General features: G+C 72.4%; 224 protein-coding genes, 2 tRNA genes and 1 pseudogene (1 of these 227 cut by a window edge). 111 read left to right on the top strand and 116 right to left on the bottom strand.

Translation table 11 applies throughout. The features are described 5' to 3' along the window. Positions 1-590: the 3' portion of an SAM-dependent methyltransferase gene (locus AB0M18_RS18610; RefSeq protein WP_365759267.1), read on the top strand. 361 nt of this gene lie to the left of the window's left edge; 590 of the gene's 951 nt are visible here — the last part of the coding sequence; the start codon falls outside the window, past its left edge; its stop codon occupies positions 588-590. Between the two features lie 20 nt (positions 591-610). Next, positions 611-1753, top strand: coding sequence for an NADH-quinone oxidoreductase subunit D (locus AB0M18_RS18605; protein WP_365759194.1), 1143 nt, complete (start codon positions 611-613; stop codon positions 1751-1753). Between the two features lie 86 nt (positions 1754-1839). Here the strand turns inward: AB0M18_RS18605 and AB0M18_RS18600 are convergent, their stop codons facing one another. The 4 genes from AB0M18_RS18600 to AB0M18_RS18585 form a co-directional block, all read right to left on the bottom strand. After that, positions 1840-2886, bottom strand: a complete 1047-nt coding sequence (locus tag AB0M18_RS18600) for a hypothetical protein (protein ID WP_365759192.1) — start codon at positions 2884-2886, stop codon at positions 1840-1842. A gap of 131 nt (positions 2887-3017) precedes the next feature. Beyond that, complete coding sequence (locus tag AB0M18_RS18595; RefSeq protein ID WP_365759189.1) at positions 3018-4013, bottom strand: ABC transporter substrate-binding protein; 996 nt, start codon at positions 4011-4013, stop codon at positions 3018-3020. Beyond that, complete coding sequence (locus AB0M18_RS18590; RefSeq protein WP_365759187.1) at positions 4010-4681, bottom strand: ABC transporter permease; 672 nt, start codon at positions 4679-4681, stop codon at positions 4010-4012. The genes AB0M18_RS18595 and AB0M18_RS18590 overlap by 4 nt, the downstream gene beginning before the upstream one ends. 1 nt (position 4682) lies before the next feature. Beyond that, positions 4683-5369 carry an ABC transporter permease gene (locus tag AB0M18_RS18585; protein ID WP_365759185.1) on the bottom strand — a complete coding sequence of 229 codons (687 nt, stop codon included), beginning with the start codon at positions 5367-5369 and terminating at the stop codon, positions 4683-4685. A gap of 150 nt (positions 5370-5519) precedes the next feature. Here AB0M18_RS18585 and AB0M18_RS18580 point away from each other — a divergent pair, with 150 nt between their 5' ends. Further along, a complete protein-coding gene (locus AB0M18_RS18580; RefSeq protein ID WP_365759183.1) occupies positions 5520-6500 on the top strand; it encodes an ATP-binding cassette domain-containing protein in 981 nt (326 codons plus the stop codon). Here AB0M18_RS18580 and AB0M18_RS18575 read toward each other — a convergent pair. After that, positions 6487-7599, bottom strand: coding sequence for an alpha/beta hydrolase-fold protein (locus AB0M18_RS18575; protein WP_365759181.1), 1113 nt, complete (start codon positions 7597-7599; stop codon positions 6487-6489). The two genes, AB0M18_RS18580 and AB0M18_RS18575, sit on opposite strands and share 14 nt — an antisense overlap. A gap of 173 nt (positions 7600-7772) precedes the next feature. Between AB0M18_RS18575 and AB0M18_RS18570 the strand changes: the two genes are divergently transcribed. The 6 genes from AB0M18_RS18570 (at position 7773) to AB0M18_RS18545 (ending at position 12648) form a co-directional block, all read left to right on the top strand. After that, the gene (locus AB0M18_RS18570) at positions 7773-9617 is read left to right on the top strand and encodes a phosphatidylglycerol lysyltransferase domain-containing protein (protein ID WP_365759179.1); all 1845 of its coding nucleotides are present in this window, start codon (positions 7773-7775) and stop codon (positions 9615-9617) included. 40 nt (positions 9618-9657) lie between these two features. Beyond that, the gene (gene folP / locus AB0M18_RS18565) at positions 9658-10530 is read left to right on the top strand and encodes a dihydropteroate synthase (protein WP_365759177.1); all 873 of its coding nucleotides are present in this window, start codon (positions 9658-9660) and stop codon (positions 10528-10530) included. After that, positions 10527-11009, top strand: coding sequence for a nuclear transport factor 2 family protein (locus AB0M18_RS18560; RefSeq protein WP_365759175.1), 483 nt, complete (start codon positions 10527-10529; stop codon positions 11007-11009). The genes folP and AB0M18_RS18560 overlap by 4 nt, the downstream gene beginning before the upstream one ends. 133 nt (positions 11010-11142) lie before the next feature. Continuing rightward, on the top strand, positions 11143-11502 hold the full coding sequence (gene folB / locus AB0M18_RS18555) for a dihydroneopterin aldolase (RefSeq protein ID WP_265865324.1): 360 nt from the start codon (positions 11143-11145) through the stop codon (positions 11500-11502). Then, positions 11499-12098: a 2-amino-4-hydroxy-6-hydroxymethyldihydropteridine diphosphokinase gene (gene folK, locus AB0M18_RS18550; RefSeq protein ID WP_365759170.1), complete on the top strand. Its 600-nt coding sequence runs from the start codon at positions 11499-11501 to the stop codon at positions 12096-12098. The genes folB and folK overlap by 4 nt, the downstream gene beginning before the upstream one ends. A gap of 61 nt (positions 12099-12159) precedes the next feature. Next, on the top strand, positions 12160-12648 hold the full coding sequence (locus AB0M18_RS18545) for a DUF3180 domain-containing protein (RefSeq protein WP_365759168.1): 489 nt from the start codon (positions 12160-12162) through the stop codon (positions 12646-12648). Between the two features lie 19 nt (positions 12649-12667). Here AB0M18_RS18545 and AB0M18_RS18540 read toward each other — a convergent pair. Together AB0M18_RS18540 and AB0M18_RS18535 are read right to left on the bottom strand one after the other, a co-directional pair. Continuing rightward, positions 12668-13386, bottom strand: a pseudogene (locus AB0M18_RS18540) (transposase). Between the two features lie 22 nt (positions 13387-13408). Beyond that, positions 13409-13675, bottom strand: a complete 267-nt coding sequence (locus tag AB0M18_RS18535; protein WP_365759166.1) for a hypothetical protein — start codon at positions 13673-13675, stop codon at positions 13409-13411. 25 nt (positions 13676-13700) lie between these two features. Here AB0M18_RS18535 and AB0M18_RS18530 point away from each other — a divergent pair, with 25 nt between their 5' ends. Both AB0M18_RS18530 and AB0M18_RS18525 read left to right on the top strand, forming a co-directional pair. Beyond that, positions 13701-14171: a hypothetical protein gene (locus AB0M18_RS18530; RefSeq protein WP_365759164.1), complete on the top strand. Its 471-nt coding sequence runs from the start codon at positions 13701-13703 to the stop codon at positions 14169-14171. Between the two features lie 239 nt (positions 14172-14410). After that, a complete protein-coding gene (locus AB0M18_RS18525) occupies positions 14411-14668 on the top strand; it encodes a hypothetical protein (RefSeq protein WP_365759162.1) in 258 nt (85 codons plus the stop codon). 82 nt (positions 14669-14750) lie between these two features. Here AB0M18_RS18525 and folE read toward each other — a convergent pair whose 3' ends face one another. Beyond that, positions 14751-15356, bottom strand: a complete 606-nt coding sequence (gene folE, locus AB0M18_RS18520) for a GTP cyclohydrolase I FolE (protein ID WP_365759159.1) — start codon at positions 15354-15356, stop codon at positions 14751-14753. A 272-nt stretch (positions 15357-15628) separates the two neighbouring features. Between folE and AB0M18_RS18515 the strand changes: the two genes are divergently transcribed. Further along, a complete protein-coding gene (locus tag AB0M18_RS18515; protein WP_365759157.1) occupies positions 15629-17560 on the top strand; it encodes a zinc ribbon domain-containing protein in 1932 nt (643 codons plus the stop codon). 123 nt (positions 17561-17683) lie between these two features. On the opposite strand, the gene ftsH is transcribed toward AB0M18_RS18515, so the two are convergent. The 5 genes from ftsH to dacB form a co-directional block, all read right to left on the bottom strand. Continuing rightward, entirely contained in the window at positions 17684-19708 is a 2025-nt protein-coding gene (gene ftsH / locus AB0M18_RS18510; protein ID WP_365759155.1) for an ATP-dependent zinc metalloprotease FtsH, read from the bottom strand. A 186-nt stretch (positions 19709-19894) separates the two neighbouring features. Beyond that, positions 19895-20434 (bottom strand): hypoxanthine phosphoribosyltransferase, encoded by a 540-nt coding sequence (gene hpt, locus AB0M18_RS18505; RefSeq protein ID WP_265865395.1) that lies wholly within the window; start codon positions 20432-20434, stop codon positions 19895-19897. Between the two features lie 50 nt (positions 20435-20484). After that, positions 20485-21504 carry a tRNA lysidine(34) synthetase TilS gene (tilS, locus tag AB0M18_RS18500; protein WP_365759153.1) on the bottom strand — a complete coding sequence of 340 codons (1020 nt, stop codon included), beginning with the start codon at positions 21502-21504 and terminating at the stop codon, positions 20485-20487. 197 nt (positions 21505-21701) lie between these two features. After that, positions 21702-22841 carry a zinc-dependent metalloprotease gene (locus AB0M18_RS18495; RefSeq protein WP_365759151.1) on the bottom strand — a complete coding sequence of 380 codons (1140 nt, stop codon included), beginning with the start codon at positions 22839-22841 and terminating at the stop codon, positions 21702-21704. An 86-nt stretch (positions 22842-22927) separates the two neighbouring features. After that, a complete protein-coding gene (gene dacB, locus AB0M18_RS18490) occupies positions 22928-24382 on the bottom strand; it encodes a D-alanyl-D-alanine carboxypeptidase/D-alanyl-D-alanine-endopeptidase (protein WP_365759149.1) in 1455 nt (484 codons plus the stop codon). Positions 24383-24487: 105 nt separating this feature from the next. Here dacB and AB0M18_RS18485 point away from each other — a divergent pair, with 105 nt between their 5' ends. Together AB0M18_RS18485 and AB0M18_RS18480 are read left to right on the top strand one after the other, a co-directional pair. Beyond that, positions 24488-24979 carry an inorganic diphosphatase gene (locus tag AB0M18_RS18485; RefSeq protein WP_365759147.1) on the top strand — a complete coding sequence of 164 codons (492 nt, stop codon included), beginning with the start codon at positions 24488-24490 and terminating at the stop codon, positions 24977-24979. A 131-nt stretch (positions 24980-25110) separates the two neighbouring features. Next, positions 25111-26805 (top strand): threonine/serine exporter family protein, encoded by a 1695-nt coding sequence (locus AB0M18_RS18480; RefSeq protein WP_365759145.1) that lies wholly within the window; start codon positions 25111-25113, stop codon positions 26803-26805. A gap of 154 nt (positions 26806-26959) precedes the next feature. Here the strand turns inward: AB0M18_RS18480 and AB0M18_RS18475 are convergent, their stop codons facing one another. Continuing rightward, positions 26960-27679 carry a VTT domain-containing protein gene (locus AB0M18_RS18475; protein ID WP_365759142.1) on the bottom strand — a complete coding sequence of 240 codons (720 nt, stop codon included), beginning with the start codon at positions 27677-27679 and terminating at the stop codon, positions 26960-26962. A 197-nt stretch (positions 27680-27876) separates the two neighbouring features. Here AB0M18_RS18475 and AB0M18_RS18470 point away from each other — a divergent pair, with 197 nt between their 5' ends. From AB0M18_RS18470 to AB0M18_RS18460, 3 genes are all read left to right on the top strand, one after another. Then, positions 27877-28245, top strand: a complete 369-nt coding sequence (locus AB0M18_RS18470; RefSeq protein ID WP_365759265.1) for a YbjQ family protein — start codon at positions 27877-27879, stop codon at positions 28243-28245. 187 nt (positions 28246-28432) lie between these two features. Then, the gene (locus AB0M18_RS18465) at positions 28433-29728 is read left to right on the top strand and encodes an ion channel protein (protein ID WP_365759140.1); all 1296 of its coding nucleotides are present in this window, start codon (positions 28433-28435) and stop codon (positions 29726-29728) included. Positions 29729-29832: 104 nt separating this feature from the next. Then, complete coding sequence (locus AB0M18_RS18460; RefSeq protein WP_365759138.1) at positions 29833-31254, top strand: glutamate decarboxylase; 1422 nt, start codon at positions 29833-29835, stop codon at positions 31252-31254. 141 nt (positions 31255-31395) lie between these two features. Here AB0M18_RS18460 and AB0M18_RS18455 read toward each other — a convergent pair whose 3' ends face one another. From AB0M18_RS18455 to AB0M18_RS18440, 4 genes are all read right to left on the bottom strand, one after another. After that, positions 31396-32007, bottom strand: coding sequence for a PadR family transcriptional regulator (locus tag AB0M18_RS18455; RefSeq protein WP_365759136.1), 612 nt, complete (start codon positions 32005-32007; stop codon positions 31396-31398). A gap of 53 nt (positions 32008-32060) precedes the next feature. Continuing rightward, a complete protein-coding gene (locus tag AB0M18_RS18450) occupies positions 32061-32600 on the bottom strand; it encodes a DinB family protein (RefSeq protein WP_365759134.1) in 540 nt (179 codons plus the stop codon). A gap of 93 nt (positions 32601-32693) precedes the next feature. Further along, the gene (locus AB0M18_RS18445) at positions 32694-34178 is read right to left on the bottom strand and encodes an aldehyde dehydrogenase family protein (RefSeq protein ID WP_365759132.1); all 1485 of its coding nucleotides are present in this window, start codon (positions 34176-34178) and stop codon (positions 32694-32696) included. A gap of 94 nt (positions 34179-34272) precedes the next feature. Then, positions 34273-35145 carry a helix-turn-helix transcriptional regulator gene (locus AB0M18_RS18440; protein ID WP_365759130.1) on the bottom strand — a complete coding sequence of 291 codons (873 nt, stop codon included), beginning with the start codon at positions 35143-35145 and terminating at the stop codon, positions 34273-34275. Between the two features lie 326 nt (positions 35146-35471). On the opposite strand from AB0M18_RS18440, the gene AB0M18_RS18435 reads away from it, so the two are divergent. Next, positions 35472-35987, top strand: a complete 516-nt coding sequence (locus AB0M18_RS18435) for an ATP-binding protein (protein WP_365759128.1) — start codon at positions 35472-35474, stop codon at positions 35985-35987. 88 nt (positions 35988-36075) lie between these two features. Here AB0M18_RS18435 and AB0M18_RS18430 read toward each other — a convergent pair whose 3' ends face one another. From AB0M18_RS18430 to AB0M18_RS18400, 7 genes are all read right to left on the bottom strand, one after another. Continuing rightward, the gene (locus AB0M18_RS18430; RefSeq protein ID WP_362527221.1) at positions 36076-36288 is read right to left on the bottom strand and encodes a DUF397 domain-containing protein; all 213 of its coding nucleotides are present in this window, start codon (positions 36286-36288) and stop codon (positions 36076-36078) included. A gap of 188 nt (positions 36289-36476) precedes the next feature. Next, positions 36477-37289, bottom strand: coding sequence for a hypothetical protein (locus AB0M18_RS18425; protein ID WP_365759126.1), 813 nt, complete (start codon positions 37287-37289; stop codon positions 36477-36479). Continuing rightward, positions 37286-37840, bottom strand: coding sequence for a SigE family RNA polymerase sigma factor (locus AB0M18_RS18420; protein ID WP_365759124.1), 555 nt, complete (start codon positions 37838-37840; stop codon positions 37286-37288). The genes AB0M18_RS18425 and AB0M18_RS18420 overlap by 4 nt, the downstream gene beginning before the upstream one ends. Before the next feature lie 107 nt (positions 37841-37947). Continuing rightward, positions 37948-38532: a hypothetical protein gene (locus AB0M18_RS18415; RefSeq protein WP_365759122.1), complete on the bottom strand. Its 585-nt coding sequence runs from the start codon at positions 38530-38532 to the stop codon at positions 37948-37950. Between the two features lie 43 nt (positions 38533-38575). Next, positions 38576-40672, bottom strand: coding sequence for an FUSC family protein (locus AB0M18_RS18410; RefSeq protein ID WP_365759120.1), 2097 nt, complete (start codon positions 40670-40672; stop codon positions 38576-38578). Positions 40673-40721: 49 nt separating this feature from the next. Further along, positions 40722-41873 carry a DUF2786 domain-containing protein gene (locus tag AB0M18_RS18405; protein WP_365759118.1) on the bottom strand — a complete coding sequence of 384 codons (1152 nt, stop codon included), beginning with the start codon at positions 41871-41873 and terminating at the stop codon, positions 40722-40724. Next, positions 41870-42262, bottom strand: coding sequence for a helix-turn-helix domain-containing protein (locus tag AB0M18_RS18400; RefSeq protein WP_365759116.1), 393 nt, complete (start codon positions 42260-42262; stop codon positions 41870-41872). Before AB0M18_RS18400 ends, AB0M18_RS18405 begins: the two co-directional genes overlap by 4 nt. 102 nt (positions 42263-42364) lie before the next feature. Here AB0M18_RS18400 and AB0M18_RS18395 point away from each other — a divergent pair, with 102 nt between their 5' ends. From AB0M18_RS18395 to AB0M18_RS18380, 4 genes are all read left to right on the top strand, one after another. After that, positions 42365-43183, top strand: coding sequence for an NAD(P)H-binding protein (locus tag AB0M18_RS18395; RefSeq protein WP_365759114.1), 819 nt, complete (start codon positions 42365-42367; stop codon positions 43181-43183). A gap of 329 nt (positions 43184-43512) precedes the next feature. Beyond that, complete coding sequence (locus tag AB0M18_RS18390) at positions 43513-44298, top strand: ABC transporter ATP-binding protein (RefSeq protein WP_365759112.1); 786 nt, start codon at positions 43513-43515, stop codon at positions 44296-44298. Beyond that, positions 44292-46445, top strand: coding sequence for an ABC transporter permease (locus AB0M18_RS18385; RefSeq protein WP_365759110.1), 2154 nt, complete (start codon positions 44292-44294; stop codon positions 46443-46445). The genes AB0M18_RS18390 and AB0M18_RS18385 overlap by 7 nt, the downstream gene beginning before the upstream one ends. Before the next feature lie 216 nt (positions 46446-46661). Next, positions 46662-47255 carry a hypothetical protein gene (locus AB0M18_RS18380; RefSeq protein WP_365759108.1) on the top strand — a complete coding sequence of 198 codons (594 nt, stop codon included), beginning with the start codon at positions 46662-46664 and terminating at the stop codon, positions 47253-47255. 39 nt (positions 47256-47294) lie between these two features. Here AB0M18_RS18380 and AB0M18_RS18375 read toward each other — a convergent pair whose 3' ends face one another. Together AB0M18_RS18375 and AB0M18_RS18370 are read right to left on the bottom strand one after the other, a co-directional pair. Then, entirely contained in the window at positions 47295-47789 is a 495-nt protein-coding gene (locus AB0M18_RS18375) for a DUF4265 domain-containing protein (RefSeq protein WP_365759106.1), read from the bottom strand. 99 nt (positions 47790-47888) lie between these two features. Beyond that, on the bottom strand, positions 47889-48821 hold the full coding sequence (locus tag AB0M18_RS18370) for an NADP-dependent oxidoreductase (RefSeq protein ID WP_365759104.1): 933 nt from the start codon (positions 48819-48821) through the stop codon (positions 47889-47891). Between the two features lie 160 nt (positions 48822-48981). On the opposite strand from AB0M18_RS18370, the gene AB0M18_RS18365 reads away from it, so the two are divergent. Both AB0M18_RS18365 and AB0M18_RS18360 read left to right on the top strand, forming a co-directional pair. Beyond that, complete coding sequence (locus AB0M18_RS18365; RefSeq protein WP_365759102.1) at positions 48982-50247, top strand: LuxR C-terminal-related transcriptional regulator; 1266 nt, start codon at positions 48982-48984, stop codon at positions 50245-50247. A 74-nt stretch (positions 50248-50321) separates the two neighbouring features. Then, positions 50322-52040 carry a bifunctional 3'-5' exonuclease/DNA polymerase gene (locus AB0M18_RS18360; protein ID WP_365759263.1) on the top strand — a complete coding sequence of 573 codons (1719 nt, stop codon included), beginning with the start codon at positions 50322-50324 and terminating at the stop codon, positions 52038-52040. Between the two features lie 112 nt (positions 52041-52152). Here the strand turns inward: AB0M18_RS18360 and AB0M18_RS18355 are convergent, their stop codons facing one another. Further along, on the bottom strand, positions 52153-53466 hold the full coding sequence (locus AB0M18_RS18355; protein WP_365759100.1) for a hypothetical protein: 1314 nt from the start codon (positions 53464-53466) through the stop codon (positions 52153-52155). Between the two features lie 138 nt (positions 53467-53604). Further along, the gene (locus tag AB0M18_RS18350) at positions 53605-54114 is read right to left on the bottom strand and encodes a SigE family RNA polymerase sigma factor (protein WP_365759098.1); all 510 of its coding nucleotides are present in this window, start codon (positions 54112-54114) and stop codon (positions 53605-53607) included. A gap of 154 nt (positions 54115-54268) precedes the next feature. Between AB0M18_RS18350 and AB0M18_RS18345 the strand changes: the two genes are divergently transcribed. Together AB0M18_RS18345 and AB0M18_RS18340 are read left to right on the top strand one after the other, a co-directional pair. Next, on the top strand, positions 54269-54658 hold the full coding sequence (locus AB0M18_RS18345; protein ID WP_365759096.1) for a DUF6479 family protein: 390 nt from the start codon (positions 54269-54271) through the stop codon (positions 54656-54658). A gap of 18 nt (positions 54659-54676) precedes the next feature. Beyond that, entirely contained in the window at positions 54677-55417 is a 741-nt protein-coding gene (locus tag AB0M18_RS18340; RefSeq protein WP_365759094.1) for an RNA polymerase subunit sigma-70, read from the top strand. Between the two features lie 23 nt (positions 55418-55440). Here AB0M18_RS18340 and AB0M18_RS18335 read toward each other — a convergent pair whose 3' ends face one another. Further along, a complete protein-coding gene (locus AB0M18_RS18335) occupies positions 55441-55782 on the bottom strand; it encodes a VOC family protein (protein WP_365759092.1) in 342 nt (113 codons plus the stop codon). Between the two features lie 120 nt (positions 55783-55902). Next, entirely contained in the window at positions 55903-56604 is a 702-nt protein-coding gene (locus tag AB0M18_RS18330; protein ID WP_365759090.1) for a pyridoxamine 5'-phosphate oxidase family protein, read from the bottom strand. Positions 56605-56750: 146 nt separating this feature from the next. On the opposite strand from AB0M18_RS18330, the gene AB0M18_RS18325 reads away from it, so the two are divergent. The 4 genes from AB0M18_RS18325 (at position 56751) to AB0M18_RS18310 (ending at position 63668) form a co-directional block, all read left to right on the top strand. Continuing rightward, complete coding sequence (locus tag AB0M18_RS18325; protein ID WP_365759088.1) at positions 56751-57767, top strand: serine/threonine protein kinase; 1017 nt, start codon at positions 56751-56753, stop codon at positions 57765-57767. 5 nt (positions 57768-57772) lie between these two features. Beyond that, positions 57773-59980 carry a PQQ-binding-like beta-propeller repeat protein gene (locus tag AB0M18_RS18320; RefSeq protein ID WP_365759086.1) on the top strand — a complete coding sequence of 736 codons (2208 nt, stop codon included), beginning with the start codon at positions 57773-57775 and terminating at the stop codon, positions 59978-59980. Between the two features lie 27 nt (positions 59981-60007). Beyond that, positions 60008-62122, top strand: a complete 2115-nt coding sequence (locus AB0M18_RS18315; RefSeq protein ID WP_365759084.1) for a protein kinase — start codon at positions 60008-60010, stop codon at positions 62120-62122. A 181-nt stretch (positions 62123-62303) separates the two neighbouring features. Beyond that, the gene (locus tag AB0M18_RS18310; RefSeq protein ID WP_365759082.1) at positions 62304-63668 is read left to right on the top strand and encodes a glycosyl hydrolase family 28-related protein; all 1365 of its coding nucleotides are present in this window, start codon (positions 62304-62306) and stop codon (positions 63666-63668) included. A 405-nt stretch (positions 63669-64073) separates the two neighbouring features. Here AB0M18_RS18310 and AB0M18_RS18305 read toward each other — a convergent pair whose 3' ends face one another. Together AB0M18_RS18305 and AB0M18_RS18300 are read right to left on the bottom strand one after the other, a co-directional pair. Further along, entirely contained in the window at positions 64074-64274 is a 201-nt protein-coding gene (locus AB0M18_RS18305; protein ID WP_365759080.1) for a hypothetical protein, read from the bottom strand. Positions 64275-64372: 98 nt separating this feature from the next. Then, a complete protein-coding gene (locus AB0M18_RS18300; RefSeq protein ID WP_365759078.1) occupies positions 64373-64807 on the bottom strand; it encodes a hypothetical protein in 435 nt (144 codons plus the stop codon). A 119-nt stretch (positions 64808-64926) separates the two neighbouring features. Between AB0M18_RS18300 and AB0M18_RS18295 the strand changes: the two genes are divergently transcribed. The 8 genes from AB0M18_RS18295 (at position 64927) to AB0M18_RS18260 (ending at position 69867) form a co-directional block, all read left to right on the top strand. Continuing rightward, positions 64927-65283 (top strand): hypothetical protein, encoded by a 357-nt coding sequence (locus AB0M18_RS18295; protein WP_365759076.1) that lies wholly within the window; start codon positions 64927-64929, stop codon positions 65281-65283. Between the two features lie 53 nt (positions 65284-65336). Beyond that, on the top strand, positions 65337-66494 hold the full coding sequence (locus tag AB0M18_RS18290; protein WP_365759074.1) for a DNA cytosine methyltransferase: 1158 nt from the start codon (positions 65337-65339) through the stop codon (positions 66492-66494). A gap of 156 nt (positions 66495-66650) precedes the next feature. Continuing rightward, on the top strand, positions 66651-67466 hold the full coding sequence (locus AB0M18_RS18285; protein ID WP_365759072.1) for a hypothetical protein: 816 nt from the start codon (positions 66651-66653) through the stop codon (positions 67464-67466). After that, the gene (locus tag AB0M18_RS18280) at positions 67463-68284 is read left to right on the top strand and encodes a hypothetical protein (protein WP_365759070.1); all 822 of its coding nucleotides are present in this window, start codon (positions 67463-67465) and stop codon (positions 68282-68284) included. Before AB0M18_RS18285 ends, AB0M18_RS18280 begins: the two co-directional genes overlap by 4 nt. Further along, positions 68281-68571 carry a hypothetical protein gene (locus AB0M18_RS18275; RefSeq protein WP_365759068.1) on the top strand — a complete coding sequence of 97 codons (291 nt, stop codon included), beginning with the start codon at positions 68281-68283 and terminating at the stop codon, positions 68569-68571. Before AB0M18_RS18280 ends, AB0M18_RS18275 begins: the two co-directional genes overlap by 4 nt. After that, on the top strand, positions 68568-68753 hold the full coding sequence (locus AB0M18_RS18270; RefSeq protein WP_365759066.1) for a hypothetical protein: 186 nt from the start codon (positions 68568-68570) through the stop codon (positions 68751-68753). The genes AB0M18_RS18275 and AB0M18_RS18270 overlap by 4 nt, the downstream gene beginning before the upstream one ends. Continuing rightward, positions 68750-69091 (top strand): hypothetical protein, encoded by a 342-nt coding sequence (locus AB0M18_RS18265; protein WP_365759064.1) that lies wholly within the window; start codon positions 68750-68752, stop codon positions 69089-69091. Before AB0M18_RS18270 ends, AB0M18_RS18265 begins: the two co-directional genes overlap by 4 nt. A gap of 14 nt (positions 69092-69105) precedes the next feature. Beyond that, positions 69106-69867, top strand: coding sequence for a hypothetical protein (locus AB0M18_RS18260; RefSeq protein ID WP_365759062.1), 762 nt, complete (start codon positions 69106-69108; stop codon positions 69865-69867). Positions 69868-69876: 9 nt separating this feature from the next. Here AB0M18_RS18260 and AB0M18_RS18255 read toward each other — a convergent pair whose 3' ends face one another. Beyond that, entirely contained in the window at positions 69877-70077 is a 201-nt protein-coding gene (locus tag AB0M18_RS18255; RefSeq protein ID WP_365759060.1) for a hypothetical protein, read from the bottom strand. A 126-nt stretch (positions 70078-70203) separates the two neighbouring features. Here AB0M18_RS18255 and AB0M18_RS18250 point away from each other — a divergent pair, with 126 nt between their 5' ends. The 33 genes from AB0M18_RS18250 (at position 70204) to tgmC (ending at position 97283) form a co-directional block, all read left to right on the top strand. Beyond that, positions 70204-70911 carry a hypothetical protein gene (locus AB0M18_RS18250; protein ID WP_365759058.1) on the top strand — a complete coding sequence of 236 codons (708 nt, stop codon included), beginning with the start codon at positions 70204-70206 and terminating at the stop codon, positions 70909-70911. A gap of 137 nt (positions 70912-71048) precedes the next feature. Then, complete coding sequence (locus AB0M18_RS18245) at positions 71049-71495, top strand: helix-turn-helix domain-containing protein (RefSeq protein ID WP_365759056.1); 447 nt, start codon at positions 71049-71051, stop codon at positions 71493-71495. Continuing rightward, positions 71492-72727: a PBSX family phage terminase large subunit gene (locus AB0M18_RS18240; protein ID WP_365759054.1), complete on the top strand. Its 1236-nt coding sequence runs from the start codon at positions 71492-71494 to the stop codon at positions 72725-72727. The genes AB0M18_RS18245 and AB0M18_RS18240 overlap by 4 nt, the downstream gene beginning before the upstream one ends. Before the next feature lie 70 nt (positions 72728-72797). Further along, positions 72798-73235, top strand: a complete 438-nt coding sequence (locus tag AB0M18_RS18235) for an HNH endonuclease signature motif containing protein (RefSeq protein WP_365759052.1) — start codon at positions 72798-72800, stop codon at positions 73233-73235. Further along, the gene (locus AB0M18_RS18230; RefSeq protein ID WP_365759050.1) at positions 73219-74700 is read left to right on the top strand and encodes a phage portal protein; all 1482 of its coding nucleotides are present in this window, start codon (positions 73219-73221) and stop codon (positions 74698-74700) included. Before AB0M18_RS18235 ends, AB0M18_RS18230 begins: the two co-directional genes overlap by 17 nt. A 15-nt stretch (positions 74701-74715) precedes the next feature. Further along, positions 74716-76971 (top strand): phage minor capsid protein, encoded by a 2256-nt coding sequence (locus AB0M18_RS18225; RefSeq protein ID WP_365759048.1) that lies wholly within the window; start codon positions 74716-74718, stop codon positions 76969-76971. A 272-nt stretch (positions 76972-77243) separates the two neighbouring features. Continuing rightward, positions 77244-77450, top strand: coding sequence for a hypothetical protein (locus AB0M18_RS18220; RefSeq protein WP_365759046.1), 207 nt, complete (start codon positions 77244-77246; stop codon positions 77448-77450). A gap of 57 nt (positions 77451-77507) precedes the next feature. Then, positions 77508-77663, top strand: a complete 156-nt coding sequence (locus AB0M18_RS18215) for an Rmf/CrpP family protein (protein WP_365759044.1) — start codon at positions 77508-77510, stop codon at positions 77661-77663. Positions 77664-77748: 85 nt separating this feature from the next. After that, positions 77749-78435 carry a hypothetical protein gene (locus tag AB0M18_RS18210; RefSeq protein ID WP_365759042.1) on the top strand — a complete coding sequence of 229 codons (687 nt, stop codon included), beginning with the start codon at positions 77749-77751 and terminating at the stop codon, positions 78433-78435. Positions 78436-78454: 19 nt separating this feature from the next. Then, positions 78455-79465, top strand: a complete 1011-nt coding sequence (locus AB0M18_RS18205) for a major capsid protein (protein ID WP_365759040.1) — start codon at positions 78455-78457, stop codon at positions 79463-79465. A gap of 5 nt (positions 79466-79470) precedes the next feature. Next, positions 79471-79713 (top strand): hypothetical protein, encoded by a 243-nt coding sequence (locus AB0M18_RS18200; RefSeq protein ID WP_365759038.1) that lies wholly within the window; start codon positions 79471-79473, stop codon positions 79711-79713. A gap of 2 nt (positions 79714-79715) precedes the next feature. Next, positions 79716-80114: a hypothetical protein gene (locus tag AB0M18_RS18195; protein ID WP_365759036.1), complete on the top strand. Its 399-nt coding sequence runs from the start codon at positions 79716-79718 to the stop codon at positions 80112-80114. Beyond that, complete coding sequence (locus AB0M18_RS18190; protein ID WP_365759034.1) at positions 80111-80428, top strand: hypothetical protein; 318 nt, start codon at positions 80111-80113, stop codon at positions 80426-80428. The genes AB0M18_RS18195 and AB0M18_RS18190 overlap by 4 nt, the downstream gene beginning before the upstream one ends. Further along, the gene (locus AB0M18_RS18185) at positions 80419-80784 is read left to right on the top strand and encodes a hypothetical protein (RefSeq protein WP_365759032.1); all 366 of its coding nucleotides are present in this window, start codon (positions 80419-80421) and stop codon (positions 80782-80784) included. Before AB0M18_RS18190 ends, AB0M18_RS18185 begins: the two co-directional genes overlap by 10 nt. Continuing rightward, entirely contained in the window at positions 80774-81199 is a 426-nt protein-coding gene (locus tag AB0M18_RS18180; protein ID WP_365759030.1) for a minor capsid protein, read from the top strand. Before AB0M18_RS18185 ends, AB0M18_RS18180 begins: the two co-directional genes overlap by 11 nt. Positions 81200-81212: 13 nt before the next feature. Next, entirely contained in the window at positions 81213-81680 is a 468-nt protein-coding gene (locus AB0M18_RS18175; RefSeq protein WP_365759028.1) for a hypothetical protein, read from the top strand. Continuing rightward, complete coding sequence (locus AB0M18_RS18170) at positions 81677-82138, top strand: hypothetical protein (RefSeq protein ID WP_365759025.1); 462 nt, start codon at positions 81677-81679, stop codon at positions 82136-82138. Before AB0M18_RS18175 ends, AB0M18_RS18170 begins: the two co-directional genes overlap by 4 nt. 245 nt (positions 82139-82383) lie before the next feature. Beyond that, positions 82384-84552: a hypothetical protein gene (locus AB0M18_RS18165; protein ID WP_365759023.1), complete on the top strand. Its 2169-nt coding sequence runs from the start codon at positions 82384-82386 to the stop codon at positions 84550-84552. 4 nt (positions 84553-84556) lie between these two features. Further along, complete coding sequence (locus AB0M18_RS18160) at positions 84557-85462, top strand: hypothetical protein (protein ID WP_365759021.1); 906 nt, start codon at positions 84557-84559, stop codon at positions 85460-85462. A gap of 13 nt (positions 85463-85475) precedes the next feature. After that, positions 85476-86459 carry a hypothetical protein gene (locus tag AB0M18_RS18155; protein WP_365759019.1) on the top strand — a complete coding sequence of 328 codons (984 nt, stop codon included), beginning with the start codon at positions 85476-85478 and terminating at the stop codon, positions 86457-86459. A 12-nt stretch (positions 86460-86471) separates the two neighbouring features. After that, entirely contained in the window at positions 86472-87578 is a 1107-nt protein-coding gene (locus AB0M18_RS18150) for a hypothetical protein (protein ID WP_365759017.1), read from the top strand. Then, on the top strand, positions 87578-88459 hold the full coding sequence (locus AB0M18_RS18145) for a hypothetical protein (protein WP_365759015.1): 882 nt from the start codon (positions 87578-87580) through the stop codon (positions 88457-88459). Before AB0M18_RS18150 ends, AB0M18_RS18145 begins: the two co-directional genes overlap by 1 nt. A 36-nt stretch (positions 88460-88495) precedes the next feature. After that, positions 88496-90274, top strand: coding sequence for a hypothetical protein (locus AB0M18_RS18140; protein ID WP_365759012.1), 1779 nt, complete (start codon positions 88496-88498; stop codon positions 90272-90274). A 68-nt stretch (positions 90275-90342) separates the two neighbouring features. After that, the gene (locus tag AB0M18_RS18135) at positions 90343-91140 is read left to right on the top strand and encodes a peptidoglycan-binding protein (RefSeq protein ID WP_365759010.1); all 798 of its coding nucleotides are present in this window, start codon (positions 90343-90345) and stop codon (positions 91138-91140) included. 68 nt (positions 91141-91208) lie between these two features. Continuing rightward, entirely contained in the window at positions 91209-91472 is a 264-nt protein-coding gene (locus tag AB0M18_RS18130; protein WP_365759008.1) for a hypothetical protein, read from the top strand. Next, positions 91469-91723 carry a hypothetical protein gene (locus tag AB0M18_RS18125; RefSeq protein ID WP_365759006.1) on the top strand — a complete coding sequence of 85 codons (255 nt, stop codon included), beginning with the start codon at positions 91469-91471 and terminating at the stop codon, positions 91721-91723. Before AB0M18_RS18130 ends, AB0M18_RS18125 begins: the two co-directional genes overlap by 4 nt. 197 nt (positions 91724-91920) lie before the next feature. After that, entirely contained in the window at positions 91921-93150 is a 1230-nt protein-coding gene (locus AB0M18_RS18120; RefSeq protein WP_365759004.1) for a helix-turn-helix transcriptional regulator, read from the top strand. A 55-nt stretch (positions 93151-93205) separates the two neighbouring features. Further along, positions 93206-93646 (top strand): hypothetical protein, encoded by a 441-nt coding sequence (locus AB0M18_RS18115; RefSeq protein ID WP_365759002.1) that lies wholly within the window; start codon positions 93206-93208, stop codon positions 93644-93646. Between the two features lie 158 nt (positions 93647-93804). After that, positions 93805-94155 (top strand): hypothetical protein, encoded by a 351-nt coding sequence (locus tag AB0M18_RS18110; protein WP_365759000.1) that lies wholly within the window; start codon positions 93805-93807, stop codon positions 94153-94155. A gap of 96 nt (positions 94156-94251) precedes the next feature. Then, entirely contained in the window at positions 94252-94737 is a 486-nt protein-coding gene (locus tag AB0M18_RS18105) for a hypothetical protein (protein ID WP_365758999.1), read from the top strand. 110 nt (positions 94738-94847) lie between these two features. Continuing rightward, positions 94848-95144 (top strand): putative ATP-grasp-modified RiPP, encoded by a 297-nt coding sequence (gene tgmA, locus AB0M18_RS18100; RefSeq protein WP_365758997.1) that lies wholly within the window; start codon positions 94848-94850, stop codon positions 95142-95144. After that, a complete protein-coding gene (tgmB, locus tag AB0M18_RS18095; protein WP_365758995.1) occupies positions 95141-96106 on the top strand; it encodes an ATP-grasp ribosomal peptide maturase in 966 nt (321 codons plus the stop codon). Before tgmA ends, tgmB begins: the two co-directional genes overlap by 4 nt. Continuing rightward, positions 96093-97283, top strand: a complete 1191-nt coding sequence (gene tgmC, locus AB0M18_RS18090) for an ATP-grasp peptide maturase system methyltransferase (protein WP_365758993.1) — start codon at positions 96093-96095, stop codon at positions 97281-97283. The genes tgmB and tgmC overlap by 14 nt, the downstream gene beginning before the upstream one ends. Positions 97284-97331: 48 nt before the next feature. On the opposite strand, the gene AB0M18_RS18085 is transcribed toward tgmC, so the two are convergent. Next, entirely contained in the window at positions 97332-97595 is a 264-nt protein-coding gene (locus AB0M18_RS18085) for a winged helix-turn-helix domain-containing protein (RefSeq protein WP_365758991.1), read from the bottom strand. A gap of 166 nt (positions 97596-97761) precedes the next feature. On the opposite strand from AB0M18_RS18085, the gene AB0M18_RS18080 reads away from it, so the two are divergent. Then, a complete protein-coding gene (locus tag AB0M18_RS18080) occupies positions 97762-98145 on the top strand; it encodes a hypothetical protein (protein ID WP_365758989.1) in 384 nt (127 codons plus the stop codon). A 221-nt stretch (positions 98146-98366) separates the two neighbouring features. Here the strand turns inward: AB0M18_RS18080 and AB0M18_RS18075 are convergent, their stop codons facing one another. Further along, positions 98367-98612 carry an integrase gene (locus AB0M18_RS18075; RefSeq protein WP_365758987.1) on the bottom strand — a complete coding sequence of 82 codons (246 nt, stop codon included), beginning with the start codon at positions 98610-98612 and terminating at the stop codon, positions 98367-98369. 116 nt (positions 98613-98728) lie between these two features. Between AB0M18_RS18075 and AB0M18_RS18070 the strand changes: the two genes are divergently transcribed. Both AB0M18_RS18070 and AB0M18_RS18065 read left to right on the top strand, forming a co-directional pair. Further along, entirely contained in the window at positions 98729-99427 is a 699-nt protein-coding gene (locus AB0M18_RS18070; RefSeq protein WP_365758985.1) for a hypothetical protein, read from the top strand. After that, entirely contained in the window at positions 99424-101178 is a 1755-nt protein-coding gene (locus tag AB0M18_RS18065; protein ID WP_365758983.1) for a tyrosine-type recombinase/integrase, read from the top strand. The genes AB0M18_RS18070 and AB0M18_RS18065 overlap by 4 nt, the downstream gene beginning before the upstream one ends. A gap of 40 nt (positions 101179-101218) precedes the next feature. Here the strand turns inward: AB0M18_RS18065 and AB0M18_RS18060 are convergent. The 15 genes from AB0M18_RS18060 to AB0M18_RS17990 form a co-directional block, all read right to left on the bottom strand. Further along, positions 101219-101295, bottom strand: a tRNA-Thr gene (locus tag AB0M18_RS18060). Between the two features lie 96 nt (positions 101296-101391). Continuing rightward, positions 101392-102957 (bottom strand): alpha/beta hydrolase, encoded by a 1566-nt coding sequence (locus AB0M18_RS18055; protein ID WP_365758981.1) that lies wholly within the window; start codon positions 102955-102957, stop codon positions 101392-101394. Positions 102958-103057: 100 nt separating this feature from the next. Then, the gene (locus AB0M18_RS18050) at positions 103058-104260 is read right to left on the bottom strand and encodes a DNA polymerase III subunit delta' (protein ID WP_365758979.1); all 1203 of its coding nucleotides are present in this window, start codon (positions 104258-104260) and stop codon (positions 103058-103060) included. A gap of 86 nt (positions 104261-104346) precedes the next feature. Then, positions 104347-107610, bottom strand: coding sequence for a dTMP kinase (gene tmk / locus AB0M18_RS18045; RefSeq protein ID WP_365758976.1), 3264 nt, complete (start codon positions 107608-107610; stop codon positions 104347-104349). Positions 107611-107728: 118 nt separating this feature from the next. Continuing rightward, positions 107729-110569: a type I DNA topoisomerase gene (topA, locus tag AB0M18_RS18040; RefSeq protein WP_365758973.1), complete on the bottom strand. Its 2841-nt coding sequence runs from the start codon at positions 110567-110569 to the stop codon at positions 107729-107731. Positions 110570-110785: 216 nt separating this feature from the next. Beyond that, the gene (locus tag AB0M18_RS18035; RefSeq protein ID WP_365758971.1) at positions 110786-110983 is read right to left on the bottom strand and encodes a hypothetical protein; all 198 of its coding nucleotides are present in this window, start codon (positions 110981-110983) and stop codon (positions 110786-110788) included. Between the two features lie 249 nt (positions 110984-111232). Continuing rightward, complete coding sequence (locus tag AB0M18_RS18030; protein WP_365758969.1) at positions 111233-112024, bottom strand: ABC transporter permease; 792 nt, start codon at positions 112022-112024, stop codon at positions 111233-111235. An 18-nt stretch (positions 112025-112042) separates the two neighbouring features. Continuing rightward, positions 112043-112828, bottom strand: coding sequence for an ABC transporter permease (locus tag AB0M18_RS18025; RefSeq protein WP_365758967.1), 786 nt, complete (start codon positions 112826-112828; stop codon positions 112043-112045). Next, positions 112825-113919: an ABC transporter ATP-binding protein gene (locus AB0M18_RS18020; protein WP_365758965.1), complete on the bottom strand. Its 1095-nt coding sequence runs from the start codon at positions 113917-113919 to the stop codon at positions 112825-112827. Before AB0M18_RS18020 ends, AB0M18_RS18025 begins: the two co-directional genes overlap by 4 nt. A gap of 60 nt (positions 113920-113979) precedes the next feature. Then, on the bottom strand, positions 113980-114984 hold the full coding sequence (locus AB0M18_RS18015) for a helix-turn-helix domain-containing protein (RefSeq protein WP_365758963.1): 1005 nt from the start codon (positions 114982-114984) through the stop codon (positions 113980-113982). A gap of 36 nt (positions 114985-115020) precedes the next feature. Further along, the gene (locus tag AB0M18_RS18010; protein ID WP_365758961.1) at positions 115021-116586 is read right to left on the bottom strand and encodes a methyltransferase; all 1566 of its coding nucleotides are present in this window, start codon (positions 116584-116586) and stop codon (positions 115021-115023) included. 160 nt (positions 116587-116746) lie between these two features. Continuing rightward, positions 116747-117400 carry a small secreted protein gene (locus AB0M18_RS18005; protein ID WP_365758958.1) on the bottom strand — a complete coding sequence of 218 codons (654 nt, stop codon included), beginning with the start codon at positions 117398-117400 and terminating at the stop codon, positions 116747-116749. Between the two features lie 191 nt (positions 117401-117591). Next, on the bottom strand, positions 117592-119946 hold the full coding sequence (locus tag AB0M18_RS18000) for a sodium-translocating pyrophosphatase (RefSeq protein WP_365758956.1): 2355 nt from the start codon (positions 119944-119946) through the stop codon (positions 117592-117594). 279 nt (positions 119947-120225) lie between these two features. Then, positions 120226-120690: an ATP-binding protein gene (locus AB0M18_RS17995; RefSeq protein ID WP_365758954.1), complete on the bottom strand. Its 465-nt coding sequence runs from the start codon at positions 120688-120690 to the stop codon at positions 120226-120228. Positions 120691-120745: 55 nt separating this feature from the next. Further along, entirely contained in the window at positions 120746-121099 is a 354-nt protein-coding gene (locus AB0M18_RS17990) for an STAS domain-containing protein (protein WP_265865258.1), read from the bottom strand. Positions 121100-121178: 79 nt separating this feature from the next. Between AB0M18_RS17990 and AB0M18_RS17985 the strand changes: the two genes are divergently transcribed. Then, positions 121179-123677 carry a DEAD/DEAH box helicase gene (locus AB0M18_RS17985; RefSeq protein WP_365758952.1) on the top strand — a complete coding sequence of 833 codons (2499 nt, stop codon included), beginning with the start codon at positions 121179-121181 and terminating at the stop codon, positions 123675-123677. On the opposite strand, the gene AB0M18_RS17980 is transcribed toward AB0M18_RS17985, so the two are convergent. The 8 genes from AB0M18_RS17980 to ssd all read right to left on the bottom strand — a co-directional run bounded on the left by AB0M18_RS17980 (position 123598) and on the right by ssd (position 128709). Then, positions 123598-123987 (bottom strand): Rv3654c family TadE-like protein, encoded by a 390-nt coding sequence (locus AB0M18_RS17980; RefSeq protein WP_365758950.1) that lies wholly within the window; start codon positions 123985-123987, stop codon positions 123598-123600. The two genes, AB0M18_RS17985 and AB0M18_RS17980, sit on opposite strands and share 80 nt — an antisense overlap. Then, on the bottom strand, positions 123984-124340 hold the full coding sequence (locus tag AB0M18_RS17975; RefSeq protein WP_365758948.1) for a TadE family type IV pilus minor pilin: 357 nt from the start codon (positions 124338-124340) through the stop codon (positions 123984-123986). The genes AB0M18_RS17980 and AB0M18_RS17975 overlap by 4 nt, the downstream gene beginning before the upstream one ends. After that, on the bottom strand, positions 124327-124557 hold the full coding sequence (locus AB0M18_RS17970) for a DUF4244 domain-containing protein (protein WP_365758946.1): 231 nt from the start codon (positions 124555-124557) through the stop codon (positions 124327-124329). Before AB0M18_RS17970 ends, AB0M18_RS17975 begins: the two co-directional genes overlap by 14 nt. A gap of 89 nt (positions 124558-124646) precedes the next feature. After that, positions 124647-125417: a type II secretion system F family protein gene (locus tag AB0M18_RS17965; RefSeq protein ID WP_365758944.1), complete on the bottom strand. Its 771-nt coding sequence runs from the start codon at positions 125415-125417 to the stop codon at positions 124647-124649. Between the two features lie 118 nt (positions 125418-125535). Then, the gene (locus tag AB0M18_RS17960; RefSeq protein WP_365758942.1) at positions 125536-125661 is read right to left on the bottom strand and encodes a hypothetical protein; all 126 of its coding nucleotides are present in this window, start codon (positions 125659-125661) and stop codon (positions 125536-125538) included. After that, positions 125658-126503: a type II secretion system F family protein gene (locus AB0M18_RS17955; protein ID WP_365758940.1), complete on the bottom strand. Its 846-nt coding sequence runs from the start codon at positions 126501-126503 to the stop codon at positions 125658-125660. The genes AB0M18_RS17960 and AB0M18_RS17955 overlap by 4 nt, the downstream gene beginning before the upstream one ends. After that, the gene (locus tag AB0M18_RS17950) at positions 126500-127651 is read right to left on the bottom strand and encodes a TadA family conjugal transfer-associated ATPase (RefSeq protein WP_365758938.1); all 1152 of its coding nucleotides are present in this window, start codon (positions 127649-127651) and stop codon (positions 126500-126502) included. Before AB0M18_RS17950 ends, AB0M18_RS17955 begins: the two co-directional genes overlap by 4 nt. After that, positions 127648-128709 carry a septum site-determining protein Ssd gene (gene ssd / locus AB0M18_RS17945; protein ID WP_365759261.1) on the bottom strand — a complete coding sequence of 354 codons (1062 nt, stop codon included), beginning with the start codon at positions 128707-128709 and terminating at the stop codon, positions 127648-127650. Before ssd ends, AB0M18_RS17950 begins: the two co-directional genes overlap by 4 nt. 599 nt (positions 128710-129308) lie before the next feature. Here ssd and AB0M18_RS17940 point away from each other — a divergent pair. Next, complete coding sequence (locus AB0M18_RS17940) at positions 129309-130169, top strand: HAD-IB family hydrolase (protein WP_365758936.1); 861 nt, start codon at positions 129309-129311, stop codon at positions 130167-130169. Between the two features lie 453 nt (positions 130170-130622). Here the strand turns inward: AB0M18_RS17940 and AB0M18_RS17935 are convergent, their stop codons facing one another. Then, a complete protein-coding gene (locus AB0M18_RS17935) occupies positions 130623-131441 on the bottom strand; it encodes an oxidoreductase (RefSeq protein WP_365758934.1) in 819 nt (272 codons plus the stop codon). 102 nt (positions 131442-131543) lie between these two features. Between AB0M18_RS17935 and AB0M18_RS17930 the strand changes: the two genes are divergently transcribed. Further along, complete coding sequence (locus tag AB0M18_RS17930) at positions 131544-132530, top strand: ATP-binding protein (RefSeq protein ID WP_365758931.1); 987 nt, start codon at positions 131544-131546, stop codon at positions 132528-132530. 152 nt (positions 132531-132682) lie between these two features. Here the strand turns inward: AB0M18_RS17930 and AB0M18_RS17925 are convergent, their stop codons facing one another. Continuing rightward, positions 132683-133999, bottom strand: coding sequence for a hypothetical protein (locus AB0M18_RS17925; RefSeq protein WP_365758929.1), 1317 nt, complete (start codon positions 133997-133999; stop codon positions 132683-132685). 294 nt (positions 134000-134293) lie between these two features. On the opposite strand from AB0M18_RS17925, the gene AB0M18_RS17920 reads away from it, so the two are divergent. From AB0M18_RS17920 to AB0M18_RS17895, 6 genes are all read left to right on the top strand, one after another. Continuing rightward, on the top strand, positions 134294-136744 hold the full coding sequence (locus AB0M18_RS17920; RefSeq protein WP_365758927.1) for a SulP family inorganic anion transporter: 2451 nt from the start codon (positions 134294-134296) through the stop codon (positions 136742-136744). Positions 136745-136939: 195 nt separating this feature from the next. Then, positions 136940-138895: an acetate--CoA ligase gene (gene acs, locus AB0M18_RS17915; RefSeq protein ID WP_365758925.1), complete on the top strand. Its 1956-nt coding sequence runs from the start codon at positions 136940-136942 to the stop codon at positions 138893-138895. Between the two features lie 280 nt (positions 138896-139175). Then, a complete protein-coding gene (gene nhaA, locus AB0M18_RS17910; protein ID WP_365758922.1) occupies positions 139176-140579 on the top strand; it encodes a Na+/H+ antiporter NhaA in 1404 nt (467 codons plus the stop codon). 37 nt (positions 140580-140616) lie between these two features. After that, positions 140617-141114 carry a phage holin family protein gene (locus AB0M18_RS17905; RefSeq protein WP_365758920.1) on the top strand — a complete coding sequence of 166 codons (498 nt, stop codon included), beginning with the start codon at positions 140617-140619 and terminating at the stop codon, positions 141112-141114. After that, entirely contained in the window at positions 141111-142058 is a 948-nt protein-coding gene (locus AB0M18_RS17900; RefSeq protein ID WP_365758918.1) for an alpha/beta hydrolase, read from the top strand. The genes AB0M18_RS17905 and AB0M18_RS17900 overlap by 4 nt, the downstream gene beginning before the upstream one ends. A gap of 119 nt (positions 142059-142177) precedes the next feature. Further along, positions 142178-142366: a hypothetical protein gene (locus tag AB0M18_RS17895; protein ID WP_365758916.1), complete on the top strand. Its 189-nt coding sequence runs from the start codon at positions 142178-142180 to the stop codon at positions 142364-142366. A gap of 107 nt (positions 142367-142473) precedes the next feature. Here AB0M18_RS17895 and AB0M18_RS17890 read toward each other — a convergent pair whose 3' ends face one another. The 3 genes from AB0M18_RS17890 to nth all read right to left on the bottom strand — a co-directional run bounded on the left by AB0M18_RS17890 (position 142474) and on the right by nth (position 145501). Continuing rightward, complete coding sequence (locus tag AB0M18_RS17890) at positions 142474-143673, bottom strand: MarP family serine protease (RefSeq protein WP_365758914.1); 1200 nt, start codon at positions 143671-143673, stop codon at positions 142474-142476. 48 nt (positions 143674-143721) lie between these two features. Continuing rightward, entirely contained in the window at positions 143722-144420 is a 699-nt protein-coding gene (locus AB0M18_RS17885) for a CoA pyrophosphatase (protein WP_365758912.1), read from the bottom strand. 70 nt (positions 144421-144490) lie between these two features. Next, positions 144491-145501, bottom strand: a complete 1011-nt coding sequence (gene nth, locus AB0M18_RS17880; RefSeq protein ID WP_365758910.1) for an endonuclease III — start codon at positions 145499-145501, stop codon at positions 144491-144493. Between the two features lie 228 nt (positions 145502-145729). On the opposite strand from nth, the gene AB0M18_RS17875 reads away from it, so the two are divergent. After that, positions 145730-146404 (top strand): Crp/Fnr family transcriptional regulator, encoded by a 675-nt coding sequence (locus AB0M18_RS17875; protein ID WP_046910193.1) that lies wholly within the window; start codon positions 145730-145732, stop codon positions 146402-146404. A gap of 88 nt (positions 146405-146492) precedes the next feature. On the opposite strand, the gene AB0M18_RS17870 is transcribed toward AB0M18_RS17875, so the two are convergent. The 5 genes from AB0M18_RS17870 to AB0M18_RS17850 all read right to left on the bottom strand — a co-directional run bounded on the left by AB0M18_RS17870 (position 146493) and on the right by AB0M18_RS17850 (position 150072). After that, a complete protein-coding gene (locus AB0M18_RS17870; protein ID WP_365758908.1) occupies positions 146493-147377 on the bottom strand; it encodes a prohibitin family protein in 885 nt (294 codons plus the stop codon). Between the two features lie 120 nt (positions 147378-147497). Then, on the bottom strand, positions 147498-148328 hold the full coding sequence (locus AB0M18_RS17865) for an MBL fold metallo-hydrolase (RefSeq protein ID WP_365758906.1): 831 nt from the start codon (positions 148326-148328) through the stop codon (positions 147498-147500). Beyond that, positions 148325-149347: an NUDIX hydrolase gene (locus AB0M18_RS17860; protein WP_365758904.1), complete on the bottom strand. Its 1023-nt coding sequence runs from the start codon at positions 149345-149347 to the stop codon at positions 148325-148327. The genes AB0M18_RS17865 and AB0M18_RS17860 overlap by 4 nt, the downstream gene beginning before the upstream one ends. Positions 149348-149437: 90 nt before the next feature. Further along, positions 149438-149914 (bottom strand): RidA family protein, encoded by a 477-nt coding sequence (locus AB0M18_RS17855; protein ID WP_365758902.1) that lies wholly within the window; start codon positions 149912-149914, stop codon positions 149438-149440. Next, a complete protein-coding gene (locus AB0M18_RS17850) occupies positions 149911-150072 on the bottom strand; it encodes a DUF4177 domain-containing protein (protein WP_137988514.1) in 162 nt (53 codons plus the stop codon). The genes AB0M18_RS17855 and AB0M18_RS17850 overlap by 4 nt, the downstream gene beginning before the upstream one ends. Before the next feature lie 154 nt (positions 150073-150226). Here AB0M18_RS17850 and AB0M18_RS17845 point away from each other — a divergent pair, with 154 nt between their 5' ends. Continuing rightward, the gene (locus tag AB0M18_RS17845) at positions 150227-151189 is read left to right on the top strand and encodes an ArsA-related P-loop ATPase (RefSeq protein WP_365758900.1); all 963 of its coding nucleotides are present in this window, start codon (positions 150227-150229) and stop codon (positions 151187-151189) included. Between the two features lie 155 nt (positions 151190-151344). Continuing rightward, a complete protein-coding gene (locus AB0M18_RS17840; protein WP_365759259.1) occupies positions 151345-152712 on the top strand; it encodes an ArsA-related P-loop ATPase in 1368 nt (455 codons plus the stop codon). Between the two features lie 157 nt (positions 152713-152869). On the opposite strand, the gene AB0M18_RS17835 is transcribed toward AB0M18_RS17840, so the two are convergent. Then, positions 152870-153214, bottom strand: coding sequence for a WhiB family transcriptional regulator (locus AB0M18_RS17835; protein WP_046910200.1), 345 nt, complete (start codon positions 153212-153214; stop codon positions 152870-152872). A 527-nt stretch (positions 153215-153741) separates the two neighbouring features. Between AB0M18_RS17835 and AB0M18_RS17830 the strand changes: the two genes are divergently transcribed. Then, positions 153742-155973, top strand: a complete 2232-nt coding sequence (locus AB0M18_RS17830; protein WP_365758898.1) for a transglycosylase domain-containing protein — start codon at positions 153742-153744, stop codon at positions 155971-155973. An 88-nt stretch (positions 155974-156061) separates the two neighbouring features. On the opposite strand, the gene AB0M18_RS17825 is transcribed toward AB0M18_RS17830, so the two are convergent. After that, positions 156062-156526 carry a GatB/YqeY domain-containing protein gene (locus tag AB0M18_RS17825; RefSeq protein ID WP_265865229.1) on the bottom strand — a complete coding sequence of 155 codons (465 nt, stop codon included), beginning with the start codon at positions 156524-156526 and terminating at the stop codon, positions 156062-156064. Between the two features lie 74 nt (positions 156527-156600). On the opposite strand from AB0M18_RS17825, the gene AB0M18_RS17820 reads away from it, so the two are divergent. From AB0M18_RS17820 to AB0M18_RS17800, 5 genes are all read left to right on the top strand, one after another. Then, a complete protein-coding gene (locus AB0M18_RS17820) occupies positions 156601-157539 on the top strand; it encodes a metallophosphoesterase (protein WP_365758895.1) in 939 nt (312 codons plus the stop codon). Between the two features lie 59 nt (positions 157540-157598). After that, positions 157599-158279, top strand: coding sequence for a Pr6Pr family membrane protein (locus AB0M18_RS17815; RefSeq protein WP_365758893.1), 681 nt, complete (start codon positions 157599-157601; stop codon positions 158277-158279). 40 nt (positions 158280-158319) lie between these two features. After that, positions 158320-158393, top strand: a tRNA-Pro gene (locus AB0M18_RS17810). Positions 158394-158591: 198 nt separating this feature from the next. Further along, positions 158592-159158, top strand: coding sequence for a hypothetical protein (locus tag AB0M18_RS17805; protein ID WP_365758891.1), 567 nt, complete (start codon positions 158592-158594; stop codon positions 159156-159158). 91 nt (positions 159159-159249) lie between these two features. Next, positions 159250-160362 (top strand): serine/threonine-protein kinase, encoded by a 1113-nt coding sequence (locus tag AB0M18_RS17800; RefSeq protein ID WP_365758889.1) that lies wholly within the window; start codon positions 159250-159252, stop codon positions 160360-160362. Between the two features lie 55 nt (positions 160363-160417). Here the strand turns inward: AB0M18_RS17800 and AB0M18_RS17795 are convergent, their stop codons facing one another. Next, positions 160418-160699 (bottom strand): hypothetical protein, encoded by a 282-nt coding sequence (locus tag AB0M18_RS17795; RefSeq protein WP_365758887.1) that lies wholly within the window; start codon positions 160697-160699, stop codon positions 160418-160420. A 113-nt stretch (positions 160700-160812) separates the two neighbouring features. Next, positions 160813-161832 carry a YdcF family protein gene (locus tag AB0M18_RS17790; RefSeq protein WP_365758885.1) on the bottom strand — a complete coding sequence of 340 codons (1020 nt, stop codon included), beginning with the start codon at positions 161830-161832 and terminating at the stop codon, positions 160813-160815. A 196-nt stretch (positions 161833-162028) separates the two neighbouring features. Between AB0M18_RS17790 and AB0M18_RS17785 the strand changes: the two genes are divergently transcribed. Together AB0M18_RS17785 and AB0M18_RS17780 are read left to right on the top strand one after the other, a co-directional pair. After that, positions 162029-163867 (top strand): prolyl oligopeptidase family serine peptidase, encoded by a 1839-nt coding sequence (locus AB0M18_RS17785; RefSeq protein ID WP_365758883.1) that lies wholly within the window; start codon positions 162029-162031, stop codon positions 163865-163867. A gap of 23 nt (positions 163868-163890) precedes the next feature. Then, entirely contained in the window at positions 163891-164631 is a 741-nt protein-coding gene (locus AB0M18_RS17780; RefSeq protein WP_365758881.1) for an SURF1 family protein, read from the top strand. 148 nt (positions 164632-164779) lie between these two features. Here the strand turns inward: AB0M18_RS17780 and AB0M18_RS17775 are convergent, their stop codons facing one another. The 6 genes from AB0M18_RS17775 to AB0M18_RS17750 all read right to left on the bottom strand — a co-directional run bounded on the left by AB0M18_RS17775 (position 164780) and on the right by AB0M18_RS17750 (position 172091). Next, entirely contained in the window at positions 164780-165970 is a 1191-nt protein-coding gene (locus tag AB0M18_RS17775) for a hypothetical protein (protein WP_365758879.1), read from the bottom strand. Next, positions 165967-166557, bottom strand: coding sequence for a SigE family RNA polymerase sigma factor (locus tag AB0M18_RS17770; protein ID WP_365759257.1), 591 nt, complete (start codon positions 166555-166557; stop codon positions 165967-165969). Before AB0M18_RS17770 ends, AB0M18_RS17775 begins: the two co-directional genes overlap by 4 nt. A gap of 454 nt (positions 166558-167011) precedes the next feature. Continuing rightward, the gene (locus tag AB0M18_RS17765; RefSeq protein WP_365758877.1) at positions 167012-168100 is read right to left on the bottom strand and encodes an aspartate-semialdehyde dehydrogenase; all 1089 of its coding nucleotides are present in this window, start codon (positions 168098-168100) and stop codon (positions 167012-167014) included. Positions 168101-168137: 37 nt separating this feature from the next. Then, positions 168138-169409, bottom strand: a complete 1272-nt coding sequence (locus tag AB0M18_RS17760; RefSeq protein ID WP_265865208.1) for an aspartate kinase — start codon at positions 169407-169409, stop codon at positions 168138-168140. A gap of 212 nt (positions 169410-169621) precedes the next feature. Then, positions 169622-171649 (bottom strand): tetratricopeptide repeat protein, encoded by a 2028-nt coding sequence (locus tag AB0M18_RS17755; RefSeq protein WP_365758875.1) that lies wholly within the window; start codon positions 171647-171649, stop codon positions 169622-169624. A gap of 7 nt (positions 171650-171656) precedes the next feature. After that, the gene (locus AB0M18_RS17750; protein ID WP_365758873.1) at positions 171657-172091 is read right to left on the bottom strand and encodes a hypothetical protein; all 435 of its coding nucleotides are present in this window, start codon (positions 172089-172091) and stop codon (positions 171657-171659) included. Between the two features lie 54 nt (positions 172092-172145). On the opposite strand from AB0M18_RS17750, the gene AB0M18_RS17745 reads away from it, so the two are divergent. Genes AB0M18_RS17745 through AB0M18_RS17735 form a run of 3 tightly spaced genes read left to right on the top strand, consistent with a single transcriptional unit; the run spans position 172146 to position 174696 of the window. Further along, on the top strand, positions 172146-173072 hold the full coding sequence (locus AB0M18_RS17745) for an ABC transporter substrate-binding protein (RefSeq protein ID WP_365758872.1): 927 nt from the start codon (positions 172146-172148) through the stop codon (positions 173070-173072). Next, entirely contained in the window at positions 173069-173947 is an 879-nt protein-coding gene (locus tag AB0M18_RS17740; protein WP_365758870.1) for an amino acid ABC transporter permease, read from the top strand. Before AB0M18_RS17745 ends, AB0M18_RS17740 begins: the two co-directional genes overlap by 4 nt. Then, positions 173944-174696, top strand: coding sequence for an amino acid ABC transporter ATP-binding protein (locus AB0M18_RS17735; RefSeq protein ID WP_365758868.1), 753 nt, complete (start codon positions 173944-173946; stop codon positions 174694-174696). Before AB0M18_RS17740 ends, AB0M18_RS17735 begins: the two co-directional genes overlap by 4 nt. A gap of 19 nt (positions 174697-174715) precedes the next feature. Here the strand turns inward: AB0M18_RS17735 and AB0M18_RS17730 are convergent, their stop codons facing one another. From AB0M18_RS17730 to AB0M18_RS17720, 3 genes are all read right to left on the bottom strand, one after another. Continuing rightward, positions 174716-175369: a DUF5063 domain-containing protein gene (locus AB0M18_RS17730; RefSeq protein WP_365758866.1), complete on the bottom strand. Its 654-nt coding sequence runs from the start codon at positions 175367-175369 to the stop codon at positions 174716-174718. Positions 175370-175419: 50 nt separating this feature from the next. Beyond that, entirely contained in the window at positions 175420-176019 is a 600-nt protein-coding gene (gene recR, locus AB0M18_RS17725) for a recombination mediator RecR (protein WP_365758864.1), read from the bottom strand. A gap of 103 nt (positions 176020-176122) precedes the next feature. Beyond that, complete coding sequence (locus AB0M18_RS17720) at positions 176123-176461, bottom strand: YbaB/EbfC family nucleoid-associated protein (RefSeq protein ID WP_365759255.1); 339 nt, start codon at positions 176459-176461, stop codon at positions 176123-176125. Positions 176462-176710: 249 nt separating this feature from the next. On the opposite strand from AB0M18_RS17720, the gene AB0M18_RS17715 reads away from it, so the two are divergent. Beyond that, positions 176711-177481, top strand: a complete 771-nt coding sequence (locus tag AB0M18_RS17715; RefSeq protein WP_365758862.1) for an SLATT domain-containing protein — start codon at positions 176711-176713, stop codon at positions 177479-177481. A gap of 35 nt (positions 177482-177516) precedes the next feature. Here the strand turns inward: AB0M18_RS17715 and AB0M18_RS17710 are convergent, their stop codons facing one another. The 3 genes from AB0M18_RS17710 to AB0M18_RS17700 all read right to left on the bottom strand — a co-directional run bounded on the left by AB0M18_RS17710 (position 177517) and on the right by AB0M18_RS17700 (position 180526). Further along, entirely contained in the window at positions 177517-178170 is a 654-nt protein-coding gene (locus AB0M18_RS17710) for a hypothetical protein (RefSeq protein WP_365758860.1), read from the bottom strand. Positions 178171-178313: 143 nt separating this feature from the next. Beyond that, entirely contained in the window at positions 178314-179024 is a 711-nt protein-coding gene (locus AB0M18_RS17705) for a GntR family transcriptional regulator (protein WP_365758858.1), read from the bottom strand. Between the two features lie 140 nt (positions 179025-179164). Continuing rightward, on the bottom strand, positions 179165-180526 hold the full coding sequence (locus tag AB0M18_RS17700) for an aspartate aminotransferase family protein (RefSeq protein ID WP_365758856.1): 1362 nt from the start codon (positions 180524-180526) through the stop codon (positions 179165-179167). A 131-nt stretch (positions 180527-180657) separates the two neighbouring features. Here AB0M18_RS17700 and AB0M18_RS17695 point away from each other — a divergent pair, with 131 nt between their 5' ends. Then, positions 180658-181278 (top strand): DJ-1/PfpI family protein, encoded by a 621-nt coding sequence (locus tag AB0M18_RS17695; RefSeq protein ID WP_365758854.1) that lies wholly within the window; start codon positions 180658-180660, stop codon positions 181276-181278. A 5-nt stretch (positions 181279-181283) separates the two neighbouring features. After that, the gene (locus AB0M18_RS17690) at positions 181284-181784 is read left to right on the top strand and encodes a MarR family transcriptional regulator (RefSeq protein WP_365758852.1); all 501 of its coding nucleotides are present in this window, start codon (positions 181284-181286) and stop codon (positions 181782-181784) included. A 116-nt stretch (positions 181785-181900) separates the two neighbouring features. Here AB0M18_RS17690 and AB0M18_RS17685 read toward each other — a convergent pair whose 3' ends face one another. Next, positions 181901-182797, bottom strand: a complete 897-nt coding sequence (locus AB0M18_RS17685) for a glycoside hydrolase family 19 protein (RefSeq protein ID WP_365758850.1) — start codon at positions 182795-182797, stop codon at positions 181901-181903. Positions 182798-182905: 108 nt separating this feature from the next. Beyond that, positions 182906-183382, bottom strand: coding sequence for a MarR family transcriptional regulator (locus AB0M18_RS17680; protein ID WP_365758848.1), 477 nt, complete (start codon positions 183380-183382; stop codon positions 182906-182908). A gap of 96 nt (positions 183383-183478) precedes the next feature. Here AB0M18_RS17680 and AB0M18_RS17675 point away from each other — a divergent pair, with 96 nt between their 5' ends. After that, complete coding sequence (locus tag AB0M18_RS17675) at positions 183479-183949, top strand: MarR family transcriptional regulator (protein WP_365758846.1); 471 nt, start codon at positions 183479-183481, stop codon at positions 183947-183949. 64 nt (positions 183950-184013) lie between these two features. Here AB0M18_RS17675 and AB0M18_RS17670 read toward each other — a convergent pair whose 3' ends face one another. Then, on the bottom strand, positions 184014-184967 hold the full coding sequence (locus AB0M18_RS17670; protein WP_365758844.1) for an NADP-dependent oxidoreductase: 954 nt from the start codon (positions 184965-184967) through the stop codon (positions 184014-184016). A 164-nt stretch (positions 184968-185131) separates the two neighbouring features. Here AB0M18_RS17670 and AB0M18_RS17665 point away from each other — a divergent pair, with 164 nt between their 5' ends. Together AB0M18_RS17665 and AB0M18_RS17660 are read left to right on the top strand one after the other, a co-directional pair. Beyond that, the gene (locus AB0M18_RS17665; RefSeq protein ID WP_365758842.1) at positions 185132-186607 is read left to right on the top strand and encodes a substrate-binding domain-containing protein; all 1476 of its coding nucleotides are present in this window, start codon (positions 185132-185134) and stop codon (positions 186605-186607) included. Between the two features lie 38 nt (positions 186608-186645). Then, a complete protein-coding gene (locus AB0M18_RS17660; protein WP_365758840.1) occupies positions 186646-188511 on the top strand; it encodes a serine/threonine-protein kinase in 1866 nt (621 codons plus the stop codon). Positions 188512-188547: 36 nt separating this feature from the next. Here the strand turns inward: AB0M18_RS17660 and AB0M18_RS17655 are convergent, their stop codons facing one another. From AB0M18_RS17655 to AB0M18_RS17645, 3 genes are read right to left on the bottom strand one after another with little or no spacing between them, the layout of a single operon-like run. Continuing rightward, a complete protein-coding gene (locus AB0M18_RS17655; RefSeq protein WP_365758838.1) occupies positions 188548-188892 on the bottom strand; it encodes a hypothetical protein in 345 nt (114 codons plus the stop codon). Further along, complete coding sequence (locus tag AB0M18_RS17650) at positions 188892-189494, bottom strand: DUF6232 family protein (RefSeq protein WP_365758836.1); 603 nt, start codon at positions 189492-189494, stop codon at positions 188892-188894. The genes AB0M18_RS17655 and AB0M18_RS17650 overlap by 1 nt, the downstream gene beginning before the upstream one ends. A gap of 37 nt (positions 189495-189531) precedes the next feature. Further along, positions 189532-190815, bottom strand: a complete 1284-nt coding sequence (locus AB0M18_RS17645) for an adenylosuccinate synthase (protein WP_365758834.1) — start codon at positions 190813-190815, stop codon at positions 189532-189534. A gap of 194 nt (positions 190816-191009) precedes the next feature. Between AB0M18_RS17645 and AB0M18_RS17640 the strand changes: the two genes are divergently transcribed. Beyond that, on the top strand, positions 191010-191795 hold the full coding sequence (locus tag AB0M18_RS17640) for a diacylglycerol kinase (protein WP_365759253.1): 786 nt from the start codon (positions 191010-191012) through the stop codon (positions 191793-191795). On the opposite strand, the gene AB0M18_RS17635 is transcribed toward AB0M18_RS17640, so the two are convergent. Then, positions 191792-192247, bottom strand: a complete 456-nt coding sequence (locus AB0M18_RS17635; RefSeq protein ID WP_365759251.1) for a MarR family transcriptional regulator — start codon at positions 192245-192247, stop codon at positions 191792-191794. The two genes, AB0M18_RS17640 and AB0M18_RS17635, sit on opposite strands and share 4 nt — an antisense overlap. 200 nt (positions 192248-192447) lie before the next feature. On the opposite strand from AB0M18_RS17635, the gene AB0M18_RS17630 reads away from it, so the two are divergent. Both AB0M18_RS17630 and AB0M18_RS17625 read left to right on the top strand, forming a co-directional pair. Continuing rightward, a complete protein-coding gene (locus tag AB0M18_RS17630) occupies positions 192448-193344 on the top strand; it encodes an ABC transporter ATP-binding protein (protein ID WP_365758832.1) in 897 nt (298 codons plus the stop codon). Beyond that, on the top strand, positions 193341-194924 hold the full coding sequence (locus AB0M18_RS17625; protein ID WP_365758830.1) for an ABC transporter permease: 1584 nt from the start codon (positions 193341-193343) through the stop codon (positions 194922-194924). The genes AB0M18_RS17630 and AB0M18_RS17625 overlap by 4 nt, the downstream gene beginning before the upstream one ends. A gap of 79 nt (positions 194925-195003) precedes the next feature. On the opposite strand, the gene AB0M18_RS17620 is transcribed toward AB0M18_RS17625, so the two are convergent. The 17 genes from AB0M18_RS17620 to AB0M18_RS17540 form a co-directional block, all read right to left on the bottom strand. Continuing rightward, complete coding sequence (locus AB0M18_RS17620) at positions 195004-196209, bottom strand: cytochrome P450 (protein WP_365758828.1); 1206 nt, start codon at positions 196207-196209, stop codon at positions 195004-195006. A gap of 9 nt (positions 196210-196218) precedes the next feature. Continuing rightward, positions 196219-196881, bottom strand: coding sequence for a response regulator transcription factor (locus AB0M18_RS17615; RefSeq protein ID WP_365758826.1), 663 nt, complete (start codon positions 196879-196881; stop codon positions 196219-196221). Beyond that, on the bottom strand, positions 196878-198245 hold the full coding sequence (locus tag AB0M18_RS17610; protein ID WP_365758824.1) for a histidine kinase: 1368 nt from the start codon (positions 198243-198245) through the stop codon (positions 196878-196880). Before AB0M18_RS17610 ends, AB0M18_RS17615 begins: the two co-directional genes overlap by 4 nt. A gap of 104 nt (positions 198246-198349) precedes the next feature. Further along, complete coding sequence (locus tag AB0M18_RS17605) at positions 198350-199222, bottom strand: alpha/beta hydrolase (protein WP_365758822.1); 873 nt, start codon at positions 199220-199222, stop codon at positions 198350-198352. A gap of 144 nt (positions 199223-199366) precedes the next feature. Continuing rightward, positions 199367-200569 (bottom strand): kynureninase, encoded by a 1203-nt coding sequence (gene kynU, locus AB0M18_RS17600; protein WP_365758820.1) that lies wholly within the window; start codon positions 200567-200569, stop codon positions 199367-199369. Beyond that, complete coding sequence (locus tag AB0M18_RS17595; RefSeq protein ID WP_365758818.1) at positions 200562-201425, bottom strand: tryptophan 2,3-dioxygenase family protein; 864 nt, start codon at positions 201423-201425, stop codon at positions 200562-200564. The genes kynU and AB0M18_RS17595 overlap by 8 nt, the downstream gene beginning before the upstream one ends. 129 nt (positions 201426-201554) lie before the next feature. Further along, positions 201555-202418 (bottom strand): DUF3152 domain-containing protein, encoded by an 864-nt coding sequence (locus tag AB0M18_RS17590; protein WP_365758816.1) that lies wholly within the window; start codon positions 202416-202418, stop codon positions 201555-201557. A gap of 181 nt (positions 202419-202599) precedes the next feature. Next, complete coding sequence (locus AB0M18_RS17585; RefSeq protein ID WP_365758814.1) at positions 202600-203013, bottom strand: DUF3151 domain-containing protein; 414 nt, start codon at positions 203011-203013, stop codon at positions 202600-202602. A gap of 15 nt (positions 203014-203028) precedes the next feature. Continuing rightward, positions 203029-204504 carry an MFS transporter gene (locus AB0M18_RS17580; RefSeq protein ID WP_365758812.1) on the bottom strand — a complete coding sequence of 492 codons (1476 nt, stop codon included), beginning with the start codon at positions 204502-204504 and terminating at the stop codon, positions 203029-203031. A 71-nt stretch (positions 204505-204575) separates the two neighbouring features. Then, the gene (locus tag AB0M18_RS17575) at positions 204576-206531 is read right to left on the bottom strand and encodes an Ig-like domain repeat protein (RefSeq protein ID WP_365758810.1); all 1956 of its coding nucleotides are present in this window, start codon (positions 206529-206531) and stop codon (positions 204576-204578) included. Positions 206532-206635: 104 nt separating this feature from the next. Beyond that, the gene (locus AB0M18_RS17570) at positions 206636-207838 is read right to left on the bottom strand and encodes a MalY/PatB family protein (RefSeq protein ID WP_365758809.1); all 1203 of its coding nucleotides are present in this window, start codon (positions 207836-207838) and stop codon (positions 206636-206638) included. Between the two features lie 81 nt (positions 207839-207919). After that, positions 207920-208942 carry a class II fructose-bisphosphate aldolase gene (fbaA, locus tag AB0M18_RS17565; RefSeq protein ID WP_365758807.1) on the bottom strand — a complete coding sequence of 341 codons (1023 nt, stop codon included), beginning with the start codon at positions 208940-208942 and terminating at the stop codon, positions 207920-207922. A 273-nt stretch (positions 208943-209215) separates the two neighbouring features. Then, positions 209216-209755, bottom strand: coding sequence for an orotate phosphoribosyltransferase (pyrE, locus tag AB0M18_RS17560; RefSeq protein ID WP_265865169.1), 540 nt, complete (start codon positions 209753-209755; stop codon positions 209216-209218). A gap of 10 nt (positions 209756-209765) precedes the next feature. After that, entirely contained in the window at positions 209766-210560 is a 795-nt protein-coding gene (locus tag AB0M18_RS17555) for an aldose 1-epimerase (protein WP_365758805.1), read from the bottom strand. An 87-nt stretch (positions 210561-210647) separates the two neighbouring features. Further along, a complete protein-coding gene (locus AB0M18_RS17550; protein WP_365758803.1) occupies positions 210648-211502 on the bottom strand; it encodes an SRPBCC family protein in 855 nt (284 codons plus the stop codon). Positions 211503-211574: 72 nt separating this feature from the next. Continuing rightward, positions 211575-213281, bottom strand: a complete 1707-nt coding sequence (locus tag AB0M18_RS17545; RefSeq protein WP_365758801.1) for a spermidine synthase — start codon at positions 213279-213281, stop codon at positions 211575-211577. Between the two features lie 75 nt (positions 213282-213356). Beyond that, positions 213357-213875 carry a DUF2617 family protein gene (locus AB0M18_RS17540; protein ID WP_365758799.1) on the bottom strand — a complete coding sequence of 173 codons (519 nt, stop codon included), beginning with the start codon at positions 213873-213875 and terminating at the stop codon, positions 213357-213359. Between the two features lie 633 nt (positions 213876-214508). Here AB0M18_RS17540 and AB0M18_RS17535 point away from each other — a divergent pair. Continuing rightward, positions 214509-215687: a pyridoxal phosphate-dependent aminotransferase gene (locus AB0M18_RS17535; protein WP_365758796.1), complete on the top strand. Its 1179-nt coding sequence runs from the start codon at positions 214509-214511 to the stop codon at positions 215685-215687. A gap of 277 nt (positions 215688-215964) precedes the next feature. Further along, positions 215965-217101, top strand: coding sequence for a hypothetical protein (locus AB0M18_RS17530; RefSeq protein ID WP_365759249.1), 1137 nt, complete (start codon positions 215965-215967; stop codon positions 217099-217101). 19 nt (positions 217102-217120) lie between these two features. Here the strand turns inward: AB0M18_RS17530 and AB0M18_RS17525 are convergent, their stop codons facing one another. Then, complete coding sequence (locus tag AB0M18_RS17525; RefSeq protein WP_365758794.1) at positions 217121-217660, bottom strand: YbjN domain-containing protein; 540 nt, start codon at positions 217658-217660, stop codon at positions 217121-217123. A 104-nt stretch (positions 217661-217764) separates the two neighbouring features. Here AB0M18_RS17525 and AB0M18_RS17520 point away from each other — a divergent pair, with 104 nt between their 5' ends. Next, positions 217765-217905 carry a hypothetical protein gene (locus AB0M18_RS17520; protein ID WP_365758792.1) on the top strand — a complete coding sequence of 47 codons (141 nt, stop codon included), beginning with the start codon at positions 217765-217767 and terminating at the stop codon, positions 217903-217905. Here AB0M18_RS17520 and clpB read toward each other — a convergent pair. Next, on the bottom strand, positions 217902-220511 hold the full coding sequence (gene clpB / locus AB0M18_RS17515) for an ATP-dependent chaperone ClpB (RefSeq protein WP_365758790.1): 2610 nt from the start codon (positions 220509-220511) through the stop codon (positions 217902-217904). The genes AB0M18_RS17520 and clpB overlap by 4 nt on opposite strands. 121 nt (positions 220512-220632) lie before the next feature. On the opposite strand from clpB, the gene AB0M18_RS17510 reads away from it, so the two are divergent. Continuing rightward, positions 220633-221046, top strand: coding sequence for a TIGR03618 family F420-dependent PPOX class oxidoreductase (locus AB0M18_RS17510; protein WP_365758788.1), 414 nt, complete (start codon positions 220633-220635; stop codon positions 221044-221046). A 136-nt stretch (positions 221047-221182) separates the two neighbouring features. Here AB0M18_RS17510 and AB0M18_RS17505 read toward each other — a convergent pair whose 3' ends face one another. After that, on the bottom strand, positions 221183-221518 hold the full coding sequence (locus AB0M18_RS17505; RefSeq protein ID WP_128984295.1) for a (2Fe-2S)-binding protein: 336 nt from the start codon (positions 221516-221518) through the stop codon (positions 221183-221185). A 321-nt stretch (positions 221519-221839) separates the two neighbouring features. Here AB0M18_RS17505 and AB0M18_RS17500 point away from each other — a divergent pair, with 321 nt between their 5' ends. Further along, complete coding sequence (locus AB0M18_RS17500) at positions 221840-222844, top strand: helix-turn-helix transcriptional regulator (RefSeq protein ID WP_365758786.1); 1005 nt, start codon at positions 221840-221842, stop codon at positions 222842-222844. A gap of 78 nt (positions 222845-222922) precedes the next feature. Here AB0M18_RS17500 and AB0M18_RS17495 read toward each other — a convergent pair whose 3' ends face one another. From AB0M18_RS17495 to AB0M18_RS17480, 4 genes are all read right to left on the bottom strand, one after another. After that, positions 222923-223369, bottom strand: coding sequence for a helix-turn-helix domain-containing protein (locus AB0M18_RS17495; protein WP_365758784.1), 447 nt, complete (start codon positions 223367-223369; stop codon positions 222923-222925). A gap of 4 nt (positions 223370-223373) precedes the next feature. Then, positions 223374-224558 (bottom strand): molecular chaperone DnaJ, encoded by a 1185-nt coding sequence (gene dnaJ, locus AB0M18_RS17490; RefSeq protein WP_365758782.1) that lies wholly within the window; start codon positions 224556-224558, stop codon positions 223374-223376. 48 nt (positions 224559-224606) lie between these two features. Continuing rightward, positions 224607-225248: a nucleotide exchange factor GrpE gene (gene grpE / locus AB0M18_RS17485; protein WP_365758780.1), complete on the bottom strand. Its 642-nt coding sequence runs from the start codon at positions 225246-225248 to the stop codon at positions 224607-224609. Next, positions 225248-225742 (bottom strand): Hsp70 family protein (locus AB0M18_RS17480; protein ID WP_365758778.1); only part of this gene is annotated, 495 nt, incomplete at its 5' end. The genes AB0M18_RS17480 and grpE, both read right to left, overlap by 1 nt.

Raw genomic sequence — 225742 nt, 5'->3', positions numbered from 1 at the left:
TGGACGTGGCGCAGGCCGACGAGGACGGCACGGTGCGGTACGTGGAGGTCGACGCGGGCGGTACGGAGCGGCTGGGCCCGGTCGTGACCGGCCCGGACGCGCGGTGGCTGGAGCGCTGGTGGCCGCTGCGGGAGCCGGGCGAGCGGGCGGAGATCGGCCGGACCCGCGACGAGGCCTGGGCGGCGGCGGTCGGCGCGCTGGCGGCGGGCAGCACGGCGGTCGCCGTCGACTACGCGCACCTGGCCCCCGCCCGGCCGCCCTTCGGCACCCTCACCGGCTTCCGGGACGGGCGCGAGGTCCCGCCGGTGCCGGACGGCGGCCGCGACCTGACCGCGCACGTCGCCCTGGACGCGTGCGCGGCGGCGGTGCCGTTCACCGAAGCCGCCGCCACCCGGCTGCTCACCCAGCGCGAGGCGCTGCACGAGCTCGGCGTGACGGGGACCCGCCCGCCGCTGTCCCTGGCCACCACCGACCCCGCCGGCTACGTCCGCGCCCTCGCCGCGGCGGGCGAGGCCGCCGAGCTGACGGCGGCCGGCGGCCTCGGCGGCTTCCGGTGGCTGGTCCAGCGGGTGCCTGACCGGGAAGGGTGACCGCGCGAGATACTGACCGCATGACGGAGACCACGGTCGGCATCGGCGGCGCGGCGGAGAGCACCGACATGGTGCTGAACATCGGGCCGCAGCATCCCTCCACGCACGGCGTGCTCCGGCTGCGCCTGGTCCTCGACGGCGAGGTGATCCGGGAGGCCGAGCCGGTCGTCGGGTACATGCACCGCGGCGCGGAGAAGCTGTTCGAGGCCCGGGACTACCGGCAGATCGTCATGCTGGCCAACCGGCACGACTGGCTGTCGGCGTTCTCCAACGAGCTCGGGGTCGTCATGGCCGTCGAGCGGATGCTCGGCATGGAGGTGCCGGAGCGGGCGGTGTGGACGCGGACGCTGCTCGCCGAGCTGAACCGGGTGCTCAACCACCTGATGTTCCTCGGCTCGTACCCGCTCGAACTGGGCGGCATCACACCCGTCTTCCACGCCTTCCGCGAGCGCGAGGAGCTCCAGACCGTCATGGAGGAGGTCTCCGGCGGCCGGATGCACTACATGTTCAACCGGGTCGGCGGCCTGAAGGAGGACCTGCCGGCGGGCTGGCTGGGGCGGGCGCGGCAGGCCGTCGCGGACGTGCGCTCCCGGATGGACGTGTACGACAAGCTGGTCCTCGGCAACGAGATCTTCCGCGGCCGGACCCGCGGGGTCGGCGTGCTGCGCCCGGAGACGGTGCACGCGTACGGGGTGTCCGGGCCGATCGCCCGCGCCTCGGGCGTCGACTTCGACCTGCGCCGGGACGAGCCGTACCTCGCGTACGGGGAACTCCAGGACGTGCTGCGCGTGGTGACCCGGACCGAGGGCGACTGCCTGGCCCGCTTCGAGTGCCTGCTCGACCAGACCCACAACGCCCTCGAACTCGCCGACGCCTGTCTGGACCGGCTCGACGAGCTGCCGCAGGGGCCGATCAACCAGCGGCTGCCGAAGGTCCTGAAGGCGCCGGAGGGCCACACCTACGCCTGGACCGAGAACCCGCTCGGCATCAACGGCTACTACCTCGTCTCCAAGGGCGAGAAGACCCCGTACCGGCTGAAGCTGCGCTCGGCCTCGTACAACAACATCCAGGCGCTGGTGGAGCTGCTGCCGGGGACGCTGGTCGCGGACATGGTGGCGATCCTCGGCTCGCTGTTCTTCGTGGTCGGCGACATCGACAAGTAGCCGTCGGACCCGTGAAGCAGTCGTCGGACCCATGGGAAAGGCGCCGGTGGAATCGTCCACCGGCGCCTTTCGCATGGGTCTCGCCGTTACGAGCTGACCGCGCCGCGCAGCTCCGCCACGTCCAGCTGCTCGGTCTCGTCGTGCGCGGTGAGGTCGATGACCTGGCCGACCGCGCGCTGCTCCGGGGGCCGCGGCGCGGCGGCCGCGAGGACCTCCTCGCCGACGACGTCGGCGAGGTCGGTGTCCTGCACGGCCTCGATCGCGGCGGCGGCCTTCTTGGCGCCGATCGCGGGCTGCGTGCTCTGGGTGCCGAAGTAGTCGAAGTTGCCGGTGGGGCGGGCCACACGGCGGGCGGTGTACGGGACGATCGCGGCCGCGGCGGGCACGTGGCGCATCGCGGGGGCCCTGGTGTGGACGGCGGCGTCCTGAGCGGGAACGGAAGCGGGAGCGGGCGCGGGCGCGGCTTCCGCCCGCGTCTCCGGCACCGGCGCCGGGGCCGGGGCCGGCACCGGCACCGGCTCAAGCCCGGTCTCCGGCTCGGGGTCCGCCTTCGCCTCCGCCTCCTCGTCCGTCCCGCCCGCGAGCTTCCGCAGCGCCTCGGCCGCCCTGCGGTAGGCCTCGGGCGTCGGCGTGGATCCGGCGGCCGGGAGCTCCTTGACGGCGGCGGCGGTCGCGGCGGAGGACTCCAGGGCGAGCATGCGGCGCCCCTCCAGGGCGCTGGCGCGCTCGGTCTCGGCCGTGGCGTAGCGGCGGAGCAGATCGGCGTGCTCGGTGCGCAGGCCGGCCAGCTCGACGCGCTTGGCACGCAGCTTGGCGTCCAGGCGGGTGCGCAGCTCGCGCGACTCCTCCAGGTCGGACTCCAGCTCGGCGACCCGCTCTTCGTGCTTCCACTCGTCGGCGGCGCGGGCCCGGTCGAGCTCGGCGACCTGGCGGCCGGCCTCGCGGTCCCAACCGCGCATGAGGACGGCGCCGGTGACGGCGGCGGCCGCCGCGGCCGCGACGAGCAGTCGCAGCACCACGGGATCACCGAGCAGCCAGGCGCCCGCGGCACAGACGACCGAAGCCCCGGCGACCGCGGAGGGCGGCAGGAGCTTGTGCAGGGGTGGGGAATGGCGGTGGCGTCCACGTGGCATGGCCTGAAATTTACCGTGCGTAGGCGCTGTATGGGGGGTCGCCCTGGCAATCTCTTGGCGAGTTCTCGCCGTCGCCGCCCCGGCCCGTCGCCTTTACCGGACGGGCCGGTCCGACTCCGCTTCTCCCGGGTCTACTTCTTGAGCAGCCCCTTCGACTCCAGATAGGCCTTCGCGACGTCCTCGGGCTTCGCCCGCTCGGCGTCGACCTTGCGGTTGAGTTCGGCGAGATCCGCCGTGGTGAGCACCTTGGTGATCTTGTCCAGGGCGGCGGCTATCTCGGGCGATCCGGCGTCCTCGGCATTGACGACGGGCAGCACGTTGTCCGCGTTCTGCAGCTTCTTGTCGTCCTGGAGGAAGACGAGTCCGAAGGACTCCACGGTGGCGTCCGTGGTGGTGGTGAGGACGAGCTGGTCCACCCCGTCCTTGACGGCCTGCTTGGCCTGCGGGGTGCCGACTCCCTTGGGGTCGACGCCGGTGACGTCGATGCCGTAGGTCTTCTTCAGTCCGGGCGCGCAGAAGGGGCGGATCTCGCATTCGTCGCCGGCGGCGATCTTCACCTTCAGCTTGGCGCTGCCGAGATCGGAAAGCGTGGTCAGCTTGTTCTTCTCCGCGAATTCCCTGCTCACGGCGAAGGCGTTCTGGTCGACGGCCGCGCCGAACGCGAGCACCTTCAGTCCGCGCGGCTCGGCGAGCTTCTTCAGGGCCTCCGTGGTGGCGGCGGGGTCTCCCGAGGCGACCGGCCGCTCCTCGGGGGCCTTCGGCCCGTTCGCCTTCGCGTTGAGGAATTCGGCGAGCGTGGCCGCGTATTCCGGTACGACGTCGATCTCGCCCTTCTCCAGGGACGGTTCGTACAGCTCGCGATTCTTCACGGTGGTGACGCTCGCGGAGTATCCGGCGTCGTCGAGCACCTGGGCGTACAGCTCGGCGAGCACCTTGGCCTCGGTGAAGGCGGCTGCGCCGACCACGAGCGAGCCCTTCTTGCCACCGCCGCCGCTCCCGCTCTCCCCGCCCCCGACCCGGGACTGCTCCAGGCTGTCGCCGCCCCCGCACGCGGCGAGCGAGAGGGCCATCGCCATCGCGCCCAGTGCCGCCCCCGTGCTGCGCAAGGTCCTGCTCACAGAGATCATCCCTTCGGTCGTGCGGCGCGGCCGAGCAAACGGTCCGCTGCCACGAGCAGCCCCTCCACGAGAAGGGCGAGCAGGGCCACGAGCACGGCGCCCGCGACCACCTGCGGTGTGTCGTACGTGTTGAATCCGGCGGTGATGACCCGGCCGAGGCCGCCCTGGCCGACCATGGCGGCGATGGTCGCGGTGGCGACCACCTGGACCGCGGCGGAGCGCAGGCCGGTCATCAGCATGGGCCGGGCGAGGGGCAGTTCGACCCCGCGGAACAGCTGCCCGCCGGACATGCCCATGCCGCGCGCGGCCTCGACGACGGCCCGGTCCACCTCCCGTACGCCCACATAGGCGTGGGTGAGCAGCGGGGGTGTCGCGAAGAGGACGAGCGCGACGACGGTCGGCACGTATCCCGCGTTGCGCAGCGGCGAGACCATGAAGAGGGCGAGGACCGCGAAGACGGGGACCGCCCGGCCCGCGTTGGAGATGTTGACCGCGAGCGCGCCGCCCCGGCCGAGGTGTCCGAGCCAGAGGCCGAGCGGCAGGGCGAGGGCGCAGGCGAGGAGCAGCGCCGTCCCGCTCACGTACAGGTGCTCGGCGAGCCGGTGCCACACGCCGCTCTCGCCGGTCCAGTGGGCGCCGGTGGTGAGCCAGGTCCAGGCGTCCGCGAGGACGGCCATCTCATCCACCCCCCGCCACGGCCCGGGCGCGGGTCCAGGGCGTCAGGAGCCGCTGGAGGCCGAGCAGCAGCAGGTCGGCGACGACCGCGAGGAGCACGCACAGCACGGAGGCGGCGAGCACCTGCGCCTTGAAGAAGGTGGGCAGGGCGTCCTCGATGAGGTTGCCGAGGCCGCCACGGCCGACGACGGAGCCGACGGTGGTGAGCGCGATCGTGGAGACCGTCGCCATCCGTATGCCGGCCATCAGCGCCGGGAGCGCGAGGGGCAGCTCGACCTCCCAGAGCAGCCGGCCCGACCCGTACCCCATGCCTCTCGCCGCCTCCCGGGTCTCGGCGGGCACGGCCGCGAGGCCGGCCAGGACGCCGCGGACCAGGATGGTCAGCGAGTACAGCACGAGCCCGGTCACGACGAGTGCGGAGGACAGCCCGAGGAAGGGCAGCAGCAGGGAGAACATCGCGAGCGAGGGGACCGTGTAGAGCAGGGTGGTGAGGCCGAGGACCGGGCCGGCCCAGCGGGGCCGGGCGCGCACCAGCAGGGCGAGCGGGAAGGCGACGGCGAGCCCGAGCAGCACCGACACCGTGGTGATTCCCACATGCTGGACGGTGGCGTCGGTCAACTCCTGGGCGCGGGTGCGCAGATACTCCCCGCAGATCCAGTCGTTCGCCACCAGGCAGTTCGCCGCGGCCATGCGCGCCCCCTCCCCCGCTCGCCTTCGGACATCCGTCTGGCGACCCTAACCCCCGGCACCGACAATCACCGGGGATGACGGCCGAAGCGCCACGATGTGGAAATACTTCCTTCACACGACCCGGGCCGCGAGGGGTCAGAATGGGGAACCATGATCCGGTTCGAGCAGGTGACCAAGCGGTACGCGGACGGCACGACGGCCGTCGACGACCTGACCTTCGAGGTCGCCGAGGGCGAACTGGTCACGCTCGTCGGCCCGTCCGGCTGCGGCAAGACCACCACCATGAAGATGGTGAACCGGCTCGTCGAACCGAGCTCCGGCCGGATCCTGCTCGGCGGCGAGGACGTCGCCGCCGTCGACCCGGTCCGGCTGCGCCGCACCATCGGCTACGTCATCCAGCAGGTCGGCCTCTTCCCGCACCGCACCGTCCTCGACAACACCGCCACCGTCCCGGCCCTGCTCGGCTGGAAGAAGGCGAAGGCGCGCGAACGGGCCGCCGAACTCCTCGACCTGGTGGGCCTGGACCCCGGCACCTACGGCCATCGCTACCCCGAGCAGCTGTCCGGCGGACAGCGCCAGCGGGTCGGGGTGGCCCGGGCGCTCGCCGCCGATCCGCCGGTGCTGCTCATGGACGAGCCCTTCGGCGCGGTCGACCCGGTGGTGCGCGAGCACCTGCAGAGCGAGTTCCTGCGGCTCCAGGCCACCGTCCGCAAAACGGTGCTCTTCGTCACCCACGACCTGGACGAGGCGGTCCGGCTCGGCGACCGGATCGCCGTCTACGGGCAGGGCCGCATCGAGCAGTTCGACACCCCGGCCACCGTGCTCGGCGCGCCCGCCACCCCGTACGTGGCCGACTTCGTCGGCGCGGACCGGGGCCTGAAGCGGCTCGCCGTCACCCCGGTCACCGAGACGGACCTGGAGCCTCCCCTCGACGGAAAGGCCCCCGGCGTCCCCCTCGGCGCCTCCCTGAAGGACGCCCTCGCCGTACTGCTCCAGCAGGACGCCGGCCGGGTCGCGGTGCACGCGCCCGGCGCGCCCGACCGGGTGCTCGGCTCCCTCACCACGGCCGGGGTCCACCGCGCTCTGCGCCGTACGACCGCCGTGGACGCGGAACAGGTCAGCTCGCGCTGAGCCGGCCGGCCATCCACACCAGGCCCGGCGGGATCTCCCGGTTCCAGGTGTTGAAGTTGTGGCCGCCGCTGTCGAGCATGATCGACGAGACCCGGGCCGGGGCCTTCGCCCTGCGGATGAACTCCTTCGTCGCCTTCAGGTTGTCCTCGCCCCGCCGTGAGGAGGTCACCAGGAACGAGGTGTTCCGCGGCGGCGTGTGGTCCAGGCTCCACAGCAGGTCGGCCCGGTTCTTCGCCGCCTGGTCCCCGTGGAACAGGTCACCGGTCGTCACGTCGTCCGCCGCCTTGTAGTACGCGGAGAGGCCGGCGCCCGCCGCGAACCGGTCCGGGTGGTGCAGCACGATCTTCAGCGCGCAGTAGCCGCCCGTCGAGTTGCCCATGAAGCCCCAGTTCCGGGCGTGCGTCCCGACCCGGTAGGTCTGCGAGATCGCCCTCGGCAGGTCCTCGGCGAAGAAGGTCTCGGTCTGCGGGCCGCCCGGCACGTCGACGCACTCGGTGTCCCGGGGCGGTGCCACGGTCGGCCGCAGCATCACCAGGATCATCGGCTGCATCTTCTTCTCCCGGGCCTGCTGATACGCCGTCCGCGGGTACTTCAGGCCCTTGAGCAGGTTCTCCGCCGTACCCGGGTAGCCGGTCAGCACCACCGAGGCCGGGAACGTCGACTTCGCGTACCGCTCCTGGAAGTACTCCGGCGGCAGGTACACGTACGCCGGGGAGCCGATCCCCGACTTCTCGCCCGCTATGACGACCTTCTGTATCTGCCCGCCGACCGAGGGACGCCCACCGCCCGGCACGTCCAGCGCCTGGGTGCCGACGACCTGCACGTCCCGGGAGCCGGCCGAGTGGTCCACGACCACGCCGAGTTCCTGCTCCTGGCCGAACAGGTCCGCCCAGGAGCCGTAGAAGAGGAAGGACTTGTTCGCGGCGAGCCCGAGCGAGGCGAACAGGGCCAGCTGGGTGGCGAGCAGCATGCCGATCCGCCCCACGACGGCCTTCCAGCCGCCGCGCGCGAGCCGTGGCCACAGCCAGACCGTGGCGGCGAAGAACACCACGGCCAGCACGACCGCCAGCGCGAGGACTTTGTTGCTGGTGAGACCCATGTGACGTCTGAGCTTTCTTCCTGAATTTTCCCTGAGATTTCCCGTAGAGCGAGTGAACCCGCCCCATCGCTGCTCCGTCCTAGAAGGCGCAAAACCTCCGGCACGGCCCGCCCAAGCGCCGCGGCCTGCCGGATCAACGATCTCTCGCGGAACCACGGGAAGCACGGGAAGCGATGTCTGTCACGGTAGATGGGGACAAATCAGGATCGGTTCCGAATCGGGTGCGCCGGATCGTACGCGGCCCCCGACCGGAGAAGGTCCCGGCAATCGTCGGCACGGCCTGCACACTCATCGGCCTGATCGACATCGCCGCGGGCGTCCTCCCGCGGTTCCGCGCCAGCAGGATGCACGCCGCCGCCGAGGTCCTCCCCGGCACCCTCGGGCCGCTCTCCGCCGCCCTCTCCCTCAGCGCCGGCGTCCTGCTGCTGCTCCTCGCCCACGGCCTCAAGCGCAACAAGCGCCGCGCCTGGCGCGCCGCCGTCGTCCTGCTGCCGCTCGGCGCCGCCGCCCAGCTGGCCTGGCGCCACTCCGTCACCGGCGCCGTCCTCTCCCTCGCCCTCGTCACCCTGCTCGGCGTGCACCGCGACCAGTTCGCCGCCCTGCCCGACCCGCGCAGCCGCTGGCGCGCCCTCGCCAACTTCGTCCTCATGGGCGCCGGCTCCCTCGCCCTCGGCCTGGCCATCGTCAGCGCCCACCCCCGCCGCGTCATCGGCAGCCCCAGCCTCACCGACCGCCTCGAACACGTCCTCTACGGCCTGTTCGGCATCGAGGGCCCCGTCGACTACGCCGGCAACACCGGCTGGACCGTCGGCTACTCCCTCGGCGCCCTCGGCATGCTCACCGCCCTCACCACCATCTACCTCGCCTTCCGCCCCGAACACCCGGCCGCCCGGCTCACCGAGGACGACGAGACCCGACTGCGCGCCCTCCTCGACAAGCACGGCGCCCGCGACTCCCTCGGCCACTTCGCCCTCCGCCGCGACAAGGGCGTCGTCTTCTCCCCCAGCGGCAAGGCCGCCGTCTGCTACCGCGTCGTCTCCGGCGTCATGCTCGCCAGCGGCGACCCCATCGGCGACGTCGAGGCCTGGCCCGGCGCCATCGAACGCTTCATGGACGAGGCCAAGGCCCACTCCTGGACCCCCGCCGTCATGGGCTGCTCCGAGACCGGCGGCCAGGTCTGGACCCGCGAGACCGGACTCGACGCCCTCGAACTCGGCGACGAGGCCGTCGTCGACGTCGCCGACTTCTCCCTCTCCGGCCGCGCCATGCGCAACGTCCGCCAGATGGTCAAGCGCATCGAACGCAACGGCTACACCACCAAGGTGCGCCGCGTCGCCGACCTGAGCGAGGCCGAACTCGCCCGCGTCCGCCGCGCCGCCGAGGACTGGCGCGGCACCGACACCGAACGCGGCTTCTCCATGGCCCTCGGCCGCATCGGCGGCCCCGGCGACGGAGAGGCGGTCATAGCCACCGCCCACAAAGAGGACGACGACACCGCCGGCAGCTCCCCCTACGGCGACCTGAAGGCGATCATCCACTTCGTCCCGTGGGGCGCCGACGGCATGTCCCTCGAACTCATGCGCCGCGACCGCAGCGCCGACCCCGGCATGAACGAACTCCTCATCGTCGCCGCCCTCCAGCAGTCCCCCCGCCTCGGCATCACCCGCGTCTCCCTCAACTTCGCCATGTTCCGGGCCGCCCTCGCCCGCGGCGAGAAGATCGGCGCCGGCCCCGTCCTGCGCGTCTGGCGCGGCCTCCTCGTCTTCCTCTCCCGCTGGTTCCAGATCGAGTCCCTCTACAAGTTCAACGCCAAGTTCCAGCCCCGCTGGGAACCCCGCTTCGTCGTCTACCGCAAGAGCGGCGACCTGCCCCGCATCGGCTTCGCCGCCATGCAGGCCGAAGGCTTCGTGAACCTCTCCCTGCCCCGCCCCTTCACCCGCCGCAGACCCGCCCCGGCCCCCCGCCCCTGCGCCCACATCGTCCCCTCCCAGCCCGAGCACGAGGTCCGCGCCGCCTGACCGGAGGCCGGGCCCCGGGGCCTGGCCCTACGCTGGAGACATGAGTACGACGACGTCGACGATCGACCGGGGCACAGCGCTCGGCCTGCCGGAGTGGGACCGCTGCGCGGTCATGGGCGTGGTCAACGTGACCCCCGACTCCTTCTCCGACGGCGGCCGCTGGTTCGACACCACGGCCGCCGTCAAACGCGGCCTCGACCTCGTCGCCGAAGGCGCCGACCTCGTCGACGTCGGCGGCGAGTCCACCCGCCCCGGCGCCACCCGCGTCGACGAGGACGAAGAACTCCGCCGCGTCGTCCCCGTCGTCCGCGGCCTCGCCGCCGAAGGCGTCACCGTCTCCGTCGACACCATGCGCGCCTCCGTCGCCGCCGCGGCCGTCGACGCGGGCGCCGCCCTCGTCAACGACGTCAGCGGCGGCCTCGCCGACCCCGCCATGGTCCCCACCGTCGCCGCCGCCCACGTCCCCTTCGTCGTCATGCACTGGCGCGGGTTCAGCGTCGACATGAACAGCCTCGCCGTGTACGACGACGTCGTCACCGAGGTCGTCACCGAACTCCGCACCCGCATGGAGGCCGTCGTCGACGGCGGCATCGCCCCCGAACGCATCGTCCTCGACCCCGGCCTCGGCTTCGCCAAACTCGCCCCCCACGACCTCGCCCTCGTCGCCCACCTCCCCGAGCTCCGCGCCCTCGGCCGCCCCCTCCTCGTCGCCGCCTCCCGCAAACGCTTCCTCGGCCACGTCCTCACCCGCGAACCCGGCGCCGCCCCGCCGCCCGCCCGCGAACGCGACGCCGCCACCGCCGCCGTCTCCGCCATAGCCGCCCACGAGGGCGCCTGGGCCGTCCGCGTCCACGAGGTCCGTGCCACCGCCGACGCCGTACGCGTCGCCAGAGCCGTCGAAGGAGCCCGGTGACCCACGCCCGCGACCGCGGACACGCCCGCGAAGCCGACCGGGCCGCCGTAGAAGCCGCCAACACCGCCTTCTACGAAGCGATGGAACAGGGCGACTTCGACACCGTCACCGACCTCTGGCTCGACGACGGCGCCACCGCCATCTCCTGCGTCCACCCCGGCTGGCCCGTCCTCACCGGCCGCGGCGAGGTCCTCCGCTCGTACGCCCTGATCATGGCGAACACCGACTACATCCAGTTCTTCCTCACCGACGTCGAGGTCTCCCTCGCCGGCGACGTGGCCATCGTCACGTGCACCGAGAACATCCTCAGCGGCGGACCCGCCGAGGACGGCGCCGAACTCGGACCCCTCGTCGGACAGCTCGTCGTCGCCACCAACGTCTTCCGCCGCACGTCGGAGGGGTGGAAGGTGTGGTCCCACCACGGCTCCCCGGTCATCCCCGAGACCGACCCCGCCGACCCCGACGACACCACCGACTGAACAACCGACTGAGCCGCCGGTCAGGAGCCCCCGGTCCGGCTGTCGGTGCCCGCGGGTAGATTCGATGATGGACACCCGGCCGTCCGCACCCGGCTGCGTGGCCATCCGAACTACGACAGCAGGAGTGATTCGCGTGGATCGTGTCGCGCTGCGCGGCCTCAAGGCCCGAGGGCACCACGGCGTCTTCCCCAAGGAACGCGAGGAGGGCCAGACGTTCATCGTCGACCTCACCCTCGGCATCGACACCCGCGCCGCGGCCGCCGACGACGACCTGACGAAGACCGTCCACTACGGCGTCGTCGCCGAAGAGGTCGTGGACGTCGTCCAGGGCGAGCCCGTGGACCTCATCGAAACGCTCGCCGAACGCATCGCCCAGCAGTGCCTCAAGCACGCCGGCGTCCAGGAGGTCGAGGTCGTCGTCCACAAGCCGGACGCGCCGATCACCGTCCCCTTCGACGACGTGACCGTCACCATCACCCGGAGCCGCGCATGAAGCCCCAGCACAGCGACCCCACCGTGCAGCCCGTCCCCGCCGCCGTCACCGCCGCCGTGGACGCCGCCGACGTCACCCTCTCCAACCCCAAATGGGCCGTCCTCGCCCTCGGCGCCAACCTCGGCAACCGCCTGGAGACCCTCCAGGGCGCCGTCGACGCCCTCGAAGACACCCCCGGCCTCCGCGTCAAGGCCGTCTCCCACGTCTACGAGACCGAGCCCTGGGGCGTCGAGCCCGGCACCCAGCCCTCGTACTTCAACGCCGTCGTCCTCGTCCGCACCACCCTCCCGCCCTCCTCCCTCCTCGAACGCGCCCACGCCGTCGAGGAGGCCTTCCACCGGGTCCGCGAGGAGCGCTGGGGCGCCCGCACCATCGACGTCGACATCATCACGTACGCCGACGTCGTCTCCGACGACCCCGTCCTCACCCTCCCGCACCCCCGCGCCCACCAGCGCGCCTTCGTCCTCGCCCCCTGGCACGACGTCGACCCCGAGGCCCAGCTCCCCGGACACGGCCCCGTCGCCGCCCTCCTCGCCGCCCTCGGCACCGAAGGCGTCGTGCCGCGCACCGACCTGGAACTCCGACTCCCCGAGTAGTCGTTACGCTCCACGAAGACACCACGGACAGGCACACGACGGACGACACGAAGGACACCCGGTGAAACAACTGCGGCTCAAGGTGCTCGCCGGACTGTTCCTCGCCGCCGGCATCCTGTCCTGGGGCGCCGCCCGCCTGTGGGACGCGCTCGGCACACTCCCCAGCGTGCCGCTCGCGGCCCCCATCGTCCTCGCCGCCATCGCCGTCGTCCTCACCGCCACGGCCCTCTCGCTGCGCGCCCGCCTCAAGGCCCAGCGCGAGCGCCGCCCCGGCGCCAAGGGCGTCGAACCCCTGATGGCCGCCCGCGCCGTCGTCTTCGGCCAGGCCAGCGCCCTGGTCGCCGCCCTGGTCGCCGGCATGTACGGCGGCACGGGCGTCTTCCTCCTCGGCTCCCTCGACATCCCGGCCCGCCGCGACCAGGCCATCTACGCCGCCGCCTCGGTCCTCACCGGCTTCGCCGTCATCGCCGCCGCCCTCTTCCTGGAACGCGTCTGCAAGCTCCCGGAGGACGAGGACCACAACGGCCAGGGCCACGCCCCGGTGAACTAGGCGAGTCATTCCGAAGTGATCAGTGGTCGTAGGCGATCAGGGACCGTGTGATTGGCTGTCCGGTCTTGTGGTTGTGCCAGATCGCTGCGGCCAGCGCGAGGACGCGTTGGGCGATGCGGACAGCGACGCCCTCAATTCCTTGGAGCCGAAGCCCTTGTCCGTGATCACCAGCAGGCCGGGGCGGTCGGTGACTGTGTCCGGCTCACGATCCAACATCGCCGTCAGCACCTCGCGCTCGTCCAACTTCGGGTTCGCAAGGGACCACAAGATCGGCATACCGGTTGGGGTGCACACCAGGTACAGCCGCAGACCCCAGAAGAATCGGGAATGACTGGTGCAGTATCCATATCCGGCCCAGCCGGCCAGGTCCGACCGCTTCACCCTGGGGCGTGACCGGCCGCACTCGACCGAGGTGGAGTCGATGATCCAGTGGTTGTCGAACCAGAAGCGGGTCGCAAGGAGCCGTACAGCCCGCTTGACCAGCGGCAGCGCAGCCCGCAGCCGCTTGTTCCAGCCCGGCTGCTTCGGCACGAAGGGGAACACCTCGCCGAGGCGGGAGCCGACGAACCTCAGCCACCTGGACTCCGAAGTGAAGCCCAGCATCGCCTGGGCGACGGCGAGGCAGACAAGCTCGGAATCGGTCAGCCGGGGAGGGCGCCCCAGCCACCGGGTGTCCGTGATCTCGTCGTCGATCTTCACATACAGTGCGGTGAGCAGGGCGTCCAGGCCATTCGTCACAGAACGATCTTGGACGCCCTGTCTACATCTCCGGCCGCCGGCAGGGGCTGCCCAATTGCTCGGCTTCACGCTTGAGTAGGCCGACAAGCTGCGGGAGACCGGGCACCACCTCCACGGCCGCCCAGTACCGGACCTCCCGGTCCGCGCTGTGGCCAAGAGCACCAGGAAAACGCGAAGATCTCAGATCTTCCGCCGTCTGCTGCCCGCCGCTGTCGAAGGCGGCGACGACCTTGCCGTCCGCGTGTCCCTGTCCGGCCCGGAATTGCCCGAACCCCGGCCCCATGTCCATGCCATCGATGTCATAGTCTGACGTTGTGTGGACAACGCTTGCGCCACTCATCGGCGTCCTGCTCGGCGGGCTCATGTCGATACTGACCCAGCGCTCGGCAGGACACGCCTTGGAACGCGGCGAGGCGCGCCGCAGTGCTCGTGAACTTGCCGAGGCGCGCCGTAACGAGCGTCTCACTCACCTCATCGAATTTCTGTCTGCGGTGCAGGAAGCAGAACGAGTCGCGGTGGATCGGCATCACCACAACCTGGCTGACGAGCAGTGGCAGGCCCGGGCACGGCAGGTCCTTGACAGGGTGTGGGTGACGCAGAAGACGATCCACGTACTGTGCGCGCCCGAGGTCAGCGAAGCGGCACGCAGCCTCGCCTGGGCAGTACAGGAGGTGATCAGAAAGGGCCCCGACGACCCGGAAGATCCGCAGGACGAGAAGGTCTGGGCGCACATACATCCGAGCCGACAGGCATTCCTTGATCTCGTGCGCGACCAGCTGAGTTGAACCCGGGCGGGATTCAGCAGCTGTCGTGAGCGGCCCGGGACAAGCAGCACCAGCTCCGGCCTCCATTGTGCGGCGAGCGTCATCTACTTCGCCGGCTTCTCGAGGGACGCAAGGCCGGCCTTGGGCAGTAGGCGTGCATGTCCACGGACCAGCAGGACGCGCCATCGAATAGCCCCTTGGCCCATCGACAAGCTGATCACGATCACTTCGGAATGACTCGTCTAGTACTCCGCGGGGCTGTGCGCGATCCCCAGATCACCCGGATCACCGTGCGGCCGCCTCGCCCCGTCGGCGCGTCCGCTGTCGCCGCCTGGGAGCGCGAGGAACTGGGCGAGGTCGGCGAGGAGACCCGCGAGGAGTACGAGCTCCGCGACGACGCCGCCGAGCCGGCCCGCATCGGCCTGGCGATCACCTCACGCGGCGTGTGGGACGCCGAGGAAGTCGTCGTCGACCTGGAGGTCCCTCAGATCGCGGCGGCGCTGCGGGCCGCGCCGTAGCCCGCACCTCTACCGATCCCCCCCGATCAGCGATCGACTCCACCGATCGGGGATGGTATGGAGCAAAGCGGGAAGATCGCCCCTAACGGGCCAATATCAGGGACATGGCCTCGGCTCGCGTAGTGGCGTCACGAAGTTGACCACGCACCGCCGAGGTCGTCGTCTTCGCGCCCGGCTTACGGATGCCGCGAAGCGACATGCACATGTGCTCGGCCTCGATCACGACGATCGCTCCGCGCGCGTCGAGGATCTTCATCAGCGAATCGGCGATCTGAGTCGTCAGGCGCTCCTGCACCTGCGGGCGCCGGGCGAAGACGTCGACGAGGCGGGCCAGCTTGGACAGCCCCGTGATCTTGCCGCTCTCGGCCGGAATGTAGCCCACATGAGCCACGCCATGGAACGGGAGCAAATGATGTTCACAGAAGCTAACGAGTTCAATATCCTTAACGAGGACCATTTCGTCGTGACCGAGGTCAAAAGTCGTGGTCAGAACATCCTCGGGCTCCTGCCACATCCCCGAGAGCAATTCCCTGTATGCACGCGCAACGCGTGCAGGGGTTTGCTGCAAACCCTCGCGGTCCGGGTCCTCGCCGACCGCGATCAGCAGCTCCCGTACGGCGCTCTCGGCGCGCTTCTCGTCGAACTCGCCGATCAGGCCCTCGCCGTCCAGCGTCACCGGGTCGGTCATCTGTGCCTCGTTCCGTCTGCCTTCTGACATGGCGCGAAATAGGCCGCGCCCCCCACAGGCTAACCGTTTCGCCTTGCATGCGAGGCTGCGCTGCGCAGTTGCATCCTGGAGACCGGCTGCTTCGATCCTCGCGGCCGCCACCGAGCGCTGCAGCCCCTGGGTGTGCCATGGGGACATCTCCGTCGCTCACGAGTTCGCGGACCGAATGCGTGACCCTTTCACGGTGGTGTCGTTGGTCGGATGACGGCACCAAGGGCGAGGGGAGGGCGTCGGTGGGACGGAAGCTGCCGCTGGGTGCGGGCGAGGTCGCCCGTATCGCCTGCACCCGCGTACTACTGCGTACCGGCGTGGACGAGGGGACAGGCGAAGTCCTCACCTCTGCCGTTCTGGCGGAGCGGGTGGGCTGGTGCGCCAATCTGGTGGCCGGGATGGCCAGGGCGTTGCTGGCCAGGCACTGGAACACCGCCGATGTGGACACACTGGCCTCCGGGCTGGACGCAGGAGGCCGGGGGCTGCCTTCGAACGCGTGGATGGCGTTGCGTCGCCTGGGCTGGACCGTCGCCCCGACCGACGGCGTGAGGGTGAACGACCGGATCGTACGCATGGCCCAGGAACAGGCCGGCCGTGCACTGCGGTCGGTGAAGTGGCGCGCGGATCTGGTGGCCGGAGTCCTGGCCGCGTGGCCCGCCGCCCCGGACAGACGCGCACCCGAGGAGTGGGACGCGGTGCGGGCCGCGATTCCCGGCGGAGAGCACCTGCCGTCCAGCGTCATCCGTTCGCGCACCCGCCAGATCGTCTCCTTCACGCGTGGACACGGGCGTCGCCCAGTGGACGTGTTCGAGCTGGAGCCCGAGCCACGTACGGCACGCATGCTGCTGCTCGCCGCATGCGACGGCCAGCAGGCGACCGTCGAACGCTCCGACGACGGGCACCGGATGCTGCTGCGGCTGCAATTGCCCACCCGGCCCGATCCCGCTTCGTACCAGGACTGGACCTGGGTGGCCTGCCCGATCACGCTCCCGTCGACGGTCCCGGCGAACGCCGTACTCCACCTGCCCACCCTGACCCCCTCGGGCGGCAGAGTCCGCGCCGACCTCGCCTTCACCCATCCCGTGCCGAAGGCGAAGCGCAGCGGCCACACGGTGGCGCTGGGGGTGGACTGGGGCCTGAACACCCTTCTCAGCGCGGGCGCGGCCCGGCCGCACGCCGACGGGCGCATCACCGCCCTCGGGGCGGGCGCGCAGTTCCGGCCCGCCGGTGTACTGGCCAAGCAGTACCGGCTTCGCCGTGTCAGCGAGCGTCTGCATGCCAGGACCGACCACTACACACGGCTTGCCGACCCAGCCTTGGAGTGCAAGCACTCGGTGCTCGCGGAGGAGATCCGGCGGGTGTCGGAGCGCCGCTCGAACCTGAACGACGCGCTGGCGTGGTCCGTTGCCCGCTGGGTTGTGGACCAGGCTATCGCCGCAGGCGCAACCGTGATCTATCTGGAAGACCTACGGTCGCTGGAAGCGGGTGGCATGGGCCGCACCCACAACACCCGCCTTTCCCAGACGGTGCGCGGGCAGGTTGCCGACCGCCTGCGGCACCTCGCCGCCGAGACCGGCATCGCCGTCGTCACGGTCCCGCCCCGCAACACCTCCCGGCACTGCCCGCACTGTCTCACCCCGCTCCGCCACCGCAAGGCCCCCGACCGGCCCACCACGCCTGGTTGGAAGTGGGCTGTCTGCCCCAACCAGGAGTGCGGGTGGCAAGGCGATCGTGACCAGGGCGCCTGGCGCCGTATCGCCGCCCGAGGTCTGGCGCACCAGGCCAAGACGGTCGTCGACAAGCCCAGCGGCACCATGGTCATCCGTGCCGTGGTCGACAAGCTGGAAACCGCAGCGATCATCACAGCCGCCCCGAAGGCCCGTCGAGCGGACCGGTCGAAGACCGGCCCGACCCGGCCACGAACCAACCGCCCCGCGCCCAGGCGACGCGGGGTTCCCTCCCCGGCACGACCCACGGGACGTGCCGGCTGGCGTCCGGAGGGACACGCACCAACGGACCGGCCCCGGCTGCCCCGCGCAGCCCACCGGCACCAGGGCGTGCACACGATCAGCACACCCACCACGAGCCGACACCGGCCACGAGGAGCAGCACTGGGCGCCGGATTCCACCTCCACGCCCACGCCTCCCCACCCAGGTGGACCGAACCCGACTGATCAGAGACGTCAGAACCTGTGGGGGCACGAGGCCCCCGCCGTCGCCGCCAAGCTGTACAGCCGCTCACGCAAGACGCTCGGCTGGGAAACCCAGCCGAGCGTCTTTCCGGGACCTGCCAAGACTTACGGCTCCGGGGTGTCCTCCGGGGCGAGGTCGATCGACTTGGTGGTGTCGACCGGGGCCGTCGCCGACGAGGAGCCGTTGGCGCTGTTGGTCAGGGCCAGCTCCTTCGGGGAGAGGACCGGCGGGCGGGTGGACGGGGTGCGGCGGGCCGAGCCCGTCCAGGCCGGGCGGGCCGGGCGCTTGACGATGGGGGCGAAGATCTCGGCGATCTCCTCCTTGCCCAGGGTCTCCTTCTCCAGAAGCGCCAGGACCAGGTTGTCGAGCACGTCGCGGTTCTCGACCAGGATCTCCCAGGCCTCGTTGTGCGCGGTCTCGATGAGCTTCTTGACCTCTTCGTCGACCAGCGCGGCGACCTCTTCCGAGTAGTCGCGCTGGTGCGCCATCTCACGGCCGAGGAAGGGCTCGGTGTTGTCGCCGCCGAACTTGATGGCGCCGAGCCGCTCGGTCATGCCGTACTGGGTGACCATCGCGCGGGCCGTGGCGGTGGCCTTCTCGATGTCGTTCGCGGCGCCGGTGGTCGGGTCGTGGAAGACCAGTTCCTCGGCGGCGCGCCCGCCCAGCATGTAGGCGAGCTGGTCGAGCATCTCGTTGCGGGTGGTCGAGTACTTGTCCTCGTCCGGGAGGACCATGGTGTAGCCCAGGGCCCGGCCGCGGGACAGGATGGTGATCTTGTGGACCGGGTCGGAGTTCGGTGAGGCCGCCGCGACCAGGGCGTGGCCGCCCTCGTGGTACGCGGTGATCTTCTTCTCCTTGTCCGACATGATCCGGGTCCGCTTCTGCGGGCCCGCGACCACGCGGTCGATCGCCTCGTCGAGCGCCTTGTTGTCGATCAGCTTCTGGTCCGAGCGGGCGGTGAGGAGCGCCGCCTCGTTGAGGACGTTGGAGAGATCGGCACCGGTGAAGCCGGGGGTGCGGCGGGCGACGGCGCCGAGGTCGACGTCCGGGGCGACCGGCTTGCCCTTCTGGTGGACCTTGAGGATCTCCAGGCGGCCCTGCATGTCGGGGCGGTCGACGGCGATCTGCCGGTCGAAGCGGCCCGGGCGCAGGAGGGCGGGGTCGAGGATGTCGGGCCGGTTGGTGGCGGCGATCAGGATGACGCCGCCCTTGACGTCGAAGCCGTCCATCTCGACGAGCAGCTGGTTGAGGGTCTGCTCGCGCTCGTCGTGTCCGCCGCCGAGGCCGGCGCCGCGGTGGCGTCCGACGGCGTCGATCTCGTCGACGAAGACGATGGCCGGGGCGTTGGCCTTGGCCTGTTCGAAGAGGTCGCGGACGCGGCTGGCGCCGACGCCGACGAACATCTCGACGAAGTCGGAGCCGGAGATCGAGTAGAACGGCACTCCGGCCTCGCCGGCGACGGCGCGGGCGAGGAGGGTCTTGCCGGTTCCGGGCGGGCCGTAGAGCAGCACGCCCTTGGGGATCTTGGCGCCGACGGCCTGGAACTTGGCCGGCTCCTGGAGGAACTCCTTGATCTCGTGGAGTTCCTCGACCGCCTCGTCCGAGCCCGCCACGTCGGCGAAGGTCGTCTTGGGGGTGTCCTTGGTGATGAGCTTGGCCTTGGACTTCCCGAAGTTCATGACGCGGGAGCCGCCGCCCTGCATCTGGTTCATCAGGAAGAGGAAGACGACCACGATGAGGACGAAGGGGAGCAGGGAGAGGAGGACCGAGATGAAAGGTGACTGCTTCGTCGGGGAGACGGTGTAGCCGCCCTCGATCTGTCCGGCCTCGAACTTCTCCTGCAGCTTGTCGGCCAGGTCGGCGCCCTGGGTGCCGATGTAGCTGGCCTGGACCTTGCCGCTCTTGTCGATCTTCTGGCCGTCGACGAGCGTGATCTTGACGACCTGCTCGTCACCGGTGGTGAGCTGTGCGGATTTGACCTGGTTCTTGTCGATCGCCTGGACGACCTTGCCGGTGTCCACCGTCTTGTAGCCCTCGGACGAGCCGACGACCTGCATCAGCACGACCACGGCGAGGACGGCCAGCACGATCCACATGACCGGCCCACGGAAGTATCGCTTCACGTCCATCCATACGGGGCGCACTTGCCGCCCCGTCCCTCCTGCCCGTAGGTGAATGCTGCTGAGTAGCTGCGAGGTGAAAAAGCTGTTCTTCGGACGGTACCCCAGCATCGGTGCCCGCGACCGTCTTCCCTTGCTTCAACGGAGGGAAGACGGCGCGGGTTCCCCTGCGGGGACACCGGCGAAAGGGGGTCCTCAGCCGCCGTAGACGTGCGGGGCGAGGGTGCCGACGAAGGGGAGGTTGCGGTACTTCTCGGCGTAGTCGAGGCCGTAGCCGACGACGAACTCGTTGGGGATGTCGAAGCCGATCCACTTGACGTCGATGGCGACCTTGGCCGCGTCCGGCTTGCGCAGGAGGGTGCAGACCTCGAGGGAGGCCGGCTCGCGCGAGCCGAGGTTGGACAGGAGCCAGGACAGGGTCAGGCCCGAGTCGATGATGTCCTCGACGATCAGGACGTGCCGGCCCTTGATGTCGGTGTCGAGGTCCTTGAGGATGCGGACCACTCCGGAGGACTGGGTGCCGGCTCCGTAGGAGGAGACGGCCATCCAGTCCATGGTGACGGGGGTGGACAGGGCGCGTGCCAGGTCCGCCATCACCATCACGGCGCCCTTGAGGACTCCGACGATGAGCAGGTCCTTGCCCGCGTACTCCGCGTCGATCTTCGCGGCGAGCTCGGCGAGCTTCGCGTCGATCTCTTCCTTGGTGATGAGGACCGACTGGAGGTCGGCGCCCATGTCCTTCTCGTTCACCCGGGTCACTTTCGTTGCAGCTTGCGACTTTGCGGTCAGCCTTGCCGGATGACCAGTCTGCCACCCTGCCGCAGTGCCTCGACGCGGCCGGGCAGGTTGATGGCTCCTTGGCCGCGCCATCCGGTGATCAGCCGGTCGACTTCCTCGATGTGGCGGGCGAAGAGGGATCCGGCGGGTGCGCCGCTCGCGATCACGGCGCGGCGCAGGACGCGGCGGCGGACGGCGGGGGGCAGTCCGAAGAGCTTGGCGCACTCCAGGCGGCCGGTCTCGTCGCGTACGGAGGCCTCGGCGTCGGCGGCCCAGGAGTCGAGGGCGTCGGCGTCGTCGCGGGACAGCTGGGCCGTCCGGGCGAGGGCTTCGACGACTCCCTTGCCGAGTGCCTTCTCGAGGGCGGGGAGGCCTTCGTGGCGGAGTCGGGAGCGGGTGTAGGCGGGGTCGGCGTTGTGGGGGTCGTCCCAGACGGCGAGTTCCTGGGCGATGCAGGCCTTGCGGACGGTCTGCCGGTCGAGTTCCAGGAAGGGGCGGCGGTAGCGGCCCGCGGTGCCGGAGACGGCGGCCATGCCGGAGAGGGAGCGGATGCCGGAGCCGCGGGCGAGGCCGAGGAGGACGGTTTCGGCCTGGTCGTCGCGGGTGTGGCCGAGGAGGACGGCGGTGGCGCCGTGGCGTTCGGCGGCGGCGTCGAGGGCGGCGTAGCGGGCGTCGCGGGCGGCGGCCTCGGGCCCGCCGTCGCGGCCGACGGTGACGGTGACGGCGTCGACGGGGTCGAGGCCGAGGGCGGTCATGCGGTCGGCGACGTCGCGGGCGCGCTGGCCGGAGCCGTGCTGGAGGCCGTGGTCGACGGTGATGCCGCCGGCCCGGAGGGGGAGTTTGCGCGCTTCGAAGGCGAGCGCGGAGGCGAGTGCCATGGAGTCGGCGCCGCCGGAGCAGGCGACGAGCACGAGGGGGCGCGAGTCGCCCGGCTCGTCGGAGTGCTGTGCGGAGTGGTCGGTGAGGACGTCGTGGAGTACGCGGCGGACCGCCAGGCGTATCGCCGCGACCGCAGGATGGGGACCCATGTCCGGTGCCCTTCGTGGAGAGAGTGGGGTGCCTCGGTCGGAGTCTTAACGGTCGGAAAGGGGGGTTCGGTCACTCAGAGTGCGTCGATGGTGACAGAACCTGGCCGTCAGCCGAGCATTGCACGCCTCACCCGCCGTCTAGGGTCCCTCGGATGGGTGATGGGTGGGGTCGTCTCCCGCCATCCGTCGCACCCGTCTCACGAGTCTGCCTTACGGTGCACGCGCGCCACCCAGTCGGCGGGCCGGGCGATCTCGGTCTTGGTGGGCAGGGTGTTGGGCGAGGTCCACACGCGGTTGAAGCCGTCCATGCCGACCTGGTCGACGACGGCGCGGACGAAGCGCTCGCCGTCGCGGTACTGGCGCAGTTTGGCGTCGAGGCCGAGGAGCTTGCGCAGGGCGAGGTCGAGGCGGGAGGCGCCGCGGGCGCGGCGCTGCTGGAACTTCTCGCGGATCTCGGTGACGGAGGGCACGACGTCGGGGCCGACGCCGTCCATGACGTAGTCGGCGTGGCCTTCGAGGAGGGACATGACGGCGGTGAGGCGGCCGAGGATCTCGCGCTGTTCGGGGGTCTGGACGAGTTCGACGAGGGAGGGGGAGGGTTCGCCCTGTTCGCCCTCGGGGCGGCCGCCGGCGAGGGCCTGGGCGGCTTCGCGGAGGCGTTCGACGACGGTGGAGGGGTCGACGTCGGTGGCGGCGAGGAATGACTGGATCTCGCCCTGGAGGTGGTCGCGGAGCCAGGGGACGCCGGTGAACTGGGTGCGGTGGGTCTCCTCGTGGAGGCAGACCCAGAGCCGGAAGTCGTGCGGGCTGACGTCCAGCTCGCGTTCGACGTGGACGATGTTGGGCGCGACGAGCAGGAGGCGGCCGCCGCCGTCGGCGCCGGCGGGCAGTTCGCGGGTGGCGGGGGCGAAGGTCTCGTACTGGCCGAGGATCCGGGAGGCGAGGAAGGACAGCAGCATGCCGAGCTCGACGCCGGTGACCTTGCCGCCGACGGCGCTGAGGACGGTGCCGCCGGGGGTGGTGGAGCGGCGTTCCCTCATCTTGTCGAGGAGCGGGGAGAGCAGTTCGCGGAAGCCGGCGACGTTGGCCTTGATCCAGCCGGCCCGGTCGACGACGAGGACGGGGGTGTCGTCGGGGGTGTGGCCCTCGGGGATCATGCGGGTGTAGTCGCGGACGTGTTCCTCGGCGGCGCGGGCGTGGCGGCGGAGTTCGGCGACGACGTCGCGGGCCTCCTCGCGGGTCACCTCCGGGCCCGGGCGCACCAGTCGGGTCGCCGTCGCGACGGCGAGATTCCAGTCGACCATCCCCGATGTGCCTGCACCACCGATGCTCGTCATGCGTCAACCGTACGTTCTCGGCGCCCCTTCGGTGAGGGTTCGGGCGAGTATTCGCCGGGGTCAGGGGGGCAGGTCAGCGTGTCGGGTCAGCGTGTCGCGACGGTGGTCTGGGCGAGGGCGGCGGAGAGCCGGTCGAGGGCGGCCTGGGCGGCGTGCGGGGAGTCGGTGCGGCCGGCGAGGAAGGCGAAGGCGAGGAGGCGTCCGTCGGGGGTGACGACGGTGCCGGCGAGGGTGTTGACGCCGGTGAGGGTGCCGGTCTTGGCGCGGACCAGGCCGGCGCCGTCGGCAGCGGGTCCGGTGTCGAAGCGGCCGGCGAGGGTGCCGGTGAAGCCGCCGACGGGCAGTCCGGTGAGGACCGGGCGCAGGGCGGGCCGGGCGGGGTCGGCCGCGCGGGTGAGCAGGGCGGTGAGGAGGGCGGCGGAGACCCGGTCGGTGCGGTCGAGGCCGCTGCCGTCGGCGAACCGGGCGCCGGCGAGCGGCAGCCCGAGCCGGGCGAGCTCGTCGTGTACGGCCTTGCCCGCGCCGGCGAAGCTGGCGGGCTGCCTGCGGGCGAGCGCGGTCTGCCGGGCGAGGGCTTCGGCGAGGTCGTTGTCGCTGCTGGTGAGGGTGCGTTCGACGAGGTCGGCGAGGGGCGCGGAGTCGGTGCGGGCCAGCTGGACGGCCTTGGGTCCGGTGGCGGCGCGGCCGGGTGCCGGGGCGCCGTCGACGCGTACGCCGGCCTTGCGCAGGAGTCCGGCGAAGGCGGTGGCGGTGTCGCCGGCGGGGTCGGCGGTGCGGGGGGCGGGGCCGGTGCCGTGGCCGCCGGTGCGGCCCTCGTCGGTCATCAGGGCGGTGACGGGGGCGATGTTCTCGTTGGGCCCGATCGGGTGGAGCACGGGGCCCTTGTAGAGGCTTGTGTCGTACGTGAGGTGGACGGGCGCGGTGCCGGCGTGGGTCTTGAGGGCGCGGGCGGTGGCGTCGGCCAGGGCCTTCAGGCGGGTCCGGTCGAGGGTGGGGTCGCCGCCGCCGACGAGGGTGACGGTGCGCCCGTCGGGGGCGGCCACGGTGGTGGTGGCGATGCGGTGGTCGGGGCCGAGCGCGGACAGCGCGGCGCTGGTGGTGGCGATCTTGACGGTGGAGGCGGGGGTCATCGGGGTGGTGGCGCCCTCGCCGTACAGCTGCTTTCCGGTGGCGGCGTCGACGACGGAGGCGGTGCGCAGCGTGCCGAGGCCGGGGTCGCCGAGCAGCGGTACGAGGGCGGGGGCGAGGTCGTCGCCCGTCCGGGTGGATCCGGTCCGGCCGGCGGCGGCCGCGCTGTCCGGGGCGCCGAGGGCGCGCAGCACGCCGGCGGCGCTGGGGGCGGGGGCCGGGCGGTGCGGGGCGGCGGGCGGCGGGCCGGCGTGATGTGCGCCACCTCGCGCGTCCGCGAGGGCCGCCGTGGCGCGCTCGGCCTTACGCTGACCGGAGTCCCACGGGCCGGCAGCGGTGACCGCTCCGGCGGCCAGGGCCAGACCGAGCACGGCGGAGCCCGCCACGAGCTGCCAGGTTCTCGCCTCCGGCATGTGATGACCAGCCCCTTTCGCGATCAAGAGCGTGCGTGAGAGACACTTAACCATCGCGCGTGGTCGCGAGCATTGACATGTGTTGATTCAGGAGGAGATCCACCCGTGGAGTTCGACGTTCTCATCGAGATCCCCAAGGGATCGCGGAACAAGTACGAGGTCGACCACGAGACCGGTCGGATCCGCCTGGACCGCCGTCTCTTCACCTCGACCGCCTACCCGACGGACTACGGCTACGTCGAGAACACCCTCGGCGAGGACGGCGACCCGCTGGACGCGCTCGTCATCCTCGACGAGCCCACCTTCCCGGGCTGCCTCATCAAGTGCCGCGCCATCGGCATGTTCCGCATGACGGACGAGGCCGGCGGCGACGACAAGCTGCTGTGCGTCCCGGCGACGGACCCGCGCATGGAGCACCTGCGCGACATCCACCACGTGCCGGAGTTCGACCGCCTGGAGATCCAGCACTTCTTCGAGGTCTACAAGGACCTGGAGCCGGGCAAGTCCGTCGAGGGCGCCGACTGGGTCGGCCGCGCCGAGGCCGAGGCCGAGGTCGAGAAGTCGTACAAGCGCTTCCAGGAGCAGGGCGGCCACTGAGCCGGCTTGATCCGATCTTGTGTGAGGGCGGTGCACCTGCTGAGGTGCACCGCCCTTCGCGCGTTCATACTGGCCTTGAGCCGGGCCCGTATGGGGTCCGGCCGCGTGGGTACCAGGCCGGGATGGCCGGAATGAGGGCGGACAGAGTGGTGGCGAAGCCGGACGCGCCGGGCGCGCCGGACGAGGAGCCGGAGGACCGGAAGCCCACGTCCGACGAGGCGCGCAGCGCCTTCGTCCCGCCGGCCGGGGTGGAGCCTCCGGAGCCGCCCGAGGAGGAGCATCCGACCTCGGAGTTCGCGCTGCCGGAGGGAATTGCGGAGGGGCTGGCGGCGGAGTCGTCGCCGGAGCAGGAAGGTTCCGCCTTCGCCCCGCCCTCGGGTACGTCGGCGCAGCCCGCGCCGCCCGCGTTCACGCCCGCGTACGGCATACCGACGGTCAGGCTGTCGCAGGACGCGCCCTGGCAGGACCGGATGCGCACGATGCTGCGGCTGCCGGTCGGCGAGCGGCCGGTGCCGGAGGCGCCGCGCAAGGAGGACGAGGCGGGGCCGCCGGTGCCGCGCGTGCTCGACCTGACCCTGCGCATCGGCGAGCTGCTGCTGGCGGGCGGGGAGGGCGCGGAGGACGTCGAGGCGGCGATGTTCGCGATCTGCCGGTCGTACGGTCTGGACCGCTGCGAGCCGACGGTGACCTTCACGCTGCTCTCGATCACCTACCAGCCCTCGCTGGTGGACGACCCGGTGACGGCGAACCGTACGGTACGGCGGCGGGGCACCGACTACACGCGGCTCGCGGCCGTGTACGTGCTGCTCGCCGACATCAACGACCCGGCGCACGACGTGTCGCCGGAGGAGGCCTACCGGCGGCTCGCGGAGATCCGCCGCAACCGGCACCCGTACCCCGGCTGGGCGCTCACCGCCGCGGCCGGGGTGCTCGCGGGCGCGGCCTCGGTGCTGCTCGGCGGCGGGGCGACGGTGTTCTTCGTGGCGGCGCTCGGCGCGATGCTCGGCGACCGGCTCGCGTGGCTGTGCGCGGGGCGCGGGCTGCCGGAGTTCTACCAGTTCCTGGTGGCGGCGATGCCGCCGGCCGCGATGGGGGTGGCGCTCACCCTGCTGCACGCGGACCTGCGGCCCTCGGCGGTGATCACCGGTGGTCTGTTCGCGCTGATCCCGGGGCGGGCGCTGGTGGCGGCCGTGCAGGACGGGCTGACCGGCTTCTACATCACGGCCTCGGCCCGGCTGCTCGAAGTCGGGTACTTCTTCGTCGCGATCGTGGTGGGCGTGCTGTCGGTGCTCTACCTGGCGGTGCAGTTCGACGCCGAGCTCAACCCGGAGGGGGCGCTGAAGGCGGTCGAGCGGCCGGTGGTGCAGATCGCGGCGTCGATGGTGCTGTGCGCGACCTTCGCGATCCTGCTGCAGCAGTCGCGGGCGACGGTGCTGTTCGCGACGCTGAACGGCGGGGTGGCCTGGGTGGTCTACGCGTCGATCGCGGTGACGGCGGGCGGCTCGGCGGTGATGGCGACGGCGGTCGCGGCCGGTCTCGTGGGTCTCTTCGGGCAGCTGATCGCCCGCTACCACCACACCTCGTCGCTGCCGTACGTGACGGCGGCGATCGGCCCGCTGCTGCCGGGTTCGGCGACGTACTTCGGTGTCCTCGCGATCGCCCAGCACAACCTGGACACGGGCTTCGCGTCCCTGGCCAAGGCGGCGGCCCTGGCCCTGGCGATCGCGATCGGCGTGAACCTCGGAAGCGAGCTGGCCCGTCTCTTCATGCAGGCCCCGCGCACGGCGGCGGCCCGCCGCGCGGCGAAGCGGACCAGGGGATTCTGATCCGGCTGCGCCACGAGGGCGAGTGAGCCGAAGGGCGCCGCGGGCGTCGAAAGGAAGCGCGCGCGGAGGCCTGAGGAACGAAGGCCGAGCACGGTCGACCGTCGACGCCCGCTGAAGGCGCCCGGAGGTGAACCGAGCCCAAAAAAGGGGGGCCCTAGCGCTTGGCGTGGCGGCCGCGCTCGGCCGTCGAGGCGTTCGGGTTCGGGGTGCCGGGGGCGTCGTGGTCGGTGTCGGGGCCCGGGGCCGGGTTCTTCTTGGACTGGGAGCGGGCCCGCAGGATCTCGATGGCGACCGGGATCACGGAGATCAGCACGATCCCGACGAGGATCAGCTCGATGTGCTTGTGCACGAACTCGACCTTGCCGAGCGCGGAGCCGAGCAGTGTCACGCCCGCGCCCCACAGCAGGCCGCCGACGAGGTTGAAGGTGATGAAGGAGCGGTAGTTCATGCGGCTGACGCCGGCGATGATCGGCGTGAAGGTCCGCACGATCGGCACGAAGCGGGCCAGGATCAGCGACTTCGGGCCGTGCTTCTCGAAGAACTCGTGGGCCTTCTCGACGTTCTCCTGCTTGAAGAGCTTGGAGTCCGGGCGCTTGAAGAGCGCGGGGCCGACCTTGCGGCCGAAGAGGTAGCCCACCTGGTCGCCGATGACGGCCGCGGCGACCACGAGGGTGCACACCAGCCACAGCGGGGTGTCGAGCTTGCCGGTGGTGACCAGCAGGCCGGTCGTGAAGAGCAGCGAGTCACCGGGCAGGAAGAAGCCGATGAGGAGTCCGGACTCGGCGAAGACGATGACGAGGACACCGATCAGGCCGAAGGTCTGGATCAGATGGTCCGGGTCCAGCCAGCTCGGTCCGAGGGCAAGCGTGTTCACGGGTTCCGGGCTCCTGCGGTCGGTGGGGGCGGGGGATGTCGTACGGGACAGCTGCCCCAAGGTACCAACGTGCGGTGAACGCCCCCGGTTCCAGGCGGCCGCTCCGGACGCCCGCTCCGGACGCCCGCTCCGGCGGCCCGCTCCGGATGCGGGTGGCGCGGCCCGGCGCCACGCTGTGGCGCAGGAGGTGGATGCGCATGGGCATCGACGAGTACGGCGGCGGGCAGGGCGGGCACGAGGACGTCCTGGTGGTGACGACGAACGACGTGCCGGGCCATCAGGTGCGGCAGGTGATCGGCGAGGTCTTCGGCCTGACCGTGCGTTCGCGGCATCTGGGCAGCCAGATCGGCGCGGGCCTGAAGTCGCTGGTCGGCGGGGAGTTGAAGGGCCTGACGAAGACCCTCGTGGAGACCCGTAACCAGGCCATGGAACGGCTGGTGGAGCAGGCGCGGGCGCGCGGCGCGAACGCGGTCCTGATGTTCCGCTTCGACGTCACGGAGGCCGCCGACGTGGGCACGGAGGTGTGCGCCTACGGGACCGCCGTGGTGATCGAGCCGCGCGCCTGAGACGCGCCCCGGGTCACCCCCTGAGGCCCGCCCTGAGACGCGCCCCGAGGCTCAGCCCCGGTCGGCGAGCCGGCGCGCGTTCGCCCGGGAGGCCGAGCTCCCGGTGGAACAGGATCTGCTGGAACCGGTGCGCCTCCCGCCCGAATTTCGGGATGTTATGCGGCTTTTGGTCACTTATGGTGTGCTCGTGGCCACCCAAGCACCCACCCCGCCCCCCGCCGGTCCGGAGATCGCCCGGAAGGTCCTGCTGCCGCTGTGCGTGCCCGCGCTGGTGGTCGGGATCGGCTCGGCGCTGCTGTACCTGGGGATCAGCAAGCTGGCCGAGAGGATCCAGGAGGCGGTGTGGGACACCCTTCCGGACGCACTCGACATCGGCCCGTACTCCTCGCTGTGGATCATCGTGGTGCTGACCGCGAGCGGCATCGCGGTCGGTCTCGTGGTCTGGAAGGTGTACGGGCACGCCGGCTCCGACCCGGCCGAGGGCGGGCTCCACGGAACGCCGATCGCCCCCGGGGTGGTGCCCGGCCTGCTGCTCGCCAGCACCCTCACCCTGGCCGGCGGCGTCAGTCTCGGCCCGGAGAACCCGACGATCGTCTCCGCCATCGCGCTGACCTTCTGGCTGGGCCGGATGGTCCTGCCGGCCCTGCCGGGCGAACTGTGGGTCTCGCTCGCCACCGCCGCCGTCCTCGGCGCGCTCTTCGGCACGCCGGTCGCGGCCGCGCTCGTGATCTCCGAGGCCCTGGCGTCGAGGGCGGCGCCCGGGCTCGCCGGGGGCGGGCTGTGGGACAAGCTGTTCGCCCCGCTGATGGCGGCCGGCGCCGGGGCGATGACCACCCAGGTGGTCGACCACCCCAGCTTCGACATGGGCCTGCCGCCGCTGACGAACCCCGGCTTCGAGGACCTCCTCGCCGCCCTGGTCATCGCCACCCTCGGCGCGCTCTTCGGACTGCTCGCCTGCTACGCCTTCCCCCACCTCCACCGGGCCTTCCGGCGGCTGAGGCACCCGATGCTGATGCTGCCGCTCGGCGGGCTGATCCTGGGTCTGCTCGGGGCGCTCGGCGGGCAACTGACGCTGTTCAAGGGGCTCGCGGAGACCAGGGAACTCGTCGAGTCCCTCGGGTCCTACGGTTCGGGCGAGCTCGCCAAGTTCGCCGTGGTGAAGCTGGTCGCCCTGCTCGTGGCGGCGTCCTGCGGCTTCATCGGCGGCCGGGTGTTCCCGATCGTGTTCATCGGCGCCGCGTTCGGACTGTGCGCGCAGGCCCTCGTGACGGAGATCCATCCTGCCGTGGCCGTCTCGGCCGCCGTCCTCGGCCTGGTGCTCGCCACCACCCGCCAGGGGTGGGTGAGCCTCTTCATCGCCGCCGTCATCGCCGCCTCGCCCGCGATGATCCCGCTCCTCGTCCTCGCCTCCCTGCCCGCCTGGCTGGTCGTCACCGGCCGTCCCCAGCTCGAACTCGACAAGAACGGCGACTCCCTGCACTGACCCGCCGCCAGGCCGACCCCCGCACCGCCCCCCCCCGCACCGAAGCCGCACCGACCCCCGCTCCGAAGCCCGCTCCGAAGTCCGCATCAGGAAGGAACCCGACCGTGCCGCTGCACAAGGGACCCGCCGACCTCGCGTCCGACGCCGAACCCGCACGCCGCCTCTCCTTCAACCCGTTCTACGGCGAGGCCGACCCGGTCGGCGGCATGACCGAGGCGCCACCGCGGCACAAGCTGCCCGACGGGCCGACCGCGCCGATGAGCGCCTACCAGCTGGTCCACGACGAGCTGATGCTCGACGGCAACTCACGGCTCAACCTCGCCACCTTCGTCACCACCTGGATGGAGCCCCAGGCCGCGGTGCTGATGGGCGAGTGCCGCGACAAGAACATGATCGACAAGGACGAGTACCCGCGCACCGCCGAGCTGGAACGGCGCTGTGTCGCCATGCTCGCCGACCTGTGGAACGCGCCCGACCCCTCCGCCGCCGTCGGCTGCTCCACCACCGGCTCCAGCGAGGCCTGCATGCTGGCCGGCATGGCGCTCAAGCGCCGCTGGGCGAAGCGGAACGCCGACCGCTACCCCGGCGCCCGGCCCAATCTGGTGATGGGCGTCAACGTGCAGGTCTGCTGGGAGAAGTTCTGCAACTTCTGGGAGGTCGAGGCCCGCCTGGTGCCCATGCAGGGCGACCGCTTCCACCTGGACGCGGCCACCGCCGCCGAGCTCTGCGACGAGAACACCATCGGCGTGGTCGCCGTCCTCGGCTCCACCTTCGACGGCTCCTACGAGCCGGTCGCCGAGATCTGCGCGGCGCTCGACGAACTCCAGGAGCGCACCGGGATCGACGTGCCCGTGCACGTGGACGGCGCCTCCGGCGCCATGATCGCGCCCTTCCTCGACAAGGACCTGGTGTGGGACTTCCGGCTCCCCCGGGTCGCGTCCATCAACACCTCCGGCCACAAGTACGGCCTGGTCTATCCGGGCGTCGGCTGGGCGCTGTGGCGCTCCCCCGAGGAACTCCCCGAGGAGCTGGTCTTCCGGGTCAACTACCTGGGCGGCGACATGCCGACCTTCGCCCTCAACTTCTCCCGCCCGGGCGCCCAGGTGGTCGCGCAGTACTACACCTTCCTGCGGCTCGGCCGGGCCGGCTACCGCGCCGTCCAGCAGACCAGCCGGGACGTGGCCCGCGACCTCGCCGGACGCATCGAGGCGCTGGGCGACTTCCGCCTCCTCACCCGCGGCGACCAGCTACCGGTCTTCGCCTTCACCACCGCGCCCGACGTCACGGCCTTCGACGTCTTCGACGTCTCGCGCCGGCTGCGCGAGGCGGGCTGGCTGGTGCCGGCCTACACCTTCCCGGCCGACCGCGAGGACCTGTCGGTGCTGCGGATCGTCTGCCGCAACGGCTTCTCGACCGACCTCGCGAACCTGCTCGTCGAGGACCTGGAGCGGCTGCTCCCCGAACTGCGCCGCCAGCCGCACCCGTTCACCGACGACAAGCAGGCCGCGACCTCCTTCCACCACTAGGACGTCTTACGGGTACGGGTACGGGTACGGGCGCGGCCGTCCGCTCGTCGGCCGGCCGCCCGTCAGGTGGCTCCGTCCCGTACCCCCCTCAGGGAGCCAGTCAAACTTGATTACGGATGACTGTGCGACGTCGCGCGTACATCACGCGTACGGGTTCTCCTGGCCCTCCGCGAGCACGCCCACGAAGGGCTCGCCCTCGCCCGCGAACACGTACGCCCCGCCCTCGATCCGCTCGATCAGACCGAGGGTCCACTCCCGGCCCGAGTCGGCCGAGTGCACCCAGAGGTGCATGATCTCGCCGATGTGCCCGAGCGAGCCCGGCCCGCCCTCCGGCGTGTAGTACCCGGTCACCGCGGCCCGCCACTCGTCCAGGCCGCGCACCCGGGCCCTCAGCAGCTCGACCGCCTCCGCGCGCGGCAGGTCCACGATGAAGCCGACCGCCGCCGACAGGACGTCCATCTGCTGGTCGTACGTGGACAGCGCCTCGCGAAGGAGCCGCAGGTACTCCTCGCGGCCCGCGTCGGTGATCTCGTACTCGACCCTCGGCGGGCCGCCGGCCGTGCTCGGCGCGATCTCGTCGGCGACGAGCAGTCCCTGCTTCGCCATCTGCTTCAGCGCGTGGTAGATCGAGCCGGACTTGGCGTTGGACCACTCGTGCGCGCCCCAGTACTCCAGGTCGTTGCGCACCTGGTAGCCGTGGGCGCGGCCGTGCTGCTTGACCGCGCCCAGCACGAGAAGGCGGATCGCCGACATTCGTTGGACCTCCCTGGTCAGCTTTGACAAGGGTAGGTCCTCCATGCCTTCGGCTAGGGCCTGCTCTCCAGCTCGATGAGTTCGAAGGAGCCCTTGCCGTCGATGGACTCGCGGATGATGTCCGCGTGCCCGGCGTGCCGGCCCGTCTCCTGGATCAGGTGGAGCAGCATCCAGCGGACCGAGACCCGCCCGTCCTTCGGGAACCAGGGCGCCGGCGGCAGCGGGAACTCCTCGTCCAGGCTGGACACGGTCCGGACGAACTCCTCGGTCTCCTTCGCCACGCCCCGCCAGAAGGCGACGATCTCCGGGATCGTCTCCCCGTCGACGAGCCGGAAGGCCTCACCCCAGGTCTCCTGGGTGCGCTGCTTCTCGTTCGGGCGCTGCTGAGCGAGCCGCAGCCAGTTCAGCTCGACTTCCGCCGTGTGCTTGATCAGCCCGGAGAGGCTGAGCTCACTGGCGCTGGGGCGGCTCGCCGCCTGCTCGTCGCTGAGACCGAGGGACGCCCGGACGATCGCGGCGCGCTGGGCCTCGATGAAGTTGAGGAACGCGCCTCGCTCGTCGCCGGCGTTCTCCGCGGGGACCAGAGCAACCATGACTGCCGCCTTTCGTGGCCTGCTTCGTTCTCGACACGGACCACGCTACGAAGGATCGCGGACAGCTACGGTCCGCGATCCCCGGCACACGCCCTAGAAGGGGAAGCGGCTGCGCCCGTGCTGGATGGAGATCCACTTCCGGGTGGTGAAGGCCTCGATCATCGCCTCGCCGTTGAGCCGGCCGATGCCCGACTGCTTCTCGCCGCCGAAGGGGACGATCGGTTCGTCGTGCACGGTGCCGTCGTTGATGTGGATCATGCCGGTGTGGATGCGCTTGGCGACCCGCACGCCCCGCTCGACGTTGCCGGTGTGCACGGCGCCGCTCAGGCCGTACGGGGTGTCGTTGGCGATCCGTACGGCCTCGTCCTCGCCGTCGAACGGGATGATCAGGGCCACCGGGCCGAAGATCTCCTGGCTGAGCACCGGCGCGTCCGCGGCGATGCCGGTGAGGACGGTCGGGGAGACCAGGCTGCCCTCGACCGTGCCGCGCAGCAGCGCGGTCGCGCCGCCCGCCACGGTCTGCTCGACGACCGAGGCCACCGCCTCCGCCTGCTGGGAGTTGATGAGCGGACCGATGTGGGTGGCCGGGTCGGCCGGGTCGCCGACCCGCAGGGTCTTCACCTTGGCGACGAACTTCTCGGTGAACTCCGCCTCCAGGGTGCGGTCCACCAGGATGCGGTTGGCGGCCATGCAGACCTGGCCCTGGTGCACGAAGCGGCTGAAGACGGCCGCGTCGACCGCGTAGTCGACGTCGGCGTCGTCGAGGACGATCAGGGCGCTGTTGCCGCCGAGTTCGAGCACGGCGTGCTTGAAGTGCTGGGCGCAGACGGTGGCGACGTGCTGGCCGGTGCGGTCGGAGCCGGTGAAGGAGATGACCTTCGGGACCGGGTGGGTGAGCAGCGCGTCGCCGATCTCGGCGATGTCGGTGACGACCACGTTGAGCAGGCCGGCCGGGAGGCCCGCCTCCTCCAGGACCTTGGCGACCAGGGTGCCGCCGCAGATCGGGGTGTTCTGGTGGGGCTTGAGGACCACCGCGTTGCCGAGGGCGAGGGCGGGCGCCACGGACTTGATGGAGAGGAGGAAGGGGAAGTTGAAGGGCGAGATGACGCCGATGACGCCGACCGGGAGGCGGTAGACGCGGTTCTCCTTGCCGTCCACCGGCGAGGGCAGGATGCTGCCCTCGGGGCGCAGCGCCACCTGGATCGCCTCGCGCAGGAACTCCTTCGCCAGGTGCAGCTCGAAGCCCGCCTTGAGGCGGGTGCCGCCGAGCTCGGCGACGATCACCTCGGCGAGCTCGTCCTCGCGCTCCTCGACGATCCGCAGCGCCCGCTCGAAGACGAGACGGCGGGTGTACGGGTTGGTCTCGGCCCACTCGGCCTGGGCGCGCTCGGCGGCCCGGTAGGCGTTGTCGACCTCGGCGGCGGTCGCGACGGTGATCGAGGCGAGCTTCTCCCCGGTGAACGGATTGAAGTCGATGATGTCCCAGGATCCGCTGCCGGGCTTCCACTCGCCGTCGATGTACTGGTGCGCCAGTTCGGTGAAGTAGTCCGAATGGTCCGAAGACAGAGCAGACGCCATGGAACGAGACCCCTAACCCGCGGTGGCGGACTTCGGCACGGACGGCTGCCGAGTCACAGCCGTCTCACTGATGTCCCGTCATCGTACTGACGTATCAGCCGAGTTGAAGGAGTCCTCGGAGAAGATCACGGCTTTCGGCGGGATCGGGGCTGTCCTTCTGGAGGCGTTCCATCACCCGGCCGTACTGCCCGACCTCCTCGCGTTTGTCGAGGTAGAGGGCGCTGGTCAGCTGTTCCAGGTACACGACGTCGGACAGGTCGGACTCGGGGAAGCTCAGCATGGTGAAGGCGCCGCTCTCGCCCGCGTGCCCGCCGTAGCTGAAGGGCATCACCTGGAGCGTCACGTTCGGGTGTTCGGAGATCTCGATGAGATGCCTCAACTGGCCCTGCATCACGGCCCGGTCGCCGTACGGGCGGCGCAGCGCGGCCTCGTCGAGGACGGCGTGCAGATGCGGGGCGTTCTCGGAGACGAGGACCTTCTGGCGCTCCAGGCGGAGCGCGACCCGCCGATCGATCTCGGCCACCGGGGCGCCGGGCATGCCGCGGGTGACGACGGCGTGGGCGTACGCCTCGGTCTGCAACAGGCCGTGGACGAACTGCACTTCATAGATACGGATGAGGGAGGCGGCGCCTTCCAGCCCGATGTACGTCTGGAACCAGCCGGGCAGCACGTCGCCGAAACTGTGCCACCAGCCGGCCACGTTGGCCTCGCGGGCGAGGCCGAGCAGCGAGCCGCGCTCGGCGTCGTCGCAGACCCCGTAGAGCGTGAGCAGATCCTCGACGTCCCTGGCCTTGAAGCTCACCCTTCCCAACTCCATACGGCTGATCTTGGATTCGGACGCCCGGATCGAGTAACCGGCGGCTTCCCGGGTGATGCCACGCGATTCGCGCAGTCGCCTCAACTGGGAGCCGAGCAGTATGCGGCGCACCACACTTCCGCTCGCCCCGCTCGATTCGCCTGCCGTCACGGCTCCAGCCTCCCCTTCACGGTGCTGCTCTCGCTGTCGAGCCCCCGTCGAGCCCCGGATTCTGCCACTAAACGCTTCAGCGCGTACACATTCGATTACGGATAGAGGGCGGGTTCCGGGCAGCTTCGGCGCGGCCGGTGGACGACTTATGCACAGAATCGGCACGGGGGCGGACAGGCCGGGCGCGTGCACGTGCATCTGCCCTTGCATCCCTTGGTCGCCTCCGGAACCATGGTGCTCGCGCAGCCGCGTCCACGCGTGTGCTGCCGCACCGTTGTCGCACCGCCTTTGTCGCACCACCGCCGCGATTCCCGGGAGTGCCTCGCATGGGACCGAATGGATCGACCATGCTCGAGCCGTTACGGCAGGGGCTTCCGCCGATCGATCCCGCGACCGTGTCGAACTCGGCCTCCTGCGCCCTTCCGCCCCGCTACGAAGCGGTGCGCGGCGCCCGGAAGTTCACCAGGCAGACGCTCGGCAACTGGGATCTCACCGACCGTTTCGACGACGTGGCCCTCGTCGTCTCCGAGCTCGTCACCAACGCGCTGCGCCACGCGGTGCCCGCGGGGACCGATCCGGCCATGACGTCGGCCGCCGAGGAAGGCCTGAATCCGCCCGTCCGCCTGCACCTGATGCGCTGGGCCTCACGCCTGGTGTGCGCCGTGCGCGACCCCAGCCGGGAGAGCCCGGAGGCCCGGAGCAGCGAGGAGGACTTCGCCGCGGAGTCGGGCCGGGGCCTGTTCCTGGTGGAGTCGTTCAGCGACGGCTGGGGCTGGCACCCGCTGGCCGGCACGCTCCAGGGCAAGGTGGTGTGGGCGCTGTTCCGGCTGGGCCCGGAGTGACGGCCGTGGAATGAGCGACGGCCGTGGAAGTGAGGGGAGGGCCCCGGTGGCAGTCGCCGCCGGGGCCCTCCCTCGTCCACAGGCGCCCCTACACCAGGTGGTCGAACTCCCCGTCCTTGACACCCGCGAGCAGCGCCTCGATCTCGGCGGGCGTGTAGACGAGCGCGGGACCGTCGGGAAACCGCGAGTTGCGCACCGCGACATCGCCGCCGGGCAGCTTGGCGAACTCCACGCAGGACCCCTGGGAGTTGCTGTGCCGGCTCTTCTGCCACACGACACCACGAAGCTCCGTGGCCGCCATGCCGTTGTACGCGTGGTGCGCGTGATGCACTGGTAGCTCCCCGAGATGATTGGTGCAGGTGTCAACTTCCTCGGATCATAGCTGTGTTCATATGCGCCTGCATGAGCAGATGCACGTGCACGAGGGGTGGCGTAGTGACTACGCGACTGAGCGTGCTACCTGCGGGTAGCAGGTCAACGGCCCGCACGTCACGGCTCGCTGACGGTACGTGGGGGAATGCCGGGCAGCTCCGCCAGGCGGCGCCCCGCCCGGTCGTAGAGGGAGACGTCGGACAGACCCTCCTGGTCACGCCGCGGATCGGGCACGTCGCCCGGGTCGCGCAGGTCACGCGCCGACGGCGGGGTGTACGCGTACCAGACGCCCCAGCCCGGGCGGCCCGGCAGTTCGAGGAGCGTCGCGAGGATCGTCCGGCCGTCCGGGTCCCGCAGCTCGACCCGGCCCGCCGAGCGGGTCCCGTAGTAGAGGCCCGAGTGGAGGACCCCCTCCCGGCCGCCCTCCCGCTGGTACGAGATCCCCGGCTCCGACAGCGCGATGTTGCCGTCCGTCACGCTGCGGGTGTTGGCGTACCCGTCCGGCCCCGACCAGTGCTTGCCCTCGGCGGTCAGCCACACCGTCCATCCCTTCCCCGCGGCCACCCGCTCCCCCGGCCGCACCATGCGCACCGGGGGCGGGAGGGGTGCGGCAGGTGCGAGAGGCGCGGGAGTGGTGCTTGTGGCGGCGGGGAGCGGGGTGATCGGCGGGGCCGCGGTGACCTCCGGCCCGGCGGGCGGCGCGAGGCCCGCCACCGCGGCGGCGCCGGACGCCGAGAGCACCGCGAGCGCGACCAGGGCGACCGCCCGGCGCCGCCGGAGGGCCAGCCCCCGGCGCCGTACCTCCGCGAGCGGCACCGGCCCGGGAGTGATGTCGTGCGCGACCGCCGCGAAGGCGGCCCGCAGCTCCGCGTCGGCTTCCAGTTCGCCGTCCAGTTCGTCGTCCGGTTCGTCGTCCGGTTCGGGGGTCATCGAGAGGCTCCGGTAGGGGGCAGGGCGAGTCCGGGGTGGGAGCGGAGGGTGGCGAGACCGCGCCGGGCGTGGGTCTTGACCGTACCGATCGAGCAGTGGAGCACGGCGGCGATCTCCGGTTCGCTCAGGTCCTCCCAGTAGCGCAGCACCATGACCGCCCGCTGCCGGGGCGGCAGGTCCGCGAGGGCCGCGAGGAGCGCCGTGCGCTGCTCGACCGCCTCCGCGTGGCCCGCGACCGCGTGCCGCAGCGACTCCGGGAGGACCGGGGTGAGCAGGTGGACCACCCGTTTGCGGCGCAGCCGGCTGAGGTTGTTGTTGACGAGCGCCCGGCGCACGTACCCGTCCATCTCCTCGCGCGGCACCCGGCGCCAGCGCCCGTACACCTTGGCGAGGGTCGTCTGCACCAGGTCCTCGGCCTCGTGGAAGTCGCCGGTGAGCAGCTGCGCCGTGCGCACCAGGCGGGGCCACGCGGCGACGGCGAACGCGGTGAAGCCGGCGTCGTCCTGGCCCGGTAACGCCGGTGGTTCGTGCGGCGACGGCTGCTGCGCCACGGTGGAGGACCTCACGCTCGTCGGTGGTGCGGTGGGCAGGGCCCGCCCCGTGCCGGGCCCTGCCGCGTGCCGCTCCGGGAGCGTCCGGTCGGCCGTCCGGTCGGCCGTCAGAATGGCGGAAGCTCCGCCAGCAGACGCCCGTTGCGGTCGTACAGCGCCACGCCGACGCCGTCGACCGAGCCCGCCCGGTGTGCGTACCAGACGCCCCAGCCGGGGCGGCCCGGCAGTTCGAGGAGGGTCGCGGCGGTCTTGCGGCCGTCCGCGTCGGTGAGGACGACCTGTCCGGCGCGCTTGGTTCCGTAGAAGAGGCCGGAGTGGAAGGTCGCCGTGGGCGTGCCCTCGGACTGGTGGCTGACGCCCGGCCGGGACAGGTCGATGTTGCCGTCCACGACGCTGCGGAAGTTCTCGGTGCCGTCCGGGCTCAGCCAGTGCTTGCCCTCGGAGGTCAGCCAGATCGTGAACCCGCCGCCCGCGTCCACGCGTTCCCCGGACGCGACGACCCGGACGGGGGAGGTGGACTTCGCCGCCGTGGGCGCGGGGGCGGTGGGGGCGGGGGCCGGGGCCGGGGCGGCCATGGCGGTCGCGGCTGTGGCGGTCGTGGCCATGGCGGGCGCCGGCGCGGCCACGACGGCGGCCAGCGCGGCCGCCGCCAGCACCCGGCCTGCCGTACTCGTTCTCGTACGCGTACTCATCCTCGAGCTCCTGAAGTCGGTGAGGGGTGGCTCCTCACTCCCTTCAACTCCCGGACGGCGGCTTCTGGATGACACGGGGGCGCGGCGAATCCGTGCCGCCGCCGCCCAGCGCCGCCGACAGCTCTTCGAGCGCGGCGAGGAGCAGCAGCGCGCCCTTGCGCAGCAGGAAGTGGTCGGGGGCGTCGGCCCGTTCCCAGCCCTCGACGGTCTCCCGCACGTCGTCCCAGCGCGGCGCCTTGCGGTCCCGTACGGCCCTGGCGCCGCGCTCCGTCGCCGTGCGCAGGGCCTCCGCGAGGGCCGCCGCCTCCGGTACGGGCGGAGCACCGCGCTCCGGGAGGTGCGCCTCCAGGAGCATCGCGACCCGTCCGAACTGGGCGAGCGCCTCCTCGGCCTCGGCCGCCGCCGCCCGCGACAGGCCACGGTGCCGCACCGGCTCGTGAGTGGCCCGCTCCACCCCCTCCTGCCAGGCGATCCGGGCGGTACGGGTGCCGAGCAGGGCCTCGCGGACGTCCGGGGAGACCGGTCCCCTCGGGTCGGCGAAGTGCCCGACGACGGTCGCCGCGTACCGCCCGTCCGCCTTCAGCCAGTCCGCGAGCCGGCCGCGCAGGCGGGGCGTCTCCCAGGCCGGGTAGACGGCGTACGAGAGCATCGCGAGGAGCCCGCCGAGCAGGGTGAGGAGCACGCGTTCGCGGACGGTCTGGGTGACGCCCGCGCCCTCCATGCCGAGGAGGAAGACGACGTACGCGGCGACGAAGACCTGGCTCGCGGCGTAGCCGGTGCGCATCAGCAGGTACATCCCGAAGGCGCACAGCACGGCGAGACCGGCGAGCAGCCAGGTGCCGGGGTGGGCCGTCCGCACGATCCCGGTGGCCAGGGCCACGCCGACGAGGGTGCCGCCGAGGCGGGCGACGGAGCGGGCGTAGGTCTGGGTGAAGTCCGGGCGCATCACCATCACGGAGGCCATCGGCGCCCAGTAGCCGTGGCCGAGGGGGAGCAGGCTGCCGAGCAGATAGCCGGTGGTCGCGACGGCCGTGACGCGGACGGCGTGCCGCAGGATCGGCGAGTCGTGGCGCAGCTCGGCGCGCATCTTGCCGAGCGCGACCGGGAGGAGCTGGAGGAGGGTCGGGCGGCTGCGGGCGGAGGCCGCGGTCTCCGTGCGCGGTTCCGCCGTCTCGACGACGTCGTCGAGGAGCGCGGCGAGCCGGATGGCGGCGCGGCGGGGCGCGCCCTTGAGGATCGCGAGCGTGTCCGGGGTGTGCAGGGCGGCGTCCGCGGGGGCCGGCAGGTCGACCGGTTCGCCGTGCCGGATCGCGTGCGCGCAGGCGTCGAGGGTGTCCCCCGCCGCGCCGAGCAGCTCGCGCACCCGGTCCCGCTCCGGCCCCTCGGCGGACGCGCCGACCGCCGGGTCCGCGAGCGAGGCGAGCACCGGCCGGATCCGCTCGGCGAGGCCGCGCGCGCCGTGCAGTTCGGCCGGCCGGCGGCGGGCCTGGCGCGGGGTGACGGCGGCGGCGCTGCGGGCCGTCATCAGCGGTACGGGGTCGAAGGAGGCGGTCGGGTCGTGCCGCAGCCGGCGCGCGTAGTCCGCCTCGGCGGCGAGCGCGTCCGCGAGCGCGTCGCGCTGGGCGCCCCAGCGGCGCACCGGCATCAGCACGATCAGCGCGGCCTGCACCAGACCGCCGGCCGCGATCACCGCGGCGTGCCCGGCGGCGGTGGCCACGGAGGTGGGGAGGGTGACCGTGACCAGCATGATCGCCACGTTGGACGAGGCGATGATGCCGACGGTCGGGCCCGCCGCCCAGGAGAGCCCGGCGACGAAGGTCCACAGCGCGAGCAGCGCGAGGAACAGGACGAGGCGGGTGCCGGTCAGATACCCGAGGAACGTCGACACGGCGAGGCTCGCGCCGGACGCGAGCGCGAGGGTGGGGCGCGGCCGGTACGAACGCTGGAACGTCGCGATCGCCGCCTGGAACGCCCCGAACGCCGACGACACCGCCACCACCGGCCCGAACAGCGCGAGCGACACCCCGACCACCAGCGCGAGCCCCAGCGCCCCCCGCCCCGCCACGGCGGGCTCGAGCCGCCGCCGCTCGACGGAGAACCCCGACCGCGCGGTCTCCTTCAGCGCGCGGAGCCAGCTCATGGGGCGAGCGTAACGGCGCCAGGGTGCGAAAGGGGCATTTAGGGCGCCTCTACCGGTGGATCTCGCCCCTCCCCCGGGGCCCCAGGCCCGCGCGGTCCGCTGCCGTCGTGCCGTGGTGCCAGCCGGCCTCGTCCCAGGCGGCGCGGACGCGGGTGGTGCGGGTCTCCGGGAAGAGTTCGTCGGTGCGGGCGGTGACGGCGACGTCGCGGGAGGCGAGGGCGGGGAGGAGGGTCGGGGTCTCGGCGGCCACGCGGCGGGAGGTCGCGGCGAGGCGGGCGCCGAGGCGGTTGGCGTAGGCGAGCAGGAAGGACTGGCGGAAGGACTTGGTGCGCTTGCGGCCGCCCGCGCGCTGCTCGGCCTCCGCGCGGGTCATCGCCGCCGTGCCCTGCACGAGCAGCGAGGTGTAGAGGAGTTCGACCGGGTCGAGGTCCGCCTCGAAGCCGACGACGGTCGAGAAGCCGTACGCCTCGTTCCACACCGCCCGGCAGTGGTTCGCACCCGCCACCGCGTCGAGGAGGATCGCCTTCGCCTGCTCGTACGGCGGGTCCACGCCGATCCGGAGCGCGCCCGGGGTCTCCGGCGCGGGCGCGCCCGCCGCCAGACTCGCCTCGTCGAGGCTGTGCCGGGCCATGAGCTCCTGCGCCTTGGCGGTCAGCGCCTCGGCCTCCTCCGTGTACGTCGTCGCCTCCGCCTTCGCGAGCAGCGCCCGGATCCGGGTCAGCAGCTTCGGCTCGCCCGCGACGGGCGGCGGCAGGGTCTCGCCGGGCACGGGCCCGACGGCGTCGAGGCGGGGCAGCCGGACGAGCAGCCGGTACAGCTCCAGGACGGCGGTCGCGTACGAGAAGCGGTCGAGGCCCAAGGGCTTGGAGCCCTCCTCGTCGAGCGCGTCGAGCTGCGCCTGCCAGCGGTGCGGGAGGCGCTCGTAGCGCGCGGTCTCCGTCCGTACCAGGCCGGTCAGCAACCGCACGTGCTCGTCGTCGAGTTCGCGCCGCACCATCCGTACGACATCGGCCGGCTGCCAGCCGCGCGCCCACAGCGAGCGGACGAACTCCTCGCCGCGCCGGGCCAGTTCGGCGTCGGCGGTGCGGTCGGCCGCGAGCAGCGAGGCCGCCGTGTCGACGGCGCGGTCGTCGTCCCCGTACAGCGCCTCAAGCGCGCGCTCAACCGTGCTCGTGCCACTCATGCCATTCGTGCCGCTCATGCCGGATGCCTCGCGTCGAACGCCTCGCGCGAGCGCGCGATCGCCGACCGGTGGTCGAGGGACCAGTCGATCAGCTGCTTGATCAGGTGCGTCATGCTGTGCCCGGTCTCGGTCAGGGAGTACTCGACCTGCGGCGGAGTGGTCGGGAACACCTCGCGCGCCACGAGCCCGTCCCGCTCCAGACGGCGCAGCGTAAAGGTGAGCATGCGCTGCGAGACGCCGTCGACCAGGCGCTGGAGCTCCCTGAACCGGCGTGGTCCGGCGGCCAGTTCGACCACCACGTGCACCGTCCACTTGTCGCCGAGCCGGTCCTGGACGTCCCGTATCCCGCAGTCCTCCACACAGGTGACGACCGGGTCGGTGGTTACGTCCGTGTGCCCCTCCGACATCAATGTGCCTCCTTCCACGACCGGCCCACCCCGGCGACGATGGTCCCGGGCACCTCGCCCGCCACACCATTGTCAGCGCTCAGCTGTCCTCAGGGGGAATTCATGCTGCTCGTCACCGGCGTCTCGGGCGCCCTCGGCTCGCTCGTCGCCGAGCGTCTCACCGGCCGCGACGACGTCGTCCTCGGCACCCGCGCCGGACTGCCCGGCACCCGCCGCGTCGACTTCGACGACCCGTCGACCCTGCCGGAGGCCTTCGCCGGCATCGACACCCTGCTGCTGATCTCGGCGGGGTACGGCGAGGACGACGTCGTGATCGCCCGCCACGAGGCCGCCATCTCGGCCGCCGAGGCGGCCGGGGTCGGCCACGTCGTCTACACCAGCCTCTCCGGCGACGGCGACCACGCCACGTACGCCCTGGCGCACCGCTGGACCGAGCGCCGGCTGCGCCGCTCCACGCCGGCCTGGACGGTGCTGCGCAACGGCCTCTACGCCGAGTTCCTGGCCTGGATCGCCACGCCCGACGCCGAGAACCGCATCACCGGCCCGCTCGGCGAGGGCGGGCTCGCCGCCGTCGCCCGCGCCGACCTGGCCGACATCGCGGTCTCGGTCGCCACCGACCCGGCGCCGCACGCCGGCCGCGTCTACGAGCTCGTCGGCGACCGCGCCCTGGGCGGTGCCGAACTGGCCGCGGCCCTCGGCGCCACGTACGAACCGACCACGCTCGCGGAGGCGCGCGCAGCGATCGCCGTGTCCGGCGCCCAGCCCTTCCAGGTGCCGATGCTCGCGAGCACCTATTCCGCCATCGCGCACGGCTTCATGGACGGCAGCGGCGTGAAGAGCGACCTGCGGGCGCTGCTCGGACGCGAACCGCAGGACCCGCTGGAGGTGTTCGTGGCGGCGGTGCGCGGCGCGGCGGACTAGGGCGTGTGTCGAAAGTAGCGTCGTCCGCCCGCGGGCGGGCCGGGAGACGTCCGGTGCGTGCGATCGCAAGGCGGAGGGTGGGGGCACCTCCCGGGCCGCCAGGCCCAGGGGGAGAGAGCGCAGCGTGCTGCGCCGACGACTGACAACGCGGCGAGCGTGCGTGCAGGGCGCCTCCCGGCAGACGGGACTTTCGACACACGCCCTAGGGCCTGTCCGGCGGATCAGGGGCGGAGTAGGGGCACGGGGGCTGCGGGGGTAGGGCCGGCCCTACCCCCGGGACGCCCCCTGGTGGTCGTGATCGGGAGGCGTCCGGACGGTTCGCTGGAGGCATGACCTCGACCACCCCTGTCCCCCGTCCCGCCGTACGGCTGCGCGGACTTCGCCGGCACCACCGGGACGTCCGCGCCCTCGACGGCGTCGACCTCGACCTGCCCGCCGGGAGCTTCACCGCCGTCATGGGCCCCTCCGGCTCCGGCAAGTCCACGCTGCTGCGATGCGCGGCCGGTCTCGACCGGCCGACGGCGGGCGCCGTGGAGATCGACGGCACCCCGCTGACCGGGCTGAGCGAGCGGCGTCTGACGCTGCTGCGGCGGGACCGGATCGGTTTCGTCTTCCAGTCGTTCAACCTGCTGCCCTCGCTCACCGCCGCCCAGAACGTGGCCCTGCCGCTGCGCCTCGCGGGCCGCCGCCCGTCCCGGGCGCAGGTGCGCGAGGCCCTCGCCCGGGTCGGCCTCGCGGGCCGCGAGCGGCACCGCCCGGCCGAGCTCTCCGGCGGCCAGCAGCAGCGCGTGGCGCTCGCCCGCGCGCTCATCACCCGGCCCGCCGTCCTGTTCGGTGACGAACCGACCGGCGCGCTCGACTCCACCACCGGCCGCGCGGTCCTCGACCTGCTGCGCGAACTCGTCGACCGGGACGGCCTGACGCTCGTCATGGTCACCCACGACCCGGTGGCGGCGGCCCGCGCCGACCGGGTCGTCTTCCTCGTCGACGGACGGCTCGTCGGCGGGCAGGACGCGCCGACGGCGGAGTCGGTCGCGGCCCGCATGACGGGCCTGGAGGCGGGCGTGGAGGAGGGCGTGGAAGCGGACGCCGTCGAGGCAGGTGCGGCGTGCTGACCGTGGTCCTGGCCGGGCTGCGCGGCCGCTGGGCGTCCTTCGTCGGCGGGTTCACCGCGCTCGCGCTCGGCGTGGGCCTGCTGACCGTCATGGGGCTCGGTCTGTCCGCCACCGTGGGGGCGGACGAGCGGGCGCCGGTGCGGTTCGCGTCCTCGCCCGTGGTCGTCCAGGGGCAGGACCGGCTCGCGGTGGAGGTGCGGCGCGGGCCGGCGACGGGCGTCGCGACGGCGCCGCTCGACCGTCCACAGCCTGTGGACGCCGAACTCCTGCGCGAGCTGCGCGCCCGCTGGACGGTGACGACGAGCGGCCCCGCGGGTGACGGCGGCCCGGACGCCGGACCGGACGCTGGCCTGGACGCCGGGCTGAACGCCGGACCGGATGGCGGCCCGGACGCCAGGCCGGACGCCGGACCGGACGCCGGACCGGACGCCGGCCTGGGTGCCAGGCTGAACGCAGGGCCGGACGCTGGCCCGGACGCCGGACCGGACGCCGGGCTGAACGCCGGACCGGACGCCGTCGGGGTCGACGGCCCGGCGGACGAGGTCCGGGCGCTCGTCCAGCGGCTCACCGGGGACCGGAACCGGGTGCTCACCGGCCCCGAACGGCGCGCGGTCGACCCCGAGGCCGCCCGCGACGCCCGCGCCCTCGTCACCCTCAACGCCCTGCTCGGCACCGCCGGCGGCGTGACCGCCTTCGTCTCCGTCTTCGTCGTCGCCTCCACCTTCGCCTTCTCCGTCGCGCTGCGCCGCCGCGCGTACGGCCTGCTGCGCACCGCCGGCGCCACCCCCGGCCAGGTCAGGCGCCTGCTGCTCGCCGAGGCGAGCGCCGTCGGCGCGCTCGCCTCCGCCGCCGGCTGTCTGCTCGGTGCGTGGGGCGCGCCGAGGCTCGCCCGGGCCCTGGTGGACGGCGGGATCGCCCCGCCCTGGTTCACCATCACCGCCTCGGAGGCCTCCTGGCCGTACCACGCGGCCTTCTGGACCGGTCTGGCCGTGGCCGTGGCGGGCGCGCTCGCCGCCTCCCGGCGGGCCGGGCGGATCGGTCCGACGGCCGCGCTGCGCGATGCGGACGTCGACGCCGACGCGCTGCCGCGCGGCCGGGCGCTGTGCGGCGCGGCGCTGCTGCTCGGCGGCCTCGCGCTGCTGGTGTGGACGTACGCGACCGATCCGGCCGAACTCCTCAAGCGCAAGACGTACACGACCCTGCCGATGCCCCTGATCACCGGCGTCGCGCTGCTCTCCCCGGCCCTGGTGCGCCCGCTGGCGCGCGCCGTGCGGCTCCCGGCGCGCGCGGCCGGGGCGACGGGGATGCTCGTACGGGAGAACAGCGCGGCCGCCGTACGCCGTACCGCCGCCGTGGCCGCCCCGGTCCTGGTCACCGTCGCCCTCGCGGGCACGCTGCTCGGCGCGGCCGACACGGTGGGCGCCGCGCGGGCGGCGGAGTCCGCCGGTCAGCCGGCCGGCGCGCCGACCTCCCTCTTCGTACGGGACGGGGCCGAGGCCCTAATCAAGTACGGGGCGCGCGCCGTGTCCGGTGCGGCGGCCCCGGCCGGTCTGGACGACCGGTCGATCGTGGTGACCGAGGAGTTCGAGCGGCACCGGGTCGGCGACACGGTGGAGATCTGGCGGGCGGACGGCAGCGGTCCGGTACGGCTCCGGGTCACCGGCGTGCTGCCGCGCGGCGCGGGCGGCAACGAGCCGCTCGTGACCCCGGCCAACGCCCCCGGGGCAGTCGAACCGACGCTCTCCGGGCAGCCCGGCCCGGCCAGGGGCGGCTCGCAGACCCGGCTCGGCCTGGTGCTCGTCCTCGGCATCGCGCTGCTCTACACGGTGATCGCCCTGGCCAACACCCTGCTCATGGCCACGTCGGCACGCGGCCCGGAGCTCGCCTCGCTCCGCCTCGTCGGCGCCACCCGTGCCCAGATCCTCCGGGTCGTGGCGTACGAGTCGCTGCTCGCCACCGCCCTCGGCGCCGTCCTCGGTCTGGCCGTCTGCGCCTTCTGCCTGGGCACCCTGGGCGCGGCCCTCGCCACCCTCGGCGCCCCGGTGCCCCTCGCCGTCCCGTGGGCGGCGCTCGCGGCGACGGGCGCCGTCTGCGCGGCGGTCGCGGCGGCCGGCGCGGTGCTCCCCGCCTGGCGGCTCACCCGCTGAGGGGTGAGGCTGGTACTTCGGGACGGGACGGGAACCGGGGTCGGAGCCGGGTTCCCGTCCCGTCCCGTCGGTTCCCGTCCCGTCGGTTCCCGTCCCGTCGGTTCCCGTCCCGTCCCGTCGCGCCCATCGTCACCGCGGGGCGGCTCGTCACCCACACGGGTTGTCATATGCCATAGGCACTTCCTGGCGACTCTCCCCGCCCCTAGCGTGCCGTCCATGATCAGCCTCCCCCGTTTCGTCCCGACCCCCGTCTTCCGTCTCCTCGGCCTCACGCCACCGCCCCACGCACTCGTCTGGGTGCTCCCGACCGAGCCCGGGGTCGACAGCGTGCTTCTCGTGCGGCCCGCGCCGGGGCGGGCCTTCGTGCTCGCCATCGACGTGCAGGGGCGCCGGAACCCCGTCCGGGCCCGGGCCTGGACGGCGGCCGTCGCGCGGCTGCGCGAGCGGTACGGCGCGCCCGCCTTCCTCCTCGCCGTCTGCTCCGACCGGGCCACCGCCGTGTGGGCGGCCGGCCCGTTCACCACCGGGCTCGGCAGCCGGTCCTCCCTGAGCCTGCGGCCGCTCGTCCTCGGCCCCACGGACACCCCGCCGGTCACCACCGCGCCCGCCGCGGCGGCCGACCTCGCGGGCGCCGTGTTCGCCGCCCTCGCCCACGCCCGCGGCTCCCGTGCGACCGCCGCCCTCACCGCCGTCAACGAGGCCCTGCGCACCGCCGCCCCGGAGACCCGCGTCTACTGCACCCAGCTCCTGAAGGCCGGGCTCGGCGACGGCCACGCGGGCTACGCGGCGATCAGGACGGGCTCCTTCTAGGGCGCGGGTCAGGCCCGGCGGCCGGTCCCGGGCCGCCCCTCACGCCGCGTTCCACGCCTCCGTCGCGCACCCCAGCTCCCAGTGCCACCAGCCGTCCGCCTCGCCGCGTTCCAGGAGGGCCTTGACCTCGCCCATCGGGGCGTCCGCCGGGACCGTGAGCGCCACCAGCGGGAACTCCGCGCTGAACGACTCACCGCCGATCCCGAAGGGGGCGAACCGCTCGCGCACCGCGCCGGCGCTCGGGCCGAGCGGTCCGGAGCGGACGGGGAGCACGCGGACGGTGACGTTGCCGGAGGCCGCCGCCCGGTCGGTGGCCCAGTGCAGGCCCTCGCCGTCCGTCTTGTAGCGGACGACGTCCCCCTCGGCGACGCCGTTCTGCAGGAACGGCACGTTGTCGACCCGTGCGGTGTCCTCGCCCACCGGCTCGGCCCACAGTCCCTCGGTGTCCTGGGGGAGCCAGCCCTCGCGGGGCACGAAGCGGAACCAGATCTTGATGCGGCCGCCGACGGCGGCGGCGTCCGGAGTGTCACTCACCCCGCGAGGTTAGCCCCGCCCCGCGCCCGCCGCCCCCGGAGCCCGGCCCCGGCCATCGGGCGGGCCCGGGCCCGGAGCACGGCCCCCGCCGCACGCTGCTTACGGCAGCAGCACCAGCTTCCCCCGTACGTGCCCCGCCTCGCTCAGCTCCTGCGCCCGCGCGGCCTCCTTGAGCGGCAGGGTCTCTGCGACGTCGACCCGCAGCCGGCCCTCGACGACCAGACGGGCCTGCTCGGCCAGCTGCCGGCTCATGACGGAAGGGGCCGTGCCGCCACCGGAGAAGACGATGCCGTGCTCGGCGGCGTTCGTGGCGGCGATGGTGACGATGCGGGACCTCTCGCCGCCCGTCAGCTCGATCGAGACCGGCAGGTTGTCGGTTCCGGCCGCGTCGAACACCGCGTCGACGCCCTGCGGCGCGGCCGCGCGCACCCGGTCGGCGAGCCCCTCGCCGTACGTCACCGGGGTCACGCCGAGCTCGCGCAGAAAGGCGTGGTTCCGCTCGGAGGCCGTGCCGATCACGGTCGCACCGGCCGCCACGGCCAGCTGCGCGGCCATCGCCCCGACGGCCCCCGCGGCACCGTGCAGGAGCAGCGTCTCGCCGGAGCGGACACCGAGCAGCCCGAGGACCCGGGCGGCGGTCTCGCCCGCGACCGGGAGGCTCGCGGCGAGCTCCCAGGACAGTCCTGCGGGCTTGCGGGCCACGACGTCGGCGAGGGCGTACCGCGCGTAGGAGCCGGTCTTCGTCCAGCCGAACACCTCGTCGCCGACGCGCAGTTCGGTCCCGTCGGGGCCGGTCGCACCCGGCCCGACCGCGTCGACCGTGCCCGCGAACTCCAGGCCGGGGACGGCCGGGAAGGTGGTCGGGTAGAACTCCTCCACCCACCCGTAACGGCGCTTCCAGTCCACCGGGTTGACCCCGACCGCCGCCACCTCGACCCGCACCTCGCCCGGTCCGGGCTCCGGGACGGCGGCCCCGGCCTCGTACCGCAGCACCTCGGGGCCGCCGAACTCCTCGTACACGATCGCTTCCATGACTCCCCGATTCCCCCGTAACTGGGCACGTGGCTTGGGCACTTGCTCTGGCGGGGACCAGCCTGCGCCCGGCGGCACCCCGCCCCCGCCGTCCTTCCGGCCAGTCGTACCCGTCCGAAAGGACAGCCGTCCGCGCGGCCGCGTCCGTACGCTTGATCTCATGGAACTCACCGCGACCGGAGCCCTGTCGGCCGCCCGCGACATCATCGGCCGGCCGCTGGGCGCGGTGCTCCCCCGGCTGTCCGAGGTGCTCGCCGAGCTGATCCCGCACCGGGCGGCCGTCGAGCTGTCGACGCACTGCGCGCACTCGCCGTTCAAGCGGACGGGCGCGCCCGAGCTGCCGATCACGGCCGCCGAGCTCGCGCCGCTGCTCGCCGCGGGCACGGCCGGCCGTCCCTGGCAGGGCCGTGCCGTCCTCGGCGGCGCGGAACGGGAGGCGGTGGCGCTGCGCAGCGACGCCACCGCGCGGGGCTCGGTCCTGGTGCTCGTACGGGAGGAGGGCGCCGAACCGGCCGACGAGCCGGCCCTGACCGTGGCGCAGCTCCTCTGGGATCTGGTGACCGGCCACTTCGACCGGTTCGCGCGCGAGGCGCTGCCGGGGGCGCTCGCCCGTTCCCGGGCGGCGGCCGACACCCGGGCGCGGGTGACCGCCGAGCTGAGCACCGCGCAGGCCGCCGCGCTGTCCGGGGTGCTCGGGGTGCTGCGCAGCCGTTCGCTCGACGACGCGGCGGCCCGGGCGACCGCGACCGAGCTCGCGGTGTCGGCGCTGATCGAGCTGCGGGCCGCGTCCGACCGGGACCGTTCGATCGCCGAGGAACCGGCCTTCGAGGCCTTCGCCCGGCTCGCCGACGGGCTGCGCCCGATGCTGCGGCACAGCCCGGTACGGCTCGAACTCGGCCCGCCGGAGGGTCCGGACGCCGCGCGCGGGCTGCCCGGCGACGTGGCGCACGGCGCGCGGGCGGTGGTACGGGCGCTGCTCCTGGTGGTCCTGGAGCAGGAGGCGGTGTCGCGGGTGCACGTCGGCTGGACGCTGACCGAGCACGAACTGCGCGCGACGGTACGGGACGACGGGCCCGGCCTCCTGGACGCCTGCCCGCTCGGCGCGGGCAGCATCACCGACCGCTTGGAGGCCCTCGGCGGCCGGCTCGACATGGACGCGGTGCCCGGCTGGGGCACGACGCTCACCGCGACCGTCCCGCTCACCGTGCCGGAGGCGCCGACGGCCGCGCTCGACCCGCTGAGCGGGCTCGGCGAACGGGAGGTGGAGGTCCTCACCCACCTCGCGCTCGGGCACCGGAACAGGCAGATCGCGCAGGAGCTGCACATCAGCGAGTCCACGGTGAAGTTCCACGTGGCGAACATCCTGAACAAGCTCGGGGTCGGTTCGCGGGGCGAGGCGGCGGCGCTGTTCCACCGCGCCGCATAAGCCGCACTGATAGGCAAACAGCCCGTTTGTCAGTGGCGGGTGCCAGACTCGCACCTGTGAACGAACCGGGTGGCGTGGACGGGCTTCGTCGCGGCCGGTGGGTCCTCGCGCCCGAGCCGGACGGGGACGGGGCGCTGCTCGTCCCCCTCGGCGCCGACGGGCTGCCCGCCGGCGCCGTGCGGCGCGAGCCGGACCTCGTGGCGGCGGTCCGGTCCCGGCCCGAGGTCGCCCGCTGGGTGTGGCGGTCGACCGCCGAGGTGTATCCACGGCTGCTCGCCGCCGGGGTGCGGGTCGAGCGGTGTTACGACATGGAGGACGCGGAGCAGCTCCTCCTCGGCCACGAGGGGCGGCTCGGCGAGCCCCGCTCGGCGGCCGCCGCCTGGGCGCGCCTGCACCACGCGCCCGTACCGCCGGATCCGCCGCTCCGGGCCGCCGGGCCGGCCACCCAGGACTCCCTCTTCGAGCCGGTGTCCGGCGCGACCGCGCTGCCCTTCGACGCCCTCCTGGAGGTGTACGCGGAGCAGCAGCGCCGGCATGACCAGGCCGAGTACCCGGGCAGGATGCGGCTGCTCACCGCGGCCGAGTCGGCCGGCATGCTGATCGCCGCCGAGATGCACCGCGCCGGGCTGCCCTGGCGGGCGGACGTGCACCGGGAGCTGCTGCACGGGCTGCTCGGCGAGCGGTACGCGGGCGGGGGCGAGCCGCGCCGGCTCGCCGAGCTGGCGGACGAGGTGTCGGCGGCGTTCGGCCGGCGGGTCCGGCCCGATCTGCCGGCGGACGTGATACGGGCCTTCGCCCAGGCCGGGATCCGGATCCGGTCGACCCGCCGCTGGGAGCTGGAGGAGCTCGACCATCCGGCGGTCGCGCCGCTCGTCGCGTACAAGAAGCTGTACCGGATCTGGACGGCGCATGGCTGGAGCTGGCTCGCGGACTGGGTGCGCGACGGGCGCTTCCGCCCCGAGTACCTGCCCGGCGGCACGGTCAGCGGCCGCTGGACCACCAACGGCGGCGGGGCGCTGCAGATCCCCAAGGTCGTCCGGCAGGCCGTGGTCGCCGACGAGGGCTGGCGGCTCGTGGTGGCCGACGCCGACCAGATGGAGCCGCGGGTGCTCGCCGCGATCTCCCGCGACCCCGGCCTGATGGAGGTGGCCGGGCACCCCGACGACCTCTACACCCGGCTGTCCGACCGGGCCTTCTCCGGCGACCGCGACCACGCCAAGATCGCCCTGCTCGGCGCGATCTACGGGCAGACCAGCGGTGACGGCCTGAAGAACCTGGCCGCCCTGCGCCGCCGCTTCCCGCGCGCGGTGGCCTATGTGGACGACGCGGCGAAGGCGGGCGAGGAGGGGCGTCTCGTCCGCACCTGGCTGGGCCGCACCAGCCCGCGCGCCGCCGGCGCCGACGAGGACGGCGAGGCGGGCATCCCGCAGGACGAGCTCCCGGTCGACGCGGGGCAGGGGCAGGGGCAGGAGGGTTACGTCCCGGGGTACGCGTCGAGCGACGCCCGGGCCCGCGGCCGCTTCACCCGCAACTTCGTCGTCCAGGGCAGCGCCGCCGACTGGGCCCTGCTGATGCTGGCGGCCCTGCGCCGCGCCACCGCCGGGATGCGGGCCGAGCTGGTCTTCTTCCAGCACGACGAGGTGATCGTGCACTGTCCGGCCGAGGAGGCCGAGGCGGTCACGGCGGCGATCCGCGCGGCGGGCGACGAGGCGGGCCGGATCGCGTTCGGGGACACGCCGGTGCGGTTCCCGTTCACGACGGCGACGGTGGAGCGCTACTCGGACGCGAAGTGACGGTGGAGCGCTACTCGGACGCGAAGTGACGGTGGAGCGCTGCTCGGACGCGAAGTGACGGTCCGGGCCTCCGCCGAGGCCCGGACCGTCGGCCGGGGTGGGCGCGCCGCGGCTACTTCGGCATCAGCGCACGCCACTTCGGGCTGAGCGCGATCTCCTTCAGCTGCTCCGTCGTCAGCGCCGGCTCGGCGCGGGTGGCGGCCTCGTGCTGGGTGCCGGCGTTGAAGGCGGAGACGACGACCCGGAAGCCGTCCTTGGCCATGGTGTCGGCGCTCCACCAGACCACGCCCTCGCCGCCCTTCTCGCCGGGCTGCTTCGTCAGCTTCACGACGGTGCCGTCGGGCAGGGTCGTGACGTCGCCGCTCCCGAAGAGATCGCCGCGGACGTCGTTCATGTCGCGCTGGACGTTGATCTGGACGAGGCTCCGGCCCTTGCCGTCGTCGACGACCACGTAGCCGTACTCGCCCCCGCCCCCCTTGCCGACGACCTTGAGGCCCTCGCCCTTGGGCAGCAGCGTGCGGAGCGTCGCCTGGACCTGGGCGCCGCTCGGCTCCGGCGGGAGCGCGGCGTGGCCGGCGCTCGGCTGCCCCTTCACCGGCACGGGCACGGGGATCCGCTTGAACAGCGGGCGCCAGCCCTCCGCCGTGACCAGGGCCTTCAGCTGCGCCGGGCCGAAGGGCGGGTTCGGGCGGGTGATCGCGGAGTCCTTCTCGCTCGGCGCGTTGTACTCGCTCACGTCGACGATGAAGCGGTCCTTGGTGAGCAGCACCGCGCGCCAGTTCTTGGTCTCGACGCGCCGGTCCGGGTACTCGTAGCCCTGGAAGACCATGAGCCGCGAGCCGTCGGGCAGCCCCTGGGCCGTGCAGTCGTCGTACGGGACGGCGACCTTGTCCGGGCAGGTCACCTGCCCCAGCGCCGACTCCTCGCTGTCGCCGGCGCGGTAGAGGCCGACGGAGACGGCGGCCTTGCCCTTGCCGTCGTCGTAGACGCCGAGGACGGACTGCCCGGTGGCCTCGGGGTTGTCGATCTGCCAGGTCCCGGCCGGGGTGTTGGCCTTGAGGACGGCGGCGAGCTCCGAGACCGGGATGCTCGCCTCACCCGCGGGCTTGGCCTGGCCCTGCGCGTTCCCGCCCTCGGTCTGGGGCGCGGGCCCGGCGACCATGCCCTTGTCGACGCCGGAGCCGTTCCCGCCGCCGAGCACCGCGCCGCCGTACACCCCGCCCACGCCGATCACGGCGAGGGCCAGGGCGCCGCCGACGGTGGCGACGCGGCGGCGCACCACCCGGCGGCGGCCGCGGGCGAGTCCGCCGGTGACGAGCTCGCGGCGGTCGTCGACGGCGAAGCCCTCGCCGGCGCGGCGCATGACCGTGCCGAGTTCGTCCTCGAATCGTCCGTTCGTGACGTCGTGCTCTTCGTGCTGAGGCATGGCGGGATCACCGTTCCGGGTCCGTGGTTCGAAAAGGGAGAAGTTCAGGGGCCGAGCGCCTCAAGAGCCGAGGGCTCTCGGGGCTCGGGGCTCTCGGGGCTCGGGGCTTTCGGGGCTCGGCGCTCGGGGCTTTCGGGCTCAGCGGGTGGCGAATTCGGCGATGCTGCCGCCGAGCCGTCTGCGCAGGGCCGCGAGGGCCCGGGTGCTGCGGGTGCGTACCGCGGCGGAGCTGGTGTTCATCACCTCGGCGGTCTCCTCGACGCTGCGGTCCTCCCAGTAGCGGAGCACCACCACTGCCCGGTCCTTGGGCGCGAGCCCGGCGAGGGCGTCGAGGAGGGCGATGCGCAGCGTCGGGTCCTCGCCGGTGTCGGGGGCGTGGTCGGGCAGCTCGCCGAGGGGGCGCTCGGTGGCCGAGCGGCGCCTGCGGTGACTGAGAAAGGTACGTACGAGGACGGTCTGTGCGTAGCCCGCCGGGTTGCCGATCCTGGCCATGCGGCCCCAGACGGCGTACATCCGGCCCAGCGTCTCCTGCACCAGGTCCTCGGCGAGATGGGTGTCGCCGCTGGTCAGAAGGCACGCCGAGCGGAACAGATGCCCGGAGCGGGCGGTGGCGAACTCCAGGAACTCGTCCGCGCGGGACGTTCTCATGTCCCTCCCCTCCGTCGCTGTCACGAGTTCGCTTGGTCGGTCTCTTGCTGCTTCACCTCATTGACGCGACGGACCGCCGGGAATGTTTCACGTGAATCCTCGACCGATGACAACCCGGTGGAACATTCCCGGCAAAACGGGGTAATCCTGTGGTATGAACACTTTCCTCGTGGACTCGGCGCAGGTCACCACGGCGGCTGGTGTCTGGCAGTCCGGGCTGGCCCAGGTGCTGGGCGGTCTGATCGTGGTCGCCCTCCTCATCGGCGCCTTCATGCTCGGGATCCGGGTGAAGAAGAGGGAACTCCCGCCACCCGACCCCGACAGCCAGCCGCACCGTCCGGACACCGGAGCGCTGCCGGGTGAGACGTCCGAGTACCGGAAGCCCAGCGAGATGCCGCAGACCGACGGCGAGCACCGGCTCATGCCCTACCAGCTGAAGAACTCCGGCGAAGAGGCCACCGATCCCCCGAGCGAGGAGAAGCGCAAGTGGGACGGGATCTCCAGCGGCGGCTTCGGCAGCGGCGGCCCGGGCCACGGCGACTGAGCCGACCTCGTGCACCCCGTGGACAGCCCTGCCCTGGACCCCGCCCCGGTGGCCGAGCGGCTGCTCGGCACCGCCGCGGCACCCGCCGCCTCCTCCCTCGTGGAGGAGGCGGTACGGGCGTCCGGCGGACGGCTCGCCGACCTCGCCGCGTTCTGCCTTGACCGGCTGCGGGCGCGCGAGGCCCTGCGCCCGGTCCCGCAGGACCCCTGGGACTCCCCGGAGGCCGAAGACGCCCTGGACGCCCTGACCCCGTCCGAACGGCTCGCCTTCGTCCTCCACGAGGACTTCGCCGTGCCGTACGACACGATCGCCCCGCTCGTCGCCCGCACCCCGGCCGGCACCCGCCGGCTGATCGCGCGGGCGCGCCGCCGCGTGGAGGGCACGGAGGAGCGCCCGGCCCCGGATCCGGAGCGGCAGCGGAAGGTGGTGGCGGCGTTCCTGACCGCCGCGCGCGAGAACGACGTGGACACCCTGCTCGCCCTGCTCGACGCGGACGTGGTGCTGCGGGCGGACGCCGAGGCGGTACGGAACGGGGCGGCGCCCGCGCACGGCGCGCCGGCCGTGGCGCACCGCGTCGCGGGCCGGGTACGGGAGGCCCGTGAGGCGCTGGTGAACGGCGCGGCGGGCCTGCTGTGGGCGGAGCCGGACGGCGAACCGAAGGCGGTGCTCCGCTTCACCGTCCTGGAGGGCCGGGTCACGGCGGTCGACGCCCTCGCGGACGACGCGCACCTGTCCCGCCTGACGCTCGCGCCGCTCTGAGCTCTGCGCTGTGAACCAGCCGGCTAACCAGCGGTGGAGCGGAGCCCGATCATGTTCCCGTCCGGGTCCTTCACGGTGGTGATCCGCATCCCGCCGCCCACCTCCTGCACCTCCTGGACGGTGGTCGCACCGGCCGCGAGCAGCCCCTGCAACAGCCCGTCGAGGTCGTCGACGTCCCAGAAGGGCACGGGCCCGGTCAGCCCCTTGCCGTGGCCGTTGGGGTCGAGCCCGAAGTGCTGCCCGCCGACGTCGAAGCCCACGTAGTAGGGCTCGTCGATGCTGGGGCCGGTCCCCAGGAGGGTGGTGAGCAGGGCCTTGGCCCGCTCCAGGTCCTTCACGGGGAAGATCACGGTGTTCATGGCCATGGCTGCTGCTGCTCCTCGGACGACGGGGGCGGATGACGGGGGCGGATGAACAGAGGTCCTCCCCCAGTCACGCCCTCCGCGGCGCCCCGCGTCGCGCCGGACTGCGCCGTCCGGGCCATGTCACCGCCCGGGAATCCCCCCGGGAAGCCCGCCGAGCAGCCGCCCGGCCCGCCCGGCGATGTGCGCGGGCGGCTCGATCCCGGCCGGCAGCAGCGGATCGGCCTCCGGCACCCCGAACCGCGTCTCGACCGGCAGCACCCCGGCCCAGAGCCCCAGCTCGGCGTCGGGTCCGTCCCCGTCGTCCGGCGGCCCGCTCGCGACCTTCACGGACGCCTCGGCCAGGTCGAGCGCGACGAGCGCGGTCGCGGCCAGCTCCTTGCGGCTGGGCTGCCGCACGTACTCCCACTGCCCCGGCGCCGACTGCTCGGTGAGCGCCCGCAGCCCGCGCAGCTTCTCCTCCGGATCGGTCACCGGGCGCGGCACGCCGTAGATCATCGCGCTGCGGTAGTTCACGCCGTGCTCGAACACCGACCGCGCCAGCACCAGCCCGTCCACCTGTGTGACGCTCACGCACACCACCCCGTCCGGTGCCTGCACCAGACTCCGGCTGGCCACGGACCCGTGCACGTACAGGCGGTCCCCGTCGACCCCGTACACGGTCGGCACCACCATCGGCGCCCCGTCCACGACGACCCCGAGATGACAGAGAAACCCCGCCCGCAGCACCTCGTCGAGATCGCTCCGCCGATGGCTCCCCTTGTGCCGCATCCGCCGCAACCGCGTTCGCCCGGTCACCTCAAGCTCCGACTCCGGCCCCGACATCCCCGCTCCCCCTGTCTTCCGAAAGTCCCCGCATCCTAGGAAACCCCCTGCTCCGCGCGCCCCACCCGCCCACACTCCGGTCATCACCCGTCATCCGCCCCTGAGTAGGCTTGCCGGGCCAGACACGGGACCGGGGGAGCACGCGCATGGAACACCTACGCCCTGACGACCCTTCCCGCATCGGCCCCCACATCGTCCTGGCCAGGCCCGACGCGGAGTCGGCGGAGACCCGACCGCCCCGACTGCCCCAACAGGCAGCCCGGTCCGGAGGGTTCGGAGGGTCCGGAGGGTCCGGAGGGCCCGAACCCTCGGCTCCCGCCCTCCCCGAGCGGCGTTTCGTCGTCCGCGGCGCCGACGGCGACCGCACGTACCTCGCCCGCCTCCCGCGTACCGACGTCGACCCCGTCCGCTGGGCGGTCGAGGCGGCCGAGGCCCACCGGCTCGGCGCCGACGCCGGCGCCGGCGCCCGGCCCGCCATCCCCGGGTTCCTGCCGGTCGAGGAGGTCGGCGGTACGGCCGAAGCGCCGTGGTGCGTCACGCCGTACGTCCCCGCCGTCTCCCTCCCCGCCGCGCTGCGCGCCCACGGCGGTCCGCTGCCCGAACCGGTCGTACGAGCCCTGGGCGCCGCGCTCGCCCGGACGCTGAGCGTCGCCCACGCGCAGGGCGTGACGCACGCGGGCCTGTCCCCGGCCGCCGTCCTCCTCACCCCCGAGGGCCCGCGCGTGAGCTGCTTCGGAGCGGCCCGGGCCGCCGCCCCCGACGGGGAACTGCGCAGCGGCCTGCCGGGCCTCGACTCCGGCAGCCTCGCCCCGGAGCAGGCGGCCGGCGGCCGGCCGCGCCCGCTGGGCGACGTGTACGCCCTCGGAGCCGTACTCGCCTACGCGGCCACCGGCCACACCGTCCCCGAACGCGAGGAACTCCCGCTCCTGCTCCGCGAACCGGTCGCAGCCTGCCTCGCCCGCGACCCCGGACACCGCCCGCAGGCGCATCAGCTCCTCGCCCACCTGGAGTCGGCCGCCTCCCCCGTCACCACCCACCGGGCCACCGTCCTGGACGCGGCCGCCCCGTTCCCTCTTCCGGCATCCGTGGTCACCGCGCTCGCCCGCCGGTCGGCGCAGCTTCTCGCGGCCGAACTCCCCCCTTCTGCCCACCCCTTGGACTGACGGCCATGCTCTCCCCGCTGACCCACGACGACCCGCCCCACCTGGGCGCCTACCGTCTCCTCGCCCGCCTCGGCAGCGGCGGCATGGGCACCGTCTACCTCGCCCGCTCGGCCACCGGCCGCACGGCCGCGCTGAAGACGATGCACGCCCGGATCGCCACCGACCCCGCCGTCCGCGCCCGCTTCCGCCTGGAGGTGGACGCCGCCCGCGTCATCGGTCCGGTCCACGGCGCCCGGGTCTTCGACGCCGACCCGCTCGGCGAGACCCCGTGGCTCGCCACCGAGTACGTGCTCGGCCCGCCCCTCGACGAGGCCGTCACCGCCGCGGGGCCGCTGCCCGAGCCCGCGGTACGGGCGCTGGGCGCCGCGCTGTGCGCGGCGCTCGCCCAGCTGCACTCCTCGGACGTGGTCCACCGCGACCTCAAGCCCTCCAACATCATGGTCACGGCGGACGGCCCGAAGGTCATCGACTTCGGCATCGCCCGCGCCCTCGGCGACGACCGCCTCACCCGTACGGGTACGGCCGCCGGCACGCCCGCCTTCATGTCGCCGGAGCAGGCGACCGGGCAGGAACACACCCCGGCGGGCGACGTGTTCGCGCTCGCGGGCGTCCTCACGTACGCGGCCACCGGACACGGCCCCTTCGGCGCCGGCCGGCACGCCGACCTCGTCTACCGCGTCCGGTACGCCGAGCCCGACCTCGGCGGGGTTCCGGCCGCCCTGGTCCCGGTCCTGGCCCGGTGCCTCACCAAGGACCCGGCCGCCCGGCCCACCACGCCCGAACTCGCCGCACAACTACGGCCCGGACCGGGCGACTTCGCCGGCCACCTCCCCGAGCCGCTGCTCGCGGAGATCACCCGCCGCGTCGGCGGCGCCTGGCAGCCCCCGCCGCAACGCCTCCCGGCCCCACCGGACCAGCACCACCTCGCCGAGACCGCCCCGGGGACCATGCCCGTCTCCACCGGCCCGCCCCGCCGCAAAGTCCTGTCCCTCGGGGCCGGTTCGGTCCTCGGCGCGGCCGCGCTCGGCGGCGGCGCCTGGGCCTGGCTGGGCCGTCCGGGCGGCTCGGCCGACCCGAAGCCGCCCGCCGCGACCGGCACCGCGTCACCGACGGCCCCGGCCTGGGACCTCGTCTGGCAGGTGCGGACGAACTACTCCGACCCCCTCACCCCGCCCGCCCCGCTCCTCCTGGACGGGCTCGTCGTCACCGGCGAGACCGAGGTGGCGGGCCTGAACCCGACCACGGGGGCGAAGAGGTGGACAGACCCCAAGGTCTGGTTCGTGCGCCACCTCACCACGGACGGCAAGCGGCTCTACGCCGTCGACACCTCCCGCGACGAGAAGGAGCCGCTCACCCTCGCCACGGTCGATCCGGCCACCGGGAAGCTCGACGCACCGTTCGCCGAACTCACCGACCTGCACGTCGTCTCGTACGGGAACCAGATGCTGTGCGCGACCGAGGAGACCGTCTACCTGACGGGCGGCCGCGGCCTCGCCTCGCAGACCGGCAACTTCCGCAAGAACCAGACCTGGTTCCTGCTGGCCGTCGACATCCGCTCGGGCCGGCGGCTCTGGCAGGCCCCGCTCCCCACCCGGCCGGACGAGGCGGAGCGCCTGCACTATCTGTCGGCCCGGGTCAGCGGCCCGTACCTCGTCCTCGTCCAGCAGTACGCGGACGGCGCGCTGCGCCTGGCCGTCCACGACACCGGGACGGGCCGGCAGCTGTGGAGCAGGCCGATCCCCGGCGAACAGCCGGCCTTCACCCGGGCCGGCCCGGCCGTCGACGACCGGCACGTCTACCCGTCCACGGGCGGACTCGTCGCGCTCGGCCTGGCCGACGGCAAACCGGCCTGGCGCTTCCAAGGCGCGGGCCCGAAAGCCCGGTTCAGCCCGGCGGCCGTGAAGGACGGCGTGGTGTACGCGCAGGAGGAGGGCCGCGGCCTGGTCGCCGTCGACGCCACGAACGGCACCACCCGGTGGGCGCAGCAGGGACAGCCGGTCTCGGCCGAGGACCTCGCCCTCCCGCCCGTGGTCGGCCCGGCACGCGTGTACGCCTACCGGGAGGCCGTGTCCGGGCTGATCACCGCGGATCTGCGCACCGGCGCCGCGGCCCGCCCGTTGAAGGCCGCCAAGGCCCGGTACTTCGTCCATCCGTCCGCCCGTCGGCTGATCGCCGTCGGCGGCGAGTACACCGCCGCGTATCCCCTCGTCTGATCCGGCTCACAGAAAGCCTCAGCCACCATGAAGCCGCTGGAATCCGGAGACCCGATCCGCCTGGGCCCGTACCGCATCCTCGCCGTGCTCGGCGAGGGCGGCATGGGCAAGGTCTACGTCGGACAGGACGGCGAGGGACGGCCCGCCGCCGTCAAGGTGCTGCACCCGCACCTGGCGCACGACCCGAACCTCACGCAACGCTTCGTCCGCGAGGCGCAGATGGCGCGGGCGGTCACCGGCGAGGCGGTGGCCCGTGTCCTGGACGCCCGGACGGAGGGCGGCCGGCCGTGGATCGCCACCGAGTTCCTGACCGGGCCGACCCTCGCCGACGCCGTCGCCGCCCGCGGTCCGCTGGACGAGCCGACGGTACGTGCGCTCGCGGCGGCGCTCGCGCACGCGCTCCGCGACATCCACGCCGCCGGGCTCGTCCACCGGGACCTGAAACCGGCCAACATCGTGCTGACGTCGTCCGGACCGCGCGTCATCGACTTCGGCATCGCCCGCCCCGAACACGGCCTCACCCTCACCACCACCGGCCAGGTCCCGGTCACCCCCGGGTACGGAGCCCCCGAGCAGGTCCTCGGGCAGCGGGTCGGCCCGCCGGCCGACGTGTTCTCGCTGGGCGCGGTCCTGGTGTACGCGGCGAGCGGGCGGCCGGCGTACGAGGGCGGCCATGTCGCCGCCGTGCAGTACGAGGTCGTGCACGGCACGCCCCGCCTGGACCGGGTGCCGGCCGCGCTGCAGCCGCTGATCGGGCCGTGCCTCGCCAAGGACCCGGCGGCCCGGCCCCTGCCGGAGCGGATCGCGCGCCAGGCGGCCCCGCCCCGGGGCGCCGACCACGCCTGGCGCAAGGGCCCGCTCGCGCAGGACATCACGGCCCGCGCGGCCGGCCTCCACCAGCTGACGACCGTGCCGGGCGGGGTGGGAACGGGGGCCGGACCGCGGCCCGTCTCGCGCCGCCGTCTGCTGACCGGCCTCGCGGTCGGCGGCTCCGTACTCGCCGTCGGCGGCGGCACCGCCGCCTGGTGGAACCTGCGGGACGGCCGCGCCGGCGGCCCCTTCGACATCCCACCGGCCGTCAAGGCCCCGAAGGCCCGCGTGCTCGACGCGAAGAAGGGCGACTACCTCCTCGGCTCGACCCCCGAACCGCTGTGGACCGTCCCCTCGGGCGTCGCGGAGAACACCCCCGCGTCCCTCCCCGTACGGGACGTCGTCGTCACCGGCGCTCCGAAGGGCGGCATCGCCGCGCGCAGCGTCGTCGACGGCTCGTTGCGCTGGTCGGCGCCGGACACCGTGGCCACCGGCCGCTATCTGTCCCTCTCGGACCGGCTGATCGCCGCCGTCGGCAGGAACGGCGACCTCGTCACCTTCGTCGCCTCCACCGGCGCCCCCAAGTGGACCGCCGCCGCCGAGGCCGCCTCGCTCCTCTCCTCGGACGAGGACGCCGTCTACCTGATCACCAAGGACCGACGCGTGCGCGCCGTCGGCCGCTCCGACGCTCGGATCCGCTGGACCGTCGAGGTCCCCGCCGACCTCGGCACCAACGCCGCGACCCGCGGCACCGCCGCCCGTGGCCGCCTGGTCCTCAACGCGGCGGACGGCACCGTCCTCGCCCTCGACACCGCCGACGGCCGCAAGGCCTGGACCGCCGGCCGCCGCGCCGAGGGCGGCCGCGCCCACGTCGCCCTCTCGGGCCGCACCCTGTGCGTCTCGGGGAAGGAACTCGCCGCCGTCGACGTGGTCACCGGCAAGCCCCTCTGGGCGGCCGACCAGCCCAAGGCGCGGAACCCCGACATCCTCTCCTGGGGCCCGCCGACCATCCACGGCCCCCACGTCTACGCCTCCGCCCTCAACCTCCCCCTCCAACACGACCTGCGGACCGGCAAGCCGACCTCCTGGGTCTACAACGGCCTCATCGAATGCGACCCGCCCAGCCCCCTCGTGGTCCAGGGCTCCGGCTTCTGGTCCGTCACCGTCAACTCCACACAGGGCGGCATCAACGTCACCGACCTCTCCCCCGAGAACCGCCCGCCCTGGGTCTTCCCGATCATCAAGACCCCCGACCGCTACTGGCTCACCGCCGCCGCCAACCGCGTCTTCCTCCTCGACGGCCCCACCCTCACGGCCCTCCCGGTCTTCTGACCGGGGGCCGGGGGCGGGCCCCGTCCGTGGGCGCGTCCGGCGCCGATGCGGATCTGCGACCGGACGTCGTGGAAGCGGCTCGTGAGCGCGCCCGCCGACTCCGAGGTGTCGGCGAGCCCCTCAACTGCCGCCGACGGCTGGCAAGATCATCCCAGTTGTCCGTCATCACAAGGGGGAGACCATGACCGAACAGCTGAAGACAGCCCGCCGCGCATTGCTGACGGGAGCGGTAGCCGGGCTCACGGGGACCGCGCTGATATCCGGCGGCGGTACGGCCGCCGCGGCGACCACGGCCGCGGGAACGCCGGACTGGTTCGACGTCAAGGGCCACGGCGCGGTCGGCGACGGCTCCACCGACGACACCGCCGCCGTCCAGCGCGCACTCGACGCGGCAGCCGCGGCGGGCGGCGGCACCGTGTACTTCCCCGTCGGAAAGTACCTGGTCAAGCCCGCGGCCGGCGCACCCGCGCTGGCCGTCAGGGCCGACGGCATCCGCCTGACCGGCGCCGGGGCAAAGGCATCCATGCTGGTCAAGGGCGGCGACGGCATCCTGCTCCGGATGTCCGGCACGGGAGCGGCCTACTCCACCGGCTCCACCCACCGCCGCTACTGCTCCGTCGAGAACCTCGGCTTCAACGGCAACGGCAAGACCGGTCTGCTGCTGGAGCTCTACTACAACAACAACTCGTACTTCCGCGATGTCTTCATGACCTCGAACAAGGACATGTGCATCGACGCCGTGGAGTTCTGGGACTCCCGTTTCTACAACCTCGTCATCGAGGACTGCACCGGCACCACCGCCAGCACGACCCAGCCCAACATCTGGCTGCGCAACGCCTCCTCCGCCACCGACGGCGCCTGGGGCCACAGCAAGGACAACATCAATCAGATCCACTTCATCGGCTGCCGTCTGGAGGCTTTCGGCACCGGCGCGCTGTGGATCGGCCAAGGAGCCGTCACCACCAACAACCCCAACGGCGTCTACATCACCGACTGCAAGTTCGAGACCTCCCGCATGCAGGGCGGCCCGCACCTGAAGACCGACGCGGGCTGCAAGCACATCTACGCCACCAACATCTACTGCTACGCCGGTGACTTCGCGGCGGGCACCCCGGCCACCGCGCGGAACATCATCAGCTGGGCGGCAAGTTCCAGCGCGCTGGAGAACGTGGTCATCGCCAACCGGGACAAGGCCACCGTCAACGCGGGCGTCGCGCTCTACTCCGGCCCGGGCTCCACCGCCGTGCTACGCAACGTCGTCGGGCTCTACGCCACTGCGCCCACCGGCACCCACATCTACTACGAGCAGTCCTCGACCGGAGACTTCCGGGTGGAGAACAGCTACGGCACCCTCGGCGCCCAGGCGACCGGAACGATTCCCGTCAAGAACGCGCCGAACCCGCCCCTGCGGCTGGTGCCCGGCCCGGTCACCGACGCCTCCTTCACCCACCAGCCACTGGACGGCACCATGGCCGTGGACTCCGCGAACAAGCGGCTCTACGTGCGGGTCGGCGGCCAGTGGCTCTGGTCAGCGCTCAACGCGTAACCACCTGACGCGTCCGAGCGGCGTGCAGAAAAGGCCAGGCCAGACGATGTCTGACCTGGCCTTTCTCTGAGCCGCCTTCGGGATTCGAACCCGAGACCTACGCATTACGAGCCCCAGAAGAGTCCTGTCAGATACTCCCGCCGAGTACCGCCACATGGCAGTAACCGCAGGTCATAGCCCTGTGGCGGTGCTAGCCCGTACCAACTCGTGACGACCCGTTCAGGGCCGTCCGGGCACGCATCGGGCACGCAATGGGCACGCGTTGGGCACGCTCGAAACCTGCTCTGACCAGCGACGATGGGTCGCCCCGACGACGCAGTTCAGACCGTACACCCGAGGCGTGACAGACAGAAGGGGCCGCACGACGCATGTCGTGCGGCCCCTTCGCTATGCCCGGTTACCCGCTCAGGACTTGGGCTCGCCGCTCTCGGTGCCTCGGTCCTGCTCGCCGGCGGTGGGGGGCAGGGCGTTCAGGACAGCCTCAAGGGCTATGGCGCCGGTATCGGTGATGTGCCGGTCGTCGAGCAGGATGTCGCGCCTCTTGGCAGTGGCGCGACCTGCTGCGGGTGCTTTGTCGTCGAGTCGGGTACGGCGGACGCGGTACAAGATGCCCCCCTCGTGGCATGGCCGAGTGCCTGACTCGAACATATGCCCGAGTCAAGGCCCGCTCCACATTAGCTCCCATATCGCCGCAGGTCACGCGCTTACGGCTCCTGATTCGACTCCCCAACCACACGGATGGTTGCGTCTTCAAGATCAAGATTCTTGAGGGCTTCTTTGACCAACGTCAGTTCCTCGGGGCGTGTTCCGGGCTTGTACGCCACCACGACCGACACCTCGGGGGTGGACATGCCGAGGATGTCGTCGGCGGTCAGGCCGACCCACTCGGCCGCCGCCGCGCGGCGCACCTCGGAGAGCTCTCGGCCGGTCGCCGCCGCGATGGCACCGACAATCCACCTGTCGCGCCGATAGCTCTCGCCGTTGGCGATCTTGTGGAGCGTCGTGTGTTGGAGCTTCTTACCCGTTTCGGGGTCGACTGCCCGCTCGGCCACGCTTCGCAGGGTCGCGCCCTTGACCGCGAGCACCTCGCGAACCATGTCGGTGAAGGGCGTCAGGCTTTCGCCGCCTGTGGGGGACACGGGTTCTCATCTCCGTTCTTGTCGCAGAACGCGAACAGGCTCATCTAAGCAGCCATTGCCCCGAACTGCCCAGTCCGGAACTGCGTTGACGTGCTGATTCACCCCGACCTACGTTGTTCTTGTTCGAGAACAGCAACAGACGAACAGCTCATATCGCCTGCTCGTTCGCGGTCGCTGTTCGTGTTCAGCAACACATGGGGGATCTTGTGAGCGTTGAGTTTGTGGGGGCGCCGCCGCGTAGCCGGAACACCAAGCACGCGTTGATCGCGATGGAGCTCGCCGAGCATCCGGGCGAGTGGGGAATCGTGCAGCGGCCCGCCTCAATCACCCGGGCGTCGTCTGCCGCACAGGCGATCCGAAGCGGTCGGCTGTCCGCCTACCCCGCCGGCGAGTTCGAGGCCGTCGCCCGCTCGGTGGTCGAGCAGGGGCGCGTCGAGCACCGGGTCTACGCCCGATACGTGGGTGCCAAGAAGTGACGGCCGCCGGTCCCCGGATCGGCAGTCTCTGCTCGGGGTACGGCGGTCTCGACATGGCCGTGCGCGAGGTGTTCGGCGGCTCGGTCGTCTGGCACTGCGAGGTCGACGAGAGCGCCTCGGCGATCCTCGCGCATCACTGGCCCGAGGTGCCCAACCTCGGCGACCTGGCCGCCGTCGACTTCACCGACGTCGAGCCCGTCGACATCGTCGCCGTCGGCTTCCCGTGCACCGACGTCTCGCTCGCCGGACGGATGGCGGGCATCGCGCCCGGAACCCGCTCCGGTCTGTGGCTGCACGTCGCCCGAGCAATCCAAGCCCTACGCCCTCGATTGGTGGTGATCGAAAATGTCCCGGGTCTCCTCTCGACGCAAGCCCATAGCGACGTGGAACCGTGCCCGTGGTGTCTGGGAGACGGAAGCGGTCAGCCTCCTTTGCGAGCACTCGGCGCCGTACTCGGCGACCTGGCCCGCCTCGGGTTCGATGCGACTTGGGCGTGCGTACGCGCTTCGGAGATCGGCGCTCCGCACATCCGACAGCGGGTGTTCATCCTCGCCGTGCCTGCCGACGCCGAGGGCGAGGGACTACCGGGGGCGCGGGTTCTCGGATGGGCTCGCGAACGTGGTGATGGACCGGCTCTTGCCGACGCCGGCAGCGGCGGACGGCGAGCGGGGCCCGGACTACGCGAGAGCGAGCCGACCGGCCTCGGGGGGCGACGACTTGGTGACGAGCGTCGCCCGGATGCTGCCGACACCGAGGGCGAGCGACGGTTCGAAGGGGAGCCCGAACCAGCGGTACCGGAACGGGCTGACCCTGGCGAGCACGGCCGCGCGGATGCTGCCGACACCGAGGGCGAGCGACACCGGCACGCCGGGACGTCAACCGGGCGAGGGCTTCCGCCCGCCCCTGTCGGCGGTGGTGCTGCCGCTGATGAGCGACTCGACCCCGTCGAGTGGGGCGACTTCCGCGGCTCCATCGAGCAATGGGAGGAACTCACCCGCCCCGCTCCCCGGCCAACTGACGATCACGGGCGACTGAGCCCGGCGTTCGTCGAGTGGCTCATGGGATTGGGCGAGCAGCACGTGACCGGCGTACCGGGCCTGTCCCGTTCGGCGCAGCTTCGCGCCCTCGGGAACGGCGTCGTACCCGCTCAGGCTGTCGCCGCGCTGCACCTGCTGCTCGACCGGCTCGACGACCGGGGGATCGCCGCATGATCTGCGATTTCTGGGACGGCGCCGCCGGGGCCTACTGCCACGCGATCGGAACCCGCCGCTACATCGTCGGCAACCGCTGCCCGCTCCACACACCCGCCGCCCTCGCCGGTCGCCCCGAACCGCCCGGCGACCCGAATCCCGTAAGGAGACGTTCCGTTGAGCCTCGCCGCGACGGATTGGGTATGGACCCGGTCCCGCGCCCGAGGCGCCGCTCGTCTGGTCCTGCTCGCGATAGCTGACCGCGCCGGCGCCGACGGCGTCGCCTACGCCGGTACGGCCGCGCTCATGCAGCGGACCTGCGCCGCACGCTCCACTGTCCGGCAGGCGGTCGACGCCCTGCTCGCCTCGGGTGAGCTCGCCGTCGTCGAGGGACGGGTCGGGCCCGGTGGCGAGACGGTCTATCGTCTGCCGCTCCTCGATGAGCAGGGGGCCGAGGATCGGCCCGGACCGGATTTCGACCCGGGTCGGGAATCGGCCCCCGGGGGGCCGGTGAGCGGCCCCGGGGAGGGCCGGACATCGGCCCCGGGGGGATCGGATACCGGCCCGGGGGAGGGCCGAGGATCGGCCCCCGGGGGGCCGGATATCGGCCCCCAGAACGTACCTACCTACTCACCACCACAACAGCAGCAGCCGCGCGCGAGCTCGGCCGCGCTGATTCCCGAACTGCGCCCGCTCGACGACGCCCTCACCCAAGCCTCGATCACCGTCCGGTGGTCGCTCTCGCTCGGTGAACAGCGCGACGTCTACCGGTTGATGCAGCAGCACGGCGTCGAGGCCCTGGTCGGCCTCGCCGCCCGCCGCACCGTCCCGGGCGAGGCCCCGAAAGCGGCCCGCTACTGGCTCAAGGTCTGGTCCGACCTCGACCGACCGTCGGCCTCGCCGCCGCGGCCGCCGTCGTCGACCGCCGCCTACGCCGACAACCTCGCCGCCGGCCTCGCCCTGCTGAACGCACAGAAGGAGAGCACCCCATGAACGAGCAGCAGATCGCCGCCCTGTTGGCGTTCGCCGGAACGCTCGACTCGCGGGTGCGCCGTGCCCTCGCCGACCCGCAGCAGTCCGCCCGCACCATCGCGGAGTGGACGGCCGCCGTCGCCGACGTCCCGGCCACCATGCCGGACGTGGCATGGGACGCCGCCCGCGCGACCCGCCGCTACTACGAGCAGCGCAACGGCGACCGCTCCGCGCAGTTCCGCCCGATCGAGCCGCACGACCTGCTCGCCGCGTGGGGGCCGCACCGGACCGAGCTCATGAACCGACACACCGACCCGGTGCCCTCGGCGGACCCGGACGACCCGGCGGCGTGGCGGGCCGAACTGCTCGGCACCCGGGCGGCGGTCGCGACCGGGCACGCCGCGCCCGCGCAGTACCGAGCCGAGATCGACCACGGCGGGCAGAAACGTCTCGCCGCGCTCATGTCCGGTGTCGGGAAGGGGCCGCGCCGCTACATGCCCGAGCACGTCGCGGCCGATCTGCGCCCGTTCCGGAAGGTGCGCGCCCACCGCGAGCAGCTCGTCGCCGAGGGCGTGCCGGACCCGCTCTCGGTGGCGTGCCCCTACTGCCTCGCCGCCGTCGACGAGCAGTGCCGTTCGAGCTTCCGCAACCGAGGCAAGGGCCGACGCCCCTTGAACGGCGTCCACCCCTCGCGCGTCGAGGCCGTGGTCGCAGAACTCGGCGGCGGCGAAGCGGCCGACGACGAGCAGGTGCGCCTCGCCCGGATCATGTGCCAACCGCCGGCACCTCGACGAGACGCTCGCGCCCGGCACACCAGCGGCGGAGGCGAGGCCCGATGATCCCGCTCGCCGCCCGAGCCGTGATCGCCGCCCAACTGACCGACGAGCTCGACGTACCGCCGCACCTCGCGACCGTGTTCGTCGCCTCACTCGCCGATCGACTCGCCATCGAGGGATGGCACATGACCGACGACCTCGGTCGCGTGCGGGATGCCGGTACTCACCTGCACCACGAACACCACCGCGCGCGACCGGTCGCGCCTCGCGCGCGGGAGACCCCGCGCGCTCGGCGCTCCCTCGCTCGGCTGCTGCGCCGTTCCCGAACGACCGAAGAGAGAACCCCATGAGCCCGGCCCTGCTCGCCCTCGCCGTCCTGCTCGCCCTCGCACTCGGCGCGTCCCTGGCCTACGCGGTCCGGATCGACGACCGCCTCGACCGCGAGCTGCGCCGCCTCGACCGACGCCCCTGCTCGACCACCTGCACCACCTGCTCGACGACGCGCCGAGCCGAGAACGGAGAGACCGAATGAACCACACCACCCGAACCCGGTCGCGGCGCGGCCGGACCCTCGCCCGCGAGGCGGTCCGCGAGCAGCGGCGCGCGGCGCTGCTCGTGCTGCTCGCCCGAGCCGACCGAGGCGCTCTCACCCGAGAGGACGCGCGGCAACTCCGCGACTTGGCCGCGGCCGAGGTCGCCGAGTGCGACGCGTTCCGCCGGTCGGCCGGCGGGCAGCAGTCGGCGGCGCTCAAGCTGCGCCGCCGCGTCGAGGCGGCCGAGCAGGCGATGCGGGAGATCGAGGCCGAGCGCGACCAGTACGCCGCCGAGGTCGAGGCGCTGCGCGCGGCGGCCGGGAAGGGGGACCGATGAGTTACGCACAGGCTGTGAACGAAACCGTGCGCGCGCTGCGCACGATCCGGGGACAGTGGGCGGCGCTGCTGCTCGCGATCGAGACGCCGCCGGCGGATCACTGGCCACCGAGGCAGCTCGCGCACACCATGCGCGAGGGCGACGACGAGCAGCTCGTCGAGGACCGGGCACCGCTCGTGCTGCGCGAGCACCCCGCGCCTCTCAACCTCGCCGCGCTCGACGCCGGGCGGGCGGTCGAGCGGCTCGTGTTCGACCTCGCCGACACCCTCGCCGCCGCCGTCCAGCGCACCGAGCCGGGCGACCCCCGAGCTTGGGTGTGCGCGGACCCGAGCGCACCGGACAGCCACCGTGCGGCGGGCAGCAGGCGGCACGGGCTGCACTGGGCGTGCGTGTGGGTCGAGGGGCGCGTGCTCGATGAGGACACCGCGCCCGAGCGCGAGCTCGACGGGGCCCTCGCTCCCCCGCCGTTCGAGGTGCTGCCGCTCTACCTGCTGCACGAAGCGCGGCGTACCGCGCGGATCGCCGAGGCCCGGGTGCTGCGCGCCCTCGGCCTCGACCGGCGCGAGACTCCCCTGCCCGAGCCGTGCCCGTGGTGCGGGAGCGAGCTCACCCTGCACAGTGCCCCCGACGGACCGCCGAGCGTGACCTGCTCGGGCGGGCGGACATGCACGGCGCCCGTCCCCCTCGACAGCGGGGAACGGGCGCGGGTGTGGGAGTGGGACGACCTCCCCGAGCTGATCGCCGCGCTCGGGGTGGACATCCCCGCCGCAGCGTGACCGAGCCGGTCAGTCCTCGCTCGGGGCGTCCGCCGGCGCGGGTGCCGGCGGACGCTCGGGGAGCTCGGCACCCGGGCGGCGCAGGTACCACGCCAAGAGCTCTTTGATCGCGGCCGAGCGGTCGCCCCCGGGCGCGCGTGACTTGAGGTCCGCCCAATCGGCGTCGTCGATGCGCACGGACCGGTGCTGTGTCTTGGGCTGATTGGCCATGGCCCGAACTCTAGCGGGGTGTACGTACACCAATCCAGCAGAACCCCTTGAGGTGTACGTACACCCCGTGGTTAGGTGTACGTACACCCCGACGGCAGGGCGCGAGCCCGGAGAGAGGTCACACCCATGTCCATGCACTACGACGAGATTCAGCCCGACACCCGCGTCATCTGCCACTCGCGAGGCGACGTCCCCGGGACGGTGCTCTACAAGCGACCCGACGGGTTCGGTGCGCCCGAGGCGGTCGTCTGCATCGAGTTCGACAAGGGGGGCGTGGCGTACAACTACCCGGGGCAGCTCTCCCCCCTCTCCCCCGAGGACGACCCGCGCGGCGGGGCCCCCGAGTCGCCGCGCCTCACCCGCGAGGGCAGCGGATACACCTTCTGGCGCGGCGGGCACCGCTACTACGTCCGCCGCTGGGCGGGATTCGGCGCGTGGTGCGTGACCCCTTGGGAGGAGGGTGACGGCGAGCGGGTCGAGGCTCTCGCCATGGACAAGCGCACCCGTCGGGAAGCGCTCGCCGAGGCGGTCGAGAAGATCGACGCCCGCACGGCGATGCAGTGGCACCGCCGCGCCCTGCCGTCCCTGCTCGGCGGCGAGCTGCCCGAGGGGCTCGACGGGGAGGGGTGGGAGGTGTGGCCCGTTCCGGGTCCGGTGGTCCGGCATGAGGTCGCCTACTACGGCGACTTGGTCGGCGCGGTCGAGCTGCACCCCGCCGGGTGGACGGTCATCGAGTACAACGCCGACGGCGAGGCGTTCCCGGTCTCGCACGGGGTGCCGCACGTCGAGCGGGCCGCCATGCTCGTGCACGCATCACTGCCGTTCGCTCAGTGATCGATAAGGGTTGCGCCGTTATCTGTCCGTGACCTAGAGTCGGGAGCGCCTCCGGCGTGCCCGGAAACAATCTGCTGATCTTCGCCCCGCCACCTTCCCCCCGTGGCGGGGCGTTCGCGTGCCCGGGAGGTGATCCCGTGGCCGACCCGATCACCGACGCCGACCGCGAGGCGGTCCGCGCCCTGCACGCCGAGGGCAAGTCCCGTAACGCCATCGCCCGGGAGACCGGGCGCAGCGCCGCCACCGTCTCGAAGATCGCCGCCGAGTTGGGCCTCGCGTTCAGCGGCGGGGCGCGCGTCGCCGCAGCCACCGAGGCGCGACGAGCGGATGCCGCCGCCCGTCGCGAGCAGCTCGCCGACGACGCCCTCGACGGGGCCCTCGCTCAGGTCGAGCGGGTCGGCGCGGCCGACTCCGCCCGCGACGCCCGCGACTACGCCACCGCCGCCCGCGCACTGACCGAGGTGCACGCCAAGGTCGCCGAGCTCGCCCGCACGAGCGGCACCGGGAGCACCGGGGGCTCGATGCTCGACCGCCTCGCCGACGCCCTGCTCGGGCCGACGGGAGACGACGCCGACGGGGGGTGATCCCTTCGCCGCCGCCCCTGTCCGACAAACAGATTCGCTCGATCCGCGAGGCGACCGCCCGCATCTGCTGTTGGCACGGCAGCGTGCGGTCGGGGAAGACGATCGCGAGTTTGCTCGCCTTCGTGCTCGCCGTACGGCGGGCGCCGGCGTCCGGGCTCATCCTGATCTGTGGGCGCAGTCTCCAGACGATCGAGAGGAACGTTCTCGAACCCCTCGCCGATCCGTCGCTGTTCGGGCCGGTCGCCGCCGAGGTGCGCCACACCCGGGGCGCGACGACGGCGGTCATCCTCGGTCGCGTCGTCCACCTCGTTGGTGCGAGCGACGCGCGGGCCGAGGGCAGGCTGCGAGGTCTGACCGCCTCGCTCGCCTACTGCGACGAGATCACCCTCATGCCCGAGGGGTTCTTTACGCAGTTGCTCGCGAGGCTCAGTGTGCCCGGGGCGCGGCTGCTCGGGACCACGAACCCGGACTCGCCGAGACACTGGTTCAAGGTCGGTTACCTCGACCGGCAGAGCGAGCTCGACCTCGCGTCGTGGCACTTCCGCCTCGCCGACAACCCGTCGTTGTCGCCCGCCTACGTCGCCGCGCTGTCCGCCGAATACTCCGGGCTGTGGCGCCGGCGGATGATCGACGGCGCATGGGTGATCGCCGAGGGCGCGGTATTCGACATGTACGACGAGCAGCGGCACGTCGTGACCGAGCTCCCGCCGATGCGCCGGTACTGGACGGGCGTCGACTACGGCACGGTGAACCCGTTCGTCGCGCTGGCCGTCGGGCTCGGCGACGACGGGCGCCTGTACGTCACCAACGAGTGGCGGCACGACTCCCGCGCCGCGCATCGGCAGTTGACCGACTCGCAGTACAGCCGCGCAGTCCGCGAGTGGCTCGACGAGTTGGACGTCTCCCCCGAGTGGACGTTCGTCGACCCCTCGGCGAGCAGCTTCTCAACTCAGTTGTGGGCGGACGGACACCCCGGCGTGACCAAGGCCAAGAACGACGTGATCGACGGAATCCGCTCGGTCGCGTCCGCGCTCGACGCCGGTCTGCTGCTCATCCATGAGTCGTGCGAGGGGCTGCTCGCAGAGCTCCCCGAATACGTGTGGTCGGACGAAGCAGCCGCGCGCGGCGAGGACCGACCGGTGAAGCTCAACGATCACTCCGTCGACGCCTTGAGGTACGTCATCCACAGCACCGCGCACGAGTGGCGCCACCTGCTCACGACCGCCGCCTGAACCTCTCTCCCTTCCCTGCCCGGAGTCGCCTCGCCGCGCCCCGGGCCCGAGCAGTCGAGGGGGTGATCGCGTGCCCCCTTCTCTGACCGACCGGTTCCTCGCGAAGATCGTCGACGGCCCCCTCGGCTGCTGGGACTGGACCGGGCACGTCAAGCCCAACGGATACGGACAGTTCAAGGTCGGCGGGCGACCGCAGTACGCGCACCGGGTCGCCTACACCCTCACGCGCGGACCGATACCCGACGGGCTCGTGATCGACCACCTGTGCCGCCGCCGGCACTGCGTCAACCCGGACCACCTCGACGTGGTCACCACCCGCACCAACATCCTGCGAGGCGTGTCCCCCGCCGCCCGCCGTGCCCGACAAACGCACTGCGCCCGAGGCCACGAGTTCGATCACGCGACGACCTACGTCGCCCCGAACGGCACCCGGCACTGCCGACGGTGCGCAGCGCTGCGCGCCCGGACGAGACGACGGCGGGAGGTGCACCGTGCCCCTGCCCGATAACGGCGTCACGTGGCCGCCGCCGCAGCTCGCCAAGCACTACGCCGAGATCAAGGTCGACGATGCTTGGTACTCCGGTGATCACGCCAAGCTGACCACCGTCTACCGGGACAGTCCCGTACGACGCGACGGCCGCCGTCGGCTGTGGGGGCGCGACCGACAGCCGCGGCCCAACGTCCGCGATCAGCGGCTGCACATCCCCCTCGCCGGCGACATCGCGAGCGCCTCCGCCGACCTCTTGTTCGCCGAGCCGCCCGAGCTCACCGTGACCGACGCGGGCACTCAGGACCGGCTCGACGAGCTCGCCGAGTCCGACGGCATCGCGAACACGCTGCTCGAAGCGGCCGAGGTCGCCGCCGCCCTCGGCTCGGTGTACCTGCGGGTCACATGGGATCGGTCCCTTGCCGACCGGCCCCTGCTGACCAGCGTCCACCCCGACGCCGCCGTGCCGGAATTCCGGTGGGGCCGCCTCTCCGCCGTGACGTTCTGGCGCGAGCTCACCTCGACCTCGGCCACCGTGTGGCGGCACCTCGAACGACACGAGCCGGGCCGCATCCTGCACGCGCTCTACGAAGGGTCGGCCGACAACCTCGGCGTGCGGGTGCCCCTGACCGAGCACGTCGAGGTCGCCGACCTGGCCGTCAGCCTCGGTTCCGACGGCGACGCGATCGAGACCGGGATCGAGCAGCTCACCGCCGCGTACTGCCCCAACATCCGACCCAACCGGAAGAACCGAGGCTCGGCGTTCGGACGCTCCGACTACGCCGCCCCGATTTACGACCTGCTCGACGCGCTCGACACGACATGGACATCGTGGATTCGCGACCTGCGGCTCGCCCGCGCTCGCCTGCTGGTACCCGACGGGTATCTGCGGGACCACGGGCCCGGACAGGGGGCGTCGTTCGACGACGACCGCGAGATCTTCCAGCTCTTGAACATCCCGCCCACCGAGCAGGGCGGGGGTCAGATCACGCTCTCGCAGTTCGCGATCAGGGTCGAGGAGCATGAACGGTCGGCGAGCGCGATCACCCGACAGGCGGTGCAGAGCGCCGGCTACTCGGTCGCGACGTTCGGACTCGGCGACCAGGGGACGGCCGTGACGGCGACCGAGGTCCGGGCGCGCGAACGTAGGTCCATGACCACCCGAGGTAAGAAGGTGAGGTACTGGTCGCCGCCGGTCGCCGACATGCTGCACGTGATGCTGCTGCTCGACCGGCGGTTCTTCACGCCGCGCATCGTGCCCGAGCGGCCGACCGTCGCGTTTGGCGACTCGATCACCGAGGACGCGTCCTCGCTCGCACAGACCCTGTCCCTGTTGCAGCAGGCACAGGCGGTGTCTGTGCTGACCAAGGTTCGGATGCTGCACCCGGATTGGGATTCAGTCGCCGTTCAGGAAGAGACCGACCGCATCCTCTTGGAGAGCGGCGCTGCCGTCCCCGACCCGATGCAGGCTGGGACGCTGCTCTAGCGCGAGGGGGTGTTCGTGCCCATCCACCCCGCCATGGCCGAGGATCTCTCGGCCACCGTGCGCGACCTGTACGCGGATGCCGAGCAGCGGCTGCTCTCGATGGTCGCGCGGCAGCTCGCCGACGGGTTCGACGCTCCGGGTTGGGCTGTGGCCAAACTCGCGGCGATTCAACCGCTACGGCGCGCGGCGCAGAGCGTCGTCGACGTGCTCGCCTCGGCGATGCAGCTTGAGGTGTTCTCGGCCGTGACCGAGGCGTACGACATCGGAGCGCGGGCCGGGCTCGTCGAGCTCGGCGCCCTCTCCGACGCCGACGCCCGCCGGGCCGCAGACCGTACCCCGAACACGCGGGCGGTCGACCGGCTCGCCTCCGAGACCGTCGAGCTCGTTACCGCGACCCATCGGGGCATCCTGCGCGGCGTGCTCGATGCGTTCCGGCAGGTGATCGCTGCCGTGTCGGCGACGCCGCTGCTCGGGATCGACTCTCGCCGACAGGCGGCGCAACGGGCGATGCAGCAGTTCGCCGACCGTGGGCTGACGTCGTTCGTCGACAAGAGCGGCCGGTCGTGGCAGATGACGAGCTACGCGGAGATGGCCGTACGGACGGCCGTCGGCCGCGCGGCCGTCGAGGCGCACGGCGACCGGCTGCGAGCCGCCGGCATCACTCTGGTGATCGTCTCGAACGCCCCGCACAACTGCCCGTTGTGCGCGCCGTTCGAGGGGAAGGTACTCGCGCTCGACGGGCCGGGCGGTGCCCGGACGGTCGAGGTCGAGCACGCCATCGATGACGAGCGCACCGTGCGGGTGCACGTCGCCGGCTCGCTCGACGAAGCACGACGGCAGGGGTTGCAGCATCCCAACTGCCGTCACTCGACGAGCGCTTTCCTCCCCGGCGTGACCCAGGCGCCGGCCGAACACTCTGAGGACCCCGAGGGGTACGCCGCCTCACAACGGCAGCGGGCGATTGAGCGCGCCATACGGAAGTGGAAGAACCGCGCCGCCGCGGCCATGACGCCCGAGGCCAAACGGGCGGCCGAGGCACGGGTGCGGCAGTGGCAGGGCCGGATGCGCGAGCACCTCGCGCAGCACCCCGAGCTCATCCGTCGACGCGAGCGTGAACAGCCCGGGGCGGGCAGCCTCCCGAGCACCGCGCCGACACCGCCGCGCGACGCGGTCGAGGCCGCCCGCGTGCGGGCGGGCGACGATCGCACCCTGCCCGAGATGACTGACGAGCAGCTCGGCGCGGCCATCCGGCCCGGCGTGCTCGACGAGCGCGACCTCGACCGCATCGAGGGCGAGAGCGACCGCCGCGACCTGGCCGACCTGCTCGCCCGCATCCGGCCCGGCGGGCGCATGGTCGACGACCTCGCTCCGTTCAGCGACGACGAGCTCGCCCGGATCGCGCCGCACCTCGACGACGAGCAGATGCTGCGCGTCATGGCCGAGGCCGACCGGCGCGACCTCGACGCCGCCATGCCCGGCATCCGCCCGGATCTGGTCGGCATGTCCGAGCGCGACCTCGCCGCCCGAGCCCACAACGTCCTCGAGGACGGTCCGGCGATCGGCGCCGAGGTCCACCGGCGCCGCTTGCTCGCCGAGCTGTTCCCCGGCGGGCAGCTCGCCGTCGACCTGTCCGGGCTCGGCGACGAGCTGCTCGTGTGGGGCGTCCGGTACGCGAGGCCCGAGGACGCCGCCCGGATCGCCGCCGAGATCGACCGCCGGCACCCGCCCGCACCGCCGCCGCCCCTCGCGGGGGTGACGGTCGCCGACACCCTCGCCGCCCGGGACGCCCTCGACTCCGCGATGCACCCGATCCGCCTCGACGACCCAGCGCCGGCGGACCCCGACGAGTGGGGCGCGTACGGCGCGGACATCGAGCGCGGCCCAGACGGCACCGAGCACATGTCCGCCGTCGAGCGCTGGGCGTACGAGCGCGAGCTCGCCGACCGCGCGGCGGCGGAGGCGTACAGCCGCGCGGAGATTCGGGAGATGTACCGAGAGCACATCTACTTGCAGATGATCGCGGCCGAGGACTACACGCGCGGATTCATGCTCAACCGCAAGGCACGCGCCGCCGGCGTCGACCCCTTCTCTCTGTTCAGCGGCCCCGCGCACGTCGCCTACGCGCGAGCGTCCGAGGACTTGATCAGGTTCTGGGAGGAGGTGAGCCCGAGGATCACCCTCGCCGAGTTCACCGAGCAGGTGACCGGCGTCCGCACCGGCGCGGGCGACACCGCCCGGAATTCGCGCGAGGACCAGCGCCGCAGATTCTGACCAACTTCCCCTGACCTGCCACTTTCTGAATGACCGTCACTCTTTGCCAACTCTTTGCAATCCGTCCCCGCGTGGCGCGGTAGGTCAGGCTGGCGGGAGGGTGTTTCCTCAACAGCCAAAGGCTGTTGAGGAAACACCCTCCCGACGCCGCCAAACCTTCCGCGAGCCTGAAACGGCTCTTTGCGATCTTGCTTCCCCTGTCGTGATCCTGAGTTCGTGCCGCCGAGGCGCCCGGCGCACGTAACCGATCACATCTCACCGGGGGGAAACCCGTGCTCGACCTGATCACCCAGACCGCCACGCTCGCGATGGGCACCATCTCGTTGGTCGCCCTCGCGTCCGACCCGCTCGCCCCGTGCGGCACCGACGCCAAGCGGGAGGCGGAGACCATCCGCGACCACTTGCGCGCCGTGGCCAACCACGCCCGCGCCGTGATGGTGCTGCTCGTCCGCAAGACCGGCGCGGCCGGGGACAAGTAGGCCACACCCCGGCGGCGGGCGCCGTCGCCGGGGCATCCACTTCGAGGGGGTGGTCGCTTGGGCTTCCGCGAGGACGCACTGCGGGCTCGGCAGGCCGGGCTCGCCGCCGCGCGGGCCGGTCGCCCGGCGACCGCCTGCCCCCGCTTCAACGACTCACGGCTGACCGCCGCTTGGGTTCGTGGCTACGCCGCCGCCGCGCGGCCCGAGCAGTAGCCGCGCCCCTTCCCACTCACAGGGCCGTCCCATCGGGACGGCCCTTTTCCATGCCCGCACGACGCCCTCGGAGGGCCGAGCACTCATGCCCGAGCACATCCTCGACGACACCCTGCCGGTGCACCCGCGCACCGGTGACCGCGCCCTCGGCTACCGCCGGGACGGGCGCCCGATCTGGCCCATCAAGGGCGGCTCGGGCGAGGGCGATCCCAACCCGGCCCCGCCGTCCGGCGACCCGACCCCCGCCCCCGGCGCGCCGCCGGCCGCCGACCCCGCCGCCGAGCAGCAGCTCGCCGAGGCGACGACCCGCGCCGAGCAGGCCGCGGCCGAGCGCGACGAACTGCGCGCCGCTCTCGACGCCGTGACTCGGGCGCTCAACCCGAACGGCGGCGAGAACGAGCAGGACCCTGCCGCCCTGGCCGCCGCCGTCGCCGAGCGCGACCGGCTGCTCTCCGAGCACGCCGCCGAGCTGCGGACCGCCCGGGTCGAGCTCGCCGTCGCCCGGGTCGCCGCCGACGAAGGAGCGCGCGGCGACCGCCTACTCAACTCCCGCTCGTTCCTCGCCTCGGTCGCCGACCTCGACCCGCTCGACAGCGGGTTCGCCGACAAGCTCACCGCCGCGATCAAGGCGGCCGTGGACGCCGACCCCGACCTCTACCGCGCCACCCCGACCCCGCCCCGAGGGGGCGGCGAGTTCAACGGCCCGCCGTCTGGCGAGCGACGCGCGACCACCCTGCACGACGCCGTCGCCGCCCGCATGACCAGCGGCTGACCCGCCAAGGAGAAACGATTTGCCTACCTCCCTCGCCGAGGCGCGGAACAACGCGACCGATGACCTCGACCTCACCGTGATCGATGAGTTCCGCAAGAGCTCGGACATCCTCGACCGACTCACCTTCGACAACACCGTCAACCCGACCGGCGGCGGCGACACCCTGACCTACGGGTACCGGCGCCTGATCACACAGGCGAACGCCGAGTTCCGACCCCTGAACTCGGAGTACACCCCGGCCGAGGTGCAGACGCAGCGCTACACCGTCGACCTCGTTCCGCTCGGCGGTAGCTTCCGAGTCGACCGGGTGATCGCCCGCATCGGCGCGGCAGCGTCCGGCGCGGTCGCCCTCAACATGAGCCAGAAGATCAAGGCGGCCCGAGCGCGGTTCGCCGACGCGGTGATCAACGGCGACAAGGCCACCGACACCAACGGGTTCGACGGACTGTCGAAGATCCTCACGGGCACCGACACCGAGTACCTGCCGCTCGCGAACGGGGTCGCGAGCGGGTTCCTCGACTGGACGGCGATCAACGACAAGGCGGCGGCCCTGGCCGCGCAGCGCCACATCGACTCGTGGCTCGCCGCCATGGACGACACCCCGGATGTGATCTACGGCAACCGGAAGACGCTCGCGCTGTTCAAGGCCATCGCCGCGTGGACCGATCAGCTCGACAAGTCCACGGACGCGTTCGGCCGGCCGGTCGTCGCGTACAACGGCATCCCCCTGATCGACCTCAAGTCCAAGGCGGGCAGCAACGCCGACGTGATCGGGCTCGTGTCCCGCGATCCCGACGGCGCCGGTACCGGTGGCAGCGTGACCGGGCTCGGCGACCTGTACGCGATCCGGTACGGGCTCGACGGATTCCACGGGGCCTCGGTCGCCTCGGTCCCGCTCGTGCAGACGTGGCTGCCCGACTTCAACAGCTCGGGCGCCGTCAAGCTCGGCGAGGTCGAGATGGGGCCGCTCGCCCCGGTCCTCAAGGCGACCAAGGCCGCGGCCGTACTGCGCAACATCAAGAGCGCGTGATGCCCATGAACGTGCGCATCACCGCCCCTGTCACCGACTACACCGGCGACGGCCCCGGCGGTCTCCACTTCATCGACGGCACGGCCACCACGGACGACGTGGCGATCATCGGCTACTGCCAGGGGGCCGGATACACCGTCGAGCCCCTCGACGACGAACCGCCGGGCGAGACGCCCGCCACCGAGCCCGGCAGCCCGCCAGACGACAAGTCGGCGGGCCGTTCTGGTTCCCGCCGCGCGAGGGGGTGACCTTGGCCCGACAGCCCTACACCACCCCCGAGCAGCTCGCCGCATGGCTCGGCACCCCGGCCCCGGCGGACGCCGAGCGGCTGATCGCGCGGGCGGGCGAGGACATCGACTCGGCCCTGCTGACCGCGATCTACCCCGTCGACGACGACGGCGACCCGACCGACCCCGACATCGCCGCCGCGCTCGGCTCGGCGACGTGCGCGCAGGTCGAATACTGGCTCGCCGCCGGCGACGACGGCACGGGCGCGGCGGGCAAGTGGGACTCGGTCTCGATCGGCCCGGTCAGCCTGTCCGGCCGCGCCGCCTCGACGGCGGGCGCGTCCGGGGTCGAGCTCGCCCCGCGTGCGGCCCGCGCGCTGCTGCGCGCCGGTCTCACCCCGGGCGAGGTGCAGCAGTGGTGACCCGAGTTCCGCCGTCCCTGCTGCGGCACCGGGTCGGCGTCGAACCCTATCTCGGCGACGGCGCGTACGGCCCGACGTACGGGCCGTACGTCGAGCATCCCGCGCTCGTCGGCGAGGCCGTGCGCATGGCGCGCGCCGCCGACGGCCGCGAGGTCACGAGCACCGCGCAGATCATCGCCGCCCCCGGTCTCGACTGTCCGGCGGGCTCCCGCGTGACGCTGCCCGGCGGCCGGATCACGACCGCGATCAGTACGGCAGTACACACCGCCCCGGGCCTGCCAGTCCCCGCGTCGACGGAGGTGATGTGCGAGTGAGTCCGCAGCGTTCCCGCCTCCGACTCAACGGCGACGCAGTGCTGCGCGGCACCCGGGCGGGCGCGCTGCGCGGCCTGCTGCTCGGTGCCGAACACCTCCTCGCCGAGTCCCGCAAGCTCGTGCCGATCAACGAGGCGACCCTCGAACGGTCGGGGACCGTGTCGGTCGACGAGCAGGAACTGACCGCCGCCGTCAGCTACGACACCCCGTACGCGGTCCGGCAGCACGAGGAACTCGGATACCGACACGCCCCCGGGCGCAGCGCGAAGTACCTCGAACGCCCCATGAACAGTGAGGCGGCGACGGTCGCGGCGCTGATCGCCGCGCAGCTTCGGCGGTCGCTCCGTGGCCGTTGACCTGCTCGACGCATTCGCCCGCTACCTCGACGAGCAGGGGCTGCTCGTCTACGACCCGACCGGCACGAGCGGCGACTGCTACATCGAGACCCTCCCGCCCGAACCCGCCGAGGCGGTCGGACTGTGGCTGTACGACGCCGGCCCTCCGGACGCGCGCAACGCCTACGACACCCGCGCGGTGCAGGTACGCGTGCGCGGCACGGCCGACCCGCGCATCTCGCGCCGCCGCTGTGAGGCGATCTACGGCGCGTTGCACGGGCTCGCCGGCGTCGAGCTGCCGGGTGGCGTGTGGCTCATCCTCGCCGCCGCCCGCTCCACCCCGGCCCCCATGGGCACCGACGCGACCGGCCGTCACGAGCACGTGCTGAACCTCGCCGTCGACGTCGCCAACCCCACCACCCACCGCACCGAGTAAGGAGGTACCGCCATTGGGCCGCCCCATCGACGCCCGAGGCTGGATCTTCGAGGTTCGCGACGAGGAAGCCGCCACCGAGACGTGGCTGCGCATCGGGAACCTGACGAGCTGGAACCGCAACGAGTCGGAGAACGAGGAGACCGCCGACACCACCACGAACGACAGCGAGGGCTACTACGAGCAGGACGTGATGCAGCGCGGTGCGACGATCGAGGTCGAGGGACTGTACGCGCAGGTCACGACCGGCACGCCCGACCCCGGGCAGGCGTACATCGACAACGAATGGACCTACCGACTCGGCGCCGACTCCCGGGGCCGCATCCGGTGGCGCCACAAGACGCAGAACGTATGGGTTCTGTGGGACGCGACCGTGACCCCGGGCGAGCAGTCGGGCGGCACGAATGACAAGACGTCGTGGGGCGCCACATTCACGCGCTGCGGCAAGCCGACGACGGCGGCGGTCGCGGGAGGTACGACGTGATCGAGGACCCCCGCGACCTGGCCGCCGAGCAGCAGGGCGACGTCGCCGACTTCGACGCCTTTTTCTCGGAGCAGGCCGAGCAGCGCACGGGCGTACCGCTCAAGCTGTACGGCCGCGAGTACACGCTGCCGACAAGCCTCCCGCTGCTGTTCACGCTTCAGATGGAGCGGCTCAAGGACTCGGCCGACCCCGACGACATCCGCAAGATGCTGGCCTCGCTGTTCGGGCCGGACGCGCTCGACGCGTGGGCCGAGCACGGCATGACCGACCGGCAGCTCGGCGTCGTCCTCGTGTGGTCGACCGCGAACTGCCGCACCCCCGGCTCGGTGACGATGGCCGAGGCCGCGCGCCTGTACGACGAGCGCGAGAACGGCTCGGCGGGAAAAGCCCCGGGGAATCGGGCCGAGCGCCGGACCAAGAGCAAGGGGAAGAAGCCGGCGAGCTCTGGCAGGCGGTAGTCGCGCATTGGGCAGCGATCGAGTCCGACCTCGCCCGCGAGTACCACCTCGACGCCGAGCAGCTCGCGCGCCTGTCGACCCGACGGTTCCTTGTCCTGCTCGGCGGACTGCCCGCCGAGTCGGCGTTCGGCCGCCTGTGGCGACGCACGCCCCGCACCGTGACCGACCCGTCAGAGATCGCACGACTCACCGGAGTGCCGATGGATCACTGAACAACTGAATAGCGCCGAGGGGGTGATCTCCCCTTGGCCCTCACGATCGGTGAGCTCACAGGCTTCATCGACCTCGACGATTCCGGCGCGCAGCGCGGCGTCGAGGCCACCGAGGCGGCGCTGCGCGAGTTGCAGCGCGGCACCGACGGGCGGCTGCGCGACATGCGCGGCCGGTTCGTCGCCGAGGCCGCCGAGATGGGCGCCTCGCTCGGCGAAGGAGTCGGCGACGGCGCCGATGAGGCATCCGGGCGGCTCGCGCTGCTCGGCAAGGCTGTTGCAGGGATCGGCGTCGGACTGCCCGCCGTCGCCGCCGTCGGCGTCGCAGTCGGCGGACTCGCCGCCGCGGCGGCGTCGGCGCAGGCTGCGGTCAAGGCGTTCACGCTCGCCGCCGGACCTCAGCTCGAACAGGTCACCGGAGCGTACGAGCTCTACACCGCAGCGCAAGAGGCCGCGGCCAAGGGCGGCGAGGAAGCCGCCGCCGCGCAGAAGGCGTACAAAGACGCCCTCGCCGAGATGCCGCCGGCGACGCGCGAGACCGCGCGCTCGTTCATCGGCCTCAAAGAGGACGTCAAGCAGTGGTCGGACTCGCTGAGCTCCACCACGATGCCCGTTTTCACCAAGGGCATCGAGCTGTTGCGCGACCTGCTGCCAACCCTGACACCGTTCGTCAAGGGCGCGGCAGCAGCCTTCGGCGGGTTCCTCGACGAGGTGCGCGCCGGGGTCGAGTCGGCGCCGTTCAAGCGGTTCGCCGCCGACTTGGGCGAGGCCGCCGGGCCGAACCTCGCGAACTTCCTCGACGTTCTGAAGAACATCGCGGTCGGGTTCGCCGGCATCCTCTCGGCGTTCATGCCGGTCTCGACCGGCATGTCGGGCGGGCTCGCCGACCTGACAGCCCGGTTCGCCGAGTTTGGGCAGGGACTGCGCGACTCTTCCGGGTTCGAGGCGTTCCTCGACTTCGCGCGCACCGGGGCGCAGACCCTCGGCAACCTCGGCGGCGCCGTCGCGAACTTGCTCGTCGCGCTCGCCCCGCTGCTCGGCACAACCGCCCTGCTGATCAACGCGTTTGCGCAGGTGATCAGCGCCGTGCCGACCCCGGTCCTCTCGGCGTTGGCGGTCGTGATCGCCACGGTCACGATCGCGGTCAAGGCGTGGACCCTGTGGCAGACCCTCAGCTCGGCCGCCACGCGTGCGTGGGCGGCGACGCAGGCCGCTTGGAACGCGGTGATGGCGGCGAACCCGATCCTGCTGGTCGTCGGGTTGATCGCCCTGCTCGTCGCCGGCGTCGTCCTCGCCTACCAGAAAAGCGAAACGTTCCGGCAGATCGTCCAGGCTGCTTGGTCCGGCATCCAAGCAGCGGCGTCGGCCGCTTGGGGGCTGCTGAAAGCGGCGTTCGACGGGATCGTGTCCGCCGCCGGGTGGGTGATCGACTTCGTCAAGGCCAACTGGCCGATGCTGCTCGCGATCCTGACCGGACCCATCGGGATCGCGGTCGGGCTGATCGTCAAATACTGGGACAAGATCACTGCTGCTTTCGATGCTGCGTGGTCCGCCGTGCGCGACCTCGGCGCGTCCGCCGTCTCATGGGTGACCGAGCTGCCGGGCCGCATCGTCGGCGGACTGGCGAGCCTCGGCTCGAAGCTCTGGAACACCGCGACGTCGGCGTTCCGCAACTTCCGCGACGGACAGATTCAGCTCGCGCTCGCCGCCGTCGACTGGCTGCGCGGACTGCCCGGCCGCCTCGCCGACGCCCTCGGCAACCTCGGCTCGCTCCTGGTCGACAAGGGCGCCGACGTCGTGCGGGGTCTGTGGAACGGGATCAAGTCCATGGGCGGCTGGATCAAAGACAAGCTGATCGGCTGGGCGAAAAACATGATCCCCGGCCCGATCGCGAAGGCGCTCGGCATCGCCTCGCCCTCGCGCGTCATGGCGCGCGACGTCGGCCGCTGGATTCCCGCCGGTCTCGTGCGCGGCATCGAGAGCGGGCAGAGCGCCGTCGATCGCACCATGCGCCGGCTCGTCACCCCGCCCGCCTTCCCCGCCGCCGCACAGCTTGCCCCCGGCTCGTACGGGGCGGGCGGCGCGCTGCTCGGCGCGGGTGCCTCCGGCCGTGCCTCGGTCCATATCGAGCACTGGCACGGCGGCGAACAGACCCCCGAGCAGAACGCGACAGCGCTCGCCTGGCACATGAAGGCAAGGGGGTGAGCCATTGGCCCCCGGCGACAAGGTGACCAAGCTCGGACACGTCCAGTTCGGCGACGAGCTGCTGCTCGGCCCCGACACCCCGTACCGGTGGCGCTCCCTGTCCGGGTGGGAGGAACTGCCTGCCCTCGACTCGGGCAGCGTCAACCGCTCCGACGGACACGGCAGCTACCCCGGCCGGCTGCTCGCGCAGGCGCGCACGATCACCCTTGACGACGTGATTGTGCGCGCCCCGCGCGGCACCATCGGCGCCGTGGTCCGCGCGCTGAACGCCGCGACCGCCCTCGGCGACGCCGAGCAGCCACTCGTGATCTGGCTCGACGAACGCGGCCCCCTGCTCAGCTTCGCCCGCGTACTGCGCCGGGCCGTGCCCGTCGGCAACGGCTACCGGCTCGGCACCGTGACCGGGGCCGCACTCCAGTGGGAGGCATCCGACCCGCGCCGATACAGCCTGATCGAGCAGCAGACCGAGACCGCGCTGCCGGCACCCGAGCCCGGTCTCGATTGGCAGGTGATCCCCGGGCCGGAACGGCTGCTCTACCCGATCGACTTCGGCACCCCGGGCAGTACGGGAGCGCTGCGCGCGGTCAACGACGGCGACGCCCCGGCTCACCCGACCATCACACTCCACGGGCCTGTCTCCCTTCCTTCCGTGACGAACCTCCGCACGGGCGAGGTGATCGAGTACGACATCGACCTCGCCGCCGACGACGAGCTCGCCATCGACACCCGCGAGGGCACGGTCACGCTCAACGGCACCGCATCGCGGCTCTACACCGCGACCGCCCGCTCTGCGCCCGAGCAGCTATTCACGCTCCCTCCGGGGGCGACCTCGCTCGTCTTCCGTGCCGCCCCCGGCTCCACCGATCCCCGCGCCTCGGCCTCACTCCGATGGCGCTCCGCCTACTGGTAAGGAGGACCCCGCCTTGACCGTGCGCGCCGGATGGCTGCTCCCTGCGGGGCAGACCCGCGAGGACACCCGCCTTGTGCCGCTCGGCACCATGGCGCCCGAGGCCGCAATGACGACCCGCGACGGCGTGATCGCCGGCGGAACCGCGCTGAACGCGACCGGCGTCGGCGCCATGCAGGTGCAGATCGGCGTCGGCCGCGCCCTGGTGCAGGGCACCGACGCACAAGGCGCCTACCCCGTCGCCGTGACCGCACCCGAGACCCTCACCGTCGGCGACGGGCACGCGCAGTACACACGGATCGACGCCGTTGTGCTGCGGGTGCACGACGAGCTGTACGACACCGGCACTCAGACCCTCGCCCGCGTCGAGATCATCCGAGGCACCGAGACCGCGACGCCGACCCCGCCCTCGCTCCCGCCGGCCGCACTGCGGCTGTGGGAGATCACCGTTCCGGCCGGAACCTCCGCCGGAACCGGCGGCATCACTTGGGGCTCGGCCCTCGCCGACCGCCGCCGCTACACCTCCGCGTACGGCGGGATCATCCCCCGTGGTTGGGGGCTGTCGTTCGCCGGCGCGTACCCGGGCCAGTACCGCGACAACGGGGCCGGGCTCGACCGGTGGGACGGCTCGGCGTGGCAGACGCTCGACCCCGTGATCGGCTGGACGGCGCCCGCCCTCGCCACCGGCTACACCAACGGCGGCAACAGCCAAGGGACGCTGCGATACCGACGGATCATGCTCGGCGGCGTCCCGCACCTGCAATGGCGCGGCGGCGTCTCATGGACCGGCAACGCGACCCCGCCCAACAGCGGACAGCCACTCGCCGCACCCCTTCCCGCCGCTGCCCGGCCCGCGCTGCACACCTCCGCCTCGATCGCCGCCGGCGGCGTACCGATCAAGGTGGACTGCCAGACCAACGGCCACTTGAAGTTCATCGGCAACCCGTCGTTGACCACATGGGCCGCCCTGTCGGGCCTGATCTACCCGCTCGACACATAAGGGGGTGATCAGGTGATCGCCGCCGCGTACCGGGTGATCCTGTGCGACCTGCGCACCGATCAGGTGCTCGATGTCCTGCCCATCACCGACGTCTCGCTCGACGACTACATAGGCAAGATCGGCAGCGCCTCGGCCACGATCCCACTGCCGAACCGCGCGGTCGCCGCCCGCGCCCGCGCCGCCGTCGAACCGGGCCGCGTGGCGATGTGGGTCGAGCGCGGCCCGGAAATCTGGTGGGGCGGAGTGCTGTGGACCGCCTCGCTCACCAGCAACACCCGCGGCTTTCTCGGCCTCCAGGTACAGGCGGGCGGGTGGGCGTCGTACCTCGACCACCGCGCCGTACTCCACACCCAAGAGGCAACCCAAGTCGACCAATACGACATCGTGCGCGGACTGATCGACTACTCGGCGAGCCTGCCCGGCGGCGACATCGGCATCGAGTACGACGCCGAGCAGCTCTCGCACGTGAAGCGCGACCGCACCTTTCGCCGCTACGACGTCCCCCGCATCCGCGAAGTGATCGACCAACTCGCCGCCGTCGAGAACGGGTTCGAGTGGAGGATCGCGAGTTACCGCGACCCGAGCAGCGGACGCCGGATCAAGCAGCTACAGCTCGGTGCCCCCGTGATCCGCACCGGGTCGAGCGAGATCGTCCTCGACCACCCGGGCCCGATCATGTCCTACGGGTGGCCCGTCGACGCGACCGTGCAGGCCAACGTGTGGCAGTCCCGCGGCGCGTCCGACAACAAGAACCAGACCAAAGAGTCGCTGCCGCTCATGTCCGAGCTGCTCGTCGACGACGAGCAGCTCGTCGCCGGATGGCCGCGCCTGGACGGAACCTCGGACTACTCCACCGTGACCGAGCAGGCCACCCTCGACGCGCACGCCCGCGCCGACCTGGCCGCCAGCCTGCGCCCGCAGACGATCCCCGAGATCACGGTCGCACTCGACCGCACCCCCCTCTCGCCCGCCCTGCTCGGCGCCACCGTCCGCGTACGTATCCGTGACGACTGGTGGGCCGAGGGACTCGACCGCCGGTACCGCGTCGTAGGGCTCGCGATCTCCCCGCCCCTTCGCGGTCGACCCGAGACCGCCAAACTTCAGTTGGAGGCCGCCTAGTGGCAGCGATCCCCCTCGACCTGCTCGACCGAATCCGCGCACTCGAACGGGAGGTTCGCACCCTCGCCGGCCGCGCACAGATCCGCCCCGCACTCGACCAGATCCTGCACGGAGACATCACCATCGGCGAGGGCGGACAGCTCATCGCCCAGACACCCGAGGGCGTCGCGACGTTCAAGGTCGGCCAGACCCCGCAAGGCGACTGGGGCGTGTTCATCCGTCGCGCCTCCGGAACGCGGGCGCTCACAGTCGGCGACGACATCCTCGAAGAGGATCAGATGATCCGCATTTGGAGCCGCGACAAGGACCGGCCGACGCCCATTCTGATGGACGACGCTTTCAGTGATCGTTTCCTCGGCCGCCCCATGCTGCCGATACAGCTACACCCCACCGAGCGACAGAACACGGCGCTCACCACCTATCAACCGGCGTGGTGGGGCTCGGGGCCGGCAACGCACGCGGTCGCCGAGATCGAGCTGTTCACCTACGCCAACACCGGCGGCGGGCAGGTCAAGGTCACCATGCAGCCCGAGGGGGGAACCGCCGTCACGGTCGCCGAGTACGACTGTGCCCCCGGCCAGTGGACCAACAAGTTCATTCAGCAGCCCATGCATGACGTGGAGTTCATGCAGTGGGTCACGTGGACGGTCGAGCACCGCAACAAGGAACCGAACCGCGACGTCGAGACGCGGCTCTATTCGGCGCTCTACCGCCACACCTACACGCCCGACGAGGCCCCCCGCGTGCCGACCCGCACCCCAACGGCCACGGCCACCGCGCAGCAGGGCACCGGCCCCGCAGCGACCGAGGCACCGGCCGAGGCCAAGCGGCGGCCCGCACCGGTGCGCGCCCCGTCGGGGCTGCGCACCATCGACGACTAAGGAGGGCCCGAACTGCTGCCCCCGTCCATTCCCACTGTGACCGTGCGCGGTCGCTTCCTCGCCCCGAACGGCGTCCCGCTGTCCGGGGCGATCGTCTTCCGCGCACCGGCACAGCTCACCTTCCCGCAGGCCGACGTGATCCTCGGCGGCCCGGTGACCATGCAGCTCGACGCGCAAGGTCAGTTCGAGGTCACCCTGCCCGCCACCGACTCACCCGACATGGACCCGAGCGGGTGGGCGTACATCGTGACCGAGCAGCTCGCGGGAATCCCGGTGGGCCGCTCGTACAACGTGCTGTTGCCCCGGGCGCGGCCCGAGGTCGACCTCGCCGACATCGCCCCGACCGACCCCGCGAAACCGAACTACGTCGGCGTACCGGGACCACAGGGCGAGCGCGGGCCGACCGGTGCGCCCGGCTCGCTGATCTACAGCGGCACCGCCGCGCCCGGCGCCGCCCTCGGCGTCGACGGCGACCTGTACGTGCGCTACGAGACGACTGTGTTCCTCGGGGTCACCTCGACGACCGTCTCGACATGGCAGAAGACCGCCGGCTCGTGGGCGCAGCTCGGCGGCGACGTCCGGGGCGCGGCGATCTACGTCAACAACACGACGACGCCCTCGACGAGCACCAAGCCCGGGGATCTGCTGATCAGGACGGACTCGGGCGACATGTGGCAGCGCAGCGCCTCGGGGTGGGGAAGTCCGATCGGGAACATCCGGGGCCCGAAGGGAGACAAGGGCGACCCCGGGGCGACCGGCGCCACAGGAGCGCCCGGCGTCGTCCAGTCGGTCAACGGCAAGAGCGCGGCGGCGGTCGTGCTGAACGCCGCCGACATCGGGTCCATCGCCTCGAGCGCCGCCGGGGCGGCGGGAGGCGTCGCCACCCTCGGCCCCGACGGGAAGGTGCCCGCCGCTCAGCTCCCGCCGATCTCGGGCGGCGGCGCGGTCGACTCGGTCAACGGCAAGACCGGCGTGGTCGTGCTCGCCGCCTCGGACGTCGGCGCGCTCGACCTGGCCGCGGCCGACGCTCGGTACGTTCAGCCGTCCGGCATCCCCGTGACCTCGGTCGCGGGCAAGACCGGCGCGGTCACCCTGGCCGCCGCCGACGTCGGCGCCGAGGCCGCCGGAACCTCCGTCCTGCTCACCGGTACGCAGACGATCGCCGGTAGCAAGACATTCAGCAGCGTGCCGTCGAGCTCGGCCGCGCCGACCGCCGACACCCACCTCGCGCGGAAGTCCTATGTGGATGCGAGCGGGGGTGAGTTCCGGCCGAGCGACCTCGGTCTGCTGACGTGGGCGTTCGACCCCGCTCTCGGGCACTCCGCCCCGCTCTATCCGGGGTCGGGCCCGATCCGGGTCACGGCCGTCTATCTGCGGTCGGCAGCGTCCGTGACCAAGATCGCGTGGCACTTCGGCGGGTACGCCGGCGGTCTCACCACCGGATCGTGGGCTGCGCTCTACAACGCGTCGGGGGCACGGGTCGCGCAGACCGCCGACCTGTCGACCGCCGGGGCCGAGCCCGCCGAGGTGCACAACAGCGGTGGGGCGACCGTCTCGGTCCCGCTCACGGCCGCTTACTCCGCTGCCGCCGGTCTGTACTACGTCGCGTGGCGATTCCAGTACAACACCTCGACCGGCGACGGCCCGATGATGCTCGTCGCCGAGAGCTCGTTCGGCTCGCCGCCAAACGTCTTCGGCCTGACCGCCGTCCGTCGTTTCGGCTCGTACGCGACCGGCGGCGCGACCGCCCCCGCCTCGCTCACCCTCGCCTCGATGGAGAACGGATCTAACCGTTTCTGGGCGGCGCTCGCCTGATCGCCCGCCCCCACTTCCCGACGCCCCGCGCCCGACGGCCGGGGCTTTTTCTATGCCCGGAGGGCCCTTTGCAGTTCGTCACCCGCGCCCAGTGGGGCGCCCGCCCGTCCCGCTACGCGCTTACCTACATCGGCAGCACCCGGGGCGTGAAGATCCACTATGAGGGCACGTACGTGCCCGAGTCCCTCGGCCGCCCGGACGCGCACGACCAGTGCGCCCCGCGCGTCCGTGCGATACAGGCGAGCCACCTCGCCAACGATGAAGAGGACTACAGCGACATCGCGTACAACGCGCTCGTCTGCCCGCACGGCGCAGTGTTCGAGGGCCGCGGCGCGCACCGCAAGACCGGCGCCAATGGCACGGCGACGCTGAACGTGCAGCACTACGCGGTGTGTGCGCTGCTCGGCAGCTCGGGACTGACCGAGCCGACCGAGGCGCAGCTCTCCGGACTGCGCGACGCCGTCGAGTGGCTGCGCCGCGACGGCGACGCCGGCGACGAGATCAAGGGGCACCGCGACGGGCACCCGACCGCCTGCCCCGGCGGCCCGCTGTACGCATGGGTGCAGCGCGGCGCCCCGCGTCCCGGCGGCGGGGGCGGCTCCGGCACCCCAACACAGCGGTTCGAGCCGTACCCGGGGGCCGACTTCTTCAAGAGGTCGCCGCGCTCGCCGATCATCACCGCCATGGGTCGCCGACTCGTCGCCGTCGGCTGCTCCGCCTACCGCGAGGGCCCCGGACCGCAGTGGACCGAGGCGGACCGCCGCTCGTACGCCCGGTGGCAGCAGCGCCTCGGATACCGGGGCACCGACGCCGACGGGTGGCCCGGCCGCAAGAGCTGGGACGCCCTCAAGGTCCCCAAGGTCTGACCACCACACCACCGCCCTGCCCGCGCCTCGCGGGCGGGGCGTCCGGATTTTCAAGAGAGGAACCCCTCATGACCGACGCATCCCGCCGGACGCTGCGCACCGTCGTGCAGACCGCGCTCGCCCTGGCCGTCCTGCTGCCCGCGATCGTCGACGCTTCCGGCATCCCGGCCACCCTTCCGTGGGTCGCCGCGGCACTCGCCGTCGCCGGCGGCACGGCTCGGGTGATGGCGCTTCCCGGCGTGCAGTCCCTGCTGCCGTCGTGGCTGCGCTCCGCGCCGAACCGCGACGACGAGCTGCTCGCCCTCGATCGTGATCGGGACGGACGCCCGTGACCGACCCGACCCCGAGCGACGTCGCGCTCGAACTTGAGCGACTGCGGGGCGTCGTAGAGGCCGGATTCGCGCGCGTCGACGGATCGCTCGCGCTGCTCGTCCAGCGCAGTGACCAGACCGACAAGCAGCTCGCCGACCATGAGGCCCGGCTCGACGCCCTCGAACGGAACCGGTGGCCGCTCCCGAGCATTCTCGCCTTGGTCGCCGTGATCGGCCTCGCCCTCACCCTGTGGCAGACCGCCACCCGCTGAACATCCCGCCCCCTGTACCGGCCGAGGTCCGGTGCAGGGGGCGCCCTTGTCGTTTCCGCGCACTTCCTGACCGGTAGCACTCCACACTCAGCGTGGCCGCTCGGTACCTTCGTGGGTATGAGCCCGACGGATGGAGCACGGATGCCTCGCCGAACGCTTGGACGCCGCCGGCGCCTCACTGCATGGGGGGCGCGCTGATGTTGGAGGAAGCCGAGGAGATCGGCCGCCGCGTCCGGCGCGCCCGGCTGCGTCTGGGGATGCCACAGGCTGATCTCGCGACCGCTCTGGGGAAGACTCAGGGATGGGTGTCGAAGATGGAACGGGGCCATATCGAGCTCGACCGCGTCGGCCTGCTCAATCAGGTGGCCGCAGAGCTGCACGTACACCCGAATGACCTGATCGGCCGCCCGTACAACAGCTCGCCCGACGAGAACCAATGGCAGGTGGCCGCTTCATCCATCCTGCGCGAGCTGCGCCGCTACGATCTCGCCCCGGTGTTCGAAGGAACCCCGCGGCCATCGCGTCAACTGTGGCAGGAGACGACTCGACTGCACCGACTGCGTGACGCTGCCGCGAACGTAGCGATCATGCAGGTTTTGCCGGACATGTTCCGTGAAGCCCGTGCCCTCGCCGAGATCTCGACCGGGCACGAGCGCGAGGAAGCGTTCGCGATCTACGCCGTGTGCTGCAAGTTCGCGCACACCGCCGCGCACGCCCTTGGTCATCCCGAGTTGGTCGCCATGTCTTGCGAGCGGGCGGCGTGGTCGGCCCGGCTTTCCGGCGATTCCGTCATGCCTGCGGTCGCGGACTGGATGCGCGTTTGGGACATGTGGGCCACCGCAGATTGGGCGGACGCCATCGCCCTCTCAGATCGAGCAATCGCCAGCGTTCAGCAGGGGTTCGATCAGGGCGAGCCGCTCGCAATGCGCGCCTGGGGCTCGCTGCAACTGCGTGCCGCAGTCTCCGCAGCACGGGGCAATCGAACGGCGGAAGCCGAGGAACGGGTCGGTCACGCGAGAACTGCCGCCGAACGCTTGAGCGCGTACGTCGGACCGCCGATCTACGACCGGCACTCGCTCACGTTCTCACCCGGCAACGTACAGATTCATGCGATCAGCGTCGCCCTCGAAATGGGACAACAGCGCAAGGCTCTGACCATAAACCGACGCACGTCACCGGACTTGGTCGCCGCGCTTCCCAACTCCCGTCAAGGTCATCACCACATGGATCTCGCTCGTGCGTGGTTGTGGGACGGCAACCGCGACAAGGCGTTGCAGGAACTGGAGACCGCCGAGCGCATCGCCCCGCAGCTCGTCCGGAACCATCCCATCGCCCGGTCAACCCTGCGCAGCATCGTCTACGCCGAACGAGCGGCCACCCGCGAGAAGCTCCGTCGCATGTCAGACCGCTTCCACCTCGACGGATGAGGGTGATATTCCTCCGGTTCATATTCGGGCCGTAGCTCCCTCCTAGCTTCGGAGCATGGCCGAACAGTCCTCGAAGCAACTCCCTGTAAGTGGCGTCGAGTTGGGCGCCGGCAACCCGTTTCATCCGCGACTCGGCGACCTCGCCCTCGACCTCGCCAAAGACGGGCAGATCGGGGTAGTGGTCGCCTTACCGAGCGACACCGCGAGGTCGTACCTTCTGCGCTTGCCGGGCGGCGGGGGTGACTGGCGGGCGAGCTCCGACGGAACCACCCTGCGCCCCGTCGCGGTGCCGGTCACCCACGTCACCCCACAGCGCCGCGACGTGGTTTACGACCACAGAGCGCAGCAGGCTGCCTTACCGGTGACGGTCCACCACGCCGACGGGGGAACCTCCGAGGCGCTGCTCATCCTCACCCCGGCGGAAGTCGAGATGTACCACTTGCAACTCGACCAGGTCATCGAGCGTCGGGAGCAGGCGCGAGGGATCGGCGAATGAGCGCGGCCGTCGCAATGCATCGCCCGCCGACCATCCTGCGCCCGCTGACGACTACCGCCGTGTTCGGCTGTGAAGTCAACGCCCGAGGGCTTGCGGGCAGTCACGACGTCACGATCGCTTACCGCCGGGCCGCTTCACCTCGGCTTGCCGCTCGATGGATGCGCACCGAAGCTCAGCACCTCGCGCGGCTGCTCGCTCCTGACCCGTCCGCGCCCTACCTGTGCTCGGCTCCCCTCGCCCCCGCCGACCCCGTCGGCCCGAGGCCCGATGATGAACTGCTCGCGTGGGCACGTGACGACGCGCAGTACGAGCACGCGCTGCACGCCCTCGCGTCCGGCGAGGTCTACACGCTCACGGTCACTGACTACGACGCCGTGTATTCCGTGCGCGCCTACCCCCTGCGCGCTTGCAGCCCATCCCTGCTTCCCGCCCCCGCCGGCCGGCGCTCCTATGCCCCGGCGAGGGCGGGGCGCCACCGAATGCCCCGACGGTGGCGGAGCCCCTTCTAGTCCCCGTCCCCGCGCCACTTGACGGCTCCCCCCGGGCGCGGGGGCGGTGCAAGACCTGCTCAGAAACAACCGTCCCGATCCATAGGGAAGTGAGGCATGGAACAGACCGAGCCCGTCGGCCTCGACGTTCCTCCGGGCCCCGGCTTCATCGCGTCTGTCGCGGCGCAGACCGACGTTCGCAGCATTGAGGGCTTCGACCTAGCCCGCTTGCTCATCACACATCCCGGTCCCCGCCGAGCGAACGAGACGATCGAGACGGTCGAGGACGGTATGCGCCGCCTCGCCGTGGCGCTGCACCTCGGTTCAGGGGATGACGCGCCACCCGTCATCGGCGCGCGGATCGTGATCCGCCGAGGGCGCGCCACTCTGGACTACAGCCACGACCAGTACGTCATCACGTTGCCCTCGGCCTCGCCGGAATGGTTGGCGCTCGTCGGGCGGGGCGGACTGTGCCGTGTGTGCCTGGTGACGGCCCCCCTCTCGCTCACCGCCGACACGGCAGAGACCGACGCCCACCTGATCGCGAGCCTCGCCCGCGGCCAAGTCATGTGGGGAACGACGTACGCCCGCCAGCGGCCGTAAGGACTGCTGAGACACCAGACTCCCGCCTCCGCCGGATGCTCGTTCACTCACCCGGTGGGGGCGGGGCTCCATCGCAAGACAGGACCCAATCCCTGAGCGGAAGGACCGCGATGTTCAACTACGCCGACCGATTCCCGACCGGCACCCCGTTGCCGCAGGGCCACCTCACCCCGGCCCCGTGGGGTCTGCGCCGCATGGCGGCGTACCCCGGGACCACGGTTCACGAGCACGTCCGCGTCGAGCTCGACCCGGTGTCCCAGACCGGCCGCTACCTCAACGCCGCCGGCGTCCTGGTCATGTCCCCCGGCCACGGCACCAGCAGCGGCACCAACCCCTCGACCGGGACCTCGCCGGACGGCACGGCGGGCAGCGGTGACACGGACACCGGGAACGACACCGACCAGTGACCCAAGGGCATCGGCCGGTCGTCGTCGTCACCAACCTTGAGGACCCGACCGCAGATCTCGTAATCGCCGAGCTGCACGACCGGGGTGTCCCGGTCGTGCGGTTCGACTCTGGTGACTTCCCCGCTACCTTGTCGTGCTCAGCCCACATCGGGGGCGAGCTGACTCGGTGGGGCGGAAGCGTCGCGACACCCTCTCGCGTCGCCGAGCTCGGCGACGTGCGGTCGCTGTACTACCGGCGACCGTCCGGGTTCGTGTTCCCTCACCTCGACGAGCAAGACGCACGGTTCGCCGTCGCGCAGGCCCGATACGGGCTCGGCGGCGTGCTCGCGTCCCTCCCCGACTGCCTGTACGTCAACCACCCGAACCGCATCGGCGACGCCGAGTACAAACCGGCTGGCCTCGCCGCGGCTGCGGCGAGCGGGTTCAAACTGCCGCCGACGCTGATCACGAACCGCCCCGACGAAGCTCGGAACTTCGTCAAGGAACACGGGCCGGTGATCTTCAAGCCGCTGTCCGTTCCCCTCTACCTCCGCGACGGTGTTTCTCAGACCGTGAGGATCGCCGAGGTCGCTGCCGAGGAGATTGACGACGCGGTCGCTGGCACCATGCACCTGTTTCAGGCGCGCGTCGACAAGGACGCCGACGTACGGGTGACGGTTGTCGGTGAACGCATCTTCGCTGTCCGCATCGACTGCGACCTGCTCGACTGGCGCACGGACTACAGCACCCACACTTACAGCGTCATCCCGACGCCGCCCGACGTAGAGCGCGCGATCTTCGCGTACCTTCGGCACTTCGGGCTCGTCTTCGGCGCTTTCGACTTCGCCTTGACCCGTGACGAGTGGACTTTCATCGAGTGCAACCCGTCGGGTCAATGGGCGTGGATGGAACCGCCCACGGGCCTCCCCATGACTGCGGCCCTGGCTGATCTCCTGGAGCGAGGAACCCATGCCACCCGATGACCTCAACATCACTGCCGCCAAGCTGCGGCAGCAGCTCGCCGCCCAACTCGCCGCCGGCGACTCGCTGCGTTCCCCTCAGTGGAGGACCGCCGTCGAGGATGTGCCGAGACACGAGTTCCTGCGCCAGTTCTACACGGAGAACCTCGGCCCGGGGGTGACGTCCTGGACGCCGATCAGCTCCGAACTCGTCGGGGCCGCCGAGTGGCTGACCATCGCCTACAGCGACCAGACGCTCGTAACGCAGTTCGATGGGCGCCCTCTCGACTGGAACGACCCGAACCCGGTCAGCAACGCGAACCCCACGTCATCCTCGACGCTGCCGTCACTCGTCGTTCGGATGCTGGAAGACCTCGACGTTCACGACGACATGACCGTGCTCGAACTGGGCACCGGTACGGGTTACTCGACGGCTCTCCTTTGCCACCGCCTCGGCGACAAGAACGTCACGTCGATCGAGACCGATCGCGACGTCGCCGACAGGGCCCGGATCGCGCTCGCGAGCTGTGGGTACTACCCCCGGCTCCTGACCGAGGACGGCCGACACGGCTACGCCGGCCCCTCACCGTACGACCGGACGATCGCGACCTACGGCGTCCGCAGCGTGCCGGCAGCGTGGGTGAAACAGACCCGCCCCGGCGGTCTGATCGTGACCACCCTTCGGGGGTGGATGCGCTCGCTCGGACTCGTCCGGCTCACGGTGGACGGGGACGGACGGGCAGAAGGTCCCTTCATCGCCGCTGACCCGAGCTTCATGATCGCGCGGCAGCAGGCGGCCCCCGCGAACATGGGGATGATCCCCGCCCCCGACGACGGAAAGACTCGCGAGACCACCCTCGGCCGCGAGGCGCTGTCCATGCCCGACAGCGGATTCGTGGCACAGGTCGTCATGCCGAACGCACGGCACTTCACCATGCGGGACGACAGCGGCATCGAGAGCACATACGTCCTGGACGCCGAGAACGATTCGTTCGCCGTCCTCACCCAGCAGGGCGACGACACATGGACCGTGCGGCAGGGCGGGCCGTCCGCCCTGTGGGATGACCTCGAAGAGGCCATCAGCCTGTGGCACGCCGCCGACTCCCCGCCACCGACCGGGTTCGGCGTCAGCGTGACCCCGGATGATCAGCGGGTGTGGCTCGGCTCCCCCGACGGGCCGAGCTGGACCCTGCCGAAGTGAGAAACCGCCCGCCCGTACGTGCCCGCACCGGGCAGTGCGGGCGGGCGGTCAGTCTTCCGCGCCGGCTGCCGTGCGATCGATGACGAAGCTACCGCGCTGGGGCACCGTTCGGACGTAGCCCCGTTCTCTCAGGTGCCGAACAGCCGCTCGCGCGGTTTCACGGGCGACGCCGTAACGCTGCACGAGAGCCGACTCGGACGGGATGCGTCGACCGACGGGGATCTCGCCCTTCTCGATGTCCGTAATCACGTAGGCAGCAATCTGCACGTAGACCGGGGTCTCGGACTCGTGATCGACCTCGCGCTCGCTCATGCAGTGAAGAGTAGACAACAGGCCATGTTGAGCCACGTTGCCATACGTGGGCAGACGTAGGTAGACGAGGGTAGACAAGTTGGCTACCGTCGACGCCACGAAGAAGCCCCAGCAGCCGCGTCACCGGCCACCGGGGCTCGTCACCAGCTATCGAGGAGCTGACGACATGCGCGACCTTATCGCCCTCCTGCCCGTCCTGCTGTTGCTGCTGGGAGGTGCCGCCTTACTGCTGCTGCTCGACCCGAGCGCGAAGACTCCCGGCCGCCACTCCGCCGCATACGTCCCCCCGCCCCGGGTGCGCGCCGAACTCTCCCCCTCCATCTGGCTCACGCCATGGGAAACGCCGCTGCCCCAGCACGTCACAGAGCGCAGCCTGCCGTTCGAGGACGACCTGCCCGCCGTTCGGCCCTACGTCGCCGGATTCCCCCCGCCGACCAGCGAGGAGGAGTGGCGGCGCGAACGACGCCGCGCGGCAGCGTTCGCACAGGCAGGGATGGACTACGCGTACAGCTACCCGGGCGCGCTGCTCGCCGCCGAGGTCACGCCGTGATCGCGATCTGCTGTCGCTGCCACCGAGAGACAGACGCCCCCATGCCGGTCTGGTCCGTCGGGCGCCCGAGCGGCGGCCCCTTGACGGTGTCCGCTTGCCCGGACTGCGCCCCACACTGCATCCCCGCACCGGTCCCGGACGAGCACGTCAGACGCCGGGGACTCTGAACAGCAGCAGGCCCCGCCCGGAACGCTCCGGGCGGGGCCTCGCCGTTGCCGCATCTAGTTCTCGGGTTCAGGCTGCACCTCGACCGGCACCTCGACCCCGAGGTGCCGGTGCAGGTCGTAACGCGACACCTTGTACGCCCTCCCGTGGCGCAGAACTCGCACGGGGTACCGGCCCGTCCGGGCGAGGTGGTAGCCGGTCGTCCGGCCAAGGTGCAGCGCACGGTTCGCGGTTTCCAGCGGGACGGCGACCGGAAGCGTCATCAGCTCGTCGTGTGTCATCCCCTGTTCTGCGGTGCTCATCTCTTGCCCCCTGTGACATCGGAGTGCACGCCGGCCCGTTGATGCCGAGTAGTGCCTAGATCAGCAACGTACGATCAAGAGTGGCGCTTTGCAACAGACAAAGCTAGCTTTGCGTTATGCACAGTCACGAGACGTTCGGCGACGTGATCGCCGCACAGATCCGCCGGCACCGCGCGCGCCTCGGCATGAACAGGCACCAACTCGCCGAGCAATGCGCCCGCTTGGGGCGCCCCGACATCACGTACGCCGTGATCGTCAGCATCGAGACCGGCCGATCCAGCGGCGAGGGCAAACAGCGCCGTCGTCTGGACGTCGACGACTGGTTCGTGCTCGCCCTCGCCCTCGCCACACCCCCGCTGCTCCTGCTGCTCCCCCTCGGGAGCGAGGCCACGGTGCCCACCGTTCCGGCCGCCGACTCACGCGACCCGTACACGGTGTGGCAGTGGATGACCGGCGAGGCGACGCCGACGCTCGACGGCCCGATTGACGGGCGGTACGTCCCCGACTCCCGGCAGATCGCCGGGACCGGCCAGACGTGGGCCGCTGCATGGGCCACAGCGGCCTATCCGGTCTCGCTGTACCCCGAACTCGCCCGACGCCGCGAAACGGCCCACAAGGCCCGCTTGCGAGCCTCGCTCGACCCGAGCGCACAGACCGAGTACGTCGACCGCCTCGACGAACTCGCGCAGATCGTCAACGACATGACCCGCGCGAGCCTCACCCTCCCCGAGCTCTCACCCGAGTTGGTCGAGGACTTGAAGCGGCTCGAACTGCTCGACCACCCCGACCAGATCAACCCGAAGGGAATTGAGTGACCGCGAAAGGCACCACGACACGGCGCTGCTACTGCCGCGGCAAGGACGGAAAGCCGCTGGGCACGGACTGCCCGAAGCGCAAGCAGCGCAAGCACGGCGTATGGGCCATCCGGCAGGAACTGCCGCCGACCCTGGACGGCGACCGTCGCCTGTTCCGCCGCGCCGGGTACGACACGCAGACCGACGCGCAGACCGACCTCGACAAGGTACGCGCGCTGCTGAACATCGCCGACAACGACGACACGGAGGGCCGCGCCCGCCTCGGCGACCTGCTCGCGGGAGTCTCGGCGAGCGGCGAGACGATCCCCGACTACGAGGAGGTGAAGCGCAAGTTCGCTACGGGACAGTCGCTCACACAGCACATGACCGTCGCCGAGTGGCTCGCGCTCTGGCTCGCCGGTAAGAAGGCGCTGCGGGCGAGCGGTCTCGCGCGGTATGAGGTCGACATCCGGTGTCACTTGAACCCTCGGATCGGGACCATCCGGGTTGACCGGCTCACCGTGCCGCACCTCGACGCCATGTTCGAGGGCATCGCCGAGACGAACGTCGAGATCATCGAGGCGAACGCCGCCCGCCGCGCGGCGATGGCCGAGCTCAAGAAGATCCCGTGGAAGGGCGGGGAGAACCGCGCCCGTCGGAAGGCCATGAAAGAGGCCATCGACGCGATGCCGCCGTTCCGGCGTGTAACCGGGCCCTCGACGCAGCAGCACATCAGGGCCACGCTGCGGGCCGCACTCAACACGGCGATAGCCCGGGGCTCGATCACGTTCAACGCAGCGCAGCACGTCGAGCTCGCCGCCGCGAAGCGCCCGAAAGCGATGGTGTGGACCGATGAGCGAGTCGCCGAATGGCTGCGCACCGGGCAGAAGCCGAGCCCGGTCATGGTCTGGACGCCGGAACAGGCGGGGGCGTTCCTCGACTTCCTCGCCGACTTCCGGCACCGGCTGCTGCCGCTGTTCCACCTGATCACGTTCCGGGGTCTGCGGCGCGGCGAGGCGTGCGGGTTGCGTTGGTCCGACTTCAACGAAGCAACGGGCGAACTCACCATCGCGACGCAGCTCGTACAGGACGGTTGGGACGTCGTCGAGTCGGCCCCCAAGACGGACAGCGGCGAGCGGATCATCTCGCTCGACGAGTACACCGTCGAGGTGCTCAAGCTGCACCGGGCCGCACAGGCGGCGGAGCGTCTCGAATGGGGCGCGGCGTGGCAGGACACCGGCCGGATGTTCACGCAGGAAAACGGGGAGTGGATTCACCCCGGGACGCTTACGGACCTGTTCGAGCGTTTCGTCGAGCTGTCCACCCTGCCCCCGATCCGTCTGCATGATCTGCGACACGTCGCCGCCTCGCTCATGCTGGCCGCCGGCGTCGACGTCAAGATCGTGTCCGAGACCCTCGGCCACAGCGACAGCCGGATCACTCGGGACATCTATCAGTCGGTCATGCCCAAGGCTGCACGAGAGGCCGCCGAGGCGACGGCCGCCATCGTGCCCCGTGGCGCGGCCCGCCGCCCTGCCGAGGAACCGGTCGACCCGCGTATCGAGCAGGTCGCGCGGTTGAGCATCGAGCACAAGCTCGCGCAGATCGTCGAAGCTGCCATGGCGGATAACCACACGCCCCAAGAGATCGCGCAGATGATCGCCACCCTGTCCCTGTCCGGGACGTCAGACACTGACACGGATGGGCACGCAATGGGCACGCACGAGGGTGCGAAGATCATCGAGTTCCGCCCCCGACTGACCCGGGCATAAGAAAAAGCCCTGGTCAGGGGCTAACTGACCAGGACTCTTCTGGAGCCGCCTTCGGGATTCGAACCCGAGACCTACGCATTACGAGTGCGTTGCTCTGGCCAACTGAGCTAAGGCGGCATGCCGTGCGGTCCCATGGTGGGTGCAGCGGCGTCGCCAAGTCTACACAGTTTCCGGGGGTGCTCCGACCACGGGCCGGAGAGGCGGGGGCGGGGGCTATGAGCAGCGCTTTCCGTCCTGGGGAGGGGTGCCTTCGAGGAGGTAGGCGTTGATCGCGGTGTCGATGCAGTCGCTGCCGCGGCCGTAGGCGGTGTGGCCGTCGCCCTCGTAGGTGAGGAGGATGCCGGAGGAGAGCTGGGCGGCGAGGGACCGGGCCCACTTGTAGGGGGTGGCGGGGTCGCGGGTGGTGCCGACGACGACGATCGGGGCGGCGCCCTCGGCGGTGATGCGGTGGGGGCGGCCGGTGGCCGGGGTGGGCCAGTAGGTGCAGTTCAGGGCGGCCCAGGCGAGGTTGCGGCCGAAGACCGAGGAGGCCTGCTCGAAGGACGGGACCGCCTTCTCGACGTCCGCGGGGCCGCCGGGGAAGGCGGGCGGGAGGTCGAGGCAGTTCACGGCGGCGTTCGCGTCCATCAGGTTGGCGTACGTGCCGTCCGCCTCCCGCTCGTAGTAGGAGTCGGCGAGCGCGAGGAGCTCCGAGCCCTCGCCGCCCATCGCCCGGGTGAGTGCCTCGCGCAGCTGAGGCCAGGCGGCCTCGTCGTACATCGCGGCGATCACCCCGGTGGTGGCGAGGGACTCGCCGAGCTCCCGGCTCTCGCCCGTCGGGACCGGCTTGGCGTCGACCTCGCGGAAGAAGCGCTTCAGGGCGTCGAGGGCCGCCGGGGCGGACCCGGTGCCGAGCGGGCAGTCGGGCTGCTTCACGCAGTCGGCGGCGAAGGCGTTGATCGCGGTCTCGAAGCCGGCGGCCTGCTCCCGGTTGAGCTGCTCGGAGGTCAGCGAGGGGTCCATCGCCCCGTCCAGGACCAGCCGCCCGGTCCGGTCGGGGAACAGCTCCGCGTAGGTGGCGCCCAGGAAGGTGCCGTACGAGGCGCCCACGTACGTCAGCTTCTCGTCGCCCAGGACCGCCCGCACGATGTCCATGTCGCGCGCCGCCTCCACGGTGGAGACATGCGGCAGGACCTTGCCGGAGCGCTTCTCGCAGGCCGCCGCGAAGCCCTTGTACGAGCCGGTGAGGGCGTTCTGCTCGGCCGCGCTGTCGGGGGTGACGTCCACCTGCGTGTACGCGTCCATCTGCGGCCCGGTCAGGCACTCCACCGGCTCGCTGCGGGCCACCCCGCGCGGGTCGACGCCCACGATGTCGTACCGCGCGCGGACCGGGGCGGGGTAGCCGATGCCCGCGTACCCCTGGAGATAGCCGACGGCGGAGCCGCCCGGTCCGCCCGGGTTCACCAGCAGCGAGCCGAGGCGCTTGCCGGGGCCGGTCGCCTTCACCCGCGAGATCGCCAGGTCGACCCGCTCGCCGTCCGGCTTCGCGTAGTCCAGCGGGACGCGCACCGTGCCGCACTGGAAACCCGGCACGCCGCAGTCCCGCCAGGTCACCTTCTGGCCGTAGTACGCCCCCAGCCCGGCACCGGACACGGTCGCGGACCCGGACGTGGACGCGGACGCGGACGCGGAGGACGGCGGCCCGGCCGCGTCACTGCCGCTCGACGAGCAGCCGGAGAGGATGAGCCCGGCGGCCGTGAGGGCCGTGGCGGAGATGCGGAGCAGACGCCTGGAATCCATTCCCGGAGCGTATCGGGGCAGGTACGGAACGTGTCCAATCGGACCCGTGGGCCTGTGGACAACGTCCGGCCCTGTGGACGACGACGATCTCTGTGGACGGTCAGTCCCGCAGCGCCATCGTCATCGCCTCCACCGCGAGCAGCGGCGCCACGTTCCGGTCGAGCGCCTCGCGGCAGGCGAGGACCGCCTCGATCCGGCGCAGGGTGCGCTCGGGGGGCGTGTCGCGGGCGATCTGCTCCAGGGAGTCCCGTACGTCCTCGTTGGCCAGGGCCGTCGTGGCGCGCAGCTGGAGGGCGAGCACGTCGCGGTAGAAGCCGGTCAGGTCGGAGAGCGCGAGGTCGAGGCTGTCGCGCTGGGTGCGGGTGCGGCGGCGCTTCTGGCGCTCCTCCAGCTCCTTCATCGCCCCGGCCGTGCCGCGCGGCATCCGGCCGCCCTGGGCGGCGCCGAGCGCGGCCTTGAGGTCCTCGGTCTCCTTGACGTCGACCTCCTCGGCGACCTGCTTGGCGTCCTCGGCCGCCGCGTCGATCAGCTCCTGGGCGGCCCGCAGGCCGCCGCCGACGTCGCCGACCCGCATCGGCAGCTTCAGGACCACGGCACGGCGGGCCCGCGCCCGCTCGTCGGTGGCGAGCCGCCGGGCACGGTCGATGTGCCCCTGGGTGGCCCGGGCCGCCGCGTGCGCCCGCTCCGGCTCGATGCCGTCACGGCGGATCAGCAGGTCGGCGACGGCGTCCACCGAGGGAGTCGTCAGCGACAGGTGCCGGCAACGGGAGCGGATGGTCGGCAGCACGTCCTCCAGGGACGGTGCGCACAGCAGCCACACGGTGCGCGGCGCGGGCTCCTCCACGGCCTTCAGGAGCACGTTGGCCGCGCCCTCGGTGAGCCGGTCGGCGTCCTCCAGGACGATGACCTGCCAGCGCCCGCCGGCCGGGGACAGCTGGGCCCGCCGGACCAGCTCACGGGTGTCCTTCACGCCGATGGAGAGCAGGTCGGTGCGGACCACCTCCACGTCCGCGTGCGTGCCGACGAGCGCCGTGTGGCAGCCGTCGCAGAAGCCGCAGCCGGGCGCCCCTCCGAGGGCCCGGTCCGGGCTGACGCACTGCAGCGCCGCCGCGAACGCCCGGGCCGCCGTGTCCCGGCCGGCCCCGGGGGGCCCGGTGAACAGCCAGGCGTGGGTCATCTTCGACGCGTCGGGAGCGGGCTCGCCGGCGGCGTGCGCGGTCACGAGCGCGTCGGCGTCACGCGCGGCGGCGGCCAGCTGCTCCTCGACCCGCGGCTGCCCCACGAGGTCGTCCCATACGGCCATGCCCGATGCCCCTCCTCAGGTACGCGCTGCACATACGCGTTCCCACGTACGCGTTCCATTGTGGGGCACCGCTGTGACAGCGGGTCTCAGCCGCGACGCCGGCGACGCTCCTCGTCGTCGTCCTCGAAGCCGCCGAGCAGCTCGTCGGCGAGCGTCGGCAGGTCGTCGAGCGGGGTCTCCTCCGCCCAGTCGGAGCGGCGGCGCGGCCGGCCCTGCTCGTCGAGCTGCGGCAGCTCGCGGGTCCGGTCGTTCGAGCCCTCGGCCGCGTCTCGGGCCCCGTCGCGCTCGCGGCGCTCGCGGCGCTCTTCGCGCTCGTCGCGGAAGAAGCCCTGCGGGACTCGGTCGGCCGGCTCGTCGTCCCGCACGGTCGGCAGCACGGCGGTCTCGTCCACCGCCGGAGCCTGCCGGGGCTCGCGGGCCGGCCGGGTCTCCCGGATCCGGGGGATGACCGTGGTCTCCTCGTCGAGCCGCACGATCGGGGTGGGCACGGTGACCTCGTTCGGCGACACCGTGGGGGCGTCCTCCGACACGACGGCCGGCTTCACGACCGGCGTCACGACCGGCTTCACGTCCGGCTTCACGACCGGCGTCTCCACCGTGACCTCGTTCGCCGACTCCTCCAGGGCCCGCGCCGACCGCTCGGCGGCGGCCTTCGCCTCCGCCGCCTTGCGCTGCGCCTCCGCGGCGACCCGCGCGGCCTCGGCCTCCTCCGCAGCGGCCTTCCGGGCGGCCTCCTCGGCGGCCTTGCGTGCCGCCTCCTCCGCGGCCTTCGCCGTGGCGGCCTCCGCCAGGCGGCGGGCCTCCTCGGCACGGATCAGGGCCTCCTCGGCCTTGCGCTGCTTCTCCTTGCGGCGCTCCTCGGCCTCGGCCCGCAGCCGGGCCTCCTCCTCGGCCTGCCTGCGGCGGCGTTCCTCCTCCTCGCGGCGGGCCTTCTCCTCGGCCGCGCGCCGCTTGCGCTCCTCCTCGGCCGCGATCCGGGCCTCCTCGGCGCGCTGCCGGGCCTCCTCCGCCTGGCGCTCGGCCTCAAGGCGGCGGGCCTCTTCCTCCTCGGCCTTGCGGCGGGCCTCCTCCTCGGCGCGGAGCCTGGCGAGCTGCTCCTGGCGCTCGCGCTCCAGGCGCTCCTCCTCGGCCTTGCGCGCGGCCTCCTCCTCGGCCTTCCGCCGGGCCTCCTCCTCGGCCTTGCGGCGGGCCTCCTCCTGGGCCTTCACCTCGGCCTCGGACAGCGGCAGCATCCGGTCGAGCCGGTGGCGCACGACGGTGGTGACGGCCGCCGGCTCCTGGCCCGCGTCGACGACGAGGTAGCGCCCGGGGTCGCCGGCGGCGAGGGCGAGGAAACCGGCCCGCACGCGCGCGTGGAACTCGGGCGGCTCGGACTCCAGCCGGTCGGGGGCCTCGGTGAAGCGCTCGCGGGCGGTCTCCGGGGAGACGTCGAGGAGCACGGTGAGGTGCGGCACGAGTCCGCCGGTGGCCCAGCGGTTGATGCGGCTGATCTCGGTCGCGGACAGGTCGCGGCCGGCGCCCTGGTAGGCGACGGACGAGTCGATGTAGCGGTCGGAGATCACCACGGCGCCCCGCTCCAGGGCGGGCCGGACCAGGGAGTCGACGTGCTCGGCGCGGTCGGCCGCGTACAGCAGCGCCTCGGCGCGGTTGGAAAGCCCGGCGCTGGAGACGTCGAGCAGGATCATGCGGAGCCGCTTGCCGATCGGGGTGGCGCCGGGCTCGCGGGTGACGACGACCTCGTGGCCCTTGGCGCGGATCCACTCGGCGAGCGCCTCGACCTGGGTGGACTTGCCGGCGCCGTCGCCGCCCTCCAGGGCGATGAAGAAGCCGGTCGGCGAGGGTGCCTGGACCGGGTCGGCGCCGCGCAGCGCGTCGCGCAGGTCGCGGCGGAGCGGGACGCCGGAGCGGTCGTCGGTCTTGGCGAGGACGAGTGCGGCGACCGGCAGCAGCAGCGCGCCGACCAGCATCAGGGTGAAGGCGGCGCCGCCGTGGGCGAAGACGAAGCTGCCGGAGGCGAGCCGGTGCGGGCCGATCGCGGCGGCGAGCAGCGGGGCGCCGAGCGCGCCGATGCCCATGCCGACGCGGGCGACGGCCTGGAGGTGCTCGGTGACCCGGGGCCGGCGGGCCTCCTCGGTCTCCTGGTCGACGAGGCCGTGCCCGGTGCCGGCGGCGACCCCGGCGGCGTAACCGGCCAGGGCGGCGAGCGCGAGCACGGTCGCGGTGTCGGGCACCAGCCCCATGGCGAGCAGCGCGATGCCGGTGACGGCGATCGCCAGGGCGAGCAGCCGGCGCCGGGACAGCACGGTGAGGACGGATCCGGCGGTGCGGATGCCGACGGCGGTGCCGCCGCTGAGCGCGAGGATCAGCAGCGCGAACGTGACCGGCCCGCCGCCCAGGTCGAAGGCCTGCAGTACGGAGACGGCGGCCGCGGCGGCGATGGCGGCGGCGACGGTGGCGCAGGCGAGGACGAGCAGCCCGAGCGCGCCGGTGCGGCCCTTCTCGGGACGCTTCTCGGCACCGGGCTCACCGGAGGTCGGCCGGCGCAGGCCCTCGAGCGGCGAACGGGGCCGCGGGGTCTGGCCGCCGGGCAGCTGGAGGAAGGCGAGGACGTTCACGGACGCGGTGAACAGGCCGGCGGCGACGTACGAGCCGAGCGCGGCCTGGTGCTGCGAGAACCACTCGATGCCGCTGCCGAGCAGGTTGCCGACCAGGGTGGCGAGCAGCAGTACGGCGGCGCCGGCGGGCACGGCCAGGAAGCCGGTGCGCAGGCTGAGCGTGCGCAGCGCGCCGAGGTGGTCGGGCAGCGGCCGGACGGCGGCGCCCTCGATCGGCGGGGCGGGCAGCAGCGCGGGCGCCGCGCCCTCCCTGGCGATGGTCCACAGGCGCTCGGCGGCGCCGGCCACGAAGACGGTGCCGAGCAGGAACCACAGCGCGTTGTCCGGGGTCCAGTCGATCCACAGCGGGGCGACGATCAGCAGCGCGATCCGCACCCCGTCGGCGCCGATCATGGTCCAGCGCCGGTCGAGCGGGCCGCTCGGCGCGGTCAGCGCGGTGAGCGGGCCGAGCAGGGCGGCGCCGAAGACGACGGCGGCGAGCAGCCGCGCGCCGACGACGGCGGCGACGGCGAGGGCCGCGCCCCGGGCGCCGCCACCGAGGGCGCCGCCGACGAGGGACGCCTGGAGGCCGAGCAGGACCAGGACGAGGAGGGCGAGCGCGTCGCCCGTGCCGCCGACGAGCTGCGCGCTCCAGAGCCTCCGCAGGGGCTGGTGGCGCAGGAGGGCCCGTACGGCACGCTCCCGGGAATCGGCGACGAGTGCGGCGTCGGTGTCTGGCTGCTCAACTCGCGTCATCCGTCCACCCTATCCGGACGACTCGGCTCCCTGTGGCCTTCGCCCGAACAAACAGACGGGGGGTGCGGGCCCCGTGGCCCACACCCCCGCCCGTACGACCAGCCCGGTGCGACGAGCGTCACTCCGGCTTGGCGGCCGCCGTCTTCTTCGCGGCGGCGGCCTTCGCCGTCGTGGTCTTCTTGGCCGCCGTGGTCTTCTTGGCGGCCGTCTTCTTCGCCGTGGTCGTCTTCTTCGCCGCCGTGGTCTTCTTGGCGGCCGTCTTCTTCGCGGGCGCCTTCTTGGCGGTCTTCTTCGCCGGGCCCTTGGCGCGCTTCTCGGCGAGCAGCTCGTAGCCGCGCTCGGGCGTGATCGTCTCCACGCTGTCGCCGGTGCGCAGGGTGGCGTTGGTCTCGCCGTCCGTCACGTACGGGCCGAAGCGCCCGTCCTTGACGACCACGGGCTTCTCGCTGACGGGGTCGGTGCCGAGCTCCTTCAGCGGCGGCTTGGCGGCGGCCCGGCCACGCTGCTTGGGCTGGGCGTAGATCGCCAGCGCCTCCTCAAGCGTGATCGTGAACAGCTGCTCCTCGGCCGTGAGGGAGCGCGAGTCCGTGCCCTTCTTGAGGTACGGGCCGTAGCGGCCGTTCTGCGCGGTGATCTCCACGCCCTCGGCGTCGGTGCCGACGACGCGCGGCAGCGACATCAGCTTGAGCGCCTCTTCGAGGGTGACGGTGTCGATCGACATCGACTTGAAGAGGGAGGCGGTGCGCGGCTTGACCGCGTTCTTGCCGGTCTTCGGGGTGTCCTCGGGAAGGATCTCCGTCACGTACGGACCGTAGCGGCCGGCCTTGGCGACGATCTGGTGGCCGCTGACCGGGTCGGTGCCCAGCTCGAAGTCGCCGCTCGGCTTGGCGAGCAGCTCCTCGGCGTACTCGACGGTGAGCTCGTCGGGCGCCAGGTCGTCGGGCACGTCGGCGCGCTGGTGGCCCTCCTGGTCCTTCTCGCCGCGCTCGACGTACGGGCCGTAGCGGCCGACGCGCAGCACGATGCCGTTGCCGACGGGGAAGGAGGAGATCTCACGGGCGTCGATGGCGCCGAGGTCGGTGACCAGTTCCTTCAGGCCGCCGAGGTGGTCGCCGTCGCCGTTGCCCGCGTCCGCGGCGCCGGAGCCCTCGCCGGGTCCGCCGCCCTCGCCGAAGTAGAAACGCTTCAGCCACGGCACGGACTGGGCCTCGCCGCGCGCGATGCGGTCGAGGTCGTCCTCCATCCGGGCGGTGAAGTCGTAGTCGACGAGCCGCCCGAAGTGCTTCTCCAGGAGGTTGACCACGGCGAAGGAGAGGAAGGACGGCACGAGGGCCGTGCCCTTCTTGAAGACGTAGCCGCGGTCGAGGATGGTGCCGATGATCGAGGCGTACGTCGACGGGCGGCCGATCTCGCGCTCTTCCAGCTCCTTGACCAGGGTGGCCTCGGTGTAGCGGGCGGGCGGCTTGGTGGCGTGCCCGTCGGCGGTGATCTCCTGGGCGGTCAGCGCGTCGCCCTCGCCGACCTGCGGCAGCCGCCGCTCGCGGTCGTCGAGCTCCGCGTTCGGGTCGTCGGCGCCCTCCACGTAGGCCTTCATGAAGCCGTGGAAGGTGATGGTCTTGCCGGAGGCCGTGAACTCGGCGTCGCGGCCGTCGGCGGCGGTGCCGCCGATCCTCACGGTGACCGAGTTGCCGGTCGCGTCCTTCATCTGGGAGGCGACGGTCCGCTTCCAGATCAGCTCGTACAGCTTGAACTGGTCGCCGGTCAGGCCGGTCTCCGCCGGGGTGCGGAAACGATCACCCGAAGGCCGGATCGCCTCGTGCGCCTCCTGGGCGTTCTTGACCTTGCCCGCGTAGACGCGCGGCTTCTCCGGCAGGTAGTCGGCGCCGTACAGCTGCGTGACCTGCGCCCGGGCCGCGGTGACCGCGGTGTCGGACAGGACGGTGGAGTCCGTACGCATGTAGGTGATGAAGCCGTTCTCGTACAGCTTCTGCGCCACCTGCATCGTCGCCTTCGCACCGAAGCCGAGCTTGCGGCTGGCCTCCTGCTGGAGGGTGGTGGTGCGGAAGGGGGCGTACGGGGAGCGGCGGTACGGCTTCGACTCGACCGAGCGGACGGAGAAGCGGGTGTCGGCGAGGGAGGCGGCGAGCGCGCGGGCCTTCTCCTCGTCGAGGTGCAGCACGTTCTCGCTCTTCAGCCGCCCGTCGGCGCCGAAGTCACGGCCCTGCGCGACGCGCCTGCCGTCGACCGTGGCGAGCCGGGCGGTGAGGGAGGACGGGTCGGACGGGTCACCGGCGCGGCCGGTGGCGAAGGTGCCGGTCAGGTCCCAGTACTCGGCGGAGCGGAAGGCGATGCGCTCGCGCTCGCGCTCGACGACGAGCCGGGTGGCGACGGACTGGACGCGGCCCGCGGACAGGCCGCGCATGACCTTCTTCCACAGGACCGGCGAGACCTCGTAGCCGTAGAGGCGGTCGAGGATGCGGCGGGTCTCCTGGGCGTCGACCATCCGCTTGTTCAGCTCGCGCGGGTTGCGCACGGCCTCCTGGATGGCGTCCTTGGTGATCTCGTGGAAGACCATGCGGTGCACCGGCACCTTGGGCTTCAGGACCTCCTGGAGGTGCCACGCGATGGCCTCGCCCTCGCGGTCCTCATCGGTGGCGAGGAAGAGCTCGTCGGACTCGGCGAGCAGCTCCTTGAGCTTCCTGACCTGCGCCTTCTTGTCCGCGTTGACGACGTAGATGGGCGCGAAGTCATGGTCGACGTCGACGCCGAGCCGGCGCACCTCGCCGGTGTACTTCTCGGGCACCTCGGCGGCGCCGCTCGGGAGGTCGCGGATGTGCCCGACGCTCGCCTCGACGACGTAGCCGGGGCCGAGGTAGCCCTTGATCGTCTTCGCCTTGGCAGGCGACTCGACGATGACGAGTCGGCGGCCGCCCTGTGCGGTCTCGCTGGTCGGGGACAACTTCGCTCTTCTCTCCGGTCGACGCGGTCTGCGCTGGCACGCACAACAGCGACACGCACGGTGACACTGCCGTCGCTGCGGAGTGTGACGGTACAACCCGCCCCCGTGTCAAACGGTGAAAGCCCGCAACGGCCACTCGAACGGTAACCCGACTCCTGCCCTTCCTGCCGCCCGGACTCCCGGACGGGTCCGCGTCACGTCAGCGGGGCGGGCAGGTCACAGCCGGCCGAAGCACCAGATCCCGAGCAGCACGAAGACCGCGCCGAAGAGGCCGGCGAGGACGGCGGCGGCGCGCGGCGCGACCCCCAGGGCGACCGGCTCGCCCTGCCGTACCCGGACCCCCGTCCAGAGCAGCAGTGCGGCCCCGAACAGCGTGAACGCCGCTCCCGCGAAGATCGCCGGCCCGCTCTCCATCGCCCATACCCCGTTCCCTCGCCCATGGCCCCAAGGCCTCCGGAGCCGAGGCTGGCACCTCCCGGCGTCAGGAGGGCGAATTCGCGGTGAACGGCACGGAGGGTCCCGAGCGGTTTCACGAGGATGGCCGGTACTCCTCTCTGCCGGGTCGTGGCTTCCGTCGTGACTTCCGTCGTGACTTCCGTCGTGACTTCTGTCGCGTCGTCTGTCGGGTCGTCTGTCGGGTCGTGGCTTCCGTCGTGTCGCTCGTTACATCACGTCGAGGGTGGCGCGGCGCCGGCTGCCGCGCTCGAAGAGGGCGAGCAGGGCGACGGCGAGGACCGCGTACCCCGCGCCGACGAGCAGCTCCGCCCCGAGCAGCCGCCCGTCGAGCCCACCGCCCGCGGTGAGGCGGCGCGCCGCGTCGGCCGCGTGGGTCAGCGGCAGCAGCTCGCCGGTGGCGCGCATCCAGCCGGGCAGGGTGTCGCGGGGCACGGCCGCGCCGGTGAGCAGGAGCAGCGCCGAACTCGCCACGTTGGACACCAGGAACACGTCGCGGAAGCGCAGCCCGAGCGCGCCGAGCGCGAGCCCGAAGGCCGAGCAGGCGGCGGCCCCGGCGAGCAGCACGAGCCCGAGCCCGGGCAGCGCGCCGGCCGGTACGGGCAGGCCGAGCAGCGTCGCGGCGGCGGCGAGCACGACGACGCTGACGAACATTCCGTTGAGGACGTACGGCAGGGCACGGCCCGTCCACAGCGGGACCCGGTGCCGGGGCGAGAGCAGGACGGCCCCGAGGGTGCCGTACCGGCGCTCGTTGGCGACGGCCATGGTGCCGCCGTACACGCAGGAGGCGGAAGCCGCGAGCACGGCGTTCCCGACAAGATGGAAACGGTCGTCGGCGACCCCGAGTTCCCGGCCGAGGAAGACGAAGAAGAAGACCTGGAGCAGCGGTCCCACCAGCAGCGTTCCGATGAACATGGGCGGGGTCGTCCAGTTGAACAGGGCGCGGTACGAGAGGACTCCGCCGACGAGGACGAGCCGCGCCGGCCTGAGGAAACGGAACATCAGCAGGGCCTTTCGGGGTCAGGCGAGGGCGAGGGACGCGGCGGCCCGGGCCCGGCGCTCCACCCGGCCGAGGACGAGGACGGCGGCGAGCGCGTATCCGGCGCCCAGCGCGGCGGAGACGAGCAGCGGTTCCAGCACCTCGGCGGCGGACGGGCCGCCGGAGGTCGCCGCGTGCACGGCCCGCGCGCCCCAGGTGGTGGGCAGCGCCCAGGAGATCGGGTGGGTCCAGGCGGGCAGCACGGTGACCGGCACGAGCAGTCCGGACAGCAGCCAGATCGGCGTGTCGAGCGGATTGGCCAGGGCGTTGGCGTTGCGCAGGAGCACGAAGGTGGCGGCCAGGAGCAGCCCCGTCATCCCGAGGGACAGCACGCAGACCGGGACGGCGAGGAGGAAGAGCAGCGGGTGCGCGAAGTCCAGCGGCACCCCGAAGAGGACCACGCCCCACAGCACGGTCGCGCCCATCGCGTACGTGCCGATGACGGCGGTCGCGAGGGTGACGGGCAGCAGGACGAGGGCGAGCGGGGTCGGCGCGGCGACCAGGGTCTCCAGGGTGCCGAGCCAGCGCTGGTTCTGCACGGCGCCGCCGGAACCGAAGAGCACCGAGCCCCAGATGCCCATGAGCCCGGCGCCGACGGAGGCGGTGAGCAGCCGGTCGGGGTCGCCGGCGGCGCGGAAGAGGTAGACGGCGAGGGTGGCGTAGACGAGCGGGACGAGCACGGCGAAGGTGATCTCGATCGGCGAGCGCGACATGTACGAGACATGGGTGCGGACGCCGACGGCGATCAGCCGCAGGACACGGATCACGCGGTCATCTCCGTCAGGTCGCGGGGCTGCTCGCCGGACTGGTCACCGGGCTGGTCACCGGGCTGCTCGCCTGACTGGTCACCGGGCAGGTCGGCGGCCTGCTCACGGCCCGGGCCACGGGAGTCCTCGCCCTCCACCAGGGCGATGTAGGCGTCCTCCAGGGAGGGTTCACGGCTGACGACCCGTCCGACGCGTACCCCGTCGAGCGCCGCGAGGACCGGCGCGTGCAGCTCGGCGCCCCGGTCGGTCTGCACGCTGAGGGCCTGGGCGGTGCCGCGCTCCTCGACGGCGACGCCCCGCACCCCGGGCACGCGCCGGACGCCGTCGAGCACGTCCTCGCCCACCCCGTACACCTCGATCTCCAGGACGTCCCGGTCCCCGACCCGGGCCTTGAGGCTCTCCGGTGTGCCGAGGGCGCGGATCCGGCCGCCCGCGATGACGGCGACCCGGCCGCACAACTCGTCGGCCTCGGCCATGTAGTGGGTGGTGAGCAGCACGGTCGTGCCGTCGGCGGCGAGGTCGGCGACGGTACGGCGCAGATCGCGCGCGGCGACCGGGTCCACGCCGATCGACGGCTCGTCGAGGAACAGCACCTCGGGCCGGTGCAGCAGCCCGCGGGCGATGTGCAGTCGCTGCCGCATGCCCCGCGAGTAGCCCTCGACGCGCTCCCGCTCGCGGCCCGAGAGGCCGACCAGGTCGAGGAGTTCGGCGATCCGCCGCTTCTGGTCGCGGGCCTCGACCCCGTACAGCTCGGCGAAGTAGCGCAGGTTGTCGAGCGCGCTGAGCCGGTCGTAGAGACCGCGGTCGCCGCCGAAGACATAGCCGATGCGGCGGCGTACGGCGACGGGGTCGCGGGCCACGTCGTGCCCGCACACGCGGGCCGTGCCGGAGGTCGGGAGCAGCAGCGTGTTGAGCATCTTGATGGTGGTGGTCTTGCCCGCGCCGTTCGGCCCGAGCAGTCCGAAGAGTTCGCCGGGCGCCACGTCGAACGTCACCCCGCGCACGGCCTCGGTCTCGGTCCGGCGCGGGCGGAGCCAACCGGTCCTGCTGGTGTAGGTGCGGCGCAGGGCGTCCGCCTCGATAGCGAGCATGGGGCGGAGTCTGGCGACGCGGGCCGGGCCCGGGCCATCGATTCGGGAGCGCCCGAATCGTCAGGCGGCGCGGACCGGCACCCCTTCGCCGGCGAGGAGCGCGAGCAGCGAACGGCCGGTGTCCGTCAGCTGGTAGTAGACCGAACGCCCCACCCGGTGGCGGGTGACGACGCCCGCGCCGGAGAGCAGTGACAGGTGCTCGGAGACGGTGGAGGGCGCGAGGCCGAGCCGGTCGGCGAGGCCGGCGGTGGTGAGCGGGCCGTCCAGCTCGCGCAGCACGGCGGCCCGGCCGCGGCCGAGGAGCAGCCCGAGCCGGTCGTCGGCCGCCGGCTCGGCCGGTTCGCGCAGCGCGGCGGCGCCGCGGGCCTGGAAGGAGACGGCGAGGACCTCGGGGTCGTCGGTGGAGTAGAGCCGGCAGCCCTCGGCGAAGACCAGCGGCACGAGCACGAGCCGCCGCTCGCCCGCCGCGTATTCCGCCTCGGTGTGCTTGGTCAGTTCGAGCACCGGCCGCTGCCAGCGCGCCCGGTTCTCCAGGCCGCTGAACAGCGCGTCGACGCCCTCGGTGGCGAAGGTCCTGGCGCGGACCAGGACTTCGTCCTCGACCAGTCGCCGCATCACCGGCCAGTACGGGGCGACGGCCTCCTCCCACCAGGCGGTGTACGCGTCGGCGAGCGCCCCGCACGCGGCCTCGGGGTCCGTCAGATAGGGCCGCAGGAACGGCGCTTCGGCGAGACCGGGGTAGTAGTGGTCGGCGAGGGCGCGCACGGCGGCGGGCTCGGTGGCCCGCAGCAGGTCCAGCTCCTCGTACACGTCGGGGGTGCCGACCGGCCGGGGCAGCAGGAAGTCCGTGAACTCCCCCGGGCTCCGGGTGAACAGCTCCCACAGCGGCCGCAGCCGGTCGTCCTCCCGCCACACCGCGCGGGCGTGCCCCACCCACTCCTGGTACGGCCAGGAGGGGCTGCGCCCGGGCAGCTGGAGGTGGAGGGCGCAGAAGGCGTCCCGCAGCGGGCTCATGGCGATCCGGGTCGCACCGAGCGCGGCCTCGTCGAGCTCGATCCGTATCACGTGACCTCTGCCCCCTCCCCTCCCCCGGTCTTCCCCCTACTGCTGCGCCGGGGCCTGGGCGGCGGGCAGCAGGAAGCCCTCCTCGACGAGCAGCCGGATGGCCTGCGGGGTGCGGTCCCGCAGCGTGGCCGGGTCCTCGCCGGTGAGCTGTCCGATGGCGTCGAGGATGCGTCCGGCGCTGAGCGTGCCGTCGCAGACGCCCGCGAAGCCGGCGGCGACGTGGTCGACCCGGGTGGCGCGGCGCATGCCACGGTTCTGCCGCAGCAGCACGTGCTCGGGGTCCTCGGCTCCGGGCAGCCCGACCTGCTCCTGCACGACCTCGGGTGCGAGGACGAAGGAGTCGGCGAGCAGGGCCGCGTCGTCGTGGCCGCGCAGATAGTCCTGGCGCTCGAAGTGGGACCGCACGGTGGCGCCGAGCGGCTGCTCGACCGGGTGCGGCCACTCCTCGACGACGATCGAGGGCTCGATCGTGCTGGCGGCGACGGCCGCGTTCCTGCGGAGGGTGATCCAGCCGAAGCCGATCGCCTTGGTCTTGCGCTCCTCGAACTCGTCGAGCCACCGCCCGTACGCGGCGCGGTACGCCTCCGGGTCGCCCTGGTGGTCGCCGCTGTCGCGCAGCCACAGCTCGGTGTACTGGGTGATGTCCTGGATCTCGCGCTGCACGATCCAGGCGTCGCACCCGGCCGGTACCCAGGAGCGCAGCCGGTCCTGCCACTCCTCGCCCTCGACGTGCTGCCAGTTGGCGAGGAACTGGGCGAACCCGCCGTCGTTGAGCCGCTCCCCGGCCTGCTGGACGAGGGTGCGGCACAGGTCGTCGCCGCCCATCCCGCCGTCCCGATACGTCAGCCCGGCTCCGGGAGAGATCACGAACGGCGGGTTGGACACGATCAGGTCGTACGTGTCGCCGTCGACGGGCTCGAAGAGCGAGCCGGTCAGCAGCTCGGCGCCGCGCGCCCCGGAGAGGGCGAGGGTGAGCCGGGTGAAGTCCAGGGCCCGCGGATTGAGGTCGGTGGCGGTGACCAGGGTGGCGTGCTGCGCGGCGTGCAGCGCCTGGATGCCGGAGCCGGTGCCGAGGTCGAGCGCGGTGGCGACCGGGGTGCGGACGGTGATGCCGGCGAGGGTGGTGGAGGCCCCGCCGACGCCGAGGACGACGGCCGCGCCGGCCACGTCGCGGCCCTGCTTGCCGATGCCGCCTGCGCCGCCGACGGCGCAGCCGAGGTCGGAGACGATGAACCAGTCCTCGCCGTCCGGCCCTCCGTACGGCCGGACGTCGGCGGTCGCGCGCACCGCGCCGTCCTCGGCCGTCACCCAGCCGTCGGCGAGCGCCTCGTCGAGCGGCAGTGCGGCGGCGGCCCGCGCCGTGTCGACGTCCTGCTGGAGCAGGAAGAGACGGACGAGGGTCTCCAGCGGGGAGTCCCCGCGGGTGGCGCGCAGGGCGGGCACGGTCTCGCTGCGCGCGAGGGCCGCGTAGGCCTGGGCGCCGAGCAGGTCGAGCAGGCCGTCGGCGGTGAAGTCGGCGGCGAGCAGGGCCTCGCGCAGTCGGGCGGCGTGCGTGGGCACCGGAAGGCTGGGGGTCGTGCTGGTCGTACTCACATGCCCCATTGTGGCGGCCACCACCGACATCGGCCGCCACCGACGTCCCGGGACCGCCCGGCAAGGGCCGGGCGGTCGGCCGGACCGCAAGGACCGGGCGGCGGGCTGGACGACAAGGGCCGAACGGCAAAGGCGCCCGGGCGGCGGGCGGGCGCCGCCGAGGTGGTCGCTACTCGGTCTTCGCCGAGGCGGAGGGCTTGGCCGCCGGAGTCTTGCCCGCCGGGGTCGTGGCGCCCGCGTCGGGCGCGCCGGCCTTGGGGGAGGCGCTCGGCGGCACGGACGCCTTCGGCGTCTGGCAGCCGGGCTGCTTGGCCATGGCCTGGCCGAGCTCGCCGGCCTGGAGCTTGGCGACGGCGTCCTGGTCCATGTTCTGGATCTTCGCCAGGTTGTCGGAGACGACCTTGAGGCCGTCCGCGAACTTCTGCTGGTTCGACGTGTCCAGCGCGTCGACCTGCTTCTTCAGCCCGTCGTAGGCCACGGCCGTGGCGTTGAGCTCCTTGACGGCGTCCTGCTGGATCTTCTGGCCGTTGTCGACCGGCGGCGCGCCGGCGCTCTCGACGGCCTTGGCGAGCGCCCGGTCGGCGTCGGCGATGTCCTGGAAGGCCTTCGAGTCGGCGGCCTTGATCGTCTCGGGCTTGCTGTCGGCCGCCGTGGAGATGATCAGCTGATTGGCGTTGGCCCGCTTCTGGATCTGCGGCTGCGCCTGGTCGCAGAACGTCTTGGCCCAGTCGTTGACCTTGTCGCCCTCGTCGTCGCTGCAACCGGACAGCACGAGCACCAGTACCGCGCCGCCGGACAGTGCGGCCGCAAGCTTCTTGTTCACCGGATCGGTCCCTTCCAAGGCTCTCGGCCCCGGAACATACACGCCGGACGGACGGCTTCCACCGATCGTGCGACCGATTCATCCGATATTGAAGCCGTTTGAACCAAGGAAGCAGGGGCGGACGTCACGTCAGAACGCGCCGTCCGCCCCCGCTTTGACGAGAACTCATCAAGCTTTCGGGGAGCCTCCGTTCACGGTGCGACGGTGGCGCCCTTCGACGTCCCGTCGCGCTCCGCCGAACCGTCCCCGACGGCCACCGAACGCCGCTTGGAGACCCGTACCGCCGCCACGATCACACCGATCGCGAGCACCGCGACCAGGGCGCGCAGCCAGGGGCTCGCGTCGGCCCCGAAGCTGAACTGCACGACCGCCGGGGCGATCAGCAGCGCGACCAGGTTCATCACCTTCAGGAGCGGGTTGATCGCCGGCCCCGCGGTGTCCTTGAAGGGGTCGCCGACGGTGTCGCCGATCACGGTCGCGGCGTGCGCGTCGCTGCCCTTGCCGCCGTGGTGCCCGTCCTCCACCAGCTTCTTGGCGTTGTCCCAGGCACCGCCGGAGTTGGCGAGGAAGACCGCCATCAGCGCGCCGGTGCCGATGGCGCCCGCGAGGTACGAGCCGAGCGCGCCGACGCCGAGGGCGAAGCCGACCGCGATCGGGGCCGTCACGGCGAGCAGCCCGGGCGTGGCGAGCTCGCGCAGCGCGTCCTTGGTGCAGATGTCGACGACCCGCCCGTACTCGGGCTTCTCGGTGTAGTCCATGATCCCGGGGTGCTCGCGGAACTGCCGCCGCACCTCGTACACCACCGCCCCGGCCGACCGGGACACGGCGTTGATCGCGAGTCCGGAGAAGAGGAAGACGACCGCGGCGCCGAGGATCATCCCGAAGAGGTTGTTGGGCTGCGAGATGTCCATGGAGAGATTGGCCTCGCCGGCCCGGGCCCCGACGTCGGCGACGGAGGTCGCGATGGCGTCCCGGTAGGAGCCGAAGAGCGCGGAGGCGGCGAGGACGGCGGTGGCGATCGCGATGCCCTTGGTGATCGCCTTGGTGGTGTTGCCGACGGCGTCGAGGTCGGTGAGCACTTGCGCCCCGGCGCCCTGCACGTCGCCGGACATCTCGGCGATGCCCTGCGCGTTGTCGGAGACCGGTCCGAAGGTGTCCATGGCGACGATCACGCCGACCGTGGTGAGCAGCCCGGTGCCGGCCAGCGCCACGGCGAACAGCGCCAGCATGATGGAGGCGCCGCCGAGCAGGAAGGCGCCGTAGACGGCGAGTCCGATGAGCAGCGCCGTGTAGACGGCCGACTCCAGGCCGATGGATACGCCGGCGAGGACGACGGTGGCGGGGCCCGTGAGAGAGGACTTGCCGATGTCGCGGACCGGGCGCCGGCCGGTCTCCGTGAAGTAGCCGGTGAGCTGCTGGATCAGCGCGGCGAGCACGATGCCGATGGCGACCGCGACCAGGGCGAGGATCCGCGGGTCTCCGTCGTGGGCGGTGATGCCGGGCTCGGTGACGCCGTCGAGCTCGGCGTAGGAGGACGGCAGGTAGGCGAAGGCGACGACGGCCACCAGGACCAGGGAGATCACGGCGGAGAGGAAGAAGCCGCGGTTGATGGCGGTCATGCCGCTGCGGTCGGTGCGCCGCGGGGCCACCGCGAAGATGCCGATCATCGCGGTGACCACGCCGATCGCCGGTACGAGCAGCGGGAAGGCGAGGCCGAGGTCGCCGAAGGCGGCCTTGCCGAGGATGAGCGCGGCGACCAGGGTCACGGCGTACGACTCGAAGAGGTCGGCGGCCATGCCCGCGCAGTCGCCGACGTTGTCGCCCACGTTGTCGGCGATGGTGGCGGCGTTGCGCGGGTCGTCCTCGGGGATGCCCTGCTCGACCTTGCCGACCAGGTCGGCGCCGACGTCGGCGGCCTTGGTGAAGATGCCGCCGCCGACCCGCATGAACATGGCGATGAGCGCGGCGCCCAGGCCGAAGCCCTCCAGGACCTTCGGCGCGTCAGCGGCGTAGACGAGCACCACGCAGGACGCGCCGAGCAGGCCGAGCCCGACGGTGAACATGCCGACCACGCCACCGGTACGAAACGCGATCTTCATCGCCCGGTGCGCCACATCCGTCAGGTCCTTCGCCGGTTCGCCCTCGGCCGGGGTGGCCTCGCGGGCCGCCGCGGCGACGCGGACGTTCGCCCGTACGGCGAGCCGCATGCCCACATATCCGGTGACGGCCGAGAACAGCGCGCCGACCAGGAAGAACAGCGAGCGACCGGCCCGCTGCGACCAGTCGTCGGCGGGCAGCAGGAACAGCAGGAAGAACACGACGACGGCGAAGGCGCCGAGGGTGCGCAGCTGCCGGGCGAGATACGCGTTCGCGCCCTCCTGCACGGCCGCCGCGATCTGCTTCATCTTCTCCGTGCCCTCGCCGGCGGCGAGGACCTGCCGGACGAGGAGCTGTGCGACGACCAGCGCCGCGAGCGCGACGCCCGCGACGACGACCACGATCACACGGTTCTCCTGAGTGAGCACCGCGGCTGCGAGACCCGCCATTCCGTCCTCCTTGACGTCGCAGGGTCAAGACAAGCCGGATTGTAAGGACGGAAACCTGATCAAAACAGGTCGCCGCAATGGTAATTCCCGAATACCTCACAAGTACCGCCGAATGCGGTAATGCCCCCAAAGCATTCCGGGCCGGGCGCGGGCGCGAGGCGGCGCGGCCCGGGTACGAAGGCGGCGGCGCGGCCCGGGTACGAAAAAGAGGCCCTGCGGGGCAGGGCCTCTGTCTCGTTCTCGGGTCCGTCGCGCCGGGCGGGCCGGGCGGCGGAGGGGTCAGCCGAACGCGGCGTCCGGGTTGGCGGGCCAGCTCATCCTGATGGTGCCGCCGTCCTCGCCGGCGCTCACCTCGACGTCGTCGACGAGCCCGCGGATCACCGCGAGGCCCATCTCGTCCTCACCGCCGGCGTCGTCGAAGTCCTCGGCGGGCGCCGGGGCCGCGTCGCGCTCACCGGGCACACCGGCGGCATCCGCGGCCGCCACGCCCGCGCCGGGCACCTCGTCGCCGACCTCGATGGAGAAGGACTTCTCCTCCTCGGTCAGCACGACCCGGACGGGGGTGGTGACCCCGTTGCTGCGGTGCAGCCCCACCGCGCGGGAACAGGCCTCGCCGACGGCGAGCCGGACCTCGTCGAGGACCGCCTCGTCGACCCCGGCCCGACGCGCGACCGCGGCGGCCACCAGGCGGGCCGTGCGGACGTGCTCGGGCTGGGCGCTGAAGAGCAGTTCAACGGTGGCCATGCGATCCCCCTGGGATTCTCGGCGGCTGCACGGGACGACGGCTGGGCGCGGGGGCTCAGTCGGCCGCGTTGATGGCCTCTTCGACCGAGGTGTGGATCGGGAACACCTTGGTCAGACCGGTGATCCGGAAGATCTTCAGGATGCGCTCCTGGTTGCACACCAGACGCAGCGATCCCTCGTGCGCGCGCACGCGCTTCAGACCGCCCACCAGCACGCCGAGGCCGGTCGAGTCGAGGAAGTCCACGCCTTCCATGTCGACAACCAGGTGGTAGCTGCCGTCGTTCACCAACTCGACCAACTGCTCGCGCAGCTTGGGCGCGGTATACACATCAATCTCGCCACCGACCTCGACGACCGTACGGTCGCCATTGGGGCCGGGCACAGTGCGAGTCGACAGAGACAGGTCCACGGGTCCTCCAGCACCTAGCTATCGAGCGGCCGTCCCTCGGGTCTCCCGGGCGGAGCCACGGGACGGATAGCCGGCCGCGATGGCATTCAATCACTTACCGGCAGCCATGCACGACGCCTTGGGAGCATTGTCCGTCATGCCGGTGACACACTCGGTGCCGATGGCCAGGAATCACCGCCCCAGCCGACCCCCGGGGGAAACGGGCAGCCGCCCCTCTCCCGGCGAGGTCCTCGACCGGCTCTCGCGAGGCGAGAGCCGGGCCGCGCGCATCACTCATACGGAGCACATGCCCGCCCGCGAGGGCCGGCATGCCGTGTGGCCGCACCGCATCCGGGCGGAAGTGATCGCGGCCGTCGAACAGGCCGGCATCGAGCACCCCTGGGCCCACCAGGCGGAAGCCGCCGAGCACGCCCTGGACGGCAGCTCGGTGGTGATCGCCACGGGAACCGCCTCGGGCAAGTCGCTCGCCTATCTCGCCCCCGTCCTCTCCACCCTCCTGGACGGCTCGGAGGCCGCGAACGGGCGCGGCACCACCGCCCTGTACCTCGCCCCCACCAAGGCCCTCGCCGCCGACCAGCGGCGCGCCGTGCGCGAACTCGCCGCCCCGCTCGGCAACCGGATCCGCCCCGCCGTCTACGACGGCGACACGCCGGTCGAGGAGCGCGAGTGGGTCCGCCAGTACGCGAACTACGTGCTCACCAACCCCGACATGCTGCACCGGGGCATACTCCCGTCCCACCCCCGCTGGTCCTCCTTCCTGCGCTCCCTTCGTTATGTCGTCGTCGACGAGTGCCACACCTACCGCGGCGTCTTCGGCTCCCACGTCGCCCAGGTGCTGCGCCGACTGCGCCGGATCTGTGCCCGCTACGGCTCCGAGCCGGTGTTCCTGCTGGCCTCGGCCACCTCCGCCGAACCCGCGCTCGCCGCCGGCCGGCTCACCGGCCTCCCGGTCACCGAGGTCGCCGACGACGCCTCCCCGCGCGGCGAACTGGTCTTCGCCCTGTGGGAGCCGCCGCTGACCGAGCTCCACGGCGAGCAGGGCGCCCCGGTCCGCCGCACCGCCACCGCCGAGACCGCCGACCTGCTGACCGACCTGACCGTGCAGGGAGTCCGCTCGGTCGCCTTCGTGCGCTCCCGGCGCGGCGCCGAGCTGATCTCGGTGATCGCCCAGGAACGCCTCGCCGAGGTCGACCGCTCCCTGGCCCGCCGGGTCGCCGCCTACCGGGGCGGCTACCTGCCCGAGGAGCGGCGCGCCCTGGAGCGGGCCCTGCACTCCGGCGAACTCCTCGGGCTGGCCGCCACCACCGCCCTGGAGCTCGGCGTGGACATCTCCGGGCTCGACGCCGTGCTGATCGCCGGCTACCCCGGCACCCGCGCCTCCCTGTGGCAGCAGGCCGGCCGAGCCGGGCGCTCCGGCGAGGGCGCGCTGGCCGTCCTGGTCGCCCGCGACGACCCGCTGGACACCTTCCTGGTCCACCACCCCGAGGCGATCTTCCAGCAGCCCGTCGAGTCCACCGTCCTCGACCCCGACAACCCCTACGTCCTCGCCCCCCATCTGTGCGCCGCCGCCGCGGAGCTCCCGCTCACCGACGCCGACCTGGCCCTCTTCGGCCCGGCCGTGCCCGGACTGCTGCCCCAGCTGGAGTCCGCCGGACTGCTCCGCCGCCGCTCCACCGGCTGGTACTGGACCCGCCGCGAGCGGGCTGCCGACCTCACCGACATCCGGGGCGGCGGGGGCAGCCCCGTCCGGATCGTCGAGGCCGGCACCGGCCGGCTGCTCGGCACGGTCGACGAGGCCGCCTCCCACACCGCCGTCCACGAGGGCGCCGTCCACCTCCACCAGGGCCGCACCTATCTCGTCCGCGAGCTCGACCTGAAGGACTCCGTGGCCCTCGTCGAGGAGGCGAACCCGCCCTACTCGACCGTCGCCCGCGACACCACCTCCATCTCCGTCCTGTCCACCGACACCGAGATCCCCTGGGGAGCCGGCCGCCTCTGCTACGGCTCCGTCGAGGTCACCAACCAGGTCGTCTCCTTCCTCCGCCGCCGTCTGATCACCGGCGAGGTGCTGGGCGAGACCAAGCTCGACCTGCCGCCCCGCACCCTGCGCACCCGGGCCGTGTGGTGGACGGTCACCGAGGACCAGCTCGACGCCGCCCGGATCAATCCGGAGATCCTCGGCGGCGCCCTGCACGCCGCCGAACACGCCTCCATCGGCATGCTCCCGCTCTTCGCCACCTGCGACCGCTGGGACATCGGCGGGGTCTCCGTGCCGCTCCACCCCGACACCCTGCTGCCGACCGTCTTCGTCTACGACGGGCACCCCGGCGGCGCCGGCTTCGCCGAGCGCGCCTTCCACACCGCCCGCGCCTGGCTCGGCGCCACCCGCGAGGCCATCGCCTCCTGCGAGTGCGACTCCGGCTGCCCGTCCTGCATCCAGTCCCCCAAGTGCGGCAACGGCAACGACCCGCTCCACAAGCGCGGCGCCGTCCGCCTCCTCACGGAACTCCTCCGCGAGGCGCCCCACCCGCCGGCCCCGGAGGCTCCGGGGACACCGGAGGACCCGCCCGCGACCTGATCTCCACCGCCCACGGGCCCACCTCGACGCGCGCGGTCACATCCGCGACGTCCTCCCGGACCCGGCAGCGCGGCAGCACGGCGCCCTGAGCGGCGGCCACCCGGCCGGCGGCGCCACAGGCGTCCGCCTCGCCCCACAGGGCGCGGTCGGCCGCCGCGAGGGCCGCGAGATCGGCCGCCGCCCCGGCTCGGTGGCGGGCGGCGACGGCCTGGCCGAGGGCGAGATCCGCGCCGAACACCACGCACAGGGCACACGCGGCGAACGCGGTCCACACCGTCGCCGCTCCCCGGTCCGCCCGCCGCCGGCTCACGGCACCGCCTCCCCCACCGTGTCCTCGGCGAGCGCCGCCGCCCCGGCCCGCAGGGTCAGCCCCAGGCCGCCGGGACCGGGAGCGGCCGCCTCGACCGTCACCCGCCACAGCTCTCCCTCCCGCGCCACCCCGACCGTGGCGCCCTCCGGCGCCGCGGCCCTGGCCGCGGCCTGGGCTGCGGCCAGGGGCTCGGAGCGGGCCACCGCCCTTGCCCCGGCCCGAGCCGCGTCCACGCACTGGATCTGCGCGGCGGCCGCCGCCAGCGCCCACAGCAGTGCCGCCGTGAACAGCACAAGGGCGGGCAGCGCGACCGCCGTCTCCGCGGTCACCGAGCCCCGGTCAGAACGGCGCATCGAGGGCCTTCCCGATCACCGATTCCAGGGCCTTGGACACCGTGCCGCTGGTGAGCACCTTGTAGAGCACCGCGGCGAAGGCCGCGGCGGCGATCGTGCCCATCGCGTACTCGGTGGTGCTCATCCCCGCGTCACGCCGCGCCGCGGCCCTCCGGGCCCGCCACCACGCACTCAGCCGCTTCCTGACCTGCACCCGCATCTGCGTCTGCACCTGCATCCTTCGAACCTCCTCAGGTCCGTCTCCGGACCCGTCGTCGTCTCGTCGGGCGCCCCTTCGGTGCGCCCAGCCGTCCTCACCAGCCGCTCTCACCGGCCGCCGAGCAGTCCGCTCGCCAGGCCGATCACCACCGGGGCCACCCCCACCGCCAGGAAGGCGGGCAGAAAGCACAGCCCGACCGGCGCGGTGATCAACACCTGCGCGCGCTGCGCCCGGGCGGCCGCCGTCCGGGCGCGGGCGGCCCGCAGCCCCTCGGCGTGGCGCGCCACGGCCTCGGCCGCGGGCGCCCCGGAGGAGGCGGCCCGCTCCAGGCAGCGGGCCAGCCCCTCGGCGCCGGGTATCGCGCCGAACCTCCGCCACACCTCGGCCGGTTCGCCACCGAGCCGCAGCTCGGCTGCGGTCCGCACCAGCCGCTCCCCGACCGGTCCGCCCAGCGACCGCCCCACCGCCTCGGCGGACTCGCCCGGCGGCGCACCGGCCGAGGCGCAGGCAGCCAACAGATCGGCCGCGAGCGGCAACTGACGGGCCATCTCGGCCCGCTCCTCCGCCCCCGCCTCCCCGACGACTCCTCGGGCCTGCGAGCGACGCACCCTGAGCCACCACACGCCCCAGGCGACGCCGGCCCCGGCCACCAGTCCGGGCGGCCCGCCGACGAGCACGAGTCCGGCAAGCCCCGCCGCACACGGCACACCCCAGGCCCGCACCCGGTCGGGAAGGCCCGGCCGCCGACGCCGCCCGGGCACCCGCTCGCGCCCGAGCAGAGCCGCAGCCCGCCCACGAGCCCGCCACCCGCGCCGCCCGTCGCTCACGGCCGACCCGAGGGCCGCGAGGGCACACACCACGGTGAGCAGTGCCGTCACGGACGCCCACCTCCCGCTACGGTGCGAACAGCCCGCCACGGACCCGCGGCGTCCAAGACCCCGCCGGCAAGGAAGCACCCGGGCCCCACAGGGGCGCACACCACCATGAGCAGCGCGATCACGAGCGCTCACCTCCCCCAACCGTCCGAGCCGCCCACCACAACCCCGCGATCTCCAGGACCCCGCCGGCGAGGAAGCAGCCGAGCCCCGCGAAGGCGCACAGCACCATGAGCAGCGCCGTCACAGACGCTCGCCTCCTCGCACGATCCGGGCGGCCCACCACAGGCCCGCCGCCTCCAGGGCGCCACCGACGAGCAGGCAGCCGAGGCCCGCGGGGGTGTGGAGCAGGACCCGGAGCGGGCGGGCGCCGAGTGCCGAGCCGAGGCCGAGTCCGGCAACGGGCAGGACCGCGAGGACGGCCACCGTCGCCCAGGCTCCGGCCAGTTGGGCGCGTAGCCGTTCCCGCTGGTCCCGGTGGGCCCGCAGGGCCGACTCCAGCCGGTCCAGGCCGGCGGCGAGACCCGCGCCGCCGTCCACGGCGACCTGCCAGCAGGCGGCCATCCCGGCCAGGCCGTCGGCTCCGTCCCGGCGGGCGGCCCGGCGCAACGCCTCGGGAACGTCCCCGCCGAAGCGGGCCGCCGCGAGGACGGCGGCCTCCTGCTCACCGAGCGCCCCGCCGGCGCGGGCAGCGAAGGCCAGCGCCTGGCCGGGCTGCCATCCGGCCCGCAGCTCTCCCGCGACGGCTCCGCACAGCTCGACCACCCGGTCGGCCCGCTCCTCCCTCTCCCGGCGCGCCCGGGCCGCCCTCAGCCGGCGTCCGACCAGCGGCACCGCCACGGCGCCCGCGAGGAGCGGCAGTGGCGAGGAGCCGAGCAGCGCCAGTACTCCGGCCGCCGGCAGGCACAGCCATTCGCGGCGGCCCCGCACAAGCTCCCACCACGGCCCGACAGCCCCGCTCCAGGTCCGCGTCGAGCCGCCCGGGACCGCCAGCACCGCCCGCGCCCTGCGGCCCGCCCGTTCCTGCCCGGCCGTCCAGGCCAGGGCGAGCACCGCGCACAGCGCCGCCCCGAGGACCGTCGCCGTCATCGCTCGCCTCCGATCAGCGTCCGCAGCCGTGCCCAGCCCCGCTCCCGCTGGAAGCCACCGGGCTTCCAGCTGAGCGCGGGCACCGTCACCACCAGTCCCTCCCGGTCCCGTTCGAGGACATGCACCTCGGCGATCCGGCGGGTCCCTGACCGGTCCCGCACCAGGTGCAGCACCGCGGAGAGCCCGGCGCCCAACTGGCTGTGCAGGGCGGCCCGGTCGAGACCCGCTGCCGTCCCCAGGGCCTCGAGCCGCGCGGGCACGTCCGCTGCCGCGTTGGCGTGGACGGTGCCGCAGCCGCCTTCATGGCCCGTGTTGAGGGCGGCGAGCAGATCGACCGCCTCGGAGCCGCGGACCTCACCGACCACCAGCCGGTCCGGCCGCATTCGCAGCGCCTGCCGCACCAGGTCCCGCAGGGTCACGAGTCCGGCGCCCTCCTGGTTGGGCGGGCGGGCCTCCAGGCGCACCACATGCGGGTGGTCGGGGCGCAGTTCGGCGGAGTCCTCGGCGATGACGATCCGCTCGCGCGGGCCGACCAGGCCGAGCAGTGTGGACAGCAGAGTGGTCTTGCCGGAGCCCGTACCACCGCTGACGAGGAAGGAGACCCTGGCCTCGACCAGCGCCCGCAGCACCGGTTCGCCACCGGGCGGGACCGTGCCCGCGTCGGTCAACTCGCCCACCGAGAAGGCCTGGGGACGCACCACCCGCAGGGACAGACAGGTCGAGCCGACGGCGACCGGCGGCAGGACGGCGTGCATGCGGGTCCCGTCGGGAAGGCGGGCGTCCACCCAGGGCCGGGCGTCGTCGAGCCGTCGGCCGGCCACCGCCGCGAGCCGCTGCGCCAGGCGCCGTACCGCCGCCGCGTCCGGGAACGTCACCCCGGTCGTCTCCAGGCCCGCGCCGCGGTCCACCCAGACCCGGTCGGGCGCGGAGACCAGGACGTCGGTGACCCGTGGGTCGGCGAGCAGCGGCTCCAGCGGTCCGGCGCCGATCAGTTCGCTGCGCAATTGCTCGGCGGCGCCGAGCACTTCGGCATCCCCGAGGAGACGTCCCTGGGCGCGGAGCGCCGCAGCGACCCGGGCCGGGGTCGGCTCGGCGCCGCTCTCGGCGAGCCGCTGCCGGACGGCGTCGAGGAGTCCCGTACCAGTCATGCCGCACGCTCCGGGGTGAGGACGCGGTCCCAGAACGCGGCGCAGAACCGGGCGAGTCCGCCCCGGGCCTCCGCTCCGGGCGGGGGCCCGCCGTCTCCGGCCGCCGACAGGCCGGGCTCGTGGGGCAGTTCGCCGACGAGGGGGAGCCGGAGGGCGTCGGCGATCCACTGCTCGTCGAGCCCGGGGGCGTAGGGCCCGCGGACGACGGCACGCAGATCGCGCAGGACGGTGCCGACGGCGCCCGTCACCTGCCGCGCGGCGGCGACGGCGCGGAGTTCGCCGGGGACGAGCAGCAGTCCGAGGTCGAGCTGGGCGAGGGCCTCGGTGACCGTGTCGTCGATCCGGCGGGGCAGGTCGACCACGACGACCCCGCCGCGCCGCCGGGCGGCGGCGAGCACCGAGCGCATGGCCTCGGGCGGCACGTGCACCGGGTCGCCGCGGTCCCAGCTGAGCACCCGCAGTCCGTGCGCCTCGGGCAGCGACTCCTCGAGTGCGGCGCCGGCCAGCCGGCCCTTCGAGGCGGCGAAGTCGGGCCAGCGGTGGCCTTCGGCGCGCTCTCCGCCGAGCAGGAGGTCAAGGCCACCGCCGAGCGGGTCGCCGTCGACGAGGAGGCTGCGCTGCCCGGCCCGGACGGCGGCGAGGGCCAAGGCGCAGGCCAGGGTGGAGGCTCCGGCGCCGCCGCGGCCGCCGATGACGCCGACGGTCGGGGTCTGCCGTCCGACGCCCTCGACTGCGTCGGCGAGCAGGTCCACGAGCCGGCCCTCGTCGCCGGGCAGGATCAGCACGCCTTCGGCGCCGATCCGGACGGCCCGCCGCCAGACGTCGGGGTCGTCGGGCTCCCTGCCCACGAGCAGCACGCCGGGCCTTCGGGCAGCGGTGCGGCAGCGGACCGCCGCGTCGTCGCCGACGAGCACGAGCGGCGGATCGGTCCAGCTCGCCCGGCGCTCGGGCACGGTGTGGTGCACCTCGGGCTCGGCGCCCGCCGCCGCGCAGAGCCGCAGCAGGTCGTCGAGCAGCACCAGGTCCTCGGTCACGAGCAGCGGGCGGACCGGCGGCATGCCGTCGTCCCCCACTCCCGCACCCGCACCCGGATACCCATCCGCGCCCGGGCTCTCGCTCCCGCGCATCGCCGCCGTGCCGCGCGGGGTCATACCTCGCGCGGTCATGCCTGGCGCCGGCGTTCCGGAAGTCATCGGTCCCTTCACGGCACCCACCCCTCACGTGATTCCTGTGGTTCGCGGACTTCGCGACCGGAATCACCGTGCAGCGGCCCCGGAAATCATGTGGATCTTGCTCGAAAACTGTGGATAACCGGCCGCCTGTGAATAACTCCGTCACCCGATCCGGGACTGCCCGGAGAGCATCGTGACGACTACGCTGAGTGACGAATCAAGGGTTCGTACGCGCACCCGGCCGTCGCGGCGGCGCGGGCCGGAGGAAGGGGAGAAGATGATGATCGAGCGGACGAAAACCCGTCCGGACATGCGACGACCCCCGCCGGGGGGGAGAGCGGGGGTCGTCTCTCCGGCCGACTCGGGGGGGGGAGGAGCCGGACCGGGTTAGCACGGTCGCGAACGATCCGTGACTTCCATGGTGTACCCGAGAGCCTTCTCAGGCAAACCCACGCGCCCCAGCGTACGCCGAATGGCGGGCACCTATGCTCGGGCACGTGGAAAACCACTCGATGCCGCGCGCAGCCGCCTTCTTTGACCTGGACAAGACGGTCATTGCGAAGTCCTCGACGCTGACCTTCAGCAAGTCCTTCTACCGGGGCGGGCTGATCAGTCGCCGTGCCGCACTGCGGACGGCTTACATCCAGTTCGTGTTCCTGGTCGGCGGGGCCGATCACGACCAGATGGAGCGGATGCGCGAATATCTTTCCGCGCTCTGCAAAGGCTGGAACGTCGCTCAGGTGAAGGAGCTCGTGGCCGAGACCCTGCACGATCTGATCGACCCGATCATCTACGACGAGGCGGCCTCGCTCATCGAGGACCACCACGCGGCCGGCCGCGACGTCGTGATCGTCTCGACCTCCGGTGCCGAGGTCGTGGAGCCCATCGGCGAGATGCTCGGCGCCGACCGGGTGGTCGCGACGCGCATGGTGGTCGGCGAGGACGGCTGCTTCACGGGCGAGGTGGAGTACTACGCGTACGGCCCGACCAAGGCGGAGGCCGTCCGGGAGCTCGCCGCGTCCGAGGGATACGACCTCTCGCGCTGCTTCGCGTACAGCGACTCGGCGACCGACCTGCCGATGCTGGAGGCCGTGGGTCACCCGTACGCGGTGAATCCCGACCGGGCGCTGCGCCGCGAGGCGACCGCACGGGACTGGCCGGTGCTGGTCTTCGACAAGCCGGTCCGGCTCAAGCAGCGGCTGCCGGAGTTCCGGATGCCGCCGCGTCCGGCGCTCGTCGCCGCGGCGGCGGTGGGTGCGGCGGCGGCCACCGCGGGCCTCGTCTGGTACGCCAGCCGTCGGCGACAGGCCGCCCTCTCCCGCGCGGCGGCCCGGGCCATCGCATGACCCCGCCCCTCGGGGACACCGGGAGCGCCGGGGCGGCCCACCGCCCCGACCTCGGGACTTGCCGATCCCTTTGCCCGGATTTGAGAAGAGACCAAAGAAGCGGATTCAGGACTTTCGCATCCATCCGGACAGGAGTAGAAAGGAATCAGGCCCGCGAGACCGGGGACATCCGAGAGGATCACCCGTTGAGCATGACGGCCCCACGGACCTGATGCACAGAAACCTGGCACCCACGCGACGTCGACCCTTCGATTAAGGGCCAGCCGCACCAGGCGCAGGGCAAAGTTCCCCGCCTGATGGGCACATATCGAGGACGCTTGGTAACTGGGTAGATGTGCCAGCGGCGGTACCGAAGTCTGGTACCGCCGCAACCCATGTCGGGGGAGAAACCGGCCCCCAGGGCCCCCAGGGCGGTGGAAGTGCCGGCGGGAGCCGGGAGCCGGAGCCGGCCGCTCAGGCCGCGCCGCGCTGCAGCGCCTCGCACACCGCCGTCGACTCCCGCACACCGAGTTCCACCGCGCGCCCGCAGTGCGCGATCCAGGCGCCCATGCCCTCCGGGGTCCCGGACAGATAGCCCTCGAAGGCCGCCAGGTACGCCGCCCGGCCCAGTTCCGCGTGCCCGACCTCGGCCGGACAGATCGCCTTCGGGTCGAGACCGCTGCCGATCAGCACGATCCGCTCCGCCGCCCGCGCCACCAGCCCGTTGTACGAGGTGAAGGGACGCAGGGCGAGCAGCTCGCCGTGCACCACGGCGGACGTGACAAGAGCCGGAGCGTCGCCGCCCGCGATGATCAGGTCGGCGAGGCCGTCGAGCCGGCCGGACACCTCGGCCGGGTCGGGCAGCGGCGCCTCGATCAGCGGCTCGTCCACCGGCTCGCCCGCCTGCCGCGGCCGGCCCGTGGACTCGCGCGGCTCGCCCTCGGCGACCAGGTGCAGCCGGGCGAGCACCCGCAGCGGCGACTGGCGCCAGATGGAGAGCAGCTGCCCGCTCTCGGCGCTCAGCCGCAGCGCCGCGCCGACCGTGCGGGCCTCCGGATCCGCGCCGAAGTCGGTGCGCCGGCGGACCTCTTCGAGGGCCCAGTCGGCGCCCGCGAGCGCGGCGGAGGCGCGCGCGCCGCGCAGCGCGGCCTCGGAGGTGATCTCGTTACTGCGACGGCGCATCACACGGTGGCCGTAGACCCGGTCGACGGCCTTGCGTACGGAGTCCACCGAGTCGGCGACGCCCGGCAGGGAGCCGAGGGCGGCCAGGGGGTCAGAGGCGTGCGTACTCATAAGTAGGGAGGCTACGCGCACCCGGCTCGGACCCCACCTTGGAGTGGTCTTCTTCACGCACCTTGACCACGACGCGCATTCATGCCACTACGCTAGGTGAACATGAAGATCGCTTTCGTGGGGAAGGGCGGCAGCGGCAAGACGACGCTGTCCTCGCTCTTCATCCGACACCTCGCCGCCGCCGGAGCCCCGGTCATGGCGGTCGACGCCGACATCAACCAGCACCTCGGGGCGGCGCTCGGCCTCTCCGACGAGGAGGCCGCGGCGCTGCCCGCCATGGGCGCGCACCTGCCGCTGATCAAGGAGTATCTGCGCGGCGACAACCCGCGGATCGCCTCCGCCGACACGATGATCAAGACGACGCCGCCCGGGGCGGGTTCGCGGCTGCTCCGGATCCGCGAGGACAACCCGGTGTACGAGGCCTGCGCCCGCCCGGTGGTGCTCGACGGGGACGGGATCCGGCTGATGGCGACGGGCCCGTTCACGGATTCGGACCTCGGAGTGGCCTGCTACCACTCCAAGGTCGGCGCGGTGGAGCTGTGCCTGAACCACCTGGTGGACGGGCCGGACGAGTACGTCGTGGTCGACATGACGGCCGGCTCGGACTCCTTCGCCTCCGGCATGTTCACCCGCTTCGACATGACCTTCCTGGTGGCCGAGCCGACCCGTAAGGGCGTGTCCGTCTACCGCCAGTACAAGGAGTACGCACGGGACTTCGGGGTCGCGCTGAAGGTCGTCGGCAACAAGGTGCAGGGCCCGGACGACATCGACTTCCTGCGCGCCGAGGTCGGCGACGACCTGCTGGTGACGGTCGGCCACTCCGATTGGGTCCGCTCGATGGAGAAGGGCCGCCCGCCGCTCTTCGAGCTCCTGGAGGCCACCAACCGCACGGCCCTGCAGCTCCTCCAGAACGCGGCGGACGACTCGTACGCCCACCGCGACTGGGAGCGCTACACGCGCCAGATGGTGCACTTCCACCTGAAGAACGCGGAGAGCTGGGGCAACGCCAAGACCGGGGCCGACCTGGCGGCGCAGGTCGACACCGGCTTCGTGCTCGACGAACGCCTCGCCGTGCCGCAGCCGAGCTGACGCCCCCACCTCGCCCGCCGGACGGAGTCCGGCACCGCTCCCGACGCCCGGGAGGCGCCCCGGCGCCGAGCGGTGCGAGGAAGCGAAGGAGAAGGGGCCGGGGGCCGACCTGGCGGCGCAGGTCGACCCCGGCTTCGTACTGACCGAAGGGCTCAGCGCCGTTCAGCCGGCTTGACGGCGGCGGCCGGGGCGGCGTTGCCCGCTGCTCCGGCCGGGGCGGCGGGCTGCGGGGCCAGGAAGGACTGCCAGCCGCCGGTCGGGGCCTCGCCGACCTTCAGGGTGCGGAGCTTGGCGACGACCGCCGGGTCCTGGGCGTCGAGCCAGTCGGCGAGCTGGCGGAAGGAGACGCACTCGACGTCCTTCTGCACGCAGACCGTGGCGATGGTCTCCTCGATGGCGCGCATATAGGTGCCGCCGTTCCAGGACTCGAAGTGGTTGCCGATGATCAGCGGCGCCCGGTTGCCCCGGTACGAGCGCTCGAAGGCCTGCACCAGGCCGTCGCGCATCTGGTTGCCCCAGTACTCGTGCATCGACGGGTCGCCCTTGGTCGTACCGGACTGGTTGACCAGGAAGTTGTAGTCCATCGACAGCGTCTGGAAGGCGCGGCCGGGGACCGGGACCAGCTGCATCGACAGGTCCCAGAGCCCCTGGTCCTTCTTCGGCCAGATCTGGTCGTTGACGCCGCTGGTGTCGTAGCGGAAGCCCATCTGGGACGCCGCCTTCACGAAGTTCGCGCGACCCTCCAGGCACGGCGTGCGGGCGCCGACGAGCTCCTTGTCGTAGTCGAACGGAAGCGGCTGCTCCGCCTTCAGTCCGGCATTCGTCTTCCAGTTCTTGACGAAGGACTTGGCCTGGTTGATCTCGCTCTTCCACTCCTCGACCGACCAGGTGCCCACACCCCCGTCCTTGCCGCAGAAGTGCCCGTTGAAGTGGGTGCCGATCTCGTTGCCCTCCTCCCAGGCACCGCGCAGTTCGCGCACGGTGTCGCGGATGCCCTGGACGTCGTTGAAGCCGATGTCCGAGCGGCCCGGGGAGTGCTGCGGCGGGTTGTACATCTCGCGCTTGGACTCCGGCAGCAGGTACACGCCGCTGAGGAAGTACGTCATGTTCGCGCCGTACTGCTTGCCGACCTTGCGGAAGTGGGAGAACAGTCTCTGGCTGTCCTCGCCCGCGCCGTCCCAGGAGAACACCACGAACTGGGGCGGCTGCTGACCCGGCTTCAGGCGCTGCCAGGTGGGCTGCTTCGGCTGCACGCCGGTGAAGGCGGTGGAGCCGTCCCCGATCAGCCGTACCGCGCTCTGCGGGGCCGCGGCCGGACCCTTCTTGGCGCCCGCGGCGCCCGGTGCCCCCTGCGGAGCGGAACCGCCGGAGCCCGAGCAGCCGGCGAGCCCGGCCGTGAGGGCGACGGCGAGGGCGCCGACGGCGAGCGCCCTCTTCTGGACAGTGGTCCTTCTCGCGGCGGCTGACATCCGCACACCTCTCCTCGTTGCGTTCGCTTGCCCGTTCGCACGGTTCCTCGGATTTCCGTACAAGCGGCGTCAACGTCGCACCACGACGGCCGGAGCGCGGCAACGACAAGCGGTATGACCACGTTCTGTCACCGGATCCGGTGAATCATTGCCCTGTTTGCCCCGAAAATAATGCCGGAGACTTTACTCTCCATTACCATTCATTTACTGAGCGTTCATCAGTGCTGATCGCTGTACCCGCCGCTGAACCCCGCACGAGCCGCGTCACGCTGCCCCTCCGGAGGAGACGGGAACATGACCCTCACCAGCCCTGCCCGCACCACGAACCGGCCTCGCGTCCAACGGCCGCACAGCCCACCGGACGGTCCGCGCCGCCGCTTCCGCATCGCCGGCGCGGACCTGTCCGCGTCGGTCGCCGTGTTCCTCATCGCGCTGCCGCTCTCCCTCGGCATCGCCCTCGCCACCGGCGCGCCGCTCCAGGCCGGTCTGGTGGCCGCCGCCGTCGGCGGCATCGTCGCCGGTCGGCTCGGCGGCTCCCCGCTCCAGGTCAGCGGCCCGGCCGCCGGACTGACCGTGGTCACCGCCGAGCTGATCCAGCGCTACGGCTGGCGCACCACCTGCGCCGTCACGGTCCTCGCCGGACTGGCCCAACTCGGCCTCGCCGCCCTGCGGGTGGCCCGCTCCGCGCTCGCCGTCTCCCCTGCCGTCGTGCACGGGATGCTGGCCGGGATCGGCGTCACCATCGCCCTCGCCCAGCTGCACGTCGTGCTCGGCGGGAGCCCGCAGAGCTCCGCTGTGGCCAACGCCCGTGGACTGCCCGCCCAGTTGGCGCACGTCTCCGGCCCCGCGCTCGCCATCAGTGCGCTCACCGTCGCCGTACTGCTGTTGTGGCCGCGCTTGCCAGGGCGTGTGGGCCGGCTCGTACGCAAGGTCCCGGCGGCCCTCGCCGCCGTGGCCGGTGCCACGGCGGTCGCCGCTCTCGCCGGGCTGCGCCTGCCCCGGGTCGACCTGCCCTCGTGGAGCAGTCACGCGCTCGTGGGGCTGCCGGAGGGTCCGTTGCTGGGACTGGTCGCCGCCGCCCTCACCGTCACGCTGGTCGGCAGTGTCGAGTCGTTGCTCTCGGCCGTCGCGGTCGACAAGCTGGCCGCGGCCCGCCGGGCGGGCCCGCCGGTCCCCCGGTCTCGCCTGGACCGCGAACTCGCCGGCCAGGGCGCGGCCAACGTGCTCTCCGGGGCACTCGGCGGGCTGCCCGTCACGGGCGTCGCCGTGCGCAGCGCCGCCAACATCTCCGCCGGCGCGACCGGCCGCAACTCCGCGATCCTGCACGGCGTCTGGGTCATCCTCGCCGCGTTGTTCCTGGTGCCCGTGCTCGACCTGATCCCGCTGGCCTCGCTCGCCGCGCTCGTCACCGTCGTCGGTGTCCAGATGGTCAGCATCACCCATCTGCGCAGCGTCCGGCGCAATCGCGAGATGCTCGTGTACGTGGCGACGCTGACCGCCGTCGTCCTGACAGGGGTCCTGGAAGGCGTGGTCATCGGTGTCGCGGTCGCCGTGGCGGTCGCCCTGCACCGGCTCACCCGGACCCGGATCACGATCGAGGAGACCGATGAGGGCCACCACGTGCGGGCGCGGGGGCAGTTGACCTTCCTCGCCGTACCCCGGCTCAGCCGGGTCCTGCATCAGATCCCGCAGGACTCGCCCTGCGTCGTCGAACTGGACGGGTCCTTCATGGACCACGCCGCCTACGAGGCCCTGCGCGACTGGCAGGCCTCACACGACGCCGCCGTCCGACTGACCGGTCCGGCCGGCCACCGGATCACCCGGCCCACGCCCGCCTCCGGCTCCGCCGCGCACGGCGCGGGCAGGCACGCCTGCTGCCGCCCGTGGACGCCGTGGCGCAATCACCAGTGCGGCGAGCAGCGGCCCTCGGGGGCCGAGGGCACGGAGGGCGGCGGCGAGGAGCCGGGCGGCGGGACCGTCGGGCACCGGCTGGCGAGCGGCATCGGCGCCTTCCAGCGGGACACCGCGCCGCTGGTGCGCGAGGAGCTGGCCAGGCTGGCCCGGGAGGGACAGCGGCCCTCGCAGCTGTTCCTGACCTGCGCGGATTCCCGGCTGGTGACCAGCATGATCACGTCCAGCGGCCCGGGCGACCTGTTCACGGTGCGCAATGTGGGGAACCTGGTGCCACTGCCGGGCGAGGAGAGCGGGGACGACTCGGTGGCGGCGGCGATCGAGTACGCGGTGGAGGTGCTGCGGGTCGAGTCGATCACGGTCTGCGGGCACTCGGGCTGCGGCGCGATGCAGGCCCTGCTGAACAGCGGCCCCGACGAGCCGCCGAGCCCGCTGCGCCGCTGGCTGCGGCACGGCCTGCCGAGTCTGGAGCGGATGGCGAGCCGCCGCCACGCCTGGGCGAGGATCTCCGGCCGGCTGCCGGCCGACGCGGTCGAGCAGCTGTGCCTGACCAATGTGGTGCAGCAGCTGGAGCATCTGCGGGCGTACGAGTCGGTGGCGCGGCGGCTCGCCGAGGGCACGCTGACGCTGCACGGGATGTACTTCCACGTGGGCGAGGCGCAGGCCTATCTGCTGGCCGGCACGGACGAGGTGCACAGCTACGACGACGTGTTCAACCATGTGCCGCCCGCGGCGGGCGGCACAGCGGCAGGACCGACGTCGGGGCCGACGCCGGGGCCGGCGGCGGAGCCGGAGGACCGGGCGTGGGGGCGGCAGGCCGCGCGCGCGTCCTGAACCATCTGTTCCGTTCGTCCGTGCAAGTGTGTGACCCCTCGCTCCCCACCGCTCGGGGAGCGAGGGGTCACCTCCGCGTGTCACCGCACAGGTCTAAACCAATTGTCCGGAGCCTCTTGTCACCCGGGCATCCGCCTGATGAGCTATGACGCGGGACACACAGGCACATAGGACGCCCTGGGAAAGGGAGATGTCGTGAGCAACGAATCCTTGGCCAATCTGCTCAAGGAAGAGCGCCGCTTCGCGCCGCCCGCCGAGCTGGCCGCGCACGCCAATGTCACGGCGGAGGCGTACGAGCAGGCCAAGGCGGACAGGCTGGGCTTCTGGGCCGAGCAGGCCAAGCGGCTCAGCTGGGCCACCGAGCCGACGGAGACGCTCGACTGGTCGAACCCGCCGTTCGCCAAGTGGTTCGCCGACGGCGAGCTGAACGTCGCGTACAACTGCGTGGACCGCCACGTCGAGGCCGGCAACGGCGACCGGGTCGCCATCCACTTCGAGGGCGAGCCGGGCGACAGCCGCGCCATCACCTACGCCGAGCTCAAGGACGAGGTCTCCCGGGCCGCCAACGCCCTGACCGAGCTGGGTGTCCGCAAGGGCGACCGGGTCGCGGTCTACCTGCCGATGATCCCCGAGGCGGCCATCACCATGCTGGCCTGCGCCCGCATCGGCGCCGCCCACTCGGTGGTCTTCGGCGGCTTCTCGGCCGACGCCGTCGCCTCCCGGATCCAGGACGCCGACGCCAAGCTGGTCGTCACCGCCGACGGCGGCTACCGCCGCGGCAAGCCGTCCGCCCTCAAGCCGGCCATCGACGAGGCCGTCGGCAAGTGCCCGCAGGTCGAGCACGTCCTCGTGGTCCGCCGCACCGGCCAGGACACCGCCTTCACCGAGGGCCGCGACGTGTGGTGGGACGACATCGTCGCCCGCCAGTCCGCCGAGCACACCCCCGAGGCCTTCGAGGCGGAGCACCCGCTCTTCATCCTCTACACCTCGGGCACCACCGGGAAGCCGAAGGGCATCCTGCACACCTCCGGCGGCTACCTCACCCAGGCCGCGTACACCCACCACGCCGTCTTCGACCTCAAGCCGGAGACCGACGTCTTCTGGTGCACGGCCGACATCGGCTGGGTCACCGGCCACTCGTACATCGTGTACGGGCCGCTGGCCAACGGCGCGACCCAGGTCATGTACGAGGGCACCCCGGACACCCCGCACCAGGGCCGGTTCTGGGAGATCGTGCAGAAGTACGGCGTCACCATCCTCTACACGGCGCCGACCGCCATCCGCACGTTCATGAAGTGGGGCGACGACATCCCCGCCAAGTTCGACCTGTCGTCGCTGCGCCTCCTCGGCTCGGTCGGCGAGCCGATCAACCCCGAGGCGTGGATCTGGTACCGGAAGCACATCGGCGCCGACACGTGCCCGATCGTGGACACCTGGTGGCAGACCGAGACCGGCGCGATGATGATCTCGCCGCTGCCCGGCGTCACCGAGACCAAGCCCGGATCCGCGCAGCGCCCGCTGCCCGGCATCTCGGCCACCGTCGTCGACGACGAGGCGAACGAGGTCGCGAACGGGGGCGGCGGCTACCTGGTGCTCACCGAGCCGTGGCCGTCCATGCTCCGCACCATCTGGGGCGACGACCAGCGCTTCGTCGACACCTACTGGTCGCGCTTCGAGGGCAAGTACTTCGCGGGTGACGGCGCGAAGAAGGACGACGACGGCGACATCTGGCTGCTCGGCCGGGTCGACGACGTCATGCTCGTCTCGGGCCACAACATCTCCACCACCGAGGTCGAGTCCGCGCTGGTCTCCCACCCGTCGGTCGCCGAGGCCGCCGTGGTCGGCGCCGCCGACGAGACCACGGGCCAGGCCATCGTCGCCTTCGTGATCCTGCGCGGCACGGCCACCGAGGACGACGGTCTCGTCGCCGAACTACGCAACCACGTCGGCGCGCATCTCGGCCCCATCGCCAAGCCGAAGCGGATCCTGCCGGTGGCCGAGCTGCCCAAGACCCGCTCCGGCAAGATCATGCGCCGGCTGCTGCGCGACGTCGCCGAGAACCGCGAGCTGGGCGATGTCACGACGCTGACCGACTCCTCGGTCATGGACCTCATCCAGACCAAGCTGCCGGCCGCGGCCAGCGAGGACTGATCCGCGGACCCCACCGAAAACCGCAGGTGAGCGCCCGTCCCGGAGTGACCGGGGCGGGCGCTTCCGTGCGCTCGCGGGGTTGTCCACAGGGCGTTGTCCACAGGGGGTGCCGGTGTCCGCGTATGCACCTAAAGTGAAGATCGCCAGTCACCACCGAGCACCTATCAGTAAAGTTAGGTAAAGTAAGGACCGCGTCAGTGACGCGACAAGAACACCTAGGTGCGCCGGGAAGTCTGGTCGGCATGTGCTAAGCCCTGCCCACCGACCGGAGGTTCTCACCGTGCCCGCGTCCGCGCCCCCGCCCACCGACCGCAGGTTCCTCGGCCGGCTCTCGCTGCCTGAGCGCCGCTTCGTCGCCGACGCGCTGCGCACGGAGACCGTCGGCGGTGTGCTGCTGCTTGTCGCCGCGGTCGTCGCACTCATCTGGGCCAACACCCCGCTGAAGGACAGCTACGCGGCCGTGCAGGACTTCCACCTGGGCCCGGCCGCCCTCGGCCTCGATCTGTCGGTGGAGCACTGGGCCGCCGACGGCCTCCTCGCGATCTTCTTCTTCGTGGCCGGCATCGAGCTCAAGCGCGAGCTCGTCGCGGGCGAGCTGCGCGACCCCAAGGCCGCCGCGCTTCCCGTCATCGCCGCGATATGCGGCATGGCGGTGCCCGCCCTGGTCTACACCGTGGTCAACCTGGTCGGCGACGGCAGCCTCGGCGGCTGGGCCGTGCCCACCGCCACCGACATCGCCTTCGCTCTCGCCGTCCTCGCCGTGATCGGCACCTCGCTGCCCTCGGCGCTGCGGGCCTTCCTGCTCACCCTCGCCGTCGTCGACGACCTGCTCGCGATCCTCATCATCGCGATCTTCTTCACCGACGACCTCAACTTCGCCGCCCTCGGCGGCGCCGTCGCCGGACTGGCCGTCTTCTGGCTGCTGCTGCGCAAGGGCGTCCGCGGCTGGTACGTGTACGTGCCGCTGGCCCTGGTCATCTGGGGCCTGATGTACAACAGCGGCGTCCACGCCACCATCGCCGGCGTCGCCATGGGCCTGATGCTGCGCTGCACCACCCACGAGGGCGAGGAGCACTCCCCCGGCGAGCGCATCGAGCACCTGGTCCGGCCACTCTCCGCCGGTCTCGCCGTGCCGCTGTTCGCGCTGTTCTCCGCCGGAGTCACCATCTCCGGCAAGTCCATCAGCGACGTGTTCACCCAGCCCGTCACCCTCGGCGTGGTCCTCGGACTCGTCGCCGGCAAGGCCCTCGGCATCTTCGGCGGCACGTGGATCACCGCCCGCTTCACAAGAGCGGAGCTCAACCCCGACCTGGCCTGGCCGGACGTCTTCGCCGTGGCCACGCTCTCCGGCATCGGCTTCACCGTCTCGCTGCTCATCGGCGAACTGGCCTTCGAGGGCGACGTGGCGCTGACCAACCAGGTGAAGGCAGCGGTTCTGGCCGGCTCCCTCATAGCCGCCGTGCTCGCCTCCGTACTCCTGAAGCTGCGGGTCCGCAGGTACCAGGCCCTGTGCGCGGAGGAGGACCGCGACGAGGACCACGACGGAATCCCCGACATCTACGAGGAGCACACCCCCGAGTACCACCTGCGGATGGCCGAGATCTACGAGCGGAAGGCCGCCGAGCATCGCGAGCGCGCCCAACTGGCGGGTGCATCGCGCGGCGGGGACGACCGTCCGGCATGATCTGAGGGCAGACGACACAGGAGAAGAGGGAGCAGCCATGAGCGACCCGTTCGACGGAACCGAGCGCAGCCTCGGCCAGCTGGTCGCCTCGGCGACCGCCGAGATGTCCGCCCTGGTGCACGACGAGATCGCCCTCGCCAAGGCGGAGATCCGCCAGGACGTGAAGCGCGGTGGGATCGGAGCGATCCTCGGCATCACCGCCGCCGTGGTGCTGCTGTTCTCCCTGCCGATGCTGAGCTTCGCGCTCGCCTACGCCATCAACACCTGGACCGGTGGGCACAACGGCAACGGCGGCTGGAACATGGTCTGGTGCTTCCTGCTGTCCTTCACGGCGAACGTGCTGTTCGCGGGCGTGCTCATCGCCATCGCCGTCGCCAAGTTCAAGAAGGTCAAGAAGCCGGAGAAGACCATCGACTCCGCCAAGCAGACCGCGGCGATCATGCAGAACGTCAAGCCGCACCCGCGGCCGGTGGCGGCCGACGCGGCCCGGATCGCCCTGGACAAGGGCGAGACTGTGGCACGCTCATCCGCATGACCGTCCCTGAGAGCAGCAGCGCCAACGGCGGGAGCCCCGTCCGCATCGACGGGCCGTGGACCCACCGCGACGTGGCGGCCAACGGCGCCCGCTTCCACATCGCCGAGATGGGCGACGGCCCCTTGGTGCTGCTGCTGCACGGCTTCCCGCAGTTCTGGTGGACCTGGCGCCACCAGCTGCCTGCCCTCGCCGAGGCCGGTTTCCGGGCCGTGGCGATGGACCTGCGCGGCGTCGGCGGCAGCGACCGCACGCCCCGCGGTTACGACCCGGCCAACCTGGCCCTGGACATCACCGGCGTGATCCGCTCGCTCGGCGAGCCGGACGCCGCCCTCGTCGGCCACGACCTGGGCGGCTACCTCGCCTGGACGGCCGCCGTGATGCGCCCCAAGCTGGTGCGCCGGCTCGCCGTCTCCTCGATGCCGCACCCGCGCCGCTGGCGCTCGGCGATGCTCTCCGACTTCGCGCAGACCCGCGCCGGTTCGTACGTGTGGGGCTTCCAGCGCCCGTGGCTGCCGGAGCGTCAGCTCGTCGCCGACGAGGCGGCGCTCGTCGGCCGGCTCATCCAGGACTGGTCCGGGCCGAACCCGGGCGCGGCGGCCGACGAGGAGGCCCTCGCGGTCTACCGGCGGGCCATGTGCATCCCGTCGACCGCGCACTGCTCCATCGAGCCGTACCGTTGGATGGTGCGCTCGCTGGCCCGCCCGGACGGCATCCAGTTCAACCGGCGCATGAAGCGGCCGGTGCGGGTGCCCACGCTGCACCTGCACGGTTCGCTCGACCCGGTGATGCGGACCCGCAGCGCGGCCGGCTCCGGCGAGTACGTGGAGGCTCCCTACCGCTGGCGGCTCTTCGACGGCCTCGGGCACTTCCCCCACGAGGAGGACCCGGCGGCGTTCACCACCGAGCTCGTCAACTGGCTGAAGGACCCCGAGCCCGACCGCTGACGACCGCTGAACACCGGCGGCGCACAGCCGTCCGTCGAATTGCCATGTGCCTCGCGCATACTCCAATTGGCGGGCCCCCGGGCGGTTACCGACCTTGGGCCCCGGGCAGACGTCCGGGTATGGGCTGGACGCACGACTACAGTGACACAGCACGCGACCGCCGCTCGATCGGCGGCTCCGGCGCCCCGGAACGGGGCGGTACGCAGGACCAGGGCCATCCGCACCCGGCGCGGGCCGTGGGGATCTCCCGGATCCTCCGCCGCCGGGCCCGCTGGATGTCGGCCCGACTGCGCCACACCCGTACGTAGCCGCATCCGTACGTAGTCTCCATCCTCACGCATACGCCGACCCGCCGCACGGGCCCCGGAACGGGCTCGAACGGGCCCTCCAGGGCGCCCTGAAGGGCCTCGGCCTCCTAGAGGGCGCAGCCCTGGCTGTCGACCTGCTGGGCGGCCGAGCGGCCGCGGAGGATGTCGTCACGGATCTCGTCGACCGTCAGCGCGTAACCGGTGTTGGCGTCGTCGAGGGAGCGGGCGAAGATCACGCCGTACACCTTGCCGTCGGCGGTGAGCAGCGGTCCGCCGGAGTTGCCCTGACGAACCGTCGCGTACAGCGAGTACACGTCCCTGCGCACCTCCCCGCGGTGGTAGATGTCGGGGCCCTCGGCGGCGATGCGTCCGCGGACGCGCGCCGAGCGCACGTCGTAGGCGCCGTTCTCGGGGAAGCCGGCGACGATGGCGTTGTCGCCGCTGCGCGCGTCCTGGTCGGTGAACTGGAGCGGGCGGGCCTTGAGATCGGGCACGTCGAGGACGGCGATGTCGCGCTTCCAGTCGTAGAGGACGACCTTGGCGTCGTGGAGCTTGCCCTCGCCGCCGATCTGGACGGTCGGCTCGTCGACGCCGCCGACGACATGCGCGTTGGTCATGACCCGGCGCTCGGCGAAGACGAAGCCGGTGCCTTCGAGGACCTTGCCGCAGCTGGGGGCGGTGCCGACGACCTTGACGATGGAGTCCTGGGCGCGGGCGGCGACCGGGCTGCCCGCGAGCGCCGGGTCGGGCGGCAGCACCTCGGTGATGGGCTCGTTGGAGAAGGGGCTGAAGACCTGCGGGAAGCCGTTCTGGGCGAGCGCCGAGGTGAAGTCGGAGAACCAGCCGGGTGCCTGATCCGGCATCACCTGGTCGACCCCGAGGAGCACCTTGGAGCCGCGGACCTCCTTGCCCAGGGTGGGCATGGCCGTACCGGCCAGGGCGGAGCCGATGAGCCAGGCCACGAGCAGCATCGCGACCACGTTGACCAGGGCGCCGCCGGTGGCGTCCAGGACGCGGGCGGGCGTCCGGGTGATGTGCCGGCGCAGCTTGCTGCCGAGGTGGGTGGTGAAGGCCTGGCCGACGGAGGCGCTGATGATCACCACCATCACGAAGATCACCGTCGCGGTCGTCGAGACCTCGCTGTGGTCGGTCAGCTGGTTCCAGAGGGCCGGCAGCAGCAGAACGGCGACGAGACCGCCGCCGAGGAAGCCGATCACCGAGAGGATGCCGACGACGAAACCCTGGCGGTAACCGATGATCGCGAACCAGACGGCGGCGAGCAGCAACAGGATGTCCAGCACGTTCACCGTCAGTAGCCTCGCAGATTCGTCATCGATCGCCCCGGGGCCAGCCTGTCATGACCTCCAGTCGAGCGGGACCCGCTTCGAGCGGTCCCAGGGGCGCTCCCAGCCTGCGAAATGCAGGATCCGGTCGATCACTCCCGCGGTAAATCCCCAGACCAGAGCCGATTCGACGAGGAATGCGGGGCCGTGGTGGCCGCTGGGATGGGTCGCGGTGGCGCGGTTCGCGGGATCCGTGAGATCCGCCACGGGGACGGTGAAGACCCGGGCGGTCTCGGCGGGGTCGACGACCCCGACCGGGCTGGGCGCCCGCCACCAGCCGAGGACGGGCGTGACGACGAATCCGCTCACCGGGATGTACAGGCGGGGCAGCACACCGAAGAGCTGGACGCCGGCCGGATCGAGGCCGGTCTCCTCGCGGGCCTCGCGCAGCGCGGCCCGCAGCAGCCCGCCGTCGGCCGGGTCGCCGTCCTCGGGGTCGAGGGAGCCGCCGGGGAAGGAGGGCTGCCCGGCGTGCGAGCGGAGGGTGCCGGAGCGCTCCATCAGCAGCAGCTCCGGGCCGCGCGGGCCCTCGCCGAAGAGGATGAGCACGGCGGACTGCCGCCCCGCGCCGTCCTCGGGCGGCAGGAAGCGGCTCAGCTGCTCCGGCTCGACCGTGCGGGCGGCGTGGTCGACCGGGCCGAGCCAGTCGGGCAGCCCCGCTCTGCTGAGCAGGCCACCCGAGCCCTGGAGCTCTTCACCAGTGCGCGTCATAGGCACCCCCGTGTCTCATCCCGTGTTTCACAACGCGGTCGGCCTCCCGGTTCGTTCCCGGGCTCAGGGCTCAGGAGCTCGCGCCCAGCGGGGGCGCGGGGAGGCCCGGGTAGTCCGGCGGCGGGTTGAGCCGCTGGCCCGGGAAGCCGCCCTTCTCGTACTTCAGGAGCTTGCGCGCCTTCTCCGGATCGGTCTCGCCCTCGCCGTACGAGGGGCAGAGGTGGGTGATCGGGCAGGCGCCGCAGGCGGGCTTGCGGGCGTGGCAGATGCGGCGCCCGTGGAAGATCACCCGGTGCGAGAGCATCGTCCAGTCGCTCTTCGGGAAGATCTCGGCGACCTCGGCCTCGATCTTCACCGGGTCGTCGGACTCGGTCCACTTCCAGCGCCGGGCCAGCCGCATGAAGTGGGTGTCCACGGTGATGCCGGGCACTCCGAAGGCGTTGCCGAGGACCACGAAGGCCGTCTTCCGGCCGACGCCGGGCAGCTTGACCAGGTCGTCCAGGCGCCCGGGCACCTCACCGCCGAAGTCGTCCCTGAGGGCCGCGGCGAGCCCCATGATCGACTTGGTCTTGGCGCGGAAGAAGCCGGTCGGCCGGATCAGCTCCTCGACCTCCTCGGGCACGGCGGCGGCCAGGTCCTCGGGGGTCGGATACTTCGCGAAGAGCGCGGGCGTGGTCTGGTTGACCCGCAGGTCCGTGGTCTGGGCGGAGAGGACCGTGGCGACGAGCAGCTCGAAGGGGTTGCGGAAGTCGAGCTCGGGATGGGCGTACGGATAGACCTCGGCCAGCTCCCGGTTGATCTTCCGGGCACGCCGGACCATGGCGAGGTGCGACTCGGGCTTGGCGGCCTTCCTCGCGGTGACCTTCTCCGCGGTGGTCGTCTTCGCGGTGGTCGTCTTCGCGGTGGTCGTGTTCGCGGCGGCCTTCCTCGCGGTGGCCTTCTTCGCCGCCTCAGCCGTCTTCGTGGGGGCCTTTTCGGACACCGCCTTCTTGGTGGCCGCCTTTGCCTCGGCCGCCGCCGGTTTGTCGGGTCCTCCGGACCCCACTCGGGGGCGTTTTGTCGCTTTCGTCTGTTTCGACACTCCGCGTTCGCCCACAGCGGAATTGGCTTCGTCCCGCACTCTTCCAGCCCCCTTGGCCTGTGCTCTCACCGGCGAGTTGGACACCCGGCCAGCCTAGGGGCCGCCGCCGACATCCGCCCCGCGCGCCCCCGATCACGACCCAATCGGGCCCCTGACGTACGGAAAGGCGGTCCGGTGCGTCAAACTTGTTGTGATTGATCGCACTGAGGTCGACATAGGAGAGAACTCGTGGACGACGTTCTGCGGCGCGCCCCGCTGTTCGCGGCGCTCGACGACGAGCAGGCCGCTGAGCTGCGCGCCTCGATGAGTGAGGCGACGCTGGCCCGAGGCGACGCACTCTTCCACGAGGGCGACCCGGGCGACCGGCTCTACGTGGTCACCGAGGGCAAGGTGAAGCTGCACCGCACCTCGCCCGACGGCCGCGAGAACATGCTGGCCGTCCTCGGCCCCGGCGAGCTGATCGGCGAGCTGTCCCTGTTCGACCCGGGCCCGCGCACCGCCACCGCGACCGCGCTGACCGAGGTCAAGCTGCTCGGCCTCGGCCACGGCGACCTCCAGCCCTGGCTGAACGCCCGGCCCGAGGTGGCCAGCGCCCTGCTGCGCGCCGTCGCCCGCCGCCTGCGCAAGACCAACGACCAGATGTCCGACCTGGTCTTCTCCGACGTGCCGGGCCGTGTCGCCCGCGCACTCCTCGACCTGTCGCGCCGCTTCGGCGTGCAGTCCGAGGAGGGCATCCACGTCGTCCACGACCTCACCCAGGAGGAGCTGGCCCAGCTGGTCGGCGCCTCCCGCGAGACGGTCAACAAGGCGCTCGCCGACTTCGCCCAGCGCGGCTGGCTGCGCCTGGAGGCCCGCGCGGTGATCCTGCTCGACGTGGAGCGCCTCGCCAAGCGCTCGCGCTGAGCACCACCCCGTACGTACGAGAAGGGGCCGCCCGGTCGAACCGGGCGGCCCCTTCTCGTAGAGACCGGCGCCATCTACCTCGACGTGGTCAGCGCTTCGTACCGTCCACGATCAGCGGGTTCGAGCCGCCGCTGCCGCAGGGCACCGCGTAGACCGGGTTCTTCGCGGAGGCCTCCTTGTAGGCGTCGATGCACTGGTTCATCAGGACCTTGTCGGTCAGCGAGTCGTTGAGGATCTTGTTGGCGCGGGCGATACCCTCCGCCTCGATCCGGCGCCGGTCGGCCTCCGCCTTGGCGGTACGGGAGGCCTCCAGGGCCCGCTCGGTGGCCTGCTGCTGCTGGATCTTGCGGTCGATCTGGTCCTGCAGGGCCTGCGAGGGCTTCACGTTGCGCAGGTTCACGGTGGTGACGTCGATGCCGCGCGGGGCGAGCCGCTCCTTGATGAGGCGCGCGATCTCCGCATTGATCTTCTCGCGGTCGGAGGCGTAGCCCTGCTCGCTCGAGTAGCGGGCGAAGACGTTGCGGACGATCTCACGGCTGTCCGGGTAGACCAGACGCTGCTGGATGGCGTCCTCGCTGCCGGCCAGCTTGTAGAGCTCGACCGCCTTGGACGGGTGCACCGCCCACTTCACGGTGACCTCGGCGTACATCACGCCGCCCTGCGAGGAGCGGACCTCGACCACGTCCTTGTCGGAGAGGTTGAGGTCGACGGGCCGGGTGGAGAAGGTCGTGACGTTCGTGAACGGCGACTTCATGTGCATGCCGGAGGTCATCGGCGTACCGACCTTGCCGAACGCGACCGGGACGCCGACCTCGTACGCGCTGATCACGTACGTCATGCTCGCGATCAGCGAGAACAGGCCGGCGAGCAGGGCGCCGACGGCGCCGAGCTTGAGGCCGCGGGTGTCGTTCACGCGGCCGACGATGTAGAGCACCACCGCCGTGATGACCAGCAGGATGGCTATGACGAACACGGGCTTCCCCCCGAGAGCTACGGCCAGATGTAAGCGGAGCGTAAGACACTCGGGGAGGGCCGCAGGTTCCGGGGGTTCGGGACCGGGCTCGAAGACGCGCCCGGCCGACGGCCTCCCGCCTCAGATCAGGCCGCGCTCCTTCAGATAGTCCAGCTGCGCCCGTACGGAGAGCTCGGCGGCCGGCCACAGGGAGCGGTCCACGTCCGCGTAGACGTGGGCGACGACCTCCGGGGCGGTCCGCAGACCGCCCTCGACGGCCGTCTCGACCTGGGCGAGCCGGCTCGCCCGGTGGGCGAGATAGAACTCCACGGCCCCCTGCGCGTCCTCCAGGACCGGCCCGTGGCCGGGCAGGACCGTGTGCACCCCGTCGTCGACGGTGAGCGTGCGCAGCCGCCGCAGGGAGTCCAGATACTCGCCGAGCCGCCCGTCCGGGTGCGCCACCATCGTCGTGCCCCGGCCCAGGATCGTGTCGCCGGTGAGCACCGCCCGGTCGGCCGGAAGGTGGAAGCAGAGCGAGTCGGAGGTGTGGCCGGGGGTGGGCACGACCCGGAGTTCGAGCCCGCCCGTGGTGATCACGTCGCCGTCCCCGAGCCCCTCGTCGCCGAGCCGGAGCGCCGGGTCGAGCGCCCGTACTCCGGTGCGGGTCAGCTCGGCGAAGCGCGCCGCGCCCTCGGCGTGGTCCGAGTGCCCGTGGGTGAGCAGGGTGAGGCCGATCCGCTTGCCGAGTCTCTCGGCGGTGGCGACGACGTTGCGCAGGTGTCCCTCGTCGAGCGGCCCGGGATCGATGACGACGGCGAGGTCGGAGTCCGGCTCGGCGACGATCCAGGTGTTGGTGCCGTCCAGGGTCATCGCGGACGGGTTCGGCGCGAGGACGTTGACGGCGCGGGCGGTCGCGGGCCCGGAGACGACGGCACCGCGCGGCTGCCCGGGAAGGGTGTGGGCGTGGCTCATGTCGTCCCTCCATCCGGCCCGGCGGGCCGGTCGGCGGCATCACCGGCCGTGTCCCCGCCGGTATCTCCGGCGGCATCCCCGTCGGTGTCTCCGGCGGTGTCCCCGGCGGCGGGGATGTGCTTCGTGAACTCATCGTGCCCCGGCCAGCTCAGGATCACCTCGTCGCCGTCCAGACGCGCCTGCGCGAGGACGGGGGTCATCTCCTGCTCCGGCGCCGCGGCCAGGGCGCCGGCGGCGGTCCCGTACGGTTCGAGGGCGCGGAGGGTCGAGATGGTCGGCGGCATCATCGTCAGCTCACCCCGGTCGTAGCCGGCGGCGGCGTCCGCCGGGCGGATCCAGACGGTCCGGTCGGCCTCGGTGGAGGCGTTCCGGGTGCGCTGGCCGGCCGGGAGGGCGGCGACGAAGAACCAGGTGTCGTAGCGCCGGGGCTCGAACTCGGGCGTGATCCAGCGGGCCCAGGCCCCGAGCAGGTCCGAGCGCAGCACCAGGCCGCGCCGGTCGAGGAAGTCCGCGAAGGACAGCTCACGGGCGACCAGCGCCGCCCGGTCCTTCTCCCAGTCCTCCCCGGTCGTGTCGCCGACGACCGTGTCCCGCGTCTCCCCGGCGAGCAGCACGCCCGCCTCCTCGTACGTCTCGCGCACGGCGGCGCAGACCACGGCCTGTGCCTGCGCGGGGTCCGGGAGGCCGAGGCGCGCCGCCCACTCCTCGCGGGCGGGGCCGGCCCAGCGCACCGGGTGCTCGTCGCGCGGGTCGACGCCGCCGCCGGGGTAGGCGTACGCGCCGCCCGCGAAGGCCATGGAGGCGCGCCGGCGCAGCATGTGGACCAGGGGCCCGTCGGCGCCGTCCTTCAGGAGCAGCACGGTGGCGGCCCGCCGGGGCGTCGCGGGGACCAGCTCACCGGCGGCGAGGGCGCGGATGCGGTCGGGCCACTCCGCCGGGTACCACTGCCCGTTCGACTGCCCACCGGGCTGCCCGCTCGACTGACCGCTCGACTGACCGTTCGTCTGACCATTCGGCATGGCCGGATGCTATGCGCAAGCATCGGAATGCACGAGAGCCGGTTCCCTCCGCGTGGGAGGGAACCGGCTCGGACGGCTCGTGTACGGGCCTCAGGCCTGCTCGAGCTCCACCTGGACCTCGACCTCGACGGGGGCGTCCAGCGGGAGGACGGCGACGCCGACGGCGCTGCGCGCGTGCACGCCCTTGTCGCCGAGGACGGCGCCGAGCAGCTCGCTGGCGCCGTTGATGACACCCGGCTGGCCGGTGAAGTCGGGGGCGGAGGCGACGAAGCCGACCACCTTCACGACCCGCTTGATCCGGTCCAGGTCACCGGCGACCGACTTCACGGCCGCGAGCGCGTTGAGCGCGCAGGTGGCGGCGAGCTCCTTGGCCTCCTCGGCCGTGACCTCGGCGCCGACCTTGCCGGTCACCGGGAGCTTGCCGGCCACCATCGGGAGCTGGCCCGAGGTGTAGACGTACACGCCGGACTGCACGGCCGGCTGGTAGGCCGCGAGCGGCGGGACGACCTCGGGCAGCGTCAGGCCCAGCTCGGCGATCTTCGCCTCGACGGCTCCGGCCCCGCTCACGAGGTCTTCTCCCGCTTCAGGTAGGCCACGAGCTGCTCGGGGTTGTTCGGGCCGGGCACGACCTGGACGAGCTCCCAGCCGTCCTCGCCCCAGGTGTCAAGAATCTGCTTCGTCGCGTGCACCAGCAGCGGCACAGTCGCGTACTCCCACTTGGTCATGCGCCGACTGTATCCGCTGTGCGGAGGCGGTCCGCCGAGGCGGCCCCAGGGACGATCCCGGGGTGACCCCTAGGTGATCGGGGGGCGTGTTCGGGGGGCGCGTCCGGGACGACCCTCTGATTGGGGCGGGCCGCCAGTGGTTAGGCTCGAAGACGTGAGCAGGCTCCAGGTCGTCAGCGGCAAGGGCGGTACCGGTAAGACGACGGTGGCCGCGGCACTCGCGCTCGCCCTCGCCACGGAGGGCAAGCGGACCCTCCTGGTCGAGGTGGAGGGCAGGCAGGGCATCGCGCAGCTCTTCGAGACGGAGGCGCTGCCGTACGAGGAGCGCAAGATCGCCGTCGCGCCGGGCGGCGGCGAGGTGTTCGCGCTGGCCATCGACGCCGAGCGCGCCCTCCTGGACTACCTCCAGATGTTCTACAAACTGGGCAGCGCGGGCCGGGCGCTGAAGAAACTCGGCGCGATCGACTTCGCGACGACGATAGCGCCGGGCGTGCGGGACGTGCTGCTCACCGGGAAGGCCTGCGAGGCGGTCCGCCGCCGGGAGAAGCACGGCGGCTTCACCTACGACTACGTGGTGATGGACGCGCCGCCGACCGGCCGCATCACCCGATTCCTCAATGTCAACGACGAGGTGGCGGGCCTGGCGAGGATCGGTCCGATACACAATCAGGCCCAGGCGATCATGCGCTTCCTGAAGTCCCCGGACACCGCGGTGCACCTGGTGACGCTCCTGGAGGAGATGCCGGTCCAGGAGACCGCCGACGGCATCGCCGAGCTGCGCGCGGCCGAACTGCCGGTGGGGCGCGTGGTGGTGAACATGGTCCGCCCGCACGTCCTCGACGAGGCGGCGGTACGGGCCGCCTCCGGCGCCCACCGCGACGCCATCGCCGACACGCTGGCGTCCGTCGGCGTCAAGGGCGGCACCCGGCTGGTCGAGCCGCTCCTGGAGCAGGCCGCCGAGCACGCCCAGCGGGTGGAGCTGGAGCGGGCGCAGCGGGAGACGCTGGACGGCATCGGGGTCCCGTCGTACGAACTGCCCTTCCTGGGGGACGGGGCGGACATCGCCGGCCTGTACCGACTGGCGAAGGAGCTGCGGAGACAAGGGGTGGGCGCGTGACGCAGGCCACGCAGAGCACGGTGAGGCGGCCGCCGAAGGCTGCCGCGGGCGCGGACTCCGGCGCCGGCACGGGCGGAGGCACGGTCGCTTCCGCGTCCGCTTCCGCTGCCGTGGGCAGGGACTCGGACGGGACGGCCGGGGGTCCGGCCGCCGGTCTGGACAGCGTTTCCGTCCTGGACCTGGATCCGCTGATCGACGATCCGGCGACGCGCATCATCGTGTGCTGCGGCGCGGGCGGGGTCGGCAAGACTACGACGGCGGCGGCTCTGGGCGTCCGGGCGGCGGAGCGCGGCCGGCGGGTCGTGGTGCTCACCATCGACCCGGCGCGCCGGCTGGCCCAGTCGATGGGCATCGACTCGCTCGACAACGTGCCGCGCAAGGTGGACGGCATCAAGGGCAGCGACGGCGGCGAACTGCACGCGATGATGCTCGACATGAAGCGGACCTTCGACGAGATCGTCGAGGCGCACGCGGACGCCGACCGGGCCCGGGCGATCCTGGAGAACCCCTTCTACCAGTCCCTGTCGGCCGGTTTCGCCGGTACGCAGGAGTACATGGCGATGGAGAAGCTGGGTCAGCTCCGGGCCAAGGACGAGTGGGACCTGATCGTGGTCGACACTCCGCCGTCGCGGTCGGCGCTCGACTTCCTCGACGCGCCGAAGCGGCTCGGTTCCTTCCTCGACGGCACGTTCATCAAGCTGCTGATGGCGCCGGCGAAGGTGGGCGGCCGGGCGGGCATGAAGTTCCTCAACGTCGGGATGTCGATGATGACCGGGACGCTGGGGAAGCTGCTGGGGGGTCAGTTCCTGAAGGACGTGCAGACCTTCGTGGCGGCGATGGACACGATGTTCGGCGGTTTCCGGACCCGCGCGGACGCCACGTACAGACTGCTCCAGGCTCCGGGCACGGCCTTCCTCGTGGTCGCCACCCCGGAGCGGGACGCGCTGCGGGAGGCGGCGTACTTCGTGGAGCGGCTGGCCGCGGAGGAGATGCCGCTCGCGGGGATCGTCCTCAACCGGGTCCATGGCAGCGGCGCCGCCCGGCTCTCGGCCGAGCGGGCGCGGGCCGCCGCAGAAAATCTTGACGAGGGGCGCATTGTGGATCAGGGCGCCGGGAAACCTACTGGACGTGGCTCCCGTGCCACCTCTCCCGAGACTCCCGAGCCGTCAGACCCCCCTGCGGGCCCCACCGCAGAGCCTGCCGCACACCTCGCCACCGCCGCCGTCGATGTCACCGATGTCAGCACCGTCACCGACGCCAACGCCGTCACCGCACGTTCCGAGTCCGAGGCTGCCCCCACAGCCGAAGCGGACCCGGATGTTCAGCAACTGACCGCAGGGCTGCTCCGTCTCCATGCCGAGCGGATGCAGGTGCTCGCACGTGAGCAGCGCACGCGCGACCGCTTCACCGCGCTCCACCCCGAGGTGGCGGTCGCCGAAGTGGCCGCCCTGCCCGGCGATGTGCACGACCTCGACGGACTGCGGGCCATCGGTGAGCGTCTCGCGGTCGGCCGTATGCCCTGAGGACCCGCCCGACCGGCACGCTGACGGATACGCCTGCCGGTACGCCGACCGGCACACGCCCCCGGCGCCGACCGGTACCGCGCCGGGTGACAGGCCCTCGGGCCCTGCCTCCCCCGCGGCGCGGCCCAGCGCCCCGGCGGCCCGACGGCCTCGCGGCCTAGCCCACCGCCGCGTACGTCTCGTACGTCGCGTCGTCGTCCATCGCCACGGGAAGCAGGCCCGCTCCCCGCTCGTACTCGGTGCGCGCGGTCTCCAGGAGCCGGCGCCACGAGGTGACGGTCGGCCGGCGGCGCAGCAGGGCGCGCCGTTCGCGCTCCGTCATACCGCCCCACACGCCGAATTCCACGCGGTTGTCGAGGGCGTCGGCGAGACACTCGGTCCGCACCGGACATCCGGTGCACACCGCCTTCGCCCTGTTCTGCGCCGCACCCTGCACGAAAAGTTCATCCGGATCGGTAGTGCGGCAGGCCGCCTGCGCACTCCAGTCAGCTACCCAGCCCATACCGGCGCCGTCCTCTCCCGAATCGAGGCTCCCCCACGGCGGTAGCGGCATATTCACCGCTGCCAGTTGGGACGTTACGGAAGGTGGGGACAGCGCAACACCCCCTTCGGGCCCAATCTTGAATGGCCCGAACGGACTATGCGTGCCCGGCAGATCACCCAGGGGAGTGACGCCAGGACATCACGGCCATACCGGACATGAGCCGGATTCAGGCATGAAGTCACCGCGCTTCGGGTACGCGGGAATTCCTGCCGACGTCACGCACGGGTCTTGATGCGGGACCGCACGGCTGTGACAGTTGGGAGCAGCTTAGGCCAAGGCATATACGTGTGTCCGGCGAATCGGAACGTCGCCGCCTCACGCCGCCATGCCGCCGAACCGGCCGCGCCTTCCGCCTCGGCGGCGAGCCGCTCGCCAGGCCTGTCTCGCTCCCCGCCCCGGCCCGGATGTCACGGTCTCGTACTCGAACGCTCCGAGAGGCACCCGCTCCTACGGAACGCTCAGCAGTACGGATTAGGCTGCCCCCTATGGCAAAGAAGCGCTCGGGCGGAGGTCTGACCGGGACCCAGCAGGCCGCGAAGTTCCTCGGTGTCAGTGTGCTCTCCGGAGCCGTGCTGGCAGGCATCGCCCTGCCCGCGGCCGGAGCGCTGGGACTGGCGGCCAAGGGCACGGTCGAGGGGTTCGACGAAATCCCGTCCAACCTGAAGACACCACCCCTGAGTCAGCGCACCACGATCCTCGACTCAGAGGGCGGCCACATCGCCACCGTGTACTCGCGCGACCGGAAGGTCGTGCCGATCGACAAGATCTCCCCGTACATGCAGAAGGCGATCGTCGCGATCGAGGACTCGCGGTTCTACGAGCACGGCGCGATCGACCTCAAGGGCGTGCTGCGCGCGATCAACCGGAACGCGCAGTCGGGCGGCGTCGCGCAGGGCGCGTCCACGCTCACCCAGCAGTACGTGAAGAACGTCTTCGTCGAGGAGGCGGGCGACGACCCCGAGAAGGTCGCCCAGGCCACCCAGCAGACGATGGGCCGCAAGGTGCGCGAGCTGAAGTTCGCCATCCAGGTCGAGGAGGAGCTCGGCAAGAAGAAGATCCTGGAGAACTACCTCAACATCACGTTCTTCGGGCAGCAGGCGTACGGCATCGAGGCCGCCTCGCAGCGCTACTTCTCCAAGCACGCCGCCGACCTCACCCTCGCCGAGTCCGCCATGATGGCCGGCCTGGTGCAGTCGCCCAGCCGCTACGACCCGGTGAACGACCTCCAGGAGGCGACCAAGCGGCGCAACGTCGTCCTCCAGCGCATGGCCGACGTCAAGGACATCAGCCAGGCGGAGGCCGACAAGGCCATGGCCACGCCGATCAAGCTGAAGGTGAAGTCGCCGAAGAACGGCTGCATCACCGCCGTCGACGGCTCCGGCTTCTTCTGCGACTACGTCCGCAAGACGATCCTCAGCGACCCGGTCTTCGGCAAGACGGCCGAGGAGCGCCAGAAGCTGTGGAACCTGGGCGGTCTGACCATCAAGACCACCCTCTCGCCGCGCGCCCAGGAGGCGGCGAACGAGGCTGCCATCGCCAAGATCGACAAGGACGACCCGGTCGCCGCCGCGGTGGTCCAGGTCCAGCCCGGCACCGGCAAGATCCTCTCGATGGGTCAGTCCCGCCCGTACGGCCTGGACCAGAAGCTGCACCAGACGACGCTCAACCTCTCCGTCGGCAAGAAGATGGGCGGCACCACCTACGGCTTCCAGGTCGGTTCGACCTTCAAGCCGATCACGGCCGCCGCAGCGCTGGAGAAGGGCCTCAGCCCCGCGCAGTCCTTCACCACGCCGTGGAAGATCTCGATGCCGATGAACTCGTACCGCACCTGCGCGGGCGGCCCCTCCGGCGGCGGCAACTGGGACCTCCAGAACGAGATGAAGGAGGAGGCCGGCACCTGGGACATGACCAGCGCGCTGGGCAAGTCCATCAACACCTACTTCGCGCAGCTGGAGCAGATGACCGGTCTGTGCGAGACCGTCAGCATGGCCAAGAAGATGGGGTACGAGCGCGAGCTCGGCAAGGACCTGAAGGAGCTCCCCTCCATCACCCTCGGCGGCCAGGAGGCGACCCCGCTCGACATGGCCTCGGTCTACGCGACCTTCGCCAACCGCGGCACGTACTGCACCCCGATCGCCATCGAGTCGATCACGACGGCGGCCGGCCAGAAGCTCAAGGTCCCGCAGACCCAGTGCTCCAAGGCGATGAGCGACCGCACCGCCGACATGGTCAACCAGATGCTGAAGGGCGTCGTCGAGGACGGCACCGGTACCAGGGCCGGTCTGAGCGATCGCGACAACGCGGGCAAGACGGGTACCACCAACGACCGCAAGGACGCCTGGTTCGTCGGCTACACGCCGAACCTGTCCACGGCGGTGTGGGTCGGTGACGACGTCGGCGAGAAGAAGTCGATGTACGACATCACCATCGGCGGCCAGTACTACGACAAGGTCTGCGGTGGCTGCCTCCCCGGCCCGATCTGGCGGATCGCGATGACCGGCGCCCTGAACGCCGGCGAGACCCCCGGTTTCGTCCCGATCAACGTCCCGCGCGGCGCGAAGCCGGAGGACAAGGACAAAGACAAGCAGAAGCCCGGCGACGACAACAAGCCGGGCGGCTCGGACCCGGGCACCACCCTGCCGGGCGGGATCACCCTCCCGCCGGACCTGATCGGCGGCACCACCGGCAAGCCCGGCCACGGCCGCGGCGGGAACTAGCTCCGCCGACCAGCCGGCCGACGGCGACGAAGGCGCCCCTCCCGAACGGATCGGGAGGGGCGCCTTCGTACGTACGACGTCCGGTGGGTCAGCCCGCGAGCAGCTTCTTCACGGCGGCGGCCACCCGGCCGCCCTCCGCCTGCCCGGCGACCTTCGGGTTCACGATCTTCATCACGGCGCCCATCGCGCGCGGCCCCTCGGCGCCCGCGGCCTTCGCCTCCGCGACGGCGGCGGCCACGACGGCCTCCAGCTCCTCGTCGCTCAACTGCTTCGGCAGGTACGCGTCGAGGACCTCGCCCTCGGCCAGTTCGCGCGCGGCGGACTCGGCGCGACCGCCCTGGGTGAAGGCGTCAGCGGCCTCGCGGCGCTTCTTCGCCTCCTTGGCGATCACCTTCTGCACCTCGTCCTCGGAGAGCTCGCGCTTGGTCTTGCCCGCGACCTCCTCCTTGTTGATCGCGGCGATGGTCATCCGCAGGGTCGAGGAGCGCAGCTCGTCGCGTCCCTTGATCGCGGCGGTGAGGTCGTCCTGAAGCTTGGCCTTGAGCGTGGTCATGGGGTCAAGTGTGGCAGGTGCCGGGCCCCGACCGCCCGCGCATTTCGGCTCATCGGGTCTGCGACGATAAGGGGATGCGCGCACGGTACGGGATCCCCCTGAAGATCACGGCAGGCCTCACGGCGACGGCGGCGGCCGGCCTCGTCTACGCGGCGGGCTTCGAGGCCCGCTCCTTCCGACTGCGCCGGGTGACCATCCCGGTGCTCCCCCGGGGCATGCGCGACCTGCGGGTCCTCCAGGTCTCCGACATCCACATGGTCAGCGGCCAGCGCAAGAAGCGCGCCTGGCTCCAGTCGCTCGCCGGACTGCGTCCCGACTTCGTCGTGAACACCGGCGACAACCTCTCCGACACCCAGGCGGTGCCGGAGGTGCTCGACGCGCTGGGTCCGCTGATGGAGTTCGCCGGCGTGTACGTCTTCGGCTCCAACGACTACTACGGGCCGCGGCTGCGCAACCCCGCGCTCTATCTGAAGGAGAAGGTGCAGGGCAAGCACGGCCTCAACGGCAACCCGCCGGTGGCCGGCGCCGTCCACAACCCGTGGGAGGGCCTGCGGGACGCGTTCGACGCGGCAGGCTGGGTGAACCTCACCAACACCCGCGGCCGGCTCAAGCTGCCCGACCTGGACCTCGCCTTCACCGGCGTCGACGACCCGCACATCAAGCGGGACCGGTACGAGCGCGTGGCCGGCGGTCCCGACCAGGACGCCGACTTCTCGATGGGCGTGGTGCACGCGCCGTACCTGCGCGCCCTGGACGCCTTCACGGCGGACGGCTACGACCTGCTCCTGGCCGGCCACACGCACGGCGGGCAGCTGTGCATCCCCTTCTACGGCGCCCTGGTCACCAACTGCGACCTCGACACCGACCGGGTGAAGGGCCTGTCCACCCACACGGCCGGCGGCCACACCTCCTACCTGCACGTCTCGGCCGGCTGCGGCACCAACCGCTACACCCCGGTCCGGTTCGCCTGCCCGCCCGAGGCGACCCTGCTCACGCTGACGGCGCGCGCCTGAGCCGTACGAGGCCGCGCGAAGCGGTACGGGAGGGGGCACCCGGCACGTACGGTGCCCCCATGCCGTACGTGACCTCCCTCCTCCGCGGGCTGATCGCCCTGGCCGCCGCGACGGGCATCGTGATCGAGTGCGTCGAGGGCAGCCCCCTCGTCGTCTTCTCCTTCTTCACGATCTGGTCGAACACCGCGGTCGCCCTCGTCCTCGGCCTGGGCGCCGTCCGGGCCTGGCGGCGCCTGCCGCCGCCGGCGCCGCTGTGGACGGGCGGGGTGCTGCTCTGCATCTCGGTGGTCGGACTCGTCTTCCACCTGGTCCTGGACAACCCGGCGAGCCCCTTCAACCAGACCGCCGAGATCGCCCGCCTCACCGGCCCCCGGGCGGTCGCCAACCAGCTCCTGCACACGGTGACCCCGCTGGGCGTCCTCCTCGACTGGCTGCTCCTCACCCTCCCGGGCGCCCTCCGCCCGCGCCACGCCGCCCAGTGGCTCGTCGCCCCCGGCGCCTACCTCGTCTTCGCCCTGACCCGCGGAGCCCTGCTCTCCCCGGACGCCCCGACCCGCTACACCTACCCCTTCCTCGACGTCACCGCCCACGGCTACGCCGGCGTCCTCACCATCGCCGTGGTGCTCGCCCTGGCCTTCTACGCCCTGGGCCTCGCCCTGGTCGTGGTCGACCGCTTCCGACCTGCGGTGGCGGGCCGCGAAAACCGGATTTCGTCTCTGGGCGCCGGTGGGCTAAAGTAAGCGATGTCGCCGCGACGGAGAGAAACCAGAGCAGCGACACCGGGGTGTAGCGCAGCTTGGCAGCGCGCTTCGTTCGGGACGAAGAGGTCGTGGGTTCAAATCCCGCCACCCCGACAGCCGCAAGACCCGTAAGGGCCTGATCCGAGAAATCGGATCAGGCCCTTACGGGCTTTGTAGATCGTTTGGGAGAAACCTGCCATAGGTTAGGTGTTCATGACCATGGACTCCGGTAATCGCACGCCCCGTATACCCCCGATGCCGCCTCCCGCCGGGCTCCCGCCCCAGCCTCAGCAGCCGCGCTGGGCATGGTGGTTGGTCGGCATCGTCATCCCGGTCGCGGGAATCGTCGTGACGTTGATGGCCGGCGGTCGGGGGGAGCCTTCGGCCTCGGAGTCGCCGAAGGCCAGTGCCTCGGAGAAGGGCGCGCAGCCCACCAAAGCGCCTGGCTCCGGCACCAGCCCGGGCACGGGCGCCGGGGCTACGGGAGAGGCCCCGCCGAAGGTCAGGTTCTCGGGGGAGGTGCGGGTCGAGCTCGGCGGCGGCGGCGAGAGGGTCGATCTCGATACGACACCCCCGCTTGTCGGCCAGATCTTCAACGGCGCGGACATCGTCGTCGGAGCCACCACCGGCAGCCCGACCCTCGACAGCCCGGGCAGCGACATGACGTTGGCACCTCTTCCCGGTTCCGGCCCGGTTCCCAGCGAGGCGGAGTGCGCCGAGGCGGTCGAGAGGAACGGCACCTACACCACCTACCTGAGCCGGGGCGCCAGGCTCTGCGTCCAGACCAAGGACGGGCGCACGGCCTATCTGCGCACCATCGCCGCCCCGACCGACGGCCCTGTTCGCCTCGCCGTGACCGTGTGGGAGCAGCCGAACTGACACGGTGGGGCGGTGCTCCGTCCGACGCGGCGCAAGGACCCTTCAATACCCGCTCTACGATGAGGCGTCGAGAAGAAGGGTGGGGTCTCAGGTGCTGGTCGCGGACCGATATCAGCTTCACGTGTGTGTCGGGCGTGGCGGCATGGGCGAGGTGTGGCGGGCGACCGATGTGGTGCTCGGGCGAGATGTGGCCGTCAAGCTGATGCTGGGTCACGAGCACGATCCGTCGGCGGCCGAGCGGTTCCGGATGGAGGCGCAGACCGCGGCACGGCTGAGTCACCCGCATGTGGTCGGTGTCTTCGACTTCGGGACGTGGGACGGAAAGCTGTTCCTCGTCATGGAGTTGGTGTCGGGCGACAGCCTGGCCGGGGACCGGGGCCGTTCGGTGGTGCTCGGACCCGAGCAGGTCGCCACGGTGGCCGCGCACGCTGCCGCCGGGCTGGCCGCGGCGCACCGGCAGGGCGTGGTGCACCGCGACATCAAGCCGGGGAACCTGCTGATGGACGCCGACGGGACCGTGAAACTCGCCGACTTCGGCATCGCCCGCTTCGTCGACGACCCGTCGGCCGGGCTCACCACCACCGGCCAGATCGTCGGCACCGGCCTCTATCTCGCCCCCGAGCGGGCCCTCGGGCAGCCCGCCTCGCCCGCCTCGGACGTGTACTCGCTGGGCTGCGTGCTCTACCAACTGCTCACCGGACAGCCGCCGTTCCGCGCCGACACCGCGACCGCGCTGCTCTACCAGCACATCGACACCCCGCCGGCGCCGCCGCGGCAGCTCGGCGTTCCCATGCCGGCCGCCTTCGAGGCGTACCTGCTGTCGCTGCTCGCGAAGCAGCCCGAGCAGCGCCCCTCGGCGCAGGCCATCGCCGACTGGTTCACCTCGGGGTCGTGGCGCGACCAGCCGATGCCGCTGCCCCAGGCCGTACCGCAGCCCGGCCCCCATGCCGGACCTCACGCCGGATCTCACGCCGGATCTCACGCCGCGATCCGTCCCGCACCGCAGGCCGCCCAGGCTCCGGTGCATGCCCCGGCCACGGCTCCGGTGGCACCGGCGCAGCCGCGGGCGTCCCGGCGCGCGCAGCCGCCCACCGAGAACGCGCTGGCGGCGATATCCCGCCGCAGACCGCGCAGAACCGCCGCCGTGGCCGGCGCGGTCGCCTTCGTCGTCTTCCTGCTGATCGGGATGGCCTGGCTCAGCTGAGCCGGCCCGAATCCGGCGGACCGAGTCCGGCGGACCGAGTCCGGCGGCCGGCGACTCAGTAGACCCGCGGGGCCATCACATGCCCCTCCTGCTCCTCCGGGCCGAGCAGCAGACAGCGCGGCACTCCCGGGCCCGGGGTGGCCCGGACGACCACCGGGGTCGGCGGGTCGGTCGGCAGCTCGATGTGGACCATGACCGGGCGGTCGTCGCGGCTGGTGGCGTGGCCCGTCTCCTTGCCGTCCACGAGGACCTCGACGACCGGATGGTGCCCGGTCTGGACGGTGGCGCTGACCGAGTGGCCGCGGTAGTCGATGTGGAAGTGGTGCCGTGCTCTCATGACGTCGCCTCCGCGCGCCGGGCCGCTTCCTCCGGCGTAGGAATTCCAGGGTAGGACCTCCCGTTCCGTCCGACATGCGGTAGTAGGTCACGAATAGTCCGATCGGCTGGTCGTCACCCCGTGAGGGCGAGGGCCAGGCCGCCCAGCAGGACAAGGGAGCCGCAGATCCCCAGGTTGACCGCCTTGTACTGGAGGAAGACCGCGGCGAACTCGCGGATGGTCGCGCTCGGCCAGAAGTACGCGGCGGTCGGCGAGCCGACCACCTGACCGTTCACCCCCGTCCTCCGGGCCAGCAGGGCGGCCCGGAAGGCGTGGAAGTTGTTGGTGACGATCACGCACTCGGAGCCGGGCCGCTCGGCCTCCATCACGGCCTTGCTGAAGAGCATGTTCTCCTCGGTGGTGCGCGAGCGGTCCTCGCGCACGATCCGCTCGGCCGGGAAGCCGCGCTCCACCAGGTAGTCCGCCATCGCGTGCGACTCGGGAAGCTGCTCGTCGGGGCCCTGCCCGCCGGAGGTGATCAGGACCGGGGTGCGGTCCACCTCGCGGCGCCGGGCCAGCGTCTCGTACACCTCCCGGCCGCGGTCTAGCCGGCTCGCGAGCAGTGGCGGCACCCGGCGGCCGCCTATCAGCCCGGAGCCGAGGACGACGACGTAGTCGGCGTCGCGGCGGATGCGCATCCGGCCGTACAGGAAGGCGTAACCGATGAAGCAGAGGAAGAGGAAGGAGACATAGCCGAGGATCATCAGGAGGGTGGCGACGACGATCCCCAGGGCCTTCGACCCGGTGGCGAAGGCGGCGGCCATCAGCCCCATGACGCCGAAGATGCCGAGCCCGGCGAGCAGCGAGAGCAGATTGGCGGGGCGTCTGCCCTCCTTGCGGACCATCTTGACGCCGTTGGCGCACAGCAGACCGGCGAGGACCACCGGGCCGAGCGCGAGCACGAGCAGTCCGACCACCATCACCGTCTCGGCCACGCCGTGCGGCGCCTCGTCGATCCCGGCGAGCAGCCCGAGGCCGAGGAAGCTGACGGCGAGGCCCAGATACACCGCGTTGCTGAAGCGCCGCCGGTCGCGCAGCACGCCGAGCCCGAAGAGCACGGCGAAGACGACGGCGACGGCGACGAATGCGATCATGCGGCCATCGTAGGCACCGCCACCGACAGCGCGCCGACAACTGGCCCTGTACGCAAGCGGGATGAGCACGTCCGCTTCAGCGGGCGGGGTACGAGGTCGGTCCGGGCGTCGTCGCCGGTCCGGAGGTCCGCGAGGTTATCCACAGGTTTGTGGGTGGGGCGAACGGTTTGTCGGTCGCGCGGAGCATCATGGCTGCATGACTGAGATCAAGGACGACAGCAGGGACGAAGGCACCGCGGTGCCGGTGTGGGAGCAGCGGTTCCGGGCGCCGCGGGTGTCGCTGCCCGAGTGGGCGGAGGAGGCCCCGGACCGTTCGCTGTTCGCGTCGAACGCGACGGGGACGTACGAGCTGTACGCGTGGGACCGGGTGACCGGCGGGCAGCGGCAGGTCACGGACCGACCGAACGGGACGACGGACGGCACGCTCAGCCCGGACGGGCGGTGGATCTGGTGGTTCGCGGACACCGACGGCGACGAGTTCGGCGTGTGGATGCGGCAGCCGTTCGGCGGCGGGGCGGACGAGGAGGCCGTGCCGGGGCTCGCCGCCTCCTATCCGGCGGGGCTGGCGCTCGGCCGGGACGGCACGGTCGTGGTGGGCCGGTCCACGGACGAGGACGGCTCGACCGTGCACCTGCTGCGGCCGGGCGCCGACGGCGACGGGCCGGTGGAGATCTACCGGCACCGGGAGTCGGCCGGGGTCGGCGACCTGTCGCACGACGCGTCCCTGGTCGCCGTCGAGCACACCGAGCACGGGGACGCGATGCACTCGGCGATCCGGGTGCTGCGGGCCGCGGACGCCTCGGTGGTGGCGGAGCTGGACGACACCAAGGGCGGCACGGAGGAGCTGGGCCTGAGCGTCCTCGGCTTCGCGCCGCTGGCCGGCGACACCCGGCTGCTGGTCGGGCACCAGCGGCGCGGCCGCTGGGAGCCGATGCTGTGGGACGTGGCCACGGGCGTGGAGACCGATCTGCGGCTCGACCTGCCGGGCGACGTGTCGGCGGAGTGGTATCCGGACGGCTCGGGGCTGCTGATCGTGCACGGCTTCGAGGCCCGCAGCGAGCTGTGGCGGTACGAGATCGGCACCGGCGCCCTGGTGCGGGTGGACACCCCGGCCGGGTCGGTGTCGAGCGCGACGGCCCGCCCGGACGGCTCGGTGGAGTACCTGTGGTCCTCGGCCGCCCGGCCGCCGGTCGTGCGCTCCACCGACGGCTCGGTGGTCCTGGACCCTCCGGGGCCGAAGGCGCCGCCGTCGGTGCCGGTGGAGGACGTGTGGGTGGAGGGCCCCGGCGGCCGGATCCACGCCCTGGTGCAGCGCCCGGCGGAGGGCGAGGGCCCGTTCCCGACCGTGTTCGAGGTGCACGGCGGACCGACCTGGCACGACAGCGACGCCTTCGCGTCCGGCCCGGCCGCCTGGGTCGACCACGGCTACGCGGTGGTGCGGGTGAACTACCGCGGCTCCACCGGCTACGGCCGGGAGTGGACGGACGCGCTGAAGCACCGGGTCGGTCTGATCGAGCTGGAGGACATCGCCGCGGTCCGCGCCTGGGCCGTGGACAGCGGCCTCGCCGACCCGGAGCGCCTTGTCCTCGCCGGCGGCTCGTGGGGCGGGTATCTGACGCTGCTCGGCCTCGGCACCCAGCCGGACGCCTGGGCGGTCGGTCTCGCCGCGGTGCCCGTCGCCGACTACGTGACGGCGTACGAGGACGAGATGGAGGCTCTGAAGGCGCTCGACCGCACGCTGCTCGGCGGCTCGCCCGAGGAGGTCCCCGAGCGGTACGCGGCCTCGTCGCCGCTGACCTATGTGGACGCGGTGACGGCCCCGGTGCACATCTCGGCCGGCGTCAACGACCCGCGCTGCCCGATCCGCCAGATCGACAACTACGTGGACCGGCTGGCCGCCCGCGGCGCGGTGCACGAGGTGTACCGGTACGACGCGGGGCACGGCTCGCTGGTGGTGGACGAGCGGATCAAGCAGGTCGCGCTGGACCTGGCCTTCGCGGCTCGCCACTTGGGGACCCGGAAGGAGGTGGGCTGAACGGCCTTGCGTACCGTGGGGGTGTGTACCGGTTCCTGAGAACGCCCCGCTGGTGGGGGATCAACGTCTTCGTCCTGCTGGCGATCCCGTTCTGCCTGTTCATGGGGACCTGGCAGATGGGGAGGTTCGAGGACCGCGTCGCGTCGCACGAGAGGGCGGAGCAGCGGCCCGACCCCTCGACCCAGGCACCCGTGGCGCTCGACACGCTGCTGCCGGTGGACAAGGAGACCTCGGGGCGGGTCGCCCGGGCCAGCGGGCGGTACACCGAGCAGTTCCTGGTCCCGGACCGGGAGCTGGACGGGCGCTCCGGCTCGTACGTCCTGACCCTCCTGAAGACCGACGGCGGCCGGGCGCTGCCGGTGGTACGGGGCTGGCTGCCGCCCGGCGCGAAGGCGCCCGCCCCGCCGTCGGGCGAGGTCACCGTGACGGGCGCGCTCCAGGCCTCGGAGAGCCAGGGCACCAAGGGCGTCCACACGGCCGGCGGGCTGCCGCAGGGACAGCTCGGCATGATCAGCGCGGCGTCCCTGGTGAACGTGGTGCCGGACGACGTGTACGACGCCTGGATCACGCTCGCCGAGTCGCCCGCCGGGCTCACCCCGGTCCCGGCGCAGGCGGCCGCGGGCACCGGCCTGGATATGAAGGCCTTCCAGAACCTGGGCTACACGGCCGAGTGGTTCGTGTTCGCCGGCTTCGTGGTCTTCATGTGGTTCCGGCTGCTCCGCCGGGAGGCCGAGGCCTCCCGGGACGCCGCCCTGGGTCTGTAGGCCGCTCCCTGGGCCTGGAGGGCTCAGCGGGTCGGGGCCCGGGGTCGCGCCGGACGGCGGCCCGGAGCCCCCGGACAGGCCGTCCTCAGGACCGGCCGTCCTCAGGACCGGCCCTCCCCGGGACCGGCCCTCCCCGGGACCGGCGCTCTCAGGAGGCGTCCAGGACTCCCGTGCGGTAGATCGTGCCGGCGCAGGCGTTGGGGATGGTGGCCGCGGCGACCGGGCCGCCCGGGTCGGCGGTGTGGGTCACCTCGACGCTGCCGTCGGCCGGGGTGCCGTCGGTGACGAACTGGGGGGCCGCCGCGCCGTCCGCCGTGCCGGTGCCCGCGGAGCCGCCGGTGGTGCCGGCGCCCGCCGAGGTGGAGCCGCCCGTCGACGGGCTGGGGCTGGGCGTCGGGGTGGTGCCGGTGGTGGAGCAGGTCTCGCTCGGCACCCAGGCGAACCGCACCTCGTACGCGTTGTCCGGGGTCAGCAGCAGCTGCGGTGCCTCCTGCGAGGGGTCGGGCAGACCGCTCGCCGCGTCCCCGCTGGCGTGCTCGACGACCGCGATCTTCGTGCCGTCGGCCGCGCCGCGGGCGGCGAAGCCGACCTGGCCGGCGCCGCCGACCACGCAGTCGCTGCCGGAGACGTTGGCGATGCGGAAGGTGCCGTACACCTTGCCTGTGGCGTCGGGCGCGCCCGTCTGGACGGAGCTGACGCCCAGCTGTGCGGCCGCGCAGACCGGCTGCGACGGCGGGGTGCCGGTCGGGGTGCCGGCCGGGTCGGTGCCGGTGCCGGGGTTCTGGGCCGAGGTGCTCGGCCGGCCGCTCGTGCCGTCGGCCTCGCCCGGCCTCGGCGCGGCGGTGCCGGGCTGCGGGGCGGCGGTGTGCTGCCCGCCCTCGACGCCGGTCTCGGTGCCCGTGCCGCCCTGGGCCTGTTCGCCGTGCCCGGCGTTGATCGCCTTGTCGGCGGTGATCCCGTCCGAGGAGGCGACGTGCACCAGGGCCGGGACGGCCGTGCCGACCAGGACCACCGCGGCGGCCACGCCGACGAGCGCCTGCCGCTTGCGGGCCCGGCGGGCGGGCACCGCCCGGCGCAGGTGGTCGAGCGCGCCCTCGGTGGGTTCGAGACCGGCCACCGCGCCCTGGAGCAGCCGCCGCAGCGCCAGCTCGTCGGGCGTGCCGTTGTCCGGCGCTTCGTTCACCATCCCGCGTCCACTCAGGTCGTCCCGGTCACCGTGCTCGTCGTGCTGCCCGCGCCACTCCGCGCGGGCCTGCCGCGCCGCGGCGCGCCTCTCCGCGGCGCCGTCACGGGCACCCTCCCGGGTGCCGTCACCGGCGCCGCCCAGCGGCCCGCTCATGACGTGGCCTCCATGGCGACGCGCAGCGCCGCGATGCCGCGGGAGCCGTACGCCTTGACGGAGCCCAGGGAGATCCCGAGGGTCTCCGCGACCTGAGCCTCCGTCATGTCCGCGAAGTATCTCAGCACCAGGACCTCACGCTGCCGCCGCTGGAGTCCGCGCATCGCCTTGATCAGCGCGTCCCGCTCCAGCTGGTCGTACGCCCCCTCCTCCGCGCTCGCCATGTCGGGCATGGGCTTGGAGAGCAGCTTGAGGCCGAGGATGCGCCGGCGCAGCGCGGAGCGCGAGAGGTTGACGACGGTCTGCCGCAGATAGGCCAGGGTCTTCTCGGGGTCGCGCACCCGGTTGCGCGCCGAGTGCACGCGGATGAAGGCCTCCTGGACCACGTCCTCGCAGGAGGCGGTGTCGTCGAGGAGCAGCGCGGCGAGACCCAGCAGCGAGCGGTAGTGCGCGCGGTAGGTCTCGGTGAGGTGGTCGACGGTGGTGCCGGCAGCCATCGTGTCGTCAGCGCCCTCGCGGGGCGCCGGAATGCCGTTGACGGTGGCCGGCCGGCCGGTCCTGATGGGCATCGGCGCGATCACCGGCATGCCGCGGGCCGGGCGCGGCCGCCGGAGCGGGCGCACCACGGTGCTGCGCAGCGGGATGACCGCTGTGATGTCGAGTACCTCTGCCACGCCTGTTGGACACGCTTCCCCCCGTCAGGGTTGTACGCGTACGCCACCGTTTTTGTCGGTGCGCCATTCGCCCTCATGCGTACCCGTTCTCCCCCAATGCCCCTTTGTGCGGCGTGCTCCGTGACACATGGCTCAGGTGCACGCGAAGACGCTCCCGCCCGACCACCGGTTGCAGAGGGAGGGAACAGCATCGTCGTTCAGGACATCTGACCTGATCAAGAGGCATCCGACGCCGATTTGCTCACAAGGCGTTCACAGATCCTACAAAGGTGATCGGTACGAGGAGGCCGATTTTCGGACGCTCACCGGCCGGAGCCGGGGCCTCCACCGGCCGGAGCCGGGCACTCCACCGGCCGGAGACCGGCGCTCACCGGCCGGAGAGCTCGGCCGCGATGTGCTCGGCGATCTGTACGGCGTTCAGCGCGGCGCCCTTGCGCAGGTTGTCGGCGCAGGCGAAGAACTCCAGGGCCCGCTCGTCGTCGGGGCTGCGGCGCACCCGCCCCACCCAGGTCGGGTCGGTGCCCACGACGTCGGCCGGCGTCGGGAAATCGCCGGCGGCGGGATCGTCGTACAGCACCACTCCGGGCGAGGTGGCCAGGATCTCGTGGGCGCGGCCGACCGTCACCGGCCGCTCGAAGCGGGCGTGCACGGAGGCGGAGTGCCCGCTCACGACGGGCACCCGGACGCAGGTGGCGGTGACCCGCAGCCGCGGCAGGTCGAGGATCTTGCGGGTCTCCTCGCGGACGGCCAGCTCCTCGGAGGACCAGCCGTCGGCGGCGGGCGTGCCCGACCAGGGCAGCACGTTGAGGGCGAGCGGCCCGGGGAAGGGGCCGGTGTGGTCGCCGACGGCCCGCCGGACGTCGCCGGGGTGGTGGCCGAGCTCGCTGCCGGTGACCAGGGCCAGCTGCTCGCGCAGCGCGCCCGTACCGGCCCGTCCGGCGCCGCTGGCGGCCTGCTGGACCGTCACGACGAGCTCGTCGAGGCCGTACTCGGCGTGCAGCGCGCCCGCGGCGACGATCAGGGTGAGGGTCGCGCAGCCGGGGCTGGCGACGATGCCTCGGGGGCGTACCCGGGCGGCGTGCGCGTTGATCTCGGGGACCACGAGCGGCACGTCGGGGTCCGCCCGGAAGGCGGCGGAGGTGTCCACGACCACCGCGCCCTTGGCGGCGGCGACCGGCGCCCAGCGGGCCGCGACGGCCTCGGGCACCAGGAAGAGGGCGAGGTCGACACCCGCCAGGTGTTCCTCGTGCGCCTCGCTCAGCGCGAGGACCTCGCACTCCTCCCCCCGTACGGTCAGCTTGCGGCCGGCCGAGCGAGGGGAGGCGAGGAGTCGGATCTCGCCCCAGACGTCCGCGTGGTGCGACAGCGTCCGGAGCAGCACGGCGCCGACGCTCCCGGTCGCTCCCACGACCGCGAGCGTCGGCTTGCCGGCACCTGACGGAGCTACCTGAGGCACGTCACCGGCCCGAGGCACGCCACCGGCCCGGGGGAGGTCACCGGCCGGTGCCGCCGTAGACGACGGCCTCGTCGGAGTCGGAGTCCAGACCGAAGGCGGTGTGCACGGCGGTCACGGCCTCGTTGACGTCGTCGGCGCGGGTGACGACCGAGATGCGGATCTCGGAGGTGGAGATCAGCTCGATGTTGACGCCCGCGTCGGACAGCGCGCGGAAGAAGTCCGCGGTGACGCCCGGGTTGGTCTTCATACCGGCGCCGACCAGGGAGATCTTGCCGATCTGGTCGTCGTAGCGCAGCGAGTCGAAGCCGATCGTGGCCTTCGTCTTCTCCAGGGCGTCGATGGCCTTGCGGCCCTCGGCCTTGGGGAGCGTGAAGGAGATGTCCGTCAGGCCGGTGGAGGCCGCGGACACGTTCTGCACGATCATGTCGATGTTGATCTCGGCGTCCGCGACGGCCCGGAAGATGGCGGCGGCCTCGCCCGGCTTGTCCGGCACGCCGACGACCGTGATCTTGGCCTCGGAGGTGTCGTGCGCGACACCGGAGATGATGGCCTGCTCCACCTTCGGATCCCCTGTCGGTTCGTTGCTGACCCACGTGCCCTGCAGCCCCGAGAAGGAGGAGCGGACGTGGATCGGGATGTTGTAGCGGCGTGCGTACTCGACGCACCGGTGCAGCAGCACCTTGGAGCCTGAGGCGGCGAGCTCCAGCATGTCCTCGAAGGAGATCCAGTCGATCTTCTTCGCCTTCTTCACCACGCGCGGGTCGGCGGTGAAGACGCCGTCGACGTCCGTGTAGATCTCACAGACCTCGGCGTCGAGCGCGGCGGCCAGGGCGACGGCGGTCGTGTCCGAACCGCCGCGGCCCAGCGTGGTGATGTCCTTCTTGTCGGCGGACACACCCTGGAAGCCGGCCACGATGGCGATGTTGCCCTCGTCGAGCGCGGTACGGATCCGGCCCGGCGTGACATCGATGATGCGCGCTTTGTTGTGGACCGAGTCGGTGATGACACCGGCCTGGCTGCCCGTGAACGACTGGGCCTCGTGACCCAGGTTTTTGATCGCCATGGCCAGCAGGGCCATGGAGATCCGCTCTCCGGCGGTCAGCAGCATGTCGAACTCGCGGCCGGCCGGCATCGGGGATACCTGCTCGGCGAGATCGATCAACTCGTCCGTCGTGTCGCCCATCGCGGAGACCACGACGACCACCTGGTGGCCGTTCTTCTTGGCTTCCACGATCCGCTTGGCGACGCGCTTGATGCCCTCGGCATCGGCAACGGAGGAGCCTCCGTACTTCTGCACGACAAGGCCCACGTGCGCTCCTCGCTCAGTCTCTGCCGCAGTGAACACTGCGGTCTGCGTCAGTCTAACGAGCGGGCCGGAATCGCCGACCGTATATCACATCCTGAGATGCGATGCTCGGTACGTGATCATGCACCGGATGCGCCGGTGGCTCGGACCGCCCTGGCCACCGCCTTCCCGGGCGGGCGGAATGTACGCGGATGTACGCTGCCGTGTGGGCCGTCTCACATTCCGGAACCGGAGCCGGGCCGCGAGGTGTGCCGCACGTGCACCGTGAACGGATGGTCCTCGCCCAGGAGGCGCAGGCTGTCCGCGAGCACCGCGTCGTAGCCGGCGGCCGCCTGTTCCGTCCGCCCCACCGCGGCGTACAGATGCACCAGGTTGAGCCGCGAGGTGAGCGTGTCGGAGTGGCCGGGGCCCAGGAGCCGCGCCCGCTCGGCAAGCGTCCCCTCGTGCACGCCGATCGCCTCCTCCAGGCGCCCGGCGACCTGATACGCCACCCCCAGGTTGTTCCGCACCCGCAAGGTGTCCCGGTGGGCGGCCCCGAGCAGCCGCTCCAGACCGGACAACGCCCCTTCGAGCAGCCTCACGGCGCCCCCGGTGTCGCCGAGATGGCGCCGGGTCACCCCGAGCCGTGCCCGCGCCAGATGCGTCTCGGCCCGCTCCTCCCCGAGCAGCCGGGTCAGGTCCTCGACCACCTGCTCCTGCGAGTACGCCGCCGGGCCCGGGTCGCCCGTGCGCGCCCAGCACTCGGCGATGCCCTCCCGGGCGAGCACGGTCAGCGGGTCGTCCGCGCCGAGGACCCGCTGACGGGCGCGGGCGGCCCGCTCGAACCACACCTCCGCCAGATCCCAGTCCCCCGTGTCGAGCAGCCGCCACGCCGCACGCACGACGAGTTCCGCCGTACGCGCGGTGTCCACGTTCGCGTCCGCCTGCTGGACATAGGCGTCGACGTGCAAGAACAGCAGCCGCCAGGCCCGCCACCCCGCCGGGTCGTCCAGATCCGTCGGCAGTACGGCGAGCAGCGCCTCCTCGGCCGCCCGCCGGGCCGTGTCGATGTCCGCCGCCCGCCGGTGCGGATCGTCCGCGTCCGGCGTGCGCGCCACCGCCTGGACCAGCCGGTGCACGGACACGGTGCCGTCGTCGTGCACGGTGAGCATGCTGTGCCGGGCGAGCAGCCCGAGCGCGCTCCGTACGGCGAAGGGCGCGGCGATCCGGTCGAGCAGCGCGCGCGGGATCCGGTCCGGCGCCCACCAGGCGAGGACGCGCAGGATGGTGCCGGTCAGCGGATCGGCCTCGGCCAGCCGGTCGAGCGTCAGCCGCCAGGTCCAGGCGACGGCGACCTCGTTGCCCCCGCCGCCGATCCGGAGCGCGTACACCTCACCCGCGTACGAGGAGAGCTGCTCCAGGTACTCGACGGGGCTCGTGCCGGTCTGTCCGCAGAACGCGGCGGCCTGGTCGATCGCCAGCGGCAACTGCCCGAGCGCGGCGCACAGTCGGTGCACTCCGGCGGTGTCCCGGGGGCCGGTGTGGGTGAGGATCCGGGTGAACATCTCGACGGCCTCGTGCGCGGCGGGCACGTCCAGGGTCAGCACGCGGGCGATGCCGTGCCAGCCGCCGGTCTGCCGGGTGGTGACGAGGATCCGGCCGCGGCGGACCCGGCCGAGCAGCGACCCGATGTCCTCGGGCGCGGAGACGTTGTCGAGGACGAGCAGCCAGTCGTCGTGCGCGGACAGCCATTGCAGGGCCCGTTCGCGCAGGGCTTCCGGCGGCAGTACGTCGATGAGCGCGGGTTGCAGCGCGGCGCCGAGGCCGGCCAGGCCGGCGTCCAGGTCGGCGCGGCTCTCCGCGGTGATCCACCAGACGAGCGCGGGCGGTTGAGCACCTTCGCCCGTCCGGCCCTCCGCCCGGCTCTCCGCCCAGCGGGCGGCGAGGGTGGACTTGCCGACGCCGCCGAGACCACAGATCACGAGCACGCCCGCTCCCGCGCCTGCTCCCGTGCCCGCGCCCGCCGCGAAGCCCTCGTCCAGCCGCTCCAACTCCTCCCGGCGGCCGACGAAGTGGGCGCTGCGGCGCGGCACGTTGACCAGGAGATGGGGCGCCGAGGCCACGTTCAGGGCCTCCGGCGGGAGCAGGGTGGCGTGCTCGACCTGGGTGACGTGGTCGCCGGTGGTGACCCGTTCGATGTTCCCGCCGGCGGCGACCGACCGCGCGCCCCCGGCCTCGACGTCTCCGCCCTTGCGCCCCCTCATGCGTCCCTCACGCGTCCCCGGTCGACACGCTGCCGATGTCACCGCCGGCGGCCACGGAACGGTCGCCCGAAGCGGTGACCGGACCGGTCGCGGGACGGGCAACCGGGGTGGCGGGGGCTGGAGTTCCGCCGCCGGTGGGCGCCGGTCCCGCCGTCGCCCCGTCCCCCGTCGCCACCGCGCCGATGTTCCCGCCCGCCGCGACCGAACGGTCACCGGCGGCCGTCACGCCCGCCGCCCCCGCGCCGCCGCCCCGGAGGGACCACAGCGACAGACCGAGCCCGGCGGCGGCGAGCACCGCGCCGGCCACGCTCGCGATCTGATCCGCCTTGCCCAGGTCGGCCACGGCCACCGCGACCAGCGCCGCGACGCCCAGGACGCCGATCCCGATCCCCGCCCACCACAGGGCCTTTGACCGCCCGTCCGACACTCCGCTCCCCGTCATGAACACATGATTGCAGCCCTGGACAGGCCGCGCCCCGGCTGCGAGTCTCCCGCCATGCGATCACGTCCCGCCCCCGCCGCTCTCGCGGTCCTCGCCGCGCTGACCGCCCTCGCCACGTCCGCCTGCGCGCCCCAGGAGGCCGACGGCACCGCCTCCGGCCCGTCCGGCCCGTCCGCCACAGGGCCCTCGACAGCGTCCTGCGCGCCCGCCGCCCTGGCCACGAAGGCCGAGGGGAAGCTCACCGTCGGCACGGACACGCCCGCGTACGCCCCCTGGTTCCAGGACGACGACCCGGCCAACGGCAAGGGCTACGAGTCGGCCGTCGCGTACGCCGTCGCCAAGCACCTCGGCTTCGCCGAGAAGGACGTGGTCTGGCAGAAGGTCGCCTTCAACAACGCCTTCGCGCCCGGCGAGAAGACCTTCGACTTCGACATCAACCAGGTGTCGATCAACGAGGACCGCCGCAAGGCCGTCGACCTGTCCAGCGGCTACTACGACGTGCGCCAGGCCGTCATCGCGCTCAAGGACTCCCCCGCCGCGAAGGCGACCGACCTCGCCGGCCTCAAGGGCGCCCGGCTCGGCGCGCAGGTCGGCACCACCAGCCTCGACGTGATCAACGAGCAGATCAAGCCGGACCGCCCGGCCGCCGTCTTCCAGAAGAACGACCTCGCCAAGTCCGCCCTCAAGAACGGCCAGGTCGACGCCATCGTCGTCGACCTCCCCACCGCCTTCTACATCACCGGCGCCGAGGTGCCGGAGGCCAAGGTGGTCGGCCAGTTCGAGACCACGGGCGGCACCGGAAACGGCACCGGAAACGGAAACGGAAGCGGCAAGGAGCAGTTCGGGCTCGTCCTCGACAAGGGCTCCGCCCTGACATCGTGCGTCTCCCGGGCCGTGGACGCCCTGCGCGCCGACGGCACCCTCGCCGCCATCGAGAAGCGGTGGCTGTCGGAGGCGGCAGGCGCGCCGGTGCTCAAGTGACCGTCGCGAAAGAGGCCGCCCGCGACGAGCCGTACACCCCGTCCGCGCGCCGGATCGAGCGCGAGCGCCACAAGCGCTCCCGCACGCGCCGGGCGACCGCCGTCGCCGCGCTCAGCACCGCCGTGACGCTCGTGGTCCTGTACGTGGTCGTCACCCGCTCCCCCGGCTGGCCGCGCACCAAGGAGACCTTCTTCAGCGCGGAGTACGCCCGCCGGGCGCTGCCGCTGGTCCTCGACGGCCTGTGGCTGAACCTGGGCCTGCTCGTGGTGTGCGGCGCGGCCGCGCTCGTCCTCGGGATGCTGCTCGCCCTCGCCCGTACGGTGCGCGGCCCGGCCCTGTTCCCGCTGCGGGCGCTGGCCACCGCGTACGTCGACTTCTTCCGCGGCCTGCCGCTGATCATCTGCCTGCTCGCCGTGATCTTCGGCCTGCCCGCGCTGCGCCTCCAGGGCGTCCCCACCGACCCCGTCGTCCTCGGCGGGATCGCGCTGGTCCTCACGTACTCCGCCTATCTGGCGGAGGTCTTCCGGGCCGGCATCGAGAGCGTGCACCCCGCCCAGCGGGCCGCCGCCCGCTCCCTCGGCCTGACGAGCGCGCAGACCATGCGCTTCGTCGTCCTTCCGCAGGCCGTACGGAGGGTGGTGCCGCCGCTCCTCAACGACCTGGTCTCGCTCCAGAAGGACACCGGCCTGGTCTCCATCGCGGGCGCGGTCGACGCCGTCTACGCGGCGCAGATCCTGGCCGGCAAGACCTTCAACTACACCCCGTACGTCGTCGCGGGCCTCGTCTTCGTGGTCCTGACGATCCCGATGACCCGGTTCACCGACTGGGTCACGGCCCGGATGAACCGCCGCCAGTCCCAGGGAGGCACGGTATGACCGAGGCTTCGGTCCTCCGCCTGGAGTCCGTCCGAAAGACCTACGGGAACTCGGTCGTCCTGCGCGATGTCGACCTCGCCGTCCCGCAGCACTCGGTCACCGTCCTCATCGGCGCCTCCGGCTCCGGCAAGTCGACCCTCCTCAGGTGCGCCAACCTCCTGGAGGAGATCGACGACGGCGCGATCTTCCTCGACGGCGAGGAGATCACCGACCCGCGCGCGGACGCCGATGCCGTACGCCGCCGGATCGGCGTCGTCTTCCAGGCGTACAACCTCTTCCCGCACATGAGCGTGCTCGACAACATCACGCTCGCCCCGCGCCGGGTCCACAAGGCCGCCCGCCGGGAGGCCGAGGACCACGCCCGCGAGCTGCTCGACCGGCTCGGCCTCGGGGACAGGGCCGGCGAGTACCCGGACCGGCTCAGCGGCGGCCAGCAGCAGCGCGTCGCCATCGCCCGCGCCCTCGCGAACCGGCCCCGGCTGCTGCTCCTCGACGAGGTGACCGCGGCGCTCGACCCGGAGCTGGTGGGCGAGGTCCTGAACGTCGTCCGGGACCTCAAGGAGGACGGCATGACCATGGTCGTCGCCACCCACGAGATGGGCTTCGCCCGCGAGGTCGCCGACCAGGTCTGCTTCCTCGCCGACGGCGTGGTCCTGGAGCGCGGCACACCGGCCGAGGTCTTCGGCGCGCCCGCGCACGAGCGGACCCGCCGGTTCCTCAGCCGGATCGTGGAGGCGGGCCGGCTGTAGCCGCTCGAAGGCGGGACCGTCAGATCCCCTGGCGACCGAGGCCGCCCAGCTCCTCCGCCATCACGCGCCCCGCCTCCTCCGCGAGGGCGTCCTCCGCCAGGTCCTCGTCCGTGTCGAGGCCCGCCAGGTCGGCGAGCGGCTGGTCGAGCCGGACGTGGGCCACGAGGGACTGGAGGGCGCGCAGGGTGGCGGAGGCGGTGGGGCCCCAGTTCGAGAAGTACGAGAACTGCCACCACCACAGCGCCTCGCTGGTCCGGCCGGCCCGGTAGTGGGCCAGACCGTGCCGCAGATCGGTCACCATGTCGGCGAGGTTGTCGGAGATCCGCGCCGGTACGGGCGCCTTGCGCGGCTCGTACGGGTCGAAGACCTCGGAGAACACGTCCACCGGCTCCAGGAGCGCCGCGAACCGCTCGCGCAGCTCGTCCACGTCCAGGTCCGGACCCGCGTCCGGCTCGTACCGCTCGTCCGGGACGATGTCCTCGTGCGCGCCGAGCCGCCCGCCGGCGAGCAGCAGCTGCGAGACCTCCAGGAGCAGGAAGGGCACCGCGCTGTCCGGCTCGTCGCCCTTGGCGACCTCCGTCGTGGCGACGATGAAGCTCTCGATCGAGTCCGCGATCTGCACCGCGAAGTCGTCAGGGTCCTGAGTGATGGAGTGCAGCGTGGCGTCAGACATCGAGGAGCCTCCCTGAGAGTGCGTCGTCGTGCGCACGGACCCGGTCGTCGTCATACATCTAGCAGCCGCCGCCCCTCGAAGGCACGTCCCAGGGTGACCTCGTCGGCGTACTCCAGGTCGCCGCCGACGGGAAGTCCGCTGGCCAGGCGGGTCACCCTGAGGCCCATGGGCTTGATCATCCGCGCCAGGTACGTCGCGGTGGCCTCACCCTCCAGGTTCGGGTCGGTGGCCAGGATCAGCTCGGTGACCGTGCCGTCCGCGAGCCGCGCGAGCAGCTCGCGGATCCGCAGGTCGTCCGGTCCGACGCCCTCGATGGGGCTGATGGCGCCGCCGAGCACGTGGTAGCGGCCGCGGAACTCGCGGGTCCGCTCGATCGCCACGACGTCCTTCGGCTCCTCGACCACACAGATGACCGTCTGGTCCCGGCGCGGATCGCGGCAGATGTTGCACTGCTCCTGCTGCGCCACATTGCCGCAGACCGCGCAGAAGCGGACCTTCTCCTTGACCTCCAGGAGTGCCTGGGCGAGCCGCCGCACGTCGGTCGGCTCGGCCTGGAGGATGTGGAAGGCGATCCGCTGGGCGCTCTTGGGACCGACACCGGGCAGCCTGCCCAGCTCGTCGATGAGGTCCTGAACCACGCCTTCGTACAACGCCAGCGCCCTTCTCGGGGAATGCTTGATTCTTACGGTAGTGGCTTAAATGCAGCGTTAGAAGCCGTACGGGCCGGAAGCCCGGCCCCGACCCCTCAGAGGCTCAGAAGCCCAGGCCCGGCATCCCGCCGCCCAGGCCCTGCGCCAGCGGGCCCAGCTTGGCCTGCTGGAGCTCCTGCGCGTTGTCGTTGGCGGCCTTCACCGCGGCCACGATCAGGTCGGCGAGGGTCTCGGTGTCCTCCGGGTCGACCGCCTTCGGGTCGATCACCAGGCCGCGCAGCTCGCCGGAGCCGGTCACGGTGGCCTTGACCAGGCCGCCGCCCGACTGGCCGTCGACCTCGGTCTCCGCCAGCTCCGCCTGGGCGCGGGCGAGATCCTGCTGCATCTTCTGGGCCTGCTGGAGGAGCTGCTGCATGTTGGGCTGGCCACCACCGGGGAACACGGTCACTCACTCCTGCTGGTCGGGAAGTCGTCGGTAAGCCGAGCCTACGTGCTCGTGGACCGGGGTGCCGACACAACTCTTTCGAGTGAGAAACTGCGGGCTCCTCTACCTGATCAACACCCTCTTGCGGGCGGAAATCCCGGGATTCCGGGCCCACAGCCCACCATTCGGCGGTAGGAAGGGCAGGCACCACGTGCACCGCACGTCACAGAAGGACACGAGCGCTGAGCTGAACAGAGGAGTGCCCCGGTGAGCCAGCAGCCGGACATGCAGCCGCAGCCGGGGAATCCCGAGGGCCCGGGGACGCCCGAGGCCGCCCCGGAGAGGCCCGGAGGCCCGGCCGCCCACCACCGCGATCTGACCGCGTCCCCCTTCCCGCTGGGCGACTGGGGCGAGCCCGCCGAGCGCCTCGACGAGCTCTACCGCTGGGTCGAGTCCAACGCGCTGCGCACCGCCGAGTGGTATCTCTCCGACCGCGTCTGGAAGCGCCGCTGCGCCCGCGCCCTGCGCATCGGCACCGCCGTCGGTGTCATCGCCGGCGCCGCGCTGCCGCTGCTCGACCTGACCGGGGTGGCCGAGGGTACGGCCGGCTGGGGATATCTGTCCCTGCTGCTCGGCGCGGCCTGTCTGGCCTGCGACCGCTACTTCGGCCTGACCTCGGGCTGGATAAGGAACATGGCCACCGCCCAGGCCGTACAGCGCCGGCTGCAGGCCCTGCAGTTCGACTGGGCCTCGGAGAGCGTCCGCGAGGTCCTCGGCCCCACCGAGGGCACGGCCAGCGAGGCCGCCGAACGCTGTCTCGGCGTGCTGCGGCGCTTCTCCGAGGACATCACGGAGCTGGTACGGGCGGAGACCGCCGACTGGATGGTCGAGTTCCGCTCCGGCCCCGCGCCGCTGGCCCTGCAGTCGGTCGGCACCGCCCCGGCCCGCCCCGAGGGCGGCCACCCCGCGGGCCGCTTCCCGCTCCCGCCGGGCACCCGCCCGAACATGCCGCGCCAGCGGCCGCCGGAGCCGCGCTGAGACCCCTCCTGCGGAGGGGGGACCAGGGGGACACCTCAACTGAGGATGATCATCGAGCCCTGGCCCAGGCTGCGGGTCGCCGCCGCGTGGAGGCCCAGCCAGACGTGCCGCTCGCGGGCGAAGGGGCTGTCGTCCTCGTACGGCACGGGGGCGGCGGGTTCGTCCAGGTCGGTGGGGCGCTCCGGGGGCCGGGGCGCGGCCGGCGGGTTCGCGGGGTCGATGCCGATCGAGGGCGCCACGAACTCCAGCTCCCGCAGCAGCCCTTGCGAGGAGCCGAGCGGGCCGCCGCCGGCGAGCAGCTCGTCGTTGGAGAGCGGCACCGGGAAGTCGACCGGCACATAGGCGCCGGCGTGGTCGTAGTGCCACACCAGGTGGGACTGCTGGGCGGTCGCCTCGAACATCTCCAGGAGCTGTTCGTAGTCCCCGCCGAGCTCGCCGACCGGTTCCACGGGCAGCCCGCACATCTGGAGCAGATAGGCGCGGCGCAGGAAGTGCAGGGCCTCGTAGTCGAAGCCGGCGACGGGGGCGACGTCACCGGAGAGCCCCGGCATGTAGGCGAAGACGGGCACGGTGGGCAGGCCGGCCGAGGTCAGGGCGTGGTCGTAGACCGCGATCTCCTCGGCGAAGGGGTTGTCGGGGCTGTGGCACAGCACGTCGACGAGGGGGACCAGCCACAGGTCACAGGCCAAGACAGGCTCGCTCTCCGTCGGTTGCTCAAGGGTGGACTGCCGGGTCGCGCGGTTGCGCGGTGCAGGGACCGTCAGGGTAGTGCGGCCTCGTGACCCCGCACACCCGCTGGACCCGCTGGGTGCCTGCCCCCGTGGACGGCTCCTCAACCCGTACGGCCGGCGCGGGCGTCCAGACGGTCGGCCCACTCCAGGGAGCGGGTGTTGTAGGCGCGTACGACGTCGACCGCGCCGGCCGCGTCGCCGCGCGTGATCGCGTCGACCAGTTCGATGTGGCCGCTCCACAGCCAGCCCAGCAGATCGCGGTCGGAGCGCAGATAGGGCACGGAGAAGACCCAGGCCTGGACGCGCAGCCGGTGCAGGAAGTCGGCGATGTAGTCGTTGGCGGCGACGAGGCGGCCGAGCTCGCGCCAGTAGCGGATGTCGTAGCCGATGAGCACGTCGAGGTCTCCGGCGCGGGCCGCGCGCGCGGCGGCCTCGCCCCGGCGGCGTATGGAGACCAGGGTGACGCCGAAGGAGACGTCGGGCTCGGCGGGCGGCCGGCAGGCGGGGACGTGGCGGCGGAAGATGCCGTCCACGACGAGCATGCGGGCCTCGACCATGCCCCGGTAGTCGTCGACCGAGAACTCGTGCACGCGGAAGCCGCGGTGCTGGTCGGAGTCGAGGAGCCCCTGCGCGCAGAGGTCGACCAGGGCCTCGCGGACGGGGGTCGCGGAGACGCCGTACTGCTCGGCGATCTGCTTGACCGTGAACTCCTGGCCCGGCTGGAGACGCCCTGCGAGCACCTCGTCACGCAGCGCGTCCGCGATCTGCTGTCGCAGGGTGCTGCGGGTGACTCCTGCTCCGCTCGCGGGCATGGTGACCGGCCCCCTCCGTACGACTTCCGGACACCCTAATCCAGGGCCGGGAGGGGGCGGATCACAGTGTTGTCACTCCCGTGAGGTCACTCCCTGAGGTCACTCGCGGAAGTCACTCGCGTGAGGTCACACGCGTGAGGTCACACGGTGTGCTCGTCGGCGACGCTCAGCGCCGCGTCCAGGGCCGCCAGGCCCTCCTTCGCCTCCGCCTCGGAGACATTGCAGGCGGGGACCGCGTGGGTGCGGTTCATGTTGACGAAGGGCCACAGGCCGTTCTTCTTCGCCGTGGCGGCGAAGGCGGCCATGGGCGCGTTGGCCTCGCCGGCCGCGTTGTACGGGACGAGCGGCTCGCGCGTCTCCTTGTTCCTGACCAGGTCGAGCGCCCAGAAGACGCCCATACCGCGGACCTCGCCGACCGACGGGTGGCGCTCGGCCAGCTCGCGCAGGCCGGGGCCGAGGACGGTCTCGCCGATGTGGGCGGCGTGCTCGACGACCTTCTCGTCCGCCATCACGTTGATGGTGGCGACGGCGGCGGCGCAGGCCAGCGGGTGCCCGGAGTAGGTGAGACCGCCGGGGTAGGGACGCTTGTCGAAGGTGGCGGCGATCTCGGCGCTGATGGCGACGCCGCCGAGCGGCACGTAACCGGAGTTGACGCCCTTGGCGAAGGTCATCAGGTCGGGCACGACGTCGAAGTGCTCGGCGGCGAACCACGTGCCGGTGCGGCCGAAGCCGGCCATGACCTCGTCCAGGACGAAGACGATGCCGTACTTGTCGCAGATCTCGCGGACACCGGCGAGGTAGCCGGGCGGCGGGGTCATGATGCCGGCGGTGCCGGGCACGGTCTCCAGGATGATCGCGGCGATCGTCGCCGGACCCTCGAAGGCGATCGTGTCCTCCAGGTGCTGGAGGGCCCGCGCGCTCTCCTCCGCCTCGGTGGTGGCGTAGAACGGCGAGCGGTAGAGGAACGGCGCCCAGAAGTGCACGACACCGGCGGAGGCGGTGTCGGAGGGCCAGCGGCGCGGGTCGCCGGTCAGGTTGATCGCGGTGGAGGTGGCGCCGTGGTACGAGCGGTAGGCGGAGAGCACCTTCGTACGGCCCGTGTGCAGACGGGCCATGCGGACGGCGTTCTCGACGGCCTCGGCACCGCCGTTGGTGAAGAAGATCTTGTCCAGGTCGCCCGGGGTGCGCTCGGCGATGAGGCGTGCGGCCTCGGAGCGGACGTCGACGGCGAAGGCGGGCGCGAAGGTGGTGAGCTTCGCGGCCTGCTCCTGGATGGCGGCGACGACCTTGGGGTGCTGGTAGCCGATGTTGGTGTAGACGAGGCCGCTGGTGAAGTCGAGGTAGCGGTTTCCGTCGTAGTCCCAGAAGTACGAACCCTCGGCGCCGGCGACGGCGAGCGGGTCGATCAGGCCCTGGGCGGACCAGGAGTGGAACACGTGCGCGCGGTCGGCGGCCTTGACGGCCGCTCCGGCCTGGGGGTCGGGTTCGACATGAGGGGTCATGGGTCCGAGGGTAAGGAAGCGCAGGTGGGACGGGCCATGACCATCTTGTCCACCGAGACCGGGGCGGACGAGACAGTGTGCCGGGCGGGCGGAGCATTGACAGCAAGCTGTCATAGTGACAGCCTACTGTCATGACTGGAACTGGGATCGAGACACCCAAGGCCACTGCCACTGTCCATCTCGCCGTCTACGACACCCTCGCCGACTGGGAGACGGGCCACGCGACCGCCTGGCTCGCCCGGGCGGGATTCACGGTCAAAACCGTCGGCACGCGCGCGGGGGACCCGATCACGACGATCGCGGGCATCCGGATCGTCCCGGACCTCTCCCTCGCCGACCTGACCCCCGAGGACAGCGCGTTGCTGATCCTCCCGGGCGCCGAGAAGTACGACGAGGGCGACGAGCTCGCCCCCTTCACCGCCAAGGCCCGCGCCTTCCTCGACGCGGGCGTGCCGGTCGCCGCGATCTGCGGCGCCACGGCCGGGCTTGCGCGGGAGGGCCTGCTCGACGCCCGCCCGCACACCAGCGCCGCCGACGTGTACCTGGCCGCCACGGGCTACCAGGGCGCCGAGCACTACGTCGAGGCCGACGCCGTCCGCGACGGCGACCTGATCACGGCCGGCCCGACCGAGCCGGTGGCCTTCGCGCGCGAGATCTTCGCCCGCCTCGGCGCGTACGAGGGGCAGCGGGACGCCTGGTTCCGCCTGTTCCACGACTCGGACCCGGCGGCCTTCGCCGAGCTGAACGGATGACACCGATGAGCCGCCGCCAGCAGGACGCCCTGTCCCGCACGGCCCTCGGCGTCTTCCGGCTCAACGGCCAGTTCCTCTCGGTGGCGGAGAAGCTGGCCGAGCCGGCCGGCCTGACGGCCGCCTGGTGGCAGGTCCTCGGCGCCGTCGTCCGCGAACCGCTCACGGTCTCCGGCATCGCCCGCGCCATGGGCATCACCCGCCAGAGCGTCCAGCGCATCGCCGACCTCCTCGTACGGGACGGCCTGGCCGCCTACGAGCCGAACCCCGCCCACCGCCGGGCCAAGCTGTTCACCCCGACCGAGGCAGGCCGCGCCGCCATGCGCCGCATCGACCCGGGGCACGCCGAGCTGGCCGCCCGCCTGGGGAAGGAGCTCGGCGGCCAGGAGGCGTTCGACGAGACGGTACGGGTGCTGGAACGGCTGTCGAGGGCGCTGGAGGCGGTGGAGTCCCAGGAGGCCGCGGAGGCGGTGGAACTGCCGGACACCGGCAGCCGGCACGGCGGCTGAGGACGGCGTACGGCAGAGCACCTCCGACGAACCGCGCGACGGCGGGCCCACGTTCGCCGTGGAGCCCGCCACCTGGAGCGCGTTCGTCGCCTGGCAGGACTGACGACAGGGACCGACTAGCAGTACAGGTTCGAACCGGCGGGGACGCCCAGGATCTGGGTGAACTGCTGGTACTTCGTGACCCGGCTCTGCACCTGGGCCGGGTTGCCGCCGTTGCATTCCAGCGAGCCGTTGATGGAGCGGATGGTCTCGCCGAATCCGCGGCTGTCGACCATGGCGTTGTGGGCGGTCATGGTGCCGGGGCCGTTCTGGGTGTTCCAGTACCAGAGGCCGGTCTTCCAGGCGACGGCCGCGTCGCGCTCGACGCGGTAGGGGTCGGCGAGGAGGTTGATGCCGAGGGCGTCACCGGCGGCCTTGTAGTTGAAGTTCCAGGAGAGCTGGATGGGGCCGCGGCCGTAGTACGCGGCCTGGCCGGCGGGGCAGCCGTACGACTGGCTCCAGTCGCAGTAGTGCGGGTAGTTGGCGGTGTTCTGCTCGACGATGTGGACGAGGCCGCCGGTCTCGTGGCTGACGTTGGCGAGGAAGGCGGCCGCCTCTTGCCGCTTCACGGTGTCGCTGCCGGTGGTGGCGAAGGCGGGGTACGCGCTGAGGGCGGCCTTGAGACCGGCGTAGGTGTAGAAGGAGTTCCTGCCCGGGAACATCTGGTTGAACTGGGCCTCGGAGACCACGAATCCGGAGGTGGACGGCGGCGGGGTGGTGGTGCCGCCGTCGCCGCCGCAGGTGCCCTCGTCGCGCCAGACGTCGGCGGTGCCGGGGCGCTCGTTCTGGGTCCACCACTTGGCGTACCAGTTGTGACCGTTGTACGAGGCGGTCATGCCGCCCGTGTAGACGCTGGAGGAGTTCCAGGCGGCCACACAGGCGGGCGCGGCGCCCGCGACGGTGGCGGGCAGGAAGACGGCGAGGCCGGCGACCGTACAGATCGCGGCCAGGACGGTGAGGAGACGTCGCAGCATGCGGCTCGTCCTTCCGGTGGGGGAAGGCCCACGCAACCGCTATTGGTCTGCACCTGTCAATGGTCTGGACCAGATCGAACCGAACCGGACGCGACCGGACTCCTTCATTCAGCGGGACAGCACACGCTCCAACAGGCCTACGAGCAGGGCTCGTTCGGCGACGGAGAGCGGCGCCATCAACTCGTCCTGGGCCTCGGCGAGGACCTTGTCGAGGCGTTCGAGGTGCTTGCGGCCCGGCGGGGTGAGGGTGACGACGTTGCGGCGGCGGTCGTCGGGGTCGGGGGTGCGGGCGACCTGGCCGCGCTGCTCCAACTCGTTGATGACGGAGACGAGATCGCTGCGGTAGACGCCGGTGCGCCGGCTCAGCTCGGCCTGGCTGGCCGGGCCGTACGCGTCGAGTGAGGCCAGGACCGCGAAGTGCCACTTGCGGGAGTCCTCGGCGGCCAGCCGATCGCTCACGAGGCGGTCCGCCCGGGCGGAGGTCATCGCGAGCAGGCGGCTGGGGAGGGCACGGAGGCGGTCGGGGGTCTGCGTCTGCCGCTCGTCCATCTCGCGGGACTCGGGCACGTCGGGGGTCTCGCTCATGCGGTGCAGATTACCTCTTGCGTTAGTGGTCCGAACGATCTAATATCGTTAGTGCCATAAACGTTAGTAGCCTGAACGTTAGAGGGGGACATCATCATGACCGCATCCACGCCCACGCCCACGTCCGTGTCCACCGCACCCGCCGCCGACGCCCGTGCCCTCGGCCTGGCCCACTACGCCGCCCGGGGTCTCCTGGAGCACGTCCTGGCCCGGCACGGCGCCACGTTCCAGCAGCAGATCGCCCTGCGCGCCGCCGTCACGGCCGAGGCCCCGCAGACGGCCGACGCCCTCACCGCCCAGGTCCAGGGCAGCCTCAAGGCCGACCCGGCCGACATCCGCGCCACGCTCGACGAGCTGCGGGACAGGGGGCTGCTGGTCACGGACGGCGCGCAGCTGCGGCCCACGGACGCGGGCCGCGAGCTCCTGGCCGCCATCACCGCCGAGACGGCTCCAGTCAGCGCCCGTGTCTGGGGCGGCATACCGGCCGAGGACCTGGCCGCCGCCGGCCGGGTCCTCGCCCTGGTCACCGAGCGCGCGAACGCGGAGCTCGCGGCGCTGACGAACTGACGGCCTGGCGAACCGACGGCCTGTGACGGCCTGACGGCCTGAGGACAGGCCGGATCGACGTGGATCAGATCATCAGGACGATCCGGCCGGGCCGGCGGCCGGCCTCTGCACGGCGGTGGGCCTCGGCGGCCTCTTCGAGGGGCATGACGTCGGCCACCCGGGTGATGAGCTCGCGGTCGGCGACCTTCTGGAAGATGGCGGCCAGCTCGGTGGGGTCGGGGCGGCCGAAGACGGTGTCGACCCGGATGTCGCGTTCGGGGTCGGGGGTGCGGTCCTTCGCGAGGGCGACGAAGGCGCCGCCGTCCTTGACGGCGGAAAGCACCGGGGAGCCGATCAGGGCGCCGTCGAAGACGCCGTCGACGCGGTCGGGAACGGCCGCCAGGACCTGGGACAGCACGTCGGCGGGTTCGCCGCGGGTGACGCAGTGCTTGGCGCCGAGGACCTTGAGTTCGCTCTCGTCGCCCTCGTGGGCGACGGCCACGACCTCCAGGCCGGCTGCGGAGGCGAACTGGACCGCGAAGCGGCCCACGACGCCGCTGGCGCCGGTGACGAGGAGCGTGGCGCCCGCCGGGAGGTCGAGCACGCCGAGGCCCTGCTGGGCCGTGACGGCGGCCAGCGGGACCGAGGCCGCCTGGGTGAAGTCCACCTCGTCGGCGATCGGCGCCAGCCATTCGGGGTCGACCCGGATGACCTCCGCGTAGGTGCCCTCACCCGTCCGCTCGGTGAACCACGGAACGAAGCCCGCCACCCGGGTACCGGCCGGAAGGGTGCCCGTCGGGCCGGGCGCGGGGTCGAGCAGCCGGCCAGCGAAGTCCGTGCCCAGGACGAACGGGGGGCGGAGCGGGTCGAGCTCGTCGGCGTAGTAGCCCGCCCGGATCCTCATGTCGGCGACGGCCACACCGGCTGCCTTCAGCCGGACCCGGACCTTCCCGGGCACGTCTCCGGCCTCGGGCTCGGGGCGGCGGGCCATGTTCAGGACCTCGGGTCCGCCGTAGGCGGTCACTTCGACGACACGCATGGCTCTCCTCCTGCGCCGGCCCCCTCGTGGCCCATTACACCCATGCCCGTCACCCCCGGCAACAGCTGACGGAAGGACGGGGGAACCTGTCGGAAGGACGAACTCCAGATGGCCGGAATCGAGCTCTCGTACCGAACCGCACACGCGTCCGTACGGTGGCGCCCGTGGACTGGGTCAGCCCCGAGAACGTCATCGCCGTCGTCACCGCGCTGCTCGGTGTGGTGGTCACCTTCGCCGTGCTCGTCATCGAGCGGCGCGTGCCACGCCGCAAGCGGGTCGGCTACCGGGTGCAGCTGGACACCCCGGTGGGGGACAGGGTCACCCGGCTGTTCAACGGGCGGGACGACATGACGGACGCCACCCTCGTGCTGCTGCGCATCGAGAACGACGGCGGCGTGTCCATCGGCCGGGAGGACTACAACCAGGAGAGCCACGGGCTGACCGTCCGCTTCACCCACCGCAGGATCGAGGTGGCGGCCGCCTCCCAGGCGCCCTTCGGCAGCGACGACCTGGTGGCCGACGGCAGCGAGATCAAGATCCCCAAGGTGGCGCTCAACCCCGGGGACTTCTTCAAGGTGCTCGTCCTGCTCACCGGCGGCGAGGCCGGGGACGAGATCACCGTCACCGGGCCGATCCGCGACGGCGGGGTCCACGTCAACCACAGCGCGACCTTCGACGACAAGCCGCCCACCTTCAGCCGCGCCGCCCGCCGCGTCACCATCGCCCTGACCGCCTGTGTGATCACGCTCGCCGCGATCATCGTGATCCGCGACGACGTGCCACCGCCCATCGGCTGCGCCCGGGGCACCCTCGTCGTCACCGGGTCCACCGCGTTCGAGCCGGTCCTGAAGGACGTCGCGAAGCAGTACGAGCACGACTGCCCGGGCGCCACCGTGACCGTCGACGCGCACGGCTCCGCCGCCGGCATACGGCGGCTCGCCGAGCAGGGCGGACAGCAGGGCAAGGACGGCGCCCCCGAGCTCGTCGCCCTGTCCGACGGGCCCAAGCCCGACGGCTACCCGCAGCTGAAGGACTCCCCCGTCGCCGTCTCCCTCTTCACCCTCGTCGTCAACGACCGGGTCCCGCTGGACGACCTCACCCTGGAGAACATCCGCGCCCTCTACCGCGGCGACATCACCAACTGGCGCACCCTCGGCGGCCCGGACCTGCCCGTGCGGCTGGTCAGCCGGGACGCCAACTCCGGGACCCGCGAGGTGTTCCAGCGCCGGGTCCTCGGACGCAACGAGCCCGCCAACTCCTCCCGTAACTGCTCCGCCAAGGACGACCCGGAGGCCCTGGTCATCCGCTGCGAACTGGACCGCACCGATCAGGTCCTGTCCACCGTCACCGCGCTGCCCGGCGCCCTCGGGTACACCGAACTGCGCAACGGCAGTCACCCGAAGGGCCTGCACCGCATGGCCGTCGACGGACGCAGGCCGGACGTGGCGGAGCTGGGCAGCTCGCCCTACCCCTACCGGGAGATCGAGTACGCCTACACCTGGGAGCTGCCCAAGCCCGGCTCGCTGACCTCCAGTTTCCTCACCTACCTGGGGCGCGGCGGCGGCCAGGACGTGGTCCTCGGACACGGCCACCTGCCCTGCGCCACCCCCAAGGGGCTGCGGATCTGCGGAGCGGGATGACTCGGGTCCGGCACCCGGGTCTGGCATCCTCTTTCGACGTGGATCCCTTGAACGCGGAAGACCCGGCCGTCATAGGCCCGTTCCGGCTGCTCGGCCGGCTCGGCGTGGGCGGCATGGGCCGGGTGTATCTGGCCCGGTCGGCCGGCGGCCGTGCCGTCGCCGTGAAGGTCGTGCACCCGGAACTGGCGGCCCAGGACGAGTTCCGGCGCCGCTTCGCCCGGGAGGTCTCCGCGCTGGAGCGGGTCGGCGGCGCCGGCACGGCGCCCGTGCTCGGCTCCGATACCGGGGCCGAGGTGCCGTGGGTGGCCGTCGGATACGTGCCCGGGCCTTCGCTGCGGACGGTCGTCGGCGACGAGTACGGGCCGCTGCCGCCCGACAGCGTGCGCACCCTCGCCGCCGGACTGGCCCGCGCCCTCACCCACATCCACACCGCGGGCCTGGTCCACCGCGATCTCAAGCCGTCGAACGTGCTGCTCACCGTCGACGGCCCGCAGATCATCGACTTCGGCATCGCCCGCGCCCTCGACACCGTCACCGACGGCGGGCTGACCACGACCGGCGCGGTCGTCGGATCCCCCGGCTTCATGTCGCCGGAGCAGGTGCGCGGCGAGCGGCTCAGCGCGGCCTCGGACGTCTTCTGCCTGGGGTCGGTGCTCGCGTACGCGGCGACCGGGCGTTCGCCGTTCGGCGGGTCCGACAGCGGTGTGCACGCCACCATGTTCCGCATCGCCCACGACGAGCCCGACCTGACCGGCCTCGCGCCCGAGCTCGCCGGGCTGATCCGGGCCTGCCTCGCCAAGGACCCGGCGGGCCGGCCCACGGCGACCGAGATCGTCGAGACGCTTCCGGTCGCCGACCCGTGGCTCCCGGCGGACGTCCTGGCGCGCCTGGGACGGCACGCGGCGCAGCTCCTCGAGGCGGAGAGCGCGGCTCTCGCCGAGCACGCTCCCGCGCCGCCCGCCGGCGCCTCCGGGACCGGCGACACGACGCCTTCCGCGTCCGCCGCGCCCCGGCGCCGGGGCCGTACGGCGCTGCTCTCCGCCGTCACGACCGTTGTGGTGGCAGCGGCGGGCGGCCTCGCGTACACGTTCTGGCCCGATCCGGGCACCGGTGGCGACGAGCAGAAGAACAAGGCGCGCGGCGACACCGGCTCGGTCTCCGCGCGCCCCGCCGGCATCGTTCCGGCCGGCTTCCTCGGCGCCTGGGAGGGCGTCCTCCAGGGGTCGGCCGAGTTCCCCCGGGAGACCGCGCGGATCGAGATCACGCAGGGCGCCGCGGGCTCCAAGAGCGCCGTCTACGTCCAGGTCACCGAGAACCGGCTGTGCATGGGACGCTCCCGGCTCGTCTCGGCCGACGAGGACAAGGTCGTCTACGGCGAGTCCGCCGTGACCACGAGCGTGCCCGCCGACCGCTGCACCCCCGCCGCCCAGCAGACCCTCACCCTGCGCTCCCCCGACGTCCTGGAGTGGACCTCGGGCACCGTGAAGGCCACCTTCCGCAAGGCCCCGAGCGGACCGGCGGCCGTCCCCGCCCGCTTCCTCGGCCACTGGTCGCGCATCCCCGCGCCGGAGATGTACGGCGCGGACGACGACCGCTACACCTCCGAGGTGACGATCGCCCAGGGCCCGGTCGGCGCCTCCGTGATCAGCGTCATCGACGGCTACCCCCGCACCGTCGACGGCGTGAACACCTCCGAGGACTGGTCCTGCGGCACCACGGCCGTCCTCGGAGGCGTCGGCGACAAGCTGATCCTCGGCCCCAGCACCCGGGACACCACCGCCTGGGACCGCGAATGCCAGGAGGGCCTGTCGCGCTATCTGGTCGTCGACAAGCTCAACGGCAAGGACCGGCTGCTCATCTACCCGATGCTCGACGGCGAGCCGAACGAGTACCACCGGTCCTGAGGGACCCCCGGGGCTCCCGGGGCTCCCGGGGGTGGCTCAGCCGCCGAGCATCGGCAGGATCTGCTGGATGAGGAGGAGCGCCGACGCGCCGATCGGCGCCGCGGCCTCGAGGATCCCGCCGACCCGCTCCAGGGCGCTCCGCCGCGCCTCCGGATCGGCGGAGTCGCCGATCGCCGCCTCCGCGGCGGCCACGGTCTGCGCCCCGAGCGGCCGCAGTTGTCCCCGCAGCTCCTGGAGCAGCGGCAGCAACTCCGCGACGGCCCGCTCCAGTTCGGCGGCACCGTCCCCGCCGCCCGTCACGAGCGTCCGCTTGTCGATGCCGGTGCTGTTCGTGGTCTGGTTCATGTGCACCACGTCGCCGTGGTAGTGGTCACCGGCCATCACTTCGCCACCCCCGTGTTGCCGCTGCCGCCGTACATGTTCACGGCGTCTCCGAAGTAGTAGTTGCCGTAGTTGCTGACCGCCAGCGTTCCCACCGAGGCGTGGAACTCCGCGTCCGGCTTGTCGATCGCCTCGGCGATCGAGCGGACGAGCCCTTGCAGGTACTCGGGATTCCCGGTCACCAGGGCCGTGGACTGCCCGTTCGTCTCGATGGCGAGGGCGTCGTGGGACGAGGCGAAGACCACGCCCGCCATCTCGGCGAAGAACCAGAGCAGCAGGGCTACGCCCGCGAACACGGCGAAGCTGAGGACGCCCTCGAAACCGCTGTCACTCGATCCGTACGAGCCCGAGCCCCATGAACTCGACGACGGCGACGTCAGTTCCGCGAGCATCATGAGCAGCAGGAGGACCACGACCGTGATCCCGCCCCGCTTCAGGAAGCGGAGGAACGCCTCCCCGCGCCGGGGCCGGAGCACGAAGGTGTAGACGCGGACGATGTTCTCCAGCGGGTAGGCACCTCCGTGCACCCACAGCAGCCGCTTGCTGATGACAAGACCGTACCCGGGCGGCGGGCCTGGCCGCAGATGCGAAGAGGCCCGCACCCGTCCTTCACGACGGGGGCGGGCCTCTTCGGTGTGACTACAGGAACGAGTTGATCTCGATCGTCTCGTCACGGCCCGGGCCCACGCCGATCGCGGAGATCGGGGCGCCGGACATGTCCTCCAGGGCCTTCACGTACGCCTGCGCGTTCTTCGGCAGGTCGGCGAAGGTCTTGGCCTTGGTGATGTCCTCCGACCAGCCCGGCAGCATCTCGTAGACGGGCTTCGCGTGGTGGAAGTCGGTCTGCGAGTAGGGCAGCTCCTCGACGCGCTTGCCGTCGATCTCGTACGCGACACACACCGGGATCTGCTCCCAGCCGGTCAGCACGTCGAGCTTGGTGAGGAAGAAGTCGGTCAGGCCGTTCACGCGGGTCGCGTAGCGGGCGATGACCGCGTCGAACCAGCCGCAGCGGCGGTCACGGCCGGTGGTCACGCCACGCTCGCCGCCGATGCGGCGCAGCGCCTCGCCGTCCTCGTCGAAGAGCTCGGTCGGGAACGGGCCGGCGCCGACGCGGGTCGTGTACGCCTTGAGGATGCCGATGACCCGGCTGATCTTCGTCGGGCCCACGCCCGCGCCCGTGCAGGCACCGCCGGCGGTCGGGTTCGAGGAGGTGACGAAGGGGTACGTGCCGTGGTCGACGTCGAGCAGGGTGCCCTGGCCGCCCTCGAAGAGCACGACCTTGTCGTCGTCGAGCGCCTTGTTGAGGATCAGGGTGGTGTCGGCGACGAAGGGCTTGATCTGCTCCGCGTACTGGAGCATCTCCTCGACGATCTGCGCGGCGTCGATCGCCCGGCGGTTGTAGAGCTTGGCGAGCAGCTGGTTCTTGCCCTCCAGCGCCGCCTCGACCTTCTGGGTGAGGATCGACTCGTCGTACAGGTCCTGGACCCGGATGCCGACGCGGTTGATCTTGTCGGCGTAGGTCGGGCCGATGCCGCGGCCCGTGGTGCCGATCTTGCGCTTGCCGAGGAACCGTTCCGTCACCTTGTCGAGGGTGACGTTGTACGGGGTGATCAGATGGGCGTTACCGCTGATCAGGAGCTTGGAGGTGTCGACGCCGCGCTCGTTCAGCCCGCTCAGCTCGGAGAGCAGGACCGCCGGGTCGACGACGACGCCGTTTCCGATGACCGGGGTGCACCCCGGGGAGAGGATTCCGGAAGGGAGAAGGTGCAGCGCGTACTTCTGGTCGCCGACGACGACCGTGTGGCCGGCGTTGTTGCCGCCCTGGTAACGCACTACGTAGTCAACGGACCCGCCGAGCAGGTCGGTGGCCTTTCCCTTGCCCTCGTCACCCCACTGAGCACCGAGCAGCACAAGTGCGGGCACAGGCGTACACCCCTTCCGGGCGGGGCAAGACCAAGGTCAGGGGGCCGACGCCGCCTCACCGGTGTGCCCCGGAATAGACGAAGCCCCTGGCGCAATAGCGCAAGGGGCTCTTGCACAAAGAGACTACCCGAGGAAGGACCGAGGTGTCGGATCACGACCAGCTGCTGGTCATCGTCGACCCGGTCGCCCGCCGAATGGACGGCGAGTCCGTACGGATCGCGAAGGATGTGCTGTCGGCGGGCGCCGAAGCGAAGATCTGCCTGCCGGAGGGTCCGGAGGAATTCTCCCGGGCCCTGGCCCGGCGCGGCTCCCGGCGCCCCGTCGTCCTCGGCGACGACCGCGCGCTGCTGCGCGCCGTGACCCTGCTGCACGGTGGGCGGGACCCGGGCGGAGCGGGCGGCGGCGCGGGCGGTACGACGGCCCTCGCGATGGTGCCGATCGGCTCGGCCGACCGGGTGGCGACGGCCCGCGCGCTCGGCGTGCCGCCGGGGACGGTCGCCGCCGCGCGGACGGTGCTCGACGGGACGGTACGGCGGCTCGACCTGCTCGTCGACGACAGCGGCGGCGTCGTGCTCGACCGCCTCGACGTGCCGGCCTCGGGAGGCGGTCCCGCGCCAGCGCCGCCGACCGTCTGGAACACCTGCCGCTCCCTGGTCCGCACCCTGGTGCGGCCCGCGCCGGCGGTCCTCGCCGCGCCCGTCCACCGGCTGCGCGTCGAGGCGGACGGGGAGCTGCTCAGCGACCTCGACACCCCGCTCGCCGGGCTCACCGCCCGCACCCTGGCGGGCGCTCTGGCCCTGACCCTCCGCCCCCCGGGCGACGGGCCGGCCCGCACCACCACCGCCGCCCGCACCCTGACCGTCGCGGGCCCCGACTTCCGCTACCGCGCCGACACGGCGGTCTCCGGCCCGGTCCGCCGCCGGACCTGGACGGTCCGGGCGGGGGCGTGGGCGCTGACGGTGCCGCGGGAGGCGCCTTAGGCCCCCGCCGCCCCCGCCGCCCTCTCCGTCTTCTCCGTCTTCTCCGTGTCCTTGCGGGTGCGCCAGCGGTCCATGATTCCGGCCATCTCGCCGTGCAGGAAGGCGAAGAACTCGGCGGTCTCGGCGAGCCGGCGGCCCGCCGCCGTGTCCGTGCCGAGGGTGTCGGTGCCCTCGCGCAGGATCTTCTCCCAGCGGCTGAGGACCTGGTCGCGGCGGGTGAAGGTCTCGTACCAGAGCTCGTTGTGGAGCACGTACAGGTCGCGGCGGGTGCCGGGGTCGCGCTCGCGGCTGACCATGTCGACCTGGGAGAGGTAGCGCACCGCGCCGGAGACGGCGGCGGGGCTGATCTGAAGCCGTTCGGCCAGTTCCGCCGAGGTCATGGAGGCGGTCTCGGAGGCGAGCAGGGCCGCGAAGACGCGGGAGGCCATGCGCTGCATGCCGGCCGCGGTCATCTCGGCGGCGAAGCGCTCCACGAAGCGGGCCGTGACGTCGTCCTCGGCCGTGCTCACCGTGTCCGTCGTGTTCACCGTGCTCGCCGTGTCCGCCGTCATGTCCTCAGCCCTGCCCTCAGTCATGCCGTCCACTATCTCACCCACTTTCCATACGCTTCTTTAACTTCACAAGTTTGTGAAAGTAGCGTACGTTCTGAACCATGACGAAGGCAATCACCGTCGCCGGACTCCACAAGGCGTTCGGGCGCACCCACGCACTGGACGGCCTCGACCTCACCGTCGAGACCGGCGAGGTCCACGGCTTCCTCGGCCCCAACGGCGCCGGGAAGTCCACCACCATCCGGGTCCTCCTCGGGCTGCTGCGCGCCGACTCCGGCGCCGCCCAGGTGCTCGGCCGGGACCCCTGGTCCGACGCCGTCGAGCTGCACAAGCGCATCGCCTACGTCCCCGGCGACGTCACCCTGTGGCGCAACCTCTCCGGCGGCGAGGTCATCGACCTCTTCGGGCGGCTGCGCGGCGGCCTCGACAAGGCCCGGCGGGCGGAGCTGATCGAGCGCTTCGAGCTCGACCCCACCAAGAAGGGCCGCACCTACTCCAAGGGCAACCGGCAGAAGGTCGCCCTGGTCGCCGCCTTCGCCTCCGACGCCGACCTGTACATCCTCGACGAGCCGACCAGCGGCCTCGACCCGCTGATGGAGGAGGTCTTCCAGAGCTGCGTCGACGAGGCCCGCGGGCGCGGCGCGACCATCCTGCTCTCCAGCCACATCCTCAGCGAGGTCGAGGAGCTCTGCGACCGGGTGAGCATCATCCGCCAGGGGCAGACCGTGGAGAGCGGTTCGCTCGCGGACCTGCGGCACCTCACCCGTACCAGCGTCACCGCCGAACTCGCCGCCTCCCCCAACGGCCTCTCCCACCTGCCCGGCGTCCACGACCTGGACGTCCAGGGCAGGCGGGTCCGGCTCCAGGTCGACACCGACAAGCTCGACGCGGTGCTGCGGTCCCTGACCGAGTCGGGCGTCCGGTCCCTGACCAGCACGCCGCCCACCCTTGAGGAGCTCTTCCTCCGGCACTACAGCGACGAGGTGACGGCGCGATGAGCACGCTCACCGTCCCGCTGACCGGGACCGGGTCCCTGACCCGGCTCGCGCTGCGCCGCGACCGGGTCATGATGCCGATCTGGGCCGTCGTCGTCGGCGGCATGGTCGCCAGTGGCGTCGGCTCGATCCAGGCCCTGTACGACACCCCCGCCGCCCGTGCCCAGGTCGCCGGCGCGATGAGCGGCAACAGCTCCCTGCGGGCCCTGTACGGACCGGTCTTCGACGACTCGGTCGGCGGGCTCGTGGCCTGGCGGTTCGGCGTCTTCAGCGCCACCCTCGCCGCCGTGATGAGCCTGATCATCGTCGTCCGGCACACCCGCGAGGAGGAGGAGACGGGCCGTCAGGAGATGCTCTCCTCCGCCGTGGTGGGCCGCCGTGCGCCGCTGACCGCCACCCTGCTCGCCGCCCTGCTCGCCAACACCCTCGTCGCCCTGATCATCACGGCCGGACTCGCCGGCCAGGGCGCGGGCGGGGCGCTCGCCCTCGGCCTCGCGGTCGGCGGGACCGGGATGCTCTTCGCCACCATGGCCGCGATCGTCGCCCAGCTCACCGAGAGCGCACGGCTCGCGAAGGGCCTCACGGCGGGCGTCCTCGGCACCGCGTTCCTGCTGCGGGCCGCCGGTGACTCCGGAAAGGCCGACGGGTCTTCGGTCCTGACCTGGCTGTCCCCGATCGGCTGGGCCGAGCACGTGCGCCCGTACGACGGCGAGCGCTGGTGGGTGCTCCTCCTGATCGGCGCCGCCGTCCTCGTACAGGCGGGCATCGCCTACGCGTTGACGAACCGCCGCGATGTCGGCATGAGCTTCCTGCCGACCCGGCCGGGACCGGCCGAGGGGCGGCTCGCGACGGCCGGGGCCCTCGCCTGGCGGCTCCAGCGCGGCGGGCTGCTCGGCTGGTCGATCGGCTTCCTCGTCGCCGGGATCGCCTTCGGCGGCATGGCCTCCGGTGCGGCGGACATCGTCGGCGACAACGAGCAGGCCCGCGAGATCTTCGAGCGGATGGGCGGGCAGTCGGCGCTGGAGAGCGCGTTCCTCGCCGCGATGATCGGGATGTTCGGCATGATCGCGGCGCTGTACGCGGTGGGGTCGGTGCTGCGGCTGAACGGCGAGGAGACCTCGGGGCGGGCGGAGCCGATCCTGGCCAACGCCGTCGGCCGGGTCCGCTGGGCGGCCGGCCACCTGGTGATCGCCTTCGCGGGCGCCGCACTGATCATGCTGCTCAGCGGCGTCGGGCTCTCCCTCACCTACGGCAAGGACCTCGGCCCGATCCTCGGCGCCTGCCTGGTCCAGCTGCCCGCGATCTGGACGCTCGCGGGGGTCGCGGTCCTGTTCCACGGCGCCTTCCCCAAGGCCGCGGTGGCCGGGTGGGCGGCGGCCGGGATCTGCCTGGTCATCGGCTGGATCGGCCCGGCCCTGAACCTGCCCCAGTCGGTCCTGAACCTCTCCCCCTTCGGGCACCTGCCGAAGCTGCCCGGCCAGGACATGGCCTGGACCCCGGTCCTGGCCCTGACCGCCCTCGCGGTGGCGCTTGTCGCCGCGGGCCTGGCGGGGCTGCGGCGGCGGGACCTCATGGCGTCCTGACCTCCGGTCCGACCGTCCAAGGGCCCCCGGGAACGGGGGCCCTTCGCCATGAGGCCCCTGGGGCCCCTCAGCCCCTGGGTCACACCTCCACAAGCAGCTCCTTGAAGCCCCGGATCACATACCCCGGCTTCCACTCCGGCTCGGCGGCGAGCCGCAGCCCCGGCGCCTGCTTCAGCAACTCGGCGAAGACGGCCGTGAGTTCGAGACGGGCGAGCGGGGCGCCGAGGCAGTAGTGGATGCCGGCGCCGAAGGTGATGTGCGGGTTGTCGGCGCGGGTCAGGTCGAGCGTGTCGGCGGTCGGGCCGAAGCGGGCGGGGTCGCGGTTGGCGGAGCCGAAGAGCAGGGCGACCTCGGAGCCGCGCGGGATGACGACCCCGCCGAGCTCGATGTCGTCGAGGACCCAGCGCTCGAACATCTGCAGCGGAGTGTCGTAGCGCAGCAGTTCTTCCACAGCTGTGGACAACTTTTCGGGATCGGGCCGCACGCCCCGGCTCAGCAGCGTCCACCAGCCGTTGACCGTGGTGTTCACGGTCGCCTCGTGGCCCGCGTTCAGCAGCAGCACACAGGTGGAGATCATCTCCTGCTCGGTCAGCTCCGGGACACCGAGCAGGCCCGAGATCAGGTCGTCGCCCGGGTTCTTGCGGCGGCGGGCGAGCAGTTCGCGCAGGTAGTCGGAGAACTCGATCGAGGCGCGCACCGCCCGGCGGGCCGTCTCCTCGGAGGGGTTGAGCTCGAACATCCCGCAGATGTCCGCCGACCAGGGCCGCAGCCTCGCCCGTTCCTCGTCCTCCGCCGGGATGCCGAGCATCTCGGCGATCACCGCCACGGGCAGGGGTTCCGCGACCCGGGCGAGGAGGTCGCCGCCGCCGTCCGCGACCAGGCCGGCGACCAGCTCGCGGGCCAGCCGCCGTACGGTCGGCGCCAGGTTCTCCACCGTCCTCGGCGTGAACGCCGTCGACACCAGGCGCCGGATCCGGGTGTGGTCGGCGCCCTCCAGGTCGAGCAGCCCATGGTCGTTGAGCGTGTGGAAGGGCTCGTGGGCCGCGTCCGGCGCCTCCCGGCCGAACTCCTCGTGCGCGAAACGGTGGGTGTACGTACGGCCCAGGCGGCGGTCCCGCAGCAGCGCCGACACGTCCTCGTAGTGCGGGATCAGCCACTGGTGGGTCGGGCCGTGCCAGTGCGCGCGGCCGGAGGCGCGCAGCCGCGCGTAGGCCGGGTAGGGATCGGCGACGAACTCCGGGGACCAGGGGTCGAAAGCGGCGTGAGCGGCATCGGCAGCATCCATGACTGGACGCTACCCGCCGACCTGCACCAGTCGCGCCTCGTACGCGAAGACCGCCGCCTGCGTCCGGTCGCGCAGGCCCAGCTTCACCAGGATGCGGCTCACATGGGTCTTGATGGTGGACTCGGCGACGACGAGGTGGTCGGCGATCTCGGCGTTGGACAGGCCCTGGGCGATCAGCACGAGGACCTCCGTCTCGCGCTCGGTCAGCTCGCCGATCCGCGCGACGGCGGGCGGGCGCGGCGAGACGGCCGCCGCCTTGGCGAACTCGGTGATCAGGCGCCGGGTGACGGTCGGCGCGAGCAGCGCCTCGCCGGCCGCGACCACCCGGACGCCCTCGGCGAGCTGCCGGGCCGAGGCGTCCTTGAGGAGGAAGCCGGAGGCGCCGGCGCGCAGCGCCTGGTAGACGTACTCGTCCAGGTCGAAGGTGGTGAGCACGAGGACCTTCGCGTCGGCGTCGGCCGCGACGATCTCGCGGGTGGCCTCGATGCCGTTCATCTCCGGCATGCGGATGTCCATGAGGACCACGTCGGGGCGCAGGGCGGCGACCTGGGCTACGGCCTCGCGGCCGTTCACCGCCTCGCCGACCACCTCGATGTCGGGCATGGCGCCGAGCAGCACCGAGAAGCCCTCGCGGACCATCATCTGGTCGTCGACGATCAGCACCCGGATCACGGCTGCGGCTCCTCTCGGTCACGGCTCACGGGGACGAAGACGGTGACCTCGTAGCCGCCGTCGGCGGTGGCCTCGGCGGTCATCTCGCCGCCCAGCATCGTGACACGCTCCCGCATGCCGGTGATGCCGTGCCCGGCGCCCATCGAATGGGGCGGGCGCAGCCCTCCCTGAGGGGCGGTGGCCGGGTGACGGGCGGGATTCACAAGCCCCCGCGCCGGGCCGTTGGCGATGCGCAGGCCGAGGCCGCCGAGGACGTAGCCGATCTCGACCCGGGCGGCGGCGCCGGGAGCGTGCCGCAGCACGTTCGACAGGGCCTCCTGGACGATCCGGTACGCGGAGAGCTCGACGCCCTGCGGCAGTTCGCGGACCGCGCCGGTCACCGCCTTCTCGACGTCGAGACCGGCCTCGCGGACGTTGGCAACCAGGGCGTCGAGGTCGGCGAGGGTGGGCTGCGGCGCGTCCGGCGCCTCGTAGTCCTCGGCGCGTACGACCCCGAGGATGCGGCGCAGCTCGGTGAGCGCGGCCACCGCGTTCTCGCGGATGGTGACGAAGGCCTGCTCCAGCTCCGGCGGCGGGTTCTCGACGCGGTACGGGGCGGCCTCGGCCTGGATCGCGACCACCGACATGTGGTGGGCGACGACGTCGTGCAGCTCGCGGGCGATGGTGGTGCGCTCCTCCAGGAGGGTCCGCTTGGAGCGCTCGACGGCGGTGACGCTCTGCTGGGCGGTGACCTCGCGGCGGGCCTGGCGGCGGACCTGGGAGGTCGTGACGAGCAGGAGGCCGACCCCGGCGGTGAACAGCAGCGCGACGGCGTCGCCGGCGCCGTTCGCACCGATGAGGACCGTGGCGAAGAGGGCGTAGCCGGCGGTGACCAGCCACATCCAGCCGGCGGTGCGCGGCCTGGTGCGCAGGGCGACGACGACGAGGACCACGAGGTGGGCGGCGAACGAGTTCGGGGCCCACGGCCACTCTCCGCCGTATCGGCCGAGGAAGGCGATGAAGGGCGTGGAGACGAGCGACGCCCAGAAGGCCAGCATCGGACGTATCAGGGTGAGCACCACGGTCGCGGCCGGAACGGCGGTGTAGACGAGCACCGCCGGATTCAGGGGGCTGTCGGCCTGGGCGATCCCGAGGAAGAAGACGATCATCGCGGCGACGCCGACGACGAGGTGCGGGAGCACGCCGAGTTCGTCGCGGATCCGCTCCGGGAGGAAGCGGAGCGGCCCGCGGCTCAGGTCCATACGCGCCAGCGGGCGGTAGGCGAAGGCGTCGGTGAAGAGGTCCGCGCGCAGACCGCCGAGCGCCTTCAGGGTCAGGCGGAGCTCGGGGCTGCGGCTCGGTTCGGTGGTCCGGGTCGAAGTCACCCGACCACCGTACGGGCGGCCCGCGCCGGGGTCGTCCGGCTGCGTACGGATCCCGGCGGGTCCCCCTTGAGGACTACCCGCGCCCCACCCGAGCCCACCGTGCCCTAGAACGCCAGCTGGGCGATCTCCTCCGCGACCACGGCGCAGGCGTCCGCCGCCGGGTCGATCAGCGGGAAGTGGCCGACGTCCTCCAGGAACGTGCAGCCGACGGTCTCGCCGGCCTCGGCCGCCGCGGCTGCGTAGGCCTCGACGACGGCGGGCGGCACGACGATGTCGGTGCGGCCCTGGACGAGGGTGGTGGCGATGCCGGTCGGCAGCAGGACGGCGGGGTCGGAGAGCGCCGCGCGGGCGGCGAGGTCGGCGTCGCCGCCGAGCAGTTCGGTGACCGCGCCGCCGCACACGTCGAGTTCGACGGCGCGCGTGAAGTGGGCGATCGGGGCGAGCGCCACGACCCCGCGCAGTGCGGGCGGGGCGGGCAGCCGCCAGGGCGAGCCGGCCGGCAGGACGTGCCGGGCGGCGGCCCACAGGGCGAGGTGGCCGCCCGCGGAGTGGCCGGTGAGCACGGTGCGGCGCGGGTCGGCCTGCGGCAGGTGCGCGGCGGCGAGGCCGGGGAGCGCGTCGAGCGCGGCGGCGACGTCGTCGAAGGTCTCGGGCCAGCGGCCGGCGACCGGGGCGGTGCCGCCCTGGCGGGGGATGTCGCTGCCGCGCCGGTACTCGACGCTCGCGACGGCGAAGCCGCGGCGGGCCAGGAAGTCCACGAAAGGGGTCAGGTGCTGCCGGTCGTACGGCGCGCGCCAGGCGCCGCCGTGCAGGGCGACGACCAGGGGCGCGCTCGCCCGGCCGTCGCGCGGCGCGTAGAAGTCGACGACCTGGTCGGGGTGCGCACCGTACGCGGCGGAGGCGTCCGGGGCGACGGCCGGGTGCGAGAAGGCCGATGCCTCTTCGGCGGCGTCGCGTGCGGCAGGGTCGTCCGGCATGGTGCTTCAACCTCTCCTCGTACAGGGCCGATTGACGGGTCCGTCGGCCTGACCTGCGGGGACCGTACCAGGAGTGCGGCCCCCACAGATCAGATGATCGGCCGATGATCGGACTCGTTACGAGGAGGATCGGGCCTGGGCGGGTCAGGCCGCCGGGACGTCCCGAAGCACGTCGGCGAGCACCCGCGCCGCGCGCTCCGCGTCCGCGAAGCCCACGTACAGCGGGGTGAAGCCGAACCGCAGGATGTCCGGGCGGCGCAGGTCGCCGACCACGCCCCGGCGGATCAGCTCCGCCATGACGGCGGGCGCCTCGGCGCAGCGCAGTGCGACCTGGCTTCCGCGCTCGGCGTGCGCGCCGGGGGTCACGGACTCGACCCGGCCCTCGGGGGCGTACGCCCGGACGCACTCCAGGAAGAAGTCCGTCAGGGCGAGCGACTTGGCGCGCACGTCCTCGATCCGGACGCCGTCCCACACGTCGAGGGCGGCCTCCAGGGCCAGCATCGACAGGATGTCGGGCGTGCCGACCCGGCCGCGCACCGCGCCGGCGGCGGCCCGGTAGCCGGGGGTCATGCCGAACGGGTCGGCGTGCGAGTTCCAGCCCGGCAGCGGCGAGTCGAAGCGGTCCTGGTGGCGCTCGGCGACGTACAGGTACGCGGGCGAACCGGGGCCGCCGTTGAGGTACTTGTACGTGCAGCCGACGGCCAGGTCCACACCGTGCTCGTCGAGGCCGACGGGCAGCGCACCGGCGCTGTGGCACAGGTCCCAGACGGCGAGCGCGCCGGCCGCGTGGAGGGCGGCGGTCACGCCGGGCAGGTCCTGGAGCCGGCCGGTGCGGTAGTCGACGTGGTTGACCAGGGCGAGCGCGGTGCGCTCGCCGGCCGCGCCGGGGATCTCGGCCGGGTCGAGCGGCACGATCCGGTGACCGGTGAGGCGTGCCGCGGACTCGGCGATGTACCCGTCCGTGGGAAAGGTCGTGGCGTCGACGAGGATCTCGTCGCGTCCCTCGCCCGCGAGACGGGTGCCCGCGACGATCGCCTTGAAGACGTTCACGCTGGTCGAGTCGCCGACCACGATCTGCCCGGCGGCGGCGCCGACGAGCGGGGCGATGCGGTCGCCGAGCCGCTCGGGCGCGGTCCACCAGCCGGACTCGTCCCAGGAGCGGATGCGCAGCTCGCCCCACTGGCGGGTGATCACGTCGGCCATGACGGCGGGGACGTGCGCGGGCAGCGCGCCGAGCGAGTTGCCGTCGAGGTAGACCGTCCCATCGAGGGAGAACTTCTCGCGGTGCTTGGCCAGTTCGTCGGCCGCGTCGAGCCGGCCGGCCTTCTCGTCGTAGGTCTCAGACATGGCTGCGCGCCGTCCACAGCTCGGGGAACACGTTCTTCTGCGCCCGCTTCTCCAGCCAGGCGACGCCCGCCGAGCCGCCGGTGCCGGTCTTGGCGCCCATGGCGCGCCGGGTGGCCACCAGGTGGTCGTTGCGCCAGCGCCAGACCAGCTCGGCGACGTCACTCAGCGCCTCGCCGAGGCGGACGAGCTCGGCGTTCTGGTCGGCGTCCGCGTAGATCCCGGCCCAGACCGCCTCGACCTCGGGCGAGGGCTCGTAGCGCTGCGCCAGGTCGCGGCCGAGGACCGAGGCCGGCACGGGCAGGCCGCGCCGGGCGAGGAGCCCGAGGACCTCGTCGTACAGGCTGGGCTCCTGGAGGGCCTTCTCCAGCTCGGCGTGGACGCGGGGCGCGCCGCGGTGCGGCACCAGCATGGACGCCGACTTCTCGCCGAGCAGGAACTCCATGCGCCGGTACATCGCCGACTGGAAGCCGGAGCCCTCGCCGAGCGCGCCGCGGTAGGAGTTGAACTGCGCGGGGGTGAGGTGGGCGAGCGGCCGCCAGGAGTGGTTGAGCGCCTCCAGCTCGCGCACCGAGCGCTTGAGCGCGTCCATGGCGACGGGGACGTCGTCCCGGCGCAGCGCGTGGCTCGCGGTCTCCCACTCGTGGACGATCACCGTGAACCACAGCTCCATGACCTGGGTGGTGACCAGGAAGACCATCTCGCCGGGGTCGTCCGAGCGGAGGTGCTGGAGGTGGGTGAGGACGTCCGCCTGGACGTAGTCCTCGTACGGCGTGGTGCCCGCGAAGTCGAGGTTCGGCGCGTCGGCGACGACGTCGGCGACCGAACCGGCTCCGGAGGCATCGGGGAAGGTGGACATTTCTGTCTCCTCGATACGAACTACCGGGTAGCGGTCCGCTCCTCTCGTCCGGCGGTCCATCGACCCGGCCGGCACGGGAGCCCCGGTCCCCTCGGGAGGCGGGCTTCGTCGCACGCACTCCCAAGCGCATCATGACACGAGCGGGCCCTCGATGTAGATCCCTTCTTCGTCATACGGATACGCGTTCGAACGGCAGCCGTTCAGTCCCTTGATCTGCTGCATCATGACGGGCGCGAGCCTGCCCGGCCCCGGGCAGCCCATGTGCCGGCGCAGCCCGATCTCGTGCCCGACCTCGTGGTTGATGATCAGGTGCCGGTACTCGTGGGGCGGGCCCGCGAAGGTCGGGGAGCCGAGCAGCCAGCGCTTGAGGTTGACCACGACTCCGGTGGAGGTCTCGCAGTTCAGCTCGCCGTGGGTGTTCATGCCGTTCGCGGCGCACAGCCGGTCGGCGGTGTCGGGGGTGGCGATCCGGATCACGAAATCGGCGTTCTCACCTGCGCTGACCAGCTGGAAGCGGCCCCGGCCGTGCGCGGCCCAGCCGCGCGGGTGGGCGAGGATCCGTTCGATCTCGGCGGCCGCCTCGCGGGCGGAGATGTCCACGCCGTCCTCGACCTGGACGCGGTAGCGGCGCAGGGTGCCGCCGGCGCCGACGGGCGTGCCGGTGGCCTGGGCGGTGGTGAAGGTGCCCGCGCCGGACTGCGGCACGGTGGTCTTCTTCGGGGTGGGCGTCGGCGTCGGCTTCGGCGTGGCCTTGGGTTTCGGCGTCGGCGTCGGTGTCGGGGTGGCCGGGGCCGTGGTGGGCGGCGGGGTCACGGGCCCCGCCGCCGACGACGCGGCGACGCGCTCGTCCTGCCCCTGGTAGTGCGCGAGGGCGGCCCCGCCGCACAGCGAGACCAGCGCGAGGGCGAGGGCCGGCAGGGCGAGACGGCCTCTCCTCCGCTGTCTCCCCCTTCTGCGGCGACGGTTCTGCTGCGCGGCGCGGCGCTTCCCCAAAGCGGGCTTCCCCCCAAAAGCGGCCTTCCCCCGACGGCCTGGTGTGCGTTCCCGGCGATCGTAACCGTGTGTTCGAACACGCTCGAACGATCGGGGGCGGCTGTTACAGCATGGGTGCACAGGGCCGCCGGGGGCGGAGGTGGCCGGCCGGGCGGTCGGCCGGGGCGGTCGGCCGGGGCGGTCAGCTCAGGGTGTCGGCCGCCGTCGGCGAGGAGTCGCGCAGGAAGGTGGTGCAGCGCTCGGACTCCTCCTTCTCGCCGATCTCGCCGGCCGCCCGGGCCAGGGCGTGCAGGGCCCGCAGGAAGCCGCGGTTCGGCTCGTGCTCCCACGGCACCGGGCCGTGGCCCTTCCAGCCGTTGCGGCGCAGCGCGTCCAGACCGCGGTGGTAGCCGGTGCGGGCGTAGGCGTACGACTCGATGACGCGGCCGCCCTCGTACGCGTCGTCGGCGAGCTGCGCCCACACGAGCGAGGAGGTCGGGTACTTCGCCGCGACGTCGGCGGGCGCGGCCCCGCTCGCCAGGAGCTCACGGGGCTCCGGGTCGTCGGGCAGGTGGGTGGGGGACGGTCCCCCCAGCAGGTTCTCGTGGATGGCCATGGGCCCCAGTCTGCCTCAGCCCGCACCCGCGGCCCGGTCCGTACCCACATCCGTTCCCGCGTCCGTGCCCGGGTCGAGCGGCGGGGCGGTCACGCCGCAGTGGACCTTGCACTCCGGGTGGCAGTCCGCGTGGGCCGGGGTGCGCAGGGTCGTGAAGGCCAGGATCGCGCCCGCCACCAGGACGCCCGCGCAGATCGGCATCGCGCGCCGGAAGGTCTCGCCGAACTCCGCCGCCGAGCGGTACGCCTCCGGGCCCATGCCCGCGAGCAGCGGCAGCGCCGCGACCGCGATCAGTCCCGCCGCCCGGGCCGCCGCGTTGTTGATGCCGCTGGCCAGGCCCGAGCGGGACACGTCCACGGAGGCGAGGACGGTCGCGGTGAGCGGCGCCACCAGCATCGTCATGCCGAGCCCGAGCACCAGCAGGGCCGGCAGCACGTCCGTCAGGTACGAGGCGTCCTCCCCGGCCCGCAGCATCAGCAGCATCCCCGCCGCGCACAGCAGCGGCCCCACCGTCAGCGGCAGCCGCGGCCCGGTCTTCTCGCCGAGCTCGCCCGACTTCGCCGAGAGCAGCAGCATCAGCACCGTCGTCGGCAGCAGCGCCGTACCGGCCTGCAGCGCCGAGTAGCCGGACACCACCTGGAGCTGGAGCGCGGCCAGGAAGAAGAAACCGCTGAACGCCGCGTACACGCACAGCGTCACCAGGTTCACCGCGGTGAACGTCCGGGAGCGGAAGATCGACGGCGGCATCATCGCGCCCTCGCCGCGCCGCCGCTCCACGAGCACGAAGCCGGTGCCGACCAGGACGCCCACGACACCCGGCCACCAGATCTGCGCGATCAGCGCGTACGTGACCAGGGCGAGCGCCGCCGCACCCAGCACCGCGCCGAGCACGTCGAACCGGCCGTGCGCGGCCTGGTCCCGGGACTCCGGGACGTGTCGCAGCGCCACGGGCACACAGACCAGCGCCAGCGGCACGTTCAGCAGGAACACCCACCGCCAGCCGGGGCCGTCCACCAGCCAGCCGCCGACGAACGGCCCGATCGCCGCACCGACCCCGCCGAAGCCGGACCACAGGCCGACGGCCCTGGCCCGGTCGTCCTCGTGGAAACTGGCCTGGATCAGCGCGAGCGAGCCGGGGGTGAGCAGCGCCCCGCCGACGCCCTGGAGGGCGCGGGCGGCGATCAGCACCCCGGCGTTCGGGGCGAGCCCGCACAGCAGCGACGCGACGGCGAACCAGACCACGCCGACCACGAACACCTTGCGCCGCCCATAGCGGTCGCCGAGCGCCCCGCCGAGCAGGATCAGGCCCGCGAGCGTGACCATGTAGGCGTTGACGGTCCACTGCAGGTCGGCCAGGTCGGCGCCGAGGTCCTCGCCGATGTGCGGCAGGGCGACATTGACGACGGTGGAGTCGAGCAGCGCCATCCCGGAGCCGAGGACGGTGGTGAAGACGATCCACCGCCCCGTCCCCGAGGCGAGCCTGATGTCCATGCCCGCATGCTCTCGCGAACGGCGGAGCCCCGCCCGCCGGATGGGCGGACGGGGCTCGACCCGGTGGGTCCTCAGCGGGTGAAGTTGAAGTACTGCCAGGCGCCGTAGACCGTGGTGTTCACGTTGTCACCGGCGTAGCTGTAGCCGTCGATGTAGGCCGCGCGGACGCGGAACCGGTATCCGGCCGCCCCGTCACCGTCCAGCGTCACGTACGCCATGCCGGTGGAGCTCAGCTGGAAGTACTGCGAGCCGGCGTTCCGCCAGGCGCCGTCGTACCAGACCTGGAGATCGAGCCGGGTCCTGCGGTTCGGGTACGAGTTGTGCCACGCCGAGATCAGCGGGTCGGTCGTCTGGTGGTAGGTCCGGTACCAGACGCCGCTGATCTGCGTCCACCGGTAGTGGCGGCTCATCGTGTTCGCCACGCCGGCCCGCGTGTACACGCCGGACCGGGCCTCGGCCGGGGCGTTGCGCGCGTCACCGGCGAAGGTGACGGACACCCAGGTGTCACGGGTCATCTTCAGCTGGGCCGCCAGCTTGCCCTCGGAGTTGACCGTGCCGCGCCGGAGCAGCCTCTTGGGCTCCGGACCCAGCGGGTCCGCCCAGATCTCCACCTCGCGGTTCTTGTACGTCGGGCCGAGCGTGGCCGTGTACCAGACAGGGGTGTTGAAGTTGACGGTGGTTCCGTTGCGGTCAAGGGTCAGCGCGGTCTTGTTCCGCGAGACCTGGACCTGGGCCTTCGCGGCGGCGCTGTTGTGTGTGGCGTCACCGGCGTACTCGACCTTGTAGGCCACGGCGCCGCCCGCGGTGGGCGTGTCCGTGAACGAGAACGCCCCGTTCGCCCCGAGCGCCTTGGTCCCGAGCGCCTTGCCCTGCGGGGCCTCCACGTCGTACCGCGTGACGGTGAGCGGCGTACCGGCCGGGAGGGGCAGGGACGCCGTGACCGTGCCGGAGACGGTGAGCGGCTTGAGCAGGGGTGCGGTCGCGGGAACGTTGACGGTGATGGCCGGCGCGGACATGGTCGGCGTGTCCAGGACGTGCAGGCGGGGGCTCGCCCCGTATGCGGTGGTGACCGCGAAGAGCCGAGTGCCGCCCGGCTCCCAGGCGAGACCGCCGTCGGCGAGGCTGTCCCCGCCGCTGGAGGTACCCGTGCCGGGGAAGTCGTACTGCCGCACGGAGGCGGCCTCGCCGGGCCGGTAGACGAAGACGTCCCGGCCGTACGCCGAGTCGGAGCCCGCGGCGACGGTGCCGTCAGGTGCGACGGCCACGGCGGCACCGTGGTACTCGCTAGCGTAGCTGCCGACCTCGGCGAGGTCCGAGGTCTGCCACACGAAGTGCTGGTTTCCGGCGCCGGCCGTGATGAGACGGTTGCCGTCCGGGGTGTACGCGAGATCGTTGATCATGCTGCGATTGCTCACGCTGTCGGCGGTCCGCGCGGTGCGGCTCGCCGTGCCCGCGGCCACGTCGTACACGCCCACCTTGAACCGGTGGTAGTAGGACGACGCGGCGGCGATGCTGTTCGGGTTCGCCGGCGAGACGGCGAGCCTCGGGGCGCCCGAGTAGTTCGTCTCGGCGTCCAGCGCCAGAGTCACCACGGGCTCGGCACCGGTGATGTCGAGCGAACCGATGTCTCCGTGGTCGCCGTTGCCGTAGCCGAACCAGATCTTTCCGCCCGCGAGCGCGAGGTGCTGCGGGTCGGTGCCCTCGCCTGTCACGTACCGGGCGGTCTCGGTGACCGTCTGCGTCTCCAGGGAGACGACGGCGTCGGCGCCCGGAACCGCGGCGTACAGGCTCCCCGCGTCCCCGGAGAGCGCCAGGCCGGTGACGCCCGGCAGGCCCGCGGCCGTGGCCAGGACCGTGCCGGAGTAGTCGGTCGCGACGATCTTCCCGAGGTTCGGGTCACTGATGAAGATCTTCTGGTGGACGCCGTCCACCACCATGTCGCCCACGGACGACACCGGCAGGACCTTGCTGCTGTCGGCGGCCGCCTGGCTCGCCGTACCCGCGACCAGCGCCGCGGAACTGAACATGACCGCCAGTGCGGTCGTAGTCGAAAGGGTGCGCTTGCGCACGATGAAGAGACCCCCCCTATGAGTCTCCGGCCTCTCACCAACGGAGGCCCGGTGAGCGCAGACTAGATCACGCCGCCGACAGTCCGCCTCCCGGTATCCCCCTGTTCGCTCGTCCGCAGCCGCTGCGCCGCCCGCACCAGTGCGTCCACGCCCCGTTCGGCCTTGGCCCGGGGGCAGCCCAGGTTGAGCCGGACGAAGCCGGGGGTGCCGTAGACGCCGCCGGGCATGATCGCGACCTGTTCCCGGGTGATCAGCTCCTCCTGGAGCGCGGTCTCGTCGATGCCGAGGGGGCGCAGGTCGATCCAGGCGAGGTAGCCGGCCTGCGGCGGGGTCCAGTCGAGCTCCGGGAGTCCGGCGGCGAGCCGCTCGGCCACCATGGCCATGGTGTCGGCGACATAGCCCCGCAGCGCGTCCAGCCAGGGCGCGCCGTGCCGGTAGGCGGCGATGTGCGCGGTGAGGGAGAGCACCGCCGGGGAGCCGAGGCCCTCGCCGGTCTCCATGCGCCCGAGGAACGCGACCCGCTCGTCCGGGTCGCCGAGGAAGCCGTACGAGCCGGAGAGCGCGGGAAAGTTGAAGGCCTTGGTGCCGGAGGTGACCAGGGCCCAGCGGCGGCCCCGGCCGGGTTCGGCGACGGCGGTCCACGGGGTGTGGGTCCGGTCGGCGCGGGTGAGGTCGGCGTGTATCTCGTCGCTGACGACGGCGGCGCCGTGCCGTTCGGCGAGCCGGGCGAACTCCTTCAGCTCCTCGGCCCGCCACACGCGCCCGGTCGGGTTGTGCGGGGAGCAGAGCAGCAGCATCCGGCTGTCGGGCCGGGCGAGCTCGCGCTCCAGGGCCTCCGGGTCGTCGAGCGGCACCCCGCGCAGCTCGCGGCCGAGGCCGGTGACGACCTTGCGGAAGCCGTCGTAGGTGGGGGTGTGCACGACGACCCCGTCGCCGGGCTCGGTCCACATGCGCAGGAGCTGGGAGAGCTGGCTGAGCACGGAGGGGGCGAAGACCATGGCCTCGGTGTCGACCGCGGTGCCGTGGCGGCGCGCGTACCAGTCCCGTACGGCCTCACGGAACGCGCCGAGCCGCCAGTCGGTGTAGCCGAACACCCCGTGGTCGATCCGGGCGTGCAGCGCCTCCAGGACGGCCGGCGGGGAGGCGAAGTCCATGTCGGAGACGGTGAAGGGCAGCAGGCCGGGGACGCCGAAGCGTTCGGCCGCCCCGTCCCAGGTGACCGACGAGGTGCCGTGCCGGTCTATCGCGCGGTCGAAGTCGAACATGTCCACCCCTTTGAGTACGCCGACGGGCCCGGCTCCACTCTCGTGGTGCCGGGCCCGTCGTACAACAGTGCTGACGTGCGCTTACTTCAGCTTGGTGCCGGTCGAGCGCAGCGCGGCGCACGCCTCGGTGACCCGCTTGGCCATGCCGGCCTCGGCGAGCTTGCCCCAGGTGCGCGGGTCGTAGGTGGACTTCTTGCCGACCTCGCCGTCGACCTTCAGGACACCGTCGTAGTTCTTGAACATGTGGTCCGCCACCGGACGCGTGAAGGCGTACTGGGTGTCGGTGTCGAGGTTCATCTTCACCACGCCGTTCTCGAGCGCGGTGGCGATCTCCTCGGCGGTGGAGCCGGAGCCGCCGTGGAACACGAAGTCGAACGGGGAGGCCTTGCCGTACTTCTCGGCGACGCCCGCCTGGAGGTCCTTGAGCAGCTCGGGGCGGAGCACGACGTTGCCCGGCTTGTAGACGCCGTGGACGTTGCCGAAGGAGGCGGCGAGCAGGTAGCGGCCCTTCTCGCCCAGGCCCAGGGCCTCGGCGGTGCGCAGGGCGTCCTCGACGGTGGTGTACAGCTCGTCGTTGATCTCGTGGCTGACGCCGTCCTCCTCGCCACCGGTCGGGGTGATCTCGACCTCGAGGATGATCTTGGCGGCGGCGGCCTTGGCGAGCAGCTCCTGGCCGATGGCCAGGTTGTCGGCCAGGGTCTCGGCCGAGCCGTCCCACATGTGCGACTGGAAGAGCGGGTTCTGCCCGGCCTTCACACGCTCGGCGGAGATGTCGAGCAGCGGACGGACGTAGCCGTCCAGCTTGTCCTTCGGGCAGTGGTCGGTGTGCAGGGCGACCGTGATGTCGTACTTCGCGGCGACGATGTGCGCGAACTCGGCCAGGGCGACGGCGCCCGTGACCATGTCCTTGTTGTACTGGCCGCCCAGGAACTCGGCGCCACCGGTCGAGATCTGGATGATGCCGTCGCTCTCGGCCTCCGCGAAGCCGCGCAGGGCGGCGTGGAGCGTCTGGGACGAGGTGACATTGATGGCCGGGTAGGCGAACTTGCCTGCCTTCGCCCGGTCGAGCATCTCGTTGTAGACCTCGGGGGTTGCGATGGGCATTCGTCCGCTCCTTGTGATGTGCGGGTGTGTGCGTTGCTGTCCCTGACCTGGGGGGCGACGTCATCGTCGCCCCCATCCTTCCAGACTCCGGCGCGGGGTCCCACGGGCGCGGCATGGATGAGGCGGGGTGTTTCACGTGAAACACCCCGCCTCATCGTAAAACCGCAGGTCAGATCCGGTACGAGACGGCCCAGGGCGCTACGTCACGACTTCGCGGCGGTTCCGCCGTGACGGTCAGGCCGGTCCGCCGGGCCGGTCCGTCGGGCCGGTCGGTCAGGCCAGGCCGAGGTCGGACAGCCGGTAGCCGGTGAGGTACGGCAGACCGGCCTCGGCGATGGCGTCGGCGGCGCCGCGGTCGACGATCGTCGCCACGGCGACGACCTCGCCGCCCGCCTCGCGCACGGCCTCGACCGCGGTCAGCGGGGAGCCGCCGGTGGTGGAGGTGTCCTCGACCACCAGGCAGCGCCGGCCCTTGACGTCGGCGCCCTCGATGCGGCGCTGCATGCCGTGGGCCTTCTGGGCCTTGCGGACGACGAAGGCGTCGAGCCGCTCGCCGCGCGCGGCGGAGGCGTGCAGCATCGAGGTCGCGACCGGGTCGGCGCCCAGGGTCAGACCGCCGACGCAGTCGAAGTCCAGGTCCTTGGTGAGGTCGAGCATGACCTGACCGACCAGCGGGGCCGCCTCGCCGTCGAGGGTGATCCGGCGGAGGTCGATGTAGTAGTCGGCCTCGAGACCCGAGGAGAGGGTCACCTTGCCGTGCACCACGGCCTTGTCCTTGATCTGCTGGAGCAGATCGGCGCGTACGTCAGTCATGCCCAGCAGCTTAAAGCCGACGCCAGGCCCAGGTGGTCGTGACCTCCAGCGGGTCGATGGGGGTGACCAGGCGAGGGAGCGTGTTGAGGCCGTTCGGCGGACCGGACTGCGGCTCGACGCAGACCGTGTCGGCGGGCTCGTCGTAGACCACCACCCACCGGGCGTCGCTGGTGATCCTGAGCTCCAGCGCGCCCGGCCAGGCGAGGGTGACGTCGACGCCGTCCGGCATGCCGAAGCAGTCGTCCCAGGGGCGCGGGAGCGGGTCGATGCGCCGCCCGGTGGGCAGGTGGTCCGCGCCGCGCTCCTCCTGCCAGGCCGGGTGGAAGTCGAGCTCGACCTCGGGCCCGCCGTCGAGGCTGCGCCGGAACCAGGGGTGCCAGCCGGCCTGCGCCGGGAAGGAGGCGCCCAGGGTCTCGATCCCGAGCCGCAGCGTGAGCGCGTCCTCGCCCAGCTCGACGACCTGGGTGACCTTTCCGGCGTACGGCCAGGGCTCGGCGAGTTCGGTGGTGAAGGCGGCGGTGGTCTCCGTGACGTACGCCGTCTTCCAGGCGACATCGCGGACCGTGCCGTGCAGGGCGTGCGGGGCGGCGTTCTCGCCGACCGGCAGCTGGTGCTCGGCCGCGCCGTCCCGGAACCGCCCGTACCCGGTGCGGCCCGCCCACGGCGCCATCACGAAGCTGCCGTGGCGCTCACCGGGGAGCAGCAGTTCGGTGCCGCCGATACGGAGGCTGTCGATCCGGCAGCCGTGCTCCGGATCGATGGTCAACTCGGCGTCACCGGCCGTCAGTCGCGTCAGAGTGCTCACGCCCCGACCTTAGGGCCTGTCCGACCCTGTTCCGCCGGACCGACCCTGATCCGCCGGACCGGCCCTCAGGCGTACCCGGCCGGTCGTTCAGCCGCGGCGTCGCCGCAGCGCACGGCCGACCACGACGGCGGAGGCCAGGGCGAGGGCGGCGGCGGGGGCGATCCAGCGGAGGGTGGCGCCGGTGCCGGCGGACTCGGCGGCGGGGACGGGGGCGTAGCGGCCGCGGGGCGGGGCGTGGTCGACCTCCTCCGCGCTCCGGCCGATCATGGTGCGGCGGGCGTGCGCGGCCTCGGCCGGCTGCCCGGACTCGGTCCCGGACCCGTCCGCCCGCTCCTCACCGTCTGCGTCGGCCAGCGGGTCGAGCGACGGCGGCGGCACCGGGGTGTCGAAGACCGAGGGGCGGCCGGGCTCCTCCACGCCGTCGTCCACCCCGTCGTCGTCGCTGTCGGGCTCGGACCCGGCGGCCGCGGCCTGTGCCGCTTCCGCGGCCTCCTCGGCGGCGACCTCCGCCGCCACGTCCGAGACGGCGGCCAGCGCCTCCGCGAACCGGTCGAGCAGTCGCGCGCCCGCCGCCGCCCGGGCCTCCGTGTCGGCGTCGGCGAGCCGGCCGGCCGTGGTGATCCGGCCGGTGAAGCCGATGGTGGTGCCCTCGGCCACCGGGGTGAGCGCCAGGGTCAGGGCGAGCTCCGCCGTGCCCTTGCCGCGCACCTCCGTGCCCTCGCCCTCGACGGTGAAGCGCCCGCCGTGCTCGGTGAGCCGCAGCGTGCCCCGGTAGGTGATGGTGTTGCCGCCGATCCGGACCTTGAGCCGGCCGGCGAGCGGTCCGGCCGTGCCGTCGGCGTCCTGCTGGAAGCCGGGGACGCAGCGCGCCACCCGGGCCGGGTCCGTCAGCGTGTCGCGCAGGACCTCGGCCGGGACCGGGACGAACACCTCATGCTCCATGGGAGCCGAGCCTACTCAGGCCCGGCCCGCCCGTCGCCTGTTCGCGCCCCGACCCGTGCGCACGAGGCCGGCTCAGTAGCGCGGGTGCACCAGCGTCGAGGGCGGCAGGGCGTCCGTCTCCTCCGTACGGCTGCGCTCGACGCAGCGCTCCGCGACGCGCAGCGCCTGCGCGGTGAGCGAGCGCAACGGAGGCACCGCCGCGTCGAGACCGAGCGGGGGCCGTACGGAGTCGGGCGCGGCGAGCAGGAAACCCCACTCCCGCTCGACCGGCGGTGCGCCACCGGTGGAGCGCCCGGCCCGGTCGGGCCCGGTGGTCAGGCCGGAGGTGCGGCCGGCGGAGCCGTACGGTCGGGTGGCGTAACCCGCGGCGCGCAGGGTCGCTTCGACCGTCCAGTACGTGCGGGGGCGGACGCTCGCCGAGCCGGCGTGCACCACGAGCCGCCCGCCGTCGGCGAGGGCGCCGGCCGCGAGCCCGTAGAACTCCTGCGAGTAGAGCTTCGCGCCGGCGGTGATGCCGGGGTCCGGGAGGTCGGAGATCACCACGTCGTACCGTTCCTGCACGGGCCGGACCGAGCGCAGCCAGGTGAAGGCGTCGCCGTGGGCGACGGTGACCCGGGGGTCCTCGAAGGCGTGCTCGTTGAGCGCGGCGAGGCCCGGGTCGGTGCGGGCGAGCTCGGCGACGCCCGGGTCGAGTTCGACGACGGTGACCGCGTGCACGTCGTCGTAGCGCAGCACCTCGCGGGCGGCGAGGCCGTCGCCGCCGCCGAGGATCAGCACCCGCCCGTGCGGCCCGTTCATCGCGGGGTGCACCAGGGCCTCGTGGTAGCGGTACTCGTCGCGGCCGCCGACCCGCAGCCGGCCGTCCAGGAACAGGTCGGGCGGGCCGCCGGCGCGGCCGGTGACCACCACCTCCTGGAGGTCGGTGTGGACGGCGACCCGGATGCTGTCGCCGTAGACGGCGCGCCGCGCGGCCTGCTCGAAGTCGTCGACGAGGACGGTCGCGGTGGCGAGCACGACGAGCACCGACAGGTTGGCGCCGATGAGCAGGGTGCGCGAGCGGGCCGTCAGATCGTGCCGGAACAGCCAGAGCACCAGGCCGCCGCCCGCGATCGCGTTGACCGCGCCGGTGACGAGCGCGCCGGTGAGCTGGCCGAGCCAGGGCAGCAGCAGGAACGGGAAGGCGAGGCCGCCGACGAGCGCGCCGACGTAGTCCGCGGCGAACAGGTCGGCGACGGTCCCGGCGGCGTCGTGCGCCTCGCGCCGCCGCCCGCGGTGCTCGGCCCCGCCGCCGGGCGTGCCGGCGGGCGTGCCGGCGGGCGTGCCGGCGGCCGACTCCGCCCGCTGGATCAGCGACATCAGGAGCGGGATCTCCGCCCCGGTCAGCACGCCGATGGCCAGCGAGAACGCCACGAGCACCCAGCGCGACTCGCCGAGCCAGGCGAAGGACGCGTACAGCACCATCGCCGAGCAGCCGCCGATGAGCGCGAGACCGCCCTCGACCAGGCCGAAGCCGACCGCGGCACGGCAGCGCAACCGCTTGGCGAGCAGCGAGCCGAGACCCATCGCGAAGACCATGACGGACAGCACGACGGACGCCTGGGTGACCGAGTCGCCGATCAAATAGGAGGCGAGCGCCACGAGTTCGAGCTCGTAGACCAGGCCGCAGGCGGCGCACACGAACACCACCGCCAGGACCGGGTACCGCACCGCGCGCGGCCGCTCGGGTGACCGCGCCGGCCGTTTGGGCGGCAGGGTCAGAGTCACGGGCGGGTCGATCATGTTCGTAACGCTACGTCACAGATTGATCGCCGCCTGTCACCCACACGAGTGTACCTGAGGCATATGTACGGCGCGTCAGAGTGAAGCGGGCATACGTGCGCCGATCCGGGTCCGGGTCACGACCAACTGCCCTTCCTGCGGGTAGGCGTGCCAGGTGCGCCAGCGCACCTGGCCCTCGTGGCGCTGCGCCAGCATCGCCGTGAAGGCGTGCGGCGAGCCGGGGAAGGTCCCCGCGAGGCCGTGCGGATGGTCGGCGACGAGAGCGAGCAACTCCTGTGCGCGGCCCGCGAACGAGCCCTGGGTGAGGGTCTCGACGCGGGCGGCGAACTCGTACTCCCACTCGCCCACTCGCTTGGACACGCCGAGCGGCAGTGGGGTGCTGCTGCCGGGCAGGCAGGCGACGGTCTCCGAGCAACTGCGGCTCTCCTCCTCCAGGAGCACCTGGTGGGAGGCGCCGAGCAGCCGCAACTGCAACTTCGCTCCGGCGAGTTCGAGGTCGAGCACCGCGAGCGCGGGCAGCGGGTCGCGCCCCAGCGCCCAGGCCAGGTCGGCCGCGCGGGTATCGGTGTAGGAGGTCTTCAGGCTGGTGAGCATGGATCGGCTCCGCAAACATGGTTTGACGGGTGAACCGGGGGCGTCCAGGTCGAAGGGTTTCGACCGGGAGTGGGGATCGCCGGCTCGGGTCCACACACGGTCCGAGGGCTGGATGTTCTCGACAGCGAGGGAATCACGAACCATGGGCGGCTCACAGCGTTTTCGCCCAACTTGACGTGGTTTCCATCCCCTCGGGGGCCTCTCGGTTCAACTGTTCAGTCGGAATCGATCGCGTGGCTCCCACAATCCCCCAGTGGCTTCCCGCAATCCCCCAATGGAACGATCGCCCAGGGCCGTTGCCCGGGCACACGCACACCACCGGCGCGCCCGGGCACACGCGCACCACCGATGCGCGCCGCTCAGTCGCCGCCGCCCCCGCCGCCGCCGCACGACGAGCCGCAGGACGAGGAGCCGCACGAGGACGAGCCGCAGCCGCTGCCGCCGACGCCGCCGTGAAGCCGACGACCACGAGCACGATGAGTGCGAACACCACGAAGACTTCCATGTCATCCCCCGTCAGTGAGGAGCCGGTCGACGACCGGCCCCGGTGCTTGTGCCCTGCCTGTGCGAGGGGGATTCCCGCCCCGAAGACCACCGAAGCGCACTTGAGCAAGTCCAGAGCTTCGGCCCAGGATGGCGCCCATGACACGACCGCTGCTCAACCGCCGGCTCGCGGAGTTCGGCACCACGATCTTCGCCGAGATGTCCGCGCTCGCCGCCCGCACCGGTTCGATCAACCTGGGTCAGGGCTTCCCCGACACCGACGGCCCGGAGGAGATCCGCGAGGCGGCCGTCCGCGCCCTGCGCGACGGGCGCGGCAACCAGTACCCGCCCGGCCCCGGCGTGCCCGAGCTGCGCACCGCGATCGCCGAGCACCAGCGCCGCTTCTACGGTCTGGAGTACGACCCCGACAGCGAGGTCCTGGTCACCGCCGGGGCCACCGAGGCGATCGCGGCCGCGCTGCTCGCGCTCGTCGAGCCGGGCGACGAGGTGATCGCCCTGGAGCCGTACTACGACTCGTACGCCGCCTGCGTCGCCATGGCCGGCGGCACCCGGGTCCCGGTCACCCTGCGCCCGCACGCCGGGGCCTTCGCCCTCGACCTGGACGAACTGCGGGCCGCGGTCACCGACCGGACCCGGCTCATCCTGCTCAACACCCCGCACAACCCGACCGGCACCGTGCTCAGCCGCGCCGAGCTGACCGCGATCGCCGAACTCGCCCAGGAGCGCGACCTGCTCGTCGTGACCGACGAGGTCTACGAGCACCTGGTCTTCGACGACGCCGAGCACATCCCGCTCGCCAGCCTGCCCGGCATGCGCGAGCGCACCGTGACCATCGGCTCGGCCGGCAAGACGTACTCCTTCACCGGCTGGAAGGTCGGCTGGGTCACCGCCCCGCCCGAACTGACCGGCGCCGTCCGCTCGGCCAAGCAGTTCCTCACGTACGTCTCCTCCGGCCCCTTCCAGTACGCGGTGGCCGAGGCCCTGCGCCTGCCGGACACGTACGTCCAGGGCCTGCGCGCCGAACTCCTCGCCAAGCGCGACCTGCTGAGCGAGGGCCTGGCGGCGGCCGGCTTCGGCGTGCACCGTCCGGCCGGCACCTACTTCGTCACCACCGACATCCGCCCGCTCGGCGAGACCGACGGCTTCGCCTTCTGCCGCGCGCTCCCCGAACGCGCGGGCGTGGTCGCCATCCCCAACGCCGTGTTCTACGACCACCGCGAGGAGGGCGCGCCGTTCGTGCGGTTCGCGTTCTGCAAGAGGACGGACGTCCTCCAGGAGGCGGTGGACCGGCTGAAGCGGCTCGGTTAGTTCCGGTCCGGCCCCGGCGGAGAGCGGGGGCGTGACGGGGCCCGCCGGGCCGGGGGTGGACGGGCGGCCGCCGATGGTGGAAAGGACCTCGCCGATGAGCTGCGGGTGATCCGGCGCTTCCGACGGGCGCGCTTCCGCTGCCCGGCAGCGCCGTTCAGGTAAACCGATTTGTCGGGTAATGATCGGTTCGCCACGCGCACGGAGGTGCCCCCTGTCCGCCGAGACCCTCGACCGGCCGGCGTCCGCAGCCGCGCCCGCCGTCACCCCCGTGCGGCGGGTGCCCCGGTGGCGGGCGGCGCTCCACCGGGCGGCGCCCGCCCTCGGGCTGTTCGCCGCCGCCCGGCTCACCGGGACCCTGGTGCTCGCCCTGTGGGCCTGGCACATCGGACGCTCGCCGCGGGCGCTGCTCGCGAAGTCCTGGGACTCCGACTGGTACACCCGGATCGCCGCGCACGGCTACGGGCACACGCTGACCTGGCCGGACGGGGTGGTCCAGTCCGACCTGGCCTTCTTCCCGCTCTACCCGGGGCTGGTCCGGGCCGTCACCAGCGTGCTGCCGGTCAGCGGCGGCACGGCCGGGCTGCTGCTCTCCTGGTCCGCCGCCGGGGCCGCGGCCTGGGGGATCTTCCTGGTCGCGGAGCGGCTGGCCGGCCGCCCCACGGCGGTGCTCACCGTGCTGCTGTGGGGCCTGCTGCCGCACTCGATCGTGCTGACCATGGCGTACACCGAGCCGCTGATGACCGCCTTCGCGGCCTGGGCGCTGTACGCGCTGCTCACCCGGCGCTGGCTGTGGGCGGGCGCGCTGGCCGCGCTCGCCGGTCTGTCCCGGCCCAACGGGGTCGCCATCGCCGCCGCGGTCCTCGTCGCCGCCGGCCTGGAGCTGTGGCGGCGGCGCGGGCGGGTCGGGTGGCCGGTGTGGGCGGGGGCCGCGCTCGCGCCCCTCGGCTGGCTCTCGTACCTGTTGTGGGTCGGCGCCCGGCGCGGCGATCTGCTCGGCGGCTACTTCGCCGTGCAGGACGGCTGGACCTCCCGCTTCGACTTCGGGCGGGGCGCGCTCCGCTTCGTACGGGACATGCTGACCGGCACCACCCAGTTCGGCTTCGCGATGGCCCTGGTGATCACCGGAGCGGGGGTGCTGCTCTTCGCGCTGCTCGTGAGCGGGGGGCGGAGGGAGCGGCCGCCGCTGCCGGTGCTCGTCTACACCGGCGTCCTCGTCCTGATCACCGTCGGCGGCTCGGGCTTCTTCGAGTCGAAGCCACGCTTCCTGCTGCCGGCCTTCCCGCTGCTGCTGCCGCTGGCCCGCGCCATGACGAGAGCCCGGCCGGGCGCCGCGATCGTGGTGATCGCGAGCCTGGCCGGGCTCTCCTTCGCCTATGCGCCGTACGCGCTGACGCTCGCGCGCATGGCCCTGTGAGGCCGGGGGCCGGTGCCGGCTACTCGGCGTCGCCCTCGCCGGACTCCTTGTCCTCCGGGGACTCCAGGCCGAACTGCTCGACGATCCACTTGTCGAACTCGATCGACGCGCGGACCCAGCTGACCGTGGAGGACACGAAGTGCTCCAGGGCCACACCGGTGCCGATCAGCATCTGGGCCTCACCGATGAGACGGAGGGTGGCGGAGCCGTCCTCCTCCTCGTGCAGGTGGGTGTAGACCTTGGGCCACAGGGTGCGCCGGTTCCAGTCGTCGATCGCGTCGAGGATCTTGGCCCGGTCGTCCGCGGCGTGCGGACGGTCGTAGAACGTGCGGACCGAGAAGACCTGCTGCTCGGCCTCGCCGCGGAACATGAAGTACGTGCGGAAGTCCTCCCACGGCGCCGCGAGGTCACCCTCGTCGTCGACGATGTACTTCAGCTCCATCTGGTCGAGCAGCTGCTTGACCAGGTCCTGGTCGGGGACGACGGGGCCCGCCGGTCCTCCGGCCTGAGGCTGGGGCTGTGCCCCGAAATTAGGAATCGAGGACGGGTCGATGCTCACCGGGATTTCCCTTCGTACGGATGCCCGCCATCCTCCCTCATGGCGGGCGGGGCGTGGCAAGTCCCCACGGCGCGATCAGCTGCGGGCTGACATGATCTCGACCCATGGGGGACATGAAGCGGGTCAACCGCCAATGGATCTGGATCACCGTGGGGCTCACCGCCCTCCTGCTGCTGGTCGGGGTCCGGGTGCGGTACGAGGGCGGGAACACCGCCCTCGTACGTATCACCGCCTACGACTCCTAGCCTTCCGCCCGCCCCACGATCAGCCCCTCCTCGAAGCGGTCCACCCGCACCGTGTCGCCGTCCCGGACCTCGCCCGCCAGGATCTCCTTGGCGAGGCGGTCGCCGATCGCCGTCTGGATCAGGCGGCGCAGCGGGCGGGCGCCGTACGCCGGGTCGTTGCCCTCCTCCGCCAGCCAGGCCAGCGCCTCCGGGGTGATCTCCAGGGTGAGGCGGCGGTCGGCGAGGCGGCGGGCCAGGCGGTCGATCTGGAGCTGGGCGATGCGGGCCAGCTCGGTCTGCTCCAGGGCGGAGAAGACCACGATCTCGTCGAGCCGGTTCAGGAACTCCGGCTTGAAGCTCGCCCGGACGACCTCCAGGACCCGCTCCCGCTTCTCCTCCGCGCCGGCCACCGGGTCCATGAGGAACTGGCTGCCCAGGTTGGAGGTGAGGATCAGGATCGTGTTGCGGAAGTCGACGGTGCGGCCCTGGCCGTCGGTGAGCCGGCCGTCGTCGAGGACCTGGAGCAGGATGTCGAAGACCTCGGGGTGGGCCTTCTCCACCTCGTCCAGGAGGACGACGCTGTACGGGCGGCGGCGGACGGCCTCGGTGAGCTGGCCGCCCTCCTCATAGCCCACGTAGCCGGGGGGCGCGCCGACGAGACGGGCCACGCTGTGCTTCTCGCCGTACTCCGACATGTCGATGCGGACCATGGCCCGCTCGTCGTCGAAGAGGAAGTCCGCGAGCGCCTTCGCCAGCTCGGTCTTGCCGACGCCGGTGGGGCCGAGGAAGAGGAAGGAGCCGGTGGGCCGGTCGGGGTCGGCGATGCCGGCCCGGGTGCGGCGCACCGCGTCGGAGACGGCCCGCACGGCCTCGCTCTGGCCGATGAGCCGCTTGCCGAGCTCGTCCTCCATGCGCAGCAGCTTCTGCGTCTCGCCCTCCAGGAGGCGCCCGGCGGGGATGCCGGTCCAGGCGCCGACGACATCGGCGATGTCGTCCGGGCCGACCTGGTCCTTGACCATGGCGCTTCTCGTGTCAGCAGTCTTCGCGGCCTCCTGCCGCGCCTCGGCCTCGCTCGCCGCCTCCAGCTCGCGCTCCAGGGCCGGGATCTCGCCGTAGAGCAGCTTGGAGGCGGTGTCGAAGTCGCCGTCGCGCTGGGCGCGCTCGGCGCGGCCGCGCAGCTCGTCGAGCTGTTCCTTGAGCTCGCCGACCCGGTTGAGGGACTGCTTCTCCTTCTCCCAGCGGGCGGTGAGGCCGCGCAGCTCCTCCTCGCGGTCGGCGAGGTCGCGGTGCAGCTTCTCCAGGCGCTGGCGGCTGGCCTCGTCGGTCTCCTTGGAGAGGGCCAGCTCCTCCATCCGCAGCCGGTCGACGGTGCGCTGGAGCTCGTCGATCTCGACGGGCGAGGAGTCGATCTCCATGCGCAGCCGGGAGGCGGCCTCGTCGACCAGGTCGATGGCCTTGTCGGGGAGGAAGCGGGAGGTGATGTAGCGGTCGGAGAGGGTCGCGGCGGCGACCAGCGCGGAGTCGGCGATCTGGACCTTGTGGTGGGCCTCGTAGCGTCCCTTGAGGCCGCGCAGGATGGCCACGGTGTCCTCGACGGACGGCTCGGCGACCAGGACCTGCTGGAAGCGGCGCTCCAGGGCGGGGTCCTTCTCGATCCGCTCGCGGTACTCGTCGAGCGTGGTGGCGCCGACCATGCGCAGCTCGCCGCGGGCCAGCATCGGCTTGAGCATGTTGCCGGCGTCCATGGCGGAGTCGCCGCCGGCGCCCGCGCCGACGACGGTGTGCAGCTCGTCGATGAAGGTGATGATCTGGCCGTCGCTCTCCTTGATCTCGGAGAGGACGGTCTTCAGGCGCTCCTCGAACTCGCCGCGGTACTTGGCGCCGGCCACCATCGCGCCGAGGTCGAGGGAGACCAGGCGCTTGTCGCGCAGCGACTCGGGCACGTCGCCCTTCACGATCCGCTGGGCGAGGCCCTCGACGACGGCGGTCTTGCCGACGCCGGGCTCGCCGATGAGGACCGGGTTGTTCTTGGTGCGGCGGGAGAGGACCTGGACGACGCGCCGGATCTCGTGGTCGCGGCCGATCACCGGGTCGAGCTTGCCCTCGCGGGCGGCGGCGGTGAAGTCGGTGCCGAACTTCTCCAGCGCCTTGTACGAGCCCTCGGGGTCGGCGCTGGTCACCCGGCGGGTGCCGCGGGTCTTGGTGAAGGCGTCCTGGAGGCGGGCGGCGGTGGCGCCCTGCCCGTCGAGCAGCTCACCGGCGCGGCCGCCCTTGGCGGCGATGCCGATCAGCAGGTGCTCGGTGGAGAGGAAGTCGTCGCCGAGCTGCTTGGCGCGGGCGTCGGCGTCGGCGATGACGGCGAGCAGCTCACGGCTGGGCTGCGGGGGCGCGACCGTGGACCCGGTGACGCTCGGCAGCGCGGCGAGCAGCCGCTCGGCGCCGGCGCGTACGGCGGCCTGGTCGGCCTCGACCGCGGCCAGCAGATCGGTGATGTTCTCGTTGTCCTGACCGGCCAGCAGCGCAAGCAGAAGGTGCGCGGGGGTCAGATCGGCGTGCCCCTGGGACACGGCGCGGCTGCTCGCCGCGTTCAGCGCGTCCCGGCTCCTGTTGGTCAGTTCGGCGTCCACGTGCGGGGTCTCCTCCTCGGATACGACGACTCCTTCTTTATGACTCTTCTAGCGTACACAAAGTTGAGCCTATTCCGCTCAAGGTGTCGACGAGAGCTCTGCCCGGAGTAGTTTCCGGGGCATGGCCATCGATCCGAGCAAGCCCAGCGACTCGTACCTCAGCTTCTGGCGCGAGTACCACATGTGCACGCTGACCACGCCGCGCCCGGACGGCACCCCGCACGTGGTGGCGGTGGGTGTCACGTACGACCCGGAGGGCGGCGAGAAGGGCATCGCCCGGGTCATCACCAACAAGCACAGCCGGAAGGTCGCCAACGTCCTGGCGGCGGGCGCGGAGGGCGCGCGGGTCGCGGTCTGCCAGGTGGACAAGGGGCGCTGGGCCACGCTGGAGGGCGTGGCGCGGATCCGCACCGAGGCGGAGGCGGTCGCGGACGCGGTGGACCGCTACGCGGCCCGCTACAACCGGGTCCCGACGCCGAACCCGGACCGGGTGGTCATCGAGATCGCGCTGACCCGCGCGATGGGCCGCGCCTGAGGCCGGCCGGAGGCCGGGTCCCAAGGCCCGGGATCCCGTACCCGAAAAGCACAGCGGCGCCATCGCGTTTCAGGTCCGCGATGGCGCCGCTGTGTGGGGGAAGCACCTGAACGATCTACAACGACGGGGGAATCGTTCAGGCACTGCGGGGGGTGGCGGTGATGGTCTCGGTCCCGACCAGCGGGGACTCGACCAACTGGTGGTCGCGCTGATCGAGATTGACGAAGATCATGCCGTACCGGATGGCACAGCGGACGGGCTGCGGGGCACCCCGCGGGCGGCGAAGACACCGGTAGGCACGGACGTCCTCGTCCTGCTCGCGAGCGACCACGATCGGCTCTCCGAAGAGGGTCACCATCAGCGAGTCACCACGGTGGGGGATGGCCGTGACGAGATCGATGAAGTGCCATCCGGAGCGATAGGCCGAGGCCATCTCCCGTCGGAAGGACCGGTCGTCCGGCGGGACGATCATGCTTCCTGACCCGCCGGGGTGAACTCCCAGGACGGCTCACCGGGAGATGCGAGGACGACGTCCGCAGGTGTGCTCTCCCACGAGGGCTCATTCGGCTCCGCCATCACGGAATGCGACGGGGGGACCTCCCACGAGGGCTCGCCGGTCAGAGCGAGTGCGCCGAGAGCAGCCGCCGCAACGGCTATGGCGCCAAGTGCACGAACCATCCTGGTCATGGCCGATCTCCACCTCTTTTGATCACTACCTCCCCCCCGCGTCCAAAACGATGGCCCACGATCGACCCCTGCACCAGCCGCGCCGGGCATCATGTTCCTGTAATTCATGACCCTGAGGGGGGTGCATATGGGGCAAGAGCCGAGCGAATCCAGACATAATCACAGTCGCGGTGAACTGTGCGACGTGGCCAAAGAGCTGTACGCACACGCTCTGCGCACGGGACGCCTCGCCCGCGCCGAAGCCGACGCCGCACCGTGCCTCACCGACCTGTCCCTTCTGCGCCCCGACCCGGACGACGTCGAGTGGCTGTACCCGGTGCCGCCGTCCGTCGCCCTCAACCAGCTCATACACCCCATCGAGCAGGAGATCCAGACCTGGCGGCAGTCGGCCATCGCCCTGGCCGACGCGTTCGAGCCGTTCCTGGCGATGAGCACCCGGGAATCCTCCACCGGCAGCGGGATCACCGTGCTCGAAGGCCTCGGCGCGATCAACGCGACGCTCGACCGCGTCATCAGCGAGTGCACGGAAGAGCTGCTGACCATCCAGCCCGGCAGCGGACGGCGCCCCGACACCCTCGAAAAGGCCCTGCGCCGGATGGAGCCGCTGTTCGACCGCGGCGTGCGCATGCGCACGCTCTACCAGCACACCGCCCGGCACCACCCCGCCACGCTGGCCTACGTCGAACGCGTCGCCCCCTACGGTCTCGAACTGCGCACCCTCGAGGAGATCATCGACCGGCTGATCATCGTCGACCGGAAGGTCGCCTTCGTGCCGGCCCGCAGCGACCGCCAGGTCGCGCTCGAACTGCGCCACGAGGGCCTCGTGCAGTATCTCGTCGGCGTCTTCGACCAGTTCTGGCTGCACGGCGCCCCCTGGGACGAGGAAGTGCCCTACACGCCCTCCGTGGACGGCATAGGCGGCGTCCAGCGCTCCATCGCCAAACTCCTCGTCGAGGGCCATGTCGACGAGGCCATCGCGCGCCGGCTCGGCATGAACGTGCGCACCTGCCGCGCCCACATCGCCAAGCTCGCCGCCGCCCTCGGCAGCGGCAGCCGCGCCCAGCTCGGCTATCTGATCGCGCGCTCGAACATCCTCGACGGGGAGAACTGACCTCCTGAGATCGAGAAGGCCCCCTCCGCCGGAGCGGAGGGGGCCTTCTCGGGGATCTCGGGATCTCGGAATCAGGAGCTACTCGCCGCGCTTGTGACCCGGACGCCACACCACCAGCGCGCTGGCCTGCTGCACATCCGTGTACGGGACCAGATCACGCCGGTACGAGGCGTGCACCTGGGCCTCGCGCTGGCGCATCGCCGCCGCCGCGCCCTCGACCGCCGTCGACAGCTCGGCCACCCGGGCCTGCAGGGCCGCGACCTGGTTCTCCAGTTCGATGATGCGCTTGATACCGGCCAGGTTGATGCCCTCGTCCTGGGACAGCTGCTGGACGGTGCGCAGCAGCTCGATGTCCCGGGCCGAGTAGCGCCGGCCACGGCCCGCCGTGCGGTCCGGCGAGACCAGACCGAGGCGGTCGTACTGACGCAGCGTCTGCGGGTGCAGACCGGAGAGCTGGGCCGCCACCGAGATGACGTACACCGGGGTCTCTTCGGTCAGTTCGTAAGGGTTCCGACGGCGGTCCATCTCCTCAAGCTCCCTTCGCGGCCTGGAACAGCTCTGCCCTGACGTCCTCGCCCGCGGTGGCCTCGCGGAAGGTCTCCAGGGCCTCGCGGGCCTTGTCGGCCAGCTCCTTCGGCACCGCGACCTCGACCGTGACGAGGAGGTCGCCGCGGGTGCCGTCCTTGCGGACCGCGCCCTTGCCGCGGGCGCGCATGGTGCGCCCGTTGGGGGTGCCCGCGGGCAGCTTCAGCGTCACCGCCGGGCCGCCCAGGGTCGGCACCTTCACCTCGCCGCCGAGCGCCGCCTCGTCGAAGGTGACGGGCACCGTGACGGTGAGGTTGTCGTCCTTGCGGCCGAACACCGGGTGGGCGTCGACGTGCACGACGACGTACAGATCGCCGTTCTGCCCGCCGCGCTCGCCCGGGGCGCCCTTGCCGCGCAGCCGGATCTTCTGGTTGTCGCTGACCCCCGCCGGGATGCGGACCTGCATGGTGCGGGAGGACTTGGCCCGGCCGCTGCCCTTGCAGACCTCGCAGGGGTTCTCGGCGATCAGGCCGCGGCCCTTGCAGTCCACGCACGGATCGGTCAGCGAGAAACCGCCGCCGCTGCCGCGCGACACCTGCCCGGTGCCGACACAGGTCGGGCACACCCTCGGCGTGCCGTTCTTGTCGCCGGTGCCCGAACAGGCCTTGCAGGGCTGCTGGCTGGACATCCGCAGCGGGACCGTGGCGCCCTCGATGGCCTCGGTGAAGCTGAGCGTCACCTCGGACTCGATGTCCTGGCCGCGGCGCGGCTGGGTGCGGGTGCCCGCACCGCCCGCGCCGCGGTTGAACAGGCCGCCGAAGACGTCCCCGAGACCGCCGCCGAAGCCGCCGGCCCCACCGGGAGCACCGCCCTGGCCGCCGAACAGGTCGCCCAGGTCGAAGTTGAACGAGCCGCCCGCGCCGCCCGGCCCGCCGGCCCGGAAGCCTCCGTTGCCGAACAGGGCGCGCGCGTCGTCGTACTCCTTGCGCTTCTTCGGGTCGCCGAGGACGTCGTTCGCCTCGGAGATCGCCTTGAAGCGCTCCTCCGCCTGGGTGTCGCCCTTGTTGGCGTCCGGGTGGTTCTCACGGGCGAGCTTCCGGTACGCCTTCTTGATCTCGGCGTCGGTGGCGTCCTTGGGGACGCCGAGAACCTTGTAGTAGTCCTTCTCGACGAAGTCCTTCGTGCTCATCGACGTCCCTCCTCCCGCTTCCGGGTGTGACTCGTGCAGCCGGTGGGGCTACTGATCGTTGTCCTTCTCGGAGTCGTCCGACTCCTCCGCCTTCGCCGCGGCACCGGGCTGCGCGCCCGGCTGCGGCTCGGCGACGGCCACCCGCGCGGGGCGGACCGTGCGCTCGCCGATCCGGTACCCCGGCTGCAGGATCGCCACGCAGGTCGTCTCGGTGACGTCCGGCGCGTACGAGTGCATCAGGGCCTCGTGGATCGTCGGGTCGAAGGGCTCGCCCTCCTTGCCGAACTGCTGGAGACCCATCTTGGCGACGACGGTCTCGAGCGACTCGGCGACCGACTTGAACCCGCCCACGAGCTCTCCGTGGTCCCGGGCCCGGCCGATGTCGTCGAGCACGGGCAGGAGCTCGGTCACGAGATTCGCGACGGCGATCTCCTTGACCGTGACCCGGTCCCGCTCCACACGGCGGCGGTAGTTCTGGTACTCGGCCTGGAGCCGCTGGAGGTCACCGGTGCGCTCGGAGAGCGCGGTCCGGGCCTGGTCCAGCTGGGCCAGCAGTGCTACGTCCGTAGCGTCCCCGGCCGGGGCCGCCCCCTCCGCCTTCGCGGCGGAGGCGGCGGCCTCGGTCTCCTCGGGCGTGCCGTCGGCGGGGACGTCGGGCTTCTCCTCGAAGCCCGGGGTGTCCTCCGACATCAGGCAGCGCCGCCCTTCGGCTTGTCCTCGTCCACGATCTCGGCGTCGACGACGTCGTCGTCCTGCGCCTGGGCCTGGCCGGCGTCGGCGCCGCCCGCGGCCTGCGCGGCCTGGGCGTCCGCGTAGAGCGCCTGGCCGAGCTTCTGGGAGACGGCCGCGACCTTCTCGGTGGCGGTGCGGATCTCGGCGGAGTCCTCGCCCTTGAGCTTCTCCTTCAGCTCGGCGACGGCGGCCTCGACCTCGGACTTCACGTCACCCGGGACCTTGTCCTCGTTGTCCTTGAGGAACTTCTCGGTCTGGTAGACGAGCTGCTCGCCCTGGTTGCGGGTCTCGGCGGCCTCGCGGCGGCGGTGGTCCTCCTCCGCGTACTGCTCGGCCTCCTGGCGCATCCGGTCGACCTCGTCCTTCGGCAGCGAGGAGCCGCCGGTGACGGTCATCTTCTGCTCCTTGCCCGTGCCCAGGTCCTTGGCGGTCACGTGCATGATGCCGTTGGC

The organism is Streptomyces sp. NPDC051909, from assembly GCF_040681095.1.
In the GTDB taxonomy this organism is placed as follows: Bacteria; Actinomycetota; Actinomycetes; order Streptomycetales; family Streptomycetaceae; genus Streptomyces.
Note: the sequence above shows the minus strand (reverse complement) of the source record. Positions and strands in the feature narration are given on the sequence as shown.

Excerpts from the sequence above, each read along its gene's own strand:
- AB0M18_RS18605 (WP_365759194.1), top strand. The coding sequence starts at position 611 with ATGACGGAGACCACGGTCGGCATCGGCGGCGCGGCGGAGAGCACCGAC.
- AB0M18_RS18600 (WP_365759192.1), bottom strand. The coding sequence starts at position 2,886 with ATGCCACGTGGACGCCACCGCCATTCCCCACCCCTGCACAAGCTCCTG.
- AB0M18_RS18595 (WP_365759189.1), bottom strand. The coding sequence starts at position 4,013 with ATGATCTCTGTGAGCAGGACCTTGCGCAGCACGGGGGCGGCACTGGGC.
- AB0M18_RS18590 (WP_365759187.1), bottom strand. The coding sequence starts at position 4,681 with ATGGCCGTCCTCGCGGACGCCTGGACCTGGCTCACCACCGGCGCCCAC.
- AB0M18_RS18585 (WP_365759185.1), bottom strand. The coding sequence starts at position 5,369 with ATGGCCGCGGCGAACTGCCTGGTGGCGAACGACTGGATCTGCGGGGAG.
- AB0M18_RS18580 (WP_365759183.1), top strand. The coding sequence starts at position 5,520 with ATGATCCGGTTCGAGCAGGTGACCAAGCGGTACGCGGACGGCACGACG.
- AB0M18_RS18575 (WP_365759181.1), bottom strand. The coding sequence starts at position 7,599 with ATGGGTCTCACCAGCAACAAAGTCCTCGCGCTGGCGGTCGTGCTGGCC.
- AB0M18_RS18570 (WP_365759179.1), top strand. The coding sequence starts at position 7,773 with ATGTCTGTCACGGTAGATGGGGACAAATCAGGATCGGTTCCGAATCGG.
- folP (WP_365759177.1), top strand. The coding sequence starts at position 9,658 with ATGAGTACGACGACGTCGACGATCGACCGGGGCACAGCGCTCGGCCTG.
- folK (WP_365759170.1), top strand. The coding sequence starts at position 11,499 with ATGAAGCCCCAGCACAGCGACCCCACCGTGCAGCCCGTCCCCGCCGCC.
- AB0M18_RS18535 (WP_365759166.1), bottom strand. The coding sequence starts at position 13,675 with ATGGACATGGGGCCGGGGTTCGGGCAATTCCGGGCCGGACAGGGACAC.
- folE (WP_365759159.1), bottom strand. The coding sequence starts at position 15,356 with ATGACCGACCCGGTGACGCTGGACGGCGAGGGCCTGATCGGCGAGTTC.
- ftsH (WP_365759155.1), bottom strand. The coding sequence starts at position 19,708 with ATGGACGTGAAGCGATACTTCCGTGGGCCGGTCATGTGGATCGTGCTG.
- hpt (WP_265865395.1), bottom strand. The coding sequence starts at position 20,434 with ATGGGCGCCGACCTCCAGTCGGTCCTCATCACCAAGGAAGAGATCGAC.
- tilS (WP_365759153.1), bottom strand. The coding sequence starts at position 21,504 with ATGGGTCCCCATCCTGCGGTCGCGGCGATACGCCTGGCGGTCCGCCGC.
- AB0M18_RS18495 (WP_365759151.1), bottom strand. The coding sequence starts at position 22,841 with ATGACGAGCATCGGTGGTGCAGGCACATCGGGGATGGTCGACTGGAAT.
- dacB (WP_365759149.1), bottom strand. The coding sequence starts at position 24,382 with ATGCCGGAGGCGAGAACCTGGCAGCTCGTGGCGGGCTCCGCCGTGCTC.
- AB0M18_RS18480 (WP_365759145.1), top strand. The coding sequence starts at position 25,111 with ATGAGGGCGGACAGAGTGGTGGCGAAGCCGGACGCGCCGGGCGCGCCG.
- AB0M18_RS18470 (WP_365759265.1), top strand. The coding sequence starts at position 27,877 with ATGGGCATCGACGAGTACGGCGGCGGGCAGGGCGGGCACGAGGACGTC.
- AB0M18_RS18455 (WP_365759136.1), bottom strand. The coding sequence starts at position 32,007 with ATGTCGGCGATCCGCCTTCTCGTGCTGGGCGCGGTCAAGCAGCACGGC.
- AB0M18_RS18450 (WP_365759134.1), bottom strand. The coding sequence starts at position 32,600 with ATGGTTGCTCTGGTCCCCGCGGAGAACGCCGGCGACGAGCGAGGCGCG.
- AB0M18_RS18445 (WP_365759132.1), bottom strand. The coding sequence starts at position 34,178 with ATGGCGTCTGCTCTGTCTTCGGACCATTCGGACTACTTCACCGAACTG.
- AB0M18_RS18435 (WP_365759128.1), top strand. The coding sequence starts at position 35,472 with ATGGGACCGAATGGATCGACCATGCTCGAGCCGTTACGGCAGGGGCTT.
- AB0M18_RS18430 (WP_362527221.1), bottom strand. The coding sequence starts at position 36,288 with ATGGCGGCCACGGAGCTTCGTGGTGTCGTGTGGCAGAAGAGCCGGCAC.
- AB0M18_RS18425 (WP_365759126.1), bottom strand. The coding sequence starts at position 37,289 with ATGACCCCCGAACCGGACGACGAACCGGACGACGAACTGGACGGCGAA.
- AB0M18_RS18415 (WP_365759122.1), bottom strand. The coding sequence starts at position 38,532 with ATGAGTACGCGTACGAGAACGAGTACGGCAGGCCGGGTGCTGGCGGCG.
- AB0M18_RS18410 (WP_365759120.1), bottom strand. The coding sequence starts at position 40,672 with ATGAGCTGGCTCCGCGCGCTGAAGGAGACCGCGCGGTCGGGGTTCTCC.
- AB0M18_RS18405 (WP_365759118.1), bottom strand. The coding sequence starts at position 41,873 with ATGAGCGGCACGAATGGCATGAGTGGCACGAGCACGGTTGAGCGCGCG.
- AB0M18_RS18400 (WP_365759116.1), bottom strand. The coding sequence starts at position 42,262 with ATGTCGGAGGGGCACACGGACGTAACCACCGACCCGGTCGTCACCTGT.
- AB0M18_RS18395 (WP_365759114.1), top strand. The coding sequence starts at position 42,365 with ATGCTGCTCGTCACCGGCGTCTCGGGCGCCCTCGGCTCGCTCGTCGCC.
- AB0M18_RS18390 (WP_365759112.1), top strand. The coding sequence starts at position 43,513 with ATGACCTCGACCACCCCTGTCCCCCGTCCCGCCGTACGGCTGCGCGGA.
- AB0M18_RS18380 (WP_365759108.1), top strand. The coding sequence starts at position 46,662 with ATGATCAGCCTCCCCCGTTTCGTCCCGACCCCCGTCTTCCGTCTCCTC.
- AB0M18_RS18370 (WP_365759104.1), bottom strand. The coding sequence starts at position 48,821 with ATGGAAGCGATCGTGTACGAGGAGTTCGGCGGCCCCGAGGTGCTGCGG.
- AB0M18_RS18365 (WP_365759102.1), top strand. The coding sequence starts at position 48,982 with ATGGAACTCACCGCGACCGGAGCCCTGTCGGCCGCCCGCGACATCATC.
- AB0M18_RS18355 (WP_365759100.1), bottom strand. The coding sequence starts at position 53,466 with ATGCCTCAGCACGAAGAGCACGACGTCACGAACGGACGATTCGAGGAC.
- AB0M18_RS18350 (WP_365759098.1), bottom strand. The coding sequence starts at position 54,114 with ATGAGAACGTCCCGCGCGGACGAGTTCCTGGAGTTCGCCACCGCCCGC.
- AB0M18_RS18345 (WP_365759096.1), top strand. The coding sequence starts at position 54,269 with ATGAACACTTTCCTCGTGGACTCGGCGCAGGTCACCACGGCGGCTGGT.
- AB0M18_RS18335 (WP_365759092.1), bottom strand. The coding sequence starts at position 55,782 with ATGGCCATGAACACCGTGATCTTCCCCGTGAAGGACCTGGAGCGGGCC.
- AB0M18_RS18330 (WP_365759090.1), bottom strand. The coding sequence starts at position 56,604 with ATGTCGGGGCCGGAGTCGGAGCTTGAGGTGACCGGGCGAACGCGGTTG.
- AB0M18_RS18325 (WP_365759088.1), top strand. The coding sequence starts at position 56,751 with ATGGAACACCTACGCCCTGACGACCCTTCCCGCATCGGCCCCCACATC.
- AB0M18_RS18320 (WP_365759086.1), top strand. The coding sequence starts at position 57,773 with ATGCTCTCCCCGCTGACCCACGACGACCCGCCCCACCTGGGCGCCTAC.
- AB0M18_RS18315 (WP_365759084.1), top strand. The coding sequence starts at position 60,008 with ATGAAGCCGCTGGAATCCGGAGACCCGATCCGCCTGGGCCCGTACCGC.
- AB0M18_RS18310 (WP_365759082.1), top strand. The coding sequence starts at position 62,304 with ATGACCGAACAGCTGAAGACAGCCCGCCGCGCATTGCTGACGGGAGCG.
- AB0M18_RS18290 (WP_365759074.1), top strand. The coding sequence starts at position 65,337 with ATGGCCGTGCGCGAGGTGTTCGGCGGCTCGGTCGTCTGGCACTGCGAG.
- AB0M18_RS18280 (WP_365759070.1), top strand. The coding sequence starts at position 67,463 with ATGAACGAGCAGCAGATCGCCGCCCTGTTGGCGTTCGCCGGAACGCTC.
- AB0M18_RS18275 (WP_365759068.1), top strand. The coding sequence starts at position 68,281 with ATGATCCCGCTCGCCGCCCGAGCCGTGATCGCCGCCCAACTGACCGAC.
- AB0M18_RS18270 (WP_365759066.1), top strand. The coding sequence starts at position 68,568 with ATGAGCCCGGCCCTGCTCGCCCTCGCCGTCCTGCTCGCCCTCGCACTC.
- AB0M18_RS18265 (WP_365759064.1), top strand. The coding sequence starts at position 68,750 with ATGAACCACACCACCCGAACCCGGTCGCGGCGCGGCCGGACCCTCGCC.
- AB0M18_RS18255 (WP_365759060.1), bottom strand. The coding sequence starts at position 70,077 with ATGGCCAATCAGCCCAAGACACAGCACCGGTCCGTGCGCATCGACGAC.
- AB0M18_RS18250 (WP_365759058.1), top strand. The coding sequence starts at position 70,204 with ATGTCCATGCACTACGACGAGATTCAGCCCGACACCCGCGTCATCTGC.
- AB0M18_RS18210 (WP_365759042.1), top strand. The coding sequence starts at position 77,749 with ATGCCCGAGCACATCCTCGACGACACCCTGCCGGTGCACCCGCGCACC.
- AB0M18_RS18200 (WP_365759038.1), top strand. The coding sequence starts at position 79,471 with ATGAACGTGCGCATCACCGCCCCTGTCACCGACTACACCGGCGACGGC.
- AB0M18_RS18130 (WP_365759008.1), top strand. The coding sequence starts at position 91,209 with ATGACCGACGCATCCCGCCGGACGCTGCGCACCGTCGTGCAGACCGCG.
- AB0M18_RS18120 (WP_365759004.1), top strand. The coding sequence starts at position 91,921 with ATGTTGGAGGAAGCCGAGGAGATCGGCCGCCGCGTCCGGCGCGCCCGG.
- AB0M18_RS18115 (WP_365759002.1), top strand. The coding sequence starts at position 93,206 with ATGGCCGAACAGTCCTCGAAGCAACTCCCTGTAAGTGGCGTCGAGTTG.
- AB0M18_RS18110 (WP_365759000.1), top strand. The coding sequence starts at position 93,805 with ATGCGCACCGAAGCTCAGCACCTCGCGCGGCTGCTCGCTCCTGACCCG.
- AB0M18_RS18105 (WP_365758999.1), top strand. The coding sequence starts at position 94,252 with ATGGAACAGACCGAGCCCGTCGGCCTCGACGTTCCTCCGGGCCCCGGC.
- tgmA (WP_365758997.1), top strand. The coding sequence starts at position 94,848 with ATGTTCAACTACGCCGACCGATTCCCGACCGGCACCCCGTTGCCGCAG.
- tgmC (WP_365758993.1), top strand. The coding sequence starts at position 96,093 with ATGCCACCCGATGACCTCAACATCACTGCCGCCAAGCTGCGGCAGCAG.
- AB0M18_RS18085 (WP_365758991.1), bottom strand. The coding sequence starts at position 97,595 with ATGAGCGAGCGCGAGGTCGATCACGAGTCCGAGACCCCGGTCTACGTG.
- AB0M18_RS18080 (WP_365758989.1), top strand. The coding sequence starts at position 97,762 with ATGCGCGACCTTATCGCCCTCCTGCCCGTCCTGCTGTTGCTGCTGGGA.
- AB0M18_RS18075 (WP_365758987.1), bottom strand. The coding sequence starts at position 98,612 with ATGAGCACCGCAGAACAGGGGATGACACACGACGAGCTGATGACGCTT.
- AB0M18_RS18070 (WP_365758985.1), top strand. The coding sequence starts at position 98,729 with ATGCACAGTCACGAGACGTTCGGCGACGTGATCGCCGCACAGATCCGC.
- AB0M18_RS18055 (WP_365758981.1), bottom strand. The coding sequence starts at position 102,957 with ATGGATTCCAGGCGTCTGCTCCGCATCTCCGCCACGGCCCTCACGGCC.
- AB0M18_RS18050 (WP_365758979.1), bottom strand. The coding sequence starts at position 104,260 with ATGGCCGTATGGGACGACCTCGTGGGGCAGCCGCGGGTCGAGGAGCAG.
- tmk (WP_365758976.1), bottom strand. The coding sequence starts at position 107,610 with ATGACGCGAGTTGAGCAGCCAGACACCGACGCCGCACTCGTCGCCGAT.
- AB0M18_RS18035 (WP_365758971.1), bottom strand. The coding sequence starts at position 110,983 with ATGGAGAGCGGGCCGGCGATCTTCGCGGGAGCGGCGTTCACGCTGTTC.
- AB0M18_RS18030 (WP_365758969.1), bottom strand. The coding sequence starts at position 112,024 with ATGTTCCGTTTCCTCAGGCCGGCGCGGCTCGTCCTCGTCGGCGGAGTC.
- AB0M18_RS18020 (WP_365758965.1), bottom strand. The coding sequence starts at position 113,919 with ATGCTCGCTATCGAGGCGGACGCCCTGCGCCGCACCTACACCAGCAGG.
- AB0M18_RS18010 (WP_365758961.1), bottom strand. The coding sequence starts at position 116,586 with ATGGGGCATGTGAGTACGACCAGCACGACCCCCAGCCTTCCGGTGCCC.
- AB0M18_RS18000 (WP_365758956.1), bottom strand. The coding sequence starts at position 119,946 with ATGGCGGGTCTCGCAGCCGCGGTGCTCACTCAGGAGAACCGTGTGATC.
- AB0M18_RS17995 (WP_365758954.1), bottom strand. The coding sequence starts at position 120,690 with ATGGCCACCGTTGAACTGCTCTTCAGCGCCCAGCCCGAGCACGTCCGC.
- AB0M18_RS17985 (WP_365758952.1), top strand. The coding sequence starts at position 121,179 with ATGGCATTCAATCACTTACCGGCAGCCATGCACGACGCCTTGGGAGCA.
- AB0M18_RS17975 (WP_365758948.1), bottom strand. The coding sequence starts at position 124,340 with ATGCGCCGTTCTGACCGGGGCTCGGTGACCGCGGAGACGGCGGTCGCG.
- AB0M18_RS17970 (WP_365758946.1), bottom strand. The coding sequence starts at position 124,557 with ATGCAGGTGCAGACGCAGATGCGGGTGCAGGTCAGGAAGCGGCTGAGT.
- AB0M18_RS17955 (WP_365758940.1), bottom strand. The coding sequence starts at position 126,503 with ATGACGGCGACGGTCCTCGGGGCGGCGCTGTGCGCGGTGCTCGCCCTG.
- AB0M18_RS17950 (WP_365758938.1), bottom strand. The coding sequence starts at position 127,651 with ATGACTGGTACGGGACTCCTCGACGCCGTCCGGCAGCGGCTCGCCGAG.
- ssd (WP_365759261.1), bottom strand. The coding sequence starts at position 128,709 with ATGCCGCCGGTCCGCCCGCTGCTCGTGACCGAGGACCTGGTGCTGCTC.
- AB0M18_RS17940 (WP_365758936.1), top strand. The coding sequence starts at position 129,309 with ATGCTCGGGCACGTGGAAAACCACTCGATGCCGCGCGCAGCCGCCTTC.
- AB0M18_RS17935 (WP_365758934.1), bottom strand. The coding sequence starts at position 131,441 with ATGAGTACGCACGCCTCTGACCCCCTGGCCGCCCTCGGCTCCCTGCCG.
- AB0M18_RS17930 (WP_365758931.1), top strand. The coding sequence starts at position 131,544 with ATGAAGATCGCTTTCGTGGGGAAGGGCGGCAGCGGCAAGACGACGCTG.
- AB0M18_RS17925 (WP_365758929.1), bottom strand. The coding sequence starts at position 133,999 with ATGTCAGCCGCCGCGAGAAGGACCACTGTCCAGAAGAGGGCGCTCGCC.
- AB0M18_RS17920 (WP_365758927.1), top strand. The coding sequence starts at position 134,294 with ATGACCCTCACCAGCCCTGCCCGCACCACGAACCGGCCTCGCGTCCAA.
- AB0M18_RS17905 (WP_365758920.1), top strand. The coding sequence starts at position 140,617 with ATGAGCGACCCGTTCGACGGAACCGAGCGCAGCCTCGGCCAGCTGGTC.
- AB0M18_RS17900 (WP_365758918.1), top strand. The coding sequence starts at position 141,111 with ATGACCGTCCCTGAGAGCAGCAGCGCCAACGGCGGGAGCCCCGTCCGC.
- AB0M18_RS17895 (WP_365758916.1), top strand. The coding sequence starts at position 142,178 with ATGGGCTGGACGCACGACTACAGTGACACAGCACGCGACCGCCGCTCG.
- AB0M18_RS17885 (WP_365758912.1), bottom strand. The coding sequence starts at position 144,420 with ATGACGCGCACTGGTGAAGAGCTCCAGGGCTCGGGTGGCCTGCTCAGC.
- AB0M18_RS17865 (WP_365758906.1), bottom strand. The coding sequence starts at position 148,328 with ATGAGCCACGCCCACACCCTTCCCGGGCAGCCGCGCGGTGCCGTCGTC.
- AB0M18_RS17860 (WP_365758904.1), bottom strand. The coding sequence starts at position 149,347 with ATGCCGAATGGTCAGACGAACGGTCAGTCGAGCGGTCAGTCGAGCGGG.
- AB0M18_RS17850 (WP_137988514.1), bottom strand. The coding sequence starts at position 150,072 with ATGACCAAGTGGGAGTACGCGACTGTGCCGCTGCTGGTGCACGCGACG.
- AB0M18_RS17835 (WP_046910200.1), bottom strand. The coding sequence starts at position 153,214 with ATGGGCTGGGTAGCTGACTGGAGTGCGCAGGCGGCCTGCCGCACTACC.
- AB0M18_RS17830 (WP_365758898.1), top strand. The coding sequence starts at position 153,742 with ATGGCAAAGAAGCGCTCGGGCGGAGGTCTGACCGGGACCCAGCAGGCC.
- AB0M18_RS17825 (WP_265865229.1), bottom strand. The coding sequence starts at position 156,526 with ATGACCACGCTCAAGGCCAAGCTTCAGGACGACCTCACCGCCGCGATC.
- AB0M18_RS17820 (WP_365758895.1), top strand. The coding sequence starts at position 156,601 with ATGCGCGCACGGTACGGGATCCCCCTGAAGATCACGGCAGGCCTCACG.
- AB0M18_RS17815 (WP_365758893.1), top strand. The coding sequence starts at position 157,599 with ATGCCGTACGTGACCTCCCTCCTCCGCGGGCTGATCGCCCTGGCCGCC.
- AB0M18_RS17795 (WP_365758887.1), bottom strand. The coding sequence starts at position 160,699 with ATGAGAGCACGGCACCACTTCCACATCGACTACCGCGGCCACTCGGTC.
- AB0M18_RS17790 (WP_365758885.1), bottom strand. The coding sequence starts at position 161,832 with ATGATCGCATTCGTCGCCGTCGCCGTCGTCTTCGCCGTGCTCTTCGGG.
- AB0M18_RS17785 (WP_365758883.1), top strand. The coding sequence starts at position 162,029 with ATGACTGAGATCAAGGACGACAGCAGGGACGAAGGCACCGCGGTGCCG.
- AB0M18_RS17775 (WP_365758879.1), bottom strand. The coding sequence starts at position 165,970 with ATGAGCGGGCCGCTGGGCGGCGCCGGTGACGGCACCCGGGAGGGTGCC.
- AB0M18_RS17770 (WP_365759257.1), bottom strand. The coding sequence starts at position 166,557 with ATGCCGGTGATCGCGCCGATGCCCATCAGGACCGGCCGGCCGGCCACC.
- AB0M18_RS17755 (WP_365758875.1), bottom strand. The coding sequence starts at position 171,649 with ATGAGGGGGCGCAAGGGCGGAGACGTCGAGGCCGGGGGCGCGCGGTCG.
- AB0M18_RS17750 (WP_365758873.1), bottom strand. The coding sequence starts at position 172,091 with ATGACGGGGAGCGGAGTGTCGGACGGGCGGTCAAAGGCCCTGTGGTGG.
- AB0M18_RS17745 (WP_365758872.1), top strand. The coding sequence starts at position 172,146 with ATGCGATCACGTCCCGCCCCCGCCGCTCTCGCGGTCCTCGCCGCGCTG.
- AB0M18_RS17735 (WP_365758868.1), top strand. The coding sequence starts at position 173,944 with ATGACCGAGGCTTCGGTCCTCCGCCTGGAGTCCGTCCGAAAGACCTAC.
- AB0M18_RS17730 (WP_365758866.1), bottom strand. The coding sequence starts at position 175,369 with ATGTCTGACGCCACGCTGCACTCCATCACTCAGGACCCTGACGACTTC.
- AB0M18_RS17705 (WP_365758858.1), bottom strand. The coding sequence starts at position 179,024 with ATGCCCGCGAGCGGAGCAGGAGTCACCCGCAGCACCCTGCGACAGCAG.
- AB0M18_RS17700 (WP_365758856.1), bottom strand. The coding sequence starts at position 180,526 with ATGACCCCTCATGTCGAACCCGACCCCCAGGCCGGAGCGGCCGTCAAG.
- AB0M18_RS17695 (WP_365758854.1), top strand. The coding sequence starts at position 180,658 with ATGACTGGAACTGGGATCGAGACACCCAAGGCCACTGCCACTGTCCAT.
- AB0M18_RS17690 (WP_365758852.1), top strand. The coding sequence starts at position 181,284 with ATGAGCCGCCGCCAGCAGGACGCCCTGTCCCGCACGGCCCTCGGCGTC.
- AB0M18_RS17685 (WP_365758850.1), bottom strand. The coding sequence starts at position 182,797 with ATGCTGCGACGTCTCCTCACCGTCCTGGCCGCGATCTGTACGGTCGCC.
- AB0M18_RS17680 (WP_365758848.1), bottom strand. The coding sequence starts at position 183,382 with ATGAGCGAGACCCCCGACGTGCCCGAGTCCCGCGAGATGGACGAGCGG.
- AB0M18_RS17675 (WP_365758846.1), top strand. The coding sequence starts at position 183,479 with ATGACCGCATCCACGCCCACGCCCACGTCCGTGTCCACCGCACCCGCC.
- AB0M18_RS17670 (WP_365758844.1), bottom strand. The coding sequence starts at position 184,967 with ATGCGTGTCGTCGAAGTGACCGCCTACGGCGGACCCGAGGTCCTGAAC.
- AB0M18_RS17655 (WP_365758838.1), bottom strand. The coding sequence starts at position 188,892 with ATGGCCGGTGACCACTACCACGGCGACGTGGTGCACATGAACCAGACC.
- AB0M18_RS17640 (WP_365759253.1), top strand. The coding sequence starts at position 191,010 with ATGGACGGCGAGTCCGTACGGATCGCGAAGGATGTGCTGTCGGCGGGC.
- AB0M18_RS17635 (WP_365759251.1), bottom strand. The coding sequence starts at position 192,247 with ATGACCGCGGCCGGCATGCAGCGCATGGCCTCCCGCGTCTTCGCGGCC.
- AB0M18_RS17630 (WP_365758832.1), top strand. The coding sequence starts at position 192,448 with ATGACGAAGGCAATCACCGTCGCCGGACTCCACAAGGCGTTCGGGCGC.
- AB0M18_RS17625 (WP_365758830.1), top strand. The coding sequence starts at position 193,341 with ATGAGCACGCTCACCGTCCCGCTGACCGGGACCGGGTCCCTGACCCGG.
- AB0M18_RS17620 (WP_365758828.1), bottom strand. The coding sequence starts at position 196,209 with ATGGATGCTGCCGATGCCGCTCACGCCGCTTTCGACCCCTGGTCCCCG.
- AB0M18_RS17605 (WP_365758822.1), bottom strand. The coding sequence starts at position 199,222 with ATGCCGGACGACCCTGCCGCACGCGACGCCGCCGAAGAGGCATCGGCC.
- kynU (WP_365758820.1), bottom strand. The coding sequence starts at position 200,569 with ATGTCTGAGACCTACGACGAGAAGGCCGGCCGGCTCGACGCGGCCGAC.
- AB0M18_RS17595 (WP_365758818.1), bottom strand. The coding sequence starts at position 201,425 with ATGTCCACCTTCCCCGATGCCTCCGGAGCCGGTTCGGTCGCCGACGTC.
- AB0M18_RS17585 (WP_365758814.1), bottom strand. The coding sequence starts at position 203,013 with ATGGCCATCCACGAGAACCTGCTGGGGGGACCGTCCCCCACCCACCTG.
- AB0M18_RS17580 (WP_365758812.1), bottom strand. The coding sequence starts at position 204,504 with ATGGACATCAGGCTCGCCTCGGGGACGGGGCGGTGGATCGTCTTCACC.
- AB0M18_RS17575 (WP_365758810.1), bottom strand. The coding sequence starts at position 206,531 with ATGTTCAGTTCCGCGGCGCTGGTCGCGGGTACGGCGAGCCAGGCGGCC.
- AB0M18_RS17570 (WP_365758809.1), bottom strand. The coding sequence starts at position 207,838 with ATGTTCGACTTCGACCGCGCGATAGACCGGCACGGCACCTCGTCGGTC.
- fbaA (WP_365758807.1), bottom strand. The coding sequence starts at position 208,942 with ATGCCCATCGCAACCCCCGAGGTCTACAACGAGATGCTCGACCGGGCG.
- pyrE (WP_265865169.1), bottom strand. The coding sequence starts at position 209,755 with ATGACTGACGTACGCGCCGATCTGCTCCAGCAGATCAAGGACAAGGCC.
- AB0M18_RS17550 (WP_365758803.1), bottom strand. The coding sequence starts at position 211,502 with ATGGAGCATGAGGTGTTCGTCCCGGTCCCGGCCGAGGTCCTGCGCGAC.
- AB0M18_RS17545 (WP_365758801.1), bottom strand. The coding sequence starts at position 213,281 with ATGATCGACCCGCCCGTGACTCTGACCCTGCCGCCCAAACGGCCGGCG.
- AB0M18_RS17540 (WP_365758799.1), bottom strand. The coding sequence starts at position 213,875 with ATGCTCACCAGCCTGAAGACCTCCTACACCGATACCCGCGCGGCCGAC.
- AB0M18_RS17535 (WP_365758796.1), top strand. The coding sequence starts at position 214,509 with ATGGCGCCCATGACACGACCGCTGCTCAACCGCCGGCTCGCGGAGTTC.
- AB0M18_RS17520 (WP_365758792.1), top strand. The coding sequence starts at position 217,765 with ATGGGGGACATGAAGCGGGTCAACCGCCAATGGATCTGGATCACCGTG.
- AB0M18_RS17510 (WP_365758788.1), top strand. The coding sequence starts at position 220,633 with ATGGCCATCGATCCGAGCAAGCCCAGCGACTCGTACCTCAGCTTCTGG.
- AB0M18_RS17505 (WP_128984295.1), bottom strand. The coding sequence starts at position 221,518 with ATGATCGTCCCGCCGGACGACCGGTCCTTCCGACGGGAGATGGCCTCG.
- AB0M18_RS17500 (WP_365758786.1), top strand. The coding sequence starts at position 221,840 with ATGACCCTGAGGGGGGTGCATATGGGGCAAGAGCCGAGCGAATCCAGA.
- AB0M18_RS17495 (WP_365758784.1), bottom strand. The coding sequence starts at position 223,369 with ATGGACCGCCGTCGGAACCCTTACGAACTGACCGAAGAGACCCCGGTG.
- dnaJ (WP_365758782.1), bottom strand. The coding sequence starts at position 224,558 with ATGAGCACGAAGGACTTCGTCGAGAAGGACTACTACAAGGTTCTCGGC.
- grpE (WP_365758780.1), bottom strand. The coding sequence starts at position 225,248 with ATGTCGGAGGACACCCCGGGCTTCGAGGAGAAGCCCGACGTCCCCGCC.